Genomic DNA, 230,686 nt, shown 5'->3' on the forward strand with positions numbered 1-230,686 from the left:
AAGCACCGGATCCGGACCGCTTGAAACGATGGCCAGTTCACTCAAACGCTTGAGGCGTGCCACCTCGTCCGGTGGAGTTCCTCCGGGACCGGCTGCTTCGGCCGACGCCACATCACGGTTTACACACTGAAGCATGACGCAGTTCTACTCTCACTGTTGATGGATATCGCTCAGGCGATAGCCCACGCCGCGGATTGTCTTTATGGCGCCGCCGCTCGCCGCATCGAGTTCTGCAAGCTTGCCGCGCAGCCGGTTAATGTAGACGTCGATTGTCTTGTCGCGCGGGTCGTGCTCGCGAAAGAGCGCCTGCCGCGCGATGCAGGACTTGGGACAATCTTTACCCGCACCCTCGTAGAGGACCTGCAGTATCCGTCCTTCGAGTGCAGTCAGCAGTCGGCGGGTGTCGCCAAAGTCCAGTGACAGGTGCTCGATATCGCAATTGATATTGCCGATCTTGAAAGTAAGGCTCTGTCGCGGAGTGCTGCGGCTCAGCCGCGCCTCGTGCAGGCGATGGACGCGGGCGCGCAGTTCCTTCACGCTGAACGGCTTCATCACATAGTCGTCTGCACCGACGCTGATGGCGTCGGCGCGGCTATCAGCGTCGCCAGCGCCCGAGATCATGATGATCGGGACGTCAGAGCGTGAACGGGCCTCACGAAGCAGTTCCAACCCACTCCCATCCTGCAGGTTGATATCGATGAGGATGCAGTCATAGGAAGCGAGTTCATTTGAATGAATGAAGCGGTTCCCCTGTTTGACGGTTGCAAGATAATCGAGCCTGTCACGGGAATCAGCCCAGCTCAGTTGCAACATTTCAACGACGTCTCGCTGATCTTCGATGATCATTATATTCATGGTCTCTTCGATTGCTTGTTGGTTTGTCCCAAGCCTCCTTCCTGAGCACCAAATGGCTGGGGTGGCATTGGGCGCAGCTTAGGCTGCGCGTTGTCGCTCGCTGATATGGTTCCTGGGTTGAGGCTTTCCAAGGTCGAGAACGGGGAGTTCATGCGTGCCAGGCGATTGACGAAATCGGGCCGCAACTGTTTAACGAAGCAAATATGCAGAAAGCCCGGATCGCGCTGAACGACGATACTGCCAACGACCACGTCAAACCGGCCAAAAACGAGATAAAGGTGATCGGGCACCTGGGACTTTCCAATGCGCACCGTCGCTCCGCCCTCGCTGATTTCAACAATGAGGCACCGAATGACCTGGGCCTTGCGCATCCATTTTCCGGCGAATAGCAGATTGCAGAAGAGGGTGACGCTGCGGCGGTACCATTTGCGGCTGAAGTAGTCGGATTCGACGCGACTGAGATAGGTCGTTCTCTTTGTAGACATAACCGGTGACCTCGATGCTTGCCGAGATCCCCTGCTTCGTCGGAAGGCAGGAAACGCGGCAGTTGGATGCCCCGATTAGGCAGGCCCGTCCTTAAGGGACCGCCGCGCCAAATTTAAAAAGAGTTAAAATTAAGCGATCTCTTATGGATTGTGGTGCCGTTAGAGACTATCGACTGGTCGAAACAAACGACGACCGAGGAAAACGCAGGCCATGGGACGGGGAGAGGCAATCGCTAACAAGGGCTTCCACGCTCTCGTGGCCGGTCTCAGGCAATGGGCAGGAGGTCGTTTCTCTGCTGGGTTACTTGTTGGCGGAATCTCCGCCTTCGTCCTCGCATGGCTCCCAACAAATGCTTGGCTCTGGACCGTTGGTGTCACACTTTTCATAGTTGGGCGGTTCCGCCGATACGGAGTCTCACGCGGGGTCTCGCCTCAGCCACGCGATCTCTACGGGAATCAGGCGCTTCTCGAGATCGCCGGAAACGCGGCCAAGCTTGGCGGATGGGTGGTGCACCTGCCGGACCGTCTGATCGAATGGTCCGATGAAACTTGGGCGATCCATGAGAGACCAAGGGGCACGACGGTCACCCCAGAGGAGGGGATTGGATATTTCGCTCCGGAATGGCGAGACACGATCACGCGGCATTTTGAGTCGTGCGTTGCTACCGGTCTACCCTACGATATCGAGGTGGAGATTACTGATGGCGAGGGCCGGCGGAAATGGGTTCGCGCCATCGGCGTCGCGATTCACGATGAAATGGGCCGCATTTGCCGCATCCAGGGCGCACTCCAGGATATTGATGAGCGCAAGCGGCTGGAGAAGACAGCAAAGGACCTCGAACGGCGTTTCGCCGAGTCGATGGAGAACATCAGCGATGCGTTTTTCCACCTGGATACCGATTGGCGCTTCACGTACCTCAACCGTCAGGCTGAGCGCCTGCTTGAGCGCACGCGTTCGACGCTTCTGGGTCGCCTGATCTGGCAGGAATTTCCGGAGGCCTCTTCGGGCACCATCCGAAAGCACTACGAGCGCGCAGTCCACGAGAACAGGACGGCCGATTTCGAGGTCTGTTACGAGTCCCTGAACGCATGGTTCTCCGTTACCGCCTACCCAGGTCTGGGAGGGCTGACCGTCTACTTCAGAGACGTGACAAAACGGCATGCAGCCGATCAGCACTTGCACCTGCTGGAAATGGCGGTCTCGAGAATCGAGGACTTCGTCATAATCACGAAGGCCGCATCGCGGCCCGGGGACGGGCAAACAATCGTTTACGTTAACGACGCCTTCGTCAGGATCACCGGCTATTCACCGCACGACGCGCTCGGCCGCTCCCCCGGCTTTCTCCAGGGGCAGCGGACTGACGCCGCCACAATTGAAGAGATCAATCGCGCAATCGCATTGCCGAAGGCGATCCGGGCCGAACTTCTCAACTACGCCGAAGACGGCCGCGAATACTGGGTGGACATGAGCATCTCGCCCATTTTCGGCTCCGACGGACGGGCCAGCCATTTCGTCGCAACCGGTCGCGACATCACCGAGAGAAAGCGAGCGGAGGAACAACTGGCCGAGAGCGAGGAACGCTTCTCGATCGTGGCCATGATGACGACGGACGCGGTCTGGGACTGGGACTGGGACTGGGACTGGGACTGGGACTGGGACATTGCGACCGGCCGTGTGCAATGGAACAGCAACATCGCCTCCGTCTTCGGGCATGACGACGTACCGGTCGAGGACGGTTTTCGGGGATGGGAGGCTAAAATCCACCCGGACGACCGCGCACGTGTGGTTTCAAGCGTGCTTGCCGCCATTGATGGGAAGGCGGAAGCCTGGCTGGAAGAGTTTCGCTTCCGCCGCGGAGCGGGTTCCTATGCCGAGGTTCTCGATCAGGGCCATATCATCCGCAATGCTGCGGGCAAGGCAACCCGGATGGTAGGTGGCCTCCGCGACGTCACCGAGACACGTCTGAATGAGGCAAAACGACTGCAGGCGCAGCGGCTTGAGGCCATCGGTCAGCTGACGGGCGGCGTCGCCCATGATTTCAACAACCTGTTGACGGTCATCATCGGGACGGCCGAGACCTTGGCCGACGGAATTGCCGATCCGCGACTTTCTGCGGTCGCGCAGCTAAACCACAAAGCCTCGCGGCAAGGCGCCGCCCTCACACGTCAGCTTCTGACTTTCGCGGGGCGTCAGCCTCTCGAACCCGCGGCTTTGAATATCAACAGTCCAATACTGGCAATGGAGGAATTGCTATCGACTGCACTTGGCGAAACGATTGTCCTGCACTTTAAGCTTGATCCGGCAGTAGGGCACATACGGGCAGATCGGGCGCAACTGGAAGCGTCTATCATGAACCTTTGCATCAACGCCCGCGATGCGATGCCACATGGCGGCAGGGTGACGATCTCGACGGCGCAAAGCGGTGACGACGCGGTGATCCGAATCTCCGACGACGGCTTCGGGATGGACGCGGAGACGCGGGCAAAAGCCTTTGAGCCTTTTTTCACCACGAAGCGCTTCGGCCAGGGCAGCGGCTTAGGTCTCAGCATGGTGTATGGCTTCGTGCGGCAATCAGGAGGCCTGATCGAAATCGTATCGGACCCGGGCAAGGGAACAAACGTTTTCCTGTCCTTTCCTCGACTGGCGTCTACGGAGATACTCCAGGAGCCTATTTTGAACCGGGTGCTGGAGGGTGGCAGTGAGCGCATTCTCGTCGTGGAGGATGATCCAATGGTCCGTGAATTCGCCGCCGACACACTCGTTTCGCTCGGCTATTCCGTCACATGCGCGGACGGCGCAACGGAAGCGTTGCAGCTCCTTAAAGCAGACGGGCCGTTCAATTTGGTTTTCTCAGATGTGGTCATGCCCGGCCCAATTGACGGTCAAGAATGACGCGAGCAGCAGCGCATCGACTTGAGGCAGGCGACACTGATCGTCCGCCCTCCTCGTCAGATGCAGTCGGATCGCGTGAAACTCAGTGGGCTCTGCCGGAAGCAGCCACCACGCACCTTGGAGCCGATAACCAACCCCTTTTTAGGGCGATCCAAAGCAGATCAAATGGCAACAACAGGGGCGCGAACCGGAGAACATTTCCGCGATGGGTGCAGCTCCTAACGCCAGCGATGCCTGGCCTTGAACGGACACGACCGATGCTCCGCAATACACTTGGGAAAATCGCGCCGCCAGCTACAGCGTATCCATACACAGGGGGCTGAAGCATAGAGCGCCGAACGGCAAGAACCCACCGTTCGATCCGCGCTAAGATTCTATCAGACCTTTTCGACCTCTTCGCCGAACAGCTTGCCACCGCCGGCCCAGTCTGACGGCGCGATGTCCTCGAACAGGACGTAGATGTAATTCGGGTCAGTGCCGGTGTTTTTGACGATGCTCTCGGTGATCTCGGCGGCAACTGCCTTCTTGGCTTTGGCATCCTTACCGCTGAACCAGCTTACGCGTACGACGGGCATGATATTCTCCTTGATCATTGGCGGCTTGCCGCCTCGTTGCTCGGCCGAACCTTGAGGCTCAACCTATCGGTCCAGGAACGACGACAGGTCGTTCGTGAATTTCGTGGGGTTTTTGAAGGCAAGGAAATGGTCACCCTGCTCTGCCTTCGAATAGACGTGCAATTCCGAGCCCGGGATCACCGACTGCATCCATCGCTGGCTTGCGACGTTATTGCTGTTCTCGCCTGTGAATATCGCGGTCGGCACGTCGATCTTGTGGCTGATAACATCACGCCAATCGTTCGAGGCATGGTCGAAGAGGACGAGGTTCATGAACTTGGGATCGCTCTTGATGAACTCGCGAGAGAATGCCTCCGAATTCTGAAAGGCGAGCGAGCTGCTTTCCATGTAACGGTGCATAGCGTTCATATCGACTGTCTGATCGTTCGTCGGCGCGCCGTTGAACGCTGCCACCATCCGCTCGATGGAAGTGGTCATACCGCCCGCTTCAAGCCGCTGCCGTTCCGACCAGTCGGCATGGGTATAGATCGAGATCGGCTCGTCGATGAAGGCGGCCTTGCGGATGGCATCAGTCCCAAACAGGTCGATGTAGCTCCAGATGACGGAAGCTCCCATTGACCAGCCGCAGAGGTCGACCTTGCCGACGCCGAGATGATCGATGAACCCCTTGAGGTCAGCACCGAACCGGGCGATACGGGTCCCGTGTTCCACGTTTTCGGAAAGCCCTTGGTTTCGCGGGTCGAGGACATAGACATGATACGTCCGCGAGAGCAGGAACATCAGGTTGACGAACTCGGCTCCATTCGCCGACCAGCCCGGAACGAAGATCAGTGGCCTGCCTTCCCCCGCCTCCCAGTATGCCAGTCTGACGCCGTCGTTGGTCGTGAAGTGGTTTATCTTCAATCCCTTGAACTCCGACAGCTTGCCCGGCAGGCCGTCGATCTTGTTCGGGAAGGTGAAGTCCCGACCGAGGACTTCGATGGCGGGCTCGGCGGAGGCGACAGCCACGGTCAGCATGAGGCCGGAAGCGGCGAGTAGAATTCGGGAAATGGTGCCTGTCATTTTTCGTGTCTCTTCGAAAGCCGGCGGGAGCCGAACAAGTGTCGAATGTGATTGTCGTTTGGCTACACTTAATGTAGTCCAGATTGACGATAAACAGGCAAAACTCGACACAGTGTAGCCTTAAGGTTCACAATTGACCCAACTTGACCAGCTCGATGGCATTATCGCTTTTGTGGAGGCAGCGACCCTTCTGAGCTTCACGGCCGCAGGAGAAAAGCTCGGCATCACGAAGTCGGCAGTCGGCAAAAGCGTTTCGAGGCTGGAAGAGCGCCTCGGCACCAAGCTCATTCATCGAACCACCCGAAAGCTCACGCTGACCCAGGACGGCGAAGCCTATCTCGCCAGCTGCCGGCACGCGCTTCAGGAGATCGGCTCGGCAGAACATGCGCTTGCCGCCCGAAACCAGGAGCTGGCAGGGCGGCTCAGGATTGACGCTCCGGCGGCCTGGGGACGGCAATTCCTGCTGCCGCTCCTCACCAGGGTGGCGAAGAAGCATCCGGGGCTCACACTGACGCTTTCCCTGACGGATCGGATCATCGATCCGGTCGAGGAAGGCGTCGACTTGGCAATCCGGTTCGGAGAAACCAAGGACACCAACGGATTGGTCCGGCGAAAACTGCTTACGCAGCGGGCCCTGATCGTCGCATCACCGGAATACCTGGCAGCACGAGGCATCCCAGACGACATCACTGCCCTTCAAGCGCACGATTGCATCCTCGGTTTCCGCCGCGACATCCCGACGACCTGGCGCGTCAAGACGGCCGATGGGTCCGTCATTCGCATCTCTCCTCCCGCTACCCATGAAATCGGGGATGGTGCAGCGATCGTCGATGCAGCGGTTGCTGGATTGGGCCTGGCTCAGATGCCGAGTTCATTGGTCTCGGAACACATCAAGGCTGGGAGGCTGGTGGCCGTTTTGCCAGATCAGACGGGCGTGCCCGTGGAGATTTCCGCGCTATGGCCAGCCACGCGACATCTTCTTCCACGAGTTCGGCATATGGTCGAAGTGCTCGTTGAAGAAGCCAAGAAGGGTGCCCTTGGGATGTAGGCTATTCGCCCAGTCATCCCTTTGATCAGTAGCTGTCGTTTCCCGCATCGGACGATGCGTCCTATATATCTGGAGCCGAGATCGTGCCGGACGGCGGATCTCCCACCTGAACGGGGAGTTATCCGAATGAGCATGTCAATTTTCTTCACAGTCGCATTGGCGGATTTTGCAAGTAATATGGCCTCTTACTGCTAGTCACAAAGCGTTGCGTCTCGTCCATATTTATTTCGAGTTCAAGCGTGGTCATCCCGCCTGACAACACTCGGAAAAGGACTATAGCATGACATCGTATGAGCAACTTTTCATTGGCGGACAGCGTGTTGCGCCATTGGGTACCGAAATCATCGAAGTCCGTTCGCCTTATGACGGCTCTCTGACCGGAACCGTGCCGGCCGCCAGCAAGGCTGACGTCGATGCCGCGGTAAAGGTCGCGCGCGCGGCTTTCGACAACGGCCCCTGGCCGAAGACGGAGCCTGCTCAGAGACAGGCCATCCTATCGCGCTTCGTCGAACTCTACAGCGCGCGCGCGGAAGAGTTCGCCACACTCATCACCAAGGAGAACGGTGCTCCGATCGGCTTTACAGGCGTTCTCTCGGGCATGCTGGCCATGCAGAGCCAAGCTTACCTCAAGGCCGCTTCCGAGTATCCATGGGAGGTGCGGGTTTCGGGAGCCGCTCACGGTGAGGCTATCTGGCGGCGGGAACCGCTCGGGGTCGTTGCCGCGATCATCCCGTGGAACGCCCCGCATCAATCCGCCCTGGTGAAACTCTTCCCGGCTCTTCTGGCAGGATGCACGGTCATTCTCAAGCTTGCCCCGGAGACCGCGCTTGACGGCCAGTTGCTCGGTGAACTCTTCATGGAAGCAGGTCTGCCCAAGGGCGTCCTCAGCATCTTTGCCGCGGACCGCGACGTCAGCGAACATCTGGTCGTCCATCCCGGCGTCGACAAGATCGCATTTACGGGTTCCACAGGAGCAGGTCGCCGCATCGCGTCTCTGGCTGGCGAGCAGTTGAAGCGTGCCAGCTTCGAACTCGGCGGCAAGTCGGCGGCAATCGTATTGCCGGGTGCGGACGAAGACGCCGTGGTCGCCGGGCTCCAATACGCCTCGTTCGGAAACAACGGCCAGTCCTGCGTCGCGCATAGCCGCGTGCTGGTCCAGCGCGACAGGCATGATGCATTCGTGGCCGCCCTCGCCGCCAGGATCGGTTCGTTGAAAGTGGGCAACCCGCTGGAGCCTGACACCTTCTTCGGGCCTCAGGTATCCGAGCGCCAACGCGAGCGGGTCGCCGGTTATATCGACATCGGGATTTCCGAAGGCGCGACCGTGGCCCTTGGCGGTCCAGGCATGCCCGACGGGATCAACCACGGCGCGTTCGTCCGCCCCACCATATTTGCCAATGTCCGTAACGACATGCGGATCGCGCGCGAGGAAATCTTCGGCCCGGTCATCTGCGTGCTGCCTTATGACACTGTCGATGAAGCCGTCCAGATCGCCAACGATTCTGAATACGGCCTCTCGGGCGGCGTCTGGGCTGCCGACGAGGAAACGGGACTTGCCGTTGCCCGCCGTCTTCGCACAGGCACGCTTTCGGTCAACGGCGCGTTTACCGGCTTCGATGCCCCGTTCGGCGGTTACAAGAACAGCGGTATCGGCCGCGAATTTGGAGCCGAAGGGATCAACCATTACGTCGAACACAAGTCCATCGGGGTTTGAGAATTGAAGCGCCCGGCGCGGTGTCCATCGCGCCGGGCATATCGGCCACCAACAGGAGCGTGACCAGGTGAAAGTGATGCTGTTCGGAGCGACGGGCATGGTCGGGCGAGGCGTGCTGCGCGAATGCCTTGCCGCGGATGACGTGGAACACGTCCTGTCTGTCGGAAGAACGTCAACGGGTGTTACCGCTTCCCGTCTGCGCGAGCTTGTTCTTTCCGATTTGTTCGAACTTGCAGGTCACGAGACCGAGATTTCAGGATACGATGCCTGCTTTTTTTGCCTCGGCGTCTCGTCAGCGGGAATGAATGAGGCCTCTTACACCCGCATCACTTTCGATCTCACTTTGTCTATCGCCACGCTGTTGTCGCAGATGAACCCACGGATGACGTTCATCTATGTCTCCGGCGTTGGTACGGACGAAGGCGAGAAAGGGCGAAGCATGTGGGCCAGGGTGAAAGGGCGCACGGAAAATGAAATTCGCAAGCTACCCTTCAAGCGCGCCTACATGTTCAGGCCAGCCGCGATCCTGCCTGTAAACGGCGAGCGATCGAAGGTGCAGGCACTGAACTGGTTCTATGCGGCCACCAGCTGGCTGCTTGGGCCGCTCCGGGGCCTGATCGGCGGGTACGTGCTGACGACTGAGGACGTCGGTCGAGCCATGCTGAACGTCGCGCGCACCGGCTGGAATAAGCCCGTCCTTGAACCAGCCGACATCCGCAAGGCGTCGACGCCCTGAAAACTCCAAACCGCGAGTTCCATATGCGCCAGAAACCCGACGAAAAATTCAAGATATCGCCAGCCTTGTGGAAGGGATTGGCACTTGTCGGCCTGACGCCATCTGCTGTGCTGCGCCAGGCGAGACTTCCCGCAAGCCTTCATGTCCATGACAAGAGCGCGGTCGATACCGCGCAGTTCTTCGAGCTCTGGAAAGCCATAGAGACACTCAGCGGCAATCCCGCGATTGGCCTTGACCTTGCGCGACGCCTCGACACGGCCGTCTTGCCGCCCTCAAGTCTTGTGGCCTTTTATGCCCGCGACTACCGTGACGGCCTTGGGCGCATGGCACGGTTCAAGCAGCTCTGCGCGCCTGAGCGCGTTCATGTCTTCGAGGGTGCAGGGGAAGCGGTCGTGACGATCGAGTGGTTGCACGCCACCGAGAGCGATCCATATTCGCTGATTGACGCGGCATTTGCGTCTTTTGTCGAACTCGGCCGGAGAGGAACAGGAACCTCCATCGTGCCCAACCGGGTCGATCTGGTGCGGCCCGACGACGGAGGCACGGCGCATGAAGACTATTTCGGCTGCGAAGTTCGGTTCGCGGCGGAGCATAACGCTTTGGTCCTCGACGCCAAAGACCTGGATCGGCCCTTCCCCGGCCACAATGCAGAACTCCTGGACATGCTGGGACCGACGCTCGCCTCCGCTTTGGAAGAGATCCAGGAAGATAGTTCAATCGGCGATCAGGTGAAGGTTTTGCTGAAGCGAGCACTTGCCACTGGTCGTCCGGACTTCGGCGATGTCGCCCGCGAGCTGGGCATGAGCGAAAGAACGTTACAGCGGCGTATCACGGACGAAGGCAAAAATTTCCGCCAGCTTCTCACGGAAGCCAGGCAGGACGTCGTGCAACGGTTGCTCATGGACCCCGCCATCGAAATCAATGAAGTGGCCTACCTCGTCGGCTTCGAAGACTCGAATTCGTTCTACCGTGCGTTTCGCTCATGGGAAGGCACGACACCAAGCGCCTGGCGTCAGTCGCGATGGGGGCACGACTAGGTGGGATTGCGAGAGGGACCATAGTCGACAAACAGGTCGGAGATGGCTCCCCACCGCTTTCGCCAATGACAGGCTATCCGGCAGGCCGCAACTCGGTCTTGTCAGCCTTTGTGGTCGGTTTCTCCGTTGGCCACCGCGATCTGCGCCATGTCGGCGATCTCCATATCCTGCTCCACGGACCCGCCACTCACGCCAACCGCGCCAATGATGCTTGCGTTGTACCGGACGGGGCTTCCGCCGCCAAATGCCACGACCTTTCCCGCATGGCTATGCTGAATGCCAAAAAGCTCGGCACCGGGCTGAGCGAGTTTGCCAAGGACATCGGTCGAATTGTTGAAAACACGAGCCGAATAGGCCTTGTTGATTGCGAGCTCAGCTGATCCTGTCATTGCCCCATCCTGCCTGAGGAACGCGATCAGATTTCCGCCGGCATCGACAACAGCGATCGAGCAACGGACGCCGGCTGCTTCAGCTGTGGCGAGGCCCGCATCGATCATGCGCCTCGCGTCAGCCAGGTTGAGGCTCTCGAATGTATCAGGCATCATTGCCTCCATTGGTTCATCGTGCTGCTGTTTGTGTGGGGCGACTGTTCAGAAACAAGGGTAGCCACCGGACTTGTGCAAATTGGCGGCAGGTTCGGCGGATATTCACCGAACCTGCCGCCAGACCTTGGCTTACCTTGCAGCCATTGCCGCCTTCTCGATGACCCCGGCGACGGCCTGCGGGTTCGACATGTAGACGGCGTGACTGGACTTGATTTCGGTCACGCTTGCGCCACCGCGCTTGTACATCCAGCGTTCGAGATCCGGATTGATGGCCTTGTCCATGGTCGAGACGATCGCAAAGGACGGCTTGTCATGCCAGGCAGCCTTTGTCGTCTGTGCCGAGAACGCCTTCTGCGCGGCGAAGACCTGCGATGCCGCCATGAATACTGCCGTTGCTTTGGGCAGGTCGGCGGCGAAGTCAGCGGCGAATTTTGCAGGATCGAGATAGAGATATCCGTCCTTCGTCGCCTTGATGTCCTCGCTCGGCAGAGGCATCGACTTGGCAAGCGAGAGCAGGCTGTCGCCGGCCTCTGGCATGAAAGCCGCGACGTAAACCAGCGACTTCACCTTCGGATCATTGCCGGCATCCGTGATGACCAGCCCGCCATAGCTGTGACCGACGAGCACGACAGGCCCATCCTGCTGATCGAGAATGCGCTGGGTGGCCTGGATGTCGTCCTGCAGGCTGGTCTCAGGCTCCTGGACGATGCTGACCTTGAAGCCATCTTTGGTCAAACGATCGGCGACGGCCTTCCAGCCGGAGCCATCCGCGAAGGCTCCGTGAACCAGAACGACGTTGCTGACCTTGGCGTCGGCAGCGATGGCTGCGCCGGAGAACAGCGCAGCAGACGTCAGAAGTGCTGCGCCTGCAAACGAGCTGAGAATTTTCGACATGGAAATAGCCTTTCATTTTTATGGGTTTGGAGAATTCAAATTGCGGGTTGAGACACATCGTCTTCTTCCGCACGGCGTCTGCGGAAGTGAATCAGAAGTCCTGCGCTGTCGGCCGGATCACGATCGCATTGATGTCGACATCGTCCGGCTGCTCGATTGCAAAGGCGATCGCCCGGGCGACGGATGATGCCGGAATGGCCTGTTCATAGAAGCCGTGCACCGTGTCGCGCGCAGTGCCGGTCGTGCCGAGCTTCAGGTCGCTATCGACGGCACCCGGCTCAATGGAGGTGATGCGCACCGCCTTGCCGACTTCCATCCGCAGCCCTTCGGAAATAGCGCTGACCGCGAACTTCGTGCCGGAGTAGACCGTGCCGCCCGGTGCGAAAACCTTGATGCCGGCGACGGAGCTCAGGTTGATGATATGGCCGCTTTGCTGCGCCAGAAAGAGTGGCAAAGCTGCGGCGATACCGTAGAGCGTCCCCTTGAGGTTGACGTCGATCATCGCATCCCACTCGTCCGTGTTGACCTCGGCCATCGGTCGGATCGGCATGATCCCGGCATTGTTGATGATGACATCAAGCCTTCCGAAATCGCGGACGACGGACTCGACGACCGCGTTGACCTGGCGCTTGTCCGTCACGTCCATGCCGTAGGCGCGGATATTGTCGCCTCGGCCGGCAATTTCAGCCCGGACAGCTTCCAGCCTGTCTACGCGACGGGCGGCGATTGCCACCTTGGCGCCCCTGGCGGCCAAAGTGCGGGCAACCTCCGCACCGATGCCCGTGCTGCCGCCGGTGATGAGAACGACCTTGTTTGCGATACCTGAGGTCATGTTTGAATTCTCCTTGAGTTGAGCCTTGGCCAGGCTTTCGGCCCGGCCGCTGGCCAGAAACATCTGCAGGAAGTGCTGCTATCCGTGATCAGGCAGTCTTGGCGGCGATCAGCGTGGCCAGGAGAATGCCGGCTGTCTCAACCGACGAACCCGGATTCTGCCCAGTGATCAGGAGACCGTCCTGAACGGCATAGGAGGTCCAGTCGTCACCGCTGGAATACATGCCGCCATTCTGCTTCAGCATGTCCTCGACCAGAAATGGCACCACGTCAGTCAATCCCACGCCATCTTCTTCCGAGTTCTTGAAGCCGGCGACCTTCTTGCCGCGCACCAGCGGCGTTCCATCGACCGCCTTCACATGGCGCAGCACCCCCGGCGCGTGGCAGACGAGGGCAACCGGCTTGCCCGCCCGGTAGGTATTCTCGATCAGCGCGATCGAGTTCCTGTCTTCCGCAAGATCCCAAAGCGGACCATGCCCGCCCGGATAAAAGACGCCGTCATAGTCCTCGTGTGAAACTGAGGCGAGCTTGACGGTCGAGGCGAGCACGGCCTGGGTCTGGGTATCGGCGTGAAACCGGCGTGTCTGGTCGGTCTGGAAGCCGGGCTCATCGCTTTTCGGATCAAGCGGCGGCTGGCCGCCCTTTGGCGATGCGACAGTGATGTCGGCACCTGCCTCGAGGAATGCATAATAGGGAGCGGCAAACTCTTCCAGCCAGAAGCCGGTCTTGCGGCCGGTGTTGCCAAGTTCGTCGTGCGAGGTCAGAACCATCAGAATTTTCATTTTACAGATCCCATCGAGGTTTTCGAAATCAGACCTGGCACCACGCCAAGCCGTCCTTCCGACGTTGACGACCCGCTTGTCGTGGCCGCCGTCGTTTCCGATGAGGTGAAGATGCTCTCGAACGAGAGATTTCGGAAATTTATTGATTGAATTTCAGATATTCATGAATAATTATGACTGAATGATTACGCGAACGCGCGCCCGGCATCAGGCTGCGCCAGATACACCGTTCAACAACGACGCCATTGAGGCAGGCGCGGTGTCCGGTTCAGCCGACATGGCCATGGGCCGCCCGTGGACCCACCGGACAACCTCGTCGTCCAGCATCTTATGGATGATGGCTTGGCTTGCGCGGTGAGGGCCAGGCATCCGCAAATCCGGGACGGAATTTTAAGGGAGCAATACAAAACAGTGAAGCATGTCAACGTGATCTTGCCGGGAGGGCTGCGCGCAGGTCTCTTCCAGGCGCTTGGCCAGAAGGGATTGAACCGCAAGGTCGCTGTTTCCGGCACCCACTTCGTTGCGGTGCCGGAGATGATCGCAGTGACAGCCTAACCTGCAGGCGTCCTTCATGATGTTTTCGTCGATCCACAGATGCGCCAGGGTGGCATCGGCAGGGCGCTGCTCGAAGCCATGATGGATGCCTTGGCCAAGCGCGGGGCGCAGCAGATCGTGCTATCGACCGCACAGCGCAACGAGGTGGCGCAGCGGTTGTTCGTGGCCTTGGGTTTTCGTCCGACGATGATTGAGATGACCCGCTCACTCACGGTCCCGGAAGAGCCCCGCTGGCAGGCTTTGTCGCCATGAGAAACTCAGCGGTCACCGGGAGCCGTCTGATCCTTCTCATTTATCAGCCACAAGCCTGGCCGCGGCGATATCGGCAAGAACGGAAAGCGCCAATGCAGTCGCGTCTTTCGTGGGGCCGAACATCCCGATAGGCGCCTTGATGCGGTCGATCTGCTGCCGATCGGTTCCACTGAGTTCAAGGCGTTGCACGCGGTTTCGATGGGTGCGCGTACTCCCCAATGCACCAATGTAAAACGCAGAGGATGCGAGGGCGACTTCGAGCACGGGCATCTCAATCTCAAGGTCATGATGGAAGAGGACGACTGCGGTGTAGGGATCGATCAGTGCCGGAACGGCCGTCACGGCCATTTCGCGCGTGCCTCTGGCGATCTCGTAGCCCGCGGCTTCAGCGATACGCGATACCATCTCGGCTTCAATCGCCTGCCCCGAGATCACCACCCTGGTTTTCGGGCGATAGCACGTCAGAAAGCGGTTGTTCGACCAACCGGTCGGCTGCGGCGGTGCGATGGCGACGAGACGCCCTTGTTCGGGCGAGTACGCCAGTGCCGTCGGGTGCCGTTGGTTCAGGCCTGCGAGCACGTCCTTCAACGCGTCGATATCTCGCAGCAGATGGATCGCAACGGTAATCCCGCCGCCGCATGGCAGTACGATATCGAAGAACGGCGATCCATCGCCGAACCGCACGGCCCTGTCGCGGCCCTCCTCCATCGCAAGGAGCGCCTCCGACGCCACCGCGGCTTCAACGCATCCGCCAGAGACATAGCCGCAAAAGCGACCATCCTCGGCGATGGCCATGTGGGCACCCAAGGCACGCGCTGCTCCGCCCCTGATCTGGACGAGGGTAGCCAAAGCAACATTGCCACTCCCGAATGCCGCGACCGCGAAGCGAAGAACCTCGACGGGATCATCGGTCGCCAACGCCCTGACGGGCGTTGGCTTCGAAACCAGAACTTCGTTCATCTATACACCTTGTTGATATCGGCGGCCGCTCCACGACCGCCGATGGCGCTGTCAGGCAACGTCGGGCAAACCGCCGATCAGCTTGTCCAATGTCATCGGATAGTTCCTGAGCCTGATGCCTGTCGCATTGTAGATGGCGTTGGCAATCGCCGCAGACACGCCGCAAAGACCCAACTCCCCAATGCCCTTGGCCTTCATCGGCGACGAATAGGGATCGGTCTCGTCCATGAAGATCACCTCCTGATGCGGGATGTCGGCATGTACCGGCACCTCATATCCGGCAAGGTCGTGATTGACGAAGAAGCCGCGGCGGGTATCGACCGCAAGCTCTTCCGACAGCGCGCCCCCGACACCCATCGTCATCGCCCCGATGACCTGGCTGCGGGCCGTGATAGGGTTGAGAATCCGCCCGGCAGCGCAGACGGCCAGCATGCGCCTGATCCGGGTCTCGCCGGTGGCAACATCGACACCGACTTCGACGAAATGCGCGCCAAAGGTCGATTGCTGGTGCGTCTCGGTGAGATCGCCCCATTTGATGGTGTCTTCGCCAACCAAACCGTCTGCACCGGCGGCTTCTGCAAGCGGGACTGCCCTGTTTCCGGAGCGGACTTCTCCGTTTTCGAAGACGACGTCGTCGGAGTTGAAGCCCAGCTTCTTCGCCACGGCCTCCCGCAGCTTGACGCAGGCTGCGTAGACCCCCGACGTCGCGGAGTTCGCACCGAACTGCCCGCCCGATCCAGCAGAGACAGGAAATCGAGAGTCGCCAAGCTGGACTGCGACCTTGTCGATGCCAAGGCCCATCATCTCTGCTGCCGTTTGGGCGATGATCGTGTAGCTACCCGTGCCGATGTCAGTCATGTCAGTCTCAACAGTGACAACGCCATCTTGTCCGAGACGCACCCGTGCTCCAGAGGGAAGGACGAGGTTGTTTCGGAAGGCCGCTGCCACCCCCATGCCGACCAGCCAGTCGCCTTCACGGCGCGAACCCGGCTTGCCTCGCGAAGCCCACCCGAATTGATCTGAGCCACGTTTGAGACAGCCGACGAGATCACGGTGCGAGAACGGGCGCTCGGGCTTTTCGGGATCGACCTGCGTGTCATTGATGATCCGGAACTCCACGGGATCGATGCCCAACTTCTCCGCCATCTCGTCCATGGCAATTTCGAGCGCCATCAGCCCCGGCGCTTCGCCTGGAGCTCGCATCGCGTTGCCTTCCGGAAGATGGAGGGTTGCCAATCGCATCGCGGTCATGCGGTTGGCGCCGGCGTACAGCAACCGCGTCTGGTTGACGGCGGTTTCGAGCTGGCCGCCGGGTTGATCGCCTGACCAGCTCTCATGCGCGATCGCGGTTATCTTGCCGTCATGCCCCGCCCCTATCCTGAGGCGCTGGATCGTCGCGGGGCGGTGCGTGGTGTTGTTCATCAAAAACGGGCGGGGAAGCGCGACTTTCACGGGCCGGCCTGTTTCTTTCGCTGCAAAGGCGGCAAGCACGGCATCGGCACGGAGGAAGAGCTTGCCGCCGAAGCCGCCACCGATGAATGGCGACATCAGATGGATCTTTTCCTTGTCGATCCCCAACGTCGTCGCCAGGTCGGACCGCCACCAGTCGATCATCTGGCTCGACGTCCACAGGCTAAGTTGGTCGCCGTCCCAGGCCGCAATCGATGCGTGCGGCTCCATCATCGCATGCGATTGGTCGGGCGTGGTATACGTCTGATCAAAAGCCACTGGCGCAGATTTGAATGCGGACTCGAAGTCGCCAGCCGCGGAATCTGGTTCCGCAGATTCGTCTGGCTTCAGCGCAGTCTTCATTGCCTCCTTCAGATCAAAGACGCCCTCTTCCTCGGCATAATCCACCTTGACGAGGGCCGCGGCCGCGCGGGCCTGTTCGAATGTTTCGGCAACGACAACAGCGACGGCCTGGTGATAGTGCTGAACCTTGTCGCCGCCAAATAGGTTGGCTGTATTGAACTTGCCCTTCGTTAGTTCGCCGACGTCGAGGGTCGTCACCACCGCCAATACGCCGGGTGACTTCTTCGCGGCAGAGACGTCCATGGTCTTGATGCGGCCGCTGGCAATCGCCGAACCGACGGGATAGCCGTAGACATATGGCATCTTCGGATCATGCCATTCGTAGGCGTACATCGCCCGACCGGTCGTCTTCAGTTCACCGTCGATGCGGTGAATAGGTTTGCCGACCACCTTGAGCTGATCGATGGGGTTCGTGGTTGCTGGCTTATCGAACTGCATGGCTCAACCCCTTGCCTCGGCGATGACAGCGCCGAGCGCGCGCTCGACGAGATCAACCTTGAATCGGTTCTGTTCGGTCGGACGCGCATCGGCCAGGAGGGCTGACGCGGCCGCGCGAGCTCCTTTTGCCAAACCTGCATCGGCGGCTTCGACGCGCCACGGCTTGTGGGCGACGCCGCCGACCGCGACACGACCTGTGCCGTCGGGCTGGATGACCGCTCCGATCGAAATCAACGCAAATGCGTAGGACGCGCGGTCACGAACCTTGCGATAAATATGCTTGCCGCCGATCGGTTGCGGCAGCGTGACCGACGTGATGAACTCGCCGGGTTCAAGAGCGGTCTCGATGTGCGGCGTGTCTCCGGGCAGGCGATGGAAGTCTGCGATCGGAATGCTGCGCGAGGAGCCGTCTGGCTTGACGGTCTCGACAACGGCATCGAGCGCCCGCATGGCGATGGCCATATCGCTTGGATGCGTCGCAATGCAGGTGTCGCTGACGCCAACGACAGCATGCTGGCGGCTAATGCCACCGATGGCGGAACAGCCCGTACCAGGTTGTCGCTTGTTGCAGGGTTGATTGGTGTCATAAAAGTACGGACAGCGCGTCCGCTGCAGGAGATTGCCGGCCGTCGTCGCCTTGTTGCGAAGCTGGCCGGAAGCACCGGCGACGAGCGCGCGCGACAACAGGCCATAGTCCCTGCGGACCGCCGTGTCGGAGGCGAGATCCGTGTTGCGCACGAGAGCGCCGATACGAAGCCCGCCCTCGGTGGTGGGTTCGATCTTGTCGAGCCCAAGACCATTGACGTCGATCAGATGCGTCGGCGTCTCGATCTCAAGCTTCATCAGATCGAGGAGATTGGTTCCGCCGGCGATGAATTTTGCGTCTGGATTGGCAGCCGCAGCTTTGGCCGCGGCCTCTACGGACGATGGCCGTTCATAGGTGAAGGCTTTCATGCTTTGATCCCTGCGACTTCAGAAATTGCGTCCAGAATGTTGGAATAAGCGCCGCATCGACAAATGTTGCCGCTCATCCGCTCTCTGATTTCTGCCGGAGTGACAGCCGCCGCTGCGTTGAGATCCTTGCTGACGTGGCTTGGGATGTTTGCTTTGATCTCTTCAAGCACGGCCACGGAGGAACAGATCTGTCCTGGTGTGCAGTAGCCGCATTGAAAGCCGTCGTGCTTGACGAACGCGGCCTGCATGGCGTGAAGATTCCCAGGCTGCCCCAGGCCCTCAATGGTCGTTACTTCGTCTCCCTCGTGCATCACGGCGAGTGTGAGACAGGAGTTGATGCGGCGGCCATCAACGATAACCGTGCATGCGCCGCACTGTCCGTGATCGCATCCCTTCTTCGTGCCGGTCAGGTGAAGATGCTCGCGCAGAGCATCGAGCAGCGTTGTCCTGTTGTCCACATCGAGATGCTGCCCCTTGCCATTCACGCTGAAAGAAACCTTCGTCGTATATGCCATTTCATTCCCCGCGGACTGTGCCGCCACCCTTCCGGCGGCGCTAGCGACCGCAACGGCTGCGGCCGACGAGATAAATAAGCCCCGACGGGAGATTTCAAGTTTGACCGGATTTTCCATATCAGTTCCACTTCGTCTTGCTGCTGGAATCTGAGGGCCGCACTCCGGCCGTCTGCAGGTAAGTTAGGGCAGCGATCCGCGATAATTAGCCCACTCGGACCGCATGCCGTTATCGATCCCGCTCATGAATAGACGCGCAGCAAGTGCCTTGGGCGCCGTCGGTAGGCAAGCAACTGACCCGCGGAGATGAAGCCGGTCCAAGAGGTTGCCGAACTGGCTAAGGTCGGCGCGCTTTTATCTGAATTTGCAGCGAAAACGACCCTAGTCGGGATTGGCTTGTGGGACGGAGCAAGATGTCCTCGCTTCGAGGAGATGGAACAGGAACCGCAGGCAGCGAGAGCATTGGAGGGCCGTCTCGCGCTTCTTGTACTTGATTGACTTTATCAACTTTAGTAGCGAGAAGGGGATGACGTACAAGGATTGCCGTAACGATGCTCAATTCGCCTCAGGATCTGCCTTTGACCACCGAAACGTTCGTCGCCGATGGCGTGGGACTTTCTATTGATGGGAGTGCGATCCTGTCCGACGTCAGCCTGGAATTCCCGGCAGGCGAAGTCGTGGCTTTGGTCGGTCACAATGGGTCGGGCAAGTCCAGCCTCATCAAGATGCTGGCACGCCAGCTTCTGCCAAGTGCCGGATCGATCAGCTATGGTGGATTGGATCTGAGGCACTACCATGAACGCGCCTTTGCACGCTCGGTGGCATACCTGCCGCAGGACGTGAACAGCGGGTCGGAGATGACGATCCGTGAACTGGTCGGCTGCGGCCGATATCCGTGGCATGGCGCGCTCGGTCGTTTCTCGAAGGTCGATGAGGAGAAGGTCGATCACGCCCTTCGCGCGACCCACATCGAGGCATTCGCCGACCGTATTGTCGGCACGCTGTCTGGCGGCGAGCGGCAACGGGCCTGGATCGCCATGCTGATCGCGCAGGATGCGCGCTGCCTGCTGCTGGACGAGCCGACGGCGGCACTCGACATCGCACACCAGATCGAGGTGCTCTCGCTGGTGCAGCGCCTGGCGCATGAGGGCGGCCGAAGCGTGGTGATCGTTCTTCACGACATCAACATGGCCGCCCGCTTCTGCGACCGCATCCATGCCCTCAGACGCGGGCGTGTGGTTGCGAGCGGATCGCCCAGCGAGATCATGCTGCCGGGCAGGCTGCGCGATATCTACGGGATCGACATGAATGTCATCGCCGCTCCCAATCTTTCCCATCCCCTCGCCTATGCTTGCTGAGGTCGCACGTTCGATGCTTGTTTCGCGGCGCTCCTTTTTGCAGTACGCGGCGGCGGGTGCGATGATGCCCACGCCACTGTTTGCGCAGCCGTCCGGCCAGCGGATCGTCAGCCTGGACTATGGCCTGGCCTCCACTCTGCTGTCGCTCGGGCTGCCCCCCGTCGGGATTTCCGATCTCGCTGATTGGGACAAGTGGATGGCGGAGCCGGCAATGCCGAAGTCCGTGGTCGATATCGGCAGCTCGTCCGAGGTCAATTTCGAAGTCCTCATCGCGCTCAAGCCGGACATCATCTTGACGACACCCTATCTCGACGAACTCCTGCCCCGGCTGCAGTCCGTTGCAAAGGTGATCCGGCTGGAGATCTTCGCGCCCGGTATCGGGCCCATTCTGCCGGCCGCCGTCGCCGCGACGCGCACATTGGCGGCGGACCTCGGCCGGACGAGCGAAGGCGAGATATTCCTCGCCCGATCGGACGCCTTCTTCGAACAGTGCCGGGAGCGTCTGGCGGGAAAGAAGATACCGCCGGTTGCTGTCGTAAACTTCATGGATGCGCGCCACGCACGCGTCTACTCCAACCCAGGCCTGTTTCACAATGTGCTCGAGCGCATCGGTATCCAGAACGCCTGGACGGCGGAATCCAACTACTGGGGCTTTGAGACGATCGGGATCGAAGATCTCTCGGCGATCACCGATCCGGATGCACGTCTGATTGCGCTCGACCCGGTGCCGCCGGATGTCCTGCCAAAACTCGCCGAAAGCCCGCTCTGGAACAGGCTACCCTTTTCACGTCCTGGCCAACTGTCGATTATCCCTCCGGCACTGATGTTCGGCATGGTGAACGAAGCCGTGCGTTTCGCCGGCCTGGTGACCGATCTACTGGAAAAGCAAGCATGATCCGATACCGCCGCGACATTATCGGCCCAGCCCTCGTCGTCGTCTTCCTGTTGTGCGCCGGAGGCGTGGCATCGTGGTTCCTGATCTCGCCCGCGCTGTCAGGCTCGGCTCAATCAAACTACGACATCACCCGAATGGTACTCTACTATTCGACGCTTCCCCGTCTTGCCACCGCTCTCATTGCCGGTGCTTCGCTTGCCTTGTCCGGGGCACTCTTTCAGCAGGTCTTGCGAAACCCGCTGGCCGATCCGACAACGCTTGGCGTTTCGGCCGGGGCGAACCTTGCGCTGGTCATCGCATCCCTGTTCCTGCCCGGGTTGCTTGGCGCCGGCCGCGATCTGGTCGCCTTGCTCGGCAGTGCGATTGCAGCTGCAATCGTCGTCGGCCTTGGCGCGCGCCGCGGCTTCTCCCCCTATTCACTGGTTCTCTCGGGGCTGGTTCTCAGCCTCTGGTGCGGCGGACTGTCGGCCATCCTCACCTATCTGAACCAGCGCTTTCTGGCGAGCCTGTTCATCTGGGGCGCCGGTTCTCTGGCGCAGCAGAGCTGGGTCATCCCGCTGTCGCTGCTGTGGAAGACCGCAGCCGTTGCCCTCGTCTGCGCCTTCGTGATCAGGCCGCTGTCGCTGCTTGATCTCGGCGAAAGCAGCGCCTCGGCACTCGGCGTCAAACTGGTTCGCCTGCGCTTTGTCGTCATATCAGGCGCTGTCGCGCTGGCCGCGTTCGTCACCAGTGCGGTTGGGGTCATCGGCTTTATCGGACTGGTCGCGCCGACGCTTGCCCGATTGTCGGGAGCCCGGCGTCCGACGCAGCTGATCATCTGGTCTCCGCTGATCGGCGCCGCCCTGCTCTTTCTGGCCGACTCCGTTCTCCAGCTCTTCGCAGGCGAACTCGGTGACTTCCTGCCAACGGGCGCAGTCACCGCGATCTTCGGTTCGCCACTGCTTTTAGCGCTCCTGCCCCGATTGAAGATCCGTCACCGGATCCAGCAATCACCGGTGTGGAGAGGATCACGTCGCTGGAATGGCACCACACCCGCCATCATCGCCGCGGTTGGGCTTCTGGTGTTCCTGCTTGCCAGCGTCGTCGTTGGACGGTCCATCGACAATGGCTGGACGCTGCTTTCGGGCGCATTTTCCTATGACATCCTGTCCATCCGTCTCCCGAAGACCATCGCAGCGCTGGCATCGGGCGCAATGCTTGCCGTCGCGGGGTCGATCCTGCAGCGGTTGACCGGAAACGAAATGGCAAGCCCCGAAGTCCTCGGTATCAGCGCCGGCGCGACGTTCGGCGTTGCCATCGCGCTCTTTGCAGTCGCCCCGGGGCTTCCCGGCCAACTCGCATTTGCCATGGTGGGTTCGCTCAGCGTTCTGACTGTTATCTTTCTGAGCTCCCGGCGATCGGCGTTCGCGCCAGAACGCGTGCTGCTCGCGGGAATTTCGTTGAGTGCCATGGTCGATGCCGTGGTGGGCGTGCTGAGCGCCTCGGGAGACCCACGGGCTGCCATGCTGATGCGCTGGATGAGCGGCTCGACCTATCTCGTCGATGCCAGAACGGCCGCCATGGAGTTGGGCGTGGCGATCGTGTTGATCGCGGTCGCCTTCACAGCCCGCCGCTGGCTCGACATTCTTCCGCTCGGCCCGTCTCCTTCGGCAGCGGTCGGCGTGCCGCTGGCAAGATCGCGATTTGCGCTGTTTGGCATCGCAGGTTTGATGACGGCCACTGCCACGCTCGCAGTCGGTCCACTGTCGTTCGTCGGCCTGATGGGACCGCACCTGGCGCGGGAGGCCGGGCTGACGCGCGCACTTCCGCAGATGATTGGCGCTGCGATGATCGGCGGTGGCCTAATGGTTGCAGCTGACTTCGTCGGACGCACGATCGTGTCGCCCTACCAGATCCCGGCCGGGCTGGTCTCCGCCCTGATCGGAGCACCGTTCTTTATGCTGATGATGAGGAAGAAGGCTTAGGATCAGCCACGCGGCAATGGTCAGAGCTTAGAGTGCATCATACCCGTCACGGTGATGGCAACGATGTAACACGCCAACACCATGTCATGCGACAATTATCGTTCACAGATCGATTGATCCAATCGGATCGATGCGGTGGCGGGAAATCGGTTGGCGGCAAGGGCCACAACTACCCGATGTCGGCCCGACTATCGTAACGCCACGCGCATTCTACATGCGCGTGGCTCTCTTTCGGTCAAACCAAGCTGGCGTTCGGCACGCCTACCAGGTGTATCTGAGCGTGCCCACGACCTTGCGCCGGTCGCCATAATATTCCGTTCCATAATAGGAAGTGGCAACATACTTGCGATCAAACAGGTTCGTGACGTTGACTGCCAGTGTCACGTCTTTTGTCACCTTGTAGTTCACTGCAGCGTCCACAGTTGTGTAGCCGCCAACTGACACGGTATTGGCGTCGTCCCCATAGGTCTGCCCGATATATCGTACGCCGCCACCAATGGTCAGATCTCCACGTTTCCCTTCACCCGGAATCGTATAGTCGAGCCATGCGGAAGCCAGGTGGCGCGGAACGCGCTGTGGTCGGTTGCCGATGTTGCCACCCGTTCCATCTTCGAGGATTTCGGAATCCCAATAGGAATAGGCAAGCGTCAGGTTGAGGTTGTCGGCGACCGCAGCCTTCCCTTCGAATTCGATGCCACGAACCCCGACTTTGCCGATCTGCTCCTGAAGCACGGGTGTTACGTAGGTCGGGACGTTGGTCTGGGTCAGGTCAAACGCCGCGAGCGTGAAGAGACCGTCAAAACCGTCCGGCTGGTATTTGAGGCCGACCTCGTACTGTTGACCTTTCTGAGGTTTCAGCGAGCCCGAGAGCGCATATCCATTGGCGCTTGGTGTCACCAGCGGCTGGAAGCTTTCCGAATAGTTGGCGTAGACTGCAAGGTTCGGATTGAGCTTGTAGGTCAGGCCAACACGCTTGGTGAAGGCGGACTCCGTATTGTCGTCTTGCGTTCCTGTATCGAGGTAATCCGCCGTCGTGTGAACGCGGTCCCAGCGGCCGCCAAGGGTGACAATCCAGCGGTCGTCAAAGGTCAGCTGCTCCTGGGCGTAAACACCCAGCGCCTGCTGCTTGACCCGCCAGTTCACATACGGACCCAGTTCGATGCAGGAAAGGCCGCAGTAGGTCGGGTTATTGATATCGATCGGCCCCGCAGTTCCATAGAGGATCTCTTCACGGGTATTGTCGTCGGCATAGTCCACACCGACGAGCGTCTTGCTGTCGATCCCGTTCCAACCCGTGTCGTATTGCAATTGGTTGTCGAAAGCATACCGGTTGGATCGGCCATCGACCGAAAACGCGATGCGGTCGGTGGTCGGATCAAGCGACGCGCCATAAACCTCGGCATAGTCGAGGTTCATATTGGTGTAGCGACCGTTCGAGCGGAAGGTCAGGCTGTCGTTGAGCTCATGCTCGAACTGGTAGCCGATGTCGGTCTGCTTGGTGTTGAAGCGATTGAAGTCCGGTTCGCCAAGGAAGGTGTTGATGTCGATGTCGGCACCTGTCGGAAAGCCGCGGGCGCCGGTCCCGTCCCGCTTGTAATAGTCCGTCAGGATGGTGAGCGACGTGCCTTCCTCGGGTTTTATCGTCAACGCCGGCGCGATGTAGACGCGATCATCGTTGGAGTAGTCCCACCCGAGGTCACCTTCCTTTACCAGTCCGGTCAGCCGGTAGGACCAAACACCATCGGGATCGATCGGCCCGCCGAAGTCAGCACCCACCTCTTTCGTCCCATCGCCATAGGAGGTGTAGACCTCCCCGTGCTTTTCGTCCTGGGGCCGCTTGGTGATTGCGTTGACCAGCCCGCCGGGTCCGTTCAGACCAAACAGTGTCGATGTCGATCCCTTCAGGACCTCGACGCGCTGGAGCCCATAAGGCTCGAGACGGCTTGCCGTGTAAAATGCAGGAATACGCGCCGCCAGGCCGTCGCGATAGGTACCGAGCGTCGTCTGATCGAAACCGCGAATGCGGATGTAGTCGTACCGGTCGTCATTGCCGAACTCGTCGCTGAACACGCTCGATGTGTAGGCGACCGCCTGCTGCAGGCTCTCGACGTGACGCTCTTCCAGTTCCTTCTGCGTCACCACCGAAACCGACGCAGGAATATCGATAATAGGTGTGTTTGTCTTGGTGCCGGTCGCTGTTTCCTTGGCGACAATCGTTGGATCGACGGCATCGAGGCGGTCAGACTTGCCTTCGACAACGATCCGCTGCAACTGGGTTGCGTTGTCTGTTGACGCGTCCTGAGCCCAACCAGTGCCCACAACGCCTATGGAAAATGTCACTAACGCCGTGCTTGCAATTAAGCGTTTTGCCTGCGTGCCAATTATAGCAGATCGAGCAATCGTCATATCTAGCCCTTTGAAATCAGTCCCCAACAGTCAGCGTCCAGTCACCCCGGACACCGCTGCGAGCACTTATTCAAACAGGATAAAACGAGTCAACTTATTTTTCGCCTTTCTGTGAGCAATTCCCGGTTGTTAACCGGGGCGTCCACACATTCGGTTTCCTTGCGGAAAAAACGGCTTGTGAGATGATCGATCGGGTCTGCCAATGCCGATGCACATGCGATGTCACACAGCGCTTCTGGCGAAGCCATCTATGCCTCCTGCAGACAGTCGCCCTCGACGGGTCTCCCCTCATTTTTTGGTCAGCGTCTGACGGCAAAGGCAATGGCGACAGCGCGGTTCACCGCCGCGGCAAGAACGGACATGTGAGTCTCACCCGCATAAAGCTCGAATTGGGCGTTCAGTCCGTCAGTGCCGCCATCCAACCGCTCCGCCATGTCCCGCGCCAACGAAACAGTGCGCTCAAGCTTCTTTTTTTCCAATCGGGCGGCGGCATCGTCGTTTCGCTGTTGAAACGGCGCCAGTTCATCGCCCTCGTATTCGCCGGCAGACAAATGCAGAAAGGGCTTGCTGCCTATTGTCTTTCGGCGCTCGGCCTCACTTTTCAACAGAATGCCATCCTCCCAGTAAATTGTCGGGCTGGCTGCGATCCAGCTGGCAAACAGGCTGGGGCGATTGAACAAGGCGTAAAGCGTGAAAAGGCCTCCAAAGGAGTGGCCAAAAAGCGCCTTGCGCGCAACGTCGATCGACGCCATCTCCGCGATCCGCGGCAAAAATTCGTCCTCGATGAAGCGCAGGAGATTGTCAGCACCCCCGGTGATGACTTCGGGGCCTCCCTCCGAGAATGGCGGATAGGATGTGCCTGGCGGTGGGCTGAGGTCCCAGGAGCGACGTAGTCCATCGTAAGCCTCATCGGTCGGGTAGCCGATTGCCGCGATGACGCCCCAGCCGACATTCGTTGCCGCGGGGTAAGGCGCCTGCGTGGCGAGGGCGGCAGCGGCGAAGGGAAACGTTGCATTGCCGTCGGTTAAAACGAGCAGCGGCCATCCGGTTGCCGGTGCGGGCCCCGCGGGAATGTAGAGGAAAACGCGATAGGGCTCACCGCCTCCAGCTGGAACCAGATCGATAAAGGACGTTCCGGGGATCGAATAGGCGGTGGACTGATCATTCATGCGAACCTCATCGGCGTATTGATAGAAACGAACGATCCGGGCGCTGAGCAGCGCTCGTGACCCCAAAAGCGGCCATTCGGATATTACATGACTACAATGATCATGTATTTCCGAGTGCCTAGTTCAAGACCGTGCAAAAGGCAAGGCAACCACTCATTTGCGGAATGTGAAGCCGTTCCGCCGCTTCGGCATGTAGTCTAGCGCTGCGGCGACGGGGGAACTGCGCGACAGCTTCGCCCGCCCGTCTGCAGCCAGTCTTGCAGGTCGCAGACGAGCGGCTGGATGTCACGAATGCCGTCGCGCGCGGGGGAGACCGAAGCGCGAGGCCGCGATTGGCATTTCGTCGCCATCAGTCCAATAGGGGAAGCGGCGCTTCGGGATTGACGAGACCGGCCTGACGGATCTCGCGCCAGAAATCCGCGGGAATCGCCTCCTCGAGCGCGGCACGATCCTCCGCGATCCGCTCCGGCTTGCTCGCACCGGGAATGACTGCGGCCACTGCGGGGTTAGCGAGCGCGAAATGCAACCCTGCCGCCTTGATGCTTACGCCATGGCGGTCGGCGGTCGCCTTGATCCGTGCTACCTTGTCGAGAATTGCCGGCGTCGCGGGCGCATATTCGAAATTCGGACCGCCCACCAGAGCGCCTGAACTATAGGGGCCACCGACCACGATGCCGAGACCGCGCTCGACGACCTTTGGCATGACCCGCTGAAGCGCGAGGTCATGGTCGAGCAGCGTGTAGCGACCGGCGAGCAGGAATCCATCAGGACGCGGGCCTTCCAGCGCGAGCAGCAATTCGATCGGCTCGACACGGTTGACGCCGAGGCCCCAGGCCTTGATCACGCCCTCGTCACGCAGCCGGTCCAGCGCCTTGAAGGCGCCCTTGCGTGCGCTTTCGAAAACACTCAACCATTCGTCACCATAGAAGTCCTGGGCGACGTCATGGACAAAGGCGATGTCGATATGATCGGTGTTCAGCCGCTTCAAGCTGTCCTCGATCGAGCGGAGGGTGGCCTCTTCCGTGTAGTCGTTGATGATCTTGTTGGGGCGGCCATATTTGAAGACATCACCCTTCTCGCCCAAGTCGCGCGCGGTTACATCCTCGATCTCATCGAGAATGACGCGCCCGACCTTGGTGCTGATCACATATTGGTCGCGCGGCTTTTCTTTCAGCGCCGCGCCCATACGGATCTCCGCAAGGCCTGCGCCATAGAAAGGCGCATTGTCGTAGTAGCGAATGCCATTGTTCCAAGCAGCTTCCACCGTGGCGAGCGCTTCCTGTTCCGGAATGTCGCGGAACATGTTGCCAAGCGGGGCTGCGCCGAAACCGAGCTTGCTCGGCAGAATATCCTTGAGAGCCATTGTCTTAACCTTTCGTTGGTGACGGTGTGAATGAGCGCCTGCCCCTGTTGAATATCAGAATATGGCGGAGCGCGTGGTGCCGGTAGCCAACCGGGGTTCGCAAGATATGCGAAGTAAATTCACAGATCCCGGCAGTTCGCCCGCAAACCGGCAGTTCCTGATGAAAGTTCGGCGGCAGGTCAATTCGATCGCACCATCGGCGACAAGTCTCGACATGCTCGCCTTAAGATCCGGATGGTTCCGGAAGGGAGGAGCCGTCGAAGAGCGGATTCTGTGCGACGGCATCCCGGTTCGACTTCAGCTGTTTTCTCAAGTCGCTCGGTCGAGTGTGAAAATAGCCCCGATATTCCCGGGAAAAATGCGCGGCATCCGCAAAACCGCAATCGAAAGCGATATCCATGATGGAACGATGCGAGCTGAGCAGCAACCACTGGGCATAACGCAAGCGCAGCCGCAATTGCATGGCCTTCGGCGTAACGCCGACCGATTGATGAAAAATCCTCTCCAACTGGCGGCTGCTTACGCCCACATACCGTGCAGTCGCATCGACGGAGGGCGGCTCGTCAATTCTTTGCGTCATGAAATGCACGGCCTGTTGCACACGAACGTCGTTGCAGCCTCGTAGCTCGGCCGCGAAATGCGGCTGTGGCATCTTTGCCGGTCGACTGGACTGAAGGATCATGTGGCGGACCGCCTGGCGGGCCTTGTCGGTCCCACAGTGACGGGAGATCAGATAGAGGCCGAGATCGATGGCCGCGGTGGAACCTGCACAGGTGATCAGATCGCCTTCGTCAACGAAAAGCATGTCCGTGCGGGTGTTGACGGCGGGAAACATCCGCTGAAAAACGTCCACCACATTCCAGTTGACACAAACGGTACGGTCTCCGATCAGATTGGATTTTGCCAGAGCGAACGTTCCCGTGCAGATCCCGATCAACCTGATGCGTTTGCGCATGGCCTCCTGCAGGTAGGCGATCAGACTGGGCGAGTAGGTGGAGCCGCTCTGATAGCCGTTTCCTCCACATACTGCGACATAGTCGAAAGACAGGGGATCTAGAAAGGGCGAGGTTTCGGCAATAACCGCACCGCAGCTTGACCTGCACGGACGGGCGTCCTCGGTCATGATCGTCCAGGAGGCATGAATCTGGCGACTTCCACCGCCCGTATCGGCCGCCAGGCGCAGTGCATCGACCATCCCCGCAAAGCCTGCCAGTGTGAACTGATCCAATAGTATAAATCCGACGCGCAACGGCGTCCGATCCTGATGGTCTGTCATCATTGCGCTCTCGGCCAGCACGCTAGTTCCACTGTCTCGTAGAGTGTCGCGGCGTTGGGTATATGAGTATGACGCAAATAGCCTGCGCGTCGCAAGCACGATTTATGTCGGATTCATTCAAGTTCGTGTCTGTTTGCTTCCTTGGTTTTCGGTGTCCTTTGCGCCACCTTTCCAGTTAACAAACAACCAAATAAAAAACAGGGTAACATGAAAAACATCGCCAAAAACGTCATGATGACAGCCTGTATGGCATCCATCGCTTTCGGTGCCAGTGCGGCGGAAACGATCACGGTTGGCTGGTTCGGAGGCAGCTGGGGCAGCGCATTCCAGACCTGCATTGCCGACCCTTTCACCAAGAGCACCGGGATCACCGTCGTTCCCGAGATCGGAACGTCGACCGTCAACCTGTCGAAGCTGGAACAGCAGAAGGCTGCCCCGGTCCTCGACGCGGTCTGGATGGATTCCGGTATCAGCGAGATGGCCTACAGTGCTGGCGTCATTGCTCCCCTCGACATGAATGCCCTGCCAAACACGAAGAACCTTATTCCCGAAGCCATCTACAAGAAGGATGGCTCGGTTTTCGCCCTGAGCACCGGCTACTATGCCGTCGGCATCGCCTACAGCACGACCGAAGTCAAAACGCCGCCGACCTCATGGAACGATCTCTGGAATAAAGAGTATGCGGGAGCGGTCCTTCTTCCAGCACCCGCCAACGGTCTGGGCGTCCCCACCATCTACTTCCTCAATCAGACACTCACGCCCGGCCAGGACTTCGACGCCACGTTCAAGAAGCTCAAGGAACTCAAGGCCGGGATGTTCTTTGAAAGCTCTGGCGCCGCGGCCAATGCGTTTCAGACCGGCGAAGTCATCATCGGCGCTTACAACAACGCTCCGACCTGGGACTTGAACGCCAAGGGCGTCAAGATCGGCTTTTCCATTCCCAAGGAAGGCGCCTGGGCTGGCGACGTGCGCCTGCATCTGGTCAAGGGCGCGCCGCACAAGGCGTCGGCTGAAAAGTTCATCGACTTTGCGCTCACCGCCGAAGCCTCCACCTGCCTTGCCGAAAAGCTTTATCTCGGTCCGTATGTGACGGATGCGAAGGTTTCGGCCGAAACCGCCAAGAAAATGCCCTGGGGTGCCACGGGCAGCGTCAAGGATCTGAAATTCCTCGACTGGTGGGACATCAACAGCAAACGGGCCGAGCTGATAGAGCGTTGGAACCGTGAGGTGGTGCGGAAGTAATCCCAGATGAGCAAGTCGCTTCTATCGGTGAGGTCCGTCAACAAGTCATTCGGGACTTATCACGCCTTGCAAAACGTCGAACTCGAAGTCCAGCATGGCGAATTCATCGCCATGCTGGGGCCGAGCGGTTGCGGAAAAACCACGCTGTTGCGATCGATCGCCGGTTTCCTTGTCCCCGATAGCGGGCAGATCCTCATGGACGGCCAGGATGTTACATCCGTCCCGCCAAACAAGCGGCCGGTCAACACGGTCTTTCAGAGCTACGCATTGTTTCCCCATATGCGGATAATCGACAATGTTGCTTATGGACCCCGCCGCAAGGGCGTCTCTTCGAAGGAGTCCGCGCGTCAGGCGCGCGAAGCACTGGAGATGGTCGGCCTGGGCGAATTTGGCGAACGCTCCCCCAAGCAGCTATCGGGGGGGCAGCAACAGCGCGTCGCATTGGCCCGCGCCCTGGTCAACAAACCAAAACTGCTCCTGCTCGATGAACCCCTCAGCGCGCTTGACGCAAAATTGCGAAAGCAGATGCAGATCGAGCTGAAGCAGTTGCAGCAACGTCTCGGCATTTCTTTCGTCTTCGTGACCCACGACCAGGAGGAAGCCATGGCAATGGCCGATCGGATCGTGGTGATGAACAAAGGGCGTATCGAGCAGATCGGTGATGGCCACACAATCTACAACGCACCGCGGACCCGGTTTGTCGCCGATTTCGTCGGAGAAGCAAATTTCATCGCCTGCACGCGCAACGCCGATGGCAGCCTCAGGCCTGCAATCGGCAGCGAACCGGTTCGAGGCGACAAGGACAACGACGGCTCGACGATCATGATCAGGCCTGAACACCTGAGCTTCCGCCAGGAAACCATGCCGGGCATCTCGACGTTTGCCGCCACTGTCGAAGAGATCCTTAATCTGGGCCCCTTTTCAACCGTAATGGTCGATGCGGCCGGCCAGAAAATCAGTATGCGGTGTGCGAGCGACTGTCCCGTGCCGGCAAAAGGATCGCCCGTGCTCGTGGGCTATAGCCCCGAACACGCGATCGTAGTGGCGGATTAACAGATGTCACGCTTCAACACCGCGCCCCTTCTGCTGCTTGGATTGCCGGTTGCATTCTTCACGGCGTTTTTCGTCGCGCCCATGATGACAGTTCTGATTTCCAGCCTGACATCGCCGACAAGCGGCCTTACCTTCGCCCACTATGCTCGCATTCTGCTGGACGAATATCACTGGGAAATACTGGTCACCACGACCCGGCTTGCCGTGTTCACCACGGTGATCTGCCTCATCGTCGGTTATCCCCTGTCGTATTTCCTTGTCAATGTGGTGAAGAACGCGGCATTGCGCCGGATTTGCATCGTCATGCTGGTTCTGCCGCTCTTCACCAGCAACATCGTACGATCATTTGGCTGGATGGTGCTGCTCGGTCGCCGTGGCCTGCTCAATGACGGACTGCTCGGACTTGGCATCACCGAGGTACCGATGCGCTTGCTGGGCACCGAAACAGGCGTCCTGATCGGTCTTGTCTATATCCACCTGCCCTTCATTGTGATCGCGGTCGCCAATTCACTCGCGCGGATCGACGAATCCCTCGGCCACGCGGCCTGCGATCTGGGTGCCGGCAAGTGGACGATCTTTGGGACGATCACCCTTCCTCTGTCGATAACCGGTATTGTCGCCGGATCACTTATGGTTTTTGCGCTCTCCATGAGCGCTTACGTGACCCCGGCTTTGCTCGGAAGCGGCCAGATAACCATGTTCTCGATGTTGATCTTCCAGCAGTACAGTACGGTCTTCGACTTCAATTTCGGCGGTGCCTTGAGCATCACGCTGCTCGTCCTCACCTTGATCATCGTCTCTCTCTCCAACAGGTTCGGGAAGGAAAGAGCATGAGCAGGATCATCCGCCTATGCCTGTCGGCGACCTCGGCGCTGACACTTCTCTTCCTGATCTTTCCGCTCCTCATCGTTCTCGGATCGTCGGTCTCCAATTCCGAACTGTTATCATTTCCGCCTCAGGGCTTCACGCTGAAATGGTACGGCGTCGTTTTTGCAAACAGCACGTACGTCAACGCATTTATCGTCAGCACCGCTCTGGCGGCCGCATCGACACTCGTTGCGGCATTGCTTGCAATTCCTGCCTCGCTTGCGATCGCCAGGTACGAGTTCATCGGAAAGACCACGGTCGAGACGATACTGATGTCGTCGCTGGTGTTGCCCTATATCGTGCTTGGCGCTGCGTTTCTTCAGTATGGAACATCGATTGGCCTGGTCAGGAGCTTCGGTGCGCTTCTTGTGGGGCATGTCGTCATCATCATGCCGTTCATCATGCGCTCGGTCATACCCCAGCTTTCGGAGGATCAGCGCACGCTGGAAGAAGCCTCGAGAGATCTCGGCGCGGGTGCTTGGGTCACCTTTTTCCTGGTTACACTGCCGCAAATCAGATCCGGCGTGATCAGCGGCAGCGTGCTGGCCTTCATCACCTCCTGGATCAATGTCGAAGTCAGCATTTTCCAGGCAACGCCCGCCCTCACCACCATCCCGGTCGTGCTGTTCAACTACGTGCAATACACGATCGATCCGACGATTGCGGCGGTGTCGTCAGTTACCATTCTCGTCGCCGCCGCACTCATCGTGCTGCTCGACCTGGTCTTCGAAATCGACATCATTTCGAAGAAAAAGTAAGAAATTGGAGCCAGCATGCATATCGAAGACACTTTTGACGTTCTTTACACCCATACGGAGGGGGAGCCGCTCTGCATCGTGCACAGTGGCATCAACTATCCGGCCGCAACGACGATCCTGCAGAAGTGGCAATATCTCAAGGACAATTACGACTGGCTTCGCCTCGCGCTGATGCGTGAGCCACGCGGGCACAAGGATATGGTCGGTGTATTCGTCACGCCACCATCCGAACCCGGCTATGACGCCGGGCTCATCTACATGGATGCGACCGACTACCAGTTCATGTGCGGGCATGGCACGATCGCTATCGCGATGGCAATGGTTGCACGCGGCATGGTCAAGCGTGCCGTCGATGGCATCACCACGATCCGCTTCGAGACGCTGGCTGGCCCCGTCACTGCCAAGGTCGAAGCGCGCGACGGCCGCGTGCTTTCAACTGAGTTCCAGAACGTGCCCGCCTATGTCGCCTACAAGGATATCGACTTCGACCTGCCAGGTCTTGGAAAACTGCGTGCCGATGTCGTGTGGGGTGGCAACTATTTCGCGGTGATCGATATCCGCGATACCAAGCTTCGCATTTCTCCCGAAACCGGCAAGGATCTCATCCACTACGGCATTCTCGCGCGTGATCAGCTCCGCAAGCTCGTCCAGCCGCAGCATCCGACGGAAAAGCACGTAAAAAGCCTCGATTTCGTCACCTTCTGGCACGACCCGACGGTGGAAGGCGCGATGTACAAGAACGTCCATGTCTTCGGTGTCGGACAGCTTGACCGAGCTCCGGGCGGCACCGCCATGAGCGGCATGCTGGCGCTTCTGGAATCGCGCGGTGCCATCACGCTCAACCAGACCATCAAAGCCGAGGGTCTTCTCGGCAGTGGCCTTTACGAGGGAACCGTGATTGCCGAAACCGACCTTGGCGGCACGCGTGCCGTCGTGCCGGTGATCAAGGGGAAAGCCAACCTGCTGGGATCGGCGCGCTGGACCTTCGACAGGAACGACCCTGTCGATGCCGGCTTCATCGTGGCCTGACCGCCTCCGAGCGCGCCCAATTCGCAAAAGCCGGCGATCCCCGAAGACCACGACCCGACATCACCCATCATCCCGCTTGTCGCTTCCGGTTCACCGGTGAGCGGCAGGCGCCGAGCCTTATGCAGGGCAAGACCAGACAATGACAGACAATGACAAACTGCTATACAAGCGCAGCTTAAGCGGTTCGGCCAGTGGCGAGGTCGTCGCGACAGGTGAGGTGTAAACACGGTGACCGTCGGGAAAGCCTTATGCTGCCTCCTCTCGCGATCACACTGAAAACCTTTAAAGGTAACAGCCTGCATCCCTTACCGGTTCAACCGAAGGCGTCGGGGCAAACAAGACGGAGATAGCAAATGCGTTCCAGGCTTTCCATCAGTGTCGTCGGCTGTCATGCCGAAGGCGAAATCGGCGATGTGATCATTGGCGGCGTTTTGCCACCAAATGGCGAAACAATGATGGAAAAGATGATCGCGATGGAGCGCGACCACGATCATATTCGCCAGCTTCTGATCTGCGAGCCGCGCGGCTCCGTCGCACGCCACGTCAATCTCGTTGTCCCGGCCGTAAATCCTGAATGCGCCGCAGGTGTCATCATCATGGAACCGACGGAATACGTTCCGATGTCCGGTTCCAATACGATATGCGTGGCGACCGTGTTGCTCGAGACGGGCATGGTTCCCATGGTCGAGCCAATCACGCGGTTCAAGCTGGATATGCCGGGCGGCGTGATCGAGGTGACAGCCGAGTGCGAGAATGGCAAGTGCCGTTCGATTACGTTTCGAAATGCGCCGGCGTTCGCAGCATTGCTGGGCGGCGCGCTCGAGGTCGAGGGACATGGCACCATACCACTCGACATCGCTTACGGCGGAATGTTTTTCGGCATTGTCGATGCCAAGGCGCTCGGATTTCAGGTACAGCCGGACGAGGCACGCGATCTCGCCATTCTCGGTGAAAAGATACGCAAGGCGGCACGGGAGCAATTCGACGTCAGGCATCCACAGTTCGACAATGTCCGCGGCGTTTCGATCGTCCAGTTCGCCATGCCATTCGAGGGCAGCGGCAAAATCACCCGAAACACCTGCATCGTTTCTCCAGGGCGCTCTGATCGATCCCCGACCGGAACCGGAACCTCGGCGCGTATGGCGGTGCTGCAAGCCAAGGGCATGATGACTGTCGGCGATACACTCATCCACTCATCGATCATCGGATCCCGCTTCATCGGAAAGATCCTGGAGATCAACGAGACAGCCGGCCACACAACCATCGTTCCCCAGATCACCGGGCGGGCGTGGATTACCGGTCAGCATACCTATTTGCTCGATCCCGAGGACCCGTGGCAGTCCGGCTACATGATTCCAGACACGTGGGGCGTCACTGCCACCCTCAAGCAATAGCGACGACTACACCGGCGCGACCGTCAGTCGGCAATCGTCCCACCGCGGCTTCGGTGGTGCCGTTGCCTTGATGATCTGGTCCGGGTCACTTTCCTAGACGCCGTTCCTCATTCACCGCCCCGCGGTCTTGGGCAACAGACAAACGCCTGCGTCGCGGCCGCTTGAGATCATTCGGCAATCCAGGGCGATTGTCACAGGTCGCAATGCACGATGTCGATATGGGCTGGATACCGCAAAGCGTTTTCGAACAGGTTGAAAACGGCACGACCCTTCGAACCCGGCCCGTCACCAACAAGATTGGGCGATTACGCACCGAGCGAAGGTGCAGGAGCGAGGCCCTCCTGCACCTGTTATTCGATCAGGCAGCCTTACCGACCTTCAGCATCGTCAGCAGGATGCGGGCCGTCTCGACGGATGAACCCGGATTCTGGCCGGTGATCAGCAACCCGTCCTGAACAGCATAAGATGCCCAGTCGTCACCGCTGGAATAGATCCCGCCATTCTGCTTCAGCATGTCTTCGACGAGGAACGGCACGATATCGGTGAGGCCAACGCCATCTTCTTCGGTGTTCTTGAAGCCGGTGACATTCTTGCCCCGAACGAGCGGTGTTCCATCGGCAGCCGTTACGTGGCGAAGAACGCCCGGAGCATGGCAGACGAGAGCGACCGGCTTGCCGGCCCGGTAGGTATTCTCGATAAGGGCGATGGAATTCCGGTCTTCTGCCAGATCCCAGAGCGGGCCGTGACCGCCGGGATAAAAGACCGCGTCGTAGTCTTCCTGGGCGACAGAGGCGAGCTTGACCGTCGAACCGAGGACGGCCTGCGCCTTTGGGTCGGCATGGAAGCGGCGTGTCTGTTCGGTCTGGAACGAGGGCTCGTCGCTCTTCGGATCGAGCGGTGGCTGACCGCCCTTCGGCGATGCGACGGTAATGTCGGCACCTGCCTCGAGGAAGGCATAATAGGGTGCGGCGAACTCTTCCAGCCAGAAACCGGTCTTGCGGCCGGTGTCGCCGAGTTCGTCATGCGAGGTGAGTACCATCAGAATTTTCATTGTACCGATCCTTTGGGCTTGCCTGAAATGGCTTACGGAAAAGGGTGAACGCCTGCATCGGCTTGTTCTGTCCCATCCGTTTGGACACCCTCAAGATGCCGCATCGGCATGCATTCGGGAAATTTATTTGTTGTATTTCAGACATTCACCTGAAACTATAACTGGATGAAATACGACCTGAACCTGCTACCCGTCTTCCTGGCTCTTATGGAGGAGCGAAATGTTACCCGTGCGGCCGCGCGCCTCGGCATCACCCAGCCTGCGATGTCCAATGCCTTGAGCCGTCTGCGCGACACCATGCGTGATCCGCTTTTCGTTCGTGAGCGCTATGGCATGAAGCCGACGCAGATGGCGGAGGAGCTTGAGCCCGTTGTCGCCGCAGCTCTGGCAAGCATTGACGCCATCATACTTGGCCAGCAGACCTTCGATCCGGCACGGGCAGAACGGCTGTTTACGATTGCTCCAAACGGCTACGTAGAGTTCGTGCTGATGCCGGTTCTGGTCGCCAGGCTGCGGGAGCAAGCGCCGGGAATCAAGCTGCGTCTCACACCGTTCGGCAACGATCTTGCTGAAACGGGTGCCATGTCCGGAGGGACTGATATCGTGCTCGGCCGAATTGTTGATCCGCCGGACAATATGGTGGTCCAGCATCTGATGGATGAAGGGCTTGCCTGTGTCGTGCGTGCAGGTCACCCGGACATCCACGATCGCATTTCACGGGAGCAATATGAGCAGATGAGGCACGTCAATGTGCTTCCACCCGGGCGAATGCGGGCTGGCCTGTTCCAGGCGCTGGGGCACCAGGGCCTCAAGCGCGAGGTCGCCGTTTCAGTCACGCATTTTCTGGCCGTTCCTGAAATGATTGCCGTCACCGACTACTGCGCCACCCTGCCAACCCTGATCTGCCGCCGCCTGGCAAACGATGCACGGCTGAAGGTTCTCCCAGCCCCGACCGACCTCGGCACATTCCCTGTTGAGATGGCCTGGCATGTCCGCCATCGCAACGATCCCGCGCATCGATGGCTGCGATCCTTGATCGGTGAAGTGATAAGGGAGCTGACGGATGCGAACGTGGCACCTGACTTGCAGGTTGAGTAGGGGGATCGGGTGGCTTGCCGCAGCAGATGATGCACGTGCATGCAATCATCTCCCTTCCGCCAGTTTCTCTCGAGTGGATACCTACCGCCGAACGCGAACGTCGCCTGCGCAATAATCTCCCATGAAGCTCATCGCGCTGTTGGCTGGTTGTCGAAGGCTCTCGTCCTGCGCAGGTAATCCCCCTGGCCGCGTTCGCCGGTAAACTGGTCTCCGTTGACGATTGTCCTGCCCCGCAGAAAAACCCGCACCGGCCAGCCGCGAACGGAAAGCCCCTCGTATGGCGTGTAATCCGCGCCGTGGTGAAGGATCTCATTGGTTATCGTAATTTCTTTATGGGGGTCCCATATCGCGATGTCCGCATCGGAACCGATCGCAATGGTCCCCTTTTGCGGATAAAGGCCATACTGCTTGGCGTGGTTCGTGGATGACAAGGCAACAAACCGGTTGATGTCGATCCGGCCCTTGCTCACGCCCTCGGAAAATAAGATCGGCAACCGGGTCTCAACGCCTGGAATTCCATTTGGAATCCATCGAAAATTGCGCTTGCCCTTTTCATTCAGTTTTCCGCTCTCGTCGTCGTAGCGGAAAGGGCAGTGATCGGAGGAGAACAGTTCGAACGTACCGTTCTGGAGGCCCTCCCAGCAGGCAAGCTGGCTTTCCTTGTCTCGCGGCGGCGGAGAGCAGACGAATTTTGCGCCCTCCAGTTCGGTTGCATCAAGATCATCGGCTGTCAGCAGCAGATATTGCGGGCAGGTTTCGCCGGCAACCCTGCCGCCGCGCTTGCGAGCCCGCTCGATCTCCTCCATCGCCTGCCGGTTGGAGACATGGACGATGACGATCGGGGTTCCGACGATTTCAGCGAGCGACACGGCGCGATGGGTTGCCTCACGCTCGGCGGCAACCGGGCGGCTCAAGGCATGATATTTCGGAGCAAGTTCACCATTCTCTTCATGGCGCCCAATCAAGAAGCGGATCGCGTCTTCGTTTTCGCAATGGACCATGACAAGCGCGCCGGACCGCCGCGCGCTATCCAGCGTATCCAGAATTTGGTCGTCGCGAAGGCGAAGGTTCTCGTAGGTCATGAAGACCTTCAGCGACGTGTATCCATCCTCGACGAGTGCGGGCAGTTCCTGTCCGAGCACATAGGCGGTCGGATCGGTGATCACCAGGTGAAACGATACGTCGATGTGGCACTCGCCTTCGGCCTTGGCGTGGTAGACCTTCAGCGATTCCCTGAGCGTCGTGCCCTTTTCCTGCATGCAGAATGGCAAGATCGTGGTGTTGCCGCCAAAGGCAGCCGACAGGGTCCCGCTGGCAAAATCATCGGCCATGACGATGCCATCGCCTGATGGCTGGGCGATGTGAACGTGGCTGTCTATGCCGCCTGGCATCACGTAACGGCCGGATGCATCGATAATCTCGTCTGCATCATCGAGACCTGAGGCAAGTGCCGCAATCTTTCCATCGCGAATGCCCACGTCACTGCGGAACGTATCGCTTGCGGTGACCACGGTTCCATTCTTGATGATCGTATCGAAATGCATCAGATCGTCCCCTTGCTCGATATCGGAGCGTCTCGACCGAGGATCGCGTCCAAAGCGGCAACAAGTCGGTCCACCTCCTCTGTCGTGTTATAGTGCACCATCGAGACGCGCACGGCCCCGTTATATTGCGGCAGGCCGACGTGATCCCCAAGCCGTCGCGCGTGGAAATCGCCGAAGCGAATTGCGATCTTATAGTCGTCCATTGCCTTGCATATGTCTTCCGAATTGTGCCCTTCGAAGACGAAGCTTATTGTCGGGATGCGCCCGCCGTCCCGGTTCGTCGTCTGGCCGATGACGCGGCAATCGTTGCGGCTGCGCAGGTAGGACAAAAGCCGATCGGTCAGGGCGTTTTCCTGGACAGTGATTGCCGCAAACGCCGCCAGGATCAACGCGCGTGTCGGGCCCGTCGCGCCTGATCTTGCCCCGAGTTCACAGAGATAATCGACGATCCCCGTCACCGAGTAAGCAAGCTCGTAGTTTGCATTGCCGGGCTCCAGCTTTCCCGGCACCTTATCGCGACCATAGAAAAAGTGATAAAGCGGATCGAGCTCAAGCAGGTGATCGTACTTGCCGTACATCATCGCGTAGTGCGGCCCATAGGTCTTGTAGAAGCTGAAGACGTAGTAGTCGACGTCCATCGCGGTGACATCGACGGCTCGATGCGGCGCATAGGCCACAGCGTCCACGCAGATGCGCGCGCCACGCGCGTGGACCATCGCGGCAATCTCGGCGATAGGGTTGACGGTGCCCAAGACATTGGAAACATGGGTGACGCAAACCAGCTTCGTTCTCTCGCTCATCAGCGGCTCGAGATCGGCAAGATCGAGCTCGAAGGTCGTGGCATCGAGAGGCCAAAACCTTACGACCACACCCATATCGCGCAACCCCTCCCAGGGACCGATGTTCGATTCGTGATCCGATATGGTGACGATGATCTCATCGCCTGCCGAAAGCTGGCTCCGCATGGCGCGCGCGAGATTTTGCAACAGAACGGTTGTCGAGCTGCCGAACACGATCTCCTCGGGACGGGACGCGTTCACCAGATGCATGGCAGCGTTGCGACCGTCCATCAACGCCTTTGCAGCCTGCTGCGACACGTCGTAGCTGCCGCCAATCTGGACATTTTTATCGTATAGGAACGTGGTCATCCGCTCGACCGCGCGCTTCAGGATCTGCGACCCACCGGCATTGTCGAAAAATGTCCAGCCGTGCTGCAGACCGGGGAACTGGCTCCGGACGAAGTCGATATCGAATTGGCGTTGGGTATCCATTGGATCCTCCGGAACCTTGTCTTTTTGTCAGTGATTGAGAACAGCGCGAAGAAAGCTCTTGGTGCGCTCTTCTTGCGGATTGTCGAATATTTCAGTCGGGGTGCCGGCCTCGACGATGCGCCCGCCATCCATGAAGATGACGCGGTCAGCGACCTGGCGGGCAAAGCCCATTTCGTGGGTCACGACGATCATCGTGACACCACTGACAGCAAGCTTGCGCATGACGTCGAGCACTTCGCCGACCATCTCGGGATCAAGCGCCGATGTCGGCTCGTCGAACAGAAGGACGCGCGGCTCCATCGCCAAAGCACGGGCAATCGCCACGCGTTGTTGCTGGCCGCCCGAAAGCTGCTCGGGATACTTATCCGCCTGCTCGGTGATGCCAACGCGTGCAAGCAATTCTCTCGCTTTGCGGGCCGCCTCTTCAGGCGCGGTTCCACGCACGCGCATCGGTGCGATCATGATGTTCCGCATCACGCTCAGATGCGGGAAGAGATTGAAGGACTGGAACACCATGCCGACTTCGGCGCGAACCTGGGCAAGGTTTTTGCCGCGCTCCACCTTGATGCCATCGACATCAATCCGGCTTTCGCTGGAGAAGCTCTCCAGATGATTTATGCAACGGATCAGCGTCGACTTGCCCGAACCCGACGGCCCGATGACACAGACGACCTCGCCCTCCGCAATCGCTAGGTCAATGCCGTGCAACACCTGAAAATCGCCGTACGCCTTGTTGAGATTTTGAATGCTCACGATGGTCTTCATCTGCGCCTCCCTGCGCTGAAGCGCTTTTCCAGCCGCGCGACGATGACGACCAGCGGCCACAGGAGCGCGACGTAAATGATCGCCGCTCCGATCAGCGGCGAGGGATTGGCCATCAGCGCCTGCGCCTGCGTCGCCTGTTTCAGCAGATCGGGCATGGCAACCACAGAAGCGAGCGCGGTATCCTTCATGACATTGATGCAATTGTTGGTGAGAGGCGGAATGACGATCTTGATCGCCTGCGGCAGGATGATCTCGACCATCATATGTCGATAGGAGAGCCCAAGGGCCTCAGACGCCTCGAACTGCCCGCGCGGCAAGGCCTCGATCCCGGCACGAAAGATCTCCGCCGTATAAGCCGCCGACACCAGGGTCAGAGCGCTGACAGCGGAGAAGAACGGCGAGAGACGGATACCGACGAACGGCAGCGCGTAGTAAATCACGATCAACAGCACGAGGAGCGGGATCGAGCGAAAGATATCGATATAAATCTTGGCGAGAAACTGGACCGCCGGAGCACCATAGAGACGCAGCAATGCGAAAATAAGCCCGCCGAAAAGCCCGCCAACGATACTGACCACACCGAGCTTCAGTGTGATCCAGAGACCGGCGAGAAGCAGCGGAAATGAGCGCTCCAGCACCGCCAGATTGAAGAATGTGGTAAAAATATCCATTGCGGCACCGGTCAGTCGTTAAGGGGAGGACGGCGGGCAAGCCCGCCATCCTTAACCTGGACCATCCGGCCTTACTTGGCTGCAGGCATATCTGCGACCTTGACCGTGGAGGTGGTGTCTTCTGCCTTGGCGCCGAACCAGGTCTGATGCAGGTTGGCAATGAACCCCTCGCCCTTGAGCGTCGTGATCACGTCGTTGACCTGTTTTGCAAGGGGATCACCCTTGTTGAACATGATCGAGTATTTCTCGCCGGTCGGAATACGTTCGACGACCTTGATCTCCGGCTTGTCCTTGGCGTAATACTGCAGCGCCGGGATATCGCTGATATAGCCATCGATGCGGCCGGCGGCGAGATCGAGCATGGCTGGCTGCAGCCCCTCGTAGCGGCTGATTTCGCCAAGGCTGTATTTTGCCGTGTTTGCCGTTGCCCACATGTCTCCTGTCGAACCGGTATCGACACCAACAGCCTTGCCGCTCATGCCACCGAGACCCGTGATGCCGCTCGCCGCAGTCACCGTCAGAGACTGATCGCTATCGTAGTAGGGCTGTGCAAAGCTCACCGACTCCAGACGCTTTTCGGTGATGGTGATCGACGAAACCGCCATGTTGATGCGGCCGGACTGCACGGCCGAAAACAGTCCGTTGAACGGGATGTTCACGAACTCGACGGTCTTGTTCAGCCGCTTGGCAATCTCGGTCACGAGATCGACTTCGAAGCCGACCGTCTTGCCGGATTCGTCCTGAAACTCCCATGGTACGTTGCCGATATTGGCCCCGACAACAAGATCGGCGGCGTAAGACGCCGTGCCCGCAAGTGCCAGGACTCCCGAAATCAGGACAGTCTTCAGGATGGAAAAATTACGCATATTGGTTCCCCTTGTTTTATAGTGCGCATTCTTGCTATTGGTCTAACCGGTCTGACCAGTTCGACCAAATCAATCACGGTCTCTTGTGATTTGCAAGCGACGGGTGGATTTAAATGTTAGACCGACGAGAGCGAGCTGATCCGATGCCGAGAGAACCGAAAGAATGCTGAACAGGACTTTGGTGCCGCAATCAGCTGCCCGACTGATACAGGACATGATACAGAGCGGCGAACTCACCGCCGGCCAGAAGATCCCCTCGCAGCGCGATTTCTCGCTGACACTTGGCATCAGTCGAGCTTCGCTGCGCGAAGCGTTGCTGACGCTGGAGACGCTGGGAGTGGTCAAGACGGAAGCCGGACGGGGAACATTCGTGGCGGATCGTAGCGCCTCGGGCGCCGGCGGAATGGCGCCGTGGCGCTACTCGAACACTTATTCCGTTTTCGACGTCTTCCAGACGCGCATCATGCTGGAGGGCAATATCGCGGCCCTTGCTGCCGGACGCCTGACCGGCAACCAGTTGCAGGCAATGGAAGCCGCCACCAAGCAGATGGAAGATTGCTGGGCCAAACAGGACCTGCTTGCCAATGTCGAAGCGGACCTGGAATTTCACGGCATCATCGCATCCGCCTGCAGCAATGCCATGATGCGGGCGCTCTACCAGGTCGTTCGCGAACAGTTGACGGAAACGCAGCGGCAGCCGATCCCGATCACCGAACCGGCACGCATGCAGGCATCGATTGCCGAACATCGCCGGATCATCGCAGCCCTTCGCGATAACGATCAGACGCGGGCGCGTCACGAAATGGAGACCCATGTCGCAAATACTGCGCGGTGCGCCGGATTGAACCCATAAGCGTCCATAGCCTTCAGCACACATGCCCATGACAAGGCGTAGGCTGCAGGTTCAGCCGACTGCAGTCCGTGTTCGAGTTGATAGTCCAACCCCAACCGCTGATGCTTCAGAAGGGCGTGGCGCGAAAAAGTCGCGCGCGCGCGGAACGAATGTCGTCCGGAACGATTAAGCTGCGATCATACCAATCTTGAGCCTGCCTCATTCGCATCGGTGATTTGTCGGCAAGGTAGCCAGGCTCCAGTACAGAGGTCGATGCCGTCACACGAGAGGCTCTATCATGACCACACGCTACACACTCGGTTGCGACCTCTCTTATGAGGTGAAGGCTCCGACAGTCTTCATCTTCAATCTCGAGGTGGCAAAACTCCTCCGGCACCACGATGTCATCGAGCGCCTGACGATCACGCCCGATCTGAAGAGAATCACCTACATCGTCCCGGATATTCGCAACCGATACTTTAAAATCGCAGCCGAGCCGGGACCGCTGAACATTCACTACGAGGCAGAGGTGACGCTCGATGTCTTCCGGGCCGACCCGATGTCGATTTCAGAAACGCCGGTCGTGGATATGCCGCTCGACATCATGCCTTTCCTGCTACCGTCCCGGTTCGTATCGTCCGACCGGCTTGCCGCGTTTGCCATCCGCGAGTTCGGTCATCTGCAAACGGGTTACAGCCGCGTGGTGGCAATCTGCAACTGGATCTATGAGAACATCGAGTACCAACGCGGGTCGTCCGATGAGCAGACCACCGCCGACGAAAGCCTGCTGAAGCGTGCGGGCGTCTGCCGCGACTTTGCGCATATCGGCACGGCATTCTGCCGGGCTCTCGGCATCCCTGCCCGGTTCGTCAGCTGCTACGCCTATGGCTTGGAACCACGTGACTTCCACGCTGTCTTCGAAGCTTACATGGGTGGGCGGTGGTGGCTATTCGATGCAACCCGCCAGGCAAACCTCGATGGCCTTGTCCGCATCGGCGTTGGGCGAGACGCGGCCGAAATTGCTTTCGCAACTCCGTTCGGGGAGATGGAAGCCGGCCCTGTCAAAATCACAATCGAGCATGCTGATGGCTCTCCCGAGGTGCCCGGCAGGACGTCAGACGCCGTTTCCACCGAAGAACCGGCCCCCAACGCCGGTGCCGAGTAACGGTCAGCCATTTTCAAGAGAGAAAAAATTGCGTGGAGGGCAGCACATCCCCACCGAAGGCATTGTTGTTCATGGTGACATATCAGGGGGTCACGGCGCCGCTTTCGAGGCAGGGGCAGACCATTCAGATCGAGACGATGTCCGGAGCCTCAGCTCGCCGGTTCGATCCGATTGCAGATACAAGCCCCGGCTATCGACGCGGCAATTCTGCCTGCCTCCTCGATGGCTGCAGCTGTCGGCGCGTAGCCCTGAAGGAAGAACACGCCCCGCTCCTCCACGACTTGTATACGGGCATCCTCCATACCCTTGGTATAAGCGATTGCTGACGCAATCATCTGCGAGACACTCGAGATGTGCTGGCTAACGAACTGGCCTGCTGAATTCACGATTCCAAACATGATGCGTATCCTTCTTCGGGAGAGGAACGCGGCCGGTCCGATTTTGTTCATCTGGCGTTCATAATCACAGCAGCCTGCCGGCGACAGCCGACGTCTCAGCTTGCTGCGCAGCCTCAAAGCAAACGGCGCCAGCGCCAGCGCGCCTGCTTTTGCCGCGGCCAGCCAACAGCTCGAAAATAGTGAAATAGATCAGGAACCTAACGCAGCTGCGCGGGTTATCTGGTGCAACGCTGAGGGACCGCCTCAGCGCTCATACCAGGAGAATTCAATGATCATTCGACCAATCGTTGCCGCCCTCTCTTTGTCGCTTGTTGGCAGCGCTGCATTCGCGCAGACACCCGCCGCGACAGGAGCTGACGCGACTTTGGCCGGCCCCGGCATGACAATGGGTACTTCAGCCGCAATGCCGCTCAAGTACGTCAATATCCAGGACACCGACCTTGTTACTTCCAAGCTTGTTGGCATCGATATCTACAACAAGCAGAATGAGGAGATCGGCACAGTTTCCGACGTTGTGATCGGCGGCGGTAAGTCCGTCATCGGCATCGTCGCGAGCGTCGGAGGCTTCCTCGGCCTGGGTGAGAGCTACGTTGTCCTCGACCCCGCATCGATTGCGCTCGGTGAACAGGACGGGACGTGGAAAGCATTCGTCGATACGTCCAAGGACGACCTCTCCAAGGCACCGAAACTCGACTATTCGAAATTCAAGAAATAAGCGACTTGGCCAGCCGAGAGGCTGGCCTTTTCATAGCGCGGCTTCCTGTCCTCGTAAGCGGAAGCGGCGCTTCAGCGACCATGGGAAGCAGGTGGGCCTCAGGCCGATGTCGCACCTGCGCTCACAATGGCGGTGACAGGCATCCCGATCTCAGGCGTCGAATTCCTGAGCCGGGTGGCCGAACGCAGCCGCCCTCTCCCGGACATCGTCTCGCTCCACAAGAAGCCGTGCATCCCTTCCTTGCATCCCTTCCCGTCTCTACTGCAGTTACAGACGCGCAATGCATGCGGTGCTCCCGCAGCTTCTGAACGCTTGCCCAGAGGTGGCCAGACGTGTTCTGTTGGCTGTGGCCTGGAACAAAGCTCACAGCCAGCCGAGCGTGAGACGGGCGGAAAGGAACGCCATGCGCCTCCAGCGCAAAACGGTTTTCATCGCGGCCATCCTCCGCTTGCTGGGCTTGCTCGCGCCGTTGGTCGTCGCCGGCGCGCAGAACGCCTTGGCGGGCCAGACGGCGGATATCCCGGCGGCACAGACGCTTGGGGGGAATGTCATCGTTCTCTCCCCCACCATGACATTGGGCCAGATCCAGTCCACCGTCGATGCGATCGCCGCAAAGCAGATCGCCAACCAGTTCGGTTCCGAACGCTATTCCCTGCTTTTCCAGCCCGGCACTTACGGCACGGCAGCATCACCGCTGGTCTTTCAGGTCGGCTACTACACGCAGGTCGCGGGCCTCGGCAAAGAGCCGGGAGACGTCGTCATCAACGGCTCGGTCAATGTCTACAATCAATGCGATGCCGCGCAGAACTGTCTGGCCCTCAACAACTTCTGGCGTTCGTTGTCGAACCTGACCATCAAGGTCGCCGGTGGCGCGAATTGTCACGCCAACACCGAGTTCTGGGCGGTGTCGCAGGCCGCACCGATGCGAAGGGTCGCGGTGGAGGGGAAATTCTCGTTGATGGACTACTGCAGCAAGCCCGCTTACGCCAGCGGCGGGTTCATTGCGGACAGCAAATTCACCGGCGGCCCCGTGGTGAACGGGTCACAGCAACAGTTCCTCGTGCGCAACAGTCATCTCGACGGGTGGAGCAACGGGGTATGGAACCAGGTGTTCTCCGGCACCGTTGGAGCGCCAGGCCAGAGTTTCGGCGCGGCCGGCGCAAATCCGTACACCACCCTCGACACCACGGCGGTGAGCGCAGACGCCCCCTATCTCTATACCGACGCCGCTGGCGCCTACCGGGTGATGGTGCCTTCGCTGCACCGTGATTCGATCGGGCCTTCCTGGGGCGGTGGATTAACGGCCGGCACCTCAACGCCCATTGCGGACTTCCTTGTCGCCGACCCGAAGACCCCCGTCTCCGCGATCAACCGCGCGCTGGCGCTGGACAAGGATCTGATCCTGACGCCGGGCGTCTATCCGCTGGCGGCCCCGATCGTCGTTAGCCGCCCAGGAACGATCATCCTGGGGATGGGGTTCGCAACGTTGAGCCCGCAGACGGGCGACGCGGCGATGGTCGTGCTCGACGTGCCTGGAACCAAGCTGTCGGGGGTCATGTTCGATGCAGGCCCGAAGACTTCGCCAGCGTTGCTCCAGGTCGGAACCCGGACCGATGTCCTGCGCAACGGCGCAGCGAACCCGACGCAGATCCAGGACGTCTTCTTCCGCATCGGCGGCGCAAGTGCGGGCAAAAGCACCACCAGCCTGATCGTCAACAGCTCCAATGTTGTCCTCGACAACATCTGGGCCTGGCGCGCCGATCACGGCACCGGCGTGGGCTGGACCGCCAACACCGCTGATCACGGTGTGATCGTCAACGGCGACGACGTCTCGGCTTACGGGTTGTTCGTCGAACACTACCAGAAGACTGCGGTGGTCTGGAACGGCCAAGGTGGTAGCACTGTACTTTTCCAAAACGAGATGCCTTACGACCCGCCGAGCCAGGCACTTTGGTCGCTCAGCGAGACGTACAAGGGCTACCCGGCTTTTGTGGTCTCGCCCAATGTAAGAACCTTCCAGGGTCACGGCATGGGTAGCTACAGCTTCTTCAACCAGGGTCTGCCCATCGAGGCGACGACCGCCTTCCATGTGCCGGAGACATCAGGTGTGCGGATGCACGGTTTGCTCACCGTCTTCCTGGATGGATCAGGCTCGATTAATTCGGTGATCAACGGGACCGGTGCGGCTGTTGCCAAACCGCAGCAGAGTGTGGCGAGCCAGGTGGTCAGCTACCCCTGACCAGCCCGATGTCAAATCCGATCGGCAGCGCGACCACTTGCCGAACCAATGTTGAAATGAATTCACTCGGCTCGATCAGTTCGTGGGCGGACGGCACCAGGTCCCTTTGCCGCAGTCGCATTGGCAAAATCACGCGCCGATGGGATGCGACGCCTGAACGTCGTCAAGGACCCCGGGCGGCAGGCGAGGCTCCCGCCCGGAGGATCGCTTACTGCCAGCTGCCGTTCGGCAGTCGGCCATGATACGGCGTATCACGGCAATGGCCCCATGGACCAAGCCAGTAGCCCGGAGGGCACGGGTTGGATTCGACCGGTGGGTAGTATGCCGGTGGATAATAGGGCGCGCCGTAGCCTGGACCGGCGAAGTTCGCGCCAAGTGCCGCACCCGATGCAAGTCCAAGCCCGTACCAGCCCGCATTGTTCCAGCCGCGCCAATGGTCGATGAACACCGCGGCGGGCCCTGTCGTTCCGGCCAGGCTGCCTTCAAGGACTGAAACGTCGAATGTCAGTGTCGTCCCGTCGAGTTTGGGGGACTTGAGCGTCACCACGGCATCACTGACGTCGGAACCACCGCCCAGAACGGAAACCGTCGCATTGGGTGGATCCTTGTCGAAACTATCGGCGCCTTCACCCCACTGCTTGACGATCTCGTCTGTCGTAATGTGGCCGGCCGCGCGAACCGGACGGTCGGCGAAAATAATCGCGTTCTTGGAAACCCCGGATAGAATGAGCTTGTCGCCTTCCAGTTTCGCGGCTTCGGCGTTCAGCACCAGCAATGATGCAACCGGAGCCTGCTGGCTGACCTGGCCGATGGTCTTTTCAAGCGGAACGTGCGGTTTCTTGGCTGCCTCCTGCGCAAGAACGGTCCCGGCGAGAAGCGTCAGGGTGCCTGCGAGCACAAGGCCGCGTGCATATATGCGTGTCATTGGCGTCTTCCTTGTTGATCAGCTATGTTTGTTGAGCCGACGATCGTCATTCAGCCACACCCTGTTGGGCGGCGTAGTCGATGCCAGCCTGCAATTCGTTCTGCATGCACATGCTGTTGCCGATACGCCCGGGCTGTTGGCAGCAGGATGCGTATGACCTATGAGCCGAGCCAGATAGCGTGGACATCGGCAGTCGCGTGAGGCGGACCAGCTATTGCGCGGATCAGCATCACGGCGTCACTTTCAGATGCAACTGACCGCGCAATCGAGCGCTGCCTCTATGAATACGGCCTGGATGCACTGCTTGGGCGATAATTCTGAAACGTAGATGTATCCGTTTAAGTCAGGCAACACCCCACGGATGGCGACCGATACCGTCGTGTCGCCATCCGTGAATTCCTTTGTCTGGTATTCTAGCGGAAATTGCAAATTTGATTATGGGTGCATGCGCACGTCGGACGGGCACACGGGACCGTTGAAATATCGACCGCGGCTACGCTTCAATCTGGCCATCCAGCGAAAGAACGACCGTAACCAGGGTGCCGTTGTCGCGTTCAATGGTGCGTATTTTGCCGCCGAAAGCGCGGATGCGCCGCTTCTGCATGAGCTTACCGAGGCGAATCCTCTTTTCTGCAGCCTGGTTCGCCACTTTCGGAGGAACACCGATGTCAGCGATTGCAATGACCAATCGATTTTTGCGGGTTCGATATCTCAACTGCTGCTGGTTGCCAGGTGCGTGTCTGTGGCTATTCATCAGTGCTTCCTGGACAAAGCGATAGACACAGATGTTCAGGTGTCCGCGGACGCCGTCCGCCTTGATTTCCCCGTTGACATCAACCGTGCGTCCAGTGAGATCGCCATAGCGCCGGACGGCAAGCCGGATGGTCTCGGCCACGGAAAGGTTGTCGAGCTCCGGAAGGACAAGGCCCGAAGAGATGTTTCTGATCTCATCGAGCGTAACCGTCACGAATTGCAGCAGCTTGCCTACGCTTTCGGTGGAAACGGTGACATGGTTCTCGTGGTCTTCCTCGATGGGGCTCAGGTCGCTCAAACGAAGTTTGACGAGCGTCAGAACTTGTATGGGCCCGTCGTGCAGGTCGCTGCCGATCTGGTCCAGAATCTTTTCGTTCAACTTGCCGGCTTCAAGCCGCGCACGCTCGGCTTCAAGTCGCAAGCGCTTGTTCTGGTTCGACAGACCCAGTGCATGGCGCAGGCTCGCACGCGCTTCGGAGCGCTGTTGGTCGATGATCAGGCGCCCGCTGCGCACGATCATGTAAAGGATCGTGAGCATCGGAACGGAGACCAGCAACACGATTGCAAACGTGGCACGCCATGCGCCGCTGATCTCGGCAAGGAGATAGTCCGGACGCTCGTAGAATTCGCCGACGAGGATTGTCCTGCCGGATGCATCGCGCACCAACGGCGCATACACTTCGATGTATTCCGCCGCCTGTTCCTCGCCGGAATATTTGTGCTTCTCGACCATTGTCCGCGAGACGATGATTTCTCCGTGCAACGCGCGCGTCAGCTCGGAGAAGACGTTTTCATGGTCAATTTTCTGGCCCGACGTGGAATAGAAGAGGCTGCCGTCCGGGTTCCATATCTTGATCTCGCGAACATGCTGTCCAAGCGGGCTATCGCCCAGGAGATCATCCAGCTTGGACTTCAATTCGGGCGAAAGCGCCTTTGCATCGATGTCCGCGTCTGAAATCAACGGCTCCACGAAGGTCTGCAGATAGGCAGCGCCGACGCCACCGGCACCCTTCATGATCGCTTTCTCGATGCTGTTGGTTGTCCACAGCCCGAGAACGAACATAAGCGCCAGCACGACCAGAGATGCAATGACGATGAACTGGATCTCAAGCCGGGACCGTCGGAATACGTTCGCCGCCCGCCCCCACGGACCGAACCGTCGGCGAGCATCCCCCTCCGATTGCGGAGTTCTCATATTCCTGGCTGCCATGCTCCCCCGAATCACGACGCTATCGTTTTTATATTAGTATTTACAAATGTTTTGTCTGCCAACAGCAATCTCGCGTCCCGAAGACGATCCCTCCCGAAAGCTTGCAACAGCTGTTGTGCACCCGGCTACCGTAGCGACCAAAGTCTGATGGACTCTACCAACTTTCGGTCAGGATAGTCTGCACCAACGTCCCAAAGATCACACGACCTTGTTCTCTGTGTATCCCTCCACCCCAAATATATAAATGTCCGGATACGAATTATTCTTACGGCAGATAAGTATTTATCGCGCCGCAACATCACTTTTGCTTCGGAGGGAGAAGGCAATGGCCGCGTTTACATTGAACCTGCAGGACATGATTTTTATTCTTCGTCAGATCAAGGTCTCCGAAGCACACGCAACGGGCACGGCACTGACAGAGATCTACGTTGATGCCGACGGCAATGTGGTGGCCGCGAATTCGCCCGGCGCCCTCCTGGCAATTCCTGACCCTCATGTTCCCGTCGGTCTGCGGACGGTTGATGGAACCTACAACAATATTGTTCCGGGCCGGGAAACCTGGGGTGCCGCCGACCAGCCGATGCCGAGATTGCTCGACGGCAGCTTCGTCAATGACGCGGACGGAGACACTTTCGACCCCGATGGCCCTGGCCCTGCGAGCGTCACCAACACAGATTACGGTATCGCCGGAAACGTTGCCGACGCGGACCCGCGATTGATTTCCAACCTTGTCGTCGACATGAGCATGAACAATCCGGCTGCGGTTCTTGCGGCTCTGACATTCGCCGGCTCTGAGGACCCACAAGGCGATCTCGAACGACTGATGGCCGGGCGCGTGACTGAGCTGCAGGCAGCAGCGGCGCTTGTCGCGGCACAAGCTGCCGTTCTGTTGGCCGAAAGCGCGCTGGACGACGCTGTCACGGCTTACACCCAGGCGCCCAGTTCGGTGACCATCGACGCGATACAGGATGCGGCTGCGGCGCTGAGCGCCGCTGAAGCAACGCTTGCCCATGCGGAACTGGTGGATGCTGATCCCGCCGCAGCGTTTATCGCGCTTGCGCAGGAACTTGGCTTGACCTTGAACGAACAAGGTTCGCTGGTCATTCCCAACATCTCGCCGGATGAAGGCCTGTCGAAGCCATTCAATGCCTGGATGACGTTCTTCGGCCAGTTCTTCGACCACGGCCTCGACCTGATCACCAAGGGCAATAACGGCACCGTCTACATTCCGCTCCAGGCGGACGACCCGCTTTACGACAAGGGTCTCGACGGTATTGCCGGCACTTCGGACGACGGCCATACGAATTTCATGGTATTGACGCGTGCGACGCCAGATCCGGACACCGGTTCGCAAACCAATACGACGACAGCGTTCGTCGACCAGAACCAGACCTACACATCGCATCCGTCCCATCAGGTTTTTCTGCGCGAATACAAATTCTCGCAGGACACCAATGATGCCGACAGCATTCCCGACGCACGCCCGGTTGCCACGGGAAAACTGCTCGATGGTTCGGATAACGGCCTGCCCACTTGGAAGGATATCAAGCTTCAGGCGCGCGAGTTCCTCGGGATCGAACTGACGGACCGCGACGTCGTCAATCTGCCGCTCCTGCGGACCGATCTCTACGGCGAGTTCATTCGTGGTCCGAACGGACTGCCGTTGCTGGTGCTTGGTGTTGGCGCCGACGGCGTTCCCAACACGGCCGACGACATTGTCGTGGAAGGCAACCTCGCCAACCCGGTTAACACCTTTACGGCGACGAACGGTACACTGATCGGTGCCGTGCGCACCGGGCACGCCTTCCTTGACGATATCGCTCACAACGCCGTACCGACCGGCGTCTATGATCCTGACGGCCCTGGCGGCCCGCTGCTCGATACGCCTATTGCTGCAGACAGCGACGATGTCGCCGGCAACGCGATTGCCATGGACTATCGCGGCCGCAAGGTTGCCTATGACGACGAACTTCTCGATGCCCACTTCATCACCGGCGATGGCCGTGGCAACGAGAATATCGGCCTTACGGCCGTCCACCATATCTTCCACTCCGAACACAATCGCCAGGTCGATACGCAGAGACTGACCATCCTGCAGAGCGGCGATATCGACTTCATCAACGAATGGCTCGTCGGCGACATCACTGCGCTCGATCCGGCCTTCGCGTCGATGAATGCGGTGCAAAGACTGGCCTACTCGGAAACGCTCGACTGGGACGGCGAGCGCCTGTTTCAGGCTGGCCGCTTCGCGACCGAAATGCAGTACCAGCACCTTGTCTTCGAAGAGTTCGCGCGCAAGGTACAGCCGGCGATCGACCCCTTCGTCTTCAACAACATCACCGATATCAATCCTTCGATCTTTTCGGAGTTCGCCAACACCGTCTACCGCTTCGGGCATTCGATGCTGACGGAGAGCATGCCGAGAATTCACCTCAACGCGAACGGCAGCATAACGGCGGACGATATGGGTCTTATCACCGCATTCCTGAACCCGCTTGCGTTCAACAGCGATGGTACCGCCTTCATCACGGCAGACCAGGCAGCGGGCGCCATCGTTCGCGGCATGACGATCGAGCGCGGCAACGAGATCGACGAATTCATAACAGGTGCCCTGCGCAACAATCTCCTTGGCCTGCCGCTCGATCTTGCATCCATCAACATTGCGCGTGGCCGCGATACCGGCATCCCCTCCTTGAATGACGCACGCACCCAGCTTTTCGGGGCGACGGGTTCAAGCTTCCTGACGCCTTATGACAGCTGGACCGACTTCGCTGCCAATCTGAAGAATCCGATCTCGGTTGTGAATTTCATCGCCGCATATGGCACGCACAGTTCGGTCACGGCACAGACGACCGTCGCCGGCAAGCGCGACGCCGCTTGGGCGCTGGTGTTCGGTGAAGCCTCGGGATCGGTTAGCGCAGTCCCCAGTGATCGGTTCAACTTCCTGAACAGCACTGGCACCTGGAGTGCGGCCAACAGCGGCCTGAATACGATCGATCTCTGGATCGGCGGCCTTGCCGAAAAGCAGATGGAATTCGGCGGTTTCCTGGGCTCCACCTTCAACGCGATCTTTGAAGCACAGCTCGAAGCGCTGCAGGACGGCGACCGGCTTTATTATCTGACCCGCACCCAGGGCCAGAATTTCCTCCACATGCTGGAGCAGAACTCGTTCGCCAAGTTGATCATGGCGAACACCGACATAGCCCAGCCTGGGCCAGACGGCGTTCGCGGCACTGCCGACGACGTGATCAGCCGCCACATCGGCGTGGACGCCTTCGCGGCCTATGACTTCATCCTGGAAGTGAACGCCGCCAATCAGGTGGACTACAATGGAGCGGCAGACGGCGTCGATCCCGTCGGCACGGACGCTGCGCTCGAGGCCATGGGGCTCGGCAAGCTGGTTCGCAACGACCCCGGCACAGCTGGCCTTGATGCGAATTATCTGCGCTTCACCGGCGGCGAACATGCCCTTGTCGGCGGCACCACCGGCAATGACACGATCATCACCGACTTCGGTGATGACGGCATCTGGGGCGATGACGGCAATGACCGCATCGAATCGGGGGCCGGCGTCGATCTCGTCAACGGCGGCGGCGGCGACGACATCATCACCGACAGCGGTGACACCGGCGACTTCATCAAGGGCGATGAGGGCAATGACGTCATCGCCAATTCCAACGGCATCGATATTCTGATGGGCGGCACCGGCAAGGACGTGATCTTCGTCGGCGTCGATGACACAGAGGTCTTTGGTGGCGAGGGAGACGATTTCATCGCCGGTGGCGATGGCGTCGATCTTCTGATGGGCAATGAAGGCGACGACTGGATCGAGGCCGGCGGCGGCTTCGACACGACGGCCGGCGACAATTCCGAGCTGTTCTTCAATTCGACGATCGTCGGCCATGACGTGATGTTCTCCGGAAATGAAGAGCATGATTTCGATGCCGAATCCGGCGACGACATCATGGTGCAGGGCGAAAGCGTCATGCGCAATGAAGGCATGTTCGGTTTCGACTGGGCAATCTTCAAGGGCATGGCTCTGAACGGCTATGCCGACATGAACATCCCGATCTTCACCACCGAACAGGCTGACATCCTGCGCAATCGTTTCGACAAGGTCGAAGCGCTGTCGGGCTGGGACCATGACGATACGCTGATCGGCGACAGCCGGCTCTTCGGCGACATCGCGGCCGGAGCAACGATAGGCACGACCGAAGGCGTGTTCTTCAACGACGGCCTGGATCAGGCGGGTATCAATCGCATCCAGAATCTGGCTCAGATCGTTCAGGTCGGCGCCACCGGCTACTTCGAAAGCGGCAACATCCTGCTGGGTGGTGCGGGCAGTGACAACCTTCGCGGCAATGGCGGGGATGATATTCTCGATGGCGACCGATGGCTGAACGTTCGGATCGGGATTCATCAGAATGCCGACGGCAGCGGTCCCGAAATCGCCACTGTCGATAGCATGCGACATGTGTTCCCGGACAACTTCGCGATCACGGCGTGGCAGGGCAAGTCCCTGTTCGAGCTTCTCGTCGACAGAACCGTCGTGCCGACCCAAATGCAGATCGTCCGCGAGATCGTGACGGATGGCGCGAGCGCTGCCGACGAGGACGTTGCCTACTACAACGACGTCTTCGCCAACTACACGATTACCCGCAGCGGCACCGGCCAGGCAATGGTCACGACGATTTCGCACGTGACCGTGTCAAACATTGTCGATCCGCTGACCGGCGGCAATCTGGTTTCCGATGGCATCGATACGTTGCGCAACGTCGAGTGGGCGCAGTTTTCTGATGGCACGCGGGTCCGGTTGACCAATTCGCCGGCGACAGGCGCGCCAACGATCACCGGAACCGATGACGATCTGACTGTTAACACGGCCGGAATCCAGGACGAAAACGGCAAGCCGACCAATGGCTTCAGCTATCAGTGGCAAAGTTCGGCGGCACCGGGCACCGGGCCGTGGGCGAACGTGGTGGGCGCAACAGCTGCAACGATCAACAACGTTGCAGCCGGCACATTCTATCGGGTCATGGTCAGCTATACCGACAATAGCGGCTTCCCCGAAAGCGTCGTGTCCGAGATGACGGCTCGTGTCGGCACAAATGGCAATGACGGCACACTTGCCGTGCCATTCTCCGGCAGTGGCGCTCCCAACCTGCTCAATGGCCGCAACGGCAACGACGTGCTGGATGGTCTCGGCGGTAACGATGTCATCAATGGCGGCGGCGGGATCGATACGGTCAGCTATGCGACCGCAACCGGATCAGTCACTGTCAACCTGGCAACAGGCGCTGCAAGCGGCGCCGGCGGCAACGACACGATTGCCACGGTGGAAAACGTCGTCGGCAGCAGCTTCGACGACACGATTACCGGCAACGCAAACGACAACGTGCTGTCGGGTGGCAACGGCAATGATACCTATCGCTTCGGATCGTCTGCCGGCGACGACGACAGGATCAACGAGACGGCCGGCTCTGCCGATCGCATGACGATCGCCACCGCAGGTCTCGCTCTGGCCTCACTGGCGGTGTCCGACAGCGATACGGGGACGCAGAACGGAGACCTGGTGGTTTCCTTCGACGGCCAGCAGGTCACGGCAGTCGATCATTTCGACAACACCAACGAAGGCATCGAACTCATCAATTTCGACGGTGGTTCCTTCGCCGGCTATCAGCTGGGTACTGGCGACTACACCATCAGCACTGCTGATCCCGCCAATACAGGCAATCCGCTTGCAAGGACGGTGTCCGTCGCGAGTGGCGACAATCTGATGGCGGGCGAAAGCGGTGCCGACAGAATGACCGGCGGTAGCGGCCGTGACCTGCTGTTCGGCAATGCCGGCAACGACATCCTCGCCGGTGGGGCCGGCGAAGACCTGATCGTTGGCGGCGACGGCAACGACACGATCGACGGGGGAGCAGGAAACGATACGATCGTCTATGACATCGACGAAGGCGACGGCGGCAGCGATGTGATCACCGGTGGTGCGGACACCGACACACTCGCGATCATCGATGGTGGGAGTACCGACGCTGAGACCTTGAGCGTCGTCTATAACGGTACGTCGATCACCCAGATTGAAGGCGGCGGCTCGATCGCCGGCATTGAAAGGATAACGGCCAATCTGGGCGCTGGGACGGATACGCTCGCTTACACGACAACGGCCGCCGTCAACGTCGATCTCTCTGTCGGCACGGCGAGCGGGTTCACGTCGATCTCCGGCATCGAGAACGTCACTGGCGGAAGCGGCAACGACGTCTTCACGGGGAATGTCGGCAACAACGCCTTCACGGGTGGTGTTGGCACTGACCGCGCCGTGTTCACCGGTTCGGCTTCCGAGCACAGCTTTGCGCTTGCCGGGGCAAACCTGGTGGTCTCCGGCGCAGGCGGCTCGGATACGCTTTCCGGCATTGAACAGCTGCAGTTCGGCGCAACGGTCTACTCAACCGCCACCGGCAACCTCGTACAGGGCACCGATGCAAGCAACGCTGGCATCACCGGTGGCGCCAATGCCGAACTTATCCTCGGCTTCGACGGCAATGACACGATCAACGGCAACGCCGGGAATGACATCATTCACGGTGGCGAGGGGACGGACACGATCAATGCCGGTGACGGCGACGATCTGATCGTCTGGAACGTCGGCGAGGGTCGCGACATCGTCAGCGGTGGGGCAAACACGGCAGTCGGCGATACCATGGTGATCAACGGCAACGCCGCTGGCGAGACGTTCAGCGTCCTGACCCGGGCGGCCTGGGATGCAATAAACGGCAACAATGGCGCGCTGCTTGCCGCCGCGACGCAGATCGTCATTACCCGCAACGGGGTCAATTTCAATTCGATCGTCGCAGAACTTTCCGGCATCGAGGAAATTGTCATCAATACGGGTGCCGGCAACGATACGGTCACAACGATCGGCGACTTTTCGCCGACGGGTCTCGCCGTCAATACGATCACGGTAAACGGCGACGAAGGCGACGATACGGTCGATATTTCCGGGCTGCAGTCGGCCCATCGCATTCTGTTCCGCTCCAACGGCGGCCACGATACGATCGTCGGCAACCTGCGGCCACAGGATGTGGTGGAACTGGCGCCCGGGAGCGACGTCTCCGCGTACGCCATGAGCACCAATGCCAACGGTACGAAGACGTTCTCGAACGGCACGCACTCGGTCACGTTCACCGGTGCAGTTCCTCCACAGTTCCAGAACGCCCCAACCACGCCGGGCAACGACAACGGCGTTACTGGCAACTTCGCATTCACGGCTGCCGACATGGCTGGTCTCAAGAACCTGATAAACGGTCTGCCGACCTTTCCGGGCGACGACGACACCGAAGGTTTCGGCGGCGTACGAGCCTTGTCGGGACACGGCAACAATGAAGGCAACCCTGATTTGGGTGCGGCCGATACGCCCTTCATCCGCATCACCAACGCGCACTTTGGCGAATTCGATCCTGCAACTGGAAACAACGCCATCAATCCGATCTTCGATGGCCTGGATCCGCGTAACATCAGCAATATTCTCGGCGCCCAGGAAGCCGATCTGCCGAAGAATGCCAGCAATGCGAACATCTTCTTCATGGCATTCGGCCAGTACTTCGACCACGGCCTCGACTTCCTGCCGAAGGGCGGCAACGGCACGGTGCAGATAGGCGCTCCGGGCAACGGCTTCCCAGGCTCCGGCAACCCTGCCGACCTGACCCGCGGTACCGTCTACGCGATCGACGAGAACGGCGTTACACAGCATATCAACAAGACATCGCCCTTCGTCGATCAGAACCAGGCCTACGGTTCACATGAGCTGGTTGGTCAGTTCCTGCGCGAAAGCGATGGCAACCAGGGTGTTGGTTCGCATCTGCTGCAGGGTGCGGCCGATCCATCCAATCCCGAATTCCGTCTCTTGCCGACGCTGCGTGAACTGATCCAGCACCATTGGCAGGCAAACACGATCTTCCATGATCCGGCTCTGCCTGGCGGTCAGATCAGCTTCCGCGACTACTACAGCAATTATCCGATCTCCGAGACGGCCACCGGCAGCCTCTTCGACGAGGTGACTGGCGCCTTCGATCCTGATGTCCTGAAGGGAGCAGCAGCGAATTTCATGGGCAGCGGCCATGCACTGTTGCTGGATACCAACCCGTTCGTCAGCCTGCTCGACCACTATGTCGTCGGCGACGGGCGCGGCAACGAAAACTTCGCTTTGACCGCGATGCACACCATCTGGGCCCGCAACCACAATTATCATGTGGATCTGCTGGAGCAGTCCGGCTTCCAGGGTACAGCAGAAGAGCTGTTCCAGGCGGCGAAGATTGTCAACGAGGCCGAATATCAGCGCGTCGTGTTCACCGAATTTGCCGACATGCTGATCGGTGGTATTCGCGGCGACGGCGCTCACGGTTTCGAGGAATACAATCCCGATGCCTCTGCCTCGATCTCGCACGAGTTCGCCGCTGCCGTTTATCGGGTTGGCCACTCGTTGATCGGCCAGACGATGACGGTGCTGGGACCTGACGGGCAGCCAAAGCAGGTCGGGCTGTTCGACGCCTTCCTCAATCCAAGCAACGACCCGGATGTATTCGCGGCCCCGTTGCCTCCGGGATATGTGCCGCAGCCTGGTTACGAGCAGCTGGGGGTCAATTCGATCCTCGGGGGCATCGTTACCCAGCAGGCGGAAGACGTGGACTTCAACATTGTTGACGCTGTCCGCAACGATCTGGTGCGCATCAATGCGGACCTGTTCTCCTTCAACGTTGCCCGTGCCTGGGATGTCGGGCTCGGTACGCTTAATCAGGTCCGCATGGATCTTGCCGCATCGCAGGACCCCTATGTCAGAGAAGCCGTCGGATTTGCCGGTGATCTGGCTGCATATGCATCCTGGGAGGACTTCCAGGCCCGTAACCATCTGTCGGACACTGTCATCAATCAGTTCCGCCAGGCCTATCCCGATCTGGTCCTTCAGCCGGGCGATATCGCCAGTTTCAAGGCGATCAATCCCGGTATCGAAGTTGCCATCCAACCTGATGGTACGGGCATCGTGAAGGGTATCGACCGTGTCGATCTCTGGGTCGGTGGTCTGGCGGAGCAGCACATCAACGACGGCATGGTGGGGCAGACCTTCTGGGTCGTTCTGCACGAGCAGTTCGATCGCCTGCAGGAGGCGGACCGGTTCTACTACCTCAACCGCGTCGACAATTTCGACTTCTACGAAGAGTTCGTCGATGGCCAGGGCTTCGCGGACATCGTTGCCCGCAACACCGGCCTGACGAACCTGTCGGAGCACATCTTCGAGACCGAACCATTGGACGATGAGGATGATGGTGAAAACCAAGGTGGCGACGATGAGGACGAAGACGATGGCCCGATCGGACCGGTGGATGACGACGACGACGACCAACCGTCTGGCGGTGATGGCGACGATGAAGATGACGACGAAGATGGTGAGGATGACGACGGCCCGTCTGACGGCGGCAATGGTGACGAGGATGACGACGATCTGCCGTCTGGCGGTGGCGGTGACGGTGACGACGAGGATGACGATCTTCCGTCAGGTGGTGGCGACGAGAACGACGACGAAGAGCTGCCGTCAGATGGTGATGATGATGACGACGATGACGTTCCCGATGATGGCGCCGTTCCGCTGCCGGTTGCTGCGCGCACGTTGATCGGGACGGTTGCTGCAGATGTGCTGGTCGGGGCTGCTGCAGGTGACACGATCCTGGCGGGGGCTGGTGGCGACATCCTCGTCGGGGATGGCGGCAGCGACATCCTGCGCGGCGAGGACGGTGATGATGTCGTGACGGCCGGTGACGGCGACGACAGTGTCAGCGGCGGCAATGGCGACGACGAGTTGCACGGAGGCAGTGGCGACGACATGCTGTTCGGCAATGCCGGCAAGGATGCGATCCACGGTGAAGCCGGTCACGACTTCATCGAGGGTGGAGCTGGCGATGACCAGGTCTGGGCGGGAGCCGGCAACGATACGGTGATCGCCTCGTCCGCCGACGGCGACGACCAGTATTGGGGTGGCGACGGGATCGACACGCTCGACTATTCGGTGGCAACCGGCAACCTGACGGTCGATCTCGGCAACGGCTTCATGCAGCGTGGCCAGGTGGCAGGTGGATCGACCGGGACGGACATCGTCTACGGCTTCGAGAACGTCGTGACCGGCTCTGGCCACGACACCATCACGGCGACGGCGGCGGTCAACGTCATCGACGGCGGGCTTGGTAACGACACCTTCCGCTTCCTCTCGGCCGGGGCTGCCAACGGCGATACCATCCACGGCTTCCAGCCCGGCGACAAGATCGACTTCGCTTCGATCGACGCCGACAGTGCAACCGCGGGTGTTCAGCACTTCACACTGGGAAGTTCGCTGACCGCGGCCGGGCAAATCGCGGTCACCCATGAAGTGCTCAATGGCACCGAGTTCACGGTGATCCACGGCAATGTCGATGCCAATACCGAAGCCGACTTCGTGCTGCTGCTGAAGGGCAACCTCAACCTCACGGCGAGCGACTTCAACGGCATCTCTTAACGGGGTGGCGACAGTCTTCCCGGCCGGACCTACCGGCCGGGACGTTGGTTCAAAGCACAGGGGCATGCCATGACCAAAAAGAAAATCGAGCCACAGTACAAGATGGAAGGATTGCGCGGCATCCTGGTCTATCTCTTCGGGCTTTCCGGAATTATCAATATCCTGGCGCTGACAGGCGCCTTCTACATGCTGCAGATCTACGACCGGGCACTGACCAGCGGTTCGATCTCGACGCTGGTGGCGCTCTCGGTCCTGGCGATCAGCCTTTACCTGTTCCAGGGCGTCTTCGATATCATTCGGTCGCAGATCCTGATCCGGCTCGGCGCGCGTCTCGATGCCGAATTGGCGCCGATCGCCCACAAGGTGGTGATCGAGATGCCGCGCTACGGCTACTCGACCTCCGAAGCCATGGAGCGCGGTCGCGACGTCGATACGCTGCGCGGCTTTCTTTCCAGCCAGGGACCGGTGGCGCTGTTCGATCTGCCTTGGATGCCGATCTACCTGATCTTCGTCTGGCTGCTGCATCCGATGCTGGGGATGCTGACCGTCGGTGGCGCCGTTGTGCTCACCTTGCTGACGATCACGGCGGAACTTCTGACACGGCGCCACTCCCAATCGATGCTCAAGGCGACGGTGGCCCGCAACTCCGTGGCCGATTCCAACGCCCGCAACAGCGACATCATGCATGCCATGGGCATCACCGGCCGGGCCGTCGATCGCTTCGAGAAAGCCAATCGGCGCCATCTCGACTGTCAGACGAGGACATCCGATATCGGCGGCACGCTGTCGGGTCTCTCCAAAGTGCTGCGCATGATGTTGCAATCGGCGATCCTCGGGCTCGGCGCCTATCTCGCCATCCGCGGCGACCTGTCGTCCGGCTCGATCATTGCCTCGTCGATCGTCACAGCGCGCGCGCTTGCGCCGGTCGATATGGCGATCGCCCAGTGGAAGGGCGTCGTTGGCGCCAGGCGCAGCCATCATCGCCTCACCGAGACGCTGGCGGTCCTGAACGACAAGAGCGGCCATGTCGAACTGCCGGCCCCGCACGATAGCCTGACGGTCGATGCCATCACCACAGTGGCCCCGACCAGCGGCGCGGTGCTGCTGAGCGACGTCAGCTTCACGCTGAAGGCCGGACAGGCGCTCGGGTTGATCGGCCCGTCGGGGGGCGGCAAGACGACGCTGGCACGCTCGATCCTCGGGATCTGGCCGGTGCTGCGCGGGTCTGTCAGGGTGGACGGGGCTGATCTCAACCAGTGGAATGAAGCATTTTTCAGCGAGAATGTCGGCTATCTGCCGCAGGATGTGGCGCTGATGGAGGGCACGATCGCCGACAATATCTCGCGGTTTGCCGAGACGCCGGATGCCCGCAAGATCATCCATGCCGCCAAGGCTGCAGACATCCACGAGCTGATCGTGCATCTGCGAGACGGCTACCAAACAGAACTCGGTCCTCATGGTACGGCGCTGTCGGCCGGACAGCGCCAGCGGATCGGGCTGGCGCGTGCGCTTTACGGCAATCCCTTCCTGGTGGTGCTCGACGAGCCGAACTCAAACCTTGATGCCGAAGGCGAGGAAGCGTTGAGCAAGGCGATCCTCAAGGTGCGCGAGCGCGGCGGCATCGTCGTCATCGTCGCTCACCGCCCGAGCGCCCTCGCCGCCGTCGATATGGTCGGCCTCGTCCAGAACGGCCGGCTTGCCGCCTTCGGGCCGAAGGATGACATCATCCAGCCCGCCAACGTTCGTCCGCTGGTCGTCGAGAAGACGGCTTCCGCTGCGCGGAGCGCGAAGTCGCTCGCCGCCGAATAGGCATCAGAGCAAGGAGTCCGTCATGACCGACATGAGCGACAGACTGATCCTGGGACTACCAGACGATGGCCAGGCAAGCATGGCGCCAGCCAATCGCTTTCGGCTAGCCGAGGACAGGGACGTCAACACCGGCAAAACGTTCCACAGGGGCGCCGATCGGCGGCTCTACTCGCTGCCCCTGTTGTTCGGAGCTCTTGGCCTCGTGCTTGGAAGTAGCGACCACGACGATGCCGCCCCTGCGCGACCGCGGGATGCAAATGCCGCCGCGCCGCAGGCAACAGGTGCAAGCCCCAACGTCAACCTTGCAGCGATCGAGGATGTCGCGGCCTTCTTGCACGCGATGACCGACGAGTTGATGGCAAGCACCGCCGACATTGCCCGCCGGCGCCACGTCGCTTCCGTACGCTTGAGCTTCGAGGACGCCCCCCCTTCTGCGCGCGCGCCCAATCTGGCAGATACCGTACTGCGATCCTACAATGCCAACGACAATGAGGGACGCGTCAATATCAACGGCGAGCACTTTCGCTTTCCTCCAGCCAATTCGGCACGCGCCGGGCGGCAGTCGACCGGCCAATCGGTCGGCCAATCAACCGGGCAGGCGACCGGGCAGACAACCGGGCAGTCCGGCCACGGCGGCAGCCATCCGCCCAGAAACGAGCGTGACGAGGACGCAGAAGCACGCGCCAACCGCCTGCCGGTCTCGCTTGGGCGCAATGTCCTGGCCAACGGGATGGTCAACCTGTCGACGCTGATCTTTCTCGACGACTTGCTTGCCCAGACAAGCGATCCGGATGGAGATCAGCTCCAAGTGGGCAACCTGGTGGCTTCCAGCGGCTCGATCCGTACCTATGGAGACGGCATATGGCTCTACACACCGGAGCGCGGCTTCGGCGGCACCGTTACTTTCAGCTATCAGGTCTCCGACGGCCACGGCAGCATTGTCACACGATCGGTAATGTCGCTGCTGAAGGCGCCAGCCTATGAGATCGACGGCAGCGATGCAGACGATAGGCTGCTGGGCACGCCCGGAGACGATCTCATCTCCGCCAGGGGCGGTGACGACTTCGTCTACGCGCGCGAGGGCCGCGACATCGTCTTCGCCGGCGATGGCGACGACACCATCTTCGGCGGTGATGGCGACGACCTGATCCACGGAGAGGGCGGCAACGACCGGCTGTTCGGAGGATTGGGCAATGACGTCCTCTTTGGCGGGGCCGGCAATGACGACCTCCATGGGGAGGACGGAAATGACACCCTGATGGGCGAGGCCGGCAACGACCGCCTCTACGGCGGTAGCGGCAACGATCGCCTTTTCGGCGCGGAGGGCAACGATAGCCTCCTCGGTGAAGCGGGCGACGACCTGCTCGAGGGCGGCAACGGCGACGATGATCTTGCCGGAGGTGCCGGCAAGGATGTCGCGCTTGGCGGCGAAGGCAATGACCGCTTCCGGGCTGGCCTCATCGACGTGGACATTCGGCAGGCAGCAGGGGCTGCCGCAGTGGCACCCGCCGACGGCGACGACACCTATGTCGGAGGCGATGGCAACGACACCTATGACGCCAGTGCCGCCACAAGCAGTGTGACTGTCGATCTTGCGGCCGGGACCGCGACCGGTGCCGCCATCGGGACAGACCACCTTTCGGATATCGAGAACGTCGAGGGCACGACCTTCGATGATACGCTTGGCGGCAACGAAGGGGAGAACCGCCTGGAGGGCGGAGCCGGCAATGACCGCCTGACCGGTGCCGGGGGCGACGACATGGTCCACGGCGGCGACGGCGACGATACGATCATTGCCCGGGCCGGCAGCGATGACGACAGCGGCCATGACGGCAACGATGCCTATGATGGTGGGGACGGCAGCGATACCCTCGACCTGTCGGCACTTATCAAGGCGGTGATCGCCGATATCGAAGCCGGTTATGCGGAGAGTGAGGAAATCGGCCACGATATCATCCTCGGCTTCGAGACGATCATTGGCGGTGGCGGCGACGACCGCTTCTCCGGTGGTAGCGACGCGGATATCCTTTTTGGCGGTGGCGGCGACGATCGGCTGGATGGGCGCAGCGGCGACGACCACCTCGTCGGCGGCGACGGAAACGACCGGCTCTATGGCGGCAGCGGCAACGACGTCTTCCTGGTGATCGCCCACATGGATGGCGGCACGGAAGGGGACGACCGGATTGACGGCGGAGACGGCGACGATGCCTATGATGCGTCAGCCACTATCGCCGGCGTTCTGATTGATCTCGACTTCGGCGCCGCCTCCGGCCTGGAAATCGGCAGCGACGACCTGGAAAGCATTGAGAACGCCATTGGCGGCAGCGGAAACGATGTGCTCGTCGCGTCTATCTCCGTCAATGTCTTCACCGGCAATGATGGCGACGACATCTTTGTCTTCCAATCCGTCGCCGTGGCGCAAAATGGCGGCGACGGCTGGGACGAGATCACCGACTTCCGTGTTGGCGACCGTCTCGATCTATCCGGGTTTGCCGATCAGGCGGGGACGCTGATGTTCGCAGGACTGGAGCACGACGGGGCACAGCAGATCGGACGGATAAGCTTCTTCTACGAGGCATTCGGCGATGACAGCCGAACCGTCGTGCGCACCATCATCGATCTGGACCATGACGACGACATCCAGATCCTGCTGCGTGGTCATCACGAACTGACACAACAGGACTTCATCCTCGTGTCCCTGGAAAGCGGCACGCAGAATCCGCTGAACCAGGTCTGACGATCTGCTTTGGCCCGATCAAAAAATGTTTTGGGAGACATGTGATGACAACGGCAGCAACGACAAAAGACAAGGCGAAGCAGAACGCGCAGTTCGGCATCTCGTCGCGGATCATCGTCTCGGCGGGGCTGGCCGGCGCGCTCGTCTTCGGTATTGGAGGATGGGCGGCGCAAGCCAAACTGTCAGGTGCCGTCATAACCCACGGCCAGGTGGTCGTTTCCGAGCAGGTGAAGACGATCCAGCATCGCGACGGCGGTATCGTCGCCGAGATCCGGGTCGACAACGGCGACACGGTCAGGAAAGGGGCCGTACTGCTCGTTCTCGACGACACGCAAACGCGTGTCGAGCTGTCGATCGTCCAGGCGCAATTGCAACAGCTCGTCGCCACGCACGCGCGGTTGATCGCGGAACGCGACGCTGCCGGCGGCATCGCCTTCGAAGCGCTCGCACTCGCCCCCTCCGTCATTGCCGGCGAGACCAAGCTGTTTGAGGAAAACCGGCGGATGATCGCCAACCAGAAGCAACAGCTGCGGCTGCAGATCGGCCAGCTCGACCAGCAGGTGCATGGCTTCGAGGCCCAGAGCCGATCGAACGAGAGCGAGGCGGAGATCATCGAGCAGGAGCTGGTCAAGATCGACAAGCTCCTGCAGAACAGGCTCGTGCCGATCTCGCAGAAACGCGATCTCCTGCGACAGCGCGCGCGCGTCGAGGGTAGCCGCGGTGAACTGGTGGCCAAGGTTGCCGAGGCAGCCGGCCAGATCAGCGAACTCGAGATGAAGCTGATTTCGATCGACCAGACGACCAGAAAGGAAGCACAGACCGAGATTGTCGCCATTGCTGCCAAGATTGCCGAACTGCGCGAGCGCGAGGTCGCAGCGCGCGACAGATTGACTAGGATGGAAGTCCGCGCACCCGTCGATGGCTTTGTCTATGATCTTCAGATCCACACCATCGGTGGCATCATCGCCCCCGGCGCACCGGTGATGTCGGTCGTTCCGGAAGGCGGCGATCTGACGATCGAAGTGCGGATTCCCCCGGTTGATATCGATCGCATCACGACAGGCCAAGCCGCCCGCATGCGCTTCACCGCCTTCAATCAGCGAACAACACCGGAACTGCACGGCGCAGTCGATGTTATCGCCGCGGCAACAACGCTCGATCGAACCACCGGTCAACCCTATTATCTTGCCACCCTGTCGCTCAACGATGCCCACATGCTCGAAGGCAACAAGCTCCTGCCCGGGATGCCCGTCGAGGTCTTCGTCGAGACCGCTGAACGGACGGCAATGTCCTATATCCTCAAGCCATTCACCGACCAAATGATGAAGGCGTTCCGAGAGGAATAAGCGAAAACACCGGCAACGCGGCGGTTTTAACCAAGAAGATGAATTTGTGATCCGAGCATGCCATCAACCATAAGTATTGCCTTACTAATACAGTAACAATGATTTATATTGTTAAAAAAGATACTAGGTGGGGAGTATTGGTATGGCGATTTCCGTAGCATTCATCGACGATCATCCTATACTTCTGGAAGGATTGGTTAGCCTCTATTCTAGCCGCCCGGATCTCTCCATCGTTGGGCGCGGCGAGAATGCGGTTGACGCATTGAAGCTGGTTGATGAACTCTGTCCCGACGTCATCGTCCTCGATCTGAGCATGCCGGGCGATCCGCTTGCAGCAATCGAGATCATCGCGCAACGCTACCAGCGCACACGCATTATTGTGTTCACGGCAAGCTCGAGCATCGAAACCGCCATCCAGGTATTGGGTCTGGGCGTTTCCGGTTATGTGTTGAAGGGCAGCACCGCATCCGACCTGCACGAGGCCATTAGAACCGTCCACGCAGGAAATACGTTCATCACGCCCGGCTTTGCCACCAAAGTCATTATGTCGATGAAAACAGACGCCCTGCGCCGCAAAGCACAGCCGTCGACGAGGTTGAGCGCACGCGAGGAGCAGATCGTCGCCTATCTCATGCGCGGCAGTACCAACCGCGAGATCGCCTCCTCGCTCGATATCAGCGAGAAGACCGTAAAGCACTACATGACCATCCTGATGCAAAAGCTGGATGCACGGAATCGCCTAGAGGTCGTTCTCGCAGCGCAGAAACTGGATATGAGCAAGGCCGGCAACAGCCTTGGCGCCGTGGGAAATAGTGTATTCAATTAGGGTCATATCTCCCATCTGCGCACCCACCGATCTCTTGTTTTGAGACCCTCCTCTTGAAGGAATATTACTCGCAGGGCACGGTCCTGGATGCGCTCGTATGTCCATCACCAGGAACCATGACTAGCTTTTTCCCTTCCAGGGCACGAGCACGGCTTCCAGCATGCGGATGGCGGCGCTGAACGAGAATGCACAGGCAGCGATAATGCCGATGCCGACGAATACCACGTCGGTGGCCAGGAACTGCGATGCCGACATGATCATGTAGCCGATCCCGCGGGTGGAGGCGATGAGTTCGGCTGCGACCAGTGTGCCCCAGCCGACGCCGAGTGCGATCCGCAGACCGGTAAGGATTTCGGGCAGCGCGGATGGCAGCACGATGCTGACCAGAAGCTGCCAGGGTTTTGCGCCCAGTGACCGCGCGGCATTGACGCGCTCGATCGGCAGCGAGCGGACACCGGCCTGCGCCGACAGGCAGATGGGTGCGAACATCGCCAGCACCAGCAATGTCACCTTCGAGGTTTCGCCGATCCCGAGCCAGATGATCATCAGCGGCAGATAGGCAAGTGGTGGCAATGGCCAGTAAAACTCGATCGGGGTGTCGAGCACGCCCTTGACCCAGCGGTTCAGCCCCATCAGCAGGCCGACGGGAATGCCGACCACGGTAGCGATGGCCGCAGCCGTGACGATCCGGAACAGGCTGGCGGAGACGTGTTCGGAGAGCGAGGCCCCGGCATAACCATCGCGATAGATCGCGCCGACCTGCGTCCACACCTCCTGTGGTGTCGGCAGGAACAGATGCGGGACGAGAGCCAGCCTGGCGACGATCCACCAGGCGGCCAGAAGCGCAAATGCAGTGGCGATGCTGATGACAATGGTCGGCTTGTCGCCGGCGCCGAAGCCTTTCATCCTGACAAGCTTCGGCTGCTCGGCAGCCGTACCGATGACACCGCGCCCGGATTCGGTGAATTCGCTCATGCGGCGGCACTCCTCATATCCTCGGAGCCGTGCAGGATGTCCCGGATTTCCTCGCGCAGATCGGCGAATTCAGGCGACGTCTTGACCGATCGCGCATCACCGCCTTCGGCAAACTGCCTGACGAAATCCAGATCGAAGCGGGCAACGATGCGGCCCGGACGCGGTGACATGGCCACGAGCTGCGTGCCAAGAAACAGTGCCTCCTCTATCGAGTGGGTGATGAAGAAGATCCTTGTGTGGGTCTTCTTCCAGATCGATACGAGCAGTTCCTGCATCTGTTCTCGCGTCAGGCTGTCGAGCGCACCGAACGGCTCGTCCATCAACAGGACAGCCGGTTCCGTCGCCAGCGCCCTGGCGATACCGACACGCTGGCGCATGCCGCCTGAGAGTTCGTAGGGGAATGCCTTGGCAAAATCCCTCAGCCCAACCAGATGAAGCAATTCCTCCGCACGGTCGCGGCGCGCAGCGTTCGAAACGCCGGCAAACTTCAGCCCGAGCGCGACATTGTCGATCACCGTCTTCCACGGCAGCAGCGTATCCTTCTGGAACACAACGCCGCGGTCGGCGCCCGGCGCCGTCACCGGCCGGCCATCCAGCGTGATCTTCCCCTCCGATAGCGGCAGGAAGCCGGCGATCGCATTCAAAAGGGTGGACTTGCCGCAGCCCGATGCGCCGAGCGCGACGACGAAACTGTTGTCGGGAATGTCGAGCGAGACGCGATCGAGCGCGTGAACAGTCCGGCCGTCTCGCGTCTGGAAATAGACGCTAGCGTGATCGACTTTGAGCATGGGTTGTCTCTTCAATGCAGGACGCCGGCGCCGTGTTGCGCCAGCGTGGCCGGGGAGGTTCGGTTCAGTTGCTTGGATTGGTCAGCGCATCCGCCGTGACAAAAGCGGCGTAGCTCGGCAGCACCTCACTGACCTTGCCCTGTTCCTTCAAAAAGCTCGCCGTGTCCTTGAGGATCTTGGCAGCACCTGACTTTTCGCCGCCGCCGAGCCAAGCGTCCGATGCCTGCACGTCAGGCGTCAGCAAAGTCAGGTTCTTCAGCGCGGCGGCCTGCTGTTCGGGCGTTCCGCCCAGTGTCTTGGCCAGCAGCTTGGCGTTGTCGCTATCCGCTTCCCATGCCTTCTTGTCGGTGGCGAAGGAAGCGTATTGGGTGTTGATCACGCCGGCAAAACCCTTCAGGAAGGCCGGGTTTTCATCGGCGAACGTCGATGCTGCCACCCAGGCGGAGAAGGTCGGGGCGCCCCTGTCGGCTACATCCTTCGAGGTGACCAGAACCTTGCCGTTCTTCTTCAGTTCGCTCAGCGCCGGATCCCAGACGAAGCCGCCGTCGATGTCGCCGCGGTTGAAGCTTGCGACGATTTCAGGCTGCGGGATGGCGAAGACCTGCACGTCCTTTTCGGTCAAACCGAGCGACTTGATCAGCGCCAGCAGCTGATAGTGATCGGTGGAAACAGGGGCCGCCGCCAGCTTCTTGCCTTTCAGGTCGGACAGGGACGAGATGCCGGAGCCGTTGCGGACGACGAGCGCCTCGTCGATGCCCGAGATCGACGACAGGTAAAACGCCTTGACGGCAAGGCCGCGCGACGTCGCCGCGGCAAACGGGCTGGAGCCGACATAGCCGACCTGTACATCGCCGGATGCGATGGCGGCGAAGATTTCGGCGCCGGAGTTGAACTTGCGGAAGTCGATGTCGTAGCCGGTCGCCTTGGCGAACGCGCCGTTGGCAATTGCCACCGACGACGGCAGGGCGTCTGTCTGGTAGGCAACGACAACTTTCTTGTCGGCTGCCTCAGCGGTGAACGGTGCAGCCAGCGCCGCCGAGCCGAGCGCAAGCGCTGCAATAAAACCCTTGATATTCATGTTTCGCCCCCATGTGGCTGAGCATCTGCATCAGCGCTTCGATTGTTTCGACATGAGGACACTAAGCCGGACAGATACCGGCACACAGATAAAACTATCTATTTTATAGACATTAAGGACAATATTGTTTGCGCCCTCCTCACCACTCAGCAACAGACCTTACTGGCAGCGAAAGCGTGGCTGGCGCGGACTTGAAAAAGCGGCCCGGATGCGGGGCTACCAGTCGCCAACGACGCGCTCCACGGCGCTTCGACCACTCCGCAGCAATGAGCCTGGCATCGATGCCGTCCGATGCAAGATCATGCGGGCCGAGCGAAGCGGCGCAAAGCTCTCAGCGTCATCATTGGCGTTGAACGAGATTTCCATCGTTGGCGTCGGCTCTGCCAACGGCGATATCGATGCCGTTCGCATGGGATCTCCAGTTTCGCAAGCCGGCATACAGCGATCGAAGAGTTGAACATCTGCTGGCACACGCGAGACCGCAACATCGCGAGCATTTTCTGGTGTCGGCTTGCGGATCGGGACCGGCACCCTCTTGCTCTGCCCCTCCTCGCTTGAAACGAGGGTAGGATGCGCGGCAGGCGGTATCAACATCTCTCGTGCCACGCGTGTTGGGGCAGGCAGATCGCGGCTGGCGATCTCGCGCACGCTCATGCCCGCCGGGACGGAAACCTGCGAAGCAACCGGCGCCTCCACATCTTGCGGACTGGCCAGGCTCAGATAAGCGATGCCGCCGACCGCTGCATAGAGGCTGATACTGAAGCCGTATCGTGCAAGAAGACCGACCGGCTCTTTACGTTTGCCCAAGACACCATTGCCCATGCGACGCTCCACGTTCTCATTTCAGGAAGCAATGGTTTGTCTTAGAAATGCGGCGGCACTTTTGCCGGAACATGGCCTTCCTCAGGCCAATTATCCAGAAATGTTAAAGGCGAGACTACCGTCGGCACAACATCTGCGATGCGCTGAAATCGCTGACCATCCTGTTCGGCGAAATCTGCGATAGCCGCCGGTATCGTGAGTAGGCTCCGGCACCAGCTTGCTTGTTGTCCTCAGGACGCCTTACGTGACGATCCAGACCGTCGCGTCGTTCAAAGTGCTTCATCTCTTGACCAGTTGCCATGTAGGCAAGAGGTCGCCGGAGATCCGCGGATCGGGCGGGGTGACCCAGCGATCTGCCGAAAAATACGCCTGGGTCCGCGTTTGCGGGCCTGGCACCGCCGCGACAACCCACATGAAATTGAAGCTATTTTCGCTTTCGGCATCACGTTTGAAGCTGAAGTCTGCTCCGAAGCGCTGGCCCTCGACATCGCGCAGGCTTCGAATGGGGGCAAGCGTATCTTGAAAATCATTCCAGCCTGCCTGTTCTACAAGCGTCTCGAAGATCCGCATGAGAGCAGGGTCGAGACGCCCCTGGGCATCGGTTTTCGGACCGACGATCTTGGCTCGTATCTCGAAAATATCCCCCCGGGCATTGCCGCGGATCTTGAGATGGACCGAACTGAGGGGCCGCACCTCGTCGCGTTTATAGACGCGCTGAAAATAACATTCGTAACTGACACTTCGCATCGATGCTGCACGCCACTCGGTGGTTTCGACGCCTGCGTCCCGGAGAGCCTTGCAGATGTTCGGCCCCGAGATCTGCCACGTGCGCAGGAACTGGCCGGCCAATTCGGGCTTCGGTGCCTCGACCGATCGCAAGGGGAACGAAATCGTTTGCAGAGCAGGCACCCCCGCGCCAGCAGGGCTGAGCGGCAGCCGGGAAGTTCGGGAGATTTTCTTGGTAGCCTGATCTTCGAAGCGTCTCACGAGGCGTCTAAAAGTATCCAGCGCGTCGGAGAACAGGAAGATCCCTGTCACAAGCGGCACCGACACAAGAACAACCAGCCAAAATACTCGCCGGCCGTTTCTCTGCAACGGCGAGGTCTGCGGCAGCCCTTGTGACGTCTCGCTCACCAAATCCATCACCTTCGTGGCTGGATGCGACGTTCCCACTGGGGTTAACAATGCTTGAATGATTGAATATAAGCAAATCCTTCAAATGATTGTCCGGATGCCGCCGGTTTGGGGGGGCTTTTTCCAGCCTCGTTTTCGCACTAACACGGGATAAAGCGCCAAGCCGACAAAGCACTCATAGGCACACCTGCATCACCGAGAAGAATCTGAACCCTTGTTGTCAGCACCACGGATCACACAAGACAGGAAAAACATTCAAGACAGTTGTGAATTTTCTTCATAGCTAAATTGATGGACATCAATATCAATCTACGTGATCCTGAACACGTCCTCACTAATCTGTCTGATCTACCTCTGCATATATGGTGCTAAGCTCGTTCGGTGGGCTATGGCCAATAGGATGGAAATTCATGATCGCCCCTCATCGGACGCAATCAAGCAATACGGCAAAGACAGACACGTTCGGCTGTTCGCTCGCAGGACTGGACGATGACCGCCGTCTGGCTGGCGCTGGAATCAATTTCTACCGCAAGGCCTCTGCTGCCGGCTCGCCGGGCCTTGTCACGACGCCAGCAACGCAGAAGGGCTACCTCATCGGGATCACACTGGAAGGTGGCCACCGCCGCCGGGTGTTCCGTGAGCACCATTCTTCCGTGTACGATTTCGAGCAGGATGCGATCTATGTCCGGGATCTCTCGGAAGACTACAAAGCGGAACTGAGCGGCGCATTCAATTTCGTGCTGCTGGAGGTATCCCGCGAAATGCTGAGAGAAATCGCCGATGACGAGCCCGCGTTGAAGGCAACGGATCTGCAGACGATCTTCGCGACACCGGACCCCACGCTTGCGGGATTGGCCCGTGCACTGTTTTCATGGTCGGCGCGCAATCAGGCACCGAGCAGCCTGTTTATCGATCAGATGTCGATCGCGATGGGTGTTCATCTGTTACATCGCTACGGCAGCGGTGGCATCAGCGTGGCCCGCCGGCAAAGGACGCTGTCCAGATGGAATGAAAACAAGGCAAAGGCTTTGATCGCCAGCCGCCTGAGTGGCGATGTGTCGGTGGCGGAACTCGCCAGCGAATGCAATCTGTCAGCCGGCATGTTCATCCGTGCCTTCCGGCAAACGACAGGCCGGACGCCTCACCAGTGGTTGACGGAGCAACGTGTTCAACGCGCTCAAGATCTGCTGCTGAAATCGCAAACGTCACTCGTCGAAATTTCAGCCGCCTGCGGTTTTGCGGACCAATCGCATTTCACGCGCGTGTTTTCGAAGGTGATCGGGACATCGCCAGGAGCATGGCGTAAAATGCGATTGCTCTAACGAGGTTCGGCCTGGACGCCGTTGCGACGCGTGTTGCGCGGACGGATTTCTCACCTGCCGGATGGGGTGGCCAATGGCCAATATCGTATCTCGCAGCGATCGAGCCAATCGGCCATTAGAGCGCACTTTATTGCTCGCGACGGCGCATTATCCACTCCCCTAAAATAGGGCTTGCAACCGCGCTACTGCTGACGATATATCCTCCGCAGGGTTGGAGACGTTAAGGTGCTGTCTCCCTCTGTCGGTGCCTGATGCGTGAATATTTCGAATGCACGTAGGATGAGCCTGATGGACTTTTGTAAATCCCCTCAACGGAATCGAACCGCCCCTTTCCAAGCATGTTTCTGGCTGGTTCCACCATTGTTCCCGACAACGGTTCGCACCGCCTGCTGTCAATACGACATCTAAACCACAAGGCGAGCTAGGATGGCGAGCGCATCGTGAACACGAACTCCCCATTCTCGTTAGCCGGACATGCAATGAGGCTATTCTATGGATAAATCACCAAACCCGCCGGCGCTTCTGAGCCGCCTGTGGCTGGTCTTGCTGGGCGCGGTCATCGCGCTCGCCGGACTTTTCTTCGCGATCGGCGGCGGCAAGCTCGTCTCGCTCGGCGGCAGCTGGTACTTCCTGCTCGCCGGCATCGGTCTTGTCATCTCAGGTGTTCTGATCATCATGCGCAGGCCGCTGGGCGCTTTGCTCTTCGGTCTCATCTTCGTGCTATCGGTCATCTGGGCCGTATGGGACGCCGGCTTTGAATTCTGGCCGCTGATCTCGCGCCTTCTGGCGATCAGCATCGGCGCAACCGTCGTCGCACTGACCTACCCGCTGCTGCGCAAGGCCTCCGGCCGTGCACCGGCCTATGTGCCGTCCTTCCTGATCGCCGCCGTTCTGGCGATCGCGTCGGCTGGCGGCGTTGCCGGCATGTTCGTGCCGCACCCGACCGTTGCCTTTTCCGGCACCCCTTCGCCGCTTGTCCCGGTCGATCCGGCCAAGGAGCAGAAGAACTGGGAAGCCTATGGCAATACGGCGGGCGGCTCACGCTTTGCAGCACTCGACCAGATCACCCGCGACAACGTCAAGAACCTGACCGTCGCCTGGACCTACCATACCGGCGACACGCCGATCAGCCCCGGCGCCAATGGCGCGGAAGACCAGCAGACACCGCTGCAGGTCGGCGACAAGGTGTTCCTCTGCACCCCGCATAACAACGTCATCGCCATCGACGCCGATACCGGCAAGGAGCTCTGGAAGAACGAGATCAACGCAAAATCGTCCGTCTGGATGCGTTGCCGCGGTCTTGCCTATTTCGATGCGACCCAGGCTGTCGTTCAGCCGACCATTCCGGGCTCGACGCCCGTTACGGCCGCCGTCGTTGCCGAAGGCGCACCCTGCCAGCGCCGCGTGCTGATGAACTCGATCAACGCGCAGCTCTACGCGATCGATGCCGATACCGGCAAGTTCTGCGCTGACTTCGGCACCGATGGCCGCGTCGACCTGAAGATCGGCATGGGCAATGCGCCCGATCCGCAATATGTCCTGACCTCGGCTCCGACGCTTGCCGGAACCACAGTTGTGGTCGGCGGCCGCGTTGCCGACAACGTCCAGGTCGACATGCCGGGCGGCGTCATGCGTGGCTTCGACGTCATCACCGGCGAACTGCGCTGGGCTTTCGATCCGGGCAACCCCAACATCACCAAGCTGCCGCCGGAAGGCGAAAGCTATACGCGTTCGACCCCGAACGTGTGGGCAGCAATGTCTTATGACGCCGCTTCCAACACGGTGTTCATGCCGGTCGGCAGCCCCTCGGTTGACATCTATGGCAAGCCGCGCACGGATCTCGACCACAAATACGGTGCCTCGATGCTGGCGCTCGACGCCACCAGCGGCAAGGAAAAGTGGGTCTACCAGACAGTCCACAACGACCTGTGGGACTTCGACGTGCCGATGCAGCCGTCGTTCATCGACTTCCCGAAGGCTGACGGCACCAAGGTTCCCGCCCTCGTATTCGGCACCAAGGCCGGCCAGATCTGGGTGCTCGACCGGGCAACCGGCCAGCCGCTGACCAAGGTCGAAAACGTTCCGGTCAAGCCGGGCAACATTCCGGGCGAACCCTATTCGCCGACCCAGCCGAAATCGGTCGGCATGCCGCAGATCGGCGCGGAAACGCTGACCGAGAGCGACATGTGGGGTGCCACGCCGTTCGACCAGCTGCTATGCCGCATCGCCTTCAAAGGGATGCGCTATGACGGCCTCTACACTGTGCCGGACACGACGCTGTCGCTCGCCTATCCAGGCTCGCTGGGCGGCATGAACTGGGGCGGTCTTTCCACTGACCCGACGACCAACACGATCTTCGTCAACGACATGCGTCTCGGCCTGTGGAGCCAGATGGTTGCCGCTGCGCCAAGCGACAAGGTCGCCGGCGGCGGTGAATCGGTCAACACCGGCATGGGCATCGTGCCGATGAAGGGCACGCCTTACGCAGTCAACAAGAACCGCTTCCTGTCGGCACTCGGCATCCCCTGCCAGAAGCCGCCATTCGGCTCGATGACCGCGATCGACATGACGACGCAGAAGATCAAGTGGCAGGTGCCTGTTGGTACCGTGCAGGACACCGGCCCGCTCGGCATCAAGATGGGCGTGCAGATGCCGATCGGCATGCCGACACTCGGTGGCACGCTTGCCACCCAGGGCGGCCTGCTGTTCATCGCCGGCACCCAGGACTACTACCTGCGCGCCTTCGACACTGCGACCGGCAAGGAAATCTGGAAGGCCCGTATGCCGGTTGGCAGCCAGGGCGGCCCGATGACCTACAAGTCGCCGAAGACAGGCAAGCAGTATGTCGTCATCTCCGCCGGTGGCGGCCGCCAGTCGCCCGATCGCGGCGACTACGTGATCGCCTACGCCCTGCCGAACTGAGCGTAAGCGAAAATCAACACAAAGGGGCCACGCGCTGGCCCCTACAATACGAACAAACCCCGCCAGTTCAGATCCTGGCGGGGTTTGTTCGTTTGAGCAAAGGGGCAATTGCGCTTTGGGTGAAAGCAGAGCACCCGGCTGAAATGTCCTCGGTTTTCCCAGAGCGCCAGAAGCCTTTGAAGTCAGTTGGCGCGGTCAGATCGCGCCGTCAACGATCACCAATGGCGTACCTTGCGAGCATTGTTCGATCCGTGCGTCGATCTTGTAGATCTCGCGCAGCATGGTCCTGGTGATCACCGCGTTGGTCTCGCCACTTGCAACCATCTTTCCATTGCTGATGACAATGGTGTTTTCGCAGTAGCGCAGCGCATGATTGAGGTCATGGAGCGCGATGAGGACAATCAGGCCGTCTCGTTTCGCGGTCTCTGAGATAAAGCTCAATACCTCCACCTGCCGATGCAGGTCGAGCGCAGACGTCGGCTCGTCCATCAACAGGACCTCCGGATTGCGGATGAGCGCCTGGGCCAAGGACACCAGCTGCCGCTGCCCGCCGGACAGCTCTCCAAGCCCGCGAAACGCCAGATCGTCGATCCGCAACGCCTTCAGGACCCGATCGATCTCGATCAGTTCCTCGTCGGCCACCCGCCAGCTGCTGCCCTGTTTCGCCGACAGGAGCACGGATTCGTACACGGTCAGCACAGCATTGGCAGCGGTATCCTGAGGCATGTAACAGATGGTCCGGGGCCCCGCCTGCGTGCCGGAGAGTTCGACCAGCCCGGGCCCCTTGATGAGCGATGCAATGCGCTTGAAGAGTGTCGATTTGCCGGCGGCGTTCGGCCCGATGATCGCGGTCACACTACCGCTTTTCAGGTCGTCGATGCTGACATCGGAGAGAACCCTGGCCCGGCCGTAATTGGCGCCGAGATCCTTGAGGGCGAGCGCTACCATGCGCGCCTCCTGTTGGTGAAGATAAGGACAAAGAAAAACGGCACGCCCACCAGCGCGGTGATCACGCCGATTGGCAGGATGGCGCCTGGAATGAGCATCTTGCTGACGACAGATGTGACCGACAGCAACAGGGCGCCGCAGATGACGGCACCGGGGAGGAAGAAGCGTTGGTCTTCGCCGACGACCATGCGCGCGATATGCGGCCCGACCAATCCGACGAAGCCGATCGTTCCCACGAATGAAACCGGAATTGCGGCGAGCAGGCTCACGATCATCATCGTCTGCAGGCGAAGCCGGCGGACATTGATACCCATGCTCGCCGCCTTGTCGTCGCCGAGCCTGAGGGCAGTCAGGGCCCAGGCATCCTTCATGAACAGAGGAACGGTGACCACGAGAACACCGGCGGTGAACCAGACCTTCGGCCAGGTCGCCTTGGTGAGGCTACCCATCGTCCAGAAGACCACGGCTGAAAGGGCCTGCTCCGAGGCAAGATATTCGAGCAGCGAAAGTGCGGCGTTGAAGGTGAAGACCAGCGCGATCCCGAGCAGTACGATGGTCTCGACGCTGACACCGCGCATGGTGGAGGCGAAGTGGATGAAGAGAGCGGCAGCCATCGCCATCAGGAAGGCGTTCAGCGGCACCATATACTGGATGGCGCCTGGAAACAGCGAAACGCCACCGACCAGCGCCAAGGCGGCACCGAAGCTTGCCGCAGCCGAAATGCCGAGCGTGAAGGGGCTCGCCAGCGGGTTCGAAAGGATCGTCTGCATCTGCGCGCCGGCAACCGACAGCGACGCACCGACGGTGACCGCCATCAGGGCGATCGGCATGCGGATATCCCAGATGATGACCCTCAGTTGCGTGGCCGCAGCAGCCGGATCGGCCAGCGCCGACAGCACCTCAGACAGCGAATAATTGGCAGGCCCAAGCGCCATGTCGAGTGCGATGCTGACGCAGAGCGCAAAGGTGAGAAGGACAAGGGTGACGATACGGCGAAAGGCAAGGGCGCGATATTGCTCGCGCCCGGCCACCTTTGTCTCGACGGCGCTGACAGCCATTCTCACATGTCCTTCAGGGAGACGAAATAGCCCTGCTTGTAGTCGAGCGGCAGGAAGCGGGCATGCAGTTCCTTGAAGGTCGCTTCCGGATCGAGGTCAGCGAAAAGATCGGGATGCAGCCACTTGGCCATCTCCTGAATGGCGACGAACTGGTATGGGTTGTTGTAGAACTGGTGCCAGATCGCATGGACGTTGCCATCGGCAACCGCCTTGACGCCTGTGAATGCTGGCCGCCTGGTCAGCGCTTCCAGCTTGCGATGCGCTTCCTTGAGATCGACACCATAGCCGACGCCGACCCAGGCGCCGCCCGGAACATACTTGTCCCAGTTGCCGCCGGTGATGATGATCTGGTCTGGATTGGAGGCAATCACCTGCTCGGGATTGACGGTGCCGAATGTGCCGGGGATGATGTCCTTGGCCATGTTGATGCCACCGGCGATCTCGACCATCTTGCCGAAGTTCTCGTTGCCGAAGGACATGCAGCAATCCTCCGAATATCCGCCGGCACGTTCGACGAAGACGAGCGGCTTTTTCGGATTGTTCTTTTCGAGAACGTCGGTGACGCGCTTGATGCTGTCGGAGCGGAATTTGATGAAGCCCTCGGCAACATCTTCCTTGCCCATCAACTGCCCCATGATGCGCATGCTCGGCTCGGTGTTTTCCATCGGCTTTTCGCGGAAGTCGATATAGACAAGCGGGATGCCGACCTTGCCGAGTTTTTCGATATAGCCGGCCTCTTCCGTTGCTGTCTTCGCGTCGATGTTCATCAGGATAACGTCAGGCTTCAGGGCAACCGCCTGCTCGATGTCGAAGGACCCATCCTTCATGCCACCGAAGGTCGGGAGCCTGGCGATGTCAGGATACTTTGCGAGATAGGCGTCATAGGACTCGGGATCGGCCTTCGACAGATCGTCGCGCCATCCGACGACGTGTTCGAACGGGGCCTGCTTGTCGAGGGCGGCGAGGAAGTAGATTTGCCGACCCTCGCCAAGGATCATGTGTTTCACCGGCGCGTTCACCTCGACGCTCCGCCCCGTCACATCCCTGATGGTGACAACATCGGCCAGGGCAGGCCAGGCCGTGGATACGAATAGGGCCGCTGCAAGTGCGCGGGCTTTGCCGGTCAGACGCATGGTAAATCACTCCCGTGGAAATTTACCTCGTCTATTATTTTATGATTTAAATAGTCAAGTTATATCTATTAGAATCGTTTCAAGGTGACTTGAGGCAGCGCGATGCCATTGGCCTCATTGGACCGGCAGATGGATTTCCGCCCTCAGACCAATCGGTTCGAGATTGGACAGCAATATCGTCCCGCCGTGAGCCTGGACGATGCTCCGGGCAATCGACAGGCCGAGGCCTATGCCGCCGGTTTCTGTGCTGCGGGACGGCTCCAGGCGCACGAAGGGCTGAAAAGCGTCGTCCATTCTGTCGGCTGGAATGCCAGGTCCAGAATCATCAACGATGATCCGGATAAAGTCCTGGTCCCGGTGAAGTGAGAGGGATGCTCTCTCCCCGTAGCGTAATGCGTTCTCGACCAGATTTCTGATGGCCCGTTTCAAGGCAACAGGTCGGCAGGGCAATTGGATCGCCGCGGATGCCGTCAGTGACACGTCGCCTTTGCCCATGCGAAACTCATCAAGAACTTGCTCGACAAGCTCGACGACATTGACGACAGAGGTTGTTTCCGTGGTCGCCTCTGCGCGCGTGAAGGCAAGGGTAGCCTCACAGATGATCGTGAGTTCCTCGATCGTCGCGACGAGATCATCGCGCGTCGCCTCGTCATCGATGAGCTCCGCCTTCAGTCGAAGCGTGGTCAGGGGCGTGCGCAAATCGTGGCTGATGCTGGCGAGCAGACGCAGTCGGTCCCGCATGAACAGGCCGAGCCTTTCCTGCATGGTATTGAACGCGCGGATCGTCGACGAAACCTCCGAGGGACCATTTGGAACAAGCGGCTGCACCTCCTCCCCGCGACCAAGCCGTTCGGATGCGTCTGCCAGCGCCCTCAACGACGTGGTCTGCGATCTGACGGCCAGGATCACCACGGCAGTGACCGCCAGCGAAGAAAACAGAAACGAAAGGAAGGCGGCCCAGTTCCAGGCGCCGGGTACGGTGATCGCTGTACGTGTCACCAGCCAACGGCCATCCGGGAACGGCACCATCAGCGACAGTGCGACAATCCGAAAGCGGTCGGCTCCAATGCGATCTTGTTGACTAGGCTCGTCGAAATGGGATCGATCGATATCTCCACCGTGCCGCTCGCAAGCGTGCTCAAACTGCTGCAGCGGCTCGATCGTCACGATCGGGAAACCCGTTTGCAGACCGTGGAGCTGCCGTTTCAAGATCCCGGCGAGTTCCTGCTCGGGTGCTGACATTTCGTGCTTGACCGGGGCATCCGCCGTCACGGCCGCGCAGGATTGTCTCGACCCGAAGGCGTCCGTCAGCACTTTAGAATCGTCAGCTCGATGAGAGATCACAAGCTTTGCCAATGTGACCGTCTGGTTGAGCGCCTGGCCGTGGACGATGTCATCGATGACATTGTCCTGCTGCCCATGCAGCACGAAGATCAACCCTATCTGCGCCACTGCCAAGGCCGCAACCAGCATGACGACAAGCCTCGTTGCCAGAGATCTCGGCCAAAACATGCTCAGTGGGCTGTTCAAGAGAGCTCCTCGACGTGACCGGCAAAGGTATACCCATCACCCCACACCGTCCTGATCAGCGCGGGCTGTTGCGGATCCGTCTCGAGACGGCGGCGCAAGCGGCTGACGAGATTGTCTATGCTTCGGTCGAAAACCTGCGCCGAGCGCCCGGCGGTGATGTCGAGCAACTGATTGCGCGTCAGAACGACACCGGGCCGGGTGACGAGAGCGAGAAGCAGGCGATATTCGGCTGTGCCAAGAGGAATTTCCGCGCCGGCTTCATCCAGCAGGGCCCTGCGCGAAACGTCCAGCGTCCAGCGGCCGAAAACATAGCGTTTCCGCTCCGGTTCTGCTGGTGCCGCCGACATGGCGTTGACCCTGCGTAGCAATGCGCGAATGCGCGCAAGCAGCTCCCGCGGATTGAACGGCTTGGTGACATAGTCGTCGGCGCCGAGTTCCAGACCGATGATCCGATCGGTTTCATCGGACACGGCCGTCAGAAGGACGATTGGAATGTTGCCCTCGTGCCGCAGCGATCGGCACAACGACAACCCATCTTCGCCCGGCATCATGATGTCGAGAACCACAAGGTCGATCGATGCCGTTTTCAGCTGCTGCCGCATCTCGGTGCCGCCGTTTGCCGTGCTGACGCGCAGACCATTTTTCGCAAGATATTTGGCAAGGAGATCGCGGATCTCCTTGTGGTCATCGACGACGAGGACGTGGGCGGTTCGTTCCATGGTGGCTCCGGTTCCTCCTCCGATAGACGCTCGATTGCTGGCAGGCCCCTGTTTGATGATCGACGGCCTTATGACGCAAGGTCTAAATTGTAACCAAATGTCGCAAGCTTCCAAGCGTGACAGAACTGCTTACCGAATAGCGGGCTGGCGGCAAACACTCATGACATGTCTCGGCGATGGTCACCGCAGTTTGATCCAGAAGCCCGGATCCGGCGTAGGCATTGCTTTGTGTGTGCGGTCGCAGCGGAAATTTATCCCCTGCGACCTCGGCGCAAGCGTTCAAGCCCTGCCGGTCCGGCTCGAGGGCAACCAGCAGACAATTTCGGATCGGAAGACCTTACCATGTCCAATCTACCACAAGAGCGACGCGCAACACCCGACAGGTCGCGTCTCCTCATGGCGATGCGCCGCACTGTTCCCGTGCTGGCGGTGATCACGCCGATGCTCATCTCGCTATCGATTTCCCTGCAATCATGCACGGAACAGAAGGCCGCTCAGGAACAGAAGGCACCCGCCAAGACGGAGGTCAGCGTCATGGCGCTGCATCCGCAATCGGTTGCCATCACCGCCGAGGTTCCCGGACGGACGGCCGCGTCGCTGGTCGCCGAGGTTCGGCCGCAGGTCAGCGGAATCATCCGGGCCCGCAACTTCAAGGAAGGCAGCGAGGTCAAGGCCGGCGACACGCTTTATGAAATTGACCCCAGCGCCTACCAGGCAGCCTACGACAGCGCCAATGCCGCGCTGCAAAAGACAGAAGGGGCTGTGCCAAGCGCCCAGGCGAAGGTCGATCGCTACAATGGCTTGAGCACACAGAGCGCCGTCAGCAAGCAGGACCTCGACGATGCCCGCTCGACGCTGGTCCAGGCGCAGGCCGATGTCGCCGCGGCCAAGGCAGCACTGGAAACGGCACGCATCAGTCTCGGTTACACCAAGATCCTTGCCCCGATTTCCGGTCGCATCGATGCGTCGTCGGTAACGGTCGGTGCACTGGTGACCGCCGAGCAGACGACGGCACTTGCCACCATCAACCAGCTCGACCCGATCAACGTCGATGTCACGCAGTCGAGCACCAATCTTCTGGCGCTTCGCCGGGCAGCGGCAGACGGCCGGCTCAAGGTTGCCGGCGACAACGTGTCCGTCAAACTCAAGCTGGAAGACGGATCGAAGTATCCCCAGCCGGGAAGCTTTGCTTTTGCGGAGGCGTCCATATCCGAGACGGTTGGCACATTCACCGCACGCGCGGTGTTTCCGAACCCGGATCGGCTGATCCTGCCGGGCATGTATGTCAGGGCAACGATCGAAGAGGGCGTAGCGCCGAATAGCTATCTGGTTCCCCAGCGTTCGGTCACCCGCAACACCAAAGGCCAGGCAACGGCGTTCTTCGTGGCGGCCGATGGCAAAGTACAGCAGCGCATCCTTGCGGTCCAACGCAGCATCGGCAACAGCTGGCTGGTTGGAGAAGGCATTGCCGATGGCGACCGCGTTGTCGTCGAGGGATTGCAGAACGTGCGCGATGGCCAGGAGGTCAAGGCCGACGAGGTGACGGTCAATGACGCCACCGGCGAGTTGTCGCAAACGACGTCCGACAAGGCCGGCGCTGACAAGCAGGCGGAGAATACCGCAATCAAAAGCGAGGTGAATTGATGTCTCGCTTCTTTGTAGCGCGCCCCATCTTCGCATGGGTGATCGCGATCCTCATCATGCTGGCCGGCATTCTGTCGATCACCACGCTGTCCATATCGCAATATCCGCAGATTGCGCCGACGACCGTCAAGATTTCCGCCACCTATTCCGGCGCGGATGCCGCCACGGTCGAGAACTCGGTGACCAAGGTCATCGAGCAGGGCATGACCGGCATCGATAATCTCGACTACATGACATCGACATCACAGTCGTCGGGCGCTGCCAGCATTTCGCTGACCTTTACCAACAACGCCGACGCCGATGTCGCGCAGATGCAGGTTCAGAACAAGCTGCAGCTCGTCGAAGCGCAGCTGCCCACCAGTGTGCAGAGTTCAGGCCTCACGGTGACGAAATCCACCGCGAACTTCCTGATGGTGGCTGGCTTTGTCTCCACCGACGGCAAGCTCAGCTCGACGGATCTTGCGGACTACGTCAACAGCACCCTCAACGATACGCTGAAGCGGGTGCCCGGCGTCGGCGACACGCAGCTGTTCGGTTCGGGCTATGCCATGCGCATCTGGGTCGATCCCGACAAGCTGGCAAAATACTCGCTGATGGTCAGCGACGTGACCTCGGCGATCGAGAGCCAGAATACCCAGGTGGCCGCCGGCCAGCTCGGGGCTCTGCCGCAGGCGAAGGGTCAGCAGCTGAATGCCACGGTCACGGCAAAAAGCCGGCTGCAGACGCCCGAGCAATTCGCCAACATCATCCTGAAGAGCGACAGCGCCGGTTCATTGGTGCGGCTCAACGACGTCGCAACCGTGGAACTGGGCGCCGAAAGCTATTCCAGTTCCAGCATCTACAACGGCCATCCCTCGGCCGGCATCGCCATCATGCTTGCATCGGGCGCCAATGCGATCGATACGGCGGAAGCCGTGCAATCGACGATTTCGGGGATGAAGCAAACGCTGCCGCCGAACGTCGAAGTCGTCTATCCCTACGACACGACACCGTTCGTCAAGCTGTCTATCGAGGATGTGATCAAGACGCTGATCGAAGCGATCGTGCTCGTCTTCATCGTGATGTTCGTGTTCCTGCAGAACCTGCGCGCCACACTGATCCCGACGCTCGCCGTTCCGATCGTTCTTCTCGGTACCTTCGGCATTCTGTCGGCGTTCGGCTACTCGATCAACACGCTGACCATGTTCGGCATGGTGCTGGCCATCGGCCTCCTGGTCGATGACGCGATCGTCGTCGTTGAAAACGTCGAGCGCGTGATGGAGGAGGAAGGATTGTCGCCGCGCGAGGCGACGCTGAAATCGATGAGCGAAATCACCGGCGCGCTGATCGGTATCGCCACCGTGCTGTCGGCCGTGTTCATCCCGATGGCATTCTTCTCCGGTTCCGTCGGTATCATCTACCGGCAGTTCTCGGTGACAATCGTCTCGGCGATGGTGCTTTCGGTCATCGTCGCGCTGACGCTGACACCGGCGCTTTGCGCCACCATTTTGAAGAAGCCGGCCCACGGCGCCAAGCAGAAGGGTCTCAGCGGCTGGTTCAACAGAACATTCGAACGCGGCACATCGAGCTATCGGCGCGGGGTTGGAGGCATCATCCGCCACAGCGCCATGTTCCTGGTCGTGTTCGGGCTGATCGTTGTCGGCGTGGGATATCTGTTCAATCGCCTTCCATCGTCCTTCCTCCCCGAGGAAGACCAGGGAACGCTGATCACAAGTATACAGCTACCAGTTGGTGCCACCGCTGACCGGACGCAGAAGGTTCTGCAGGAGGTGACGGACCACTACCTCAACGACGAGAAGGATTATGTCGCCGGTGTCATGGGTGTGTCGGGCTTCGGCTTCGGTGGCCAGGGCCAGAATGTCGGCCTCGCCTTCATCAAGCTCAAGGACTTCGACCAGCGCACCACGCCACAATCCAAGGCGCAGGCAATCGCTCGCCGTGCGATCGCAGCCTTCTCGAAGATCAAGGACGCGAAAGTGTTTGCGCTGACGCCGCCGGCTATTCCAGGCTTCGGCAACAATAGCGGCTTTGACTTCTACCTGAAGGATATTAACGGCTCCGGTCACCAGGCCCTGATGGATGTGCGCAACCAGTTGATCGCAGCCGCCTCCAAGAGTTCCAAACTTGTCGGAACGCGCCCGAACGGCCAGGAAGACACGCCGCAGTATTCGGTCGATGTCGATGAGGAGAAGGCACGCGCGCTTGATCTCAGCCTGTCTGATATCAACACGACGCTCTCGACAGCCTGGGGCGGCAACTACGTCAACGACTTTATCGATCGCGGACGCGTCAAGAAGGTCTATGTGCAGGCGGACAAGGATTTTCGCATGCAGCCGGAGGATTTCGGCCGCTGGTATGTGAAGAACTCGGATAACGGCATGGTCCCATTCTCCGCATTCACGACGGGTCACTGGAGCTTCGGTTCGCCCCGTCTGGAACGCTACAACGGGTCGTCTGCCGTCGAGATTCAGGGCTCGAACGCAAGCGGCGTCTCGTCCGGCGACGCAATGACCGAGATCGACAATCTCGTGGCCCAACTGCCACCCGGATACAGCCACGAATGGACCGGCCTGTCGGCTCAGGAGCGGCTGTCGGGAAGCCAGGCGACGCAGCTTTATGCGATCTCGATCCTCGTCGTCTTCCTGGCACTTGCAGCGCTCTACGAGAGCTGGTCGATCCCGCTCGCCGTCATGCTCTCGGTGCCGATCGGCATCTTCGGGGCGCTCGCAGCGGCGACGATCTTCGGGCAGTCCAACGACGTCTACTTCAAGGTGGGCCTGCTGACGACCATCGGGCTCGCTGCAAAGAACGCCATCCTGATCGTCGAGTTTGCCATCGAGCAGATGAAGCAGGGCAAGGACGTCGTCGATGCGACACTCGAGGCGGCTCGCCAGCGCCTGCGGCCGATCCTGATGACGTCGCTGGCGTTCATCCTGGGTGTCCTGCCGCTGGCGATTGCCAACGGCGCGGGTTCTGGAAGCCAGAACTCGATCGGCATCGGCGTGATGGGCGGCATGATCGCCGCAACGGTGCTTGGCGTATTCTTCATTCCGCTGTTGTTCGTCACGGTTCGCCGTGTGTTCAAGAGCCGCGAAGCCGACGTGCAAGCACAGCCGCAGGCGGCGGAATAACGCCCGACGACCTGGCCCTGGGATGGCGGGCTCGATCAGCCACCATCCCAGGGCCATTTTTTTTGCGGCGCTGCGTTTCGGCGCGACAGATGCGGGCGGTAAGGGCTGGATGACAGTCGCCGCTCCAACACTCGCGGAATGTTGAACTGACCGGTCGTCATGCTCGTGTAGGATAGCCTGCAAAATCACCAGAATGGAGGAGTGAAGATGACCCGCCTGACCGCAAAGGACTTCCCGCAGGAACTGCTCGAACTCTACGATTATTATGCGCATGGCAGGATTACCAAACGGGAGTTTCTCGACCGGGCCGGAAAATTCGCTGTTGGCGGCCTGACAGCCGCTGCCATCCTGTCGTCGATGAGCCCGGACTATGCCCTTGCCACGCAGGTCGAGTTCACCGACCCTGACATCTCCGCGGAATACATCACCTACCCATCGCCGAAAGGAAACGGCGATGTTCGCGCCTATCTGGTCCGGCCTGCCAAGGCGCAGGGCAAGGTACCGGCGGTGGTGGTGGTTCACGAGAACCGGGGGCTGAACCCTTACATCGAAGATGTCGCGAGACGGGTTGCCAAGGCAGGCTTCGTGGCACTTGCACCGGACGGCCTGACGTCTGTCGGCGGTTATCCCGGCAATGACGAAAAAGGCCGGGAACTGCAGCAGCAGGTCAACCCGGAAAAGCTGATGAACGACTTCTTCGCCGCAATCGAATACCTGATGAAGAGCGACCTGACCACGGGCAAGGTCGGCATCACCGGCTTTTGCTACGGCGGCGGCGTCTCCAATGCCGCAGCCGTCGCCTATCCCGAGCTTGGAGCGGCCGTGCCGTTCTATGGACGCCAGCCGAGCGCTGACAGCGTTGCCCGCATCAAGGCACCGCTTCTGCTCCACTACGCGGAACTCGACAAGGGCATCACCGATGGTTGGCCAGCCTATGAGACCGCTCTGAAAGCGGACAACAAGACGTACGAGGCTTACGTCTATCCGGGCGTCAACCACGGCTTCCACAACGATTCCACGCCACGTTATGATGAGGCAGCAGCCAAGCTCGCATGGGATCGCACCATCGAGTGGTTCAAGCGATATCTGGTTTAGAACAGGCACCGCGGGCGGAGGCGGATATCGCAGCCGCCCAGCGTCTCGACACAAACGTCGAAGCGCGAAAGCATCATAAACCAAGCTCGAGAATCCCAGAAAAGGGCGCGCGTCGCTGCTCTTTGGCGGCGCATATTTTTTGCGGTGGAACTAATTGTCACATATCGTGCAAAAAAGAGTGAAATGCGATCTGCGCACTTGGCGATCTGCCGCGGCGACTGCATAATGTGAGTCTGACGAGTATCGCGGCTATCGGCTACAGACTGTCCCGAACTTCGTAAGCACTTTGTACAAAAGCAAGTCTGACGCGTTTTTATCTCGCGAGCCGACACGTAGCGATCCCGTCCTCACCAACTGGTCCGGGAGAGCAAGATGCAGAAGAGCGAAAGCGACGTATTCGATCTATTTTCGGAGATCTATACGAACGCAGCGCAAGAAGAGCTAAGTCTCCAGGAATACCTCCTGGCCTGCCGTGATGACAAAAGACTATATGCCACCGCGCAGGAACGCATGGTGGAAGCCATTGGCGAACCTAAATTGATCGACACCAGCGCCGACGAGCGCCTGGGTCGGATATTCTCCAATCGCACCGTCAAGATTTATCCCGCCTTCGCTGATTTCTACGGAATGGAAGACACGATCGAGCGGATCGTCGGCTATTTCAGATATGCCGCCCAAGGGCTCGAGGAGCGCAAGCAAATCCTTTATCTGCTCGGCCCGGTCGGCGGCGGTAAGTCGTCGCTTGCGGAGCGGCTGAAGAAGCTGATGGAACGCTTCCCGATCTACACGCTGGCGATCGACGGACAGGTGAGCCCGGTTTTTGAATCCCCGCTCGGCCTGTTCCAGCCAGAACGGATGTCCGATCTGCTGGAAGACAAATACGGGATCGCGCGGCGGCGTCTTACCGGGCTGATATCGCCATGGGCAACCAAACGGCTCGACGAGATCGGCGGCGATATCTCACGCTTCAGCGTCGTCAAGCTGATGCCGTCGCGGCTGCGCCAGATCGCCATCGCCAAGACGGAACCCGGAGACGAGAACAATCAGGACGTTTCAGCGCTCGTCGGCAAGGTCGATATCCGGCAATTGGAGAATTACAGCCAGGCCGATCCTGACGCCTATTCCTTCAGCGGCGGTCTCAACCGGACAACGCAGGGTCTGCTCGAATTCGTCGAAATGTTCAAGGCGCCGATCAAGGTGCTGCACCCGCTGCTGACGGCGACGCAGGAAGGAAGCTATAATGGCACCGAGAGTTTCGGGGCCTTCCCCTATCAGGGCATCGTCGTCGCGCACTCCAACGAATCCGAGTGGCAGCAGTTCAAGAACAACCGCAACAACGAGGCCTTCCTCGACCGTATTCTGGTGGTCAAGGTGCCGTATTGCCTGAGAGTGACCGAGGAGCGGCTGATCTACGAGAAACTGCTGCGCGAAAGCGAACTGGCAAAAAGCGCCTGCGCGCCTGAGGTTCTGGAAAACCTCAGCCGCTTCACCGTCGCGACCCGACTGATCCGCCACGAAAATTCGCCGCTCTATACCAAGATGCGGGTTTATGACGGCGAGAACCTGAAGGATACCGATCCGAAGGCAAAATCCGTACAGGAGTACCGCGACGTCGCCGGCGTCGATGAGGGCATGAACGGCATCAGTACGCGTTTTGCCTTCAAGGTGCTGTCTGAGACGTTCAACTACGACACCAAGGAGGTGGCCGCCGATCCTGTTCATCTGATGTATATTCTGGAGCAGGCGATCAAGCGCGAGCAGTTCCCGAAAGAGGTGGAGGCGAGCTACCTCGACTTCATCAAATCCGAGCTTGCGGCCCGCTACGCCGAGTTCATCGGGCACGAGATCCAGAAAGCCTATCTGGAATCCTATAGCGAGTATGGCCAAAATCTTTTCGACCGCTACATCTCCTATGCGGATGCCTGGCTTGAAGATCAGGATTTCAAGGATGCGGACACCGGACAGATCCTCAACCGGGAGATTTTGGACAGCGAGCTATCGCAAATTGAAAAGCCTGCGGGCATCGCCAATCCCAAGGACTTCCGCAACGAGGTGGTGAAGTTTACGCTCAGGGCACGGGCGCGAAATGGCGGGCGCAACCCGGCCTGGACGAGCTACGAAAAACTTCGCGAGGTGATCGAGAAGCGCATGTTCGGGCAGGTCGAGGATCTCTTGCCGGTGATCAGCTTCGGCTCGAAAAAGGACAGCTCGACCGAGAAGCAGCATGACGAATTCGTCCAGCGGATGACCGAGCGCGGCTACACGGCGCGTCAGGTCCGGCGACTGGTCGATTGGTACATGCGGGTCAACAAGGCCGGTTGACGGTTCCGAAGCGAAAGCCAGAGCGAGGGATTGGCGCATGCCGAATTTCATCGACCGCCGGCTTAACCCGAAGGACAAGAGCCTCGGAAACCGGCAACGATTCCTGAAGCGCGCCCGCGACGAGCTGAAGCGGGCGATCAAGGATCAGATCAAATCGGACAGGATCGTGGACGTCGATGCCGCCCACGGCGTTCCCATGCCGGCGCGCGGTGCCGGTGAACCAACCTTCCGCCCCTCCCCCAATACCGGCAACCGCGAACATGTGCTGCCAGGAAACAAGGAGTTTTCTGCCGGCGACAGGATCTCAAAGCCAGAGAGCGGTGGCGGCGGCGGTGGCGGCCACGGTTCAGGCGGCGGTGGCGGCGACGACGAGTTCCAGTTCATTCTGTCGCGCGAGGAGGTGCTCGATCTGTTCTTCGAGGATCTTGAGCTGCCGGATATGATCAAGATGAACCTGAAGGAGACCGTGACCTACAAGCCGCAACGCGTCGGCTTTACCACTGCAGGCTCGCCGACAAACATCAATATCGGCCGCACCATGCGCAACAGCTTCGGCCGCCGCATGGCGCTGCAGCGGCCGAGCGAGAGACAGGTCAAGGCGATCACCGACGAGATTGCCGCGCTGGAGGCAGATCAGGCCATCTCGGCTGAAAATCGCCGTCAAATAGCGGCTCTGCGTGACGAACTGGCGGCCCTGGAACGCCGGCGCCGGCGGATTTCCTATGTCGATCCTGTCGATGTTCGCTTCAACCGCTTCGAGCGGCAGCCGGTGCCGAATGCCAACGCCGTGATGTTCTGCCTGATGGATGTGTCGGCATCGATGGGCGAGCGTGAGAAGGATCTGGCCAAGCGCTTCTTCGTGCTCCTTCATCTCTTCCTCAAGCGCAGATATGGACGCATCGACATCGTCTTTATCAGGCACACCGACGAGGCGCGCGAAGTGGACGAGGAAACGTTCTTCTACAGCAAGCAGAGCGGCGGCACGGTGGTATCAACCGCTCTTGAAGAGATGCAGCGGATCATCGAGGCGCGCTATCCGGCTGATATGTGGAACATCTACGCGGCCCAGGCCTCCGACGGCGATAACAGCAGCGGGGATTCGGAGCGCTGCGCCGCCCTGCTGCGCGGAAAGCTGATGCAGCTCTGCCAATATTACGCCTATGTCGAGATCATCGACGAGCGGGAGACCGAGATATTCGGGACCACCGACAACGGCACCTCGCTGTGGCGCGCCTATCGTTCGGTCGATGGCGAGATCCCGAATTTTCACATGGCCCGCATTGCTCGACCCGGCAATATCTACCCGGTCTTTCGCAAGCTCTTCACCCGGCAAGCCGGCGCGCGTACGCGTAACTGAGGGAAAACCGATATGGCGAAGCGTGCGGTGAACTCCGGGCTGTTGTTTGAAGGCTCCGACTGGAATTTTTCGACGCTTTCCAGCGCCTATGAAGCAATCAAGGATATCGCGATCGGCGAGATGGGGCTGGATGTCTATCCGAACCAGCTCGAGATCATCTCGTCGGAGCAGATGCTTGACGCCTATTCCTCGGTCGGCATGCCGCTGATGTATCAGCACTGGTCCTTCGGCAAGCGCTTCATCTACGAGGACAATCTCTACCGGAAGGGTCACCGTGGGCTCGCCTATGAGATCGTCATCAACTCGAACCCCTGCATCACCTATCTGATGGAGGAAAACACGATGGCGATGCAGACGCTGGTAACCGCGCATGCCTCCTTCGGCCATAACCATTTCTTCAAGAACAACTACCTCTTCCGTCAGTGGACGGATGCCGGCGCCATTCTCGGCTATATGGATTTTGCCAAGAAATACATAGTCAAGTGCGAGGAGCGGCATGGCATCGAGGCCGTGGAAGCGATCCTCGATTCTGCGCATGCACTGATGGACAATGGCGTCTTCCGCTACCGCCGCCCTCCCCGCCTGTCGTCCGAAAAGGTTCGCGAACGCGCCCGCGAGCGCCTGGAATATGAAGAGCAGACCTATAGCGATCTTTGGCGAACACTGCCTTCGACAAATGATAGCAAGGATCCGCTCGAGGCCGAGCGCAACGCCTCCGAGCGCAAGAAGGCGCTCAACCTCCCGGAGGAAAACCTCCTGTATTTCATCGAAAAACACAGCCTGATCCTGGAGCCGTGGCAGCGCGAGATCTTGCGGATCGTGCGCATCATTGCGCAATATTTCTACCCGCAGCGCCAGACCAAGGTGATGAACGAGGGCTGCGCCACCTATGTTCACTACACGATCATCAACCGGCTGTTCGATCAGGGCAAGATCAGCGAAGGCAATATGCTGGAATTGCTGAGCAGCCACTCCAACGTCGTCTTCCAGCCCGGTTTCGACGATCCGCGCTATTCCGGCATCAACCCCTACGCGCTCGGCTTTGCGATGATGCAGGATATCGAGCGCATCTGTACGCAGCCGACGGACGAAGACCGAAAGTGGTTTCCAACGATGGCCGGCAACAATGATCCGATGGGTACGCTGCTCGACGCCTGGGCAAACCATCGCGACGAATCCTTCATCCTGCAGTATCTGAGCCCGGCGATGATCCGCAAATTTCGCCTGTTCAGGCTGTCTGACATGGCCACCGACAAGTTCTGCGAAGTCTCCTCCATCCACAACGAGCGGGGCTATGCAGAGATCCGCTCGGCGCTGGCGCGAAGCTATGACGTCAGCGCCCGTCAGCCTGACATACAAGTTGTGGACGTGGATCTTCTCGGCGACCGCCAGCTGCGCTTGAAGCACACCGTCAACGATGGCCTTCTCCTCGACGAAACAAGCCGCAACGAGACCCTCACCCATGCGCGGCGTCTCTGGGGGTACGAGGTCAGTCTATCGGGTATCAACGGGGCAACCGGCAGCGTCCTTTATGAACATTCGACTGGATGATGGATCAACTCACTCGGCGCTGGATTTAATCAGCAGAAGTTGCGTATTGTCATCGATAGGCGCGCTCCGGCAGCCGATCGCGCATTCGTGCGGTTTTTCAATTAAAACGACTTCGACATCAATCCCGACGCAACCGCGGATCCAGTTCATGCCAGAGTGTTTCCATGCTTGAACATACGGCCGATGTCACCGGCACCCTCGTCGTTACGATCAAGCTTCTCATGGCCTTGTCCCTTGGCTGCCTCATTGGCGTGGAGCGTCAATGGCGCCAGCGCTATACGGGCCTGACGACCTATGCGCTCGTCGCCATGGGGGCTGCGGCCTACACAAGTCTGCCTGCCCTCTACGACACCGTCGATCTGCGGCTGGCAGGCCAGGTTGTCACCGGCATCGGCTTTCTCGGCGCCGGCCTGATCATGAAGGAAGGACAAAGCGTTCGAGGTCTGAGCACGGCCGCGACGGTCTGGTCCACGGGTGCTGTCGGTGTGCTGATCGGTAACGGCATGTGGATCGCGGCAATCGAGACGGCTGTCCTGATCGCCTGCGTCAACATCTTCCTTCCACGGTTCAGCGGCTTCTTTGATCGGTTTGCCCCGGCCGAGATCGAAGCCGAGAAGTTTTACGTGATCGAACTGAAGTGTTCGGGCAACGATGAGGCAACCATCCGTACGAAGCTGCTGCAATCTATGACAGCCCGCAAGCTCAGACTGCAATCGCTCGAAAGCCATGATCTGACCGATCGATCGGGAGTGAAAGTCGAAGCTGTGGTCTACTGCGCCGAGAAAGACAATGCGCTGGTCGAAAGCCTTGTTGGCGAGCTCAGCATCTCCCCGCTGGTGTTCTCGAGCAGCTGGACACTCACCCCTTCTTCCGATTGACCCATCGCGTTGTGCCATTCGTGTGCCTCGCATGTTCGTTCCTGCAGATCGATGCAAGTGAGGTCGATCATGGAAATGTGCCATGCGCGTAACTGTCCCGTCTGTCGTAACAGCTGCTGTTTCAGCCCGATAGCTTGACAGGCGTTACATTGGTTCTGACCAGAGACATCAGCATGGGACCGATGGCAAACTCTCCCTTCTCGGCGCGCCGCGTTAGATCCCTGAGATAGCCGCCAGCCGAATTGATCTTGTCGGCACGCTGAAGGATGCAGGCGACGACAGTTGCGGCATTGTCATGCCCCATGACCACGCAGGCGTCCTGGTAAGCGGATGGCGTCACCCCCAGCATCGATTTCACCACGATCGCAGCGCTCATCAAATCTCGCCAGTTTCTGATGCCGCCGCCTGGACCATAGGAGCTGATTTCAGGGCATGCCTGTAGCACAAGGCCCAATGGGAATGATTTGAGCTCAGAGACGCTGTCGGACTGCGGTTTGCGGTGGGTTGATATTTGCTCGTCACCTGCTGATGCGACGTCTTTCTCTGCCAAAGGTCTGTTGTCGGTCATCGGTTGTGTCAGGTCGAAGCGGTTGTATTCTGGCGTAAGGTTTGCGGTCAGATTGTGCGCATTCGTTCCAAGATCAAGATAAGATTCGGGATTAGAATTCTGTATGTGGCGCTCATTTTGAGCGGGATTGACGCTCAATTTTTGCAATTTAACTTGCGTATCCAGATGGTTAAGTACTTTCAGGCGCAAATGCTCGATCAGATCGCAAGCGGTCTCGAGTTCAGCAGTGGTTGGAGAGCGGGGTATTGCCTCGACCAGGTCGCGGAACGTATTGAAGGTCTCTGCCCACTCGCCCGGAATACGATCGGCAACGGCTGCTTCGATCAGCTTTGCGATGTCCCTGCGGGAGAGGCTGATGCGCTCGCGAAGACGCTGGGTGTATAGTTTCTCCGCAACGACCTCTGCCGCGAGGCGCTCGATCTCTTCTGCGCGCGCAAGAAGGGGCGCCAATGAAAAGCCGAATGCATCACGAATGGAGCCTGATCGGTCCTTTCGTGCATAGCGCTTGCCATTTGGGCTGTCCTTGCGGATCAGCAGGCCGGCATCGACGAGAGCAGCCAGGTGGCGCCGGATTGTCTGTTCGGCCATGCCGTGTGACCTCAGCGAAAGCTGGGCATTGGATGGGAACACCACCAGGCCGCTTTCCTCCGACAGTTCGCTCTGTGGATAGAAGCTCAGCAGCGCGTTCAAGACGGCCAGTGCACGATCTGTAACACCGAGCAAAGGCTTGGCTTCACACAGCGCGCGGTAGAGTTTCCACTTGTCGATCGCATATCCCGGCTTGATCTGCTGGGCTTTGAGCTGATTTGCGAGCATGCCAAGCGACATCGCCCGCCGCCCAAAGGGCGTCGTTACAAATTGACCTTCCATGACCTTCACCTTTTTCAAGGCAAAAGAAATCTACCCACCAAAACGGTGCCAAAGATGCTTGACAGTGATTCTCGGAAGTGCGATTCTCTAGCTGCTAGACCAATGAGAAGGGCTTCCGTGACGGCAACGTTCGGGAGCTTTTTTCTTTTGCGGCTCTATCCTTTGCTTTTGTTGTCTACGGATTGCAGGAATTCGCCATGCAGCGTCTCCATGCGATCATTCAGAAAATCGACGAAACTGGTCGGCACCGCTTTGGTGAAGCTGATGCGTGGACCGGATTTCGGGTAGCTGACCGTTGCGAGCAAAAATCCATTTGCACGGATCTCAGCCGTCGGCATTGTTTCGATAGCAACCGGCTTGGCGACAGCGGTCTTCAACGCAGCAAGTGCCACGGAAAAGCGATCGGTGTCTGATCCACGCCTGATCTCCGAAAGTGCCTCGTGAACGCATTCGGAGGCATCGGGGCGAGCCAGGAAGATATCGACAAACTCGATCCAACGGCGGCGACCGATCTCAGGCGCGGAGCCAATGACGAGCATTGTCGGCCGCGGCACGGCGGACGCGATGCGCAGCATTTCCGAAATATGCGACTTGCCGGTTGCCAGCGAAGCCGAGATGACGTCGCGCTTGTATCCAGCCTGCTCCTGCGACAGTGCAAAGGCACATTTCTCGATGAAGGAGAGATCGTTCCGGTTGGCGTTTTCTTCGCCCTGGAAGACGATGGCTTCTTCGTCGCTGAGTTCACGCACGATCGCGCGGAATTTCAGGCCGAGCTTCTTGGCAGCAGCCAGTCGGCGACGGCCAAAGACGATCTGATATGGCTTTGGCCCGCCTTTATGCGGACGGATCAAGCCCGGTACGATCTGGCCGCGCTCGCTGATCGATGTGGCGATGTCTTCGATGGCACTGTCGTCATAAGCGCCGTCAAAACGATCCGGGATCGTAGACGGGGCGACGTCTTCGGGATCGACATCAACGATATGATCGCCATCCTTCAGCAAACGATCGAGAACTTCGCCCTTCTCCTGTATCTGGCGCACCCCGGCAGCAACCTTGAGAAGGTGCGGCGACGTTGTCTTGGCCTGCGGCGGTGTTGCTGCTGGCTGATCAAGTTGACCGAGCACATTGGCAAACATGCCTCGAGAGTCTTTGCGGCTCATTCACGCCCCCAAGCATTCCAGAGTAATTTTTCGATCTCCGCATTCGAGGCGTTGATCGATTCCATTGCACGGTCATAGGTCTTCGGCGCGGAGAACCTGGAGCGCTGCACTTCGTACAGGCTCTGTTTCCATGTTAGCGCATCGGCGACGGCCGTGGATTTTGTAACCATGTTCAACAGCAGGTCGTCACCGAAGACCTGACGCATCAGCGCCGTCATATTGGCCTGCGGATGATCGTTGGCTTCGAACTTGGTGACGAGGAACTTTGCGAAATCCCATTGTGCCGATGCGCCCATGTCACTGAGGATCTGCATGTAGGAGGATGCGAGCTCCAGGAACTTTCCGGTGGAATCGACATCCAGCATATGGGCTGGCACGGGGATGATGACGGCAGTGGCGGCGGTGAGCGACGACAATGTCAGGAAGTTCAGCGACGGCGCCGAGTCCATCAGGATTACATCATAGTCGTCGGCCACCTGCTCGAGCGCTTGCGATACGCGCAGCAGGAAGCTGGTGCCACCGTTCTTGCGCATCTCCAATGCGACCGCAGTTTCAAATTCCGTCAGGTCGAGACCGGCGCAGATGACGTCGAAGCCTGCGATGTGCGTCTGGTGAACCAGCGAACGTGTTGGCTTCGGATCGTCAAAACGGATCGCAGCATAAAGCGTTTCGTCTTCGCGCGGATTGAAATCCGGCAGGTTGCCGTGAAGGCTGGTCAGCGACGCTTGTGGATCGAGATCGACAGCCAATACCCGGTAGCCCTTGAGCGCGAGGTAGTGGCCGAGATGGATCGTCGTCGAGGTCTTGCTGGAGCCGCCCTTGAAATTGGTGACGGCGAGAATCTGGCACTCTTCGTTTTCAGTCCGCCGTGGATTCATCCACTTTTTGCGACCCTTCTCGGCGAGCGTCATGCGAAGTTCAAGAATCTGTTCTAGGGAATACATCCGGCGGCCATTGGAAGTGGTCTCCGGCGCGGGTCCCTTTTCCTTCACCACGATCTGGCGGATGTAGGCCTCGGAAACGTCGAGCAGCGAGGCGACTTCTGATGACGTGAACTTCCGCATCTCTCTGCGGGCGTCCGGTGGATATTGTGCCATCGATAGATTTTGCAGGGCGAGTTCCAGCTTGCTGGAGAAACTCTGCATGAAGTCGAGGCTGCTTAAGTGCCGGTTCACGATTCTATCCTCAATTCGGGTTCAATAACCTAAGCGCCGAGATGGTTAACGCTGGGTTAACCGGCCTGTTGTTTCGCCAAAAAACGATAATTCGCCCTTTTTGCGTAGTTGAAGAAGTAGCGCGATTCGCAACTGGCTGCAAACTGGCCTGTTCCCCGCGGGGAACAGGCATTTCAACCATCTTGGCGGTCGAGGCCGGCGCCTCCGTTCCCCGCGGGGAACGCCTCGGCAAACGGGGGCCAGCTCTTCATGGTCCCGCCGCTGTATTTGCGTCGGGCTCGTTCCTCTGCGGTCGGGGCCGTAAGCTGTGCGGTGCTTCACGTCTGCCCGGGCCGCTGAAGCGTCTCCGGTGCCGCCGTAGATTATCACAGGCGGTCGCGCACGTCGCGCTCGTTTAGGTGCGTCGATGGATCATCATTTAAGCCGGCGCTCTGTCGAGAAACTCCGTATCGAAACAGGAACGGCTTCTATCAGCAGTCTGCCCGCGGTCATTCCGGGCCGCGCGCAAAACCTGTCACTCGCAACAGACTTGGTGATAAATTGCATCGAAGAAGAGTCTGAGCCGGGCTGGCGGATTATAGCCCGAGCGACACTCTGCGGTGTTGGGTGGCGGTGAGGACGGAACCTTTGGTGGGCTGCTGTCGGTAATCGGATCACTCGCCCCCCGCCCTCGCCCCTTGGAAGATAGGCCGTTTCCAGAGAAGAGCCGGCCGTTCAATTTTTTTGTCCCGCCAAGCGGTGAGCAATGGGGAGGTGTTCTGTCGTCTCCGGTCGTCAGAGATCGCATGGAGCGCCTCCCCCAAAGCTCCAGCTCTGTGTGTTGTGTCGGTACAAAGGATAAATCCGCCAGCGCAGCCGCTGATGGCCCTCCAATGTTGCGCGCTCCTGAATGTTTGCCTTCTTGGTGATCTCAGCTGAACGGCAGTCGCGGATCTCGCGATGCGCGAACGGAAGCCTCCGTTTCGATAAGGCGCGTCAGATCTTCACATCGACGGCGCAGGCGCGCGCAATGCCCGGCTCAATGTCTTGTCTGATTGAAGCGAGGTCGGGCGAGGTGGCTTATCGCGGCGGGGGTGCCCTCTGCTGGAAGCAGAAAGGATGCTCTTATATTCGAAGGGCACCCTTCTTCACGGGACAGATGACACACACTCCTCCTTGTTGTGGGCCGTTGATGCCGGTGGTGGATGACAGGTGGCGTCTCGGCGAGCCTGTTATCGAAGCCGAGACAGATGGGCCGCCAATCGGTGATCTATCAGCGTTACACTGTAGCGTTCAGAACCGGGGCCCGAGCCTCTCGGCGCTGCAGTGTTGAGCAATGCTTGGCCTGCGCACATTTGTAGTCCGGCATGCCTACTGCGCCGATGCGTCCCTGCGCCTTTGGTTGCGCGTCGTTGCGTCGGATCGCAGGCCCTGTGCTGACATCAGCTTCGGATCAAGGCCTGCCTTTTCCGCGCGGGTCTTGACGATCAGGTTGATCGACTGCGGTGTCAGCGTTCGCCGTGAGACGTTGCCCCATTGGTCCACCTTGCGGAACACCGGGCCGCTCGTGATCCCGGCCTCCGCCATCCATGTCAGGAGCGTTCCAGCAGCCTGGCCGACGAGGCTGAGTTGCTCGCTGTTTTCAGGCTTTCCGATTCTGATTGTCAGGCGAGGGACGCGGGTCTTTTTCTTCCGGACGGTATCGGCGGCTTCCGTGGACAGATCATCGACGCGAAGATTGGCGACGTCCGCACGGCGCAGGCCACCTGCCGTTGAGGCGAGGAGCAAGATGGCGCGGTCGCGCAGGCCGACAAGACCGTCGTTGGTGCAGGTCGATAGAAGGCGCGCAAGGAGGTCATCTGTTATCGCAGTGGTGCTCATCTTGCCGGGTTGCCGCCCGCTATCGCCCTCGATGCGTTCGAACGCATCCTTCAACGACGCGCTGTCGAAGACGCCGCTCAGGCCGCGTCTTTTGGTCAGCATCGCCCAGCTGGCGATCCGTCGACGTACGGTTGAAGGCGCGTGCGGGATAGAGCCTCTCAGGAGATTTTGTTGGCGCAGGCTCTCTTCGACGTGGCGCGGCATGCCGTGGTTTCGATCGAGCGCTGTCTCTTCTCTGCTTGTGAGGTGGTGGGATATGAAGGCGAGAACCAAATCCTCCGGTGCCGGCCAGGGCAGGGCGCGCTCGGTGGTCGCCAGGCTCCAAGCCTGGAGGTAGCCAAGATCCGAAACGAGGGCTCGGATCGTGTTCTCCCGTTTGCGATCATCCACGAGACGTTTCACCGTGGCGACATCGTCATCCGTCAGCAGGACTGCGAGCTGTTCGCGCCGCTCAAACGGGAAGATCGCGTCGAGCACGTCGAGTGTTTCGGCGCGGCGAACAATGCTTTCATCCAGGTGATTTTCAGGTTTAGAGTGGGATTTTGGCATGCAGCATCGGTCTTCCAACGTGGACTCCTGCCCACTTTAGCGATTCTGCGACTCGACATCCATCACTATCGATAATGAACGAATTTTCAGCTTGAAAAGAGCGAATATGAGTCAGGAAAGAAAACTGCCATTTAGCTTCACTATCGGAATAATACCGTTTGGAAACAATGGTCTGCAGATCGCGGATTCAGAGTCAAAAGCCTGTCTCACGACCTAGTCCTGACGGAGATAAGCATAGCAATCTTCTCGGTAGCTGGCAATCGCCTCCATCGCTTAAACGCGACTTGTCGGCGTTGGTTCAAAATGAAACTACGGCAAAGATCCCCGATATGCCGCAAGTTTCGGGCCTGTTATAATGTTTTGTCAAAAATATTATAGCGAATGGATTGACGACGGGAAGAAGAGTTATAATGTTCCCGCGTGAACATTATAACGGCTGGTATCCGCCATGAACTCGTCAAAAAAGGGAGGCCCGTTTCGAGAAGGTGATGGCTGAACACTAGGCCGAGCGAGCCGCCCGGGTTGAGACGGAAGAGATGCTAATGATGAAAGAGATCGACATCAGCTATCGAACGATGTTCGCGGAGTTGGTCCAGCGCTCGCTCGATGCACGGTTCCAAGCTGATTTCCCTTTGGAGGGGCGTTTCGTAACGGTTCCTGTGAAAGGGCGTGACTACTGGTATTTCGATCTCCCTACTCCCGAAGGTAAGGACAAGCGAAGCTATGTCGGCCCCCACAGCGACGAAGAAATCACGGTGCGGGTCAAGGCCCACAAGGAGATCAAGGACAGTCTCCGGGAGCGGAGACGGATGGTTACTTCGCTGCGCCGTGCTGGCCTTCCCGGTCCTGATCCATTCGCGGGCGATGTCACGAAAGCCCTGGCTGACGCCGGATTGTTTCGCCTGCGGGCGGTGTTGATCGGCTCGGTGGCATTCAGCACCTATGCGGGGATGCTCGGCGTTCGGCTGCCCTCGGCCGCGATGCAGACTGGCGACGCGGATTTCGCGCAGGACTTTGCGATCTCGGCGGGAGTTCAAGATAGCATGCCGCCTATGCTGGAGGTCCTCCAGTCGGTCGATCCTGAATTCCGGGCAGTTCCGCACCAGGCGGACCAAGCGAAGGTGGTAGCTTTCCAGAATCCGAAGAGCTACCGCGTGGAATTTCTGACGGGAAATCGTGGATCGGATGAATACGCGGGCAAGCCGTCGCCCATGCCTGCTCTCGGCGGCGCGTCGGCGGAAAACCTGCGGTTCTTGGATTATCTAATATACGAGCCCGTGCGAACCGTGCTGCTGCACCGTGAAGGCGTGAATGTCTTAGTTCCCGCCCCCGAACGGTATGCCGTTCATAAGATCATCGTATCCTCCAGAAGGCTCACAGACACGCTAGGACGGCTGAAATCGGACAAAGACCTGACACAGGCCGGCTTGCTTTTCGAAGCTCTTATGGAGACACGCCACGGAGATGAACTGGCAGATGCGTGGGGCGAGGCATGGGATCGCGGAGGTTCTTGGAGGGAAGGGCTTTGCAGTGGTCTCTTGAGGTTGCCTGACAATGGCGTCAAAGCGCTCGCCAAGGCTTTAGGATCGCAGATGCCTGATTTGGAGAAGATAAGGGGTGATGGTCGTTCCAGAGGACACCACACCGAAGCGAGCGGCCGAACTCCTCGGCGTTGACCTCGTGCTGCTGGCGCGCATGCCCGCGGCCGGTGGTCCTTCCGTGCCATCATATCGACGGCGAGACCATGGTCGGTCTCCCGGATGTGCAGCGACATAAGCTGCCACGGCGGGAAAAACGCTTGCGATTCGTCCTATTATCTTCCCCAATTATATCAACGGCACCCTCGCGCCTTGCGCCGGTAAAGTGCTAGCGTATGGCAAAAGAAGAATGCCGGAGGATCGGGATGACGAAGAAGACGCTTCAGGATTGGCAGACGCTTGCCGAAAAGGAGCTTCGCGCTCCGCCGGAAAAGCTCGTGTGGAAGACGCCCGAAGGCATCGACGTCAAGCCGCTCTATACCGAGAGCGATCTCGAAGGCGTAGAGCAGCTCGGATCATTGCCCGGTTTTGCGCCGTTCACGCGCGGCCCGCGGGCCACCATGTATGCCGGCCGCCCCTGGACGATCCGACAGTATGCCGGCTTCTCCACCGCCGAAGCGTCCAACGCGTTTTATCGCAAAGCGCTCGCTGCCGGTCAGCAAGGCGTTTCCGTCGCCTTCGATCTCGCCACCCATCGTGGCTATGACAGCGATCATCCGCGCGTGGTTGGCGATGTCGGCAAGGCGGGGGTGGCGATCGACAGCGTCGAGGACATGAAGATCCTGTTCGACGGCATTCCGCTGGACAAGGTCTCTGTCTCGATGACGATGAACGGTGCGGTGATCCCGATCCTGGCAAGCTTCATTGTCGTCGGCGAGGAGCAGGGCGTGTTGCGCGGCGATCTTTCCGGGACCATCCAGAACGATATCCTCAAGGAGTTCATGGTCCGCAACACATATATCTATCCGCCCGAGCCCTCCATGCGGATCGTGGCCGATATCATTGCCTACACGGCAAAGGGGATGCCGAAGTTCAATTCGATCTCGATCTCCGGCTACCATATGCAGGAGGCCGGTGCGACGCTGGTTCAGGAACTGGCTTTCACGCTGGCCGATGGGCGTGAGTATGTCCGCGCCGCTCTTGCCAAGGGGTTGGATGTCGATGCGTTCGCCGGGCGGCTGTCGTTCTTCTTCGCGATCGGCATGAACTTTTTCATGGAGGCAGCAAAGCTGCGTGCGGCGCGCCTGTTGTGGACGCGCATTATGGAGGAGTTCGAGCCGAAGAAGGCGTCGTCGCTGATGCTGCGCACCCATTGCCAGACATCGGGCGTCTCGTTGCAGGAGCAGGACCCTTACAACAACATCATCCGCACCGCTTTCGAGGCGATGTCGGCAGTCCTTGGCGGCACGCAATCGCTGCACACAAACTCCTTCGACGAGGCGATTGCGCTGCCGACCGAGTTTTCCTCGCGCATTGCCCGCAACACGCAATTGATCTTGCAGCATGAAACCGGCGTCACCAACGTCGTCGATCCGCTGGCCGGCTCCTACTATGTCGAAAGCCTGACCCAGGAGCTTGCCGACAAGGCCTGGGTGCTGATCGAGGAGGTCGAGGCATTGGGCGGCATGACCAAGGCGGTCAACGAAGGCCTGCCGAAGCGGTTGATCGAAGAGGCGGCGACCCGCAGGCAGGCGGCGGTCGACAAGGGCGACGAGGTCATCGTCGGCGTCAACAAGTACCGCCTCGAAAACGAGGCGCCGATCGATATCCTCGATATCGACAACAGCGCGGTGCGGGCGTCGCAAATCAAGCGGCTCGAAGACACCAAGCGCCGCCGCGATCCTGCCCAAGTCCGGGAGGCTCTTGAGCGGCTGAAGCAGGTGGCGGAAACGGGCATCGCCAATCTGCTTGACGTGGCGGTCGACGCGGCGCGCGCCCGGGCAACCGTCGGCGAGATTTCGGATGCCATGCGCAGCGTGTTCGGCGACCACACGGCAACGCCCGAGGTCGTCAAGCACGTCTACGGCGATGCCTATCGCAACGAACCGGAACTTCAGCAGTTGCAGACCCGGATGACCGGCATTTCGTCTGTGCTCGGCCATGCCCCGAAGATCATGATCGCAAAGCTTGGCCAGGACGGTCATGACCGGGGTGCCAAGGTCATTGCATCGGCATTCGGCGATATCGGTTTCGATGTGCTCGCCGGCCCCTTGTTCCAAACGCCCGAAGAGGCTGCCGATCTGGCCGTTGCCAGCAAGGTGCACGTGGTCGGCATGTCGTCGCTGGCCGCCGGCCACAAGACATTGGCACCGCAATTGATCGACGCGCTCAAAGCGAATGGCGCGGAGGATATCATCGTTGTGGTCGGTGGGGTCATTCCGCGTCAGGATTACCAGTTCCTCACCGAGCACGGTGTCGCCGCGGTCTTCGGACCGGGAACGAATATTATCGATGCCGCCAATTCGGTGCTTGACCTGCTTGAGGGAAAGCGGCGAAATCAGTAAGGGTATAACTGGTTATATCCACTTGCCGATATCCGTGTTAACATGACTTAATACATGTGATGTCGAGCTCGCGAGCCGGTGGTCTACGTACCATTGCCGAGGCTTGCGGCAGATGGTTGCGCGATGAAAATCCAAAGGCCGTCAAAACAGGCAATCATGAAAATTAATTTCACAGTTCCAACTTTTTACGTGATTCGTGTTGACGAGATCGAATTTTTGTCTCAGTTTGACGAAAATAAATTACGTAAATGGGAACGAGAATAGCATGAAAGTGGGAATTATCGGGCTAGGTTTCCGGCTCGGCTACCTTGGCTACGTCTTCAAGTCTGTTGATGAAAGCTTCGAGATCGTCGGCTATGTCGATCCCGAGCCCGCAGGTCTGCCTGGTCTCGTTGAAAAGGGCATTTCCGTTGGCAAGGCCTATGGTTCCCCGCAAGAGCTGATCGCCAATGAGAAGCTCGATCTGCTGATGATCGGTTCGCCGAACCATTTCCATCTCGACCATATCCGTATCGGTCTCGAAGCCGGTCTCAAGGTTTTCTGTGAAAAGCCGATCGTCACCACGATTGCCGAGAGCATCGAACTCGCCCACCTGATGGCGAAGTTCGGCCATGAGCGGCTGATGGTCGGTCTGGTGTTGCGCTACTCGCCGCTTTACCGCGATCTGCAGGCGGTCCAGGCGGCCGGCAATCTCGGCCAGATCGTCTCGATCGAGGCTTCCGAGCATATCGAGCCCTATCATGGCGCCTTCTTCATGCGCGACTGGCGCCGCTACGAGCGCTATTCCGGCAGCTTTATGCTGGAAAAGTGCTGCCACGATCTCGATCTTTACAATGGCATTGTCGGCGCCAGGCCCGAGCGTGTTGCAAGCTTCGGCGGCCGCAAGAGCTTCACCCCCGCAAACGATCCGGCCCGCGAAGGCATCAACGACCTCGAGATGTTCCATCGCAAGCCGAGCGGCTGGATGGGCTCCGACAAGGTATTCGACAGCGACGCCGATATCATCGACTATCAGGTTGCGATCGTCGAATACGCCAATGGCGTCGGCATGAACTTCCACACCAATCTCAACGTCCCCGACCAGTTCCGCCGCTTTGCCATCATGGGCTCGCGCGGCATGGCGGAAGGCGATTTCGTCCGCGGCTATCTGGACGTGCATGAACAGCTGACAGGCAAGAAGGTTCTCGAAAACAAGTACGTCGCGACCGAGTTGTCGCAGCATTACGGCGCCGACGAACAGATGGCGATCGACCTGCTCGGCAGCGTCCGTACAGGCACCGAGCTTCCCGTCTCGACGCTGAATGCGCTTGAGGCCGGCATTCTCGCTTTGTCCATGGACGAAGCCCGCATCAAGAAGACGATTGTCGATCTGCGCCCGATTTGGGACCGGTTCGACGAGGCGCTCCACGCTAGAGCAGCTTGAGGAGGGCGGCAGGATGAATGTTCAACGAAGCAATCTCATCTTCGCCTGGATCCTTCTCTTTCCAGCTGTTCTCTATGTCGCGGTGATCGTCGCTTATCCGCTGGTCGATACCTTCATTCTCTCCTTCACCGATGCATCGCTGAAGAAGGTGACCAATTGGGTCGGCTGGGTGAACTACCAGAAGATCTTCAATGCGACCTTCGCGGAAGTGATCATCAGGACGTTCATCTGGACGTTCTTCTCGGTGTCGATCAAGATGATCATCGGCGTTTTCGGCGCGACCATGCTGAATTCGGCGGTGCCGGGCAGGGCGCTGTTCCGGGTGCTGACCATGCCGCCCTGGATCGTGCCGATGGCAATCGGCATCTTCATGTGGGGCTGGATGTATAATGGCCAGTTCGGGATGATCTCGGGCATGCTGCAACGTACCGGCCTTGCGTCCGGTCCGGTCGCCTTTCTCGCCGACGGATCGACCGCCTTCTGGGCAACGGTGATCACCGACGTCTGGATCGGCGTTCCAATGGTGACGCTCTACATGCTTGCCGCCATGCAGGCGATCCCGCAGGATCTCTACGAGGCTGCTTGGACGGATGGTGCTGGCCGCTTCTATCGCTTCCGCCGCATCACCATGCCGCTGATCGTGCCTTCGATGATCACCATGTCGATGCTGTCGCTGATCTCCACCTTCAACTCCTTCGATATCATCTGGATCCTGACCCGCGGTGGCCCGAGCGGTGAAACGACGACGATGATCATCGATACCTACCGGACGGCAATCGGCTCCAACAAATACGGCGAAGGGGCTGCGCGCGCGGTGCTGATCTGCATCTTCCTGTCGATCTTCTGCGTCTGCTACTTCCGCCTGACCAGCCGTCTTTCCTCAGGAGACAAGCGATGAAACAGCCTCCCATGCTGATCAACCGGTACACATGGTACGAGATGATCGGCATCTATGCCGGCATCCTTCTGTTCCTCACCTTCGTGCTCGCGCCGTTCGTCGAGGGCTTCCTGGTGTCGCTGAAGCCGCTGAGCCAGCTGTTTTCGTCGCCTTACCGCTTCATCCCGCAGAATGGCTCCTTCGAGGCATACCGGACCATGTGGATCAGCGTGCCGGGTTTCGCGCGCTACATCTTCAACTCCTTCTTCATCTCGATCATCGTGACGGCGGTGGTTCTCATTCTCGTCGTCCCGGCGTCCTACGCCTTTGCACGGTTCGAATTCAAAGGGGCTGGCCTGCTGCTCGGCGCGTTCCTGGCGGTCAACATGTTTTCGGGCGCCGTTCTGCTCATCCCGCTCTTCCGGCTGATGCGCACGCTCGGGCTGCTGAATACCTATTTCGCGATCATGGTTCCCGGTGTCGCCTTCCTGATCCCTTCGGCGATCTGGCTGCTCAGGACCTATATGATGCGCATACCGCGGGAGCTGGATGAGGCTGCCTTCGTCGATGGTGCCAGCCATCTCTATACGCTGCGCCGTGTCATCCTGCCGATTGCCATGCCCGGCATCACGGTGGTTGCGATCACGACCTTCATCGGCTCCTACGCCCAGCAGTTCATCTTCGCGCTGACCTTCAATTCCAAGACCGAATATGCCCCGCTGCCGGTCGGGCTGTTTGCCTATTTCGGCCGGCAGGAGGTGGTCTGGAACGAGTTGATGGCTGCCAGCTTCGTCGGCATTGCGCCGGCCATGATCGTGATCTTCTTCCTTCAACGGTATCTCGTCAGCGGTCTGACCGCGGGCGCGGTGAAACAGTAAGTCGCTAAGTCAACCACCAGAGAAAAAACGGGAGCTAAAAAGTGACAATTCAATTCAAGACCGGGCTTATTGCCCTTGCCCTGCTCGGTTCCACCGCGCTCGGCTCGATGACCGCGCAGGCCGCTGACAAGGAGATCAGCTGGATCTATTGCGGCGACAAGATCGACCCGATTCACGAGAAGTACATCAAGGAATGGGAAGGCAAGAACCCAGGCTGGTCCGTCAAGCCTGAAGTTGTCGGCTGGGAACAGTGCCAGGACAAGGCCACGACGCTGGCTGCTGCCGGCACGCCTGTCGGCATGGCTTATGTCGGCTCGCGTACGCTGAAAGAATTCGCACAGAACGACTTGATCGTTGCCGTGCCGATGAGCGACGAAGAGAAAAAGAGCTACTACCCGAACATCGTCGATACAGTGACGTTCAACGACACCCAGTGGGGTGTGCCGGTCGCATTCTCGACCAAGGCTCTCTACTGGAACAAGGACATCTTCAAGCAGGCCGGTCTCGACCCGGAAATGCCGCCGAAGACCTGGGCTGAAGAAATTGCCGACGCCAAGCAGATCAAGGAAAAGACCGGCCTTGCAGGCTACGGTCTGCCCGCCAAGACCTTCGACAACACCATGCACCAGTTCATGCATTGGGTTTACACCAACAACGGCAAGGCGATCGATGGCGACAAGATCGTCCTCGACAGCCCGGAAGTGCTGGCAGCCCTGCAGGCTTACAAGGATATCACGCCTTACTCCGTCGAAGGTGCGACCGCTTACGAGCAGAACGAAATCCGCGCCATCTTCCTCGATGGCAAGGTCGGCATGATCCAGGCAGGTTCGGGTGCTGCTGCGCGCCTGAAGGACACCAAGATCAACTGGGGCGTCGCTCCGCTGCCGCTCGGCCCATCGGCCAAGGGCGAAGGCACGCTGCTGATCACCGACAGCCTGGCCGTGTTCAAGGGCACCGGCGTCGAGGAAAAGGCGACCGAATTCGCCAAGTTCATCACCTCGCCAGGTCCGCAGGGCGAATACGAACTGCAGGGTGGTGCAGGCCTGACACCACTGCGTCCATCTGCAAAGGTTGACGAATTCGTCAAGGCCGACCCATCGTGGAAGCCGTTCATCGACGGTATCAAGTTCGGTGGTCCTGAGCCGCTCTTCACTGATTACAAGGGTTTCCAGAACTCGATCATCGAGATGGTCCAGTCCGTCGTGACAGGCAAGGCCGAACCGGCTGATGCCCTCAAGAAGGCTGCCGGCGAAGTCGAAGCGTTCAAGTAAGCCTTTGTTGGGGATCGCGGGCGCAACACCCGCGATCCTTTCATTTTTGAGTGTAAGCGCCGCATGCGGCGGCGACCGGAGACAGGTTTTGGGACAGCTACTTCTCAACAAGGTTCAGAAATTTTACGGCGACTTCGAGGTTCTGAAGAGCATCCAGCTCGACGTGAAGAACGGCGAGTTCGTCGTGTTTGTCGGCCCCTCCGGCTGCGGCAAGTCCACGCTGCTGCGCATGATTGCCGGGCTCGACGGAACCTCGGCCGGTGATATCGTCATCGATGGCGTCAGGGTCAATGACCTGGCTCCGGTCAAGCGCGGCATCGCCATGGTGTTCCAGTCCTATGCGCTCTATCCGCATATGACGGTGTTCGAGAATATCGCTTTCCCGCTGCGCGTCGAAAAGATGGAAGAAGAAAAGCTGAAGGCCAAGGTCGAGCACGCCGCGCGCATTCTCCACCTCGATCAACGGCTGCAGCAGAAGCCCGGCATGCTGTCGGGTGGCCAGCGCCAGCGCGTCGCCATCGGCCGCGCTATCGTGCGCGAGCCGAAAATCTTTCTCTTCGACGAGCCGCTCTCCAACCTGGATGCGGCGCTGCGCGCCGACATGCGCATCGAGCTTGCCAAGCTGCATCGCCAGCTGAAGGCGACGATGATCTACGTCACCCACGACCAGGTCGAGGCGATGACGATGGCGGACCGGATCGTTGTGCTGAACGCTGGCGACATTGCCCAGACGGGTGCGCCGCTTGAGCTCTATCACAAGCCCGCAAACATCTTCGTCGCCGGTTTCATCGGCAATCCGAAGATGAACTTCCTGCCGGTGACCTGCACCGCGGTCAGCGAAAAGGGCGTGACCGTCGATTACAAGGGTCAGACGCTGACCGTGCCTGTGACAGCGCGGGACGGTGCAGTCGGCAAAACGCTGACCCTCGGCGTACGGCCAGAGCATATCCAGCTGGCATCCGGCGACATTTCGCTGACCGTTGTTCCGAGTGTTATCGAGCGCCTGGGTGCACAAACGGTTGCCTATGCCTCGCTTGACGGTGAGGCCGAGAATTTCTGCGCGACACTTTCGGGCAGCGTTGGCGTGCGACCGGAACAGCCGCTTCTGGCCGGCATCAATGCTGTCGATTGTCATCTGTTCGATGAAGCCGGCATCGCGTTTGAACGCCATGTCGCGCTGACTGATATAGACCTCAATCTGCTCAACCCGACGGCGCTCGCATAAATGCGGGCGCAGTCCGCGCGCCGTCACCGATCCAGAAAATTGTAAAACACTGCGTTGGCCGGATAGGCGTATGAGCCCCGGTCGACGATCCCAAAGCGATACATGCAGCTTCTGAGAGCCGTCACATGCCATAGGCTACCGGCATCGGGCGAGCCACGACGGACGGCTTCCTGCTCACAATAAGGATAGGTTCGGTCGAACCGCATCTGAAGCGTCGGATCTGTATCGACCCCGACGCCTGCATATGTCTGCCATTGCGATGGCGCCTGGGCGGCCGAGATGCATGCCAGGCTTGCCAACATTCCCAATGCGATCAAAGCTCTCATGAGTGACCTCCCACAGCGCCCATCAACATCGGCGCATGGATAAGATGCGCTCAATGCTTCAAACGTCAAGGAGGCGAGGTCGAACGGCGTTGCCCGCGGCTGACCGGCCGCATGAGAGCTGCTGTTTCTACCAGACGAGCCCTCGCGCCGCCACTTCTTCGACGCGTGTGACAACGCCGTCGCGATGGAACACCATCGTGTCGAAAAGGTTCGAGACCACGCAGGTATGGTTCGGGATGATGCGGATCTTGTCGCCGATCCCAGGGCGTGCTCCCTGGCACTTCGACAGGTCGATGACGCCGTGCTCCTCGGATAGCCCGGTGACGACGGCATCGGGATAGTCTACGACCTGGCCGTAATCGGCAAAGCCGAGCAGGTCGGAGGTCAGCGCTTTCGAGCCGGCGTCGATGACGGCGCGGTCGGCGGTCGGGCGTGATACGACGGTTGCGAGCACATGCATGGCGCAGTCGCCTTCGCTGCAATGGCCGGCGCGGACCATCGAGCGGTCATTATAAATATAGGTGCCGGCGCGATGCTCTGTTGCTGCAGGCACCAGATGCGCCTCGAACAGGCTCGGCGAACCGCCATTGCTGACGATGGGGCAGGCGATGCCCTCGGCCTCGAGCAGCGCCAGGGTGCCGGTGAGGAATGCCTGCACCTCTGATGCGGCACCAGGCTTCGGATAGTTCAACAGGCCGGCGAACTTCAAGCCGGCGGCATTGTGGATGCGGCTTGCAAGAGCGGCCGCCTCGGTCGGCCTCTGCACGCCGCAGCGTCCGCCGCCGGTGTCGCATTCGACCAGCACGGCCAGCGGCTTGCGGGCCGCGAAATAGGCGGAGAGGCCATCGACGGTAAAGCCGCTATCGGCGACCACCTTGAGGCCGGAGATGCGGTCGTTGAGGGCTGCCAGGCGCTGGAGTTTTTCCAGGCCGATGATGTTGAAGGTGATCAGGATGTCATCGAAGCCGGCCGCAGCAAAGACCTCGGCCTCGGTGACCTTCTGGCAGTTGATCCCCTTGGCGCCGGCCGCAACCTGCTGGGCGGCGAGGGCCGGGATCTTGTGTGTCTTGATGTGCGGGCGGAAGCTGATGCCATGCTCGTCCATATAGGCTTGCGTGCGGGCGATATTCGCTGCCAGCCGGTCCTCGTCGATGATCGGGCGCGGCGTCGAAAGGTCGGCGATCTTGTCGCCCGGCTTGGCGACCACGGCAAAAGGGCTGTCCTGCATGTCACGCTGCTCCGCGTTCGGTGCCGTGTGGATCGGCAATTATTGGCCAGATGTCTTTTCGGGCGCGCCGGTAGGGCGTCTTGGCGGGATTGTTGGGGTAGGGGGTTCCGGCGGCGCAGTAGATGATCTCGGAGGCGATCTTCGAGAAGGATGCGAAGAAGTGGTTGGTCGACTTGATCACCAGGATCTTCTTCGCCTCGGGATCGATGCCCATGACCGAAAACAGGCTTGGATCGAAACTCTGCGCCCGCGTCGAGTTCAAGATGATGTCGATGCCATCAAGCACGATATGGGCGGCATCGCCAAACGGCGCGAAGCTCTCGCCAAAGCGCATCTCGGCATTCGGCACGATCTTGATGACCTTGACGAAGCCGTCGATCGGGTCGCCGGTGCCGGGCGCGGACTTGGCGCCGAAGCGCAGCGGAATCTCGGCGCCTTCGCCGGCCGCCATGCAGATCTGCACCGCCATCGGGTCCCAGATCGTGCCGATTGCCGTATCCTTGACGCCGCGCGCCAAAAGTTCGCCGAGCAGAACGGTGGCATCGCCCGCCGTGCCGCCGCCGGGATTGTCCCACATGTCGGCAATGACAACGGGCCAGGTTGTCGCTTCAAGCGCTTCGGTGACAGCCTGCTTTTCGTCGATCTGCGGCATCATGAAGGTGCCGCGCCTGGCAAACAGCTCCATGCCGAGTTCGCGTGCCAGTGCGTCACCTTTTTCCTGCCGGTCGTTGGTGACGACGAGAAGCTTGGTGCCCATTTCGGGCACGTCGCCGGCCATGAAGCCGTGGACGACCGAAATGGACAGAATATCCGCATCGTCCCGTTCGATCTGCATGATCTTGTCGACGAAGGAGCGCATCGGATCGCGCGACGTCGGGAACACGTCGATCATCCGGCAATCGAACATAGACATCACCGGCTTCACCCGGCCTTCCAGCGTATCGACCGCGATCTGCCAGAGATCTTCGGCACGATCGACAAAATCCGTATGCGGGAATTCCTTGAAGTAGACGAAGGCATTGGCCGCCGCGAAACGCTTGGCGGTCAGGTGGCTGTGCGGGTCGAGTTCGGCGAAAACAGGAACGTCCGGCCCGACGATCTCGCGCACCCGCGCCAGAAGATCGCCTTCGGTATCCTCGTAGCCGGCAGCGACCATGGCGCCGTGCAGGCCGAGCACGACCGCATCCACCGGCATCGCGGCCTTCAACTGGCCAAGCACCTCGTCGCGCAGACCTTCATAGGTGGTGCGGCTGACCAGCCCGGCCGGATCTGCCCAGGTGGCTGTCCCCTCGATCAAGGTCCAGCCCTTCTTGGCGCAGACCTGTCGACCTACCGTGATCGGCGCGGTGCAGAGCGTCGGCGTTTCCGGATGCTCGCCCGGAGGTGCGTAAAGCGATGCTTCAAAAGCGCGCCGGTCGACGCAGATGGGAGAAAAGGTATTGGTCTCGGTTGCGAGAGCCGCCGTGAAAATCCGCAAGGTTTCGGCCTTTGTGTTGATCAGCCCATCGGGTTCGGAAGATAACCGGTGAAACCGCAGATCTTCCAGCGACCTTCATGCAGGCGGCAATAATAGAGTGTCTGCCATTTCATCACATCGCGGCTGCCATCGGCCTTGGCGATGCCGCCGTCGAACTTCTTGCGCACCAGCGCCATGTCGCCTTCGATCTCGATGTCTTCGAGCGTCGTGGTGGTGAAAATCGCGGTGCGGGTGTCTTCGGCAAAAGACTGGGTCGCGAAGTCCTTTGCCTGGCGAACCCATTCGTCGCGGTAGGCAGAAAGCGAGGGAAACGCCAGGCGCCACTTGTCGGGGCTCACATCCTTGCGACCATCAATGCCGATAAAGCCATCTTCGACGAAATCATGCTCGACCATCGACCAGTCGGCGGCCAGAAAGGCGTCGATGTCACGGGAAACAAGCATCTCCCAGATCGAGTGGCGGGCGACATCGGCAGCGGGGAAGGGGTTCTGGAAAGGATCGCGCATAGTGTTCCCGATTGAAATTCTTTTCATGAATGACGTTTTTCGCTGGTCAAATTCCGCTTAATATGGTCACTTGTCAACTTATCACGAAAATAATTTGCAAGGATCGGTCAATGTCCATCAAGCGTTATGGCACGGTTCAACAGGGTGCAGGCGGCAAGCCACTCCCGTTTGCCCGCGCTGTCGAAGCCGACGGCTGGCTTTATGTTTCGGGTCAGGTTGCCATGGAAAATGGCGAGATCATCGACGGAAACATCGTCGCACAGACTCATAAGACAATCCAGAACGTGCTCGCGATCCTTGAGGAAGCTGGCTACGGCGTTGAAGATGTCGTGCGTTGCGGCGTCTGGCTGGATGATCCGCGCGATTTCTGGAGCTTCAACGGCATCTACCAGCAGTATTTCGGCGAGCATCCGCCAGCGCGCGCCTGCGTGCAATCGTCGATGATGGTCGATTGCAAGGTGGAGATCGATTGCGTCGCCTATAAAGCGAAAGACAAATAGCGCGACAGACCAGGGGGACCGGGCATGGATATTTTCTCGACATTGCAGGAAGAGAAGGCCCGGCTTTCGCCGTCGGAAACCCGTATCGCAGACATTCTGCTCAACGATTTCGAATTCGCGGTCAATGCCTCGATCATCGAGCTCGCCGAAAAGGCGGATGTCTCGCCCCCGACCGTCACACGTTTCTGCCGCCGCGTCGGTTGCGAGAGCTTTTCGGATTTCAAGGTTCAGCTTGCCCGCACCGCCTATGTCGGCATGCGCTATCTCCGGCCCGAGCCGAAGAGCCGCGATCCGGCCGACGTTGCGCAGGACATCATCACCAAGGCGCAGAATGCGCTGTTTCTCCTGCATCGTTCTCTGGATCTGGTCGCCATCGAAAAGGCCGCTGAAAAGCTCTCCAGGGCGGAGATGATCTATGCCTTCGGTTCCGGCGGCAATTCCTCGATGATCGCCAGCGAACTTCAGAACCGCCTCTTCCGCTTCGGGCTCCATGTGATCGCAAGTTCCGACCACAGCATGCAGCTGATGATGACGGCAGCGGCCAAGCCGACGCATGTGGTGATCGGCTCATCCTTCTCAGGGCGAAATGGCGAGCTGGTCCGCGCATTCTCGCTTGCTCGTGAAACCGGCGTGACCACCATAGCGCTGACGCAGGCCGACAGCCCCGTCGCCAAGGCTGCCGATATCGTCGTGCCGATCGATCTGGCGGAGGGAAACAATATCTTCCGGCCGACTTCGACGCGCATCGCCTATCTTGCTGCGGTCGATATTCTGGCCAGCCTCGTTGCCTACAACATACAGCCACAGGCGGCAGTCACGCTCCGCCGCATCAAACAACAACTCGTTGCCCACCGCGATGGCGATGACCGCCAGCTGCTCGGGGACTGAGGAAATCATGTCAGGAAAGGACGTAGAATGACAAAATCGGTAGCGATCGTCACCGGCGCTGCAGGCGATATCGGCCGTGCCATCGCCAGCCGCCTTGCGGACGATCACGATGTCATCCTGCTTGTCGATATCGATGTTGCCGCCGCCGAAAAAGCGGCGCGCATGCTGGGTCCGGTCGAGCGCTTCGTGGCGGTCGGCTGCGACGTGACGGATGAGCGCAGCGTCGCCGAAATGGCCAGGAGCGCTGCAGCGCTCGGTGCGGTGAAAACGCTGGTGAACAATGCCGGTGCAGCGCGTGCCGTCAGCCTGCAGACGACGACGCCCGACGATTGGCGCGCCGACAATGCGCTGAACCTCGAAGCGCCGTTTCTGTGCTTCAGTGCGGTGGCCGACATGTTGAAGGCGACCCGGGGTTCGGTCGTCAACATTTCGTCGGTCAACGGCATGAGCGTTTTCGGCCACCCCGCCTACAGCGCCGCCAAGGCCGGCCTTCTTCATTTCACCAAGCTGGTGGCGGTCGAATACGGCAAGTTCGGCATTCGCTCGAATGCCATCGCTCCCGGAACGGTTCGCACGCAGGCCTGGGAAGCCCGCGCTGCCGCCAATCCGAATGTGTTTGAGGAAGCGCGCCGCTGGTATCCGCTGCAGCGCGTTGCCGATCCTGTTGATGTTGCCAATGCCGTCGGTTTTCTCGCCAGTGCGCAGGCAAGCGCCATCTCGGGTGTATGCCTGCCCGTCGATTGCGGCCTGACCGCCGGACAGGCGGAACTCGCCCGCACCTTCTCCCAATCCGCCGACTACTGACCTACTAAAGAAGAATAATGAGAGGAACTGATATGGAACGCGTTTCCTATCGCCTGGAAAGCACGTGGCAAGCGGACGGTGGTCCGAACGGCCGCTTTACGTTTACCCTTTTCAACCTGTCGGACGCACCGCTGGCCGGCTTCAAGATCGTTTATACGTCGCTGACCCGCGTGATCGACCAGAAGGCTTGCGAGAACGCGATCTTCCTGCGCCGAAACGCGAATTTCCACGAATTTGCACCACCGGCCGGCCTTTCGATCGCACCCGGCAAGAGCTGGACCTTCACGGTCAGCGGTCTGCATCGCCCCGCCAAGCACTGCACGGATGGCGCAAAGTCTGCCTACGTGACGCTTGATAATGGCGAGCATATCGACGTTGCCGTGTCCGATCTCCTGCTTGAAAACCGCGTGAGCGAGCCGCCACCGGTGCTGCTGCCGGAAGGCAAGCTCGACCTCCCCTTCGCCCTGCAGCCGTGGCCGGCCGAGATCGACGCCATGCCCGGCGATGGGTTCCCTGTCGTGCTTTATCCGGCTGCCGGCTCGTCTGCGGATGAGCTGCGCGCCATGTCGACGGTCACCTCGCTGGTGCGTCGCCTGTTCGAAAGCGCTCACGCGCCGTTCAACCTGCAGTCTTCTCCGCAAGGACGTGCGCTCAGCTTCAAGGCCGACCCGTCGATTGCAGCTGAAGGCTACAAGCTGACCTTCGCGGCCGATGAAATCACGCTTGCTTACGCCGACGCCGCCGGCCGCCAGTATGGCCTGACATCGTTGGCACAGCTGCTCGAGGGCGCGCGCAGCGAGCCCAACACCTTCCGCTTCCCTGATGCCGGCACGATATCGGACAAGCCGCGCTATGGCTGGCGCGGATGCCATCTCGATGTGTCCCGCCAGTTCTATCCCGCTGCCGACATCAAGCGGCTGATCGACATCCTCGCCTGGCTCAAGCTCAACATCTTCCATTGGCACCTGACCGATGACGAGGCCTGGCGCCTGGAGATCAAAGCCTATCCTGAGCTGACGACGACGGGCATCCTGCGCGGTCCGGATGAGCCGCTTCTGCCGCAGCTCGGCAACGGCGCCGAACCGGTTGGCGGCTTCTATTCGCAGGTCGATGTTCGCGAGATCGTTGCCCATGCGTTGGCCCTCAGTGTAGAGGTCGTCCCTGAGATCGATATCCCCGGCCACAATGCAGCAACGCTGGTGGCGCTGCCGGAACTCAACGACGGCCAGGAAGCGCCCGACAGCTATCACTCGGTGCAGGGCTATCCGAACAACGCGCTGAACCCCGCGATCCCGCTGACCTACGAGTTCCTCGAAAAGGTGCTCGACGAGATGGTTGAGCTCTTCCCGTCAGCCTACATCCATATCGGTGGCGACGAAGTGGCGAACGGTTCCTGGCTTGCCTCGCCGCTCGCCAAGAAGCTGATGGAACAGGAGGGTATCTCAGGCACGTTTGCGCTGCAGTCCTACTTCCTGAAGCATATCAAGGACATGCTGAACGCGCGCGGCCGCAAGCTGGCCGGTTGGAACGAAGTCGCCCATGGCGGCGGCGTTGCCGCCAAGGACACGCTGCTGATGGCCTGGGAAAACCCTGAGGTCGGCATCGATCTCGCCAGGCAAGGCTACGAAGTCGTCATGACGCCAGGCCAGGCCTACTATCTCGACATGGTGCAGGCGGAAGCCTTCCAGGAGCCGGGCGCGAGCTGGGCAGGCACCGTGCCGCCGGAACATACCTATGGCTACGAGGCTGAAGGCGATTTTCCGGAAGAGCTGAAGGACAAGATGAAGGGCGTTCAGGCCTGCATCTGGTCGGAGCACTTCCTGTCGCGCGGCTATTTCAACCGTCTGGTCTTCCCGCGACTGCCGGCAATCGCCGAAGCCGCCTGGACGCCGAAGGCACAGAAGGACTGGCATCGTTTTGCCGCCATCGTGCCGCTAAGCCCGAAACTGTAGGTGATGACAATGCGGATCGCTGTTGGTGGAATTCATACGGAATGCAGCACCTATTCCCCGGTGCTGATGGCTGTCGAGGATTTCCGCGTCATGCGCGGTGCCGATCTCCTCGGTGCCGAGTATTTCAACTTTCTGAAGGCGGACGGTGTCGAACACCTGCCGCTTCTCCATGCCCGGGCTGTTCCGGGCGGCCCCGTTTCAAGAGTTGCCTACGAGGCGTTCAAGGGCGAGTTTCTCGATCTCCTCAAAGCCGCTCTGCCGCTCGACGGGCTTTACCTCGCCATGCATGGCGCGATGAATGTCGAAGGCATGGACGATGCGGAAGGCGACTGGATCTCGGCTGCGCGTGCCGTCGTCGGGCCGGATGTTATCGTCGCCGCAAGCTATGATCTGCACGGCAATGTCAGCCAGAGGATCATTGATCAGCTCGATATCTTCGCCGGCTACCGAACGGCGCCGCATATCGATGTCCGCGAAAGCATGGTGCGCGCCTGGTCGATGCTGATCGATGCGCTGAAGAGCGGCAAGCGGCCGGGCGTTGCCTGGGCGCCGGTGCCGGTTCTGTGGCCGGGCGAGCGCACCTCCACCGAAGACCAGCCGGCAAAGGGCCTCTATGACGTCCTGCCCGCCTTCGATTGTCGCGATGGCGTCCTCGACGCCAATCTGATGGTCGGTTATGTCTGGGCGGATGAGCCGCGGGCGACCGCCTGCGCTGTCATCACCGGCTCGGACAAGGCCGCTGCGGCGAAGGCTGCGGAAGAGATCGCGCTCTCCTACTGGAATGCGCGCGAGGAATTCCGCTTCGGTCCCGTCACCGGACCTCTCGACGATATGCTTGATATCGCCGAGAAGGCGGACACCTTGCCTGTCATCCTCGCCGATTCCGCCGACAATCCGACCGGCGGCGGCGTCGGCGATCGTGCCGATGTGCTGAATGCGCTGATCGCCCGTGGCTTTGACGGCGCGCTGATCGCCGGGATTACCGATCGCCCGGCCGTCGAAGCCTGCTTTGCCGCCGGCAAGGGCGCCAAAATCGCATTGACCATCGGCGGCAGCCTCGATCCGTCGAGCACGCCTGCCAAGGTCGAGGCCGAAGTGCTGGTGCTTGCAGATGCCGGCACACCTGCGGAGCGTCAGGCGGTCGTCAGGATCGGTGGCATCACCGTCGTCCTTGCGGCAAGACGCCGGCCCTATCACAATATTTCCGACTTCACCCTGCTTGGCCTCGATCCGGCATCGGTGCGTCTGCTTGCAGTCAAGTCCGGCTATCTGTCGCCGGAGCTGGCGCCGATCGCCAATCCGAACCTGATGGCGCTGACGCAAGGCGTCGTCAATCAGGATATCGAGGGACTGGTCAGCAACCGCCGTGCGCGGCCGGCCTTCCCCTTCGACCGGACCTTCGACTATCAACCGCAAGCGCGCTTCTCGGCGCGCTGGAAAGACTGACAACATTTCGACTTGGCAGGTTTCGGCGCTCCGCCGAACCTGCTAAGCCGCGATCGCCCGAGATGCGGGTGATTTGCCACTCCCGCGATTTCAATCATGACCCGCTTCCTCCCCGATGTGTTCCGCAACCCGACGATCCGGGTTAGCATGCTTGCGATCTTCGCATTCGGCTTTGCCGGCGCTGCCACCTCGCCCTATCAATCCGTCGTCGGTATTCGCGAGCTCGGATTGAGCAATGGCCTCTATTCGGCGCTCATTTTTTCGGCCGCCGCCGTCAATGTAATCGTCAGCATCCTGCTCGGAAATCTGGCCGACCGGATCGGCGAATACCGCACGATGATGCTTGCCGTCGCGATCTTCGGCATTCTCGGCTACGGCTCGATCTATGTGCTGCCGATGCAATCGACCTTCGTGGTCAGTGCGCTGCTGCTGCTGCCGATCTACGGTTCGCTCAATTCGCTGCTGTTTGCCAACGTGCGCCAGACCACCAGCGGAATGGCCCGCAATGATGTGGCGACGGTCAATTCGGGGGTCCGGGCGATGATATCGCTGTCCTGGGTCCTGGTGCCCGGCATCACCGGCGTGCTGTTGTCGAGATCCTCCAGCATGCTGCCGGCCTATCTCTTCGCCGGTATTGCCTGCGCCGTCTGTTTCGGCCTGATTGCCGTCTTCCTGCCGCGCCAGAGCGGCACCGACAAGGCCGCAAGCCGGCACCTTTCCTATCTTGCAGCGCTCGGCGAGGTGGTCTCGCTGCCGGTGCTGGTCCGGGTGATGGCCGTTGCGTTGATCAGCTGCACGCTGCACGTCAACGGCGCCATCCTGCCGCTGATCGTCACCGGGGCCGCCCACGGCACCGTTGCCGATGTCGGTATCCTCGTCGGCATCGTCGCTTTCTTCGAGGTCGTCTTCATTCTGGTCTGGGGTCGGGCACAAAGGATGATGAGCCATGTGACGGCGCTGGCGATCGGCACCGTCATCTATGTCGTATATCTCGTACTGCTCGGATTTGCCTCGGCGCCCTGGCATATCTATTCGCTGACGCTGATCAGCGGCATCGGCGCTGCCGCGCTTATCAGCATTCCGATCACCTATCTGCAGGATCTGATTGCCGAACGCCCCGGGCTGGGCAGCGCGCTGATCTCCGTCAATATCTTCATCAGCGCCGGACTGAGCGCTCTGCTCTTTGCCATCGGCACGGCCATCAGCAGCTATTCCGGCACGGCTTTCATCGGTGCTTTCGCCGGATTGGTCGGGCTGGGATTGCTGTTGTTCTTCGACGGCTTCAAGCGGCGATAAAATTCATCTCTTTTGTTGGATGTTTCTCACGGTTGCTGAGCTTTAAACTATAAGTTTCTGGTATGTAGTCTCTGATATTTAGCGTTAACTAATTTAAAAGAAACCTGGAGTATTTAGGGGTATTGAACTACGCACCTCCGACCAGGCTATCTGGCATTGGTGTGTAAGAAACTGATCTGCCGGCGCGACGCAAGTGATGCGCGATCAGGCAGGCAAGCTGGTTCCCAGACCGGAGCCCACCTCATCCGCCTGCTTGCACAACGGCTGGAGACACGGGCACGACATGCTCCAATGCCTGTCGCCTGGTGAACGAAGGTCCGTTCAAGTCTGCGAGCACATTCAGAAACTGCGGCGAATGCCAATGCTTGCCTTGAGTCTTCTTTTCCCGGGGCTGGGACGAGATCGTCTGTCGAGCGCTATCGGCGCGAACTCTCATTCTTCGCGACTTTTCGCGATTGGGCGCAAGCTTTCTGCCATGCTGGGGAGGGATTCCAGTGATCAATACGTTCGGTGAGGACGCTTATCTAGCGCTTGTGCAGTCCATCTACGAAACCGTTCTCAGTCCCAATGCATGGGAGACGGTCATCGCGGAAACGATCAGCATCACACAGTCTTCGGCCGCCGCGATCGTTGGCTTCAGGGGTCCCGAGGACCGGAGCGTCAGCGGCTTCGCAAAGGGCATATCCAAGGCGTTGCTCTGCATCGCCCAGGTCGTCAGCGCACTTTGCACATGCACGCTGAACGCTGGGCAGGGCGCGGTGGTCAGCCTCGACTTCAGGACGCGGCCCGGGCCGAACCGGGATGCGCCGCTTCACGAGTGCTTCGGGAGCGAGGGTACGCTTCTCGTGCTCGTCGTCGTGAAGGAAGGCGGCAGGCAGGTCTCGTTGCTTGCTCATTTCAATCATGCGAACAGGCGCGAGATCGAACGTGCGACGGAAGCCCTGATGAAGCTCCTGCCGCATTTCCAAACGGTCTTCGCGATCCAGAAGGCGACGCTGCTGGAGCGCGAGAGATCAACGGTCATGGAGAGCGCCTTCTTCAGTTCTCCTGTGCCTTCCGCCATCATTACTGCCGACTATCAGGTGCGGCTGGCAAACAGCGGCTTCGAGAGATTTGCCGAAGCTTCCCACCAACTCATAGAGTATCATGACTCTCTGGTGGATATCGTCGATCCCGAACTTCTCGACGTGGTGACGCGTCTGATTGGCCTATCCATCCTCCACCGTCGCGCCCGACAGATCGCCTGTGCGCAGGATAGCTCCAAGAGCGTCAAATGGCTGGTGAGTGTGGACGCGCTGACGGGACGTAGCGCTTTCGGTGCCCAGTTCAAAAGCGTATTCGCGAGCAGTGAGCCGGTCTTCATGCTGACCATACGCGAACTCGGTAGAAACACGTTGCTGCAACCCGAGATCATCAAGTCGATCTTCAAGCTGACGGCGACCGAGGCCAATCTGGCCCATAGCCTGCTGAACGGCGAGACGGCGTCGGAAATCGCACGACAGCGTGGTGTCTCCAAGAACACCATCCACAACCAACTGGCCTCAGCCATGGCGCGTGTCGGGGTTAACAGGCAGACGCAGTTCATGCATTGCCTGGCAGAGCTGTCCTCCTTCACGTTTTGAGGAGAGGCTGGCAATCAGAAGCGCCAGGTGACGCTGACGGAAGCACCATAGCTGATGGCATGGCTCATGGTGATCGAAGGAGCGTCGCCGATAGCCGTGCCGGAATAGCTGATTGTCGGCACCTTGCTGATGAAATCGACGCCGGCGTTGAAGCCGAGGACGACATTCTCCTTTGCCTTGTATTGAACGCCGGCATTCAGTCCGGCAAGCAGGCTGATATCGTTGCGGCTTTGATCGGGCGTTTCAAACGTCGCGATCGTCACATTCGGCAGATTTGCAGAATACCGGCTTTGGTAGCGCGAGTGCACATAGGCACCGCCGAGCTTTGCATCCAGCGAAACGCTGAGATCGGTCCCGACCCATTTCGTCACCGTCAGCGCGCCCAGCGCGCCGATGTAGCGGGCATTCAGTTCGTCGCTCTGCCCGATACCGACGGCCGGCAAGTTGGCGCCAGCAACGCTTTCGCCAATATCGATCGCCTGGGTGAAATCGACGTCGCGGTCGATCGAACGATAGGTCGGCCCGAGCTTGGGCGTTATGGACCAGCCATCATTGAGGTCAATCGGTGCACCGAGAAGCAACGTCTGGTCAATGACGATGGTGCTTTCCGATCGCGTGCTGACGAGACTGCTGTTGCCCAGATCGCCCAGACCCCTGAGCGTGAAGCCGGTATCATCGGCATAAGCGGCATAAGAGGCGGCGGTCTGGGCGTCGCCATTGGTGACGAGGGCGGAAAATACGGCGCCGCTGGTGCTGCTGCCGGAGGCGAATTGGCTGATGCGACCGCCGGCGGGTGACGATGCGCTTGAGATGATACTTGCCGTGCCGCCGGCGCTGTCGTTGACTGTCACATCTGCGGCAGCCGCAGCCGGCAAGACGCCGGTGGATGATGCAGTCTGTGCGGTAATGCTGCCATTTGCCGAGCTGCCGTACCGCATATCGAATACGCTACTTCCGGCAAGGCTGCTCCGGTTGCTGGAACTGGAGGAAAGGTCGGCGATGCTGCCGCTCCATTCGAGAATAAGCGGTTGCGAGCCGATGGCTCCGATCGGCATATCCAGCCGGAAGCCGAGATTAAGCCCGTCGTCAGTCAGCCGGCTTCCTTCGCCACCGTACAGCGGATCGTTTCGCTGTGAGTTCCAACTCGGCAGGTTCAACCAATTTATCCCGGTCGTGATGTCAAACGAAGGATCGGTCTGTGCAGGGCCGCTGTCACCAGCCACGGCATTTTGGGCGACGCAACATGCAAGGGCTGTGAGGAGAGCAGCGACCGGTTTGAACTGCCGAATGGCGATACAGGTTCTCATGCCTCTCCATCATCCCAACATGCCGGGCAATGCGCGATCGACTCACTAGGGCGATTGTTACGTCATATTAGAATATAATCAATTAACCGCATGTATCAGGATTTCACGCAAGGAGAGCGCCCATTCATTCCGATGGCTGCGAGACGACACACAGCGTCTCGCCATTGGGTCCATAGACGATCAGGCGCGCGCTCCACCCGTCAGGGGATGCGGAGACCATCGACCGGGAGAGCGCAAGTCGCCCGGCCCCGCTCTTCTCGAAGTCGCCACCCTGCGTGCTGCTGGACATGCTGCCTCCGGAATTCGAGACAATTTCGAACTGATAGGTTCCCTGGGCGCCACCGTCACCCTCGATCGATGGGACGAGCGCCAACATGCCTCCGCTTTCGTGATGCTCGATGATGCAGTGAACGGGGGGTAAGGCGGTGATCATCGGATTTTCCTCGTGGAAAAGGCCAGCGTTGCCAATGCTGGCCATTGGTCGCGGCCCGCTAGTGCTGGATCGTAACCGAGTTGTTGCCGACGCCGCTCTGGTAGGTCTGCGCATCATTGCCATGACCGAACTGCAGCGTGCCGGAGACATTGCCTTTGCCCTGCTGGACGGTCAACGACTGGTTGCCGAAGCCGAACTGAGCCGTACCCGCTTCGTTGAGACGGCCGCTCTGTATGGTCGTCGAGCTGTTCCAACCACCGACCTGGCCTGTCCCGCTGAAGTTGTGCTTGCCGGATTGATAGGTACCAGCACTGTTTCCCCAACCGTGTTGGTCGGTAATGGACTGGTTGCTTCCCGCATAAGCTGCGGAAACAGATGAAATCACCATTGCTGCTGCAAATACTACGCCCTTGATTGTCATAGTCTTCCTCCTATCCTCCCCGCCGGAATTGACGGTTCGGCAAGACTAGCGCACTGCGAGCAGTACGCCTCTGCCAAAGCCTGGCTAAGGCAAGAGTGGAGTTCCCCACGGGGACCGCCGAAAGCAGGACGTGTCTGGTGCCATTGGACGAACGTCATTGCCGTTCGCGCTCTCACAATGGCGAAACGTACCAAAAGGCTGGTCACCTTCGCCATCGACCATCGGCAGACTACTCAACTTAAAGAATGTATGCGCGACGGGCTGATCGGTTGACAGCGTCACGTGTTCCGCGTTGGCATGGCGCGGTTAGGGCAGGTGCGCGCTGAAGTTATGGATTACTCTACTGCGATGGCGCCACGCAGCTGCCAGGAGGCAAAATCGGGCGCCTTGCTCTCCATCAAATTCAGTTGTCGCATGCCGGCCATGGAGGAGACGAACAGCACTGCGCATGCACCGGCAATCAGAGTGCTTCGCGCAGCTGTCAGAAATTTCGATACCACGACTTCCCCATGTTGCGGGCTTTGATTGCCGCCGGGCTTCATCGTAGCGTCAGACGTATAAGGATTGGTTCACGTCGTGCCCGACGCGGTCGCCCCGTAATCTCCTACAGCAGCATCGAAGCGCCACGATCGAGATATGTGTCGAGAAACTGCTCCAGCCGCGGATTGCGCGGCTTCCTGAAGACATCCTGAGGCGGGCCCGAGAAAATCAGCTTGCCGTGATCGAGGAAGTTGATCTGCTGGCCGACGGTGGCGGCAAAGCCAATCTCGTGGGAGACGACCACCATCGTCATGCCTTCGGCGGCGAGGTCACGCATGACGTTCAGAACCTCGCCGGTCAGTTCCGGGTCGAGCGACGAGGTGGGTTCGTCGAAAAGCATGATCTTCGGTTTCAACGCGAGCGCCCGGGCAATCGCCACGCGCTGCTGCTGCCCGCCGGAAAGCTGCGACGGATAATGCCCGGCCCGGCTTTCCAGCCCGACCTTGACGAGCTGCGCCATCGCCTGCTCTTCGGCCTGCTTGCGGCTCATCTTCTGCACCATTTTCAGGGCTTCGCTGACATTACCGAGCGCCGTCATATGCGGCCAGAGATTGAACTGCTGAAAGACCATGCCGATCTGCGCACGGATCGCCCGATTGGCCGATGCCGATATGCGCTCGCGGACCCCTTGCGCATTCTCGGTGAAGCCGAGAACTTCGCCATTGACGGTGATCGTGCCCGATGTGGCTTCCTCGAGAAAGGCCATGCAGCGCAGCAGCGTGCTCTTGCCCGAGCCCGATGGTCCGATCAGGCACGAGACCTGGCCCTGCGGGATCTCCAGGTCGATGCCGTGAAGAACGGTGGTGTCGCCGAATTTCTTGACGAGATTTTTGACTGCGATCGCGGGAAGGCTCATGCGCTGAAAAACCTGAATCGTGTGAGTTTCGTTTCGACGAGATGGCCAAGCCGGCCGGTGATCTCGACAAGGACCCAATAAAACAGCGCCAGCACCGATAGCGCTTCAACGAAGGCGTATTGCTGTGCGCCGATAGCGCTCAGTGTTGCCGTCAGTTCGGGCACCGTGATGATCGATAGAACCGCCGTTTCCTTCATCAGCAGAACCGCCATGTTGAGCGATGGCGGCAGCACCAGCATCGTCATTTCGGGCAGCAGGATGCGCCGGATGATCTGGCCCTGCGTCATGCCCACGCATTCGCCGGCCTCGATATGGCCTTTGGGCACAGCCAGAAAGCCGGAGCGAAAGATCTCGCTATAGTAAGCTGCACCGTAGATCGAGATACCGATCAGGCCCGCGGGTATCGGATCGAGCGACAGGCCGATGAACGGGCCGCCGTAATAGACAAGAAAGATCTGGATCAGAAAAGGCGTGCCGCGCAGGATGGCGACGGCAAAACCGAGCACATAGTCGAGCAGCATGCCGCCGAAGCGTCTGCCGACGGCGACAAGGAAGCCGATGACGACGGCTGCGAGCGTGCCGAAGATCCAGGTCAGCAGCGTGACACCGGCACCGCTGAGGATGGCCGACATCTGGTCGAGAATGACGTTGATGTCGAATGTCATCGCGGAACTCCCGGAAGGGAGCGCTCGATCAGGCCGCCCGCAAGCGCCACGATCCAGTTGATCACCAGATAGATAAGACCGGCAGCTGCAAAGATCTGCAGCGGCAGGAAGGTGCTGCCGGCGAGATCCTGGGCCATGCGCGTCAATTCGATGATGCCGACGACGGAGATCAGCGATGACGACTTGAGAATGAGGATGGCTTCGTTGACCAGCGCCGGGAAGGTCAGCCTGAGCGCGATCGGCGCCTTGATGCGCCGGAAGATCTGGCCCGGTGTCATGCCGACCATCTCGGCCGATTCAATCAGACCGAGCGGTACGCTGGCAAAGCCGCCGCGAAGGTTTTCGGCCTGATAGGCAGCGGTGCAAAGCGAGAGACCGGCAATTGCCGCCACGATGCTCGGCACGTTCAAGCCGATGGCTGGCAGCATGTTGTAGATCAGCAGCAGTTGGACGAGCAGGGGTACGCCGCGAAAGAAGCTGATGAAAATCTGGGCAGGGAGAACAAAAACTGTCTTCTTCGACAGCAGCATGCCCGAGAGCGTGATGGCAATCGCGAAGCCGATCAGGATCGATATGACGCTGATCGTCACCGTGTAGATCGATGCCTGCAGAAGCAATTCGAAGAGTTTTAGGGACATGTGTGGCTGTTGCCCGTCTGGCGCTCACAAAACCTGATTGCGCCCCAGCATTGCTGGAGCGCAACCGATCACTAATGTCTGAAAATCAGAATGCCGGGTCTTTGACAGCGTCAGGGGTTTCGAACGATGCGCCGAACCACTTCTTCTGCAGCTCGGCCATGCGGCCGTCAGCCTTGATCTTCAGCAGGGCGCCATCGATCGCGTCCATCAGCGGTGCATGATCGGCATCCTTGAGGCCGATGAAGCCGAAGTAGGACTTCTTGCCGAAAGGCGGCAGGACGACTTCGAACGTGCCTTCACGCTGCTTGGCGACGAAAGCGATGTTCGGCAGCGAATTGGCAACGCCAGCGATACGGCCGGCAGCGAGGTCGGCGTAGGATTCGGTGAAGGCTGGGTATTCGCGAATATCGACCTTGGTCGGCAGCGTGTCGGAGAATTCCTTCAACTGATCGAGCTGCGATGTTGCCTTGCCGACGCCAATCTTCTTGCCGGCCATGTCTTCAGGCTTGCTGATCGTCGCGTCGCCAGCCTTTTTCAGGATCGCGATGGTTGCTTCCGCGATCGGCGGGGTGAAACGATAGCGCTCCATGCGCTTCTTGGTGATCGTTGCAGGGCCGGCAACGACGTCGAACTTGCCAGCTTCCAGGGCCGGGAACACGCCATCCCAAGGGAGCGCGACCCACTCGATCTTGACGCCGAGCTCCTTGCCGATTTCGGCGAAGAGATCGACGTTCAGGCCGGCATGCTCGCCAGCATCGATGAAATCGAACGGCGCAAAGGCGGTTTCCGTACCGACCTTGAGCGTGCCGGCGGCCTTGACTGCGGCAAGCGTATCGGCGGCATGGGCCGACAGCGTCGCGCCGAGCAGGAACGCTGCGCCGACCAGGCCCTTAAGCAATGAGTTTGCGATCATGATCTTCATCTCTCCAGTTTTCACTCCCCAGCGGAGGAGTTCGAGTTCCCGACTTTTTAAGTCCATTAAGCGAATTTCTCTGATCCGCTTTTGACTATACAAATAGATATAGGCTGGCCTAGTGTGTCAACGTCAAAGTCTATGAACGCAAATTTTGTGCCGGACGAGCGGATTGGGGCAGGGGACCATGACGGGATCGGTGCCGGAGGATTTAAGTATGTCGCTGGCAAGAGGTGGCGCCTTGGGGCCGATTCATCAAAGAATTTTCAACGACATAGAGGCCAGGATCATCAGCGGTGACTGGCGACCTGGCGACCGGATACCCAATGAGCACGATCTGGTGGAGCAGTATCAATGCTCGCGCATGACCGTCAGCAAGGCGCTGTCCATCCTGGTCGAGCGCGGGCTGATCGTGCGCAAGCGCAGGGCAGGTTCCTTCGTTGCATCGCCGCAGATCGACCGTACAGTGATGGATATCCAGGACATCAGCACCGAAGCGGCGCTTGCTGGCTACGAGCACCGTTACGAGATACTGGCACGCAGCATCGACACGCTCGGATCAGCCGAAGCCGGGCAATTGCGAGCGCCTGCCGGTGCCGAGGTGCTGAGAATCCAGTGCCTGCACATTGTCGATGGAAAGCCGATCGCGATCGAGCGGCGGCTGATCCTGCTCGAGACCGTACCGCTTGCCAGGCATGAGACGTTTTCAGCGATCCCGCCGTCGAAATGGCTGCTGTCGCAGGTGCCTTGGTCGAAGGCGCGGCACGTTATCCGGGCAGTGTCGGCCGATGCATCGACGGCACGGATGCTGCAGATCGAGCGCGGCGAGCCCTGCCTCAGCCTCATTCGCCAGACATGGCAGAACGAGCGGATGGTAACCCATGTGGAGATCACCCATCCCGGAGACCGGTTCCAGTTTGCAAGCACCTTCCAGCCGGCTGAAAAGCGGGCACGCCGCCAACCCTGACGAGGCCCGACCTTGACCGACGAGCAGCAATTCAGGGCTCTGCCGTTGAAAGCCCTGCAGGCATTCGAAGCCGTCGGCCGCTGCGGCAGCGTGACGGCTGCGGCCACCGAACTCAACGTATCGCCGGGCGCGATCAGCCAGCAGATCAGAAAGATCGAGAGCTTTCTCGGTGTGACACTTCTGGAGCGCAGCGGCCGCACCGCGGAGTTGACCGTCTGGGGCCGGCTCTATCACGGCGAAATCTCGAAGGGTTTCGAGCAGTTCGCCATTGCCGGACAGATGCTGGAGCGGGCCCGCAACGAAAATGCTCTGGTGCTGAGTGCCTTGTCCTCAGTGGTCAACAAATGGATCGGCAGGCGGATCTTCGACTGGCAGGCGCTGCATCCTGCCGCCCATGTCCGCGTGATCGGTCGCGACCGTGAGCCACGCATGGGCTTCGACGAGGTCGATTTTCGCGTCAGCTACGGGTCGGACGTGCTCCAGCACGATCAATATACGGAGTTGTTTCGTGACTGGGTGGTTCCGGCCTGCTCGCCGGCGCTGATAGCTGGGACCAGACCAACCGCGGCTGAGCTGCTGGGCTACCCGCTTCTGCATGTGGAATGGGAGAGGCACTTCACCCCCTATCCGCGCTGGTCGGAGTTTGCCGCCAAAGTTGGCGTCCAGCTGGAGGAGGCCGCGCCGGGGCTGTCCTTCACGCTGTCGAGCAGTGCCATCGATGCCGCTGTCAACAAGCGCGGTGTGGTGCTCGCCCAGATGTCGATGATCGCCGACGAGTTGGAAGCACAGACGCTGGTCATTCCTGTCGATATCAGGCTGCCGCTGCGCGAGAGCTATTTCCTCGCCTGGGATCGCTCGGCGCTGCAGAAAGCCTATGGGCCGGAGTTCAGAGACTGGATGATTGCGCTGTCGCGACAGCAGGCGCAGGTCTCGGCGCCATCAACTCTTTAGAAAAACTAAAACGGACGTCAGCTTCCTGATCTTGATCAAAAAAGTCGCGTGGCGTTAGCTTGCGCAATCGATGACGATCACGCACGGGAGACGATGATGGCGCGCAGCGACAAGATGAAACTGGGTACCTTCGTCTACACCTTCGGCTTTCATCCGGCCTCGTGGCTGCACCCGGCGAGCAACGTCAACGGTGCCAACGATTTCAGCCATCTTCTCGATGTCGCCAAGCGCTCGGAAGCGGCAAAGCTCGACTTCATGTTCCTGGCGGATTCGCCGGCGGCCGCAGTCGGCGATCCCGATGCATTGTCGCGCATTCCAACCAAGATGAACCGCTTCGAGCCGCTGTCGCTGCTCTCGGCTTTATCGGTGACGACCGAGAAGCTCGGTCTGGTGGCGACGGTCTCGACCAGCTATTACGAGCCGTTCAACGTCGCTCGCCTGTTTGCGTCGATCGATCACTTGAGCGGCGGCCGTGTCTGCTGGAATGTCGTGACCTCCGATCATGACGAGACCGGCTATAATTTCAATCGCGACGGTCTCGACCCCCATGCCGTGCGCTACGAGCGCGGCAACGAGTTCGTCGATGTCGTGTTCGGGCTCTGGGACAGTTTCGAGGAAGGCGCGCTGCTGCTCGATCGCGAAAGCGGCGTCTATTATGACAAGACCAAGCACCACACGCTCAATCACAAGGGCAAGCATTTCCAGGTGCGCGGACCGCTCAACATCGCCCGCTCGCCGCAGGGACGGCCGATCATTGCCCAGGCGGGCGGCTCCGAGCCTGGCATGGACATGGCAGCCCGCACTGCTGAAATCGTCTTCAGCCTCGCCTCCAACATCGACAGGAACCGCGCCTTCTACCAGAACGTCAAGGCCCGCATGCCCGCCTATGGTCGCAATCCTGACGACCTGAAGATCATGCCCGGCGTTGTGCTGAATGTCGGCGAGACCGAAGCGGAGGCGAAAGCCAAGGTCGACTACCTGATCGACAAGATGCACCCTGATGTCGGGCGGCTGATGCTGTCCGAATTTCTCGAGGCCGATCTGACCGGCGTCCCACTCGACAAGCCGTTTCCGATGGACCGGTTGCCGGAGGCGCCAAAGGGATCGCGGGCGCTGTTCGACGAACTCGTGGATTTCGTCAAGAGCGGTCGCACGGTCGGCGAGCTTGTCCGCCACTACGCGGAAAAGCACACCGGCAACGGCATCACCGGCACGCCGAACCAGATTGCCGACTTCATGGAAGAGTGGTTCGAGACCCGCGCGGCCGATGGCTTCATCCTGATGTTCCCGACACTGCCGGCCAGCCTCGACGACTTCGTCAAGCTGGTGCTTCCCGAATTGCGCCGCCGCGGGCTGTTCCGCGAGGAATACGAGGGATCGACCCTTCGCGAAAACCTCGGCCTGTCGATGCCCGGCAATCGCTTCGCGAAAAGCGTAGAGCAGGAGACAGACGATGTCCCACCGACCGATCGTTGACCAATCCGCGTTCAAGCTGTCGATGCGCCATCTGGCCGGCGCCGTCAGCGTGATCACCGTCGGCGAACATGCCGAGCGCACCGGCTTTACTGCCACCTCCGTCTCATCGCTGTCTGCCGACGTTCCCTCCGTCATTGTCAGCGTCAACCGAACCTCATCCTCCTGGCCCGCAGTCGATAAATACCGTCGCTTCTGCGTCAATGTGCTGGCCGCCGACCAGCAGCATGTGGCGCAGTCGTTCGCCGGGTTTGGCGGTCGCCGCGGCGTCGAGCGGTACGACGGTGCGCAATGGTATCAGTTGGCAACAGGCACGCCGGCGCTCGCCAACGCGTTGACCGTCCTCGACTGCGAGTTGGAGACGGTCCTCAACCATCATTCGCACGCCATCCTGATCGGCCGCGTCTGCGCGATCGAAACGCGGGAGGATGTGGAGCCGCTGCTTTATTGGCGCGGCGGCTACCGCCGGCTGTCGAGCGAAGCCGCCGTCTTCTGACGGGTTGGTGCCGACTAACGCCGGTGAGCAACCTGCCTGGCGATGACGCAGAGCAGCTCGAACATCATCGTTGCACCGGCCAGCGCCGTCATGCCGCCGAGATCGAAGGGCGGGGACACTTCAACAACATCGGCGCCGACGATGTTGACGCCCTCAAGCAGCCGGATCATCTGTTGCGCCTCCCGGGTGGTGAAGCCGCCAACCTCGGGCGTGCCGGTTCCCGGCGCCATCGACGGATCGATGCTGTCGATGTCGAAGCTCACATAAGCAGGCAGATCGCCGGCGATTTCACGCGCTTCCGCCATCACGTCTCTCGCGCCACGCTCGACGAACTCTTCCATGTAAATGACGCGCACACCCTGCGCTCTCGCCCAGTCGTGCTCGCTCGGATCATAGACCGAGCCGCGAATGCCGATCTGGACGATCCGCTTCGGATCGAGCAACCCCTCCTCGATCGCCCGGCGGAACGGGGTTCCGTGGGTGTAGGGGTTGTCGCCGAAGTAAGTGTCGTTGGTATCGGAGTGTGCGTCGAAGTGAATGAGACCGACGGGTCGGCTTTTTGCCACGGCGCGCAGAACCGGCAGCGTGGTCAGGTGGTCGCCGCCGACGGAAAGCGGAATGGCGCCGGCCGCAACAATCTCGGCCATCCCGGCTTCGATACGGGCGAGGCCGTCCATCAGGTTGATGGGGTTGACCGAGAGATCGCCGACGTCGGCGATGTTGGCGATGCTATAGGGCTCGGTGCCGGAAACATGATGGACCCGGCGCATCAGGCTCGACTGGCTGCGGACCTCCCTCGGCCCATGCCGCGCGCCTGCCCTGTTCGTCGTGCCGCCATCCCAGGGAATGCCGACCAGCGCAATGTCCAGACCTTGGACGGTGTTGGCGGTCGGCAGTCGCATGAAGGTGGCATGACCCGCGAAACGCGGAACCTCGGAAGCGTCGATCGGCTGGTTGTATGTTCCACTCATTGCTTTTTCCTGTCTGTTTCTTCGGTCTGTCGTAGGAAAGTGAAACAGCGATGTCACGCTGTTTCCGCCATCAACGGGCTGTCGAAAGCGCGATTGCGCGTCCTCAAAAACAGGCGACAGCTGCCCGACTTCACTGAAAGTTGAAAGGCCCCGATCTCCAGAGGCTCGCCGTCCCGAGGGACTATGTTACAGTTGCCCGACGGAAACGGCGCAGGGTGGCTCGATGCTGACAACACTTGCGGTGCTCATGAGCGTCTCGGGCGTGGCAGCGACAGTGCCGCAAGCGGGCGCCGACGAAGTCGATGTTGCGCTGGTACTCGCCGTCGATACGTCCCGATCGATGGACTACGAGGAAATAGGCATCCAGCGCGACGGCTATGTCGAAGCGCTGAAGCACGCGGAATTTCTGGATGCCGTCAAGAATGGTCTCAGCGGTCGCATTGCTGTCAGTTACTTCGAATGGGCAGGCAGTGTGGTGCCGGATTCCGTCATCGATTGGCAGGTGATCGAAACGGAGCAGGATGCGATCGATTTTGCCAACAAGCTCGAGGCCAGGCCTATGAGCACGCAGCGCCGGACATCGATATCCACCGCCGTCGCCCAAGGCGCCAGCATGATCGCGTCCAGTCCCTACAGCGGCAGGCGCAAGGTCATCGACATTTCCGGCGATGGGCCGAACAATTCCGGTGATCCGGTCATACCCGTCAGAGACAAGGCGGTAGAGGCAGGCCTCGTCATCAACGGTTTGGCGATCATGCTCCGGCCGTCGGATGCACCGAGCGGCCTCGATGCCTATTATTCCGATTGCGTCATCGGTGGTCCCGGCGCCTTTGTCCTGCCGGTCCACAGGATCGAGGATTTTGCCGTCGCCGTGCGCCGCAAGCTGGTGCTGGAGATCAGCGGCCTCACGCCACCGGCGACAATGCAAAGAATTGCCGACAGCCAGCCGAAGAGCGATTGCCTCATCGGCGAGAAGCAGTGGCAGAACCTGTTCGACCGCTGACATGGTTCCGGTTTCTGTTGCGCTTTCCGTGTTGTTCATGGCGCGGGCGAGGCGTCTTTGGGGAGGGGCTTTAGCCGGTCTTCAGCTGTGCGATGGCAAGCAGCGTATCTGCGCTGATTGCCGATGAAGCGCTCAGGATAGAAAGCGCGGGAGAGCTGCTGGTCGAATTGTTGGCGACGTCGTACATTGCGGCGAAGCGCTTGATCATGTCTTCGACTTTGTCCGGATCCGAAAGGTCGTCGAGATCGATGTAATTCTCGACCATCTCCGCCTGCTTATCGACGTCCATGTTCGACACTGAACTGGAGATGCTGAAGCTGGTGGTGAAGAACTCGAACAGCGCGCTGTCGCCCAGAATGTCATAGGCGTTGGAGATTTCCGGCGCCATGCGCTGGAAGTAGAGCGCCAGGCGCACGCCCGTGTTCGAGTCGCCCTGATCGCCCTCCAGTGTCTGGCGGACATAGTCGTTGATCGTCTCGAGCACGTCGCCACGTTGTTGCAGGGTGCCAGTCGGATCTTTGGAAATGGCGCCGTCCGTGTCGAAATTGAAAGCGCCGACAAGTTCGGCAAGGCGATAGTCGTCGAGCTTGTTGACGTAGCTGTCCGCGTCATCGGGATCGGAGGCGAACATCTTCGAAAGCTCTGTCGAGGTGACATCATCGGGATCGATGCCCTTTGCCTCGAGCGCAAACTGCACCAACCGATCGTCGCCGAGAAACTCGTCGACCGATTTGATCGTTGCCATCTGCGCGCGAAAATAGGTGATCTCTTCGTCCGCCGCATCGCTGGCTTCGGTCTGCTCGGTGCCCGAGAGATGGCGGATCTTGTCCTGTTTGTAGTCGGCTGCGTAATCGTCGATGACGGATTCCGACATGGCCTGTAGCGGCACGGTCACCTCGCCATCGTCGCCGAAGTTGAAGGCATCGCGAAAGGCCTCGAAGCGATCGTCCTTGAGGCTGTTGACGTAGCTCTTCGGGTCGGTCGGATCGCTTTCAAGAACCTTCTTGAGTTCGCTTTTCGAAACGCTGCTCGGCTCTATTCCATAGGATCGAAGCGCCATTTCCCACAATTCGGGCTGCTCGTCATTGTCGCTATCGTCGTCGTCCGTGTTGGATTGCAGAAAGTCGTCAATCGACGTTACAGTCGCCATCCGTGTCGTATAGTTTTCGACGGCGGCGTCCGTCGTGCTGTTGGCGACCAAAGTCGGATAGTTGGTGGCAAAAGCTGCAACCGTCAGTGCGCTCTGGTCCGAAGTCTGTGTCGCGGTCCCTTCCGTCAGGGTTCCGTCATCGTTGAAATTGAAGGCGTCGTGCAGGTCGGACAAGCCGATGGCCGATGCCGTCGTCGCACTCTTCAGTGACGCCGAAATGAAGCTGTCAGCGTCGTCGTCCGAGAGACCATAGGCTGTCCTGAGATAGGAGACGAGCTTGTCGTCCTCCATCAACTCGGTGACCGACGTGATGTTCTGGATCTCCGTGGAGAAGTAGGCGGTGTAGCTGTCGCCAATATCGGATGTCGCGAATGTCGAGACGCTGAGCGCATAGGCATTGGAGACCTGCGTCATCTGATCGTCGGACATGGCTTCGCCGTCGGTGGACCCGTCCGTATTGAAGCTGAACGCCTTTGCCAGTTTCAGATAGACGTCGTCGTCAAGCTGATTGGCGAAGCTATCGGGATCGTCGAGGTCGCTGGTCAGAACGCTTTTGAGGAAGCTGGTGGATGTGTAATCCGTGCTGAGGCCGAAGGCCGTGAGGGCGAAGTTTTTCAATCGTGAATTGGACAGGAAGCTGTCGACCGACGTTACCGACTGGATGTTGCCCTGGAAATAATCGGTCTCATCCTCGATTGCGGTTGTCTCGGCATCGAACGAGGCTTCGTATCCGTCGAGCAATGCGGTTTGCTGCGTGTCGGACTGCGCCGTGGCCGTCTCGCCCGAGAACTTGTAGGCGGCGGCGAACTCAGTATAGCGGGTATCGCTCAGGCTGTTGGCAAAGCTGGCTGAATCGCTGAGATCGCTCTCCAGCACCTTCTTCATGAAGGCCTTGGCGTAGGTCATGTCTTCGAGGCCGTAGGCCTTCATGGCGTAGGAATAGAGCTTGTAGTCGCTCATGAAGTCATCGACCGACGTCACCTTGCCGATGTTTTCCTTGTAGTAGGTGCTGTCGCGAGAAACAGTCGCCTGAGAGGCCACGGTCATCAGGCTGTTGTTCAGGTTTCGCGTGATCGAGAGGTAGCCGACATAGGTGGAAACCATCGTCTGTTCCCTTGCATGAGCGCATCAGTCCGCGCGACAGCCAGGCGGCAGACACGGGTCAAGAGCTGAGGTTGGTTTGATGTCTTGCGCCATTCATGGCGATGCGCAGCCGTTCACATGCGGCCGAATCAACTTATAGAACTATAAGGTTCTATAATTGTGTTGATGATGAATTGGAAGGGTAAAATCCACAGTGAGCCGACGAGGCGTCAGGCTGCGCCAACGCCCCTGGCAAATATGGCAATGCAGCGGCTGAGATGGTCGAGCCGTGTGGCGCGATCGGGCCATGCCTGCTCGCGTCCTTCCGGCGGCCCCATCCCGCCGAAGACCATGTCCATGATCATGCGAGCGCCACTGGCGGGATCGTCGAGCGAAATTCGGCCTTCCGCCCTGCGGTCGCTGAGCCAATCGGTCAAATGCTGGCGGCTGGCGAGCATGCCTTCGCGATTGAGGATATCGATCAACTCCGGAAACTGCCCAGCTTCGCGGAAGACCAGCTGAAGGAAGCCGGCGCGCTCGGCATCCGTCTCTTCGTCGATGTCGATCATGAAGATGCGCTCGAGGCTTTCGGCGATCGAAACGTCTTCGCGCTCACGCGGCAGGTCGAGCATCAAGCGGCGATGGGCGCTGACGGTGGCCGCGAAAAGCGCTTCCTTGCTCTCGAACAATCTGTAGAGGGTTTGCTTCGACACACCTGCCTCAACGGCGACGACCGCGGTCGTGCTGCCGGCATAGCCGTACTTCAGGAAAATGCGACGTGCTTTCTCAACGATGTGCGCCCGCTTGTCGTCGTCACTTGAGACTTTCGGCCGACCTCTCTTGCGGGGCTCGTCTGCAGGCTTGTCGATCACATTCATCGCGGGTCCGGACCTGCCTTGTCGAATCGCGGGCTGAGGACCGCAAAAAGTAAACTACCACTTCTGAGGGAGAAGTTTTTCGGTTGCGGCATTAACGATTCGGATTTAGAGAACCAGTGAGTTCTGTAATGCGTTGCACCGAAGCCCCTTCTCATTGGAGCGCGTATGACCACCATCTCAGCCACAACGTCCACATCAGCCTATTCTTATACCAAAAGCACAAGCAGCGCCTCTAGCGATATTTCAAGCTGTATTACGGTTCCCGCACAAAAAGCAACCACAACCGATCAGACCGACGATGACACCTCCAGCAGTGCCGAGAAGCTGATGGCACAGCTGATGGCGCTGGCAATGAGCCAGTTCGCCAGTCAGTCCGGAGCCACGGACAGCCAGGGGAGCGACGACACGGACGGCGGCATTGCTGCGATGGACAGCGATGGCGACGGTATCGTCAGCAAGGCCGAGTTTGTCAGTGCGCGGCCGTCCGATGTGGCGGAAGATCAGGCCGGAGCGCTGTTTGACAGCTTCGACAGCGAAGGAGCCGGATCCCTGTCGGTCAGCGCCCTGTCCGAGGCGATGAGCGCCCAAGGCGGTCCGGGAGGCCCACCACCGGCTGCGGGAGACGATGACGATGACGACGATCAGATTGCGTCGTTGTTCAGCGAACTCGATGCCAATGGCGACGGTGTTGTGACGGCCGACGAATTCACATCCGCGATGTCATCGGATGCAAGCGAAAGCCAGACGAGCGATCTGTTCGCACTTCTCGATCGCGGCACGGTGTCTCAGAGCGAAAACGATCGGCCGCCGCCTCCGCCTCGGCCGGCAGATGATGCCAGCATCGAAGACGCCGCCTAGTCGGATCTTCGTTCGAGCCAACCCGGTTTCCAGTCGGGTTGCGCCTGAAACCTCAAGCTAGCCGCCCCGCAAGGCCGGCTAGCGATATTCCAACGCGCGGATGATCCGCAGCGCATATTCGCCAATGGATGGCCGCTCCAGACAATATGACGATCAACCGGTTTTCGGTGCCCTGGTGCCCGAACGCCCTGCGATGTCGCGCGCCCGGCTGCCGGGCCCGGAGCCCATCTTGCCATGGCATGTCCTCAAACGTCTCACACAGGATTGAGCCATGAGCATCTTTGGAAGCATGAAAACCGCCGTCTCCGGCATGAGCGCCCAGGCAAACCGACTGAGCACGGTTGCCGACAACATCGCCAACGTCAATACGACGGGCTACAAGTCCGTCTCCACGTCGTTCTCGTCGATGGTCTTGCCATCCTCATCCGGCAACTACAATTCGGGCGGCGTCGAGACCTCCGTGCGCCAGGCAATCTCTGCGCAGGGCGACATTTCCTATACGACGTCGGCTTACGATATGGCCATTTCAGGCGACGGTTTCTTCATCGTGGAAAGCGCAGATGGAACGCCGGTACTGACCCGCGCCGGCGACTTCTCCGTCGATAGCGACGGCAATCTCGTCAATGGCGCAGGTTTCACGCTGATGGGATATTCCTACGACAGCGGCGTGCCTGCAGTGGTCGTCAACGGTTTCGATGGGCTGGTGCCGGTCAACGTGGCGCAGTCGGGCTTGAGCGCCATTGCCTCCAGCAGCGCCTACTTCAGCGGCAACCTCGATTCCAGCGCCGAAGTCGTGACCGATGACACGACGCTTCCGAGCTCGAACGGCACTGACGTCACTGATGACACGAAGAAAATGTCGCTGGTGGCCTACGACAGCCTCGGTGGCACGGTCCAGTACGACTATTATTACACCAAAACAGGCGACATCACCGACGCAAACGGCGCCGTGACCGGCAGCACATGGGAGGTCGCGGTTTACCGCAACGCCGACGCGGCTGAAGGCAGCACGACGTCGTTTCCCTACTCGTCCGACGCTGTCAGCGTGGCATCGCTCAGCTTCGATGAGAACGGTCAGCTGACGTCGGCAACAGACACGGACATTGTCGATCCCGTCACGTCAAAAACGATCACGATGGACTATTCCGACTTCACGCAGCTCGCATCCGACTTCTCGGCAACGGGTACGGCTGACGGCCAGGCCGCCAGTTCGGTTAGCTCGGTCTCGATCGGGACGGATGGTGTCGTGTCGGTCGCTTATGCGAACGGAACGAGCAAGGCTCTTTACCAGATACCCCTGGCGACGGTCGCGAGCCCGGACAACCTCACTCTGCTCAGCGGCAATGTCTACAGCGCAAACGGTCAGTCCGGGGTCACCGTCACCGGCTTTCCGCAGAGCAACGGCCTTGGCTCCATTGAGTCCGGCGCGCTTGAAAGCTCGAACGTCGATCTCGCCAGCGAGTTGACGGAGATGATCGAGGCACAGCGCAGCTATACCGCGAATTCCAAGGTATTTCAGACCGGCTCAGACATCATGGATGTCTTGGTCAATCTCCAGCGATAACGGAGGGCGCAAACATGTCGCTCTCCTCCGCGCTGAACAACGTTCAGAGCATCTTCAGTACCACGGCATTGCAAAGCAACGTCGTATCAACAAACATCGCCAATGTCGGGAATGCCGACTACTCCAGGCGCGAGGCGTCGGTCACGACATCGCTGGCTGGTGCGCAAGTCGTCAGCATCAGTCGCGCCCAGGAAACCGCGCTGCTGTCCCAATATGTAAGCTCGACCTCCAAGGACAGTGCGCAGCAGACATTGCTGAGCGGGCTCGAGAGCCTGCAATCGCTGATGGGTGGCAACGACTACGAGACGTCGCCGAGCACCTATCTGTCGGCCTTCCAGGAGGCGCTGCAGACCTTCAGCACCACGCCGAGCAGCACGATCGCTGCGCAATCCGCCGTCACGGCGGCCCAGGATCTTGCCAACACGCTCAACACGGCAAGCGATGGTGTTCAATCGATACGGACAGAGGCCGATAGCGATATTGCCACGCAGGTTTCGTCGCTGAACACGCTGCTGTCGCAGTTCGAAACCGCCAACGACGCGGTGAAGCTGGCAACGGCGACGGGGACGGATACGTCCTCGGCACTCGACGAGCGCGAAAAGCTGCTGAAGCAGATTTCGTCGATCATTGGCGTCACGTCTGAGGTGCGTGGCAACAATGACATGGCGCTTTACACCTCCGATGGCACAGTCCTGTTCGACACCATACCCCGGACCGTCACATTCGTCGCGACGGCGACCTATACGGCGGGTACGCAGGGCAACGGCGTGTACGTAGACGGCGTGGCCCTTGATGCCGGCGAAGGATCAACGACCACGGCCGAAGGCAGCCTGCAGGCCCTTCTGCAACTGCGCGACGAGGTTGCGCCGACCTTCCAGGCGCAGCTCGACGAAATCGCCAAGGCGCTGGTCCAGACATTTTCCGAGACCGACGGCACGACGAGCGCGGCTGGTCTGTTCGTCTGGACAACCGCATCAGGGGTGGCCGGCGACACGCCGAGCTCCTCGGATGATGTGACCGGCATCGCCTCGACGATCTCGGTCAATTCTGCCGTGGTCACCACCGAGGGCGGTGATCCGATGAAACTACGTGACGGCACCATCAGCGGCATCACCGATCTCAATGCCTCCGACAGTAGCGGCTTCTCCGACAATCTCGATAGCCTTTACGAGGCTCTGTCGGCAAAGCGCGACTTTTCCTCGGATGCGGGTCTGTCCACCGAGCAGAGCCTTGTGGACTACGCGAGCTCGTCGATCGGCTGGCTCGAGCAGTATCGAAGCGATGCGACGACCTCGTCCGAAAATACGACCGCCGCGTTGTCGCGGTCGAGTGAAGCCTACTCAAACGAGACAGGCGTCAGTCTCGATGAGGAGCTGACGCTCCTCCTCGACATCGAGCAATCCTACAAGGCGGCGACCAAGATGCTGAATGCCATCGACGAGATGCTTCAGTCGCTGCTTGATATAGCGAGCTAGCCATGAAAGCGTCCTTCGTCTCGTCCTCCGCAATGCAAGCCACACTGCGGCTCACCGTCAGCCAGGCTCAGAGCAAGCTGATAGAGGCCTCCACCGAGGCAACCACCGGCACCTATGCCGACATCGGCGTTTCCCTTGGTTCCGGTGCGGCCAAGTCCGTCAGTTTGACGAGCGCCATTAGTCAGGCGGCCGCGTTTCAAGCAAGCAATGCCGTTGTTTCATTGCGCATGGATGCCTCTCAGACTGCGCTTGCCAGCATGCAGGACGCCGGTGACAGCCTTGTTTCCAACCTGACAGCGCTCCAGTCCAGCCAGGATTCGACCAGCGTCGCGGTCGCACTGCAGGCAGCGACCGACACGCTCTCGCAGCTGGTCTCGACGAGCAATACTGCCGTCAACGGCGAGTTTCTGTTTGGCGGGACGAACGTCGACAGCCAGCCGTTGACGGATCAATCCGCGGCGGTCTCGGATACCATTGTCACAGCGCTCGGCGACTATGCGACCAGCCTCGGAAAGCAAGTCAACGAACTGACAGGCGACGAGATCGGCAGCTTCATCACCGATACCGTTGAACCGATGTTTTCCGAAAGCGCCTGGACCGATCCCACCAGCGGCTGGTCGACGGCCTCCAGCACAGACATGACCAGCCGGATCAGCGGATCGGAAACCGTCACGTCGTCAACCAATGCCAACTCGGAGGGCATGCGCTACCTGGCGCTTGCATCGGTCGTGGTTTCGGCCCTGGTCGGGCAGGATATCGGAGCCGATGCCCAAAGTACCGTCGTGTCCCAGGCCATCACCTATGCGGCCAAGGGAACGTCCTCGCTGGTGACCCAGCAGAGCCAGCTCGGCCTCTCCCAGGAGCGGGTGGAAAAGGCAAATGATGCCTTGGACGCGCAGTCGAGCCTGCTTCAGGGCAGCCTTTCCGATCTGCAGGGTGTCGATGTCTATGACGCCTCGACACTCGTCAATCAGCTGCAATCCCAGTTGGAAACGGCTTATACGCTCGTCGCAAAATTGCAGAGCCTAAGCCTGGTCAACTATCTCTGATGGACCTGACATGACGGAATTCAAGCGGGTACAGGGGCCGGATCTCGTGGCACGGTTTGGCGCGGATTGCAGGGAGACGATATCGGAAATTGCCTTTACGTTGGCGTCCGGCATTATCGACACAATGCCATTCGCCGGTTGCAAACTTGACGAAAAGCAGGAGCGGGCCTGGCCAAGGTCCGGTATCTTCACGGATGACGGCGTGGAGATGAAGGGCATTCCATCGGAGATATACGATCTCTGTGAACTGCTGGCGTCGCACATCGAAAAGGGTGCCGAATTCGATGTCTTCCAGCTTTTCCACAAGATTGCCCGCATCGATCGCCTGTTTGATTGGAGCAAGGGAACCTTACAATTGCCGGTCGATGGACGCTGGCAAGATATTGAATAGGCGAGCAAAAATGCCACTGCCGGAAGGAGCGGCTGCGGTCCTGTCACAGACTGCATGCCGCGATGCAAATTGCCGGGATGTTGCGAGGGTCAGGGCTTTATCGTAGGTAAGAACGAGGTCTATTGTCGAAGGCCTGCCGACAATGCCTGCAAGACCGAGTATAGTTGATGTTGAAGCCGCGTGCGAAACTGCCGTTCTCCGAGGAAGGCCTGCAGGCGATGCTGATCCGCGTGCTTCGCCCGCTGGTGAAACTTGCGCTCGCCTCGGGTTTTAACTTCACATCTTTTTCGGTAGTTCTTCGCCGGCTATATATCGAGGTCGCGGAAAACGACTTCGCCCTGGCGAACAAGCAGCAGACCGATAGCCGCATCTCGCTTTTGACAGGCATCCACCGCAAGGATGTCAGCAAGCATCGCGGGCAGGGTCTCACCAGCGCGACGCCACCGCTCGCAGTGTCGCAGACCGGTCGACTTGTCGCCCGCTGGCTTGCTGATCCGAATTACTGCGATGACACCGGCGCCCCGCGACCTTTGGCGAGGACCGCTGCCGATGATGGCCCGTCGTTCGAGCGGCTGGTGAGCGAGGGCACCAAGGACGTCCACCCGCGCGCGGTCCTCGACGAATGGCTGGATCGCGGCATCGTCTCGCTGGATCAGGACGCGTTCGTTCACCTCGACCTGTCAACCGTCATCCCAAATGCCGGCGACGATGCGCTCAGGCACTATTTCACCCGCAACCTTCACGACCATACGCTTGCGGCGGTCACAAACATCATGAACGAGCCTCCGCCCTACTTCGAGCGGGCGGTCCACTACGACCAGATTTCTTCGGCACTCGCCGCGCGGCTCGATGCGATTGCGCGCGCGGAAGCAATGGCAATGCTTCTCAGGCTGAACAAGATCGCACATCAGGCGGTGCAGGCGGATACCGGTGGGGATAGCCGCTGGATCACCGGAATTTATGTGATGCCGCAGGATGAAAAGCCGGCTCAGCCAGCGACCGTCGATGCCAGGACGGAGGCGGACGAATGACGCCGTCGGGCATTTCAAGGCGCTATTTTTTGCTGGGTGGGGCCGCGCTTCCCTTTCTGGGTGCCGTGACGGCCGGTGCGCAGTCGATCGGAAGTGGCGATCACGGTATCGGCGGCTCCGGCTTCTCCATCCAGAACAGTGGAGGAGATGAAGACCACGGCATCGGTGGCACCGGGATCGTCGGGACTATCCAGGGCTTTGGCAGCATCATCGTCAATGACGTGCATATCCCGTTCGGCACGATGACACCGGTCTCGATCGACGGGCGACGTGTTCCGACCAGCGCCATGAAGGTGGGGCATGTCGTTCGGGTTCTGCTGGCCGGCACGCGGGCGCAGATCATCGCCATCGTCAGCGAGGTCCAGGGCAGGATCGATCAAATCGACAGGGCAGGCATGACAATCCTGTCGCAAGACATCGATACGACAGAACTGAAAAATCATGAGATCAAGGGCTTGCGCCGCGGCGCCCGGGTCGCCGTGTTCGGCATACGCAAGCCTGATGGCACGATCATCGCCAGGCGTATCGAGCGCCGTATGGCGTCCGACGGTGCGCATGTGCGTGGTGTCCCCCGGAAGACCGCCACCGGCATCCAGATCGGAGGCCTCATGCTTGGACGTGAGACCCGGCATCTCGTTGGAAAGCAGACCTTGGTGCGCATCAAAGCCGAGGGCGGTCGACAGATTGTCGGCCGTGTCGAGGCAGAGGCAGTGGTGCCGGGTTTGCGACATGGCGTTATCAACGTCGAGACTTATGGCCGCCATGGGCGGGGAAGCGTCGATCTCGGCCTGGGGATTTCCGCGCCGGTCAACCGTATGCGGCTTTCGCCGGACGGTCACGGCTATGTCGATCTCTCGATCCGCGACTCGAGCCGGATGACGGGTGCCACCAATGGACGCGGTCCCGACAATGGTGGCCCGCCCCCGCCGCAGGGGCCACGCAGAGGGCCGCCGCCTGATCGCTCGACATTCGGGAATTCTCGTCCTGGCGAAGGTCAATCGCCCTCGGATATGGCACCCGATAGAGGAGGTCCACGACCGGGTTTCGGTCGTCCGCCCGGCCCTCCGGGCCCTCAATAGCGCCATACGCACGCGTCTTGACGTATGGGAATATTTCCCATTTAATGAGGTTGCGATTCTGATGCCGGGCCGACGGCCGCGGCTGATCGCCGATTGTCCGCCTGACGGCGCCCCCACCGGGCAGGCAATCGCAAAGTTTGCCTGCGTGTTGCCGTTTGACCCTCAGTGCCTTGGATATTGATCGCAATGGGTGATGCACAGATGATCCAGAAATATTCGAGAGTGCTGGCCGCCATGGGAAACCCGCGGCGACTGGCGATCCTGTCCCGGCTTGCCCGAGACGAGGTGAGCGTCGGGGAACTGGCCAATCAGATCGGCATCAGCCAATCGGCCCTGTCGCAACATCTTGCCAAGCTGCGCGCCGTCGGCCTTGTCTCCACCCGACGCGAAGGCCAGACGATCTTCTACCGCTCCTGCCAGGCGCCACTGCTGCCGATGTTGTCCGACCTGTCCAACCGTCTCGGCGCCACGCCGCTTGTCGATCTGGCATCTGGAGGAGCCCGGACATGTTGATGTTGAGAGCCGAACCAGACGTGACACCGGATATGGCGATTGGAATGGCAGAGCAGACGGTCATCGCAACCTGGGAAAACCGCGATCAGATTCTCGAGATCATGACCAGTGCGCGCCACCTCGGTCAGCACCTCCAGAATTTGTGGGAGACGAGCGGCAAGCTCGGTCGGCTGACGCAGGATCACACCGATGAACTGGTCGCCCTGCTGGGCGAGATCGGTGCGCTCAGCGACACGCTTTGTGGATTGGCCTGAGCCGCTGACTATCAGTGGTCCGGCTCAGCCTGCCGGACGGCACGCCGCGCCATTCGCGCGACGTGCAGCGTGAGATGAACGCGATCAGCCGATCGACATCAGGCTTGCATTGCCGCCGGCGGCTGCCGTGTTGATGGAGGTCGATACTTCTTCGAGCAGCCAGTTCAGGCAGTAGGCTTCCGGGTTGCGCTGCAATTCGGCGGTCGAGGCAGCCTGCGTCAGAAGCAGGGGACCGGACATTTCGGCAATCCCCTTCACCACCACAGCAATGCGCTCATGATCGCCTTCGATCAGCGCCGCCGACAGGGTTTCGCTGGCGCTCTTGCCGTTGCCGAAGGATATGCGCTGGGCGACGCTTGCCGGAATCTCTTTCAAGCTGGCGCGAAGGCCGTCATTGCATTCGATGAACGCCTTGTTGCCGGTGGCCAATACCGATGAGATCTGGCGGTGCAGGCCGACCTCCGAAACCGGTGCGCAGAAGATCGTGCCGCGGGCGTGGAGCGCGTAGAGATTGCGCTCGCCGACCGGGCCCACCAGCTCCGTTTCCAGTCCAAGGGCCGATTGACCGCCGAGATTGCGTGCCATCTCGGCCTCGTCTTCCAACGCCTGCTGTTCGAGCCATTTGGCAAAATCGGAGAGAGCCGGATCGCTATAGACCGAGCTATGCTGCGGCGGGATCGGCGGTGTCTTCACCAGGCGGCCAAGATAGAGCGGGCCGCCTGCCTTGGGGCCCGTGCCGGAAAGGCCACGGCCGCCGAACGGCTGCACGCCGACAACGGCACCAATAACGTTTCGGTTGACATAGAGATTGCCGACCTGGATGCGCGAGGTCACCCGGGCAATCGTTTCGTCAAGGCGCGTATGGAGACCGAAGGTCAGGCCGTAGCCGGTCCCGTTGATGTCATCGACCAGATGGTCGAGATCCTGGCGGCGCCAGCGGATCACGTGCAGGACGGGGCCAAACACCTCGCGCTTCAGCTCGGAAATGTTGCGAAGCTCGACGATCGTGGGGGCGACAAAGGTTCCGTGCTGCGTCTCTTCAGGCATTTCGACGCGCTCGATCCTGCAGCCGAGCGACTGCATCGCCTGCACATGCGTTTCGATAATGTCTTTTGCGTCGGCAGTGATGACGGGTCCGATATCGGCGGAGAGACGATTGGTATTGGCAATTGTCAGTTCACCAAGCGCGCCTTTCAGCATTGTCAGCGTCCGATCGGCGATGTCTTCCTGCAGGCAGAGGATGCGCAGTGCAGAGCAGCGCTGTCCGGCGCTGTCGAAGGCAGACGCGATGACGTCGCCGACGACCTGTTCAGCGAGCGCCGAGGAATCGACGATCATCGCGTTCTGGCCGCCGGTTTCGGCAATCAAGGGGATCGGCTTGCCATCTGCGGACAGACGCTTGGCAAGCTCGGCCTGGATCAGCCGGGCCACTTCGGTCGAGCCGGTGAACATGACGGCTGCGGTCTGACGAGCGGCCACAAGGGCCGCGCCAACGCCGCCTTCGCCAGGCACCAGTTGCACGACGTCGCGCGGTACGCCTGCCTCATGCAGGATCCGGATGGCTTCGGCCGCGATCAGCGGCGTCTCCTCCGCAGGCTTGGCCAGCACTGGATTACCAGCGACAAGAGCGGCTGCGACCTGTCCACTGAAGATCGCCAGCGGAAAATTCCATGGGCTGATACAGACCACCGGGCCGAGCGGCGCGTGAGACGGCCCCAGTGTCCGTCGTGCCTGCTCTGCATAATAGCGCAGAAAGTCTATCGCTTCTCGGACTTCGGCAATGGCGTTCTGAACGGATTTTCCGGCTTCGCGGATGATCAGGCCAAGCAGCGTCTCGATCCTCGCCTGCATGATGTCGGCTGCCTTGTCGAGCAGGGCAGCGCGGTCGCCGGGTGTGACGGCTGCCCAGACAGGTGCCGCCGAAAGGGCAGCCTGCATGGCAGCGGTCACTTCCTCCGCCGTCGCCTCGCGCACCTGGCCAACGATATCCCTGTGGTCGGCGGGATTGAGCACATCGCGGGCGCCGCTGACATCGGTTGCCTGGCTCGGCGCAGCGCGCCAGCCTTTCCCGGTGCTCTCTCTCAGTGAGGTGGCGAGATGCTCGAGCACTGATTCATCGGAGAGATCGAGACCTGAAGAGTTGGAGCGGGCGCCATAGAGTTCGCTGGGAAGGGTGATCTTGTCATGCTTCTGGCCGGCGACGGCCATCTTCGAGACGATCTCGGCCGGGTCGGCAATCAGCTCGTCGATCGAAACATTGGGGTCTGCGATCCGGTTGACGAAGGAGGAGTTCGCGCCGTTTTCCAGCAGGCGTCGAACGAGATAGGCAAGCAATGTCTCGTGGGTGCCGACAGGGGCGTAGATGCGGCAGGGGCGGTTGAGGTTCTGGCGTCCGACCACTTCGTCATAGAGCGGTTCGCCCATGCCGTGCAGGCACTGGAATTCGTATTTCCCGACGTAATAGTCGGAACCCGCCATCTGGTAGATGGTGGCGAGCGTCTGCGCGTTATGCGTGGCGAACTGCGGGAAGACGGCGTCGGTCGCCGCCAGCAGCTTCTTGGCGCAGGCGATATAGGAGACGTCGGTGTAGATCTTGCGCGTGAACACGGGAAAGTCGGCAAGCCCATCGACCTGCGCCCGCTTGATCTCGGCATCCCAATAGGCGCCCTTGACGAGACGCACCATGATGCGGCGGCCGGCCCGGCGGGCGAGATCGATGACGAAGTCGAGCACGAAGGGGCAGCGCTTGCCATAAGCCTGCACCACGAAGCCCATGCCGTTCCAGCCAGCGAGATCCGGGTCGAGGCAGAGTGTTTCCAGAATGTCGAGCGACAGCTCCAGCCGGTCGGCTTCTTCGGCATCGATGTTCAGGCCGATGTCGTAGGACTTGGCAATCAGCGCCAGCGCCTTCACCTTCGGCAGCAGTTCGTCCATCACTCGGGCGCTCTGGGCACGGACGTAGCGCGGATGCAGCGCCGATAGCTTGATCGAGATGCCCGGGCCTTCGTAAATGCCGCGGCGGTCGGAGGCCTTGCCGATTGCGTGGATCGCCGCTTCGTAGTCCCTGTGATAGCGCTTGGCGTCTTCAGCGGTGGTCGCGGCCTCGCCGAGCATGTCGTAGGAATAGCGAAAGCCGCGCTGTTCCAGCGGCTTGGCGCGCTGCAGCGCTTCGTCGATGGTCTCGCCGGTCACGAACTGCTCGCCCATCATCCGCATGGCCATATCGACACCGCGCCGGATCACCGGCTCGCCGCAGCGTGCGATCAGCCGCGTCAGTGCAGCCGAAAGACTGCGATCGGCGACCGTCGAGGTCAGCTTGCCTGTGACCACGAGGCCCCAGGTGGCGGCGTTGACGAACAGCGAGCGTCCGCCGCCGAGATGCGCCTTCCAGTCGCCCTCGGAGATCTTGTCGCGGATCAGCGCATCACGGGTCGCGCTATCGGGAATGCGCAGCAGCGCTTCCGCCAGGCACATCAGCGCCACGCCCTCCTGGCTGGAGAGCGAGTATTCATGCACCAGTCCTTCGACGCCGGTTCCCTTGTGCTTGGCCCTGAGGGCCTCGATCAGCTTTCGTGCTGTGTCAGCCGCGGCTTTCCTGGTGTGATCGGAAAGGGCTGCGGCTTCGACGAGGCGCGGCACGCAAACCGTCTCTGGCGTGCGATAGGCGGCGGTGATGGCGCGGCGGAGATCGCTCTGTTGCCGGATCGGAGGAGCAAATCCATCGAAGGGATTTGCATGGCCATCTGTCTGCTCTAGTGTGGCTTCGGCCGCCACCGCGTCGTTGATGAATGCCATGCTGCGCTCCTGATCCGGGTAGGCCTCCAGGCTAGCAGATTTCAAAAAGTCAATTTCACTTGATTTTAAGGCTTCGATTATCTAGTTCGCTATTCATCATTCGCTCTGAAGGGAATAGCCGTGACAAATGCAAGCCATGGCAGGGAAATCGACCAATTCGATTATCGCATCATCGAAGCCTTGGTCGCTGATGGCCGGATGTCGGTGACCGACCTTGCAAAACGCGTCGGTCTTTCGAACACGCCGTGCCAGGTCAGGCTCAAGCGGTTGATCGAAGACGGCTACATTCTCGGCTTCCGCGCCATTGTCGATGTCAACAAGCTTGGGCGCAACCATGTGGCATTTACCGAGGTGAAACTCTCGGACACACGGGAAAATGCGCTGAACGCGTTCAATGTCGCTGTCCGCAAGTTGCAGGAAGTCGAGGAGTGCCACATGATCGCCGGCGCCTTCGATTATCTCCTGAAGATCCGCACCTCCGACATTGCCAACTATCGGCTGGTGCTGGGCGAAAAGATCTCCAGCCTGCCGTTCGTCGCCAACACATCCACGTTCGTGGCCATGGAAGCCATCAAGGAAAATGGCGGGTGAGCGCGCGCTCTCGGGCGACGTGCGCCAATATTTGCGCGTGACAGCATGCGCCTTCTCTGCCAGAACATGCCTATTGAGAGACAGGGGCGTTTGCCGAAAGGCGGACTGAGAAGCACCCTTTGAACCTGAACCAGATAATGCTGGCGGAGGGAGTCGCTCGGGACCCTCGCTGATATGGGTTCCCGCGCCTTGCCCCGCATGAAAGGGGCATGATGCAAAGCGACACTTCACCCGGTTCGATGCTCGAGGCCATGCGGGCGCAAAAGCCGCTCGTTCAGTGCATCACCAACTTTGTGGCGATGAATATCGCCGCCAATGTGCTGTTGGCAGCAGGCGCTTCGCCCGCCATGGTGCATGCCGAGGAAGAGGCCGGCGAATTCGCGGCTATCTCGGGCGCGCTGACCATCAATATCGGCACGCTCTCCAACGGGTGGATGAGAGGCATGCGCGCTGCGGCCGCATCGGCCGTCGCAACTGGCAGGCCATGGGTGCTCGATCCTGTCGCCCACTATGCAACAGCCTTCCGTCGCAATGCGGTGCAGGAATTGCTGGCGCTCCGCCCGACCATCATTCGCGGCAATGCTTCCGAGATCATCGCGCTGGCTGGCGGTGCAAGCCAGGGTCAGGGCGTCGATAGTCGCGATCCGGTGGAGCAGGCGGAAGCCTCGGCCGGCCTGCTTGCCAGCAAGCACGGCGCTATCGTGGCCGTGACCGGCGCGGTGGATTTCGTGACTGACGGCAAGAGGGGATGCCGGATCGAGGGCGGCTCGCCTTGGATGCCTCAGGTCACAGCGCTCGGCTGCTCGCTGACATGCCTTATCGGTGCCTTTGCCGCTACCCATCCGAATGCACCATTTGACGCCACCGTCGCCGCACTCGCGACTTTCGCCGTTGCCGGGAAAGAGGCGGCGCGCAAGGCGGAGGGCCCCGGATCGTTCTCCTGGCGTTTCCTCGATAGCCTCGCGGCCATTGATGGCAGGCTTCTCGACCAGAATGCGAGGATCAGCCAGATATGAGACACATCGATCTTTCGCTCTATCTTGTCCTCGATCCGGATCTCTGCGCTGGCATCGGCATGGTCGAGACCGCACGCGCTGCGGTTGCTGGCGGTGCGACGGTGGTGCAGTTGCGCGACAAGCACGCAACGACAGCGCAGATGATCGACACCGGTCGCGCCCTGAAGGCTGTGCTTGCCGGTACCGGTGCGCTTCTTATCATCAACGATGACGTCGAGGCCGCTGTTGCGATCGGCGCTGACGGTTTGCATGTCGGGCAGGACGATATGCTCGTGCGTGCCGCCCGGGCGCGGGTCGGCCGACAGATGATCCTCGGTCTCTCGGTCGAGACGGAAGCGCTTGCCGCGGCGGTCGATCCTGAAGTGGTCGACTACGCCGGCATCGGGCCGGTGTTTGCCACCCCGACCAAGCCGGATCACAAGCAGCCGATCGGCATTGATGGCCTCGCAGGTCTGGTGAAGGTCTGCCCGGTGCCATCGGTCGCCATTGGCGGGCTCAAGGCTGCGCACGTCGACGACGTGTTCGCTGCCGGCGCCAATGGTCTGGCCGTCGTTTCGGCCATCTGCGGGACTGCCGATCCGCAAGCTGCTGCGCGCGCCATTGCCGATGCCATTCCAAGGAGAGTTCGATGATCCGGAACGTTCTCTCGATCGCCGGTTCCGACCCGTCTGGCGGTGCCGGCATCCAGGCCGATCTCAAGGCGTTTGCCGCACGCGGGGTCTTCGGCATGGCAGCGCTGACGGCGCTGACGGCGCAGAACACGCAAGGTGTGTCAGGCGTTCATCTCGTGCCCGCGGCCTTCGTCGCCGATCAGATCAAGGCGGTGTTTGCCGATGTTCGCGTCGATGCCGTGAAGATCGGCATGATCGCCAATGCCGAGATTGCCGCTGCTGTCGCCGATGTGTTGCAGCATCACAGGGATATCCCCGTGGTGCTCGACCCTGTCATGGTTGCCAAGGGCGGTGCCAAGCTGCTCGATCCCGATGCAGTCAACGTCCTGACGCGCCGCCTTCTGCCGCTGGCGACGCTGTTGACGCCCAATCTGCCGGAAGCGGCTGCACTTCTCGATGTGGACCCGGCCGAAAGCCGGCAGGCGATGGCGGATCAGGCGCTGGCCTTGCTGGCGCTCGGCCCGGCTGCGGTGCTGGTCAAGGGCGGCCATCTGCCCGGCGATCAGAGCCCCGATGTGCTGGCAACATCAGACGGTCTGCGCTGGTTCGAGGCCGATAGGGTGCCGACTGCCAATACGCACGGAACCGGCTGCACACTGTCGAGCGCGCTGGCGGCTGAACTCGCCAAGGGCGCGACGCTGCAGCAGGCGGTCGCCGCGGCCAAGGCCTATCTCGGCGGCGCGGTTGCCGCGGCCGACACGCTTGACGTCGGCTCCGGCCACGGTCCCGTCCAGCATTTTCATCAGTTTTGGCAGACACAAGAAGGATATTCGAAATGACACTGGCGATCAGCGAACAGACGGTGATTGTAACGGGTGCAGCCCGCGGCCTTGGGGCGGCGATCGCCACTGCCTTTGCACGCGAAGGCGCCAAAGTCGCGATCAACTACCGCAACAGCCGCGAACAGGCCGAAGCGCTGGCGGCAAGCCTCGGAGACCGGGCACGGGCGTTCCAGGCCGACATCCGCGATGGCGAGGCCGTTCGCAGGCTGGTGGCCGAGGTGACAGAGAGCCTCGGAGCGCCGACCACCGTTGTCCACAATGCGCTTGCGGATTTCAGCTTCAACGGCGATGCGCGCCCGAAGCTCGATCAACTCGGCTGGGCGGAAATGACCGCGCAGCTCGATACGGCGGTGAAGGGCGCTTTGAACCTGATCCAGGCCGCGCGCCCTGCGATGGCCTCAACAGGGTTCGGCCGGATCATCACCATCGGCACTAATCTCTTCCAGAACCCTGTCGTGCCGTATCATGATTATACGGCGGCCAAGGGCGCGCTTTTGTCGCTGACCCGCACGGCGGCGGCCGAACTCGGGCCTGATGGCATCACCGTCAACATGGTCTCCGGCGGGCTGCTGCGGACCACCGATGCCAGCGCCGGCACGCCGGAAGCGGTGTTCGACCTGATCGCCGCAAGCACGCCACTGCGGCAGGTGACGACGCCTGAAGAGGCTGCCGATGCGGTTCTGTTCTTCGCCAGCCCCTGGGCGCGTGCCGTCACCGGCCAGAACCTGATCGTCGACGGTGGTCTCGTCTTCGGCTGAGCGCCAACGCGGCCAACCCCGCATCACGACTTGACCGCACCCGCGGTCAGGCCGGCGATGATGTGTTTTTGGGCAACGAAGAAGACGATCACGGTCGGCATGATGGTCAGCGTGATGAAGGCCAGCACCAGCTGCCAGGCGGTGCCGAATTCGCCGCGATAGACCATGATGCCGAGCGGCCATGGGTACATCTTCTCCGAGTTCAGCATGATCAGCGGCAGGATGTAGCTGTTCCAGCTGCCGACGAAGGAGATGATGCTCACGGTTGCGATGATCGGGCGCGAGAGCGGCAGGCAGATGTGCCAGAAGAAGCGCATGTAGCCGCAGCCATCGACGACGGCGGCCTGGAACAGTTCTTCCGGCAGGTTCTTGAAATAGTTTCGGAATAGCAGGATGCTCATGCCGAGCCCGAAGGCCACTTGCGGCAGCACCACCCCCCAATAGGTGTTGAGCAGCCCGAGATCGCGGATGCGGATGAACAGCGGCAGGATGGCGGTGGCAGCGGGAAACATCAGTCCGATCAGGAAATAGTTCAGCAGGAAGGCAGACCCGAAGAAACGGACATGCGCGAAGGTGAAGGCCGCCATGGCAGAGACCGACACGGTCAGGAACACCGTCAGCGCGGCGATGATCAGCGAGTTCACCATCTGCCGCCAGTAGCGGTCGCCGAACAGGATGTCGGTGTAGTTCTCGGCATGCCATTCGACCGGCAGGCCGAACGGATTGGTGCGGAGATCGCCAAGCTCCTTGAAGCCGCCAAGTGCCGTGGTGACGAGCGGGATCAGCACGATCGCGGAAATCACCACCAGCGACGTGTAGAGGTAAAGTTTCGTGCCGGCGTTCAGCCGCTCGGATGAAACGACATCAGTCATGGCGCATGAATATCCGTTTGTAGGTGAAGGCGAGGGTGACGCAGATCAGGAAGAGGACGACGCCGACGGCGCTCCCGAGGCCAACCTGCATGCGGGCCACGCCGAAATTGAACAGGAAGGTGACCATCGTCTGCGTCGCGTTGAACGGCCCGCCGCCGGTCAGCGGCATGATCAGGTCGAACAGCTGCAGCGAGCCGACGACGGCGAAGAACACCGACAGGCGCACCGTCGAGCCCAACAGGGGAAGTGTGATGTAGCGAAACCGCTGCCAGCCGCTGGCGCCATCGATCTCGGCCGCCTCGAGCACGCTCTTGTCGAGCGATTGCAGGCCGGCGATGAACAGCATCATGTGGAACCCGAAATACTTCCAGACGATTACCGCCAGCACCGCGTACATGGCCAGATCCTTGTCGGCCAGCACATAGGGTGTCTCGACGCCGAGAAGATGGGCGATCGATGCGAACAGGCCATAATCGCCGTCATAGACGAAGCGCCAGATCAGGCCGGCCGCGACATCGGCCAGCACATAGGGCAGGAAGAAGATCAGCCGGAACAGCACGACGCCGGCAATGCGGTGCGCCAGCATCATCGCCAGCCAGATCGCCAGCGGAATCTGGATGATGATCGAGATCACCATGATCATCGCGTTGTTCTTCAGCGCCGTCAGGAAGGCGCCGTTCTTGAACAGCAGCTCGAAATTGCGCATCCCGACATATTGGGTCGGTATCCCGTAGCCGTCCCATTTGTAGAGGCTGTACCATGCGGCTTCGCCCATCGGCAAAATGACGAAGATGGAAAACAACAGCAGCGCCGGCGGCAGGAACAGCAGAAGCACGGGCATGCGCCCAGAGACGGCAGGATGCTTGCGTCGGGCGGATTGTGTTGCGGGCACACGCACTGGCCGAAGGGCGGTGGCTGCGCTGACATTGGCCATGGATGACCTCACACTCGGAATAGGAAATGGCGGCGCGAGGTCTAGCCCCGCGCCGCGATGGTCCTGATCAGAACTGATCCTGCTCGAAAGCATCCTGGATCTGCTGGGCGCCGTCTTCCGAGCTCATCTGCCCGGAAACGATCGCAACAGACACGTCGTTGACGACGCGGCCGACGGAAGGACCGAGATCCTGGTCGAAGAAGTTCTGGTGCCAGGTCGAATGTGCCAGCTGCTCGGCGGATTGGTGCAGCAGCGGGTTGGTGACGCCATCGTCAGCGCCCACCGCGACCGGAATGATCATGCCGGCCTTGGCCATGGTCCGCTCGTTCTCGGCATTGGTGAGATAGGCGAGGAAGTCGAGCGTCTCCGGCGGTGCCTTCTTGGTCACCGCCCAGCCGTTCAGGCCGCCGAGCGTGTCGGTGGCAGCACCGGCTCCGCCGGTCACGGCTGGAAATGCGAAGCGGCCGATATTATCGGACGCCAGGCCCTTCTTGTCGCCGGCATTGGTGGCCTGGTTGGCTTCGGTGTTTTCGAAGGCCAGGATCATCGCCGCCTTGCCGTCGCCGAAGACGCCGAGCGTCTGCGGCCAGGTGGCGCCGAGATAGCCGGGCTGGAACGGTTCGAGCTTGCCGAGGTCGGCCAGCTGTTCGCCGGCCTTGATGATCGCCGGATCCTTGAAGCCTTCGCCCTTGCCGTTCTTGGCAGCATCGAAGACAGCCTGGCCGCCGTCGCGCATGACGAGATAGCTCCAGTAGAAATGGATCGGCCATTTTTCCCCGCCACCGCCGGCAATCGGAACGATGCCGGCATCCTTGATCTTCTTCACGGCCGCCAGATAGTCGTCCCAGGTCTTGATGCCTGCTGCATCGACGCCGGCCTTTGCAAACAGCGCCTTGTTGTAGAAGAACGACACCGTGCCGACCTTGTAGGGGACCGCGCCAATCTTGCCGTCGTAGCTGAGGCCCTTCACGGAGGCTGGATTGTACGTCTTCAGCCACGCGCCGTCCTTGGCGTTCATAGCCTCGGTCAGGTCCATCAGGGCGCCGGTGGCCAGCTGCTGCTTCAGCACGCCGCCGCCCCAGCTGTAGAACAGGTCGGGCGCGTCACTGGATTGCAGCAATGTCGGCAGTTTTGCCTTGAAGGCTTCGTTCTCCAGGAACTGCATCTCGACCTTTACGCCGGGATGTTCAGCCTCGTAATTCTTGGCGATCTTCTGCCAGACGCCGAGGTAGGTGGGATCGATTTCGAGATGCATCCACTTGATGGTGGTCTCGGCCGCGGCACTGCCTGCGGCGATCAGAAATGCCAGTCCGCTGACGGCGGAGCGGGCGAAGGCACGGTTCAGCAGCAGGGCTTTCGCCCTTTTATGATCAAACATGGGTTCTCCTCCTCAAGGGGAAATCGTCCTCTACAATTTGTCCCTTATGCGGATTAAATCATCGGCAGGTTTGCCCGAATGTCAACTCCCCTCACTAATATTGCCTCGAATTTGATAGTTTCGCCTTGACAGAGGCCGGGGCGGTGACGCTATTTAATTCGCATACCGTCCAAAATAGCCGTCTGTTTCGGCAGGCGCCAGAAGAGCCCCGCAAGATTTCATGAAGACCGCAGATCCGGAATTGATGCGCGCGATCAATCGCTTGAACGTGCTGGACACGGTTCGCCGCAATGGGCCGATCTCGCGTGTCGAGATCAGCGCGCGCACGCAGCTGTCGACGACCACGGTATCGGCGATCACCGCGTCGCTGCTGGATGACGGGCTCATCCTGCCGCGGCACGAGGGCGATATCCGCAACGAGGCGGCCCGCGGCCGGCCGCGCGTCATGCTGGAACTCAATCCGGATGCCGCCCGTGTCGTCGGCGCCAAGATCGCCGCCAACCGCATGGTCTTCGTGGTCACCGATTTTCGTGGCGACGTGCTGTCGAAGCTGGCGCTGCCGATCCGCATCGACCGCCAGCCGATCGCGGTCATTGCCGATCTGGTCGAGGATGGCGTGCGTCGCTGCGTCGTCGATGCCGGGCTGTCGCTCGAGGATGTCGATACCGTCTGCCTCAGCCTGCCCGGCGTGATCGAGCACCGCACCGGGCATATCCGCAGCAGCCCGATCTTCCGCGATATCAACGTCGATTTTGCCGGCGAGATGACATCGAGGCTGGAAACGCCGACCATCGTCGAAAGCGATGCGCATGCGATCACGCTGGCTCACCACTGGTTCGGCAAGGCGCGCGATCTCGAAGACATGGTGCTGATTTCGCTGGAGCAGACGCTGGGTCTCGGCGTACTCCACGGCAACCAGCTTTTCCGCGGTGCCGGTGGGCTCAGCCACAATCTCGGCGACCTCGTGCTCGGCATGGGACCGCGCGGCATCGTGCGGCTGTCGAGCCAGGCGGGTGAAAGCGAAATCCTCGGCGAGCAGCCGGCCGGCGGCCGATTTGCCGAGGCGATCCGTCTTGGGCGCGGCATGACCCACGCCCAGGCGCTGATCAAGGCCGAGGACACCGCGCTGATCAGTGCTGCCATCCGCGCCGGCGAGGCGGTCGGCGTCGCGGTGGCCAACATCGTCACCATCTTTGCGCCGCCGCGCGTCATTCTCGTCGGTTCCAGCCTGGCTTTGGGGGAGCCGTTTCTGGAGAGCCTGCGCAATGCCTACGCGCTTGCCATTCCACCTTCACTGAAGGGCGTCGCAGAACTCGTCTTCGACGATTCCAGTGATGATTTCTGGGCGCAGGGAGCAGCAGCAGTCGCCCTTTACGAGCTCTACGAGTCGCCGTGGAACACCACCGGACCGGCGCTCTGAACGCTAGCAACAAAATCCATTGGGAGGAAATCATGGAGAAAGTCGGTATCGGCATCATCGGATGCGGCAATATCTCTGGCGCCTATCTGAAGGCGATGGCCTCGTTTCCGATCCTCGACATCCGTGGCGTGGCCGATCTCAATCATGAGCTGGCGCAAGCCAAGGCGGCCGAGTTCAACGTGCAGGCCCGGAGCATCGACGAGCTGTTCGCCGATCCTGCGATCGAGATCATCGTCAACCTGACAATCCCGAAGGCGCATGTGGCCGTTGGCCTGCAGGCGCTTGCTGCCGGCAAGCACACCTATTCGGAAAAGCCGCTCGGCATCAATTTTGCCGAGGGCAAGACGCTGGCCGACGCCGCCAAGGCGAAGGGGCTTCGGCTCGGCGCGGCACCCGACACCTTCCTCGGCGGCGGCCACCAGACGGCGCGCACACTGATCGACCAGGGCGTCATCGGCCAGCCTGTCGGTGGCACGGCCACCTTCATGTGCCCGGGTCACGAGCGCTGGCACCCGAACCCGGCCTTCTATTATGAGGTTGGCGGCGGCCCGATGCTGGATATGGGGCCCTACTACATCACCGATCTCGTCAATCTGTTCGGCCCGGTGGCGCAGGTCGCAGGCTTCGCGGTGACGCCGCGCAAGGAGCGCATCATCACCAGCGAGCCACGCAATGGCGAGCATATTCCGGTGCATGTGCCGACCCATGTGGCTGGCATGATGGCCTTTGCCAATGGTGCGGTGGTGCAGGTCAGCATGAGCTTCGACGTCGCCGGTCACAAGCATGTGCCGCTCGAGATCTATGGCACCGAAGGCACGTTGATCGTGCCCGATCCCAACCACTTCGGTGGAGAAGTCGAGCTTTTGAAAAAGGGCGGCGCTTTCGAAAATCAGCCGCTGACGGCGCCTTATGCCGACGGAAACTACCGGTCGATCGGCGTTGCGGATCTCGCGTATGCGATCCGCTCGAACCGGCCGCACCGAGCCAATGGCAGTCTGGCGCTGCATGTGCTCGAAGTCATGGAGGCCTTCCACACGGCGTCCGAGACCGGCCGTTCTGTCGGCATCACCACACAGACGGAGCGGCCGGCGCCGATCACGGAATCCCTCGTCGACGGACGTTTGGGCAAGTAATCATTGAGGAGGAAGTTTTATGCGTGAAGCACTGATTGTCTGGGGCGGATGGAGTGGCCACGAGCCGCAGGAATGCGCCGCTATCGTCAAGGACATTCTCGAGGAAGACGGCTTCAAGGTCTATGTCGAGAACACCACGGAGGCGTTCGCCGATCCGTCCGTGCATGATCTTTCGCTGGTCGTGCCGATCGTGACGATGTCGAAGATCGAGAAGGAAGAGATCAAGAACCTTGCCGCCGCGATCGAAGGCGGCGTCGGCCTTGCCGGCTATCATGGCGGCGCCGGTGACAGTTTCCGCGATTGCGTCGAATACCAGTTCATCGTCGGTGGCCAGTGGGTCGCTCACCCCGGAAACATCATCGACTATAAGGTCAATATCACCCGTCCCGATGATCCCGTGATGGAAGGTATTGCCGACTTCCCCTACACGTCGGAGCAATATTACATGCATGTCGACCCCTCAAACGAGGTGCTGGCAACGACCACCTTCACCGGCGATCATGCCTACTGGATCGATGGCGTGGTGATGCCGGTCGCCTGGAAGCGCAAATACGGCACGGGACGGGTTTTCTACTCGGCTCTGGGCCACCAGGCCAAGGAATTCTCGGTGCCGGAGATGCGCACGATCTTCCGCCGTGGTGCCAATTGGGCGGCGCGCTGAGATTGAGCGAAATAGATCTGCGCGCGGCTGGAACAACGCCCGCCGCGCGCTATTTCTTCATGTGTTCCAACGTGAAGGAGTTCCAGCATGCGCAGGCTTCTCGCATTCACCTCAATCGTCATCATGGGCTTTGCCGGTAGCGCTTTCGCGCAGGCCAGCCTTGGCATGGATAGCAGCGGCCGTTTCGACGGATCTGCGCCGCTTGGAACCGGACCAAAGGACGAGCAGCCGAGCGGTCTCTCGGTGCCGATCGATTCATTCGAAACCGACAGCACGACCACATCTGCGCCGATCCAATGGACACGCTGCCCGGCGAAGAGCAGTTCTGCAAGACAGCGATCGACAAACCCGGCCTGTGTCGACGGACAGTGATTTCAGGCAACGCGATCATAACACGATCCGTGTTTGAGGTTCGCGGCGCTGATCTTTTGTGATAGTTGGGCCGCGCAACGCGAGGCCCGACCGATATGCTGCCATGGATCCAGCTCGATTCCGCTCCCATTCCCGGAGAAGCTGGAGAACTGCGCCTGAAACAGCGCGGCAGCGAGTTCTCGATCATGCTCGGCTCCAACGAGCTGATGAACAGCCGTTTGAGCGGCTCTGAAGAGGCGCTGGCAACGCTATCCCATGAGAGGCTGAAGGGCCGTCCGCGCCCCAGCATGCTGATTGGCGGTCTCGGCATGGGCTTCACGCTTCGCGCAGCCCTTGCCGTGCTGCCGCAGGATGCGACTGTTGTCGTCGCCGAACTGGTGCCGGCGGTCGTGACCTGGGCGAGGGGGCCGATGGCGGATGTGTTCAAGGGATGCCTGGATGATCCGCGCGTCAGTATTCATCAGGGCGATGTCAGCGCGCTCATCCGCGCCAGCCGGGCAAAGTTCGACGCCATCCTGCTCGATGTCGACAATGGGCCTGATGGCCTCACCCGCCAATCCAACGATGCGCTTTATGATTTGCAGGGGCTGCGGGCTGCCCGCGAGGCCCTGCTGCCGCGCGGTGTGCTCGCAGTCTGGTCCTCTGGTCCGGACGCCAGCTTTACGCGCCGGGTGCGCGAGAGCGGCTTTTCGGTCGAGGCGGTGAACCTGCGTGCCAATGGTAAACGTGGCGGCGCGCGCCACGTCATATGGTTGGCGCAGACGTAACCTCAACCGGCCTGGACCTTGCGGGCGGCGGAGATGGCGCTTGCCGCACCCAGGCGCAGCTGCTGTGTGTCGGCGCCGGCAATCACGAAATCGAAGCCCATCTTCAGCAGTTCGCCGGCCCGCTCGCCATTGCTGCCGAAGACGCAGGCAAATTTGCCATGCGCGCGGCAGCGTGTGATCAACGCCTTGAGCACGGCGTCCATTTCGGCGGTGTCGGGCGCCAGCTGTGCACCGTTGGACAGCGCGATGGAGAGATCGGACGGGCCTATGAAGATGCCGTCGATACCCTCAACGCCGAGAATGTCGTCTGCGGCATCAAGCGCCGCCCGCGTTTCGATCATCGCGATCGCCACAGTTTCGGTGTTGGCGGTGGCGAGATAGGTGGCTGCCGGCAGGCCGGTATGGTTCATCGCCAGCGTCGGTCCCCAGCTTCGCTCGCCGAGCGGCGGATATTTCGTCGCCTTGGCGAAAGCACTGGCATCGGCAACCGAATTGATCATCGGCGCTATGATCCCCGAGGCGCCGGCATCGAGCAGGCGCGAGGCGGACGAAAAATCGCCGACGGGAATGCGCACCACCACCGGCTTGCCAGCGAGCCGGCCCTGGCCGATGCCATTGGCGGCAGACGCGATGTCCCAGACACCGTGCTGCATATCCAGAACGACGGCGTCAAAGGCTTCCTGTGCCAGATGATTGACGAATAGCGGATCGGGAATGCCGATCCATGCGGAAATCATGCCGCCGCTCTTGCCGCTTCTGATGCGCTTGGCAAAGCCATCGATACCCGTTGAACCGCTCATGCCAGTCTCTCCTTGCAACTCAGCCGAAGGCGCGCTGCTTGTCGTGATGAAATTCCTCGATGAAGGCCTTCTGCAGAAGGATGCCGTCCCATTCGTCTGCAAAGAACGGTGAATCGTAGATCAGCGTATACGGGCCGGCATAGCCAGCCTGCCGGCTCGCTTCGAGGCACTTGCGGTAGTCCTCGGCATCCATTCCTTCGGTGGTATAGTTGGCCTTGGCATGGCAGATCTCGGCGCGGCGCATGATGTCGGCAAGGCCTGCATATTTGGCCGGTGCCGCCCAGTTGCCGAGATCGCCATTGAGGCCGACGTTTCCGTCAAGCCTATCAAGCAGCCAGTTCATCTCTTTCGGTGAAGGCAACAGATCGAACCAGTTCTCGGTGACAATGCGAACACCGCTATCGTCAGCCTGCTCGGCCAGCCAGGACAGATGCCCCGCCGAACGCGCCAGGTTTTCTTCGCTCGGCTGCTGCTTGCCCGCGATGACGCGCATGTTTCTGGCGCCGAGGGTCGCTGCAACATCGATCCAGTCTGCGATCCAGCGGATATCGCGCTCAGCCGTCTGCGGATGGCTCGGGTCGCCATCTTCGACCAGCAGCGTCTGCAGCAGGATGCCGAATTGGTCGAGTGCCGCGCGCAATTGCCGGAGATAACTGGGATCAAGGCTCGGCAGATGGAACGAGCAGATTTCCAGCCTGTGGATGCCGCGATCGGCAAGTTGCTTTGGAATATCGATCAGCGCGGCGCTGCCGGGGCCATATGGCTCCTGGGCGGCAGCGCTCTTGGCTGGGTCGGGGCTATACGGATAGGTCGCGCCCAGCAGCCGGTGTAGCGACCACGTCGAGACAGCGAACTGCCCATTCTCCATAGCTTCGGTCATGATATATCCTCCTCGCTCCTGCGCTATCTAGGCAGCAACGTCTTGGAATTTCAAACGGAATCTCCCCGAATGATCGCTTCTGTCGAAAGCGCCGCAGCAAGAAGCGCTTCGTCGCGTCCACCGATTGCCGAAAGCAGCAAGCCAACGGGCATATCCGCATCGCCCGTGCCGCACGGGATCGACACGCCGCACCACTCCAGAAAATTGCCGAGCATAGTGTTGCGCAGTGTCTTGCCGTTGGTCGCAAAGAACAGGTCGTCGTTGGCCTCCAGCGGCGCAATCGGCGGTGCCACATGGGCGACGGATGGAAAGGCAATGAAGCTGTCGCCGACCTGGTTGGTTACGTCCGAAACCAGCCGCTCCCGCGCCTCCATGATCGCAAGGTAATCCGAAACGGTGATCGTCTCGCCCAGCCGTGTCCGCATCACGACGCGCCGGTCCATCTCCTCCGCATCAGGCCCGCCCAGTCGTTCTCGATGCAGCGCAAAGGCCTCTGCCGTGACCAAGGTGCCGTGCTTTGCCATCAGGGCCAGAATCTCGTCGAAGGCGGGGATGGTGATCCGACTGACCGACGCACCTTCGGCCACCAGCCATTCCACGCTTTGTTCGAACGCAGCAACGACGCCGGCCTCCGCACCGTCAAAGACGATATTTTCAGGAATGACCACATCAAGCCCCCTGATCGGGCTCGCCGTGATCGCAGGCGCTGCCGTCAAGCCTCGCATCGCCGCATCGACCCAGATCGCGTCTTGAACGGTGCGGCAGAGGGGGCCGAGGGAATCCAGGCTCTTTGCGAGCGGGAAGACACCTTTCATCGGATAGCGTCCACGGGTCGCCTTGTAGCCGACGATGCCGTTGAAAGCGGCGGGGATGCGCACGGATCCGCCCGTATCCGTTCCGATCGCCACCGGCACGAGACCGGCTGCAACCGCCGCACCTGCACCCGACGATGATCCGCCGGGAATGCGCGGCTCATCGCGGCTGCGCGGATTATGCGGCGTGCCGTAATGCGGGTTGATGCCGAGGCCCGAGAAGGCGAACTCGCTCATATTGGTGCAGCCGACGGCAATCATGCCGGCTTGGCTGAGGGCGGTAACGACTGTCGCATCTGCCGTGGCCACAGGCGCGGCTCGAAGCACTTTCGAGCCTGCGGTAGTGGCGCGTCCCTCGATGTCGAACAGATCCTTCCAGGCGACCGGGATGCCCTCCAGCAGTCCACGCGAGCGGCCGTCCTTCATCCTTGCCGAAGAGGCGCTGGCTTCATCAAGGGCGCGATCTGCGAGCAACCCCGTGAAAATCGATTGATCCGCATAGGTCCCGATGCCGTCGAGAACGGCCTCGGTCACCTCGACCGGATCGGCAGTGCCACTCTGGATGAGAACGGAGAGTTGCGCGATCGACATCGCGCCAAATGATTTCGTCATGGGAGTGTCCGTGATCTGGAGAGATGCCCGACCTAAGCCGAATTCCACCGACGTGCCAAGCCCTTAATGTCAAATCAAACCGATTGGTTCGATTTTGTGAACACTGAGTTTGCGTATCCGGGCTTCAACTTGCGGGGCATCGAACACACATGGTGTGGGTTGCACAGAGGGCCACCGGTCGAGGGACTTCGTGGGAGCCGTCATGTGCTGATTTCAGGAGCAAGACAATGACAGATGTTGACAGCTGGAGCGCAGAACGCGGCGACACGGTCCATCATCATGAGACGGGCGAAGAGTTGAACGGAATGGGTGAGCGGGACTACGTCGAACACATCAAGGCAAACCGGCCATCTCTATCGGAGCGGTTCGTCATCATCGGAGCTCTCCTCCTTCTTGGGGTCGCCGGGCTAACCGCGCATATGAACGGTTCAATGGCGTCCGGCGTCGATACCTCCCCGGTCGGATCAGTCTCCGAGACGATCCCATCGCTGGAGTACTGCCGCGAGCACAGCCCTTACGCCGATCAGTCGTGCTGAGGTGCATTCGAACGAAGTATGGCGAACAGGGCATGGACATGCGCAGCTTCTGATATAGCTAGGAGCGTGGGAGGATGAGCATGTCCGCGAACGTCGATTATGACCTCGAACGCTTCATACAGGCGCAGAACGGTGTCTATGACCGCGCGATCGCCGAACTCAGGAACGGGCGCAAACGATCGCACTGGATGTGGTTCATCTTTCCGCAGGTCGCCGGTCTCGGCACATCCTCGATGGCGGAAAAATATGCCATCCGCTCTGCTGAGGAGGCGTCGGCCTATCTTGACGACCCAATTCTCGGCAGCCGGCTGTTGCGCTGTGTCGAAGCCTTGCTTTCAATTGATGCACGGTCGGCAAGCGATATTTTCGGGTCGCCCGATGACCAGAAGCTGCGATCGTCGATGACGCTATTTGCGGCGGTCAGCGATCACGGCTCGCCATTTCACCGGGTCATCGATCACTACTACGATGGCGGTTTTGACCACCGGACAGTCGAACTGCTCAATGCCGGCGGTTAGCCAACGTGTTTGAGGGCAGGTTTTTAATGCGTGCTCACGGAGAGCACGAACTTGCAGTCTGTCTTGCTCACCCAGGCGGTGCGGCTCTGGAAAAATGAGATCGTATAAACATCGCCGGCAACGGCTTGGTCGATATATGAGGCCGGGAACTGATTGATCGTCGCCGGCTGCGTTCGCTTGCTCCTTTTGGCGATTTCCGTGCGACAAGCTGCGGTTTCGGCATCAATTTTGAACACGAAGGTGCCCGTGTCCAGAACCTGCAGGAGATATGACTGTGTCTTGCCACCCGTCACCGATCCTTCAGTTTGTGAGCCTGACAGTATCAACTTGGCGTCACTGTCTCGACCATAGGCGAAAGCGGGGAGGGAAAGGCTGATAACCAACGCAATTCTAAGGGTATGCCGCGTCAACACGCTCTCCTGTTTTGAGAGCTTGCGCACGCCTAGTCTTCAATAGCCAGCGAATTCCGCTGATGACGGATGGCGCCAAGTTGGTTTCCCGACGAAGCGGGTGATCAGGCGTTGGCAGTTGACGACGGCCAATGGTTTCGCAGTCTAGCAGCAGCATATTTTCCCTGCTGCGACAGGGCTGAATCGCGTCATGCCGATGCTCATGCAGACACCGCGATGAAGTCGATTGGGCCACCGGCAATGTTGTCATCGAAAACGGCGCAAGACAACTTGCCGCCGAACACGCATGCACTATCGACGTTTGTCCGATTGCCGATCGTCAACGGATGCTTTGGCGACGGCGTGTGGCCGTGAACAAGATGCTTGCCCCAGTACTCGCCGGAGTGGTCCGAGGGAAAGCGCGTCCACATCAGATCTCGGGCCGTTTGATCTTCAAAGTAGATGCCCTCCCTGACCCCGGCATGCACAAAGATCCGATGATTGTCCTGATGGATGAGCGGAAGGGACGCGGCCCACACCAGATGTGTGGAGGGGATAATGCCGCCATATGATCGCAGCGTTTCCATGCCACCGTTTCCCAGCCACAAGGCTTCGTCACAAGAACCGTCCTGGGCGCCAACCATCATGTCTTCGTGGTTGCCTTTCAGGATCACCCAGCGCCAACCGGCAGCAACGTCACCCATGAGCGTCTCAAGGACGGCCTGGCTGTCCGGTCCGCGGTCTATGTAATCACCAAGGAAGACGACCGTGCCCTGCGACGCATAAGCTTCGATGCGGGAAAGCATTCGCTTCATCGGTCCGATGCATCCGTGAATGTCGCCTATCGCGAACGTGTAGCTCATGCTGAAGCGCTCCTGAAAATGAATGTCCCGCTGAAAATCGCTGCGGGCGGTCCTGAAAATAAGGTGATTATCGCGGAGCGGACGCCAATTGCCAAGCTGCGGCGTCGCGTCGTCTCGGCGTCAGCGTGTCGCGGTGATGGTCGAGCTGCTCTCGCGATACGCGTAACGTCGCAAATTGCTTTGTTTTTCCGCTTTCTCCGCCTCAGCACGTATCAGATTTCAGCTCGCCGGTTCGCCATCACCCGTTGAGGGCTTGCCGGGGTATTAGTCCTTTTGGGTGAAGCAAAGCTGCATCAGCCCGGCGAAACCGTGGGGCTGTTGGCCTCAGAGAGGCGCCGTTTTGGTTGACACCTCATCGAATTTGACGGCTCGCTAGTGGCGTCAATTTCAATCAGCCGCGCTTGAGGAGAAGCGATATGGAAACGCTAGAAAAGAGGGTTGTGGGCTTGCACAGCACCTTCGGCCGAGTTTTTCCGGCGCGGTCATCGGGCATCCTGCACGGGCGGACACCGAATAGCGCTGGGGATATTTTCAGCTGCGGGCGGCGCATCGAAGGCGTTGCAGCGGATAATCACAGCACATGAGTCAACGCATCCACCTGCCTTGGCAAACGATCGTGCGTCGTTAAACAGGCAATCGCGACCTAGGCCAGATGTCGCACCGAAATCATAGTCTCCCGGTTTGAGCCATAGGCTACGGAACTTCGCAGGCACTGCGGAAGTAGGGAGCATTTTCATCGTGGGAGACGTCCACAATGCCCGCTCTTCAGGCGACAACTGTCGCATCCCTGTTTGCAGCATCGATGATGACAACGCCCAACCCGACTGTCGCCACTTTCAAGGGTCAGCAGGGCGTGTGCGCCATCGTCCAGATCCAGGACGCGCTGGAATTGATGTGCTTCAAGGTCAATGCCAGCGACTGGGTTCGATCGCCTTACCCTATTGGCGCTTTCAGTCCCGACAGTAGCCGACTTTGCCTCGTTGAGCAGTCCGGCAATATCTGCAGGCCGCTGAGCGTCACCTTTCCGCTATTGCCGAAGACCGGCCGCTTCGTCGAAACGGCGTCTTCGGGCTGAGCTATGTCTGCGTGCCCGGTTATCGACATCGTGATGACAGACGACCGTGGCTCGCTTTCCACGATATGCCTGTTAACAGTGGACACGGCGCGCACTATCGGTTGAGCGCGCATACGCCACTTGGTTTCGGTTGCAAACTCTCATAGGTTTCGTGAGGCTGGACCCGTGAGCCGGGCATTGAGTCAAGAACGAAGCGAGATAGATGCTGAAGGCAGCAAGACGTTTTCTGAGCCGAATGTCCGTAGGGAAGCAACAACCGGGCCACAGGCGTCAACACCTTGACATCGCCGGCCAGGACTATGTTGCAATCTACGCCATTGGTGACGTTCACGGCTGTCACGACAAGCTCGTGCTGGCCTGTAACGCAATCTCTGCAGATGCAAGCGCCCAGAAGGGGAGGACGCTTGCCATCTTTCTGGGGGACTATGTCGATCGCGGCATGCAGTCGAAATCGGTTCTCAACTATATCACCAACAGCGGAAGTTTCGATTTTGGCTGTCTCTTTCTTTGCGGCAATCACGACGAAGCGTTTTTGAACTTCTGCCGTGATCCCGGCCGGTCGCTTTCATGGCTTGATCTTGGTGGCCGCGAAACGCTGATGTCGTATGGTATCGACGCGGACCACATGCTGAATTCGGCCGGTGGCATCGCTTCGCTGAGCGAAGCTGTCGCCCAGGTCGTGCCGGCCAGACATCTGGAGTTCATCGAGAACCTGCCGGTGCTTGCGAAAATCGGCCAGAACGTCTTCGTCCATGCCGGGATTCGCCCAGGCGTTCCACTCGCTCAACAAAGCGACCGGGACCTGATGTGGATTCGGGAGCCATTTCTGTCGCGTGGTCCTGAATTGGACCTCACGGTCGTTCACGGGCACACGGTGAGCGAAGAGCCGGCTTTTGGCCGCAATCGTATTGGGATAGACACAGGTGCCTATGAATCCGGCCGGCTGACTGTCATGCGCATGACGGGGTCGGAGATATCGTTCCTGGCGCCGACCTCAGCCCGTGATCCTTCACCACCGATCTTTCAATCGGTTGCAAGTCTGCGCCTGAATGGCCAGTGAAGATGTCGGACCCGCTCGATAAGGGCCGCCGCGATGAAAGTGACAGCCACAAGTGCGAGATAATAGAATGGCGAACTCAGTCGTTCGGGGTCAACTCCCATTTCGGCTGAAATGACGTGACTTGCAATCAGTATTGGAAAATGGACGAGGTAAATCCAGAGGCTTAGCCGCCCCAGCGATATGCTGATGCGCGCGAGCCACGCCGGCGCGGTCGCGCGCGCCGCCATCAGCATGATCAGCGGCGTTCCGAACAGAAACAGAAACAAACCGATATATTTTACAGTCAGGAACATAAACCCGAGCGCTATCGCCCAAACGACCACGGCAGGAATTTTCAACATGGTCGGCCGCTGGCTGAACGAATACAGCAGCATCCCGACACAAAAGCCGAAGACACAGCGCGGCAGGCCAGCCCAGTAATTCTCCGCGAGGTAGCCAAGATTGGCTGACTTGGCTGAGATTGCCATCAGGCAATAGGCCGCGGCGCAAAGGGCAGAAAGCGCCGCAATCCGCCTCCAGTCCGTCAACAGCCTGTGGCCGACGGCATAGAGGCAGAGCACGTATAGCTCGCACAGGATCGCCCATGTCGGCCAGTTGAACGGCGTAACGAGAGGACTTGGCGCATCCATGGCGGGCAGGAGAATGAGATTCGGGACAAGCGCATGCACAATGGAAGTCGGTGTCCAGACAAAATGCGAAGCGCTCGGAAATGACCATATCAGCCAGGCGCCAGCGAGCAGCGCTATGCAATAGATAGGGTAAACGGTCAGCAGTTTCCTCCGGAAATAGGCAAGTGGTGTAATCTGCGTCTGGGCAAAGGCGGCCGCAGCCAGGAAACCCTCCGTCGCGAAGAAATAATCGATTGCCAACTGTCCCTGAGGGACGAGACGGTCATACATGCCGTCGGACCAGTGATTGAGCAGGATTGTCAAAGGAACAAGCACGCGCAATCCTTCGATTGCCGGATACTTAGAATTTTCGTTCATGAAAAATACAACAATCAATCGTTGTCCGGCGGATCGGCGGCCAGAAGAGCCACCCGGGTTCTCACCGGGATCCAGAGCGAGTGCCTTATGCTATCAGGTGCAGAATGATATTAAAATTGAAGCCGAAATATACTTTAGATGTATCGGGTTAACCCCTGGCGGATATTTCGCGGCCGCTTTGGGTAACCGACCCATCGACAGCCAGTTATTGACAAAACCTTAAATCCGGGCCAAGCGAACGTGAGATATTAGGAACTTGTTAACGCGCCGGCGTTAACTTCGGGGCATCCAGGGCCCCCGACATTCATGAGCCAGAAATCCATGTCGCTGAGATTGAAATCGCTGCTTACGCTCACAATCGTATCGGCAGGACTATGGATCGGCATCCTTGCCGTCGGCCACTCGATCTACCCGAATGCCGCTGGCGGCAACATCGATCAGGGTTTCACCGCAGGCGTTCGCTGAAAAGTGAGCCAGATTATGCCGGTTTAAAACGTACTTTCTGAAGCAATACTGACCAGCTGTGCTGCTTTTGAGATCGCGGATCGGTGTGTTGCAACAAGGCACATGTTCCCGAGGGGCGGCTCGGAGCCACAGCAGATTTCTCATTCAGTCAAGACAGGCGCGTGCCGGCTGCAAACCGACCATTGCCGGTGACGGCAGATATCACCGTCGCTTCAGCGCTGTCAGGGCGCCCGCATGCAAACCATATCAGTATGCTCAGGATTGCGAAGCTGATCGTAAGGGTCAGGCCTGATGCAAGAATGAAGGTGAAGAGTTTCAGGCCATCGGCGCTGTCGGGTACCGGATGAGCCAAGGCTACATAGATACCATAGGCGCCCGCAAGAGCGAGGGCTGGGCGCGCAAATGTCTTGATCTGTGTCCAGAGGTCCAGTGCGATCATTTGCTTTACGCTCCATATCGCAACGGCGAGAATGAAGGCGGCGCTGACCGCCTGTGCGATGATGGCGCCCTTGATGCCCATAAGATATATGCCGACCGCCACCAGCGGGATTTTGACAGCGCATTCGACGGCCATTCGCAATGTGACGAAGCGGACCTGGTTCACCCTCAGCGCCAAGGGCGCTAGTGCGACCACCGGAATAGTCAGAATGTTCGTCAATGCCACCCAGGACAGAATCTGGGCCGCACCGCGCCATTTGTCGCCGAACGCAAACTGCAGAAGTTCGTCCGAAAGCGTCCCGGTCACCAGAAACACCGGGCCCAGGACCAGCATGTAGCAGCCAACCAGCTTGATATAGAATTGGCGCAACGCTTCGTCCGATGACTGCGCAGCCAGTGCTGCAACCACCGGCTTGACCAACGGTTGCGCAATCGCCTGATGTGGAATGGATGCGATGTCGCCGGCAAACGCAAACTGGCCGAAGGCTGCCGTGTCGATAAAGCGCGGGAGCATAAGGCGCTCGGCCTGCCAGTTGAGCGCCGATATCAACTGCGCCAGGCTATGCCATCCAACGATTTCCGAAAAATATCGCCAGGAGGACAGAGTGAGCCTGGGTCGCAGCGGCACGAACCAGTAGGAGAGCATCATTGCGACCAATGGGCTGGTGAGCGTGGCGGCAGCGATCGCCCAGGGGCTCTGGTAGATTGCGGCGATCGTCAGCGCTGTCAAAAGCGCGCAGCTTTTGCCGAGGATGTCGATCGCGAAGTCCCGTCGAAAATCAAACCGCTTTGCAAATATGATCAGGCGCGGATTGACGAGGCCGCGCATGATCGGAGCGAAGGCGAGCCCTATCGTCAGCGCGGTCAGGGCATTCTCGTTGTAGAACCACGCAATTGGATGGGCCAAAGCAACCATTGTCACGGCAATCAGGCATCCGCGCAGAGCGCCGAGCGTAAATGCCGTGTCAAACATCGCATCGGTTGGCTGCTCAAACCGCAGCAAAGCGGCGGCGAGCGGCAGGTCGAGCACCGCCTCGACGATCATCACCCAGGTCATGGCAATTGCCACGGTACCAACGTCGTTCGGTGAGAGAAAATGCGCCAGGAAGATGAAGGTCAGCAGGTCAACCAGTTTGCCACCGACTTTGCCCGCGATCGCCCATAGGCCACCGATTGAGGCTTTGCCCGAAAGATTCTTGGCACTGTTTGCTTTGTCGTTCGGACGCATGACTTTTAACTCGAACCTACGATCAATTCTACACACCCGGCGGGCGAAATATCGAACTAAAAAACGGTTGCCAGCCGAATTCGGTGATTGGGCCAAGTCCCAAGAGTTCTGCGAACAAGGCCACCTGCTCCCTATGGCTGCTCGCATCCGTCCAGGTGCAATATCGACTGCTTCAAACTATCCATTGACCAGAGAACCCTTTGCCATCTCGCGGTGCCGGTCGTTGACGGTGCTCGACAGCGCCATCGCAAAGAGAAACGCATTGAACGTCCCAAAATCGGGGGTGGTGGCGGCAAGAACAGACGTGGCAAATGGAGCAACAAACGACCATCGGGCGCCATGCAAGTATGCCGCAGAATTTGCGTCGCCGCGGGGCAGGGGTCGCAGCAAGGTTACTGCAAGGAAGCCATAATAGAGCAGGCCGCCAAGAAGGCCGACATTGCTCAGCAGCGAGACGACAGAATTGGACGCGCGCGTTCCGCCGAGACCAACTCCAAGGCCATTGCTGTCGAGGAACGCCTGCCAGGAGACCGATGTCCAGGTGCCTCGTTCCTCGAAAGAACTCGTGGTGTTTTTCTGAAGGATCGTCTCGTCCAGCATGGTCAGCAGCGGCGTCCAGATCGAGGCGTCGATCACGGTGACGAGGCAGACAACCACGACGAGCGTCGTGAGAACCAGCAATTCCCCGATCATGCCCCTTCTGAGGCTACTACCCCTGGCGATTGCCGCGCCGCGCCATAGCCACTCAAGGCCGGCCGCAGCAAAGAATACGAACAGGCCGACATATGCGGCCGAAGATGTGGAAAGCCACACGAACACAAGCAGAAAAACGATCAGCACTTTGAACCGTGTCGCGCTGATGCCGACGTCGGCACTTGCGCTGCGGAAAAAATAGATGGCCGATAAAAAGCCGACCGTAACGCTGCCAAAAGCCGAGGCCTCTGGCATCAGCCCGACGATGCGTTTTGCGCCAAGGATCTCCGCATCGGTCAACAGCGAGTATGTGGCTGTTCTGAAAGGTTCAAGAAACGCTCCGAGCGGCACGTATTGATTGGCAAAATCCAGGCCCCCGGTGACAACAAGAACGGTGGCGCCGATGTAGAGCGCCCTGAGCGTATGTGCGCGGGCAGCAGGGCTGCGAAGGACATAGGCGAACGCGCAGACTGTCAGGACCGAAATGGTCATGTAGCACAGCTGTGAAATATTCTGGCTCGTCGGCTCAAGATAGACGACGGCCGTCACGAGGTCGAGTTTCAATGGAATGACTTCGACCTTGCGCGCAAGAAGCCGCGGCATGAATACCGTCGTGAACAGGGCGACCAGCCAAAACGCCAGAAGCAACGTCAGCCGTTGCGGGCGAACGACCAGCGAAACCAGATAATCCAGCCCCTTCAGGGACAGGAAAACCCGGGCAATAAGCAGAAGCCCGGCCATCGGTGCCGGCGTAAACGTCATGCCGGCCGAGATCGCCGGCGGAACCACGGCGAACGCACCGAAGGGCATTGACAGAAACAGGAGGTAGATGATCGCCACCGGACCGCGAATGACGCAGAGCACGGCGGCAATCCAGAAGATTATGATCGGCAGTGAATCCACGTCAGTTCAAGCTGTTGGGATTAAGGGGCAGCGGAAAATGGGTGATCACGGCGCTGCCTTGAACGCCATCCCGGGTTCGTGAACGTGACGGCGCCAGTTCCGATGTTTCGAGAACGCCGTTGATGAAATTCGAAAGCTCCTGACGGAACCGCGTCGCGCTGAAGAGCTGCGCGTGTCGGCGGATCTCCTCGGCATCGAACAGGTGCTCGGCCGCCTCGAAGGCAAGCATCGCCTGGCTGAGCGACTGGGCGGTTTGTTCATAGAAAAACATACCGGTCTTGCGATCGACCACGGTCTCCAAAGCTCCGCCGCGCCCGTAGGCTATGACCGGCCGTCCGCTCGCCATGGCCTCCAACGGCACAATGCCGAAGTCTTCCATTCCAGGGTAGAGCAATGCCTTGCAGTGAGAGAAGTGATATTCCATCGTCGCATCATCAACCTTTTCCAGGAATGTGATGGTCGGTCCGGCCGCTGCCTTCAACTGCTTGCTTGCACCTGAGCCGAGGACGACAAGCTTGCGTCCGAGCGCGGTGCATGCTTCGACGGCGACCTCGACCTTCTTGTAAGGCGTGATCTGGCCAGCACAGAGATAGAAGTCATCGACGTCGCGGGAGATCGAAAATCGCTCGACGCTGACGGGTGGATGAATAACGGCGGAATCCCGTCGGTAATATTTTCGGATACGCCTTGCGACGAAGGCGGAATTGGCAATGAAGTGATCGACGCGTGTCGCACTCGCGAGGTCCCACTGCCGCAACCACGGGAATGTCAGCTGCATGACCATGCGCGCGAGACGGCCCGAATTGCTCAGATACTGATGCGACAAGTCCCAGAGGTAGCGCATCGGCGAGTGGCAGTAGCAAATGTGGACGGCGTCGGGCCGGGTAACGATTGATTTTGCCGGGCCTGCCTCGCTCGATATGACAAGGTCATAGCCGGTCAGATCGAAGGATTCGAGCGCGAAGGGCATGAGCGGCAGCATTTTTTGATAATGCTTGGCGCCGCCCAGCTTCTGCAGGAACGACGTCTTAATCGGATGCATTAAAATGGTGTCCGAAATGGCCTTGCGGTCTAGGACGAGCGTAAAAATATCCGCCTGCGGAAAGATGCGGCAAATTTCTTCCACCACTTTCTCGCCTCCGCGCATTCCAACAAACCAGTAGTGAACAATTGCGACTTTCACTTGCTCCCCCGAATCCACGATAAATTGAACAGCTGATGAAGCCAAAGAGATGAGATGCAACGTTACACGGAAGAAGAAAGTTAACAAGTATTTAATGATCTGAAACTGCATATAAATACTTAGGTGATCAATATAATTGGAAATACTGCATTTTTAAATTGTGCCTAAAATCGATTTGAAGCAGAATATCCGTTGAAATATAAGAATTTTGCGCAAGTGAGATCGACCGGCGACCCGAAAATGCAGCCTCGGCCTTTAATATAGTTGTTACTATGAGTTTTAAATCGGAAGATACTTCCCGCGGATCTGGCTTGCATAAAAGCGGCCAGGTGAGCGTGCCTGGGTCAATTGGGTTACAACGGATTCCGGCACAGACTGATAGTCTCGTCTCTGCCCGTTGGAGAGAAACACGCGAAGCTTCCCCGTCGCTTTGTTGTACGTGATCGCATCAATCAACTTCGAGTTCAGGGTCGCTTCCATTGTGCCCCCGCGAGATATTGCGCGGTCGTAGTTTAATATAGATAGCTTCATTTGCAAACCGATACTGCGTCGAAACAGAACGCAATTGTCGATTCATGGAAATTGTTGTCGAGATATCAGGCGCTAGATCGGAATATATATAAACCTACTGGTTAATGGAGCATTTTTCTTTTTCTTCGTCTGACTTAAACTTGTAAGCATGGATATAGTCGATTGCCATAACCGATGGGTTCGGCGTCTTGTCGATCGGCCAGCCAGATCCCAATGCAAGGTTAGCCATCAGCAAAAGCGGCATTTTATGTTCGACCGGTGTTTTTACTTTCCATATTTCCTTTCTGTCCAAGTAGTAGGTGATATTCTCGGGATCCACCTGCGCGCCATAGACATGAAATTCGTCTGACAGGCTCCCCGGCTTGACCGACGTGCTGTGCAGCTCGTGGTCGCTACGCACCGGATTTTTATGCCAAATGTGGTATGCAGACTGGAAAGCCTCGGGCGAGTGGCCGTAATATTCAATGATATCGACTTCGAGGCTTGGCTCCTTGCGGTTGCGTGGTTCGCTGGTTCCGAGCCAGAACGCCGGCCACACGCCAGGGCCCGATGGCATCTTGGCCCTGATCTCGAAATAGCCATACTGAAGCGCAAAGCCTTTTTCCTGAGGATCGGCCGATGCAATCAGGCCCGAGCGCCAGTTGCCCTCGGTATCTTTCCTGGCAGTGATCGATAAAATGCCGTCCTTGGCCGTGAACGGGAAGCCGTCCTGAGGATCGGTAAATTGTGCGTCGCCGAAATCACCAGCCCACGGGGTGTGTGCGATCCAGCGCTTGTCTCCGATATCCCACGCCGATATGCTGAGATCGTTGAAATCGTCGGTAAACGCGCGCTCCAACGGGCAAAGATCAAGCTCGCCACCTTCCGCATGCGCCTGAACCGCTGTCAGCAGGGCAACAAGAAACACGAAACCAAGATTGCGCCTACGCATCACATTTCTCCATGGTTTTCTACCGGCCTAAGTCCTGACAACACTTCGATTGAGAACGTCACTGGTCAGTTCGACGTGCCGGCAGATATACCGGTCGCATCCAATCTCGCCGGACGTCGCGCGTGTTTGTGCTGCCAGCGCCAGCCGCTCTCGCAGCTCCGGTTGCCCGCCGATGCGTCTGACTGCGGCCAGGATCGCGTCTGCATCATGCGGTGGAACGTAAACAACAGACTCGTCGTCGAAATAGCTGCGCAGCCCACCGGTATCGGTCGCCAAGATCGGCAGACCAAGCAGGGCTGCTTCCTGTACGACGGTAATACCGCTCGCGTGCATGTTGGGTTTCAACGGCACCAGCATCAGCGTTGATTCGGCAAAGAGTGCGCGCAGCTCGGTGTTGTTCGATACCGTGATGATGCGGATGTTCGGCGCATTTGTTGTGAGATGCCGCTTGGCACTGGATGATACAATCGTCAGCTCAAGCCCCGCTTGGTTGCCAAGTGCTCGAATAGCGGTCTTCCAATCACGGTCTCTATCGTTGCCGAGGCAGAGGACTTTAATCGGGCCACTGGTCTGTATTCTCAGCGGCTCTGGCCTCTCATTGGGGATGCCGAACAGTACCAGCTCGACTCGCGTTTTTGGGAAAAGTTCCCGCGCGATCCGGGCATTCTCTTCCGAATGAATGATCAGCACATCAAGGTCTTTTATCAGCCAACCGTAGATCCACCGGTGTACGAAGCTAAGCTTCTTCCAGTTGTCGAACAACCATACGGCTTGCCCTATCAGTCTTGGCCGCTTCTTCTCGTTACCCCTTAGGCGCAAAAGCGCCGCAACTGCGAGAAACTGGGATTCTGTATGCGTCCAGACCGCATCGGCACCCTTCATGAGATGTGCATTGCGCCAGGCGTGTATGAAGTCGAAGCCGAATAGAGATCTTACCGCCAGCCGCAGCATGCGCTGTCCAAACCATTCGGGCATTGCCTGCGAGAAGGTGACCCTGCAGCCCATCTTCTCGGCCCTGCTATATCCGTAGGGCGATGGATCGTTTATTCCAACCAGCGTTTTGTCGTCCCATTTGCGAGCCCATTCGCGCGCGTCCTGCGCCGTCGCCAGATGAACAAAGATCTCGATTTCCGGGTCTAGTTCATTGTCCGACAGAGACATGGCGCCCCTCCGCATGTGCAAAGCTGAAGCTGCCCTTCCACGCCCGGCGGACTGGGAATTTCTACTTGTTGCATCGGTCGCGCCGGAGAAATTCTCCTGCTTGGAACGTGATACATGTCCATGCTTTGAATAAAATTCCTGCATATCCCGCTTCTGCATTATATCTACTGGGTTAACCGCGCGTTGGCAGCGACAAAAGTGCAGATTACAGCATAATCTATTGCGCTATAACTGCGTTATAAACTTTCCGTTAACTATTAACTAGCTGTGATAGTAGCTGTTGTACCTGGGGTAGTAGTATTCCGAAGAACCGTAAGCATGATAGAGCTTCAGCTTTTTCGTATCCACCTTGTTCAGGATGGTGCCAACGCACTTGGCCGTGATGTCGCCTTCTGTCAGAAGCGCGCTCTTGACCACCCGGCGCGAAGTGCGGCCCCACTCGACAACAAAAACGAAACTGCCGATTTGAGGCGCAACGGCACGCGCATCGACCACAGGCCCCAAGGGCGGCAGATCCAGGACCACGTAGTCAAACTGCTTGGAAAGCTTTGTCAGCAGTGTTGTCATCGCCGGCGAGGCAAGCAGGTCAGCGGAATTGGGAATGCGCCGTTTGATGACCGATGGCAAAAACGCAAGACCGGTCTTGGGATCTTTAAGCAAGGCTTGCTCGAACGGGACACTGTCCATGACGACATCCACGAGTCCCACTTCCGCTTCGCTTCCAAGCAACCGGGTCGAGCCGGGATTTCTCAAGTCGGCATCGATCAGCACGACCTTCGCACCTTGTGACGCGAGCAGCGATGCGAAGTTGATCGCAATCGTCGATTTTCCTTCTCCGGGTAGCGCCGAGATAAAGCCGATCGGCTTTGCCTGCGCACTCATGGCGGCCAGGTCGATGGCGATCTTGGCGCTTCGAAGCGTTTCGGCAAACATCGACATCGGGTTGGAGGCAGCATACTCGGTGATGGAATTCAGCGACTGAATCTCCCGCTCGGCGGTCTCTTTTTCTTTCTGATCGTCTGCGACGTTGCGGGTGATTTTGCGCGATGTGATAATCGGTGAAGATCCAAGATACTCGATACCGAGTTCCTCGCGGACCTGTTCGGCAGTCCGGAAGAAGCGGTCGCGCATTTCACGCATGGCGCCGACACCGGTCCCAAAGAGCGCTCCGAGGAACGCGGAAATAGCGACAATAAGCGATTTCTGCGGATAGTTTGCCGACGTCGGCACTTCGGATTTTTCGATGACTCGCGCTTCCGTTACAGGGAAGGACTGCTCCTGGACGGATTCGTGATAGCGCTGAAGAAAGGTCTCGTGAAGCTTCTGGTAGGTATCGGACTGCCGCTCAAGCTCACGAAGCTGGACCTGGTTCTTGTTGGCCTCGGTCGCGACGCGTTCGGCTTCGCTGACGCTGTTTGAAAGTTCCCGCTCGCGCGCATCGGCGACCCCCAATTCGCTCTCGTAACTTTCGGCAATACGGGAAAGCTCGGCAAACATCAGCCGCTGATATTCGGCCATTTCCTGGCGAAGGCGCACGGCCTGATAGTGGTCGGGGCCAAAGCGGCTGGAAATATCGGCTTCCATTTTCGACGCCTGGAGATACTTGGTCCGCAGGTCGTTTGAGATTGCGCTTTGCAGCACCTCGGCGACGATGCCGTCGCTACTACCCTTGGCAAGGATCGCGTTGATCCTTTCAAGCCGCGCGCGCGCCTGAGCGACGTCGGACCGCGAAACGATGAGGGCGCTATTGAGCTCGGACAACTGCTGGTCACTGACAAGCTTGCCGTCGGATGTCACAAGGCCCTTCTGTTCCCGGAACATTTGTACGGCAAGGTCGGAATCGGTGGCGAGCTTGCCAAGATCTTCAATGCGTTCCTGGAGCCAGTTGCTCGCCCTGCGTGTTGCCTCGAACTTCGAGTTGAGCTTGTCGACCATGTACACATCAGCAAATGTGCTGGCGACCTGTTGCGACGTGGTGGGGGAGGGTGAGGTATAATAAAGCGTCAGAACATACGACCGCCCGACACGCGCGACCGACATATTTTGTTCAATGATCGATACGGCCTGGCGGCGCTTTTGGTCGAATGTCACTTCCGCCGGCTTTTCGGCGGAAACGAGACCCATAGCCTGGAAGACGCTACGCACCGAACCGATCATCTGGCGCAGAAGACCTTCCTTCTGCTGGGAAAGAAACGCCGCGTCCTGGGCCAGGTTGAGCTTATCGACAACCGCATAGGCAATGGCTTTTGACTTCAGCAGTTCGACTTCGCTGATCACCGAACTGTCATCTTCCAAGCTCGTGCCGATGGTCGTCAACTGGCCGACCAGCTTGCTTCCGTCCGCGCGGTCGATCAAGACGCTGGTCGAGGTGGTGTAGAGCGGTTGTGCGTTCATCGCATATAAAATGCCGATCACCACAAAAACGACGGTGAAGAGCGCGGCGATCCGCCACTGGCGCCGCACGATAGCAAAAAAGTGCTCGATATGGGCTGTTTCACTGTTATTCGGCTCGCGCGGCGTTAGCTTTTCCAGCCGCTGCGAAAGGATAGACTTGCGTATGGTCTCGTTCACTGAGAGCTCCTATCCGCGCGCCTGTCCATCAACAGGTCAAGCAACGCCTTGGCGGATCGATCCCACGAAAAAAGCGCCGCGCGATCCTTGCCCTTACGGGCGTATGTCGCAGCCATTTCCCGGTCCTCGACCAGCATTGTGATTTGTGAGGCCCAGTCCTTTGGGCTGTAGGGGTCTGCTAGGAGCGCCGCATCGCCGCAAACCTCTGGCAAAGCACCACAGGGCGCGATGATTGCCGGGCAGCCAAGGGCCATCGCCTCGAGCGGCATCAGGCCAAACCCCTCGGTCAATGAAGGACAGGCAAAGCACGTTGCGCTCTGAAGCAGGCCTTTCAACTCTTCGTCGCTGACCCTGCCGAGGAAGCGGACATTTGGCGGTATCTGCTCGCCAATGGCCGTGAAGTCAGCAGCTGTCGCACTCCCGAATAGCGCCAGCGTGTGTCCGCTCAGTTGCGGATCGGCAAATGCCCGAAGCAGAACGGCGATATTCTTGTGCGGCAACGTGTTGGAAAGCGAGACCGTATAGGTGCCTGGCGCCAGGCCGAACTTCGAAACCGCATCCTCATCCGTATCGGACTCGAGCACGTGATCGCAGCCATTCGGAATGCAGCTGATCTTCTGTCGATTGACGACATGGAGCGAAACCAGTTCGTTAAGCGAATATTGAGAAACGGTGACGATGCGGCGATGCAGACGGCCGATCACCGGATGTGCAAATTTGTACCAGATCCGAAACCCCAGACCATAGGATTTCGGTGCGGTGTAGACCTGTGCGTCGTGTAGCATGGTAATGGCATCGCGCTTCAGCAGCGGAGCGCCGTTGCACAGGCTCAGAAGCGTGCCATCCTTTGATGCCCTCAACAGATCCAGCTGTTCCCAGGCCTGTCCGCGCCGTGCTCCAACCTGCCGCGCGCCGATCACCTGCAGGTTGGGTATCGCCACTGCACCAGGCGGATGAAGAATTTCGATATTGAGATATGGTAGGCCCGCAGACTTGAGCTGTTCGAGCTGGCGGTCGAGCCCCTTGATCATTTCCAGCGCGACGCGTTGCACGCCTGTTAGCCGGGCGCTCAAGAACCTGCCGTTTATGTAAATCGGCCGCTCCATGTTCACCATCCTAGGAACCGCCGCCGGAAAAGCGCCTCCAGTAAGCCAAAGACAGGTTCATTGCATGTTGTGTTATACATCGCAGCAATCTTACTTCCTGACACGATACAAGGGAGCCTCTGCTGGAAGCTTCATAATTTAGTATTCTGCCATAACTTTTGAAAAGGCAAGGCTATTCTATCGAGATAAGCATCATGTAAGACAAATGTCCAACTGTATTGTCAATGATGTAAAATATTCGAATCTTTACTGGTAAACCTGTGGACACTTTGCGTTTTTTCTATCAATTTATCCAGGAAGTTGCTGCCGCAGACACGCCCGCCGGGCTTAAGTCTGTCTGTATAGCGTTAAGGCAAAGGAGAATATGGATGAAGATTGTTGTTGCATTCGCGACCTCGAACCGCCGCGACATCCTTACGAAAACCATCCTCGCAATGTCACGGCAAACGCGACTTCCCGATCAGATCTTCGTCAGTTCGGCGAAGCCGGAGGATGTTGATGAGGATGCTGTCGCAGCCGGTATCGTGCCTGTCACTGTGATGTTCGGTCCCGCCGGCCTTGCAGCGCAGCGCAACACGGCGCTTGCCGCGGCAGGCGATGCAGATCTCGTGATCTTCTTCGATGACGACTTTATCGCAGCGAATGATTTTGTCGCCCGTACCGAGACGTTGTTTGAGCGGTTGCCAAGAGTGGTCGTCGCGACCGGCAGTGTCGTTGCCGACGGCATCCTCGGCCCGGGATACAATTTTTCCGAGGGAGAGGAACTTCTGGCGCGCACGCCAACTGCCCTCACCCACGAAGTGAGCGAAGTGCACAACGCCTATGGATGCAACATGGTGGTGCGGATGGCACCGGTGCGCGAGCATGAATTGCGCTTCGACGAAAACCTGCCGCTCTACGGCTGGTGGGAGGATGTCGATTTTTCCCGCCAACTCGCCCGATTTGGTCAGGTCGTGCGTTCGTCGGCAATGAAGGGTGTGCATCTGGGGTTCAAGCGCTCCGGGCGCACGCCTGGGCGGCCGCTCGGCTATTCACAGGTTGCAAACAGGATCTATCTGGTTCGCAAGGGAACGGTTTCGAAAAGCCATGCCTGGAAGGGGATTATCCGAAATCTGTTGGCCAATCTCTTTCACATTGCAAAGCCCGAGCCCTGGGTCGATCGGCGGGGGCGGCTTGCCGGTAACACGCTTGCGCTTGTTGACCTCATCAAAGGCGATCTCGCGCCGGAAAGAATGCTGCAGTTGTAGCGCCAAACTGCCGCTCCGGCGCCGCTCTATGATGCCGTGAAAGCAATCATCCTTCGCCTCGAACCGGACAGGCATGCGCTGCGGGTTTGGGAGTCCATTCTGCCGTGTTTGTGTTGCGCAAGCAGATTGAATTGCGTCGCGGTCCCGGAACTCATTCCCGCTTTGAAAATTGGCAGCTAGCGATCTGCCGATGCTGCGGCGGATGAACGACGACCACGCGCTGTCTACACGCCGTAATGGAAAGTCAGCACGGATGTGGGAAATGCGGACACGTTCCACTGCTGTCGTGATCGAACCAGGCCGTCCCATGCCGGCGTTCCACGTTGCTGGTGATCATCTGGCCCCATCACGAAGTGACCACGGCCGTTGCTCTCGGTATAGCTGCGGCTGATCATCTCATGGAGCAAATAGGATGCCGCGTAGGGATGTTCCGGCTCTGCGGCTGCTTCCATATAAAAGTAGTTGCGACCGAAATTGATCCCAAGATATCGCGCAAGTGTGTGCGGGCCATGTGTCAGACCGACCAGAACATTATAGCGAAATGTCGCAAGCGTGCGGATCGTCGATCGAACAAGCAATGCTGCCAGTGAGCTTCTCACGCCCTTTCGGGCAAACAGACGATGGCGCAGAATCTGCAGCGGAAGAAGGCCTCTAAATACCGCGCGGCCTGTCTGCTCACGAAAGCCAAGCTTGTCATAGGCTTTCTCCGCCTTCTTGACGTTGCGGCGGGCATTCGTACTCACCGATTTATAATAGGTTTCAAAGTCGTCCCATCGGCTAAAGTCGATCGCCTGCACATCGACCAGGCGGCTACGAAGTTCAACGATGCCGGCAAGGCTCGCCGCTGCCTGTGCCCTGCAAGGAGCAATCGTCCACTCGGAGCCATACTGATAGAGGCCTGGCCCCAGGTGATCCAGCACCGCACGCATGCAGTCCGACCAGCATTCCTCGAATTCCGGCAAGAGCTGGATCGTATCGGAAAAAACAATCCGTTTGCGCCCGATACCAACAGCGCACTGACCGATTTTCACCTGACCTGGGCCAACCTGCAAAAACAGCTCAAGACGTTCGACCTTCGAGAAAACGTCATGCTCAAACTGCCACAGGTGAGTCCCCGCATATGAACACCTGAATGAGGCGTCGCACACTTTGGCGAAGTCATCCCAGCTCTCAGCCGACATAGTAGATTTACAAACGTTGACAATACGACGTTTGTTCACCTCCGCTGCGCCGTCGTCCGCTGTTTCAGGCACCTCATACTCAAACACAAACAAGCCCCCGTGTTGGTCAAGCAATTCACATCGTGATCACACATTAAAAATGCAATTTCTCGTCCATTAATGGAATTATAAACCATATCAGGAGTAGAAAGTAAATATTTCAAAGCAACATTTGAACGTATCTCGAGTTTCACATTGATGTGATCTGTTTTCCACTAAGGAACAAAAGAAATAAGGAGCCGTCTGGCCCCTTATTTGTAGAGTAAACCAAAGAATTAATATTCACTAAACAAAAGTCCCGCCTGTTTCCTTTTCCCATCGCGCCAATATCGGGTCCAGGGACGCTGGAAAGGTGAAGCTGTTGCCTTCAAGCCATTGCGGGTAGATGTTGGTCGAGCGAATGAGTTTCGTCACACGATCAGGGTGGATGCCTATATTGGCGACCCCTGCCGGTTTGAGCATTGCCGCCACGACTTTGACGACACCACCTGGAAGAAGAAACTCCTTCGTCTGCGGAAAGTAGTTCTTGATCAATGTTTTGACGATATCTTCGAGCGTAAACCGGTTGGGATAGGCAGCATTGAAGAGGACGAAGCCCTCCGGCCTGTGACACGCAAATTCGAGCGCATCAAGCAAATCCTCAACATAGATGCAGGCTTTGACCGTATCCTTGCGCCCCGGGTAAATGAAAATGCCTTTCCGCAACAGTTTTGCGAGGCGCGTAAAATTACCACCTTCGCCCGGGCCGAAGACAACAGCAGGACGCACGATCGTCAACTTCCGGCCTTGCTTCCGTCTCAACCAGTCGCCGTGCACATGCTCCGAAAGCAGCTTCGAGTAGCCATAGGCGGACGTCGGCGCAGGAATACTGTCTTCCGTCTTTATTTCCTCGCTCGGACCGTAGATCGATATCGAGCTGGTAAAGACGATTTCATCGACACCGCTACGCTCGGCAAGCTTCGTAACCTCAAGGGCGCCATTGACGTTGGTGTCGTAATACTCATGGTTGGGATGGCCGGGGGTCGTGTGCACCGCAGCCAAATTGTAGAAACGTGTAATTCGGCTATCCAGAACGAGGCCGGATAGATTCCGCACATCAGCGATACGATAATCGACAGCGTCCTGGCGCTCACGCGGCGGCTTCATATCAACAGATATGACATGATCGCCCTGCGCGATGAGCTTTCGCGTCAGGTGTGTCCCGATAAATCCAGATCCGCCGAAGACGACGTGTGTACGCATGACAAACCCCAGATCTCTATAGGTGTTACGGTCCCCCACGAGTAAGTGTGGGAAAAAATGCCGTTGATACTACGTGTCCAGAAGACATACGTGGTAAAAAACAAGTTAATACGTAGTTTAGAGAAATGAAAGCATATTCTAAATATTTTATATGCAGGAAAATCAGATTGATAGTATTTTTTGGAGATAAAGACGAATGCTGACAAAGCAACGGCCAAATATTTCTTGGTAAGAAAACTTGGGTCGGCTGAAAATAAGTTGGCTTTTATGCTTGAAATTGACGCGGCTTTACGGGCGGGGAGTCCGATTCCAGCGGCTGTCGGCCGCGGCGACGCGCTATTGGATTTCGGTCAGATATCGTCTTCGAGGTTCGGATAGACTTCCGGTCTGAACAGATCGACGCTTGCTTTGACAAGGCGGATCGGAAGGACAACGCATGCGGCAAGGGAGATGAGCGCACCACGGCGATTTGCGCCGGGAACAATTTTGCGCATATGCCCCTGTTTGCCGACGTCCATCTCTGGATCTTGCATCGCTTAATCCTTGCTGTCTGCCAAGTCAACCATAGGTTCGCACGCTGCGATGCAGCAATGGCCAATGCATTCTACGGTTAAGGAACCTTGAAAGGGAAAAAGCGACGCAAAAAGCGTCTGGACGCTGTCACGTTCAGCATATCCGCCGTTGTCATTGACGCGTCTTGAAAGCCGTGCGTCTGTAGGAAAATGTTACTATAATTACTGTTGACTTAAATATTCTGGTATGCACTATTATTAAGTATTAGAGGGGTTGATGTCGATATTGTCTTGGTAAAACCAAGAAAAGCGCAGCCTTATCCTTTAGATAAACATCAGAGCGGTTTCGGGAGTAGTTGCGTCATGACTGCTGTTGTTTCTCACCTGCTTGGCGCGCAGCGCTGCGAGGTTAGCTTCGCCTCCCGCCGGCTCCGATCGCGCCCCATGCGCACACCCTTCGCATCTCTTGTTTCAATCTGATCCAGCCGGAGCGTGATGACCATGAAAGTTTTGATTGTAGGCAATATGGGATATGTCGGCCCGGTCCTGTCACGATATCTACGGGCAGCGCGGCCGGACGCGACAATTCACGGTTTCGACAATGCTTATTTCGCTCATTGCCTGACAGGTGTGAAGGTATTGCCGGAGCGTAGCCTTGATGAGCAATTCTACGGCGACGTCCGAACGATCAGCAAGGACATGCTACGAGGCTACGATGCTGTGATCCAGTTGGCGGCCATCTCGAACGATCCGATGGGCAACCAGTTCGAGGCGGTGACCATGGATGTCAACCAGAACTCGGCTCTTACCGTTGCCGGCTATGCAGCCGAGGTCGGCGTGAAGCACTTCGTCTTCGCTTCCTCTTGCAGCGTCTACGGCATCGCTCAGGGAGGGCCGCGCAAGGAAAGCGATGCGCTCAATCCGATAACCGCCTATGCGAAGTCGAAGATCGGGACGGAACAGGGTCTGCAGGCACTCGACACCGAAATGGTCGTGACTTGCCTTCGATTTGCGACCGCCTGCGGGATGTCCGACAGGCTTCGCCTGGATCTCGTCTTGAATGACTATGTTGCCTGCGCCTTGACGACCGGAGAGATCACCGTCTTGTCGGACGGCACACCATGGCGCCCGCTTATCGACGTCGCCGATATGGCACGCGCGATGGACTGGGCGATCGACCGCAAGCCTGAAAATGGCGGGCGCTACCTGTCCGTAAACGCCGGTTCGAACAGCAGCAACTACCAGGTCAAGGATCTGGCGGAAGCAGTCGCGGCTGCGGTTCCCGGGACCCGAATTTCGATCAATTATGCAGCGCCGGTCGATAGCCGCTCCTATCAGGCGGACTTCACCCTTTACGAAAAGCTGGCACCCACGCATCAGCCGTTGGTCGATCTGAACCAATCCGTCCAAAACCTGATCGCCGGCCTCAAGCGGATGGATTTCAAGGATCAGGACTTCCGCAAATCCAATCTCATCCGGCTGGTCGTCTTGCAGGATCACATCAGCAGCGAGCGCCTGTCGCGCGATCTGGAATGGCAGCACGTTGAAACGTCAAAAGCAGCGCAATAGCGGCCGCAAAAGGTTGAGTTATGACGAAAGTTGCATTGCTGGCGGGCGGCTTCGGAACGCGATTGAGTGAAGAAACCTCAATTCGCCCAAAGCCGATGGCCGAGATTGGTGGCAGGCCTATCCTCTGGCATATCATGAAGATCTATAGCCACTATGGCTTCAATGACTTCGTGGTGTTGGGAGGCTATAAGGTCGATTACATCCGCGAATATTTCTTGAAGTATTTCTCAAGCATTACCGACTTTACAATCGACCTCTCGACGGGCAACGTCGAATGGCTCGAGGCGAAATCAGAGAGCTGGAAGGTGACCGTTCTCGATACGGGCGTCGATACCTTGACAGCTGGACGCATCAAACGGGCGCGCAAATACCTGTCCGACGGTACGTTCATGCTCACCTATGGAGACGGGGTCTCGAACGTCGATATCCAGTCCCTCATGCAATTTCATCGCGATCAAGGCAAGTGGTGCACACTGACCGCGGTAACGCAGCCTGGCCGTTTTGGTGCATTGAGGCTTTCCGAACAAGGAACACATGTCGAGGCATTCCGTGAAAAGGGCGCCACGGATGGCGGCATGATCAATGGCGGCTTTTTCGTCTGTGAGCCCAACGTCTTTGACGTCATCGATGGCGATCATCAGATGTGGGAAGATGAGCCGATGGGGCGCATGGTCGAGGTAGGTCAGGTCGCGAGCTTTCGCCATCCGGGCTACTGGGAAAGCATGGATACGCTCAGGGATAAGATGGCGCTCGAGAAGAAGTGGCAAACCGGCGCGCCATGGAAGGTCTGGCGCGACTGAACGCAGCGCGACTTCGGCCATAAGGAGAGGGTAGAAGCATGATTATCGTCGACAATGCCTTGAAAAGACGTGAGGCAGAAAACCGTCCGGTTCTGGTGGGCATGATTGGTGCTGGCGTCCAGGGCAAGGCGATCACCCGAACGATCGAGAATTCGACGCCCGGCATGCGCATGGCGGCGATTTCGAACCGCACGATCGAAAATGCGATCGCTGCCTTTTCCGAGATCGGCCTGAGCCCGGTCAGGTGCGAGACCCAGGCAGACGTCGATGCGGCAATTGCCTCTTCGACGCCGGTGGTGACGACCAACCCATCGCTGCTTGCCAACGCCAAGGAGCTCGACGCCATCATCGAGGCGACGGGGTCGATGGAATTTGCGGCATGCGCGGTGCTTGAAGCGATCGAATGCGGCAAGCATGTGGTGCAGGTCAATGCCGAGCTCGATGGCACGGTTGGCCCGATCCTGAAAGTGAAAGCGGACCAGAAGGGCGTGGTCTATACGGCCGGAGACGGCGACCAGCCTGGCGCGCAGATGAACCTCGTGCGTTTCGTAGAAGGAATCGGCTTGAAGGCGGTTCTCTGCGGCAACATGAAAGGTCTCTACGACCCATACCGCAATCCGACAACGCAGGCATCCTTCGCTGCAAAATGGGGTCTGCAACCGGCAATGGTCGCGTCGTTTGCGGATGGTACCAAGATCTCGTTCGAACAAGCGGTCATCGCCAATGGCACCGGCATGAAGGTGGCAAAGCGCGGCATGATCGGCCCGGATTTTTCCGGAGGCGATCCCTACAAGCCATTGGTGCCGCTTGAAGAGACGATCTCGGGTTTCAGCGAATATCTCGACAAGATCGGTGATGGGCCTGGTTATGTCGATTACGTGATGGGCGCCAGGCCGGGCCCCGGCATCTTCGTTATGGCAAAGCAGGTCGATGGTGACGAGCGCCAGGCGCACTTCCTGAATTACTACAAGATGGGGGCAGGGCCCTATTACTGCTTCTATACGCCCTATCATCTCTGCCACTTCGAGGTGCCGGGGTCGGTTGCGCGCGCCGTTCTCTTTGAGGATGCGACACTTACGCCAAAAGCGGGACCGAGTGTCGGCGTCATTGCGCTTGCAAAGAAAGACCTGCAGCCCGGTGACTCGATCGATGAACTGGGAGGCTATGAAGTTTATGGCATGCTTGAGAACATCGAGACGATCCGGGCCGAAAATCTGATCCCCATCGGTTTGGCGATTGGTGGCAAGGTGAATAAGCCGATCGCCAAGGATCAACCAATCACCTTCGCCGATGTTGACAGGCCGAAGGGCCGGATGATCGATGCGCTCTACGACGAGCAGGAGATGCTATTTGCGCCGCATGATGCAGCGCAAGCTGCCGAGTAGCGGTCGATAGCGATGATATTTCACGAGACCAAGCTTGCGGATGCGTTTCTGATCGACCTTGAACTGCGCGGTGACGAGCGCGGTTTCTTCGCCCGGTCGTTTTGCGAGGATGAGTTCGCGGCCAAGGGCCTGGTCTCACACTTCGTCCAGACCAATACGTCGAGGACATCGGAACGTGGTACTTTGCGCGGCCTGCACTATCAGCGCGCACCCTATGCCGAAGCCAAGCTGATGCGTTGCATCAAAGGTGCAATACTCGACATCATCGTCGATTTGCGAAGTCAGTCTGCGACCTATCTGCAGCATGGGATGTTTGAACTGTCTGCGGAAAATCGGCGACAGCTGTATGTACCGCCTGGCTTCGCACATGGATTTCTGACGCTGAGCGACGATGTCGAAGTCGTCTACCCGGTTTCGGCACGTTATGAGCCCTCGGCCGAGGGCGGCCTGCGATTTGACGATCCGTCTCTGGGCCTCGAACTGCCGATTGCCGTGACAACCGTGTCGGAGAAGGACAGATCTTGGCCGGCCTTCAATAAGCAAACTGCGCCGGTCTTTTAAATCAAATCAAAGAGGGATCGATATGAGCGCCGATATCGCAAAGGCAGACCCCAGCTCCATGCCGCTGGTCGCGATCGTGACACCTGTCTATAACGGCGGCCGCTATCTGCGGCAGACTATGGAAAGCGTTCAGGCCCAGACATATCCGAATGTCGTCCACGTGCTTTTGAACAACGCAAGCAGCGATGACTCGGCCGAGATCATTGAGAGTTTCAAGGGCGCCCGGGTTCCGGTCGTTTGCTTCGCCAACGAAAGCGTCCTTCCGTTGGCGGCCAACTGGAACAAGGCGTTCTCGCACGTTCCTGCCGCGGCCAAATATGCCAAGCTTTTGTGTGCCGACGATCTTGTGCGTCCCGATTGCATCGAAGCCTTCGTCACGCTTGCAGAAAGCGATCCCGATATCGAGGTCGTGATGTGTCAGGATATATTTGCCGACCTTGTCAGGCGTGCTCGCATGCCGGAAGGGACGTTCGTCCACGACGGGCGCAAGATCGTGCAATCGATGTTGCGTGGCAAAACATCCTGGCTCGCCTATCACCATTTCTTCGTGCGCATGCACGAGGACTTGCGCGACAATTTCATCGACAATTACTGGTCTCCCGATCCGCACGTGGTCATTCGCAGCGCCTTGAGGGGAAAGTTCGCCTACATTCCGGAACCGCTTGTCTACAATCGCGCCCACGAGGAAAGTGTGACGGGCAAGGAACTGAAGAAGAAGGGCATCCAGCGCGAACTCGTCCACATGCACGTACTGCATCACTTCGGGCATCAGGCATTCGACAATGACAGGGACTATCGCCACTCCCTGAACAAATGGCTCGGGCAGATGTGCCGGCTGACCGTACGCTGGCGTCTGACGGGCCAACGCGAGCGGGCCGACGAGATGCTGACGGCACTGCGCGCACAGGGCTACCGCTTCTCCCCAATTGACTATGTCCTGAACCTTGCCTGGTGGCCGGTGAACAGTGTGACATGGCGCCTGATCGAAACGCCTGTGGGGCCGCATATCGACGAGCCGACCTTCCTCGGCATGGGACACCCGATACACAGGTGAGCGTGCTCTCGAGGCTTGTGTTCATCTGTGATCTTTAGGTTCGTTGGCCGGCAGCAGCCGTCAGGCAGCCGGAGGCTTGCCTTGGTTGATAGATACCCACGCCGGGGCTGCCCCAGCGTTAACACCCTGAACTCTGTTGTGCCCCGCCTCAGCCAAGTCGCCGTGCCGGCTTGCGCCGGACGAACGCGTTTTCCACACCGTGTCACCGATATTGGAAATCAACACATCTGATCTTTCTTGAAAGTCGTCAGTTTGGCCACCGGAACTGCTGCACTCCTGCGCGCGCGATCAGGCGTCGCGGAGAATGATGTCGAGATAGGCTTTGGCGGATGTCTGCCACTGGAACCGGCTGGCAACCTCGAGGCCTGCTGCCGACAGCCGATGCCGCTCCTCATCGTCATGCCAGAGCGCCTGTATCTTCGTGGCCCAGTCATCGACGGAAAATGGATCTGCATAGATGGCCCCCGTGCCGCAATTTTCGGGCATCGCCCCCGCTTTTGCCGTCACGGTAGGGGTGCCGAGCCGCATCGCTTCCAAAGGCGGAAGTCCAAAACCCTCGGTCGTCGATGGAAAGAGAAACATGCGGGACTGTGCCATCAGGGAAATCAGGTCTTCATCAGAAACCCGACCCAGAAATTTGACGTTTGGCGGCACCACGATGCCCTTGTCATCGTACTGGGCCTTCCTGGATGAGCCAAATAGAACCAACGGATAATCGGCGGAAAGGCGCGAGAAGGCGTCAAGCAATGTTTTGACGTTCTTGTGTGCATAGATGTAGCTGTTTGCTAGCGCGTAGCCGCGTTGTTGGAGCCCATATTTCTCAAGGACCTCGGGATCGACCTTGAAGCGCAGGACATGATCGACGGCATTTGGGACGACATGGATGTCGCTTCGTGTGGTGACTTTGAAATTCAGGATCTCATCTTTGGCATAGTTCGACACAGTGACGATTGTCTTGTAGCGGCGTGACACACAGGTCGTAACCATGTTGTAGAGCACGAAGCTCTTTAGGCTGTGCGATTGCTTGGTGGAACGGAACTGGGCGTCATGGACCACCACGCAGCCATTCCTCTTGATAATCGGGGCCGTGCCGGTGAAGTTCAGGCAATAGGCGCCTTTTGTGTAAAGCGGCAAGTCGATCTGCTCCCAAAGAGGGCCACCGCTAAAGTGGCCGATTTCAGTGAGTTCGATGTTCTTGTAGCGGGCCTGAGCCGCCCCGCCCTTCGGAGTGACCACCTCGATCTTAATGTTCGAATATTCCGGCAAATCGAGAAGTTGATCGAACCCCGCGGTTATCTCGCGTCCGACGCGGGGCATGCCCTCAAGGGCTGCAAGTAAAAATTTCCCATTGATTATGATTTTCTTGCGCATTTACTCACAATCACAGGAGAAATGACAGTCTGATCTTGAGGTAAAGATTATACAAACCTAATGGAAAAGCAACGTGGCCAAAACCCCATTTCTTCAAAAGACGTAGTAGTTTTAATGAGTTGTAGCGGGCTGCGGCGGCTTACGCTGCACGACCAGGTCTGTGACCGCGGCCAAGTCGAGCCTTGATTGCCGGTAGTCCAGGACTAGAAGCGCTGCGCAATAGACCGGCAACGCGGCAAGGCCGCAAACAACAAGATGAACGAGCGTGGCGTGTTCGCCGACCAGGAACCAGAATACGGCACCGCATGCGGTACTGGCTGCAATCGGTGCGGCAATCATCCGGATGATGTCACGTCGCCTGACGCCGATCATCGGGTTTATGAAAATGAGCGTTGCCACAAAATAGAGGATATTTGCAGCAGCCAGACCAAGTGACATTCCGATAAGCCCAAAAGGCCAGGCTACAACAACAACTGCGACCCGAAACAGCATGACAAGCGCTAATCCTCCAACCACCAGCCGGCCGCGATCTCTTGCAAACAGTATCGCCGTCTGGAAGACGGCGAGGTTGCCGAACGGCGTTGCCAGGACCATGACCATGATCGACGGAATGGCGTTGATCCAGGCTTCGCCGAAGAGCAACGGCACGATCGAGGGCATCGCGAGTGCGAGGACGGCGGACGCTGGAAACACAAGAAGCGAGAAAATTCGGTGGGCGCGAATATAGTGTTCGCTAACCTCGGCAGGACCACGGTTGATTGCGACGTAATAGAGGTTGGCCCACAGCGGATTGCCAACCGCGTTGGCGGCGAAGAATCCGATCTGGTTGGCATAGCTGTAGCCGCCGAGCGACGCTGCCCCAAGCCGTCTTGAGACCTGTGCATTCTCAAACATCCTGGTCAGCAAATCCATCAGACGGGTGGCAAGAATCTGGCTGCCCATGCCGGTGTGGCCGAACAGGGAGCTAATGTCGAACTCCAGCCGCGGCCGAAACGGACTTGCGACGTTGAGAACGATCGCCCGCGTCGCATAGGTGACGACGTAGAGAGCAACCATTGACCAGACACCAAAGCCGTAAAGGGCGAGAGTAATTCCAGTTGCCGCGCCGATGATGTTGCCGAACAGGTCGGCAAGTGCGGTCGGGACGAGATTGCCCTGCCTCAGCAGCATGGCGTTGGGGATGACAGTCATCACGACCATGAGGAGTGTCAGGCTGAGCGGCAGCATGATATCGGGCAGTCGCGGCTGATTGGCAACCGAGGCGACCAAGAATGACACGCCCCATAAGCACGCCATCAATATGATTCCGGTCGCAAGGAGCCCCCAGAATGCGCTCGACCAGACGAGCGTTCCGTCGCCCTTTTCCTTCGCGAGACTGTCGCCGAGGCCGGCGTCCGACAGGAGCATCACGAAACTGATGATAGGCAGCGCGAGCGCGTAAAGTCCGAGTTCGCTCGGGCCCAGCAGATTGGCCATAAGCGGAAGGAGCACGGCTTGGATGGCGATGCGCGTCACGTTGGTGAACACGCCTGAGAACAAGTTCGCTGCCAGTCGTCTTGCGCTCGCCATGTGCTTATCCGTGCCGCAATGTCATTGGTCGATCAGCCTGGCAGTCCGGCGCGGAGAGGCAGTCCTGCGGGGAGAGATAGTGCATATCCGGACTATCGCAGCCGTTTTGACCGGCGCCACACCACGGGTTCAAGACGGCTTCCGGTTCGAAGAACATCAATGCTCGCGCCTTCCTTTGTGGCCTGAAACTCGCATAGAATTATCGTGCCGACAAGCAAGTACGCAGTATTATTTCCGGTTGCTCTGATAATATATTTATATTTTAATTTAGACTAAAAGCCGTCCTGGATCAGGTCGGAGATAATTCAATATATAGGTCGCTCCGTATCCGTTTCCGGTGGAGTCAACACGGCTCCCCCCTATAGCACGCGATAAAATTCCACAGACAATGTATCGCTCCTTTTGCTACTCCGCGGCATCAGTCAAACTTCCTGAAATGCCGAGCCGATCGACAACGAGGTCTGCCAGCGCCAGAGAACTCGTCAAACCCGGGCTTTCGATGCCGAACAGATTGACGAGCCCATCGACGCCGTGTTCGGCAGGTCCATCGATCCGAAAGTCCGGCTGCGGGATGGATGCATCGTGAAGCTTCGGTCGCATTCCCGAGTAAGCAGGTTCCAGCCTTCCCTCCTCGAGACCCGGCCAGTAAATCCGGATCGCCTCATAGAAGGCATGGGCGCGCGCCGGGTCAACCGCCAGATCGTCCTCGCGCTCCACCCATTCGACATCGGGCCCGAACCTGCAATTGCCGTCAAGATCAAGTGTCGCATGCACACCTAAGCCTGCGGCTTCAGGTAGTGGATAGATCAATCGGGAAAACGGTTGGCGCCCACCGCTGAGCGAGAAGTAGTTGCCCTTCGCATACCACTGCCGGGGCACCGCAACTTCGCTTAGGCCGGCCGTCGCTGCAGCCAATTTTGGCGCGCCATGGCCGGCGGCATTGATGACGTATCGCGCCGAAATTGTCGTTTCTGACGCATCTGCCGTCGTGACGACGATCGAGCCTGCCTGTGGTGTGAGCTGCAGGACGCGCGTGTTGAGAACCACGGAACCACCGGCATTCAACAGGTCGGCCTCCAGAGCCTGCATGAAGCCATGACTGTCAATGATCCCTGTCTCGGCGGAGAGGAAACCACTGACGCATTTCACTTCCGGCTCGACTGCGTTGATCTCTTCCTTGGTTTGCCAGGATAACCCTTCAACGCCGTTCGCAATGGCGTTTTCGTAGATCGTCTTCAGCTTGGGAAGCTGATCCTGCGATGTCGCCAGCATCAGCTTCCCGCATTTTTTGAAGGGCACATTGCGCAAGGCACAATAGCGATAAAGCATCCGCCTGCCGCTTACGCAGGCCTTGGCCCTAATCGACCCGGTCGGGTAGTAGAGCCCGGCATGAATGACCTCGGAGTTGCGCGACGAGGTCTCCATGCCGATCGCCGCGTTCTTTTCGAGAACGAAGGTCTCGAGACCGGCAAGTGCCAAGCGCCTCGCAATGGCAAGGCCGACCACACCGCCGCCAATCACAATGCAATCGACATGATAATCACTCATGTGGATAACCTCACTTGCTGGTCTTTCGATCACTGGCCGAGAGCAACGCCGGGCCGATGCTCTGTTGCGGCTATTGACGGCCGAATTCGTCGACAAGGCGGATGATATCGTCTTCGCCGAGGTAGGATCCGGTCTGGACCTCGATCAGTTCCAGCAAAATCTTGCCGGGATTTGCCAAGCGATGAACCTCGCCCAGCGGAATATAGATGGATTCGTTTTCTCGCAGCATCTTGATGTCGTCACCAACGGTCACCTCGGCCGTTCCCTTGACGACAATCCAGTGCTCCGATCGGTGATGGTGCTTCTGTAAAGATAGCTTCTTTCCGGGCGTTACGAAAATCCGCTTCACCTGAAAGCGATCACCGTTGAAGATCGACGTATATCCGCCCCATGGGCGGTAGGATGTCGGGTGCGTTTCTGTCAATTTCGACGTGGCTGCCGCCTTGGCAAGCGTCTTGACGATGCTCCCTACGTTTTGACTGTCGCCCAGCCTGCCGACATAGACCGCATCCTCGCTGGCGATCACCGCCACGTCATCAAGTCCCTGCACGGCCAGGTGAATGCCGTGCGTCATGACGAGCGAGTTCTTCGTGTTGATAAGCGTCGTGTTCGCTGCCGCCAGATTTCCGTCACCATCTCGCTCGCCTGTCTTCCAGACGCTGTCCCAGCTGCCGAGATCCGACCACGCGAAGCGAGCAGGAACAACGGCGGCGATCGAAGTCTTTTCCATGATCGCGTAGTCGATGGAAATGTCCGGGCTTTTTGCAAAGCTCTCGGCGTCGAGCCGCATGAAGTCCAGGTCACGGAGCGACTTCTTCACGCCAGCCTCTGCCGCCTTCAGCACGTCGGGTGCCAGTCGGCTGTACTCCGAAAGCAGATTGCCGACGGGGAGCATGAAGATGCCGGAATTCCACGCGTAATTGCCGGAGGCAATCAGGTGTTCGGCGCGCTCGGCGGTCGGCTTTTCGACAAAGGCTTTGACGCGATGGGCCTTTGACGGCAGCCCCTCGCCAATCTCGATATAGCCATAGCCGGTCGCCGGTTCCGTCGGCTTGATGCCGAAGGTTACCAGAAAGCCATCGGCTGCAGCCGCCCTGGCCGTTTCTATGGCGTCGAAGTAGCGCTCGTCGGCCGTGATTTCGTGGTCCGAAGCCAGGACCTGCATGATTGCATCTTTGCCGTAGCGCTCTGCGATCAGGCACGCAGCGGCGGCAATCGCCGGCGCGGTATTGCGGGCAACCGGCTCAAGCAACACGGCGGAAAGCTCGACACCCTTTTCGCGGGCCTGTTCGGCAACGAGGAAGCGGAAATCTTCATTGGTCACAACCACCGGCGGCTCGAACATCGACCGGTCCGAAAGCCGAGATAGCGTTAGCTGAAAGAGCGTCTGATCGCCGAGAAAGCGGATAAACTGTTTGGGCGCCGATGAGCGCGACAGGGGCCACAGCCGGGTCCCTTTTCCTCCTGCCATGATCACGGGTACGATTTTTACAGACATTATGATCCTCTGTCAGGTGTTTGGTGATGGATGGATGCGCTGCTGTGGCGCCGCGATCCGTTGTCCCGGCCGTCCGGAGTGATTTCGATGCTCTGGTGCTGCCAACTGGTTTCCGCCAGCGATTTTGCTGAGCAAGCGTGACCCAAGCGACCTGCTTGGTTCCAAAGTCATGGATGTCGTCCAATACGCGCACGACAATCCAGAAGAGCAGACTCCTTTACTAGGGAATACTATCGAAGTTCATTTAGTCTTCTGAATGTTCAGGTTATGCAAGTATTTCCACGACATCAAGGAATATTTTTCGTCAATATTGCCGGGCTTCTGCGCTGCTCGGCCAGTAGGTCTTGGCTATGGACTTGAGGCGCGACATCGACGGTTTCCGCGCTGTCGATTCGAAGCAGAATTCAAAAATGTGATTGGAACTCATAAATAAATCCCCTCAGGCGTTTTTCGCGGTTAATACTTAAGAGGTAGGTCCGGACCCTCACAAGGTACGCAGTAAAAACAGCGTGATTGCCGACATTATTATGGAAAAATGAACAAAAACGATGGTTTTTAGCCGAATTCTGAGATTTTACACTCTGTAGTACGGATAATAACTTAGTTTAGTGATAATTTAATCATCATTTACTTTGAGATATAAGATGAATATGGTTTTCTCATCATCGAATGGGGATAATCAATGGGAATCGCACGCCGCGCTGATGATGTTGCAGTGCCGATAAGGCACGAACTCAGTATGACGCCGAGGCATGGGTTGCCGGGCACGCCATATGTGCTCCCGCAGAATGTGGAGCGGTTCGCGCCGCGGCATCCTCTACAGTTGTCGGTTAAAAGGGCGATCGATATTGTCGTATCGGCCGGGGCGTTGCTTGTGCTGATGCCAGTACTTGTCATCATCGCGGCGCTGATCAAGATTGATAGTCCTGGCCCGGTGTTTTTCCGGCAGCTGCGTTGGGGCCTGAACGGTCGTAAGATCGAGGTCTTGAAGTTCCGCTCGATGCGCATCGAAAACTGCGATCTCAGCGGCGTAGCGCAGACGGTCGAAAACGATCCGCGACTGACCCGTATTGGTTTCTTCCTGCGCAAGACAAATATTGACGAACTGCCGCAGCTTCTGAACGTGCTGCGTGCCGACATGTCGTTGGTTGGTCCTCGCTGCCACGCCGTCAACATGCTGGCTGCAGGCCGACTTTATGAAGAACTTGTTCCGGAATATCACCGCCGACATGCCGTTCGGCCTGGGATTACTGGCCTGGCACAGCTGCGCGGTCTGCGCGGGCCAACTGTTCGCCCAAGCAAGGCGCGGGCACGAATACTCTGCGATCTTCATTATATAGACCACTATAGTCTCTGGCTGGACATCAGGATCATCTTCGGCACCGTGCTGAACGAGCTTCGCGGCGGCAGCGGCTTCTAACAGCCTCACTTCCGGCACCTGCAATCACTATCGACGATCAGTCATCAGGCGGCGCCGCTGTGCGGTTGCCGCCTTATTGTTGCCGTTCGAGCGGGCATAAAGCTTCCAGCGAAAATCGTTGTGACTTTGACGGCACATTTACCGCCTTCAGTAACAATTAATGGTATCAAGACAGAATAAGCTGCCGTGGTCCTCACCGGAGGCAGATGGCAACACTGTTCATTTCCAGGTATCTGGCGGGCTGTTTGACATGAATTCGCGCAACAATAGTGATCTTTTGACGCATTTGGTACGTGGGCATAATGCCTCCCGTATGCGGGGTTACAAGACATCAGCGCTTTTGGCGGAGCTGGATGTCGTTGTTCGCGCTCAGACCGATATTGGCGGGCGCGCAGACGCGGACACCGCGGCTTGGCTGATCAGCGGCTATCGCCGGCTTGATGAGCAAGCGGCATTGCCGAACCAGCACTGGGATCGCGCCTTCACCGGTACCGACGACCTGTTTCTTTGCCTGCATGCCTGCCGTAATCTCTTCGCTGCAGCTCAAAATGAGCTGGAATCCGCGCGCGACGTTGAACGCGAGATCTACGCGCAATATTTTGAAGCGAGATGCAATGGCGACTTTCGCCGGCGTCACTATGCGGCATTGCGCAAGCTCCTGGCCCGTCGTCAGTGGAAAAGCGATGCAACGAAGCTCGAAGCGCTCGCCCTCATCTTTTCGACGAACACAGACGCACTGCTCTTGGGTCACTCAAATCTGATCCACCCCAAGTTGCGCATAGCTGCAACTGCGGCCATCTATCATGCGATCGAAACGGCCTGACGCCGTTCTCTGCAGTCATTGCCGAATGCAGAAGAAATATATTATAAGTATATAAGTAAAAAAATTTAACTGCAGATAATCGTTGCTATAGAGCGATTTATGCATTGCAAATATTGTGCTTTAATTCAAAATGACAACTAAGGTGCAGGTCAGGCTGTTTGCGTGATGCGGATACATCATGTAAAGCTGGTTTGTAGTGATGTATAAGTTCATCGTTGTTTGTCTGGAGTTCGGAAGTGGAAGATAATATTTTGATCGGCCGCGGTATGTTTCGAAAACTGGCAATTGTTACATGTTTGTTATTTGGCGTGACCTGTGCTCCGGTTCATGCCGCCGAGGATTACGTGCTCGGCGTCGCTGATAAAGTGCAGATAAGAGTGGCGGAGTGGCAAACAACCGAAGGTACCATTCGGGACTGGTCATCGCTAACTGGTGTCTACACCGTTGGCCCATCGGGAACACTGGCCTTGCCATTCTTGGGTGAGATGCCGGCCGCGGGCCGCCCCACCAGCGCCATTGGCGAGGATATCGGCAGCGGCCTCGAAGTGCTGTTTGGCCTGAAAAACCGTCCGTCAGCATCGGTAGAGATTGCGACATTCCGACCGATTTTCGTATCGGGCGATGTCGAGAAGCCTGGCGAGTATCCATTCACCCCGAAGCTGACGCTTTCGAAGGCGGTGACGCTTGCTGGTGGCTTGAGGCGCGCCGATGGCCGGTTTGCAAGAGATGTCATCTCAGCGAAGGGTGAACTTTCCGTCGATTTGGCAAGGAAGGGACGACTGCTTGCTCGCAGGGCGCGTGTCCAGTCGGAGATCGCTGGCAAGGATGTGATCGATACTCCAAAAGAGCTCAAGGACTTTCCGGACGTCCAAGAATTGATGACCAGCGAAACGACGCTGATGGATTCCAGAAAGAAGCGACTGGGGCTGCAACTTCAGGCGCTTGCGGACCTGAAGAAACTGCTCGGGAGCGAAATCGTCTCGCTTGCGAAGAAGACGGAAACCCAGACGCGTCAGCTTGAATTGGCAAAGGAAGATCTGGACAAGGTCGATGATCTGGCAGAGCGCGGGCTGGTGCTTCGAGATCGCAAGCTGGCGGCCGAACAGCGCACTGCCGACATCGAGGCGACGCTGCTCGACATCGATACGGCGTCACTCAGAGCAAAGCAGGACATAAGCCGCGCCGACCAGAGCGAAATCACGCTGCGCAACGACTGGAGCGCGCAACTGGCGCAGGAACTTCAGGAGACCCAGGACGAGACGGAGAGGGTCAATCTCCAGATGTCCACGAGCAAGGGACTGATTACCGAGGCTCTCGATCAATCCGTCGATGCATCACGCTACGACACCAATATCCAGGAAGCCAATCTTAGGCGGTCGATCGTCAGAGAGGTGAACGGCGCATTCAAGGAAATCCAGGCAGAGGAAAACACCATCCTCGAGCCAGGAGACCAGGTGAAGGTGACGGCTGAGATTGTCGCGCAGTAACTCGTGGCTGCGCTATCCTTTTCGCTGCCTATGACTGGTGTGCGACTGTCGATGTTGTTAGACTGGCGAAGAAGACGGCGTCTCCCTCGTTTACAGCAGCCGTGAAACCGTAGCTCTGAGATTATCGTTGATGAGCCGCTGAGAACACACCGAACGGCGATGCCCGGAGCGTGTTACGTTTGCCGTCTATTGGGCTCGGGAATGTTCCAGTGTCTCAATCTCGAAGGAGATCTCATCGATCCGCGAACGCAGGTCGAGATCCGTTCCGTCGTTAATGTCTTCATCGCCGAAGCAGTTGCGCGCGTCATAGAGTTCGAGCTTGGCTTCAAGCTCTGCCCGCTTGGCATACAGGCGATGGAGATAGATGTAATTCATCTTCCTGCTTCAACCGTGTTTCCACATCTGGTTGAAAACGAACACAACCGCGCAAAGTTCCAAGCCGCCGAAACTGCCGCTCAGGCGAACGCCGCAATTGCGGCATTGCAGGCCTTGGAGAAATGACCGCAACAGTTGTCGTTGCCCATCGATTGGCGGGTAACGCGGGCGCCCTCAAGCAACAGGGTCAGCGTGTCGGCCAGCAACTGCGGTTCGCGCGCGCCGGCCGCAAGACAGAGAGCCTCCAGCCTGTCGCGTTGCTCCGCCTTGTGGCGCTCGATGACGCTATAGGCCGGATGACCTTCGCCCTTGAGTTCGATCGCAGCATTGGCGAGGTCGCAACCGCCGACTTGGTCGCCGCACAGGCTCTGGGTGCGCAGCTCGACCCAGGCGACCAACTGGCCACGGGCATCGCCGGGATGCGCTGCATCCAGTTCGCGCCAGATCGCTTCGGCCTTGTCGGAGGCGCGGCGCAACGTTTCGCACACCAGTTCATCCTTCGAGCCGAAGTGCCGATAGAGCGTCATCTTGTTGGTGAGCGCACCTTCGGCAATGGCATCGACGCCGATGCCGCGAATTCCGTGCTCGCGAAAGAGCTCCGCCGCAGTCGAGACAATTCGCTCCCGTGGAGGAATCTTTTCGTCTGTGTTCGCGGGCATGAGCGCGTTCGAAGTTTCTGATTTTTTTGAGGACAGTGTCCTTGACATCCGTGTGACCGATCGGTAACAAATGTATTGTTACTTACCGGTAACACCACTTTTTGCGGAAGTCAATGCCGACAGGGCAGTGCAGCCAAGGTGGAACACGGGCGACCGCCCACGAAAGGAGGACTGAGCCATGAGAAAGACCAGAGACGACCTGACGATATCCGAAGCCCTTCGCGACCCCCTGATCGCCATGGTGATGCGCGCCGATGGCGTAAAGCTTGAGGACTTCAAGCGACTTCTGGAGAATGCGGCCGTGAAGCGTGAGCAGCGCGCCAATCCGGTAAAGAAATTCATCAACGTCATTAAGAGCAATTCGGCTGCGACCTGCAGCTTTTGCTGACGCTTCGGGCTTTTCCCTGCCCCTCTCAGAGCCGTCGCTGACAAAGCGGCGGCTCTTTTCGTTTGAGCACTCGCGCCTCGAAGCGCTACGAAGACACATAGCAAAACGGGGCCGAAGCCGGCCCCGTCTGTGATCGTCAATGCGATCAGAATTCAGACCATTCCGGTTCCTGCTTGAGCGCAGCGTTGCCGCGGAAAGCGTTGCTCAATTTCTGACCCAGCTGGCGTGCCGGGGAAGCCACCGGTGCATGACTGCTGCCGGCGCTGGCCGTTCTGCCGGCACCTGGACGAGCCTGGCTTGGCATTGCCTCACCGCCGAGCTTGAACTGCGACATCAGATGCGAGAGCGCCGTTGCTTCATTGGCGAGGCTATGGCTGGCGGCCGTCGTTTCCTCGACCATGGCGGCGTTCTGCTGCGTGCCCTGGTCCATGCTGTTGACGGCGGTGTTGATTTCCTGAAGGCCGATCGACTGTTCGCGCGATGCTTCGGCAATCGCATGGACGTGCCGGTTGATCTCCTGCACTTCCGAAACGATGACGTCGAGCGCCTTGCCCGCCTCTCCGACCAGCGCCACGCCGGATTCGACCTGGGAGCCTGAGGCAGTAATCAGCGCCTTGATTTCCTTGGCTGCCTTGGCCGAGCGCTGTGCCAGTTCGCGCACTTCCTGTGCGACGACTGCAAAGCCCTTGCCTGCATCGCCTGCGCGCGCAGCTTCGACACCGGCATTCAATGCCAGAAGATTGGTCTGGAAGGCGATGTCATCGATCACGCCGATGATATTGCTGATCTCGTTCGACGACTGCTCGATCAGGTGCATGGCCTTGACAGCATTGCGAACGACCTCGCCTGACTTTTCGGCTCCCTCGCGGGTGCGAGCGACGAGCTGGCTTGCCTCGTTGGCGCGTTTCGCGGCGTCCTTCACCGTGGTTGTGATTTCTTCAAGGGCAGCCGCCGTCTCTTCGACCGAAGCAGCCTGCTGCTCCGTGCGCTTGGAGAGATCATCCGCCGATGCGCGGATCTCGTTCGATCCTGCACCGATCGCGCTTGCATTGGCGCCAACGGCCTGAAGAGCACCGTTCAGCTTGAGCACAGCAGAGTTGAAGTCCTGGCGCAGCGTGTCGAGATCGCCGGTAAACGGCATGTCGATGCGGCAGGCCAGATCGCCATCGGCGAGGTTGCCCAGCGCATGGCCGAGCGCCTGTACGGCAGTCTGAAGATTGGCGGCTTCGGCAGTCTTTTCCGCCTCGCGCTGCAGGCGGTCGGTCTCGCTCATCGAGCGCGCGGCTTCAGCCTGCTGCTCGATCCGCAACCGCTCCAGCGCGTTGGCGCGGAAGACGGCAACGGCAGAGGCCATCTGACCAATCTCGTCGCGGCGGTCCAGGCCGTCAATGTCGGCACGGGTCTCGCCCTCGGCCAGTGATGCCATCCGCTCGCGCAGCTTTGCCATCGGTGCCGTAATGCCCTTTTGGGCGATGGTCATTGCAAATGCGATCGCTGCAACGATGCCGACGATCAGGCCGACAATTGAACTGAGAATGGTAGCCGAAACGGATGCGGACAATTCGCGGCCGCCATTGTCGAGCAGGTCCGCCATCGCCTTGTTGTTTGCGCCAAACTTCGGCGACAGCGCGATGATTGCATCGTCAAGCTTTGCGGAGAGGTTCTGAACAGCCTCGGCGTTGTTTGCCGCGCGCGCTGCAATCAACTGATCGCCAATCGTCTTCAGGCCATCGGCGCCAGCAAGCAATTCGGCGATTGCGTCCTTGCGGCTGGCAACCAGATTGGGGATCTGCGACAGGCGATCGCGTGCGCCGGCGAACTCCGTGCCGAACCGCTTGGAGATATTGTCAAATGCAGGCGAACCGGGTTCCTGGGTCACGGCGCGGCTTAGCCAGGTCGTCGAGGTCCAGATACCGGCGGCGGCGCGTGCGCCGAGCGTTGCGGCTGCACTCTCGTTCTGAAGAAAACCGGTGTATGACTGGTTGGCCGAATGAAATTTGCTGGTGACGTACATCAAGCCGGCGAGTGAGATCAGGCCAAGCATTGCAATAGCAATGAGAAACTTGGTTTTTATCTTCAAATTTTTGAGCATAGCGCGCCTCTAGAATCGTTGCTCACGACAAACCGTGCTCGAATGAGCAAGACAGGTCGAGCAGATGGTGAAAATCAATTTTGAAATAAGGTGGAAAGACGCATCATGCGTGCAGCACAGAGGGGTCATCTCAACCTCGTGGTAGCAACCTAAGCGCTCGTTCTTAAAAAATTCTGACTTTGTTTCAACTGATGACTTTTTTCGTAAAAAGCGGGCTTATTGGCACGTTATGCTTACCTGGATTTCGATATATCCACTTATACATTATAATATAGAAAATTACGCAGGTTTAAGTATAAGTAATAACCGATCATTTTTCCCGAATAGATTTCATGAACTGGGTAGGTCAGCCTCGGTAGAAGCCATGGGCCCACACGCTGAGGTGGTTCTAAAAAGGGGCGTGGGCCAAAATTTTGGCCATGCCGGTGTTCATTGGGTTCATCTGAACCAAGATATATATTGAGGGATATAAAGTGGTCTACACACGCCGCAACGTTATAGCCATGTCTGGAGCCGCGCTGGCGAGCGCGGTATTGCCCAAGGTGGCATCCGCACAGTCTTTCGAATTCAAGCCAAACCAGCGTTATCCCGATCCAGCGATCGAAATCCTGGATCCGAGCTTTGCGAAGTACCGGCTGTTCAGCAGCTCGGTCGAGCAGATAGCAACCGGAAACCGCTGGCTGGAAGGCCCGGTTTGGTTCGGCGACGGACGTTATCTGCTGGTCAGCGACGTGCCGAACAACCGCATCATGCGTTACGACGAAGCGACCGGCACTTGGGGTGTCTTCCGCAGCCCATCCAACTTCTCGAACGGCAATGCCCGTGATCTGGAAGGCCGGCTGATCACATGCGAACACCTGACGCGTCGGGTGACCCGCACGGAGCATGACGGAGAGATCACCGTTCTGGCCGACAACTACAAAGGCAAGAAGCTGAACTCGCCGAACGATATCGTCTGCAAGTCCGACGGCTCGATCTGGTTCACCGATCCTCCCTTCGGCATCGCCGGCGAGTGGGAAGGCGAAAAGGCAACGCCGGAGCTGCCACATTCGGTTTATCGCATTGCGCCGGATGGCAAGCTCGGTCTCGTGACGGATGAACTCAATGGCCCGAACGGTCTTGCCTTCTCGCCAGACGAGAAGAAGTTCTACGTCGTCGAAGGTCGCGCGCAGCCGAACCGGGTGATCTGGAGCTACGATGTCGGCAAGGACGGTGTGACGCTCTCCAACAAGAAGGTTCTCGTCACCGCTGATGACAAGGGCGGGCTCGACGGCTTCAAGGTCGATGTCGATGGCAATCTGTGGTGCGGCTGGGGAAGCAGCGGCGCTGCCGACGCAAAGGCTGAACTGCTGGACGGCGTGAAGGTGTTCAACTCCGCAGGCAAGGCCATCGGCTTCATCCATCTGCCGGAGCGTTGCCCGAATCTCGTCTTCGGCGGCGCAAAGAAGAACCGTCTGTTCATGGCAAGCAGCCACTCTGTCTATGCGCTTTACGTGGAAACCCGCGGCGCCGTTTAATCGGCATTCGGGCCGCGGCCGATCCGGCGGCGGCCCGATGTTATTTGTTGAGCCTCAGACGATGCCGCCGCTGCCGCCGACGGATGCCGGGCGTTCGGCGGCCACCTTCTTGCGGTAGCCGCTGGCGCGATAGGTCGCGACGGGATCGATCGCGCCTCCGGAACGACGGCGAGCTTCGGCCAGGATCGGCTCGACATCGGCGCGGTAGGCGCGCTTCAGCGTTTCCGTTGCCATAAGCGCGTCATTGTCGTCCTGGAAGCCCGAAAGTGCCTTGCGATCGACGATCAGCGCCTGCGCATAGGCGCGGCGGATTTCGTTGGCGCTGTTGATCAGGCTTTCGATCGGGTCGGTGACATTGTGCGACTGGTCGATCATGTGGGCCGGGTTGAAGTCGTTGACGCCCCGCTGTTCGGCTTCCACCAGTTCGTTGAAGACAAGGAACAGACGGTAGGGGTCGATCGAGCCGGCGTCCAGATCGTCGTCGCCGTATTTCGAATCGTTGAAGTGGAAGCCGCCGAGCTTGCCGAACTGGATCAGGCGGGCAACGATCATCTCGATGTTGGTGTTCGGCGCATGGTGGCCGAGGTCGACGAGGCAATGGGCCTTGGGGCCGAGCGTCTGGGCGATCATGTAGTTGGTGCCCCAGTCCTGCACGACGGTCGAATAGAAGGCCGGCTCGTACATCTTGTGCTCGGAGAACAGTTTCCAGTCCTCAGGCAGCGCCTTGTAGATATCGGCCATCGAGGCGAGGTAGCGTTCAAAAGCGCGGGTGAAATTGCTCTGGCCGGGGAAATTCGAGCCGTCGCCGACCCAGACGGTCAGCGCCTTCGAGCCGATCGCCTTGCCGATCTCGATGCATTCGATGTTGTGCTCGACGGCCTGCGCGCGGGTGGCGGCATCGGTGTGGCTGAGCGAACCGTATTTGTAGGAATGCTTCTGGTCGGGTGCATCGGAGAAGGTGTTGGAGTTCATCGCGTCGAAGCCGAGGCCGAGCGAATTGCCCTTCGCCTTGAGTTCCTTCACGTCGGTCTTGTCCCACGGAATATGCAGCGAGACGTTCGGCGTTGCCCGTGTCAGCTCGTTGATGACGGAGCAGTCGTCGAGCTTGTCGAAGATCCCGCGCGGTTCGCCGGTGCCGGGGAAGCGGGCAAAGCGGGTGCCGCCGGTGCCGACGCCCCATGAGGGAACGGCGACGAAAAATTCCGACACGCGCCGGGTGATGGCTTCGATATCCACGCCGCGGCGGGAGAGATTGGCGCCGAGCGCTTCGTAATCGGATTTGAGCGCAGTTGCGCGCTTTTCATTTTCCTGCGCGATCAAATCCTGCGCAATTCTGCTGTCTGTCATCAATTCCTCCCTTGCCGCATTGAACCAAACGGCTCCTGTCCGCGTTTGGATGCGTGAAATACTGAAATCATGAACGAGGCGACCTTGGACATCATACGCATTCTTCTCGCGATCATCCTGCCACCTGTCGGCGTATTCCTGCAGGTCGGTATCGGCCTGCAGTTTTGGCTGAATATTCTGCTGACGCTGTGCGGCTACATCCCGGGGATCATCCACGCAATATGGGTGATCCTCCGGAAGTAGGGATCAGCGCGGGAAGCTCTGCGCGTTGCCGGCATCGACGTTGATGATGTTGCCGGTGGACTTGGCAGACACATCCGATGCCAAGAAGTAGATCGCTTCGGCAATGTCTTCGGGGAAGACATTGAGCTTCAGCATCGAGCGCTTGCGGTAGTGCTCCTCCAGATCGGTGATCTCGATCTTGGACGATGCCGCACGCTGTTCGCGCCACTCGCCGTTCCAGATCTTCGATCCACGCAGGACGGCATCCGGGTTGACAGTGTTGACGCGGATGCCGGCCTCTGCGCCCTCAAGCGCCAAGCAACGGGCGAGATGGATCTCGGCCGCCTTTGCAGTGCAATAGGCAGCCGCATTCGGCGAGGACGCCAGGCCGTTCTTGGAAGCCACGAACACGACGTTGCCGCCAAGGTCCTGCTTGCGGAACAGGCGGAACGCTTCGCGCGAGACGAGGAAGTAGCCGGTCGCGAGGATGTCGATGTTCTTGTTCCACATCGCAAGCTCGGTGGTCTCGATCGGTGCCGACGAAGCGATGCCGGCATTCGACACCAGGATATCGACGCCGCCGAATTCGACGCAGGCCTGCGCGAAGGACGAGATCACCCCGTCTTCCTTGGTGACATCGAGCTTGACGCTGCGAACCGCATCACCGCCGAACTGCTTGGCGAAGTCAGCCTGGGTGCCATCAAGTGCCTCCTGGTCGATATCGGCCAGAACCACGCAGGCCCCTTCGCCGATCAGGCGGGCAGCCGTTGCACGGCCGATGCCACCGGCGCCGCCGGTGACGAAGGCGACCTTGCCGGCCAGACTCTTCGGCTTCGGCATACGCTGAAGCTTGGCTTCTTCAAGCAGCCAGTATTCGATGTCGAAGGCTTCCTGTTCCGGCAGGCCCTGATATTCGGAGACCGTCGAGGCGCCGCGCATGACGTTGATGGCGTTGACGTAGAACTCGCTGGCGATGCGGGCGGTGGCCTTGTCGCGGGCAAACGACAGCATGCCGACGCCGGGAACGAGGAAGATGACCGGGTTCGCGTCACGCATGGCGGGCGAATTGGCATGCTTGCAGTCGTTATAATAACGGGCGTAGTCGGCGCGATATTCTTCCAGCGCCTTGTCGAGACCAGATATGATCGCGTCGACGTCAGGCGTGGCAGGGTCGAAATCGACGATCAGAGGGCGGATCTTGGTGCGCAGGAAGTGGTCGGGGCAGCTGGTGCCGAGCGCGCCGAGCGGCTGCAGGTTCTTCGAATTGACGAACTCCAGCACGGCGTCCTGATCGTCGAAGTGGCCAAGCTTGCGCTCTGCCTTGCCGATGCGGCCGCGGATCTCAGGCATCAGGCGGGCGGCAATGGCGCGGCGCTCTTCAACGGGCAGGCTGTTGGTGACTGCACCGCCGAAGATTGTCTTGCCTTCGGTCTTGTCAGCGAACCAGACGATCGCCTTGTTGATGATCTCGAGCGTCAGCTCGTAGCAGGCCTTGGCATCGTTTGCCCAGGTGAAGAGGCCGTGGCTTTCAAGCACGACGCCCTTGGCGTTGGGGTTGGCCTTGACGAATGCTCCAAGGTCGAGGCCGAGCTGGAAGCCCGGACGGCGCCACGGCAGCCAGCCGATGTCGGCGCCGAAGATTTGCTGGGTCAATTCCTTCGAATTCTTCGCGGCCGCAATCGCGATGATCGCGTCAGGATGCATGTGATCGACATGGGTGAACGGCACGAAGCCATGCAGCGGCGTGTCGATCGAAGCGGCACGGCTGTTGAGATTGTAGGTGCAATGCGGAAGGAAGCCGACCATACGGTCTTCGTCTTCGACACCCTTGTAGATGCCCTTGAGCGAATCGAGCTTGTCCTGATAGAGCGTCGCGAAACCGTCGAGCTTGATGGTGCCGACGTCGCCGCCCGAACCCTTGACCCAGAGAACCTTGACCTTCTCGCCCGTCAGCGGATCGGTTTCCATGACCTTCGCAGAGGTGTTGCCGCCGCCGTAATTTGTGATGCGCTTGTCTGCGCCGAGCAGGTTTGAGCGATAGAGCAGCTTTCCAGGCTCATCGAGGCCTGCTGCATATGTCTCGTCCCAACGGTTATCCAGAAGCCGGACAGTTGCCGCCATGTCATCCTCCCATATAGAATTTCTTGGACGCCCGAACGAACTCCGCGTCCCTTTGCGCTCACGGTATCGCTCATCAAAATGGACATTGTCAATCGAAAACGATCAAAATCGATTATGTTGCAGCGCAATATGAAAATTCATGATCGTTTATGATTGACACATTGTCACAACTGCGAAATAAGCAAGTTAGGAGGAACCCATGCACGAACGCGAACGCCATCGCATCATATTGAGCGCCGTTCAGGAGAAGTCGGTCGTTACGATTCAGGATATTTCTGAATTGACCGAGGCTTCCGAGGCGACGATCCGGCGTGACATCGCGGCCCTCCATGTGCAGGGAAAGATCCGGCGCGTCCGCGGCGGAGCTGAGGCGGTGCACCCGCCACAGCTTAGCAATCTGGCAGGACGCCCGTTTAGAGTTTCAGAATCAGTCAACTCCGATAAAAAGCGCGCAATTGCCCGCGCAGCGGTCGATCTCTGCGATCCCGGCGATGCAATCATCATCAATGGTGGCACCACCACCTTCCAGATGGTGCATTTCATGGCCGCGCATCGCATGCAGGTGATGACCAATTCGTTTGCGATCGCCGAGCATCTGGTCAAGCATTCGAAGAACACGGTCACGGTTCCCGGTGGTGTGATCTACCGCGAGCAGAGCCTGATCCTGTCGCCTTTCGATAACGACGCGATCCGTAATTTCTACGCGCGGCGCTTCTTCATCGGTGCCCAGGGTGTCGGTCCGCTCGGTATCATGGAAGCCGATGCGCAGATCATTCAGAGCGAGCAGAAGCTGATGCATCAGGCCGACGAGTTGATCGTCATGGTCGATTCCAGCAAGTTTCACCGCCGATCGAGCCTCATTCTGTGCCCGCTCGATCGCGTTACGACAGTCATCACGGATGAGGGAGTCTCTGAGGAGTCCGTCCGGATGATCGAGGATGCGGGCGTCAAGCTCGTGATTGCGAGCACCGTCTCGCAAGTGAAGGAGGATTCCTCGTCGGTCGCCTGAGAAGCCCGGCAGGATGTGGTCAAGTCTTTTTAACCTGGGAGGAAGAAAGCATGAAACTCGCAAAAACACTGGCGGTGGGCGTCGCCTTTGCAGTCGCCCTGATGGCAGGCGCTGCAAGCGCCAAGGACATCAAGATCGGCCTGGTCGTCAAGTCGCTCGGCAACGGCTTCTTTGAAGCCGCCAACAAGGGCGCGCAGGAAGCTGCCAAGGAACTCGGCGGCGTCGAAGTGATCTATACCGGCCCGACCTCGACAACGGCCGAAGGCCAGATCGAAGTCATCAACTCGCTGATCGCCCAGGGCGTTGATGCCATCGCCATTTCGGCCAACGATCCTGATGCCGTTATCCCGGCTCTGAAAAAGGCCAAGCAGCGCGGTATCAAGGTCATTTCCTGGGATTCCGGCGTCAACAAGGACGGCCGTATCCTGCAGCTGAACCCGTCGTCGAACGAACTGATCGGCAAGATGTGCCTGACGCTGGTCAAGGATCATCTTGAAGGCGGCAAGGGCGACTTCGCAATCCTGTCTGCAACCACCACCTCGACGAACCAGAACATCTGGATCGATCAGATGAAGAAGCAGTTGAAGGACTTCGCCGGCATGAACCTTGTCACCACCGTCTACGGCGATGACCTGTCCGACAAGTCCTACCGCGAAGCCGAAGGCCTGCTGAAGTCCAACCCGAACGTCAAGGTCATCGTCGCTCCGACGACGGTTGGCGTTCTGGCCGCTTCCAAGGTTGTCGAAGACAAGGGTCTCATCGGCAAGGTCTATGTAACGGGCCTTGGTCTGCCGTCCGAAATGGCCGGCGCGATCAAGTCGGGTGCGACGAAGGAATTCGCCATCTGGAACCCGATCGACCTCGGCTACTCCGCGACCCAGATCGCCTATCACCTCGTAAAGGGTGACGCGACCGGCAAGCCGGGCACCGAAATCGAAGCCGGCCGCATGGGCAAGATCAAGATCGACGACAAGGGCGAAGCCGCCATGTCCGACCCGTTCATCTACAACGCGTCGAACATCGATCAGTTCTCGAAGGTATTCTAAGGCCTCGCTTACCCAAGCAAAACCCGGCGGTTCGCGCCGCCGGGACCTTCCCATTGAACTGGTAGATGCTGATGAACACCGCCCTTCAACAACCCGTCGCGGGCATCAAGTCCGCCGATGCGCCCGCCATACTGGAAATGCGTGGCATTTCGCAGATCTTTCCTGGCGTGAAGGCGCTCGATAACGTCAGTATCGCGCTCTATCCCGGCAAGGTCACCGCGCTGATCGGCGAAAACGGCGCAGGCAAGTCGACCCTCGTCAAGATCCTCACCGGCATCTATCGCCCCAACGAAGGCGAGATCATCGTCGATGGCAAGCCGACGACCTTCTCCAATGCACAGGCTGCCATCGACGCCGGCGTCACCGCCATCCATCAGGAAACCGTGCTCTTCGATGAGCTGACGGTTGCCGAAAACATCTTTCTCGGCCACGCGCCGCGCACCCGTTTCCGCACCATCGACTGGACGCTGATGAACAGCCGCGCCAAGGCGCTGCTGGTCTCGCTCGAAAGCAACATCGATCCGACGATCCGCCTGAAGGACCTCTCGATTGCGCAGCGCCATCTCGTGGCGATCTCGCGCGCCCTGTCGATCGAGGCCCGCATCGTCATCATGGACGAGCCGACGGCCGCCCTGTCGCGCAAGGAGATCGACGATCTGTTCCGCATCGTCGAGGGCCTGAAGGCGCAGGGCAAGGCGATCCTGTTCATCAGCCACAAATTCGATGAGCTCTATGAAATCGCCGACAATTTCGCCGTCTTCCGCGATGGCCGCGCCGTCGGCCACGGCAATCTCAAGGCAACGCCGCAGGACGAGATCGTCCGGCTGATGGTCGGCCGCGATGTCGAAAACGCCTTTCCGAAGATCGACGTTGCGATCGGCGGCCCGGTGCTGCAGGTCGAGAGCTACTGTCACCAGACCGAGTTCCGCGACATATCGCTGACACTGCGCAAGGGCGAGATCCTCGGTATCTACGGGTTGATCGGGGCAGGGCGCTCGGAACTCTGTCAGTCTCTTTTCGGTATCACCAAGCCGCTGTCGGGAAAGCTGACGCTCGACGGCAAGCAGATCACCATCAATTCGCCGCTCGACGCGATTCGCGCCGGTATCGTCTATGTCCCGGAAGAGCGCGGCCGCCATGGCCTGGCGCTGCCGATGCCGATCTACCAGAACATGACGCTGCCTTCGCTCGGCCGCACCTCGCGCAAGGGCTTCCTGAAGGCGGCCAATGAATTCGCGCTGGCCCGCAAATATGCCGAGCGGCTCGATCTGCGCGCGGCGGCCCTTTCGGTGCCTGTCGGAACGCTCTCCGGCGGCAACCAGCAGAAGGTCGTGATCGGCAAATGGTTGGCGACGATGCCGAAGGTCATCATTCTCGACGAGCCGACCAAGGGCATCGACATCGGCTCCAAGGCCGCCGTTCACGGCTTCATCAGCGAGCTTGCCGCCGAGGGTCTGTCGATCATTATGATCTCGTCCGAGCTGCCCGAGATTATTGGAATGTCCGACCGGGTCCTGGTCATGAAGGAAGGCCTGTCTGCCGGCCTCTTCGACCGCAAGGACCTGACGCCGGAAACGCTGGTGCGCGCTGCCACCGGCAATGCTTGAGGGTATCTCGATGTCCAGACTTCTCAGAAAACGCGAAACGCTGCTCTTCATCATCATCGCATTGATGATCGCTGCCTTTTCGACCCGCGCCGATGGCTTTGCCACGCCCGGCAACCTCGCCGGTATCTTCAACGACACGTCGATCCTGATCATCCTGGCGCTGGCGCAGATGACTGTTATCCTGACCAAGTCGATAGACCTGTCGGTTGCCGCCAACCTTGCCTTCACCGGCATGGCGATCGCGATGATGAACGCCGCCTTTCCCGGCCTGCCGCTGGTCGTGCTGATCCTGGCGGCGATCCTGATCGGTGCCTTCCTCGGCGCCATCAACGGCTTTCTCGTCTGGGCGCTTGAGATACCGCCGATCGTCGTGACGCTCGGCACCCTGACCATCTATCGCGGCATGGCCTTCGTGCTGTCGGGCGGTGAGTGGGTCAATGCGCACCAGATGACGCCGACCTTCCTCAATGTGCCGCGTACGGTCGTGCTCGGCATGCCCATTCTCAGCTGGGCGGCCGTGATCGTCGTCGCGCTGATCTACGTGGTGCTGAAATACACCCAGTTCGGCCGCGCAACCTATGCGGCTGGCGGCAACCCGACCGCTGCCGTCTATGCCGGCGTCGATGTCGGCTGGACGAAATTCCTCGCCTTCGTGCTGTCAGGTGCGCTCGCCGGTCTCGCAAGCTATCTCTGGGTGTCGCGCTATGCCGTGGCCTATGTGGATATCGCCAACGGCTTCGAGCTCGATAGCGTTGCGGCCTGCGTCATCGGTGGCATTTCGATCGCCGGTGGTGTCGGCTCGGTGGCAGGTACGGTACTCGGTGCTCTCTTCCTCGGCGTCATCAAGAACGCGCTTCCGGTCATCGGCATCTCGCCGTTCACGCAGATGGCGATCTCCGGCACCGTCATCATCCTCGCCGTCGTCTTCAACGCAAGGCGCGAGCGCAATCGCGGCCGCATCATCCTGCGCGACAAGGCCGCAGCAGACATCCCAGCAGAGGTGGCAGCATGAGCACCGTCGTTTCCACCCCAAGCGAAAAGCGCATCATCCCCGACCGCCTGGGCACACCGCTCAAGCGCATCATGGCCAGCTGGGAAGTGTTGCTCTTCGGCGTCGCCGTCTTGATCTTCATCTTCAATTCGCTGGCCTCGCCCTACTTCCTCGATGCCTGGAACCTGTCGGACGCAACCTTCAATTTCACAGAAAAGGCGATGATCGCCTTCGCCATGGCCTTGCTGGTCATATCAGGCGAAATCGACCTGTCAGTTGCGGCGATCATCGCTCTGGCCTCGACCGCCATGGGGGCTGCGGCCCAGGTGGGCATCGGTGCGCCCGGCCTCGTTGCCATTGGCGTCGGTGTCGGCTTGCTATGCGGCATGTTCAACGGCTTCCTCGTCTCGGTGCTGAAACTGCCGTCGATCGTCGTCACCATCGGCACGATGAGCCTGTTTCGCGGCATCTCCTATATTGTGCTCGGCGATCAGGCCTATGGCGGCTACCCCGAGGAATTCGCCTTCTTCGGTCAGGGGTACGTCGTCTGGGTGTTCTCCTTCGAGTTTGTGCTGTTCATCGTCGTGGCGATCCTGTTTGCCATTCTGCTGCACGCCACCAATTTCGGCCGTCAGGTCTATACGATCGGCAACAACGACTTCGCCGCCCGTTTCTCGGGCATCCCGGTCGAGCGCGTCAAATTCATCCTGTTCATGCTGACAGGGGTGATGAGCGGCGTTGCCGCAGTCTGCCTGACCTCGCGCCTCGGCTCGACCCGTCCGTCGATTGCCCAGGGCTGGGAGCTTGAGGTTGTCACCATGGTCGTGCTCGGCGGCGTCTCGATCCTCGGCGGCTCCGGCAAGATCGGCGGCGTCGTCATCGCCGCCTTCGTCATGGGCCTCGTCACATTCGGCCTCGGCCTCTTGAACGTGCCCGGCATCGTCATGTCGATCTTCATCGGCCTGCTTTTGATCATCACCATCGCGATCCCGATCATCGCCCGCCGCATCAAAGCCATGAGCTCCAAATGACGCTGGAAAAACACGCCTTCAAGATGACGCTCAATCCGGGCATGGAAGCCGAGTACAGGAAACGCCATGACGAGATCTGGCCGGAACTTGTCGATCTCCTGCACCAGTCGGGCGCCAGCGATTACTCGATCCATCTCGACCGCGAGACCAACACGCTGTTCGGTGTGCTGACACGGACGAGCGACAACACCATGGCGAGCCTGCCGGAGCATCCCGTCATGAAGAAATGGTGGGCGCATATGGGTGACATCATGGCGACCAATCCTGACAACTCGCCGGTCCAGAGCGATCTCGTCACCGTCTTTCATATGCCATGACCACGCATTCGCCTTACGCCCACATCGCGGTTCTCGATATCGGCAAGACCAATGCCAAGGTCGTCGTGCTCGACAGTGCCACGGGTGCTGAGATCGCTGTCGTCAAGACGCCGAACGCCGTCATCAAGTCGGGCCTCTATCCGCATTATGACGTAGACGGGCTTTGGGCCTTCGCGCTCGATGCGTTCAAGCGCTTTGCCGTATCACCCGGTTTCGATGCGATCTCGATCACCACGCATGGCGCGTCTGCCGCACTGCTCGATGCAGGCGGCGGCCTCGCCATGCCGGTGCTGGATTACGAGCACGAGTATCCGCAGGCGATCATCGACACCTACACGGCGCTCCGCCCACCGTTCGAGGAGACATACTCGCCGCGGCAAACGATGGGCCTCAACATCGGTGCGCAGCTGCATTACCAGCAGATGGTCTTCCCCGATCTTTTCGCCAAGGTCGCGACCATTGTCACCTACCCGCAATACTGGGCGGCAAGACTGACCGGCGTCGCGGCGAACGAGGTGACATCGCTCGGTTGTCACACGGATCTGTGGAACCCGCGCGCGTCCTCCTATTCCGGCCTGGTCGATACGCTTGGCATCCGCCAGACGATGGCGCCGATCCGCTCGGCCTTCGATGCACTCGGCCCCGTCTTGCCGGAGATTGCCGAACAGATCGGCCTCAGCGATGCCGTTCCCGTCTATTGTGGCATCCACGATTCCAACGCCTCTCTGCTGCCCCATCTGGTCAATCGCCAGGCGCCGTTCGCCGTCGTCTCCACCGGCACATGGGTGGTGAATTTCGGCGTCGGCGGCGATCTCGATCATCTCGATCCGAAACGCGATACGCTCGCCAATGTCGATGCCTATGGTCGCGCCGTCCCATCATCGCGGTTCATGGGTGGTCGTGAATTCGAGGTTCTGTCTGCGGAAATCGGGTCCGTGTCGAAGGATGGAGCGAACGCCGCCATCGCGCCGGTGATCGAAAAAGGTCTGCTGCTGCTGCCCAACGTGGCCCCAGGGTCGGGTCCGTTTCCGGGCAAGGAGCGGCGCTGGGTCAATGCCGATGCGGCCAGTGCCGAAGAGCGCTACACAGCAGCCTGCCTCTATCTTGCGCTGATGACCGAAGCCTGCCTCGGTTTGATTGGGGCCGGTGGTCCGATCATCGTCGAGGGTCCGTTTTCGCTGAACGAAACCTATCTCGGCATTCTTTCGGCCTTGACCGGCCGGGATGTGATTGCCGTTCCCGGATCGACGGGCACCAGTGCTGGAGCAGCGCTTCTGGCCGGCATCAGCCCGGTATCGGGCGCCGAGACGCATTTCTCGCCACGCGAAATCGAAGGTCTGCATGAGTATCGGCGACGCTGGTATGCCGCACTTGCATAACACTCTTTCCCGATCGGCTCTTTGCGCCATCTATCAATGCCGATAGAGTTGCGACGCATTCAGATCAGGTGAGGAAAACACGACATGACAGTTTCATCCGGCGAGGGTTTCGATCCGCGGGCGCTCGCGGCGCGCTTCAGCAGCCTTGAAAAGTCGGGCAAAAAAGCGCCGACGGCCGAGTTCGTCTTGCCCGCGACGTTGCAGGACGCGATGGACGCGCAGAATTTTCTAGCCGCCGAAGACCGTATTTGCAAGCCCGCCTGGAAGGTTGCCATGTCCCCGGACGGCCAGCCGGTCACCGCACCACTGCACCCCTATTTCGAGGCCTCCTCGGGAGCCACGATATCGTGGCAGCCCGGGATGAAGTTCGAGGCAGAAGTTGCCGTGCGTCTCGGCAAGGATCTGCCTGTTCGCCATGATGGAAGCTATACCCGCTTGGAGATCATCGAGGCAATCTCGGAAGCCTATCTTGGCGCTGAACTGCTGGCGAGCAGCATCGAGGAGAGCGGCCAGCTTTCCTTCCTGCTCTATCTGGCCGAGCGCATCGGCAACCGGGGCTATGTTCTTGGCCCAACACTTCCGAAAAGCATTGTCGACACCATCGGCAGCACGGCACTCAAGGTGACGCATGGCGGGCAGGTGATCTATGACGCATCGGCGCAGCATCCGAAGGGCGATGTGCTGACCTGGCTGCTTGCCTATGCCAATGACACGCTGCGTCCGAGTGCGTCGCTGAAGCAAGGGGCGCTGATCACCACAGGCACCCTTTGCGGCGCCATCGAGCTCACGGCGCCTGGTCCGATCGAGATCGTCCTCGGCGGTGATACCCACCTCAGCCTTTCCATCGCCTGACAATAATTCCCCCTATCTGGTTGGTGGGGGGAACCTTGGGGAAGGTAGCGCATTTCTCCGAATGGATGTCGGGAGGATGTCATGCGGCTCTATTGCCTACCTTTCCTCGCATTGTTTTCTTGCGCGGCCGGAAACGTAAATGCGAACGAGGTGCCGTTCCTGAAATCGCTCGCCGGCGAATGGGCCGGTGCAGGGATGATGAAGCGAACCACGAGTTCATCTCCGATCAATCTCGATTGTAGCTTCCAGTCAAAAACACAGGGCGAAGCGTTTTCGATGAACGGCAAATGCCGTGGCCTGCTTGTCGTGTCTCGCGCCGTATCGGCGCAGCTAACGGTGACAGGAAGCCAATATGCCGGCCAGTACATCGGCCCATCCGGAGGCGTCTCGAACCTTAACGGCCGCCGGAGCGGCGATGCGGTCAACCTGGCTGTCCATTGGTCTAAGATCATCAATGGTGATCGCAGCGCCAGCATGACCATCCAACGTGTCGGAACGAATTCCATTCGGATCAGAACGGTGGACCGGGATCCCGAATCTGGACGACAGGTGGTGACAAGCGAGATCAATCTGCGGCGGCGATAGCATTGCGGCGGTCTATCGCACGGTGTCTGAATTACAGGCTTTGCACCTGATCTGGCGATGTCTGCGGCGTCGGCAATCGACCTGCAGCGAAATATGCTTCCCGGCTCCGGTCCGGCGGCTTTGTCGCATTGAGATTTGTCCAGATCTTCCTTAGAGATGGTGGAAGAGAGGACCGAAATCCGTGAGATCAGCGAGACCTTTGACAATGCAGTGGCTGGTGCGCATGGCTTGCGCAATGGCGCTGCTGTGTGTCGGTTTCGCGCATCAGGCGCCGGCTTTCGCAGACGGTGCATTCATCCCGGCTGAACTCGCCGTCTATGTCCTGCCGGACGGGACACTTCCGGTCATCTGCATTGCCGATACGGGGTCGCGGGCGCACAGCCATGACAAGGTCCATGCCCATGGTTGCGAGGCCTGCCGGATCAGCAGCTCCGTGCTGCTGCCGTCTCCCGGCGCTGACACTGTTGCGCGTCTTCGCATCGAGACCGCCACAGCAATTGTGCTCTCCGGTGAGGTTTCAACCAGAACTCCGTTGTCTCCAGGCAGAGGTGCCAGGGCGCCTCCCCGATTTCCTGCCGTTGCTTGAGCCAGCGTTTCGGCAGATGCCGCAACGTTTGTTATCGACGCCAGCCGCACGCCTCGCCGCGCGGTATCGGGCCGCATGGAAGATCATACATGTCCAAGTCTCTCTCGCAGATGAAATTGTTACCGGGCACCGAGCCCTGCCGGAACCTTGCGCCATCAGCACGGCGCGCGACAAGGCCGGAAGTAGCCATGATGAAAAAGCTGACGATTTTTCTTGCAGGCCTATTTTTCGCGGGCCTTTTCGCCACCCTGGCGAGCGCCCATGACGTCAAGGCGGGTGCTATCGAGATCGGCCATCCGCATGCCCGCGCCATGGTGCCCGGTGCCAAGGTGGGTGGCGGCTATCTGACGTTCGTCAACAATGGGTCGATCGACGACAAGCTGGTCAGCATCATATGCGATCGAGCCAAGTCCTCGGAAGTGCACCAGATGAGCGTCAGCAACGGCGTGATGACGATGCGACCGGTTGCAGGCGGCCTTGTTGTTCCAGCCGGACAGACAGTCGAGCTCAAGCCGGGTGGCTATCACATCATGTTCATGGATGTGGCCAAGCCCTTCAAGGAAGGCGAGATAGTCAAGGCGACGCTCACTTTCGAAAAGGCAGGCCCTGTTGACGTCGAATTCGCAGTCGGCAGCCTAAGCGGCACCAACGCCAGCGCCGGGGATACTCACTCCGACATGGGCGGCATGGACATGTCCAAGCCGCAATAGGCTGATGCCGACGGAAAATCCGATCACCGAATTCCATCCTATCCCTTCACCGAGTAGCATCATGTCCAAATCACACAGCTTTCTAGCCCTGTCTCTTGCCGCCGTTCTCGCTTTTTCCGGGCAGGCATTCGCCCATGCACATCTGACGACGAGTGATCCCGCCGACAAATCGGTGGTGGCAGGGTCGCCAGCGTCGCTCGAACTGCACTTCTCCGAGGAACTCAACATCCGTTTCTCCGGCGCCCAGATCACCGGAGCCGGCATGACAGAGATAAAGGCGGGTGAGGCGACGCTTGCCGATGAAGGGAAAACGCTGACAGTTCCCATTCCGACCACGCTGGACGCAGGAACCTATTCTGTCGAGTGGCATGTGCTTTCTACCGACGGGCACAAGACCAACGGCCGCTATAGTTTCACGGTCAAGCCGTGACGCCTGAAGGCGCTCTCGTTCTTTGCCGATTTCTGTTCGACGCCGCGGCGCTATTCATATGGGGATCGTCCGCCTATCTCAGTGCCTGCGTTCCAGCGGAACTGGCAGCGGAGCTGGATCGAAAACTCCGCCGGTGGACGGTCATCGCCGTTTGGGTCGCCGTCGCGGCTTCCGCAACGACGCTGCCATTGCGGGCGGCAACGATCGGAAATGGCTGGCCGGACGCGTTTGCGCCTTCGATGCTTGGCGGCGTGCTGTTTGAAACCGATGTCGGCTGGGCCTGGATCATCCAGGCGTGTGCGGTGGCATTGCTTGTAGTCGCAACAAGTCTGCGTGAAACCATAAGGTTGCAAGCACAGGCCATCGGCGCTGCATTCATGTTGCTCGGTCTCACCGTCAGCGGCCATGCCGCGATGAACGATGGCTGGTTGCGGGTGGTGCACCGGCTCAACGACGGTCTCCACCTTCTGTCGGGCGGTGCATGGCTGGGCGCGCTCGTCCCCGTCCTGCTGATCGTGCCGATGCTGGGAGGGGGGCGACGACCTGAAGACGCCAGGCTGGCGCTGATGCGTTTCTCGACGGCCGGGCACGTTGCGGTTGCGCTCGTCATTCTCTCCGGCATCGTCAATACGCTGCTGATCGTCGGCACGGTTCCGTGGGACTGGTCATTCAGATATCAACGGCTGCTCAGCATCAAGATATTGCTGGTCGCGGTCATGGCGGCGGTGGCGATCATCAACCGGTATGTCGTCGTGCCGAGGCTTGGGCGCGGCCCGTCACTGCGGGCATTGAAGAGCTTCATCATCGCCGAAATCTGCCTCGGCCTGGCCGTTATCGGCGTGGTCGCCTGGTTCGGTACATTGCAGCCGGTCTGAGTCTTGCTGCATTGCGGCAACGCCTCTACGTCAAATGACTGTGCCCGTCGTTTTTTCGCTTTAACACATTGTCGCGCCGTGCCATTTTCGCTGCAACATTGCACACGATAAGAGGCATCCCATGTTTTCGAAGAGCATCAAATTCAACGCTGCGGTCGCAGCCATTGTTCTCGCTCCATCCCTGGCCTTTGCTCATACAGGCGTCGGCGAAACGGTTGGCTTCGTGCATGGCTTCAGCCACCCGCTGTCAGGCCTCGACCACATCCTGGCGATGGTGATGGTCGGCGTTCTCGCGTGGCAGATTGGCGGTCGTGCTGTCTGGATCGTGCCGACCACTTTCGTGGCCGTGATGGCAGTCGGCGGGGCACTCGGGATGATGGGCATCGCCATTCCATTCGTGGAAGCGGGTATTGCGCTATCGGTGATTGTTCTCGGTGCCGTCATCGCGCTCGGCATTCGTGCGCCCGTTGCCATTGCAGCCGGCATGGTCGGGCTGTTTGCGATCTTTCACGGCCACGCCCATGGCTCCGAGATGCCAGCGGCTGCTGGCGGCATTGCCTACGCCGCGGGCTTCATGATTGCCACGGCTGTCCTCCACATTGCAGGCCTTGCGCTCGGATTTGTGATCGCCAAGGTTGGCGATGCAAGAGGTGCATTCGTCACTCGCTCGGCGGGTGGGCTCGCAGCGCTTGCCGGCGTCGGGCTCCTGACCGGTCTTATCTGAGATAGAACGTTTCGACTGAAACAAGGAAGCCCGGGTTCGACGCCCGGGCTTTCCGGTTTCAGTCGCACATTATACCGCGATTGTGCTGGCCATCAGTTGAAGCTGATGCGCGCTTCCGAAGCCTGCTTCAGAGTTCTTTCGACTGTCGAAGGCATCGCCGGCTTGGTGACAACTCCCAAGGCACCGTTCAGCCTGTCAGCGACAGCCTCGGGATTGCCGGTCATGAACACCACGGTCACGCCGAACTCTTCGACCAGCCGCCGACCGATCTCCGGGCCCGTCGGTCCGTCGGACAGATTGACATCGACGAAAGCGATGTCGGCAAGGGCTGCGAGTTGCAGTGCCTGATCCTGCCCGTTTGCAAGCCCCGCGACATCGAAGCCCATTGCCTTCACCGTTTCCTCCAGGTCGAGGGCGATGAACAACTCGTCCTCGACGATCAGCACACGGTGTCTTGGCCTGATTTCATTCTGTGAACTGTACTCAACGCTGGTGCCCACAATGGCCCCCTGTTTATCATTTCTGTCAGAACTCATGCAGACAACGGGGCGGCAACAGATATGTTCCGTCGCGGCGCAGCTTATTTTACAGGTAAGATATTGTTAACGTTAAAAGATATTTAATTTCAGCCGCTGCCCGCAAGCTGCAGCACGCAGATCGATCGGCTTTTCCGGCCCCGCAGAAGACACCAAACTTTGCCGCCGGACCGCTCATTCGCCGAGTTGACAAGCTGGGCAGGAGTCGGGAGAGTCGCCACCAAATCAGGCGCCGAATATTGGGGGGATACTATGTCCGCACGCGCGTTCTTGGCAGCCGCTACCGTTGTCCTTTCGACCATTCTTTCGGGCTCTGTGACTTTCTCCGCGGATACGAAGCGCGAGATCCAGACGGTGCGCGACGCCGATTATTTCGGCTTCGACCTGCGCAGCGAGCAGGATGTCTCGCTCGACCAGTGCAAGAATTCCTGCATCGGCGACAAGTCGTGCAAGGCCTTCACCTATAATCCGAAAGTAAGCTGGTGCTTCCTGAAGTCCGACTTCAAGACGATGAACGCTTTCCCCGGTGCCATCGCCGGAAAGATCGTCGAGACATCCGGAAAGCAGGAACCGGACCTGGGCGTTGCCCCGCGCATCGGCTTCCTCTCCGGCGACGTGCTGCAGCAGGCGCGCGACGACAAGGCAAACCTTGAGGTCGCCGATGACCAGCAGGGCCAGTCGGCCGACAGCTTGATCGCCAATGCGCGGATCGACCTGACCGCAAAAAATGTCGTCGATGCGCTCAGATCCTTCCGCAGCGCGCTGGCGATCACGCCTGAGAATGGCGATCTCTGGCTGGAAACGGCACGCACCGGCGACAGCTTCGTCAAGACCGACGACAACAATGGCGGCGACATCTATGCCCAGGCGGTGCTGGCCGCGATCAACGGCTACGACCTGACGCGGACAATCTCCAGCCGTGCCGATGCACTGGCCGTGCTTGCCGCAGCACTTGAGAAAAACACCAATTACCGCGCCGCGCTGAATGCCTACAAAGCAAGCCTGGCGCTGGTGAACTCCAAGCAAGTGCAGGCCGCTTTCCTGCAGCTGAAATCGACGCAGGGCTTCCGGATCACCGAACACACCGTCGATGCCGACAGCGCCACGCCGCGCGCCTGCGTCACCTTCTCGGACACGCTGGTCAAGACCACCGACTACACCCCCTTCGTGACCCTGAATGGCACCTCGCCCAAGGCGCTCGAGACCAAGGACAAGCAGATCTGCGTCGAAGGCCTGACGCATGGCGAAAACTACAAGATCGCCTTCCGCACCGGCCTGCCGTCGTCAGAGGATGAAGTGCTGGAAGCGCCGGTCACTCTCGACATCTATGTCAAGGACCGGACCGCCAGCGTCCGCTTCACCGGCGACAGCTTCGTGCTGCCATCGACGGCGCGCCGCGGCATTCCGCTCGTTTCCGTCAACATGGCCGCGGCCAATCTCAAGCTTTACCGCATCGGCGATCGCGGCATCGCTCCGCTTCTGACGAGCTCGCAGTTCCTGACCCAGCTCGACGGCTACAGTGCCCAGCGGATCCAGGACGAGAGCGGTGAACTGGTCTGGCAGGGCGCCATCGATATCGCCAACGATCTGAACAAGGACGTCGTCACCAGCTTCCCGGTCGATGAGGCGCTTCCCGAGCGCAAGCCCGGCGTCTATGTGCTGACGGCGACCGCGGCCAATGCGCCGGATCAGGACTGGAATTCGCAGGCGACCCAATGGTTCGTCGTCTCCGATATCGGTGTCACCACCTATGCCGGCACCGATGGCTTGAATGTCTTCGCCCGCTCGCTGGCCTCGGCCCAGCCGATGGCAGGCGTGGAATTGCAGCTTCTGGCCAAGAACAACGAAGTTCTCGGCACCGCCACCACCGATGACAATGGCCGCGCCACCTTCACTGCCGGCCTGATCCGCGGCACCTCGGCGTTGACGCCTGCTGTCATCACCGCCAAGAACGGCACGTCCGATTACGTCTTCCTCGACATGACCCGCGCCGGCTTCGATCTCTCCGATCGCGGCGTCACCGGCCGTGCCTCGCCGGGCGCGATCGACGTTCTCACCTTCACCGAACGCGGCATCTACCGTGTCGGAGAGACGGTTCATGCCTCGGCACTCGCACGCGACACCGATGGCAAGGCTGTCGAAAACCTGCCGCTGACCTTCATTTTCCTCCGTCCCGATGGTGTCGAGGATCGCCGTATCGTCAGCCAGACCAGCAATCTCGGTGGCTACAACATCGATTTCGCCGTTCAGGACAACGCCATGCGCGGCACCTGGACGATGAACATCCACACCGATCCGAAGGGTTCGCCGATCGCCAGCAAAAGCTTCCTGGTCGACGACTTCGTGCCTGATCGCACCGACATGGAGTTGAAGACCGAGGCCAAGGTGATCGGCCCGGATACGCCGGCGACCATCAACATCACCGGCAAATATCTTTATGGCGCGCCCGCGGCGGGCCTGACGCTCGAAGGCGATGTGGTCATCAAGCCGACCCGACAGGCCGATGCCTTCCCCGGCTACTTCTTCGGCCTTGCCGACGAGGAAGCCAGCGAGGATTCCCGCCAGTCGATCGAGGGTCTGCCCGACCTCGATGAGAAGGGCGAGGGCGTTACCGAGCTGACGGTTGGCGAGCTGCCGGCGACAACGCAGCTGCTCAACGCCACCGTCTATATCCGAATGCAGGAGAGCGGTGGCCGCGCCATCGAGCGTTCGCTGGTGCTGCCGGTCACGAACCAGGGTCCGATGATCGGCATCAAGCCCGAATTTTCCGGCGATCTCGGTGAGAACTCGACCGCCAACTTCACCGTCATCGGCGTCAGCGCCGATGGGGCGAAGGAAGAGATGAAAGGGCTGCGCTGGAAGCTCTACAAGCTGAACCGCGATTACCAGTGGTATCGCGACGGCACCGCCTGGAAATACGAGCCTGTCTACACCGCCGAGCAGGTCGGCAACGGCAATGTCGATGCCGGCACCGATGGCGCCAAGATCGCCTCGCCGGTGCAGTGGGGCCGTTACCGCCTGGAAGTCGAGAGCACCGATGCCGATGGTCCGACCTCCAGCGTCGAGTTCGATGCCGGCTGGTTCGTGCAGGCAACCTCGACGGAAACGCCGGACGGTCTGGAGATTGCCCTCGACAAGGACAGCTACAAGATCGGCGACACCGCCAAGCTGAAGGTTTCCTCGCGCTATGCCGGCGAACTGATGATCGCAGCCGGCACGGAAACGCTGGTTGCCGTGCAGAATGCCGAGATCGGCGACAAGGGCGGCGAGGTGGATATTCCCGTCACCGCCGCTTGGGGGGCAGGTGCCTATGTCACCGCGACACTGTTCCGTCCCGGCGATGCGCAGGACAGCCACATGCCGATGCGTGCCATCGGCGTGAAATGGCTGAAGGTCGATCCCGAAGACCGCGCCCTGCAGGTGAAGATCGATGCTCCGGAAAAGATGCTGCCGCGCGGACCGCTGCCGATTACCCTTGCGGTGGCCGGTGCCGGAGCCAATGAGGATGCCTACGTGACGGTTGCCGCCGTCGATGTCGGCATTCTCAATCTCACCCGCTATGAAGCGCCGAACCCTGAAGACTGGTATTTCGGCCAGCGCCAGCTTGGCCTTGAAATCCGCGATCTCTATGGTCGGCTGATCGACGGCTCGCTTGGCGCGACCGGCAAGCTCCGCACCGGCGGCGACGGCGGCGCGATTGCGCTGCAGGCCAGCCCGCCGACCCAAAAACTGGTCGCATTCTTCTCGGGTCCGGTGAAGCTGGATGCCGAGGGCAAGGCGCAGGTCAGTTTCGATATTCCGCAGTTCAACGGTACGGCCCGCCTGATGGCGGTTGCCTGGTCGAAGTCGGGCGTCGGCCATGCGACCAGGGACGTCATCATCCGCGATCCCGTTGTCGTCACGGCCAGCCTGCCGCGCTTCCTGGCACCGGGAGACAAGTCGGAACTGCGCCTCGATATCGCCAACACCGATGCCCCTGCCGGCGATTACAAGCTTGCGGTCACAGGCAACGATGCCGTCGGCGTCGATCAGGGCGCGCAGACGATCCGTCTCGAAGCCGGTGCCAAGCAGGCGCTGACACTTGCCGTCACCGGTCTGCAGCCGGGCAATGGCAGCGTCTCGATCAACCTGTCGGACGCATCGGGTCTATCGCTCGACCAGAGTCTCGACGTTCCCGTTCGGCCGGCGGTGCTGCCGGTCACCGAGCGTCGTGTTCTGGCGTTGAAGCCAGGCGCGAAGCTTATGATTGACAAGGCGCTTCTGGCCGACAGCGTGCTGCCCGGCGCCTCGATCAGCGTCAACGTCACGAGATCGGCTGCCTTCGACATCCCGGCGCTGCTGATGTCGCTCGACCGCTACCCCTTCGGTTGCGCCGAGCAAACCACCAGCCGTGCGCTGCCGCTGCTCTATCTCAGCGAACTGGCCGAGCAGGCGGGCCTCGACAGCGATGCCGATATCAAGAAGCGCGTGCAGGATGCGATCTATCGCGTTCTCTCCTATCAGGCGTCTGCGGGAAGCTTTGGCCTCTGGGGCCCGGATAGCGGCGATCTATGGCTCGATTCCTACGTCACCGATTTCCTGACGCGGGCGCGCGAACAGAAATACGACGTGCCGGACCGGGCTTTGGCACAGGCTCTGGAGAACCTGCAGAACGCCTTGAGCTACGACGTCAATGTCAAGGAGCAGGGCGACCAGATCGCCTATGCGCTCTATGTGCTGGCCCGCAACAAGAAGGCGGCGATCAGCGATCTCAGATACTACGCCGACACGATGATCAACGACTTCCCGACGCCGCTGGCAAAAGCACATATCGCGGCTGCCCTGGCGCTTTATGGCGATGCAACGCGCTCGAAGAACATCTTCGTCGACGCGCTGCAGATGTCGGCCCAGTCGATGGTGACGCGGGTCAACCTGTCTCGCACCGATTACGGCTCGGTCCTCAGAGATGGTGCCGCGATCCTGGCGCTTGCCGCCGAAAGCCGCCCGGTGCCGCCGATCGTGCCTGAGCTTGCCAAGGCCGTCGCCAAGGAATGGGAGCGCAACAAATATACCAGCACCCAGGAACAGGCCTGGATGCTGCTGGCCGCCCGCGCCATCCAGGGTGGCGACGATTCGCTGAAGATCGACGTCAACGGGGCGCTGCATAGCGGCGCCTACATGGCACGGATGACGGGCGAAGCGCTGGTTGACCATCCACTGACGCTCACCAACCAGACCAGCGACGCTGTCTCGGCTGTGGTGACGACGGTTGCAGCACCGGTGGTGCCGCTGCCGGCCGGCGGCGACGGCTTTGCCATCGACCGCAGCTACTACACGCTGGATGGCGAACAGGCGAATGTCTCGGAAGCCAAGCAGAACGAGCGGTATGTGGTGGTGCTGCACGTCACGGAGAGCAACAAGTGGCCGTCGCGGATCGTCATCACCGATCTGCTGCCAGCCGGCTTCCAGATCGACAATCCAAGCCTTGTTGATAGCGCGCAGCTGACCAACTTCGACTGGATCGGCGAGGTCACGGCTGCCCACACCGAATTCCGCAACGACCGTTTCGTCGCGGCCTTCAACCGCAGCGCCGATGACAACCGCGAGGTCAATGTCGCCTACGTCGTGCGTGCCGTCACACCCGGCACCTACGACCATCCGGCGGCCAACGTCGAGGACATGTATCGGCCGCAGCTGTCGGCGCGCACCGCGACCGGCAAGATGGAGGTCGTGGCGGCACAGCCATGAAATTGAGCCGAAAGATCGCGATTGGGGCTGTCGCCGGCATTGTCATTGCCGGCGCGGCTCTGTTCGCGCTCGATGCCGCAGACAAGGCCTATCCACCGCCGCTCGACAAGGCGCGGGTTTCCGCCGAGGTTCTGGATGCCGATGGCCAGCTTCTGCGCGCCTTTGCGACGCCAGAAGGCCGCTGGCGGTTGAAGACCACGGTCGGCGATGTCGATCCTCAGTTCCTGCGCATGCTGGTTGCCTACGAAGACAGGCGTTTCTACGAGCACGGCGGCGTCGATATCAGGGCGATCGGTCGCGCCGCCTTCCAGCTCGTCACCAATGGTCGCATCGTCTCCGGCGCCTCAACTCTGTCGATGCAGGTGGCGCGCCTGATCGAGCCGCGGCAGGGGCGCTCGCTCGCGGCCAAGCTGCTACAGGTGGCGCGCGCCATCCAGATCGAGCGGCGGCTCTCGAAGGAAGAGATACTTGATCTCTATCTCACCCATGCGCCCTATGGCGGCAATCTTGAGGGCGTCAGGGCCGCGAGCCTTGCCTATTTCGGCAAGGAGCCGAAGCGGCTGACGGTGGCACAGGCAGCCCTTCTCGTCGCCTTGCCGCAACTGCCGGAGAAACGCCGCCCGGATCGCAATCTTGCGGCAGCCGAAGCGGCGCGCAAACGCGTGCTGGAGCGCGTTGCAGTTGCTGACGCGGTGGGAGAGGGCGAGGCTGAACGCGCCGAAGCGACGCTTGTCCCGGCCAAGCGGATGCAGCTGCCAGCACTTGCCGCCCATGTCGGCGAGGCGGCATTGCGCAAGGAGCCCGGCGTTCTGCAACATCGCACCACCTTGAAGAAGCGCGTGCAGGAGGGGCTCGAATCCGTTGCGCGGGCCGCCGCCCTGAAGCTCGGGCCGAAGCTGTCCTTGGCGATGGTCATGGCAGATGCCGAGACCGGCGAGATTGTCGGCGAGGTCGGCTCGGCCGATTATTTCGACGCCAGCCGTTCCGGCTGGATCGACATGACCCGCGTCAACCGTTCGCCCGGCTCGACGCTGAAGCCATTTATCTATGGCCTTGCCTTTGAGGAAGGTCTGGTCAGCCAGGAAACCATCATCGAGGATCGCCCGGCAGACTTTTTCGGTTATCGGCCGCGCAATTTCGACATGAGCTACCAGGGCGACGTGACGGTGCGCGACGCGCTCCAGCTGTCGCTCAATGTGCCGGCGGTGAAGCTGCTTGATGCCGTCAATCCGGCCAAGCTGTTGATCCGCTTCCGCAGGGCCGAGGTGCGGCCGGTGTTGCCGGCCAACGAGACGCCGGGACTTGCGATCGGTCTCGGCGGCGTCGGCATCACGCTGAAGGATCTGGTGCAGCTCTATACGGCGCTCGCCAATCGTGGTCAGGCCGTCAGGATCGGCGATGGCGTGTCAAACCAGCCGGGCAAGATCGATGGCGAAGCGCTGCTGGAACCGGTTGCCGTCTGGAATATCGCGGACATTCTCTCCGGTGTCATTCCACCGGCCGGCGCGCCGCAGCGCGGCATCGCCTACAAGACCGGCACCAGCTACGGTTATCGGGACGCGTGGTCGGTCGGCTATGATGGTCGCTATGTGCTTGGCATCTGGGTCGGACGGCCCGACAACGGTGCGTCTCCGGGCCTGACCGGCTATGGCACGGCGGCGCCGATCCTGTTCGAGGGCTTTGCCAAATCCGGCCTTGCGACGACGCCGCTTCCGCGCCCGCCGTCGGGTGCTGTCAGGATTGCCCAGGCTCAGTTGCCGATCAGCCAGCGTCGCTTCGCGATCAATCCGAGCGGTCTTCTCGCCACCTCCGGCCGCGAGCCGGCGCCGCAGATCGTCTATCCGCCGGAGGGAGCGCATGTCGATCTCGGGGCCAGGGGCGGCGCGCTGTCGCCGCTGATGCTGAAGCTGCAGGGCGGGCGGGCGCCGTTCCGCTGGCTTGCCAACGGCAAGCCGCTGCCCGATATCTCCAGACGACGCACCAACCAGTGGCTGCCCGATGGTGGCGGCTATTCCAAGCTGACCGTGATCGATGCGATGGGCCGCGCTGCCAGCGTCGGCGTCTTCGTCGATTGAGCACCAACAATAAAAACCGGAGCACATGAATGACTTCAGGCGAGACGCTGTTCAGCCGCGCGAAATTTCCCGATGGGACAATGAGGACTTTGACGGTTTCGGCCGGGCGCATCGCCGCGATCACCGTGGGCGAGGTTGTTGCCAAGGACGGCCAACAGGTCGTGGACCTCGGTGGGCTGCTGATCCTGCCCGGCTTCGTCGAAGGCCACATCCATCTCGATACCAGCTTCTTCGGCGGCAAGTGGATCTCCCACAAGCCCTGCACCAATGGTTTCGACGTGCACGAGCGCGTGGCGTTCCAGCACCAGAACATGGCGATTGCCGAGCCTATGGATGTACGGGCGCGAAAGCAGCTGGAACTCTGCATCGCCAATGGCGCGACCGCCATGCGCAGCCATGTGATGGTCGATGGATCGGTCGGCCTGAAGTCGCTCGAAACCATCCTCAAGGTGCGCGACGAGTATCGCGACCGGATCGACATCCAGCTTGTCGCCTTCCCGCAGAGCGGCATTCTGAAAAGCCCAGGTACATCAGATCTGATGGATCAGGCGATCGGGCTTGGTGCCGATCTCGTCGGCGGGCTCGATCCGGCAAGTTTCGACCGTGATATCGAGGGCCATCTCAACGTCGTCTTCGGCATTGCCGAAAAGCGCGGCGTCGATGTCGATATCCACCTGCATGATGCCGGCACGCTTGGCGTCTTCACCATCGAACAGATCTGCGACCGTGCGGTGGCGCTTGGCATGCAGGGCCGCGTCGCCGTCAGCCATGCTTACGGGCTTGGCGACGTGCAGCAGGATATGGCCAAGCGCACGGCGGACAGGCTTGCGAAGTCCGGCGTCTCGATCATGACCAACGCACCCGGCGCCCACAATTTCCCGCCGATTGCCCTGCTGCGGTCTGCGGGCGTGACGGTGTTCTCCGGCAGCGACAACATACGCGATTCCTGGTGGCCCTATGGCGATGGCGACATGCTCGGTCGCGCGACGATGATCGGCTATCGCTCCGGCTTCTACACGGACCAAGAGCTGGAAGCGGCCTTCGATATCGTCACGTCGGCGGGTGCCACGGCATTGCGGTTGGAGGGCTACGGCTTGGTCGAGGGTGCCAAGGCCGATTTCGTGGTGCTGGATGCAGAGCATGTGCCCGAAGCAGTCGTTTCCGCGCCGAAGAGCCGAGCGGTCTACAAGGCCGGCAAGTTGGTGGCACGGAACGGCAAGCTTGTCTGACGCGGCCTGAGCTGACCGCGGAAAGCTGCTTGATGCCGCGCCGCGTCCGGTGGTTTGCCTTCATCAGTCGATCTGTCAAATTTGTGCTTGACCTTCCAGTTGCTGGAAGGTTCATAAGTCGATTCACTGCCTTTCAGGCGCAGGAGAGATTGATGGACAGCACCCACGCAGATCACCACGACCACGACAGCCATCATCATGGCGCAACGGACACGGCTGTGATCCGCGATCCGGTCTGCGGCATGACGGTCGATCCCGATACCGGCAAACCG

194 protein-coding genes, 2 pseudogenes, 1 riboswitch and 1 other annotated feature (2 of these 198 only partly in view) are annotated in these 230,686 nt (G+C 59.5%); of the genes and pseudogenes, 108 read left to right on the forward strand and 88 right to left on the reverse strand.

The window, feature by feature from the left end:
• The 3 genes from GVL52_RS09000 to GVL52_RS09010 all read right to left on the reverse strand — a co-directional run.
• Nucleotides 1-63, reverse strand: the 5' end (the start) of a protein-coding gene (locus GVL52_RS09000) for an EAL domain-containing protein (protein ID WP_160006009.1). The gene continues 1,254 nt to the left of window position 1, outside the view; only the first 63 of its 1,317 coding nucleotides appear in the window; the start codon lies at nt 61-63; its stop codon lies beyond the left edge, outside the window.
• An 87-nt stretch (nt 64-150) separates the two neighbouring features.
• Nucleotides 151-846 carry a response regulator transcription factor gene (locus tag GVL52_RS09005; RefSeq protein ID WP_160006011.1) on the reverse strand — a complete coding sequence of 232 codons (696 nt, stop codon included), beginning with the start codon at nt 844-846 and terminating at the stop codon, nt 151-153.
• Between the two features lie 5 nt (nt 847-851).
• Nucleotides 852-1,340 carry a hypothetical protein gene (locus tag GVL52_RS09010; protein ID WP_160006013.1) on the reverse strand — a complete coding sequence of 163 codons (489 nt, stop codon included), beginning with the start codon at nt 1,338-1,340 and terminating at the stop codon, nt 852-854.
• 508 nt (nt 1,341-1,848) lie between these two features.
• Here GVL52_RS09010 and GVL52_RS09015 point away from each other — a divergent pair.
• On the forward strand, nt 1,849-4,233 hold the full coding sequence (locus GVL52_RS09015) for a PAS domain-containing sensor histidine kinase (protein ID WP_160006015.1): 2,385 nt from the start codon (nt 1,849-1,851) through the stop codon (nt 4,231-4,233).
• 377 nt (nt 4,234-4,610) lie between these two features.
• On the opposite strand, the gene GVL52_RS09020 is transcribed toward GVL52_RS09015, so the two are convergent.
• Both GVL52_RS09020 and GVL52_RS09025 read right to left on the reverse strand, forming a co-directional pair.
• Nucleotides 4,611-4,808: a tautomerase family protein gene (locus tag GVL52_RS09020; protein ID WP_160006017.1), complete on the reverse strand. Its 198-nt coding sequence runs from the start codon at nt 4,806-4,808 to the stop codon at nt 4,611-4,613.
• A gap of 63 nt (nt 4,809-4,871) precedes the next feature.
• Nucleotides 4,872-5,981, reverse strand: coding sequence for an alpha/beta fold hydrolase (locus tag GVL52_RS09025; protein ID WP_244619124.1), 1,110 nt, complete (start codon nt 5,979-5,981; stop codon nt 4,872-4,874).
• 22 nt (nt 5,982-6,003) lie between these two features.
• Here GVL52_RS09025 and GVL52_RS09030 point away from each other — a divergent pair, with 22 nt between their 5' ends.
• The 4 genes from GVL52_RS09030 (at nt 6,004) to GVL52_RS09045 (ending at nt 10,405) form a co-directional block, all read left to right on the forward strand.
• A complete protein-coding gene (locus tag GVL52_RS09030; RefSeq protein WP_160006019.1) occupies nt 6,004-6,918 on the forward strand; it encodes a LysR family transcriptional regulator in 915 nt (304 codons plus the stop codon).
• Nucleotides 6,919-7,198: 280 nt separating this feature from the next.
• Complete coding sequence (locus GVL52_RS09035; protein ID WP_160006021.1) at nt 7,199-8,632, forward strand: aldehyde dehydrogenase; 1,434 nt, start codon at nt 7,199-7,201, stop codon at nt 8,630-8,632.
• A gap of 67 nt (nt 8,633-8,699) precedes the next feature.
• Nucleotides 8,700-9,368, forward strand: a complete 669-nt coding sequence (locus GVL52_RS09040) for an NAD-dependent epimerase/dehydratase family protein (RefSeq protein ID WP_160006023.1) — start codon at nt 8,700-8,702, stop codon at nt 9,366-9,368.
• 23 nt (nt 9,369-9,391) lie between these two features.
• Nucleotides 9,392-10,405, forward strand: coding sequence for an AraC family transcriptional regulator (locus GVL52_RS09045; protein ID WP_160006025.1), 1,014 nt, complete (start codon nt 9,392-9,394; stop codon nt 10,403-10,405).
• Between the two features lie 101 nt (nt 10,406-10,506).
• Here GVL52_RS09045 and GVL52_RS09050 read toward each other — a convergent pair whose 3' ends face one another.
• From GVL52_RS09050 to GVL52_RS09065, 4 genes are all read right to left on the reverse strand, one after another.
• The gene (locus GVL52_RS09050; protein ID WP_244619125.1) at nt 10,507-10,959 is read right to left on the reverse strand and encodes a heme-binding protein; all 453 of its coding nucleotides are present in this window, start codon (nt 10,957-10,959) and stop codon (nt 10,507-10,509) included.
• Between the two features lie 120 nt (nt 10,960-11,079).
• Entirely contained in the window at nt 11,080-11,844 is a 765-nt protein-coding gene (locus GVL52_RS09055; RefSeq protein ID WP_160006027.1) for an alpha/beta fold hydrolase, read from the reverse strand.
• A 91-nt stretch (nt 11,845-11,935) separates the two neighbouring features.
• Entirely contained in the window at nt 11,936-12,676 is a 741-nt protein-coding gene (locus GVL52_RS09060; RefSeq protein WP_160006029.1) for an SDR family oxidoreductase, read from the reverse strand.
• Between the two features lie 88 nt (nt 12,677-12,764).
• A complete protein-coding gene (locus GVL52_RS09065) occupies nt 12,765-13,457 on the reverse strand; it encodes a type 1 glutamine amidotransferase domain-containing protein (protein ID WP_160006031.1) in 693 nt (230 codons plus the stop codon).
• A gap of 185 nt (nt 13,458-13,642) precedes the next feature.
• On the opposite strand from GVL52_RS09065, the pseudogene GVL52_RS30820 reads away from it, so the two are divergent.
• Nucleotides 13,643-14,006: pseudogene (locus GVL52_RS30820) on the forward strand (LysR substrate-binding domain-containing protein); the annotation flags it as partial.
• A 21-nt stretch (nt 14,007-14,027) separates the two neighbouring features.
• A pseudogene (locus GVL52_RS09075) lies at nt 14,028-14,264 on the forward strand (GNAT family N-acetyltransferase); the annotation flags it as partial.
• 36 nt (nt 14,265-14,300) lie between these two features.
• Here GVL52_RS09075 and GVL52_RS09080 read toward each other — a convergent pair.
• The 4 genes from GVL52_RS09080 to paoA are packed head-to-tail and all read right to left on the reverse strand — an operon-like array spanning nt 14,301 to nt 19,060.
• A complete protein-coding gene (locus GVL52_RS09080) occupies nt 14,301-15,224 on the reverse strand; it encodes an XdhC family protein (RefSeq protein WP_160006035.1) in 924 nt (307 codons plus the stop codon).
• A 51-nt stretch (nt 15,225-15,275) separates the two neighbouring features.
• Nucleotides 15,276-17,474: an aldehyde oxidoreductase molybdenum-binding subunit PaoC gene (paoC, locus tag GVL52_RS09085; RefSeq protein WP_160006037.1), complete on the reverse strand. Its 2,199-nt coding sequence runs from the start codon at nt 17,472-17,474 to the stop codon at nt 15,276-15,278.
• Nucleotides 17,475-17,477: 3 nt separating this feature from the next.
• Nucleotides 17,478-18,428, reverse strand: coding sequence for a xanthine dehydrogenase family protein subunit M (locus GVL52_RS09090; RefSeq protein ID WP_160006039.1), 951 nt, complete (start codon nt 18,426-18,428; stop codon nt 17,478-17,480).
• The gene (gene paoA, locus GVL52_RS09095) at nt 18,425-19,060 is read right to left on the reverse strand and encodes an aldehyde dehydrogenase iron-sulfur subunit PaoA (RefSeq protein ID WP_160006041.1); all 636 of its coding nucleotides are present in this window, start codon (nt 19,058-19,060) and stop codon (nt 18,425-18,427) included. Before paoA ends, GVL52_RS09090 begins: the two co-directional genes overlap by 4 nt.
• 431 nt (nt 19,061-19,491) lie before the next feature.
• Here paoA and GVL52_RS09100 point away from each other — a divergent pair, with 431 nt between their 5' ends.
• Genes GVL52_RS09100 through fhuB form a run of 3 tightly spaced genes read left to right on the forward strand, consistent with a single transcriptional unit; the run spans nt 19,492 to nt 23,157 of the window.
• Entirely contained in the window at nt 19,492-20,298 is an 807-nt protein-coding gene (locus tag GVL52_RS09100) for an ABC transporter ATP-binding protein (RefSeq protein WP_160006043.1), read from the forward strand.
• Between the two features lie 13 nt (nt 20,299-20,311).
• Complete coding sequence (locus tag GVL52_RS09105; RefSeq protein WP_160006045.1) at nt 20,312-21,193, forward strand: iron-siderophore ABC transporter substrate-binding protein; 882 nt, start codon at nt 20,312-20,314, stop codon at nt 21,191-21,193.
• A complete protein-coding gene (gene fhuB, locus GVL52_RS09110; protein WP_200847800.1) occupies nt 21,193-23,157 on the forward strand; it encodes a Fe(3+)-hydroxamate ABC transporter permease FhuB in 1,965 nt (654 codons plus the stop codon). The genes GVL52_RS09105 and fhuB overlap by 1 nt, the downstream gene beginning before the upstream one ends.
• A 261-nt stretch (nt 23,158-23,418) precedes the next feature.
• On the opposite strand, the gene GVL52_RS09115 is transcribed toward fhuB, so the two are convergent.
• The 5 genes from GVL52_RS09115 to GVL52_RS09135 all read right to left on the reverse strand — a co-directional run bounded on the left by GVL52_RS09115 (nt 23,419) and on the right by GVL52_RS09135 (nt 29,374).
• Nucleotides 23,419-25,563 carry a TonB-dependent siderophore receptor gene (locus GVL52_RS09115; protein WP_160006049.1) on the reverse strand — a complete coding sequence of 715 codons (2,145 nt, stop codon included), beginning with the start codon at nt 25,561-25,563 and terminating at the stop codon, nt 23,419-23,421.
• Between the two features lie 89 nt (nt 25,564-25,652).
• Entirely contained in the window at nt 25,653-25,811 is a 159-nt protein-coding gene (locus GVL52_RS09120; protein WP_160006051.1) for a hypothetical protein, read from the reverse strand.
• A gap of 51 nt (nt 25,812-25,862) precedes the next feature.
• On the reverse strand, nt 25,863-26,732 hold the full coding sequence (locus GVL52_RS09125) for an alpha/beta hydrolase (RefSeq protein ID WP_160006053.1): 870 nt from the start codon (nt 26,730-26,732) through the stop codon (nt 25,863-25,865).
• A 349-nt stretch (nt 26,733-27,081) separates the two neighbouring features.
• Nucleotides 27,082-28,095 (reverse strand): aldo/keto reductase, encoded by a 1,014-nt coding sequence (locus GVL52_RS09130; protein WP_160006055.1) that lies wholly within the window; start codon nt 28,093-28,095, stop codon nt 27,082-27,084.
• 223 nt (nt 28,096-28,318) lie between these two features.
• On the reverse strand, nt 28,319-29,374 hold the full coding sequence (locus GVL52_RS09135; protein ID WP_160006590.1) for a GlxA family transcriptional regulator: 1,056 nt from the start codon (nt 29,372-29,374) through the stop codon (nt 28,319-28,321).
• A 243-nt stretch (nt 29,375-29,617) separates the two neighbouring features.
• Between GVL52_RS09135 and GVL52_RS09140 the strand changes: the two genes are divergently transcribed.
• The 6 genes from GVL52_RS09140 to GVL52_RS09165 all read left to right on the forward strand — a co-directional run bounded on the left by GVL52_RS09140 (nt 29,618) and on the right by GVL52_RS09165 (nt 35,714).
• On the forward strand, nt 29,618-30,613 hold the full coding sequence (locus GVL52_RS09140) for an ABC transporter substrate-binding protein (RefSeq protein ID WP_244619126.1): 996 nt from the start codon (nt 29,618-29,620) through the stop codon (nt 30,611-30,613).
• Between the two features lie 6 nt (nt 30,614-30,619).
• Nucleotides 30,620-31,666: an ABC transporter ATP-binding protein gene (locus GVL52_RS09145; RefSeq protein ID WP_160006059.1), complete on the forward strand. Its 1,047-nt coding sequence runs from the start codon at nt 30,620-30,622 to the stop codon at nt 31,664-31,666.
• Nucleotides 31,667-31,669: 3 nt separating this feature from the next.
• A complete protein-coding gene (locus GVL52_RS09150; RefSeq protein WP_160006061.1) occupies nt 31,670-32,500 on the forward strand; it encodes an ABC transporter permease in 831 nt (276 codons plus the stop codon).
• Nucleotides 32,497-33,291 carry an ABC transporter permease gene (locus GVL52_RS09155; protein WP_160006063.1) on the forward strand — a complete coding sequence of 265 codons (795 nt, stop codon included), beginning with the start codon at nt 32,497-32,499 and terminating at the stop codon, nt 33,289-33,291. Before GVL52_RS09150 ends, GVL52_RS09155 begins: the two co-directional genes overlap by 4 nt.
• Nucleotides 33,292-33,306: 15 nt before the next feature.
• Entirely contained in the window at nt 33,307-34,320 is a 1,014-nt protein-coding gene (locus GVL52_RS09160; RefSeq protein ID WP_160006065.1) for a proline racemase family protein, read from the forward strand.
• A 353-nt stretch (nt 34,321-34,673) separates the two neighbouring features.
• Nucleotides 34,674-35,714: a proline racemase family protein gene (locus tag GVL52_RS09165; RefSeq protein ID WP_160006067.1), complete on the forward strand. Its 1,041-nt coding sequence runs from the start codon at nt 34,674-34,676 to the stop codon at nt 35,712-35,714.
• A gap of 358 nt (nt 35,715-36,072) precedes the next feature.
• Here the strand turns inward: GVL52_RS09165 and GVL52_RS09170 are convergent, their stop codons facing one another.
• Entirely contained in the window at nt 36,073-36,765 is a 693-nt protein-coding gene (locus GVL52_RS09170) for a type 1 glutamine amidotransferase domain-containing protein (RefSeq protein ID WP_160006069.1), read from the reverse strand.
• A 165-nt stretch (nt 36,766-36,930) separates the two neighbouring features.
• Between GVL52_RS09170 and GVL52_RS09175 the strand changes: the two genes are divergently transcribed.
• On the forward strand, nt 36,931-37,863 hold the full coding sequence (locus tag GVL52_RS09175) for a LysR substrate-binding domain-containing protein (protein ID WP_160006071.1): 933 nt from the start codon (nt 36,931-36,933) through the stop codon (nt 37,861-37,863).
• Between the two features lie 128 nt (nt 37,864-37,991).
• Here GVL52_RS09175 and hydA read toward each other — a convergent pair whose 3' ends face one another.
• The 5 genes from hydA to GVL52_RS09200 all read right to left on the reverse strand — a co-directional run bounded on the left by hydA (nt 37,992) and on the right by GVL52_RS09200 (nt 42,980).
• Entirely contained in the window at nt 37,992-39,407 is a 1,416-nt protein-coding gene (gene hydA / locus GVL52_RS09180) for a dihydropyrimidinase (protein WP_160006073.1), read from the reverse strand.
• Nucleotides 39,407-40,678 (reverse strand): cysteine desulfurase-like protein, encoded by a 1,272-nt coding sequence (locus GVL52_RS09185; protein ID WP_160006075.1) that lies wholly within the window; start codon nt 40,676-40,678, stop codon nt 39,407-39,409. Before GVL52_RS09185 ends, hydA begins: the two co-directional genes overlap by 1 nt.
• A 27-nt stretch (nt 40,679-40,705) precedes the next feature.
• On the reverse strand, nt 40,706-41,443 hold the full coding sequence (locus GVL52_RS09190) for an amino acid ABC transporter ATP-binding protein (protein ID WP_160006077.1): 738 nt from the start codon (nt 41,441-41,443) through the stop codon (nt 40,706-40,708).
• Nucleotides 41,440-42,114, reverse strand: coding sequence for an amino acid ABC transporter permease (locus GVL52_RS09195; RefSeq protein WP_160006079.1), 675 nt, complete (start codon nt 42,112-42,114; stop codon nt 41,440-41,442). The genes GVL52_RS09190 and GVL52_RS09195 overlap by 4 nt, the downstream gene beginning before the upstream one ends.
• Nucleotides 42,115-42,185: 71 nt before the next feature.
• A complete protein-coding gene (locus GVL52_RS09200; protein ID WP_160006081.1) occupies nt 42,186-42,980 on the reverse strand; it encodes a transporter substrate-binding domain-containing protein in 795 nt (264 codons plus the stop codon).
• Nucleotides 42,981-43,143: 163 nt separating this feature from the next.
• Between GVL52_RS09200 and GVL52_RS09205 the strand changes: the two genes are divergently transcribed.
• Both GVL52_RS09205 and GVL52_RS09210 read left to right on the forward strand, forming a co-directional pair.
• Complete coding sequence (locus GVL52_RS09205; RefSeq protein WP_160006083.1) at nt 43,144-43,833, forward strand: FadR/GntR family transcriptional regulator; 690 nt, start codon at nt 43,144-43,146, stop codon at nt 43,831-43,833.
• Nucleotides 43,834-44,110: 277 nt separating this feature from the next.
• The gene (locus GVL52_RS09210; RefSeq protein WP_160006085.1) at nt 44,111-44,977 is read left to right on the forward strand and encodes a transglutaminase family protein; all 867 of its coding nucleotides are present in this window, start codon (nt 44,111-44,113) and stop codon (nt 44,975-44,977) included.
• Nucleotides 44,978-45,126: 149 nt separating this feature from the next.
• Here the strand turns inward: GVL52_RS09210 and GVL52_RS09215 are convergent, their stop codons facing one another.
• Nucleotides 45,127-45,426, reverse strand: coding sequence for a BON domain-containing protein (locus GVL52_RS09215; protein ID WP_160006087.1), 300 nt, complete (start codon nt 45,424-45,426; stop codon nt 45,127-45,129).
• Nucleotides 45,427-45,475: 49 nt separating this feature from the next.
• Here GVL52_RS09215 and GVL52_RS09220 point away from each other — a divergent pair, with 49 nt between their 5' ends.
• A complete protein-coding gene (locus GVL52_RS09220) occupies nt 45,476-46,090 on the forward strand; it encodes a PRC-barrel domain-containing protein (RefSeq protein ID WP_244619127.1) in 615 nt (204 codons plus the stop codon).
• Nucleotides 46,091-46,493: 403 nt separating this feature from the next.
• Nucleotides 46,494-48,329: an adenylyl cyclase gene (locus GVL52_RS09225; RefSeq protein ID WP_160006089.1), complete on the forward strand. Its 1,836-nt coding sequence runs from the start codon at nt 46,494-46,496 to the stop codon at nt 48,327-48,329.
• Nucleotides 48,330-48,537: 208 nt separating this feature from the next.
• On the opposite strand, the gene GVL52_RS30370 is transcribed toward GVL52_RS09225, so the two are convergent.
• Together GVL52_RS30370 and GVL52_RS09235 are read right to left on the reverse strand one after the other, a co-directional pair.
• Complete coding sequence (locus GVL52_RS30370) at nt 48,538-49,254, reverse strand: hypothetical protein (protein ID WP_244619128.1); 717 nt, start codon at nt 49,252-49,254, stop codon at nt 48,538-48,540.
• A gap of 493 nt (nt 49,255-49,747) precedes the next feature.
• A complete protein-coding gene (locus tag GVL52_RS09235; RefSeq protein WP_160006091.1) occupies nt 49,748-51,217 on the reverse strand; it encodes a sensor histidine kinase in 1,470 nt (489 codons plus the stop codon).
• A gap of 325 nt (nt 51,218-51,542) precedes the next feature.
• On the opposite strand from GVL52_RS09235, the gene GVL52_RS09240 reads away from it, so the two are divergent.
• The 5 genes from GVL52_RS09240 to GVL52_RS09260 all read left to right on the forward strand — a co-directional run bounded on the left by GVL52_RS09240 (nt 51,543) and on the right by GVL52_RS09260 (nt 68,478).
• On the forward strand, nt 51,543-61,760 hold the full coding sequence (locus tag GVL52_RS09240) for a peroxidase family protein (protein WP_160006093.1): 10,218 nt from the start codon (nt 51,543-51,545) through the stop codon (nt 61,758-61,760).
• Nucleotides 61,761-61,829: 69 nt separating this feature from the next.
• Entirely contained in the window at nt 61,830-63,569 is a 1,740-nt protein-coding gene (locus GVL52_RS09245; RefSeq protein ID WP_160006095.1) for a type I secretion system permease/ATPase, read from the forward strand.
• Nucleotides 63,570-63,591: 22 nt separating this feature from the next.
• Nucleotides 63,592-66,306, forward strand: coding sequence for a cadherin-like domain-containing protein (locus GVL52_RS31175; RefSeq protein ID WP_280179098.1), 2,715 nt, complete (start codon nt 63,592-63,594; stop codon nt 66,304-66,306).
• Nucleotides 66,307-66,350: 44 nt separating this feature from the next.
• Complete coding sequence (locus GVL52_RS09255) at nt 66,351-67,652, forward strand: HlyD family type I secretion periplasmic adaptor subunit (protein WP_160006097.1); 1,302 nt, start codon at nt 66,351-66,353, stop codon at nt 67,650-67,652.
• Nucleotides 67,653-67,794: 142 nt separating this feature from the next.
• Nucleotides 67,795-68,478, forward strand: a complete 684-nt coding sequence (locus tag GVL52_RS09260) for a response regulator transcription factor (protein ID WP_160006099.1) — start codon at nt 67,795-67,797, stop codon at nt 68,476-68,478.
• Nucleotides 68,479-68,598: 120 nt separating this feature from the next.
• On the opposite strand, the gene GVL52_RS09265 is transcribed toward GVL52_RS09260, so the two are convergent.
• The 5 genes from GVL52_RS09265 to GVL52_RS09285 all read right to left on the reverse strand — a co-directional run bounded on the left by GVL52_RS09265 (nt 68,599) and on the right by GVL52_RS09285 (nt 73,275).
• Nucleotides 68,599-69,453: an ABC transporter permease subunit gene (locus GVL52_RS09265; RefSeq protein WP_160006101.1), complete on the reverse strand. Its 855-nt coding sequence runs from the start codon at nt 69,451-69,453 to the stop codon at nt 68,599-68,601.
• Nucleotides 69,450-70,241: a taurine ABC transporter ATP-binding protein gene (locus GVL52_RS09270; protein WP_160006103.1), complete on the reverse strand. Its 792-nt coding sequence runs from the start codon at nt 70,239-70,241 to the stop codon at nt 69,450-69,452. The genes GVL52_RS09265 and GVL52_RS09270 overlap by 4 nt, the downstream gene beginning before the upstream one ends.
• 64 nt (nt 70,242-70,305) lie before the next feature.
• On the reverse strand, nt 70,306-71,319 hold the full coding sequence (gene tauA / locus GVL52_RS09275) for a taurine ABC transporter substrate-binding protein (protein ID WP_160006105.1): 1,014 nt from the start codon (nt 71,317-71,319) through the stop codon (nt 70,306-70,308).
• 216 nt (nt 71,320-71,535) lie between these two features.
• On the reverse strand, nt 71,536-72,141 hold the full coding sequence (locus tag GVL52_RS09280) for a hypothetical protein (protein WP_160006107.1): 606 nt from the start codon (nt 72,139-72,141) through the stop codon (nt 71,536-71,538).
• Nucleotides 72,142-72,420: 279 nt separating this feature from the next.
• The gene (locus GVL52_RS09285; RefSeq protein ID WP_244619129.1) at nt 72,421-73,275 is read right to left on the reverse strand and encodes a DUF6030 family protein; all 855 of its coding nucleotides are present in this window, start codon (nt 73,273-73,275) and stop codon (nt 72,421-72,423) included.
• A gap of 410 nt (nt 73,276-73,685) precedes the next feature.
• Here GVL52_RS09285 and GVL52_RS09290 point away from each other — a divergent pair, with 410 nt between their 5' ends.
• Together GVL52_RS09290 and GVL52_RS09295 are read left to right on the forward strand one after the other, a co-directional pair.
• Nucleotides 73,686-74,597: an AraC family transcriptional regulator gene (locus tag GVL52_RS09290; protein WP_160006109.1), complete on the forward strand. Its 912-nt coding sequence runs from the start codon at nt 73,686-73,688 to the stop codon at nt 74,595-74,597.
• 492 nt (nt 74,598-75,089) lie between these two features.
• Complete coding sequence (locus GVL52_RS09295; RefSeq protein ID WP_160006111.1) at nt 75,090-77,519, forward strand: glucose/quinate/shikimate family membrane-bound PQQ-dependent dehydrogenase; 2,430 nt, start codon at nt 75,090-75,092, stop codon at nt 77,517-77,519.
• Between the two features lie 195 nt (nt 77,520-77,714).
• On the opposite strand, the gene GVL52_RS09300 is transcribed toward GVL52_RS09295, so the two are convergent.
• The 5 genes from GVL52_RS09300 to GVL52_RS09320 form a co-directional block, all read right to left on the reverse strand.
• The gene (locus GVL52_RS09300) at nt 77,715-78,467 is read right to left on the reverse strand and encodes an ABC transporter ATP-binding protein (RefSeq protein WP_160006113.1); all 753 of its coding nucleotides are present in this window, start codon (nt 78,465-78,467) and stop codon (nt 77,715-77,717) included.
• Entirely contained in the window at nt 78,461-79,525 is a 1,065-nt protein-coding gene (locus GVL52_RS09305; protein WP_160006115.1) for an iron ABC transporter permease, read from the reverse strand. Before GVL52_RS09305 ends, GVL52_RS09300 begins: the two co-directional genes overlap by 7 nt.
• Nucleotides 79,526-79,527: 2 nt before the next feature.
• Entirely contained in the window at nt 79,528-80,658 is a 1,131-nt protein-coding gene (locus tag GVL52_RS09310; protein WP_160006117.1) for an ABC transporter substrate-binding protein, read from the reverse strand.
• Between the two features lie 114 nt (nt 80,659-80,772).
• A complete protein-coding gene (locus GVL52_RS09315; protein ID WP_244619130.1) occupies nt 80,773-82,131 on the reverse strand; it encodes an ATP-binding protein in 1,359 nt (452 codons plus the stop codon).
• Between the two features lie 53 nt (nt 82,132-82,184).
• Nucleotides 82,185-82,907 carry a response regulator gene (locus GVL52_RS09320; protein ID WP_160006119.1) on the reverse strand — a complete coding sequence of 241 codons (723 nt, stop codon included), beginning with the start codon at nt 82,905-82,907 and terminating at the stop codon, nt 82,185-82,187.
• 441 nt (nt 82,908-83,348) lie between these two features.
• On the opposite strand from GVL52_RS09320, the gene GVL52_RS09325 reads away from it, so the two are divergent.
• The 6 genes from GVL52_RS09325 to GVL52_RS09350 all read left to right on the forward strand — a co-directional run bounded on the left by GVL52_RS09325 (nt 83,349) and on the right by GVL52_RS09350 (nt 94,007).
• Complete coding sequence (locus GVL52_RS09325; RefSeq protein ID WP_280179100.1) at nt 83,349-84,551, forward strand: efflux RND transporter periplasmic adaptor subunit; 1,203 nt, start codon at nt 83,349-83,351, stop codon at nt 84,549-84,551.
• Nucleotides 84,551-87,682: an efflux RND transporter permease subunit gene (locus GVL52_RS09330; RefSeq protein ID WP_160006121.1), complete on the forward strand. Its 3,132-nt coding sequence runs from the start codon at nt 84,551-84,553 to the stop codon at nt 87,680-87,682. Before GVL52_RS09325 ends, GVL52_RS09330 begins: the two co-directional genes overlap by 1 nt.
• A gap of 207 nt (nt 87,683-87,889) precedes the next feature.
• Nucleotides 87,890-88,777, forward strand: a complete 888-nt coding sequence (gene yghX, locus GVL52_RS09335) for a YghX family hydrolase (RefSeq protein ID WP_160006123.1) — start codon at nt 87,890-87,892, stop codon at nt 88,775-88,777.
• A gap of 372 nt (nt 88,778-89,149) precedes the next feature.
• Entirely contained in the window at nt 89,150-91,099 is a 1,950-nt protein-coding gene (locus GVL52_RS09340) for a PrkA family serine protein kinase (RefSeq protein ID WP_160006125.1), read from the forward strand.
• A gap of 37 nt (nt 91,100-91,136) precedes the next feature.
• A complete protein-coding gene (locus tag GVL52_RS09345) occupies nt 91,137-92,456 on the forward strand; it encodes a YeaH/YhbH family protein (protein WP_160006127.1) in 1,320 nt (439 codons plus the stop codon).
• Nucleotides 92,457-92,468: 12 nt separating this feature from the next.
• Complete coding sequence (locus GVL52_RS09350) at nt 92,469-94,007, forward strand: SpoVR family protein (RefSeq protein ID WP_160006129.1); 1,539 nt, start codon at nt 92,469-92,471, stop codon at nt 94,005-94,007.
• Between the two features lie 9 nt (nt 94,008-94,016).
• On the opposite strand, the gene GVL52_RS09355 is transcribed toward GVL52_RS09350, so the two are convergent.
• A complete protein-coding gene (locus GVL52_RS09355; protein WP_160006131.1) occupies nt 94,017-94,157 on the reverse strand; it encodes a hypothetical protein in 141 nt (46 codons plus the stop codon).
• Between the two features lie 14 nt (nt 94,158-94,171).
• Between GVL52_RS09355 and GVL52_RS09360 the strand changes: the two genes are divergently transcribed.
• Nucleotides 94,172-94,885 (forward strand): MgtC/SapB family protein, encoded by a 714-nt coding sequence (locus GVL52_RS09360; RefSeq protein WP_160006133.1) that lies wholly within the window; start codon nt 94,172-94,174, stop codon nt 94,883-94,885.
• Between the two features lie 121 nt (nt 94,886-95,006).
• Here the strand turns inward: GVL52_RS09360 and repC are convergent, their stop codons facing one another.
• The 4 genes from repC to GVL52_RS09380 form a co-directional block, all read right to left on the reverse strand.
• A complete protein-coding gene (repC, locus tag GVL52_RS09365) occupies nt 95,007-96,323 on the reverse strand; it encodes a plasmid replication protein RepC (protein ID WP_160006135.1) in 1,317 nt (438 codons plus the stop codon).
• 155 nt (nt 96,324-96,478) lie between these two features.
• The gene (gene repB / locus GVL52_RS09370) at nt 96,479-97,483 is read right to left on the reverse strand and encodes a plasmid partitioning protein RepB (RefSeq protein WP_160006137.1); all 1,005 of its coding nucleotides are present in this window, start codon (nt 97,481-97,483) and stop codon (nt 96,479-96,481) included.
• Nucleotides 97,480-98,658 carry a plasmid partitioning protein RepA gene (gene repA / locus GVL52_RS09375; RefSeq protein WP_160006139.1) on the reverse strand — a complete coding sequence of 393 codons (1,179 nt, stop codon included), beginning with the start codon at nt 98,656-98,658 and terminating at the stop codon, nt 97,480-97,482. Before repA ends, repB begins: the two co-directional genes overlap by 4 nt.
• 1,350 nt (nt 98,659-100,008) lie before the next feature.
• Nucleotides 100,009-101,067: an integrase gene (locus GVL52_RS09380; RefSeq protein WP_160006141.1), complete on the reverse strand. Its 1,059-nt coding sequence runs from the start codon at nt 101,065-101,067 to the stop codon at nt 100,009-100,011.
• Nucleotides 101,068-101,609: 542 nt separating this feature from the next.
• Here GVL52_RS09380 and GVL52_RS09385 point away from each other — a divergent pair.
• The 7 genes from GVL52_RS09385 to GVL52_RS09415 all read left to right on the forward strand — a co-directional run bounded on the left by GVL52_RS09385 (nt 101,610) and on the right by GVL52_RS09415 (nt 110,783).
• Entirely contained in the window at nt 101,610-102,743 is a 1,134-nt protein-coding gene (locus tag GVL52_RS09385; protein WP_160006143.1) for a GSU2403 family nucleotidyltransferase fold protein, read from the forward strand.
• Nucleotides 102,744-102,970: 227 nt separating this feature from the next.
• Nucleotides 102,971-105,109 carry a methylmalonyl-CoA mutase gene (gene scpA, locus GVL52_RS09390; protein ID WP_160006145.1) on the forward strand — a complete coding sequence of 713 codons (2,139 nt, stop codon included), beginning with the start codon at nt 102,971-102,973 and terminating at the stop codon, nt 105,107-105,109.
• Between the two features lie 265 nt (nt 105,110-105,374).
• Entirely contained in the window at nt 105,375-106,532 is a 1,158-nt protein-coding gene (locus tag GVL52_RS09395; protein ID WP_160006147.1) for a Gfo/Idh/MocA family protein, read from the forward strand.
• 13 nt (nt 106,533-106,545) lie between these two features.
• On the forward strand, nt 106,546-107,430 hold the full coding sequence (locus tag GVL52_RS09400; protein ID WP_160006149.1) for a carbohydrate ABC transporter permease: 885 nt from the start codon (nt 106,546-106,548) through the stop codon (nt 107,428-107,430).
• Nucleotides 107,427-108,287 carry a carbohydrate ABC transporter permease gene (locus GVL52_RS09405; RefSeq protein WP_160006151.1) on the forward strand — a complete coding sequence of 287 codons (861 nt, stop codon included), beginning with the start codon at nt 107,427-107,429 and terminating at the stop codon, nt 108,285-108,287. The genes GVL52_RS09400 and GVL52_RS09405 overlap by 4 nt, the downstream gene beginning before the upstream one ends.
• Nucleotides 108,288-108,328: 41 nt before the next feature.
• Nucleotides 108,329-109,558, forward strand: a complete 1,230-nt coding sequence (locus GVL52_RS09410; RefSeq protein ID WP_160006153.1) for an extracellular solute-binding protein — start codon at nt 108,329-108,331, stop codon at nt 109,556-109,558.
• Between the two features lie 88 nt (nt 109,559-109,646).
• Nucleotides 109,647-110,783 carry an ABC transporter ATP-binding protein gene (locus tag GVL52_RS09415; protein WP_160006155.1) on the forward strand — a complete coding sequence of 379 codons (1,137 nt, stop codon included), beginning with the start codon at nt 109,647-109,649 and terminating at the stop codon, nt 110,781-110,783.
• Nucleotides 110,784-110,806: 23 nt separating this feature from the next.
• On the opposite strand, the gene GVL52_RS09420 is transcribed toward GVL52_RS09415, so the two are convergent.
• From GVL52_RS09420 to GVL52_RS09435, 4 genes are all read right to left on the reverse strand, one after another.
• Nucleotides 110,807-111,109, reverse strand: coding sequence for a hypothetical protein (locus tag GVL52_RS09420; protein ID WP_160006157.1), 303 nt, complete (start codon nt 111,107-111,109; stop codon nt 110,807-110,809).
• Between the two features lie 127 nt (nt 111,110-111,236).
• Entirely contained in the window at nt 111,237-112,337 is a 1,101-nt protein-coding gene (locus GVL52_RS09425) for a D-TA family PLP-dependent enzyme (RefSeq protein WP_160006159.1), read from the reverse strand.
• A gap of 1 nt (nt 112,338) precedes the next feature.
• Nucleotides 112,339-113,814, reverse strand: coding sequence for a M81 family metallopeptidase (locus tag GVL52_RS09430; RefSeq protein WP_160006161.1), 1,476 nt, complete (start codon nt 113,812-113,814; stop codon nt 112,339-112,341).
• A gap of 20 nt (nt 113,815-113,834) precedes the next feature.
• Nucleotides 113,835-114,320: a hypothetical protein gene (locus GVL52_RS09435; RefSeq protein WP_160006163.1), complete on the reverse strand. Its 486-nt coding sequence runs from the start codon at nt 114,318-114,320 to the stop codon at nt 113,835-113,837.
• Between the two features lie 110 nt (nt 114,321-114,430).
• Here GVL52_RS09435 and GVL52_RS09440 point away from each other — a divergent pair, with 110 nt between their 5' ends.
• The 7 genes from GVL52_RS09440 (at nt 114,431) to GVL52_RS09470 (ending at nt 122,828) form a co-directional block, all read left to right on the forward strand.
• Entirely contained in the window at nt 114,431-114,820 is a 390-nt protein-coding gene (locus GVL52_RS09440) for a RidA family protein (RefSeq protein WP_160006165.1), read from the forward strand.
• Nucleotides 114,821-114,844: 24 nt separating this feature from the next.
• A complete protein-coding gene (locus tag GVL52_RS09445) occupies nt 114,845-115,708 on the forward strand; it encodes a MurR/RpiR family transcriptional regulator (RefSeq protein WP_160006167.1) in 864 nt (287 codons plus the stop codon).
• Between the two features lie 27 nt (nt 115,709-115,735).
• Entirely contained in the window at nt 115,736-116,512 is a 777-nt protein-coding gene (locus GVL52_RS09450; RefSeq protein ID WP_160006169.1) for an SDR family oxidoreductase, read from the forward strand.
• A 32-nt stretch (nt 116,513-116,544) separates the two neighbouring features.
• Nucleotides 116,545-118,464, forward strand: coding sequence for a beta-N-acetylhexosaminidase (locus GVL52_RS09455; RefSeq protein ID WP_160006171.1), 1,920 nt, complete (start codon nt 116,545-116,547; stop codon nt 118,462-118,464).
• A gap of 9 nt (nt 118,465-118,473) precedes the next feature.
• A complete protein-coding gene (locus GVL52_RS09460) occupies nt 118,474-119,910 on the forward strand; it encodes a M81 family metallopeptidase (RefSeq protein WP_160006173.1) in 1,437 nt (478 codons plus the stop codon).
• A 96-nt stretch (nt 119,911-120,006) separates the two neighbouring features.
• Nucleotides 120,007-121,206 (forward strand): MFS transporter, encoded by a 1,200-nt coding sequence (locus GVL52_RS09465; protein WP_160006175.1) that lies wholly within the window; start codon nt 120,007-120,009, stop codon nt 121,204-121,206.
• Nucleotides 121,207-121,700: 494 nt separating this feature from the next.
• Nucleotides 121,701-122,828 (forward strand): LuxR C-terminal-related transcriptional regulator, encoded by a 1,128-nt coding sequence (locus GVL52_RS09470; RefSeq protein WP_160006177.1) that lies wholly within the window; start codon nt 121,701-121,703, stop codon nt 122,826-122,828.
• A 14-nt stretch (nt 122,829-122,842) separates the two neighbouring features.
• Here the strand turns inward: GVL52_RS09470 and GVL52_RS09475 are convergent, their stop codons facing one another.
• The 8 genes from GVL52_RS09475 to GVL52_RS09510 form a co-directional block, all read right to left on the reverse strand.
• Nucleotides 122,843-123,985, reverse strand: coding sequence for a hypothetical protein (locus tag GVL52_RS09475; RefSeq protein ID WP_160006179.1), 1,143 nt, complete (start codon nt 123,983-123,985; stop codon nt 122,843-122,845).
• 274 nt (nt 123,986-124,259) lie between these two features.
• Complete coding sequence (csgH, locus tag GVL52_RS09480) at nt 124,260-124,568, reverse strand: curli-like amyloid fiber formation chaperone CsgH (protein ID WP_160006181.1); 309 nt, start codon at nt 124,566-124,568, stop codon at nt 124,260-124,262.
• Between the two features lie 58 nt (nt 124,569-124,626).
• The gene (locus tag GVL52_RS09485; protein ID WP_160006183.1) at nt 124,627-124,989 is read right to left on the reverse strand and encodes a hypothetical protein; all 363 of its coding nucleotides are present in this window, start codon (nt 124,987-124,989) and stop codon (nt 124,627-124,629) included.
• Between the two features lie 335 nt (nt 124,990-125,324).
• On the reverse strand, nt 125,325-125,531 hold the full coding sequence (locus tag GVL52_RS09490; protein ID WP_160006185.1) for a hypothetical protein: 207 nt from the start codon (nt 125,529-125,531) through the stop codon (nt 125,325-125,327).
• 62 nt (nt 125,532-125,593) lie between these two features.
• Nucleotides 125,594-126,385, reverse strand: coding sequence for an amino acid ABC transporter ATP-binding protein (locus GVL52_RS09495; protein ID WP_160006187.1), 792 nt, complete (start codon nt 126,383-126,385; stop codon nt 125,594-125,596).
• Nucleotides 126,382-127,050 (reverse strand): amino acid ABC transporter permease, encoded by a 669-nt coding sequence (locus tag GVL52_RS09500; RefSeq protein ID WP_160006189.1) that lies wholly within the window; start codon nt 127,048-127,050, stop codon nt 126,382-126,384. Before GVL52_RS09500 ends, GVL52_RS09495 begins: the two co-directional genes overlap by 4 nt.
• The gene (locus tag GVL52_RS09505) at nt 127,047-127,688 is read right to left on the reverse strand and encodes an amino acid ABC transporter permease (RefSeq protein WP_160006191.1); all 642 of its coding nucleotides are present in this window, start codon (nt 127,686-127,688) and stop codon (nt 127,047-127,049) included. Before GVL52_RS09505 ends, GVL52_RS09500 begins: the two co-directional genes overlap by 4 nt.
• Nucleotides 127,689-127,773: 85 nt before the next feature.
• On the reverse strand, nt 127,774-128,601 hold the full coding sequence (locus GVL52_RS09510; protein ID WP_160006193.1) for a transporter substrate-binding domain-containing protein: 828 nt from the start codon (nt 128,599-128,601) through the stop codon (nt 127,774-127,776).
• Nucleotides 128,602-128,842: 241 nt separating this feature from the next.
• On the opposite strand from GVL52_RS09510, the gene hutC reads away from it, so the two are divergent.
• The 4 genes from hutC to GVL52_RS09530 all read left to right on the forward strand — a co-directional run bounded on the left by hutC (nt 128,843) and on the right by GVL52_RS09530 (nt 132,488).
• Complete coding sequence (hutC, locus tag GVL52_RS09515; protein ID WP_160006605.1) at nt 128,843-129,568, forward strand: histidine utilization repressor; 726 nt, start codon at nt 128,843-128,845, stop codon at nt 129,566-129,568.
• 12 nt (nt 129,569-129,580) lie between these two features.
• Nucleotides 129,581-130,519: a LysR family transcriptional regulator gene (locus GVL52_RS09520; RefSeq protein WP_160006195.1), complete on the forward strand. Its 939-nt coding sequence runs from the start codon at nt 129,581-129,583 to the stop codon at nt 130,517-130,519.
• Between the two features lie 96 nt (nt 130,520-130,615).
• Nucleotides 130,616-131,995 carry an LLM class flavin-dependent oxidoreductase gene (locus GVL52_RS09525; protein WP_160006197.1) on the forward strand — a complete coding sequence of 460 codons (1,380 nt, stop codon included), beginning with the start codon at nt 130,616-130,618 and terminating at the stop codon, nt 131,993-131,995.
• Nucleotides 131,973-132,488 carry a flavin reductase family protein gene (locus GVL52_RS09530; protein ID WP_160006199.1) on the forward strand — a complete coding sequence of 172 codons (516 nt, stop codon included), beginning with the start codon at nt 131,973-131,975 and terminating at the stop codon, nt 132,486-132,488. The genes GVL52_RS09525 and GVL52_RS09530 overlap by 23 nt, the downstream gene beginning before the upstream one ends.
• A gap of 14 nt (nt 132,489-132,502) precedes the next feature.
• Here GVL52_RS09530 and speB read toward each other — a convergent pair whose 3' ends face one another.
• Complete coding sequence (gene speB, locus GVL52_RS09535) at nt 132,503-133,459, reverse strand: agmatinase (RefSeq protein ID WP_160006201.1); 957 nt, start codon at nt 133,457-133,459, stop codon at nt 132,503-132,505.
• Nucleotides 133,460-133,682: 223 nt separating this feature from the next.
• On the opposite strand from speB, the gene GVL52_RS09540 reads away from it, so the two are divergent.
• Complete coding sequence (locus GVL52_RS09540; RefSeq protein WP_160006203.1) at nt 133,683-134,462, forward strand: DUF1194 domain-containing protein; 780 nt, start codon at nt 133,683-133,685, stop codon at nt 134,460-134,462.
• A gap of 70 nt (nt 134,463-134,532) precedes the next feature.
• Here GVL52_RS09540 and GVL52_RS09545 read toward each other — a convergent pair whose 3' ends face one another.
• Nucleotides 134,533-136,716 carry a DUF1217 domain-containing protein gene (locus GVL52_RS09545; RefSeq protein ID WP_160006205.1) on the reverse strand — a complete coding sequence of 728 codons (2,184 nt, stop codon included), beginning with the start codon at nt 136,714-136,716 and terminating at the stop codon, nt 134,533-134,535.
• A 209-nt stretch (nt 136,717-136,925) separates the two neighbouring features.
• Entirely contained in the window at nt 136,926-137,573 is a 648-nt protein-coding gene (locus GVL52_RS09550) for a TetR/AcrR family transcriptional regulator (protein WP_160006207.1), read from the reverse strand.
• 327 nt (nt 137,574-137,900) lie between these two features.
• Here GVL52_RS09550 and GVL52_RS09555 point away from each other — a divergent pair, with 327 nt between their 5' ends.
• The 9 genes from GVL52_RS09555 (at nt 137,901) to GVL52_RS09595 (ending at nt 145,787) form a co-directional block, all read left to right on the forward strand.
• Nucleotides 137,901-138,431, forward strand: coding sequence for an EF-hand domain-containing protein (locus tag GVL52_RS09555; RefSeq protein ID WP_244619131.1), 531 nt, complete (start codon nt 137,901-137,903; stop codon nt 138,429-138,431).
• Nucleotides 138,432-138,702: 271 nt separating this feature from the next.
• Nucleotides 138,703-139,995, forward strand: a complete 1,293-nt coding sequence (locus GVL52_RS09560; RefSeq protein ID WP_160006211.1) for a flagellar hook protein FlgE — start codon at nt 138,703-138,705, stop codon at nt 139,993-139,995.
• A 14-nt stretch (nt 139,996-140,009) separates the two neighbouring features.
• Nucleotides 140,010-141,470 (forward strand): flagellar hook-associated protein FlgK, encoded by a 1,461-nt coding sequence (gene flgK / locus GVL52_RS09565; RefSeq protein WP_160006213.1) that lies wholly within the window; start codon nt 140,010-140,012, stop codon nt 141,468-141,470.
• A 2-nt stretch (nt 141,471-141,472) separates the two neighbouring features.
• Nucleotides 141,473-142,519 carry a flagellar hook-associated family protein gene (locus GVL52_RS09570; protein WP_160006215.1) on the forward strand — a complete coding sequence of 349 codons (1,047 nt, stop codon included), beginning with the start codon at nt 141,473-141,475 and terminating at the stop codon, nt 142,517-142,519.
• A 10-nt stretch (nt 142,520-142,529) separates the two neighbouring features.
• On the forward strand, nt 142,530-142,910 hold the full coding sequence (locus tag GVL52_RS09575; RefSeq protein ID WP_160006217.1) for a hypothetical protein: 381 nt from the start codon (nt 142,530-142,532) through the stop codon (nt 142,908-142,910).
• Nucleotides 142,911-143,077: 167 nt separating this feature from the next.
• On the forward strand, nt 143,078-143,941 hold the full coding sequence (locus GVL52_RS09580) for a DUF6502 family protein (protein ID WP_160006219.1): 864 nt from the start codon (nt 143,078-143,080) through the stop codon (nt 143,939-143,941).
• Nucleotides 143,938-145,020 carry a DUF5666 domain-containing protein gene (locus GVL52_RS09585; protein ID WP_160006221.1) on the forward strand — a complete coding sequence of 361 codons (1,083 nt, stop codon included), beginning with the start codon at nt 143,938-143,940 and terminating at the stop codon, nt 145,018-145,020. The genes GVL52_RS09580 and GVL52_RS09585 overlap by 4 nt, the downstream gene beginning before the upstream one ends.
• A gap of 186 nt (nt 145,021-145,206) precedes the next feature.
• A complete protein-coding gene (locus GVL52_RS09590; protein ID WP_160003649.1) occupies nt 145,207-145,533 on the forward strand; it encodes a helix-turn-helix transcriptional regulator in 327 nt (108 codons plus the stop codon).
• A complete protein-coding gene (locus GVL52_RS09595; protein WP_160006223.1) occupies nt 145,527-145,787 on the forward strand; it encodes a hypothetical protein in 261 nt (86 codons plus the stop codon). The genes GVL52_RS09590 and GVL52_RS09595 overlap by 7 nt, the downstream gene beginning before the upstream one ends.
• Nucleotides 145,788-145,871: 84 nt before the next feature.
• Here the strand turns inward: GVL52_RS09595 and putA are convergent, their stop codons facing one another.
• On the reverse strand, nt 145,872-149,582 hold the full coding sequence (gene putA, locus GVL52_RS09600; RefSeq protein ID WP_160006225.1) for a trifunctional transcriptional regulator/proline dehydrogenase/L-glutamate gamma-semialdehyde dehydrogenase: 3,711 nt from the start codon (nt 149,580-149,582) through the stop codon (nt 145,872-145,874).
• A gap of 120 nt (nt 149,583-149,702) precedes the next feature.
• Here putA and GVL52_RS09605 point away from each other — a divergent pair, with 120 nt between their 5' ends.
• From GVL52_RS09605 to GVL52_RS09625, 5 genes are all read left to right on the forward strand, one after another.
• Nucleotides 149,703-150,173: an Lrp/AsnC family transcriptional regulator gene (locus GVL52_RS09605; RefSeq protein ID WP_160006227.1), complete on the forward strand. Its 471-nt coding sequence runs from the start codon at nt 149,703-149,705 to the stop codon at nt 150,171-150,173.
• Between the two features lie 72 nt (nt 150,174-150,245).
• A riboswitch (TPP riboswitch) is annotated at nt 150,246-150,342 on the forward strand.
• 43 nt (nt 150,343-150,385) lie between these two features.
• Nucleotides 150,386-151,189, forward strand: coding sequence for a hydroxyethylthiazole kinase (thiM, locus tag GVL52_RS09610; RefSeq protein ID WP_160006607.1), 804 nt, complete (start codon nt 150,386-150,388; stop codon nt 151,187-151,189).
• Entirely contained in the window at nt 151,186-151,821 is a 636-nt protein-coding gene (gene thiE / locus GVL52_RS09615; protein WP_160006229.1) for a thiamine phosphate synthase, read from the forward strand. Before thiM ends, thiE begins: the two co-directional genes overlap by 4 nt.
• A complete protein-coding gene (thiD, locus tag GVL52_RS09620; RefSeq protein ID WP_160006231.1) occupies nt 151,818-152,639 on the forward strand; it encodes a bifunctional hydroxymethylpyrimidine kinase/phosphomethylpyrimidine kinase in 822 nt (273 codons plus the stop codon). The genes thiE and thiD overlap by 4 nt, the downstream gene beginning before the upstream one ends.
• Nucleotides 152,636-153,400: a 3-oxoacyl-ACP reductase gene (locus tag GVL52_RS09625; RefSeq protein WP_160006233.1), complete on the forward strand. Its 765-nt coding sequence runs from the start codon at nt 152,636-152,638 to the stop codon at nt 153,398-153,400. The genes thiD and GVL52_RS09625 overlap by 4 nt, the downstream gene beginning before the upstream one ends.
• Before the next feature lie 23 nt (nt 153,401-153,423).
• Here GVL52_RS09625 and GVL52_RS09630 read toward each other — a convergent pair whose 3' ends face one another.
• The 3 genes from GVL52_RS09630 to GVL52_RS09640 all read right to left on the reverse strand — a co-directional run bounded on the left by GVL52_RS09630 (nt 153,424) and on the right by GVL52_RS09640 (nt 156,584).
• A complete protein-coding gene (locus GVL52_RS09630; protein ID WP_160006235.1) occupies nt 153,424-154,272 on the reverse strand; it encodes a carbohydrate ABC transporter permease in 849 nt (282 codons plus the stop codon).
• Nucleotides 154,265-155,113, reverse strand: coding sequence for a carbohydrate ABC transporter permease (locus GVL52_RS09635; protein ID WP_244619145.1), 849 nt, complete (start codon nt 155,111-155,113; stop codon nt 154,265-154,267). Before GVL52_RS09635 ends, GVL52_RS09630 begins: the two co-directional genes overlap by 8 nt.
• Before the next feature lie 160 nt (nt 155,114-155,273).
• Nucleotides 155,274-156,584, reverse strand: coding sequence for an ABC transporter substrate-binding protein (locus GVL52_RS09640; protein ID WP_160006239.1), 1,311 nt, complete (start codon nt 156,582-156,584; stop codon nt 155,274-155,276).
• Between the two features lie 220 nt (nt 156,585-156,804).
• Between GVL52_RS09640 and GVL52_RS09645 the strand changes: the two genes are divergently transcribed.
• The 5 genes from GVL52_RS09645 (at nt 156,805) to GVL52_RS09665 (ending at nt 160,937) form a co-directional block, all read left to right on the forward strand.
• Nucleotides 156,805-158,004 carry an ROK family transcriptional regulator gene (locus GVL52_RS09645; RefSeq protein WP_160006241.1) on the forward strand — a complete coding sequence of 400 codons (1,200 nt, stop codon included), beginning with the start codon at nt 156,805-156,807 and terminating at the stop codon, nt 158,002-158,004.
• 32 nt (nt 158,005-158,036) lie between these two features.
• Entirely contained in the window at nt 158,037-159,137 is a 1,101-nt protein-coding gene (locus GVL52_RS09650; RefSeq protein WP_160006243.1) for a Gfo/Idh/MocA family protein, read from the forward strand.
• A 19-nt stretch (nt 159,138-159,156) separates the two neighbouring features.
• Nucleotides 159,157-159,798, forward strand: a complete 642-nt coding sequence (locus tag GVL52_RS09655; protein WP_160006245.1) for a ThuA domain-containing protein — start codon at nt 159,157-159,159, stop codon at nt 159,796-159,798.
• Nucleotides 159,799-159,885: 87 nt separating this feature from the next.
• Nucleotides 159,886-160,170 carry a hypothetical protein gene (locus GVL52_RS09660; protein WP_160006247.1) on the forward strand — a complete coding sequence of 95 codons (285 nt, stop codon included), beginning with the start codon at nt 159,886-159,888 and terminating at the stop codon, nt 160,168-160,170.
• Between the two features lie 95 nt (nt 160,171-160,265).
• A complete protein-coding gene (locus tag GVL52_RS09665) occupies nt 160,266-160,937 on the forward strand; it encodes a hypothetical protein (protein WP_160006249.1) in 672 nt (223 codons plus the stop codon).
• A gap of 2 nt (nt 160,938-160,939) precedes the next feature.
• Here GVL52_RS09665 and GVL52_RS09670 read toward each other — a convergent pair whose 3' ends face one another.
• From GVL52_RS09670 to GVL52_RS09680, 3 genes are read right to left on the reverse strand one after another with little or no spacing between them, the layout of a single operon-like run.
• A complete protein-coding gene (locus tag GVL52_RS09670) occupies nt 160,940-161,737 on the reverse strand; it encodes an HpcH/HpaI aldolase/citrate lyase family protein (RefSeq protein ID WP_160006251.1) in 798 nt (265 codons plus the stop codon).
• A gap of 19 nt (nt 161,738-161,756) precedes the next feature.
• Nucleotides 161,757-162,617 carry a sugar phosphate isomerase/epimerase gene (locus tag GVL52_RS09675; RefSeq protein ID WP_160006253.1) on the reverse strand — a complete coding sequence of 287 codons (861 nt, stop codon included), beginning with the start codon at nt 162,615-162,617 and terminating at the stop codon, nt 161,757-161,759.
• Nucleotides 162,618-162,667: 50 nt separating this feature from the next.
• Nucleotides 162,668-164,041, reverse strand: coding sequence for an amidase (locus GVL52_RS09680; RefSeq protein ID WP_160006255.1), 1,374 nt, complete (start codon nt 164,039-164,041; stop codon nt 162,668-162,670).
• A gap of 227 nt (nt 164,042-164,268) precedes the next feature.
• Here GVL52_RS09680 and GVL52_RS09685 point away from each other — a divergent pair, with 227 nt between their 5' ends.
• Nucleotides 164,269-164,577, forward strand: a complete 309-nt coding sequence (locus GVL52_RS09685; protein WP_160006257.1) for a hypothetical protein — start codon at nt 164,269-164,271, stop codon at nt 164,575-164,577.
• A gap of 80 nt (nt 164,578-164,657) precedes the next feature.
• Nucleotides 164,658-165,095 (forward strand): DUF1810 domain-containing protein, encoded by a 438-nt coding sequence (locus tag GVL52_RS09690; protein WP_160006259.1) that lies wholly within the window; start codon nt 164,658-164,660, stop codon nt 165,093-165,095.
• 23 nt (nt 165,096-165,118) lie between these two features.
• On the opposite strand, the gene GVL52_RS09695 is transcribed toward GVL52_RS09690, so the two are convergent.
• Nucleotides 165,119-165,505, reverse strand: coding sequence for a hypothetical protein (locus GVL52_RS09695; RefSeq protein ID WP_160006261.1), 387 nt, complete (start codon nt 165,503-165,505; stop codon nt 165,119-165,121).
• A gap of 200 nt (nt 165,506-165,705) precedes the next feature.
• Nucleotides 165,706-166,347, reverse strand: a complete 642-nt coding sequence (locus tag GVL52_RS09700) for a metallophosphoesterase family protein (RefSeq protein ID WP_160006263.1) — start codon at nt 166,345-166,347, stop codon at nt 165,706-165,708.
• Nucleotides 166,348-167,101: 754 nt separating this feature from the next.
• Here GVL52_RS09700 and GVL52_RS09705 point away from each other — a divergent pair.
• Nucleotides 167,102-167,422, forward strand: coding sequence for a hypothetical protein (locus tag GVL52_RS09705; protein ID WP_160006265.1), 321 nt, complete (start codon nt 167,102-167,104; stop codon nt 167,420-167,422).
• A 202-nt stretch (nt 167,423-167,624) separates the two neighbouring features.
• Nucleotides 167,625-168,482, forward strand: a complete 858-nt coding sequence (locus GVL52_RS09710; protein ID WP_160006267.1) for a metallophosphoesterase family protein — start codon at nt 167,625-167,627, stop codon at nt 168,480-168,482.
• On the opposite strand, the gene GVL52_RS09715 is transcribed toward GVL52_RS09710, so the two are convergent.
• Nucleotides 168,446-169,486: an acyltransferase gene (locus GVL52_RS09715; protein ID WP_160006269.1), complete on the reverse strand. Its 1,041-nt coding sequence runs from the start codon at nt 169,484-169,486 to the stop codon at nt 168,446-168,448. The two genes, GVL52_RS09710 and GVL52_RS09715, sit on opposite strands and share 37 nt — an antisense overlap.
• A gap of 1 nt (nt 169,487) precedes the next feature.
• Nucleotides 169,488-169,544, reverse strand: a sequence feature (sul1 is cis-regulatory element that is thought to sense ions involved in sulfur or methionine metabolism; They are found in Alphaproteobacteria).
• Between the two features lie 230 nt (nt 169,545-169,774).
• Here GVL52_RS09715 and GVL52_RS09720 point away from each other — a divergent pair.
• Nucleotides 169,775-169,933, forward strand: coding sequence for a hypothetical protein (locus tag GVL52_RS09720; RefSeq protein ID WP_160006271.1), 159 nt, complete (start codon nt 169,775-169,777; stop codon nt 169,931-169,933).
• Between the two features lie 148 nt (nt 169,934-170,081).
• Here the strand turns inward: GVL52_RS09720 and GVL52_RS09725 are convergent, their stop codons facing one another.
• From GVL52_RS09725 to GVL52_RS09760, 8 genes are all read right to left on the reverse strand, one after another.
• On the reverse strand, nt 170,082-171,599 hold the full coding sequence (locus GVL52_RS09725) for an oligosaccharide flippase family protein (protein WP_160006273.1): 1,518 nt from the start codon (nt 171,597-171,599) through the stop codon (nt 170,082-170,084).
• A 177-nt stretch (nt 171,600-171,776) separates the two neighbouring features.
• Nucleotides 171,777-173,195, reverse strand: a complete 1,419-nt coding sequence (locus GVL52_RS09730) for a hypothetical protein (RefSeq protein ID WP_160006275.1) — start codon at nt 173,193-173,195, stop codon at nt 171,777-171,779.
• Nucleotide 173,196: 1 nt separating this feature from the next.
• Complete coding sequence (locus GVL52_RS09735; RefSeq protein ID WP_244619132.1) at nt 173,197-174,489, reverse strand: glycosyltransferase; 1,293 nt, start codon at nt 174,487-174,489, stop codon at nt 173,197-173,199.
• A 168-nt stretch (nt 174,490-174,657) separates the two neighbouring features.
• Nucleotides 174,658-174,909, reverse strand: coding sequence for a KTSC domain-containing protein (locus GVL52_RS09740; protein ID WP_306440359.1), 252 nt, complete (start codon nt 174,907-174,909; stop codon nt 174,658-174,660).
• Nucleotides 174,910-175,003: 94 nt separating this feature from the next.
• Nucleotides 175,004-175,840, reverse strand: a complete 837-nt coding sequence (locus GVL52_RS09745) for a glycoside hydrolase family 16 protein (protein ID WP_160006279.1) — start codon at nt 175,838-175,840, stop codon at nt 175,004-175,006.
• A gap of 27 nt (nt 175,841-175,867) precedes the next feature.
• Entirely contained in the window at nt 175,868-177,001 is a 1,134-nt protein-coding gene (locus tag GVL52_RS09750; protein WP_160006281.1) for a glycosyltransferase family 4 protein, read from the reverse strand.
• Between the two features lie 261 nt (nt 177,002-177,262).
• Entirely contained in the window at nt 177,263-179,572 is a 2,310-nt protein-coding gene (locus GVL52_RS09755; protein ID WP_244619133.1) for a polysaccharide biosynthesis tyrosine autokinase, read from the reverse strand.
• Nucleotides 179,569-180,678, reverse strand: coding sequence for a glycosyltransferase family 1 protein (locus tag GVL52_RS09760; protein ID WP_160006283.1), 1,110 nt, complete (start codon nt 180,676-180,678; stop codon nt 179,569-179,571). Before GVL52_RS09760 ends, GVL52_RS09755 begins: the two co-directional genes overlap by 4 nt.
• Nucleotides 180,679-181,046: 368 nt before the next feature.
• Here GVL52_RS09760 and GVL52_RS09765 point away from each other — a divergent pair, with 368 nt between their 5' ends.
• Complete coding sequence (locus GVL52_RS09765; protein ID WP_160006285.1) at nt 181,047-181,925, forward strand: glycosyltransferase family 2 protein; 879 nt, start codon at nt 181,047-181,049, stop codon at nt 181,923-181,925.
• Between the two features lie 224 nt (nt 181,926-182,149).
• On the opposite strand, the gene GVL52_RS09770 is transcribed toward GVL52_RS09765, so the two are convergent.
• The 3 genes from GVL52_RS09770 to GVL52_RS09780 form a co-directional block, all read right to left on the reverse strand.
• A complete protein-coding gene (locus GVL52_RS09770; RefSeq protein WP_160006288.1) occupies nt 182,150-183,193 on the reverse strand; it encodes a hypothetical protein in 1,044 nt (347 codons plus the stop codon).
• Between the two features lie 237 nt (nt 183,194-183,430).
• Complete coding sequence (locus GVL52_RS09775; protein ID WP_160006290.1) at nt 183,431-184,387, reverse strand: NAD(P)-dependent oxidoreductase; 957 nt, start codon at nt 184,385-184,387, stop codon at nt 183,431-183,433.
• Between the two features lie 350 nt (nt 184,388-184,737).
• Nucleotides 184,738-184,920 carry a hypothetical protein gene (locus GVL52_RS09780; RefSeq protein ID WP_160006292.1) on the reverse strand — a complete coding sequence of 61 codons (183 nt, stop codon included), beginning with the start codon at nt 184,918-184,920 and terminating at the stop codon, nt 184,738-184,740.
• A gap of 480 nt (nt 184,921-185,400) precedes the next feature.
• Here GVL52_RS09780 and GVL52_RS09785 point away from each other — a divergent pair, with 480 nt between their 5' ends.
• The 5 genes from GVL52_RS09785 to GVL52_RS09805 are packed head-to-tail and all read left to right on the forward strand — an operon-like array spanning nt 185,401 to nt 190,268.
• On the forward strand, nt 185,401-186,468 hold the full coding sequence (locus GVL52_RS09785; RefSeq protein WP_160006294.1) for an NAD(P)-dependent oxidoreductase: 1,068 nt from the start codon (nt 185,401-185,403) through the stop codon (nt 186,466-186,468).
• Between the two features lie 20 nt (nt 186,469-186,488).
• Complete coding sequence (rfbF, locus tag GVL52_RS09790; RefSeq protein ID WP_160006296.1) at nt 186,489-187,268, forward strand: glucose-1-phosphate cytidylyltransferase; 780 nt, start codon at nt 186,489-186,491, stop codon at nt 187,266-187,268.
• Between the two features lie 38 nt (nt 187,269-187,306).
• Nucleotides 187,307-188,653 (forward strand): NAD(P)H-dependent oxidoreductase, encoded by a 1,347-nt coding sequence (locus GVL52_RS09795; protein ID WP_160006298.1) that lies wholly within the window; start codon nt 187,307-187,309, stop codon nt 188,651-188,653.
• Between the two features lie 12 nt (nt 188,654-188,665).
• A complete protein-coding gene (gene rfbC / locus GVL52_RS09800; RefSeq protein ID WP_160006300.1) occupies nt 188,666-189,214 on the forward strand; it encodes a dTDP-4-dehydrorhamnose 3,5-epimerase in 549 nt (182 codons plus the stop codon).
• Nucleotides 189,215-189,236: 22 nt separating this feature from the next.
• Nucleotides 189,237-190,268, forward strand: coding sequence for a glycosyltransferase family 2 protein (locus GVL52_RS09805; RefSeq protein ID WP_160006302.1), 1,032 nt, complete (start codon nt 189,237-189,239; stop codon nt 190,266-190,268).
• 288 nt (nt 190,269-190,556) lie between these two features.
• On the opposite strand, the gene GVL52_RS09810 is transcribed toward GVL52_RS09805, so the two are convergent.
• From GVL52_RS09810 to GVL52_RS09825, 4 genes are all read right to left on the reverse strand, one after another.
• Nucleotides 190,557-191,639 (reverse strand): glycosyltransferase family 1 protein, encoded by a 1,083-nt coding sequence (locus GVL52_RS09810; protein WP_160006304.1) that lies wholly within the window; start codon nt 191,637-191,639, stop codon nt 190,557-190,559.
• A 111-nt stretch (nt 191,640-191,750) separates the two neighbouring features.
• On the reverse strand, nt 191,751-193,208 hold the full coding sequence (locus tag GVL52_RS09815) for an oligosaccharide flippase family protein (RefSeq protein ID WP_160006306.1): 1,458 nt from the start codon (nt 193,206-193,208) through the stop codon (nt 191,751-191,753).
• A gap of 405 nt (nt 193,209-193,613) precedes the next feature.
• Entirely contained in the window at nt 193,614-194,756 is a 1,143-nt protein-coding gene (locus GVL52_RS09820) for an NAD(P)/FAD-dependent oxidoreductase (RefSeq protein ID WP_160006308.1), read from the reverse strand.
• Between the two features lie 70 nt (nt 194,757-194,826).
• Nucleotides 194,827-196,254 carry a mannose-1-phosphate guanylyltransferase/mannose-6-phosphate isomerase gene (locus tag GVL52_RS09825; RefSeq protein ID WP_160006310.1) on the reverse strand — a complete coding sequence of 476 codons (1,428 nt, stop codon included), beginning with the start codon at nt 196,252-196,254 and terminating at the stop codon, nt 194,827-194,829.
• A gap of 682 nt (nt 196,255-196,936) precedes the next feature.
• On the opposite strand from GVL52_RS09825, the gene GVL52_RS09830 reads away from it, so the two are divergent.
• From GVL52_RS09830 to GVL52_RS09840, 3 genes are all read left to right on the forward strand, one after another.
• On the forward strand, nt 196,937-197,674 hold the full coding sequence (locus tag GVL52_RS09830) for a sugar transferase (protein WP_306440358.1): 738 nt from the start codon (nt 196,937-196,939) through the stop codon (nt 197,672-197,674).
• A 250-nt stretch (nt 197,675-197,924) separates the two neighbouring features.
• Nucleotides 197,925-198,497: a hypothetical protein gene (locus GVL52_RS09835; RefSeq protein WP_160006312.1), complete on the forward strand. Its 573-nt coding sequence runs from the start codon at nt 197,925-197,927 to the stop codon at nt 198,495-198,497.
• A 215-nt stretch (nt 198,498-198,712) separates the two neighbouring features.
• Nucleotides 198,713-199,984 (forward strand): polysaccharide biosynthesis/export family protein, encoded by a 1,272-nt coding sequence (locus tag GVL52_RS09840; protein WP_244619134.1) that lies wholly within the window; start codon nt 198,713-198,715, stop codon nt 199,982-199,984.
• Nucleotides 199,985-200,170: 186 nt separating this feature from the next.
• Here GVL52_RS09840 and GVL52_RS30840 read toward each other — a convergent pair whose 3' ends face one another.
• Entirely contained in the window at nt 200,171-200,359 is a 189-nt protein-coding gene (locus tag GVL52_RS30840) for a hypothetical protein (RefSeq protein ID WP_160006314.1), read from the reverse strand.
• 80 nt (nt 200,360-200,439) lie between these two features.
• Complete coding sequence (locus GVL52_RS09850; RefSeq protein WP_160006316.1) at nt 200,440-201,066, reverse strand: TetR/AcrR family transcriptional regulator; 627 nt, start codon at nt 201,064-201,066, stop codon at nt 200,440-200,442.
• A gap of 130 nt (nt 201,067-201,196) precedes the next feature.
• Between GVL52_RS09850 and GVL52_RS09855 the strand changes: the two genes are divergently transcribed.
• Nucleotides 201,197-201,406, forward strand: a complete 210-nt coding sequence (locus tag GVL52_RS09855; RefSeq protein WP_160006318.1) for a hypothetical protein — start codon at nt 201,197-201,199, stop codon at nt 201,404-201,406.
• Between the two features lie 145 nt (nt 201,407-201,551).
• Here GVL52_RS09855 and GVL52_RS09860 read toward each other — a convergent pair whose 3' ends face one another.
• Complete coding sequence (locus GVL52_RS09860; protein ID WP_160006320.1) at nt 201,552-203,498, reverse strand: methyl-accepting chemotaxis protein; 1,947 nt, start codon at nt 203,496-203,498, stop codon at nt 201,552-201,554.
• A gap of 473 nt (nt 203,499-203,971) precedes the next feature.
• Between GVL52_RS09860 and GVL52_RS09865 the strand changes: the two genes are divergently transcribed.
• The gene (locus GVL52_RS09865; protein WP_160006322.1) at nt 203,972-205,015 is read left to right on the forward strand and encodes an SMP-30/gluconolactonase/LRE family protein; all 1,044 of its coding nucleotides are present in this window, start codon (nt 203,972-203,974) and stop codon (nt 205,013-205,015) included.
• 54 nt (nt 205,016-205,069) lie between these two features.
• Here GVL52_RS09865 and rhaI read toward each other — a convergent pair whose 3' ends face one another.
• The gene (gene rhaI / locus GVL52_RS09870; RefSeq protein WP_160006324.1) at nt 205,070-206,362 is read right to left on the reverse strand and encodes an L-rhamnose catabolism isomerase; all 1,293 of its coding nucleotides are present in this window, start codon (nt 206,360-206,362) and stop codon (nt 205,070-205,072) included.
• Nucleotides 206,363-206,446: 84 nt separating this feature from the next.
• Here rhaI and GVL52_RS09875 point away from each other — a divergent pair, with 84 nt between their 5' ends.
• Nucleotides 206,447-206,605, forward strand: coding sequence for a YqaE/Pmp3 family membrane protein (locus GVL52_RS09875; RefSeq protein WP_160006326.1), 159 nt, complete (start codon nt 206,447-206,449; stop codon nt 206,603-206,605).
• Between the two features lie 3 nt (nt 206,606-206,608).
• On the opposite strand, the gene GVL52_RS09880 is transcribed toward GVL52_RS09875, so the two are convergent.
• A complete protein-coding gene (locus GVL52_RS09880; protein ID WP_160006328.1) occupies nt 206,609-208,705 on the reverse strand; it encodes a bifunctional rhamnulose-1-phosphate aldolase/short-chain dehydrogenase in 2,097 nt (698 codons plus the stop codon).
• A 199-nt stretch (nt 208,706-208,904) separates the two neighbouring features.
• Between GVL52_RS09880 and GVL52_RS09885 the strand changes: the two genes are divergently transcribed.
• The 14 genes from GVL52_RS09885 (at nt 208,905) to GVL52_RS09950 (ending at nt 220,847) form a co-directional block, all read left to right on the forward strand.
• On the forward strand, nt 208,905-209,714 hold the full coding sequence (locus GVL52_RS09885; RefSeq protein WP_160006330.1) for a DeoR/GlpR family DNA-binding transcription regulator: 810 nt from the start codon (nt 208,905-208,907) through the stop codon (nt 209,712-209,714).
• Nucleotides 209,715-209,764: 50 nt separating this feature from the next.
• The gene (gene rhaS, locus GVL52_RS09890; protein WP_160006332.1) at nt 209,765-210,760 is read left to right on the forward strand and encodes a rhamnose ABC transporter substrate-binding protein; all 996 of its coding nucleotides are present in this window, start codon (nt 209,765-209,767) and stop codon (nt 210,758-210,760) included.
• Between the two features lie 71 nt (nt 210,761-210,831).
• Nucleotides 210,832-212,367, forward strand: coding sequence for a sugar ABC transporter ATP-binding protein (locus GVL52_RS09895; protein WP_160006334.1), 1,536 nt, complete (start codon nt 210,832-210,834; stop codon nt 212,365-212,367).
• Between the two features lie 10 nt (nt 212,368-212,377).
• Complete coding sequence (locus GVL52_RS09900; RefSeq protein ID WP_160006336.1) at nt 212,378-213,379, forward strand: ABC transporter permease; 1,002 nt, start codon at nt 212,378-212,380, stop codon at nt 213,377-213,379.
• Complete coding sequence (locus tag GVL52_RS09905; RefSeq protein WP_160006338.1) at nt 213,376-214,389, forward strand: ABC transporter permease; 1,014 nt, start codon at nt 213,376-213,378, stop codon at nt 214,387-214,389. The genes GVL52_RS09900 and GVL52_RS09905 overlap by 4 nt, the downstream gene beginning before the upstream one ends.
• Nucleotides 214,386-214,706 (forward strand): L-rhamnose mutarotase, encoded by a 321-nt coding sequence (rhaM, locus tag GVL52_RS09910; RefSeq protein ID WP_160006340.1) that lies wholly within the window; start codon nt 214,386-214,388, stop codon nt 214,704-214,706. Before GVL52_RS09905 ends, rhaM begins: the two co-directional genes overlap by 4 nt.
• Nucleotides 214,703-216,085 (forward strand): FGGY-family carbohydrate kinase, encoded by a 1,383-nt coding sequence (locus tag GVL52_RS09915; RefSeq protein ID WP_160006342.1) that lies wholly within the window; start codon nt 214,703-214,705, stop codon nt 216,083-216,085. The genes rhaM and GVL52_RS09915 overlap by 4 nt, the downstream gene beginning before the upstream one ends.
• A gap of 84 nt (nt 216,086-216,169) precedes the next feature.
• On the forward strand, nt 216,170-216,937 hold the full coding sequence (locus tag GVL52_RS09920) for a fumarylacetoacetate hydrolase family protein (protein ID WP_160006344.1): 768 nt from the start codon (nt 216,170-216,172) through the stop codon (nt 216,935-216,937).
• Between the two features lie 81 nt (nt 216,938-217,018).
• Nucleotides 217,019-217,522 carry a hypothetical protein gene (locus tag GVL52_RS09925; RefSeq protein ID WP_160006346.1) on the forward strand — a complete coding sequence of 168 codons (504 nt, stop codon included), beginning with the start codon at nt 217,019-217,021 and terminating at the stop codon, nt 217,520-217,522.
• A gap of 205 nt (nt 217,523-217,727) precedes the next feature.
• On the forward strand, nt 217,728-218,108 hold the full coding sequence (locus GVL52_RS09930) for a hypothetical protein (RefSeq protein WP_244619135.1): 381 nt from the start codon (nt 217,728-217,730) through the stop codon (nt 218,106-218,108).
• Nucleotides 218,109-218,296: 188 nt separating this feature from the next.
• Nucleotides 218,297-218,818: a copper chaperone PCu(A)C gene (locus GVL52_RS09935; RefSeq protein WP_244619136.1), complete on the forward strand. Its 522-nt coding sequence runs from the start codon at nt 218,297-218,299 to the stop codon at nt 218,816-218,818.
• Nucleotides 218,819-218,879: 61 nt separating this feature from the next.
• Complete coding sequence (gene copC, locus GVL52_RS09940) at nt 218,880-219,248, forward strand: copper homeostasis periplasmic binding protein CopC (protein WP_160006348.1); 369 nt, start codon at nt 218,880-218,882, stop codon at nt 219,246-219,248.
• Nucleotides 219,245-220,123 (forward strand): copper homeostasis membrane protein CopD, encoded by an 879-nt coding sequence (gene copD / locus GVL52_RS09945; RefSeq protein ID WP_160006350.1) that lies wholly within the window; start codon nt 219,245-219,247, stop codon nt 220,121-220,123. The genes copC and copD overlap by 4 nt, the downstream gene beginning before the upstream one ends.
• 121 nt (nt 220,124-220,244) lie before the next feature.
• Complete coding sequence (locus GVL52_RS09950; protein WP_160006352.1) at nt 220,245-220,847, forward strand: HupE/UreJ family protein; 603 nt, start codon at nt 220,245-220,247, stop codon at nt 220,845-220,847.
• Nucleotides 220,848-220,939: 92 nt separating this feature from the next.
• On the opposite strand, the gene GVL52_RS09955 is transcribed toward GVL52_RS09950, so the two are convergent.
• Nucleotides 220,940-221,347: a response regulator gene (locus GVL52_RS09955; protein WP_244619137.1), complete on the reverse strand. Its 408-nt coding sequence runs from the start codon at nt 221,345-221,347 to the stop codon at nt 220,940-220,942.
• Nucleotides 221,348-221,635: 288 nt separating this feature from the next.
• Here GVL52_RS09955 and GVL52_RS09960 point away from each other — a divergent pair, with 288 nt between their 5' ends.
• The 4 genes from GVL52_RS09960 to GVL52_RS09975 all read left to right on the forward strand — a co-directional run.
• Nucleotides 221,636-227,110, forward strand: coding sequence for an alpha-2-macroglobulin family protein (locus GVL52_RS09960; protein ID WP_160006356.1), 5,475 nt, complete (start codon nt 221,636-221,638; stop codon nt 227,108-227,110).
• A complete protein-coding gene (gene pbpC, locus GVL52_RS09965) occupies nt 227,107-229,185 on the forward strand; it encodes a penicillin-binding protein 1C (RefSeq protein ID WP_160006358.1) in 2,079 nt (692 codons plus the stop codon). Before GVL52_RS09960 ends, pbpC begins: the two co-directional genes overlap by 4 nt.
• A 29-nt stretch (nt 229,186-229,214) precedes the next feature.
• Entirely contained in the window at nt 229,215-230,414 is a 1,200-nt protein-coding gene (locus GVL52_RS09970; protein ID WP_160006360.1) for an amidohydrolase family protein, read from the forward strand.
• 152 nt (nt 230,415-230,566) lie between these two features.
• Nucleotides 230,567-230,686, forward strand: the 5' end (the start) of a protein-coding gene (locus GVL52_RS09975) for a heavy metal translocating P-type ATPase (RefSeq protein ID WP_160006362.1). 2,376 nt of this gene lie beyond the right edge of the window; only the first 120 of its 2,496 coding nucleotides appear in the window; it begins with the start codon at nt 230,567-230,569; its stop codon lies off the right edge, out of view.

The organism is Rhizobium sp. 18055 (genome assembly GCF_902706285.1).
Taxonomy (GTDB): Bacteria; Pseudomonadota; Alphaproteobacteria; order Rhizobiales; family Rhizobiaceae; genus Rhizobium.

What these genes read in the sequence shown, in the direction of transcription:
- GVL52_RS09395 (WP_160006147.1), top strand. Translation starts at nt 105,375, where the DNA reads ATGAAAGTGGGAATTATCGGGCTAGGTTTCCGGCTCGGCTACCTTGGC.
- GVL52_RS09510 (WP_160006193.1), bottom strand. Translation starts at nt 128,601, where the DNA reads ATGATCGCAAACTCATTGCTTAAGGGCCTGGTCGGCGCAGCGTTCCTG.
- thiE (WP_160006229.1), top strand. Translation starts at nt 151,186, where the DNA reads ATGAGACACATCGATCTTTCGCTCTATCTTGTCCTCGATCCGGATCTC.
- GVL52_RS09380 (WP_160006141.1), bottom strand. Translation starts at nt 101,067, where the DNA reads ATGCCAAAATCCCACTCTAAACCTGAAAATCACCTGGATGAAAGCATT.
- GVL52_RS09050 (WP_244619125.1), bottom strand. Translation starts at nt 10,959, where the DNA reads ATGGAGGCAATGATGCCTGATACATTCGAGAGCCTCAACCTGGCTGAC.
- GVL52_RS09175 (WP_160006071.1), top strand. Translation starts at nt 36,931, where the DNA reads ATGAAATACGACCTGAACCTGCTACCCGTCTTCCTGGCTCTTATGGAG.
- GVL52_RS09345 (WP_160006127.1), top strand. Translation starts at nt 91,137, where the DNA reads ATGCCGAATTTCATCGACCGCCGGCTTAACCCGAAGGACAAGAGCCTC.
- GVL52_RS09140 (WP_244619126.1), top strand. Translation starts at nt 29,618, where the DNA reads ATGGCATCCATCGCTTTCGGTGCCAGTGCGGCGGAAACGATCACGGTT.
- GVL52_RS09810 (WP_160006304.1), bottom strand. Translation starts at nt 191,639, where the DNA reads ATGCGCAAGAAAATCATAATCAATGGGAAATTTTTACTTGCAGCCCTT.
- GVL52_RS09125 (WP_160006053.1), bottom strand. Translation starts at nt 26,732, where the DNA reads ATGAATGATCAGTCCACCGCCTATTCGATCCCCGGAACGTCCTTTATC.
- GVL52_RS09540 (WP_160006203.1), top strand. Translation starts at nt 133,683, where the DNA reads ATGCTGACAACACTTGCGGTGCTCATGAGCGTCTCGGGCGTGGCAGCG.
- GVL52_RS09760 (WP_160006283.1), bottom strand. Translation starts at nt 180,678, where the DNA reads ATGGAGCGGCCGATTTACATAAACGGCAGGTTCTTGAGCGCCCGGCTA.
- GVL52_RS09205 (WP_160006083.1), top strand. Translation starts at nt 43,144, where the DNA reads ATGCTGAACAGGACTTTGGTGCCGCAATCAGCTGCCCGACTGATACAG.
- GVL52_RS09805 (WP_160006302.1), top strand. Translation starts at nt 189,237, where the DNA reads ATGAGCGCCGATATCGCAAAGGCAGACCCCAGCTCCATGCCGCTGGTC.
- pbpC (WP_160006358.1), top strand. Translation starts at nt 227,107, where the DNA reads ATGAAATTGAGCCGAAAGATCGCGATTGGGGCTGTCGCCGGCATTGTC.
- GVL52_RS09660 (WP_160006247.1), top strand. Translation starts at nt 159,886, where the DNA reads ATGCGCAGGCTTCTCGCATTCACCTCAATCGTCATCATGGGCTTTGCC.
- GVL52_RS09155 (WP_160006063.1), top strand. Translation starts at nt 32,497, where the DNA reads ATGAGCAGGATCATCCGCCTATGCCTGTCGGCGACCTCGGCGCTGACA.
- GVL52_RS09325 (WP_280179100.1), top strand. Translation starts at nt 83,349, where the DNA reads ATGCTCATCTCGCTATCGATTTCCCTGCAATCATGCACGGAACAGAAG.
- GVL52_RS09545 (WP_160006205.1), bottom strand. Translation starts at nt 136,716, where the DNA reads ATGGTTTCCACCTATGTCGGCTACCTCTCGATCACGCGAAACCTGAAC.
- GVL52_RS09170 (WP_160006069.1), bottom strand. Translation starts at nt 36,765, where the DNA reads ATGAAAATTCTGATGGTACTCACCTCGCATGACGAACTCGGCGACACC.
- GVL52_RS09420 (WP_160006157.1), bottom strand. Translation starts at nt 111,109, where the DNA reads ATGAGAGCTTTGATCGCATTGGGAATGTTGGCAAGCCTGGCATGCATC.
- GVL52_RS09400 (WP_160006149.1), top strand. Translation starts at nt 106,546, where the DNA reads ATGAATGTTCAACGAAGCAATCTCATCTTCGCCTGGATCCTTCTCTTT.
- GVL52_RS09855 (WP_160006318.1), top strand. Translation starts at nt 201,197, where the DNA reads ATGAGAAAGACCAGAGACGACCTGACGATATCCGAAGCCCTTCGCGAC.
- GVL52_RS09640 (WP_160006239.1), bottom strand. Translation starts at nt 156,584, where the DNA reads ATGTTTGATCATAAAAGGGCGAAAGCCCTGCTGCTGAACCGTGCCTTC.
- GVL52_RS09065 (WP_160006031.1), bottom strand. Translation starts at nt 13,457, where the DNA reads ATGAAAATTCTGATGGTTCTGACCTCGCACGACGAACTTGGCAACACC.
- GVL52_RS09745 (WP_160006279.1), bottom strand. Translation starts at nt 175,840, where the DNA reads ATGCGTAGGCGCAATCTTGGTTTCGTGTTTCTTGTTGCCCTGCTGACA.
- GVL52_RS09405 (WP_160006151.1), top strand. Translation starts at nt 107,427, where the DNA reads ATGAAACAGCCTCCCATGCTGATCAACCGGTACACATGGTACGAGATG.
- repB (WP_160006137.1), bottom strand. Translation starts at nt 97,483, where the DNA reads ATGAGCCGCAAAGACTCTCGAGGCATGTTTGCCAATGTGCTCGGTCAA.
- GVL52_RS09555 (WP_244619131.1), top strand. Translation starts at nt 137,901, where the DNA reads ATGGCACAGCTGATGGCGCTGGCAATGAGCCAGTTCGCCAGTCAGTCC.
- GVL52_RS09265 (WP_160006101.1), bottom strand. Translation starts at nt 69,453, where the DNA reads ATGAGCGAATTCACCGAATCCGGGCGCGGTGTCATCGGTACGGCTGCC.
- scpA (WP_160006145.1), top strand. Translation starts at nt 102,971, where the DNA reads ATGACGAAGAAGACGCTTCAGGATTGGCAGACGCTTGCCGAAAAGGAG.
- GVL52_RS09560 (WP_160006211.1), top strand. Translation starts at nt 138,703, where the DNA reads ATGAGCATCTTTGGAAGCATGAAAACCGCCGTCTCCGGCATGAGCGCC.
- GVL52_RS09280 (WP_160006107.1), bottom strand. Translation starts at nt 72,141, where the DNA reads ATGGGCAATGGTGTCTTGGGCAAACGTAAAGAGCCGGTCGGTCTTCTT.
- GVL52_RS09255 (WP_160006097.1), top strand. Translation starts at nt 66,351, where the DNA reads ATGACAACGGCAGCAACGACAAAAGACAAGGCGAAGCAGAACGCGCAG.
- GVL52_RS09305 (WP_160006115.1), bottom strand. Translation starts at nt 79,525, where the DNA reads ATGGCTGTCAGCGCCGTCGAGACAAAGGTGGCCGGGCGCGAGCAATAT.
- GVL52_RS09960 (WP_160006356.1), top strand. Translation starts at nt 221,636, where the DNA reads ATGTCCGCACGCGCGTTCTTGGCAGCCGCTACCGTTGTCCTTTCGACC.
- GVL52_RS09330 (WP_160006121.1), top strand. Translation starts at nt 84,551, where the DNA reads ATGTCTCGCTTCTTTGTAGCGCGCCCCATCTTCGCATGGGTGATCGCG.
- GVL52_RS09685 (WP_160006257.1), top strand. Translation starts at nt 164,269, where the DNA reads ATGACAGATGTTGACAGCTGGAGCGCAGAACGCGGCGACACGGTCCAT.
- GVL52_RS09725 (WP_160006273.1), bottom strand. Translation starts at nt 171,599, where the DNA reads ATGCGTCCGAACGACAAAGCAAACAGTGCCAAGAATCTTTCGGGCAAA.
- GVL52_RS09680 (WP_160006255.1), bottom strand. Translation starts at nt 164,041, where the DNA reads ATGACGAAATCATTTGGCGCGATGTCGATCGCGCAACTCTCCGTTCTC.
- GVL52_RS09635 (WP_244619145.1), bottom strand. Translation starts at nt 155,113, where the DNA reads ATGCCCGTGCTTCTGCTGTTCCTGCCGCCGGCGCTGCTGTTGTTTTCC.
- GVL52_RS09150 (WP_160006061.1), top strand. Translation starts at nt 31,670, where the DNA reads ATGTCACGCTTCAACACCGCGCCCCTTCTGCTGCTTGGATTGCCGGTT.
- GVL52_RS09720 (WP_160006271.1), top strand. Translation starts at nt 169,775, where the DNA reads ATGAGCCAGAAATCCATGTCGCTGAGATTGAAATCGCTGCTTACGCTC.
- GVL52_RS09895 (WP_160006334.1), top strand. Translation starts at nt 210,832, where the DNA reads ATGAACACCGCCCTTCAACAACCCGTCGCGGGCATCAAGTCCGCCGAT.
- csgH (WP_160006181.1), bottom strand. Translation starts at nt 124,568, where the DNA reads ATGATCACCGCCTTACCCCCCGTTCACTGCATCATCGAGCATCACGAA.
- GVL52_RS09090 (WP_160006039.1), bottom strand. Translation starts at nt 18,428, where the DNA reads ATGAAAGCCTTCACCTATGAACGGCCATCGTCCGTAGAGGCCGCGGCC.
- GVL52_RS09495 (WP_160006187.1), bottom strand. Translation starts at nt 126,385, where the DNA reads ATGAGCCTTCCCGCGATCGCAGTCAAAAATCTCGTCAAGAAATTCGGC.
- hydA (WP_160006073.1), bottom strand. Translation starts at nt 39,407, where the DNA reads ATGCATTTCGATACGATCATCAAGAATGGAACCGTGGTCACCGCAAGC.
- GVL52_RS09045 (WP_160006025.1), top strand. Translation starts at nt 9,392, where the DNA reads ATGCGCCAGAAACCCGACGAAAAATTCAAGATATCGCCAGCCTTGTGG.
- GVL52_RS09485 (WP_160006183.1), bottom strand. Translation starts at nt 124,989, where the DNA reads ATGACAATCAAGGGCGTAGTATTTGCAGCAGCAATGGTGATTTCATCT.
- GVL52_RS09460 (WP_160006173.1), top strand. Translation starts at nt 118,474, where the DNA reads ATGCGGATCGCTGTTGGTGGAATTCATACGGAATGCAGCACCTATTCC.
- GVL52_RS09815 (WP_160006306.1), bottom strand. Translation starts at nt 193,208, where the DNA reads ATGGCGAGCGCAAGACGACTGGCAGCGAACTTGTTCTCAGGCGTGTTC.
- GVL52_RS09860 (WP_160006320.1), bottom strand. Translation starts at nt 203,498, where the DNA reads ATGCTCAAAAATTTGAAGATAAAAACCAAGTTTCTCATTGCTATTGCA.
- GVL52_RS09200 (WP_160006081.1), bottom strand. Translation starts at nt 42,980, where the DNA reads ATGCGTAATTTTTCCATCCTGAAGACTGTCCTGATTTCGGGAGTCCTG.
- GVL52_RS09905 (WP_160006338.1), top strand. Translation starts at nt 213,376, where the DNA reads ATGAGCACCGTCGTTTCCACCCCAAGCGAAAAGCGCATCATCCCCGAC.
- rhaI (WP_160006324.1), bottom strand. Translation starts at nt 206,362, where the DNA reads ATGACAGACAGCAGAATTGCGCAGGATTTGATCGCGCAGGAAAATGAA.
- GVL52_RS09820 (WP_160006308.1), bottom strand. Translation starts at nt 194,756, where the DNA reads ATGAGTGATTATCATGTCGATTGCATTGTGATTGGCGGCGGTGTGGTC.
- GVL52_RS09630 (WP_160006235.1), bottom strand. Translation starts at nt 154,272, where the DNA reads ATGACTGATGTCGTTTCATCCGAGCGGCTGAACGCCGGCACGAAACTT.
- GVL52_RS09435 (WP_160006163.1), bottom strand. Translation starts at nt 114,320, where the DNA reads ATGCGCGATCCTTTCCAGAACCCCTTCCCCGCTGCCGATGTCGCCCGC.
- GVL52_RS09900 (WP_160006336.1), top strand. Translation starts at nt 212,378, where the DNA reads ATGTCCAGACTTCTCAGAAAACGCGAAACGCTGCTCTTCATCATCATC.
- GVL52_RS09885 (WP_160006330.1), top strand. Translation starts at nt 208,905, where the DNA reads ATGCACGAACGCGAACGCCATCGCATCATATTGAGCGCCGTTCAGGAG.
- GVL52_RS09210 (WP_160006085.1), top strand. Translation starts at nt 44,111, where the DNA reads ATGACCACACGCTACACACTCGGTTGCGACCTCTCTTATGAGGTGAAG.
- GVL52_RS09880 (WP_160006328.1), bottom strand. Translation starts at nt 208,705, where the DNA reads ATGGCGGCAACTGTCCGGCTTCTGGATAACCGTTGGGACGAGACATAT.
- GVL52_RS09270 (WP_160006103.1), bottom strand. Translation starts at nt 70,241, where the DNA reads ATGCTCAAAGTCGATCACGCTAGCGTCTATTTCCAGACGCGAGACGGC.
- GVL52_RS09490 (WP_160006185.1), bottom strand. Translation starts at nt 125,531, where the DNA reads ATGAAGCCCGGCGGCAATCAAAGCCCGCAACATGGGGAAGTCGTGGTA.
- GVL52_RS09530 (WP_160006199.1), top strand. Translation starts at nt 131,973, where the DNA reads ATGTCCCACCGACCGATCGTTGACCAATCCGCGTTCAAGCTGTCGATG.
- GVL52_RS09935 (WP_244619136.1), top strand. Translation starts at nt 218,297, where the DNA reads ATGATGAAAAAGCTGACGATTTTTCTTGCAGGCCTATTTTTCGCGGGC.
- GVL52_RS09235 (WP_160006091.1), bottom strand. Translation starts at nt 51,217, where the DNA reads ATGGCAGCCAGGAATATGAGAACTCCGCAATCGGAGGGGGATGCTCGC.
- GVL52_RS09010 (WP_160006013.1), bottom strand. Translation starts at nt 1,340, where the DNA reads ATGTCTACAAAGAGAACGACCTATCTCAGTCGCGTCGAATCCGACTAC.
- GVL52_RS09145 (WP_160006059.1), top strand. Translation starts at nt 30,620, where the DNA reads ATGAGCAAGTCGCTTCTATCGGTGAGGTCCGTCAACAAGTCATTCGGG.
- GVL52_RS09005 (WP_160006011.1), bottom strand. Translation starts at nt 846, where the DNA reads ATGATCATCGAAGATCAGCGAGACGTCGTTGAAATGTTGCAACTGAGC.
- GVL52_RS09710 (WP_160006267.1), top strand. Translation starts at nt 167,625, where the DNA reads ATGCTGAAGGCAGCAAGACGTTTTCTGAGCCGAATGTCCGTAGGGAAG.
- GVL52_RS09165 (WP_160006067.1), top strand. Translation starts at nt 34,674, where the DNA reads ATGCGTTCCAGGCTTTCCATCAGTGTCGTCGGCTGTCATGCCGAAGGC.
- GVL52_RS09575 (WP_160006217.1), top strand. Translation starts at nt 142,530, where the DNA reads ATGACGGAATTCAAGCGGGTACAGGGGCCGGATCTCGTGGCACGGTTT.
- GVL52_RS09780 (WP_160006292.1), bottom strand. Translation starts at nt 184,920, where the DNA reads ATGCAAGATCCAGAGATGGACGTCGGCAAACAGGGGCATATGCGCAAA.
- thiM (WP_160006607.1), top strand. Translation starts at nt 150,386, where the DNA reads ATGCAAAGCGACACTTCACCCGGTTCGATGCTCGAGGCCATGCGGGCG.
- GVL52_RS09925 (WP_160006346.1), top strand. Translation starts at nt 217,019, where the DNA reads ATGCGGCTCTATTGCCTACCTTTCCTCGCATTGTTTTCTTGCGCGGCC.
- rhaM (WP_160006340.1), top strand. Translation starts at nt 214,386, where the DNA reads ATGACGCTGGAAAAACACGCCTTCAAGATGACGCTCAATCCGGGCATG.
- GVL52_RS09765 (WP_160006285.1), top strand. Translation starts at nt 181,047, where the DNA reads ATGAAGATTGTTGTTGCATTCGCGACCTCGAACCGCCGCGACATCCTT.
- GVL52_RS09835 (WP_160006312.1), top strand. Translation starts at nt 197,925, where the DNA reads ATGAATTCGCGCAACAATAGTGATCTTTTGACGCATTTGGTACGTGGG.
- GVL52_RS09295 (WP_160006111.1), top strand. Translation starts at nt 75,090, where the DNA reads ATGGATAAATCACCAAACCCGCCGGCGCTTCTGAGCCGCCTGTGGCTG.
- GVL52_RS09570 (WP_160006215.1), top strand. Translation starts at nt 141,473, where the DNA reads ATGAAAGCGTCCTTCGTCTCGTCCTCCGCAATGCAAGCCACACTGCGG.
- GVL52_RS09020 (WP_160006017.1), bottom strand. Translation starts at nt 4,808, where the DNA reads ATGCCCGTCGTACGCGTAAGCTGGTTCAGCGGTAAGGATGCCAAAGCC.
- GVL52_RS09355 (WP_160006131.1), bottom strand. Translation starts at nt 94,157, where the DNA reads ATGAACTGGATCCGCGGTTGCGTCGGGATTGATGTCGAAGTCGTTTTA.
- GVL52_RS09135 (WP_160006590.1), bottom strand. Translation starts at nt 29,374, where the DNA reads ATGATGACAGACCATCAGGATCGGACGCCGTTGCGCGTCGGATTTATA.
- flgK (WP_160006213.1), top strand. Translation starts at nt 140,010, where the DNA reads ATGTCGCTCTCCTCCGCGCTGAACAACGTTCAGAGCATCTTCAGTACC.
- thiD (WP_160006231.1), top strand. Translation starts at nt 151,818, where the DNA reads ATGATCCGGAACGTTCTCTCGATCGCCGGTTCCGACCCGTCTGGCGGT.
- GVL52_RS09650 (WP_160006243.1), top strand. Translation starts at nt 158,037, where the DNA reads ATGGAGAAAGTCGGTATCGGCATCATCGGATGCGGCAATATCTCTGGC.
- yghX (WP_160006123.1), top strand. Translation starts at nt 87,890, where the DNA reads ATGACCCGCCTGACCGCAAAGGACTTCCCGCAGGAACTGCTCGAACTC.
- GVL52_RS09585 (WP_160006221.1), top strand. Translation starts at nt 143,938, where the DNA reads ATGACGCCGTCGGGCATTTCAAGGCGCTATTTTTTGCTGGGTGGGGCC.
- rfbF (WP_160006296.1), top strand. Translation starts at nt 186,489, where the DNA reads ATGACGAAAGTTGCATTGCTGGCGGGCGGCTTCGGAACGCGATTGAGT.
- GVL52_RS09775 (WP_160006290.1), bottom strand. Translation starts at nt 184,387, where the DNA reads ATGCGTACACACGTCGTCTTCGGCGGATCTGGATTTATCGGGACACAC.
- GVL52_RS09525 (WP_160006197.1), top strand. Translation starts at nt 130,616, where the DNA reads ATGGCGCGCAGCGACAAGATGAAACTGGGTACCTTCGTCTACACCTTC.
- GVL52_RS09825 (WP_160006310.1), bottom strand. Translation starts at nt 196,254, where the DNA reads ATGTCTGTAAAAATCGTACCCGTGATCATGGCAGGAGGAAAAGGGACC.
- GVL52_RS09160 (WP_160006065.1), top strand. Translation starts at nt 33,307, where the DNA reads ATGCATATCGAAGACACTTTTGACGTTCTTTACACCCATACGGAGGGG.
- GVL52_RS09245 (WP_160006095.1), top strand. Translation starts at nt 61,830, where the DNA reads ATGACCAAAAAGAAAATCGAGCCACAGTACAAGATGGAAGGATTGCGC.
- GVL52_RS09850 (WP_160006316.1), bottom strand. Translation starts at nt 201,066, where the DNA reads ATGTCAAGGACACTGTCCTCAAAAAAATCAGAAACTTCGAACGCGCTC.
- GVL52_RS09035 (WP_160006021.1), top strand. Translation starts at nt 7,199, where the DNA reads ATGACATCGTATGAGCAACTTTTCATTGGCGGACAGCGTGTTGCGCCA.
- GVL52_RS09320 (WP_160006119.1), bottom strand. Translation starts at nt 82,907, where the DNA reads ATGGAACGAACCGCCCACGTCCTCGTCGTCGATGACCACAAGGAGATC.
- GVL52_RS30840 (WP_160006314.1), bottom strand. Translation starts at nt 200,359, where the DNA reads ATGAATTACATCTATCTCCATCGCCTGTATGCCAAGCGGGCAGAGCTT.
- GVL52_RS09455 (WP_160006171.1), top strand. Translation starts at nt 116,545, where the DNA reads ATGGAACGCGTTTCCTATCGCCTGGAAAGCACGTGGCAAGCGGACGGT.
- GVL52_RS09260 (WP_160006099.1), top strand. Translation starts at nt 67,795, where the DNA reads ATGGCGATTTCCGTAGCATTCATCGACGATCATCCTATACTTCTGGAA.
- speB (WP_160006201.1), bottom strand. Translation starts at nt 133,459, where the DNA reads ATGAGTGGAACATACAACCAGCCGATCGACGCTTCCGAGGTTCCGCGT.
- tauA (WP_160006105.1), bottom strand. Translation starts at nt 71,319, where the DNA reads ATGAATATCAAGGGTTTTATTGCAGCGCTTGCGCTCGGCTCGGCGGCG.
- GVL52_RS09240 (WP_160006093.1), top strand. Translation starts at nt 51,543, where the DNA reads ATGGCCGCGTTTACATTGAACCTGCAGGACATGATTTTTATTCTTCGT.
- GVL52_RS09785 (WP_160006294.1), top strand. Translation starts at nt 185,401, where the DNA reads ATGAAAGTTTTGATTGTAGGCAATATGGGATATGTCGGCCCGGTCCTG.
- GVL52_RS09625 (WP_160006233.1), top strand. Translation starts at nt 152,636, where the DNA reads ATGACACTGGCGATCAGCGAACAGACGGTGATTGTAACGGGTGCAGCC.
- GVL52_RS09550 (WP_160006207.1), bottom strand. Translation starts at nt 137,573, where the DNA reads ATGAATGTGATCGACAAGCCTGCAGACGAGCCCCGCAAGAGAGGTCGG.
- GVL52_RS09735 (WP_244619132.1), bottom strand. Translation starts at nt 174,489, where the DNA reads ATGCAGTTTCAGATCATTAAATACTTGTTAACTTTCTTCTTCCGTGTA.
- GVL52_RS09310 (WP_160006117.1), bottom strand. Translation starts at nt 80,658, where the DNA reads ATGCGTCTGACCGGCAAAGCCCGCGCACTTGCAGCGGCCCTATTCGTA.
- GVL52_RS09750 (WP_160006281.1), bottom strand. Translation starts at nt 177,001, where the DNA reads ATGTCTCTGTCGGACAATGAACTAGACCCGGAAATCGAGATCTTTGTT.
- GVL52_RS09670 (WP_160006251.1), bottom strand. Translation starts at nt 161,737, where the DNA reads ATGAGCGGTTCAACGGGTATCGATGGCTTTGCCAAGCGCATCAGAAGC.
- GVL52_RS09595 (WP_160006223.1), top strand. Translation starts at nt 145,527, where the DNA reads ATGTTGATGTTGAGAGCCGAACCAGACGTGACACCGGATATGGCGATT.
- GVL52_RS09185 (WP_160006075.1), bottom strand. Translation starts at nt 40,678, where the DNA reads ATGGATACCCAACGCCAATTCGATATCGACTTCGTCCGGAGCCAGTTC.
- GVL52_RS09350 (WP_160006129.1), top strand. Translation starts at nt 92,469, where the DNA reads ATGGCGAAGCGTGCGGTGAACTCCGGGCTGTTGTTTGAAGGCTCCGAC.
- GVL52_RS09465 (WP_160006175.1), top strand. Translation starts at nt 120,007, where the DNA reads ATGACCCGCTTCCTCCCCGATGTGTTCCGCAACCCGACGATCCGGGTT.
- rfbC (WP_160006300.1), top strand. Translation starts at nt 188,666, where the DNA reads ATGATATTTCACGAGACCAAGCTTGCGGATGCGTTTCTGATCGACCTT.
- GVL52_RS09225 (WP_160006089.1), top strand. Translation starts at nt 46,494, where the DNA reads ATGCGCCTCCAGCGCAAAACGGTTTTCATCGCGGCCATCCTCCGCTTG.
- GVL52_RS09060 (WP_160006029.1), bottom strand. Translation starts at nt 12,676, where the DNA reads ATGACCTCAGGTATCGCAAACAAGGTCGTTCTCATCACCGGCGGCAGC.
- GVL52_RS09105 (WP_160006045.1), top strand. Translation starts at nt 20,312, where the DNA reads ATGCTTGTTTCGCGGCGCTCCTTTTTGCAGTACGCGGCGGCGGGTGCG.
- GVL52_RS09665 (WP_160006249.1), top strand. Translation starts at nt 160,266, where the DNA reads ATGCTGCCATGGATCCAGCTCGATTCCGCTCCCATTCCCGGAGAAGCT.
- GVL52_RS09675 (WP_160006253.1), bottom strand. Translation starts at nt 162,617, where the DNA reads ATGACCGAAGCTATGGAGAATGGGCAGTTCGCTGTCTCGACGTGGTCG.
- GVL52_RS09795 (WP_160006298.1), top strand. Translation starts at nt 187,307, where the DNA reads ATGATTATCGTCGACAATGCCTTGAAAAGACGTGAGGCAGAAAACCGT.
- GVL52_RS09700 (WP_160006263.1), bottom strand. Translation starts at nt 166,347, where the DNA reads ATGAGCTACACGTTCGCGATAGGCGACATTCACGGATGCATCGGACCG.
- GVL52_RS09080 (WP_160006035.1), bottom strand. Translation starts at nt 15,224, where the DNA reads ATGAACGAAGTTCTGGTTTCGAAGCCAACGCCCGTCAGGGCGTTGGCG.
- GVL52_RS09130 (WP_160006055.1), bottom strand. Translation starts at nt 28,095, where the DNA reads ATGGCTCTCAAGGATATTCTGCCGAGCAAGCTCGGTTTCGGCGCAGCC.
- GVL52_RS09115 (WP_160006049.1), bottom strand. Translation starts at nt 25,563, where the DNA reads ATGACGATTGCTCGATCTGCTATAATTGGCACGCAGGCAAAACGCTTA.
- paoC (WP_160006037.1), bottom strand. Translation starts at nt 17,474, where the DNA reads ATGCAGTTCGATAAGCCAGCAACCACGAACCCCATCGATCAGCTCAAG.
- GVL52_RS09830 (WP_306440358.1), top strand. Translation starts at nt 196,937, where the DNA reads ATGGGAATCGCACGCCGCGCTGATGATGTTGCAGTGCCGATAAGGCAC.
- GVL52_RS09950 (WP_160006352.1), top strand. Translation starts at nt 220,245, where the DNA reads ATGTTTTCGAAGAGCATCAAATTCAACGCTGCGGTCGCAGCCATTGTT.
- GVL52_RS09445 (WP_160006167.1), top strand. Translation starts at nt 114,845, where the DNA reads ATGGATATTTTCTCGACATTGCAGGAAGAGAAGGCCCGGCTTTCGCCG.
- repC (WP_160006135.1), bottom strand. Translation starts at nt 96,323, where the DNA reads ATGGAAGGTCAATTTGTAACGACGCCCTTTGGGCGGCGGGCGATGTCG.
- GVL52_RS09590 (WP_160003649.1), top strand. Translation starts at nt 145,207, where the DNA reads ATGGGTGATGCACAGATGATCCAGAAATATTCGAGAGTGCTGGCCGCC.
- GVL52_RS09930 (WP_244619135.1), top strand. Translation starts at nt 217,728, where the DNA reads ATGCAGTGGCTGGTGCGCATGGCTTGCGCAATGGCGCTGCTGTGTGTC.
- GVL52_RS09055 (WP_160006027.1), bottom strand. Translation starts at nt 11,844, where the DNA reads ATGTCGAAAATTCTCAGCTCGTTTGCAGGCGCAGCACTTCTGACGTCT.
- GVL52_RS09500 (WP_160006189.1), bottom strand. Translation starts at nt 127,050, where the DNA reads ATGACATTCGACATCAACGTCATTCTCGACCAGATGTCGGCCATCCTC.
- GVL52_RS09340 (WP_160006125.1), top strand. Translation starts at nt 89,150, where the DNA reads ATGCAGAAGAGCGAAAGCGACGTATTCGATCTATTTTCGGAGATCTAT.
- GVL52_RS09690 (WP_160006259.1), top strand. Translation starts at nt 164,658, where the DNA reads ATGTCCGCGAACGTCGATTATGACCTCGAACGCTTCATACAGGCGCAG.
- GVL52_RS09195 (WP_160006079.1), bottom strand. Translation starts at nt 42,114, where the DNA reads ATGGATATTTTTACCACATTCTTCAATCTGGCGGTGCTGGAGCGCTCA.
- GVL52_RS09915 (WP_160006342.1), top strand. Translation starts at nt 214,703, where the DNA reads ATGACCACGCATTCGCCTTACGCCCACATCGCGGTTCTCGATATCGGC.
- GVL52_RS09385 (WP_160006143.1), top strand. Translation starts at nt 101,610, where the DNA reads ATGATGAAAGAGATCGACATCAGCTATCGAACGATGTTCGCGGAGTTG.
- GVL52_RS09920 (WP_160006344.1), top strand. Translation starts at nt 216,170, where the DNA reads ATGACAGTTTCATCCGGCGAGGGTTTCGATCCGCGGGCGCTCGCGGCG.
- GVL52_RS09100 (WP_160006043.1), top strand. Translation starts at nt 19,492, where the DNA reads ATGCTCAATTCGCCTCAGGATCTGCCTTTGACCACCGAAACGTTCGTC.
- paoA (WP_160006041.1), bottom strand. Translation starts at nt 19,060, where the DNA reads ATGGAAAATCCGGTCAAACTTGAAATCTCCCGTCGGGGCTTATTTATC.
- GVL52_RS09580 (WP_160006219.1), top strand. Translation starts at nt 143,078, where the DNA reads ATGTTGAAGCCGCGTGCGAAACTGCCGTTCTCCGAGGAAGGCCTGCAG.
- GVL52_RS09740 (WP_306440359.1), bottom strand. Translation starts at nt 174,909, where the DNA reads ATGAAGCTATCTATATTAAACTACGACCGCGCAATATCTCGCGGGGGC.
- GVL52_RS09440 (WP_160006165.1), top strand. Translation starts at nt 114,431, where the DNA reads ATGTCCATCAAGCGTTATGGCACGGTTCAACAGGGTGCAGGCGGCAAG.
- copC (WP_160006348.1), top strand. Translation starts at nt 218,880, where the DNA reads ATGTCCAAATCACACAGCTTTCTAGCCCTGTCTCTTGCCGCCGTTCTC.
- GVL52_RS09300 (WP_160006113.1), bottom strand. Translation starts at nt 78,467, where the DNA reads ATGGTAGCGCTCGCCCTCAAGGATCTCGGCGCCAATTACGGCCGGGCC.
- rhaS (WP_160006332.1), top strand. Translation starts at nt 209,765, where the DNA reads ATGAAACTCGCAAAAACACTGGCGGTGGGCGTCGCCTTTGCAGTCGCC.
- GVL52_RS09120 (WP_160006051.1), bottom strand. Translation starts at nt 25,811, where the DNA reads ATGGCTTCGCCAGAAGCGCTGTGTGACATCGCATGTGCATCGGCATTG.
- GVL52_RS09970 (WP_160006360.1), top strand. Translation starts at nt 229,215, where the DNA reads ATGACTTCAGGCGAGACGCTGTTCAGCCGCGCGAAATTTCCCGATGGG.
- GVL52_RS09215 (WP_160006087.1), bottom strand. Translation starts at nt 45,426, where the DNA reads ATGAACAAAATCGGACCGGCCGCGTTCCTCTCCCGAAGAAGGATACGC.
- GVL52_RS09315 (WP_244619130.1), bottom strand. Translation starts at nt 82,131, where the DNA reads ATGCTGGTTGCGGCCTTGGCAGTGGCGCAGATAGGGTTGATCTTCGTG.
- putA (WP_160006225.1), bottom strand. Translation starts at nt 149,582, where the DNA reads ATGGCATTCATCAACGACGCGGTGGCGGCCGAAGCCACACTAGAGCAG.
- GVL52_RS09505 (WP_160006191.1), bottom strand. Translation starts at nt 127,688, where the DNA reads ATGTCCCTAAAACTCTTCGAATTGCTTCTGCAGGCATCGATCTACACG.
- GVL52_RS30370 (WP_244619128.1), bottom strand. Translation starts at nt 49,254, where the DNA reads ATGACACGCATATATGCACGCGGCCTTGTGCTCGCAGGCACCCTGACG.
- GVL52_RS09425 (WP_160006159.1), bottom strand. Translation starts at nt 112,337, where the DNA reads ATGCAGGACAGCCCTTTTGCCGTGGTCGCCAAGCCGGGCGACAAGATC.
- GVL52_RS09645 (WP_160006241.1), top strand. Translation starts at nt 156,805, where the DNA reads ATGAAGACCGCAGATCCGGAATTGATGCGCGCGATCAATCGCTTGAAC.
- GVL52_RS09655 (WP_160006245.1), top strand. Translation starts at nt 159,157, where the DNA reads ATGCGTGAAGCACTGATTGTCTGGGGCGGATGGAGTGGCCACGAGCCG.
- GVL52_RS09290 (WP_160006109.1), top strand. Translation starts at nt 73,686, where the DNA reads ATGATCGCCCCTCATCGGACGCAATCAAGCAATACGGCAAAGACAGAC.
- GVL52_RS09705 (WP_160006265.1), top strand. Translation starts at nt 167,102, where the DNA reads ATGCCCGCTCTTCAGGCGACAACTGTCGCATCCCTGTTTGCAGCATCG.
- GVL52_RS09360 (WP_160006133.1), top strand. Translation starts at nt 94,172, where the DNA reads ATGCTTGAACATACGGCCGATGTCACCGGCACCCTCGTCGTTACGATC.
- GVL52_RS31175 (WP_280179098.1), top strand. Translation starts at nt 63,592, where the DNA reads ATGACCGACATGAGCGACAGACTGATCCTGGGACTACCAGACGATGGC.
- GVL52_RS09190 (WP_160006077.1), bottom strand. Translation starts at nt 41,443, where the DNA reads ATGAAGACCATCGTGAGCATTCAAAATCTCAACAAGGCGTACGGCGAT.
- GVL52_RS09450 (WP_160006169.1), top strand. Translation starts at nt 115,736, where the DNA reads ATGACAAAATCGGTAGCGATCGTCACCGGCGCTGCAGGCGATATCGGC.